This is a genomic window from Mitsuaria sp. MSU3D, assembly GCF_056867975.1.
Genome location: NZ_CP200314.1, coordinates 2,729,175 through 2,952,905, shown reverse-complemented (window position 1 = coordinate 2,952,905; position 223,731 = coordinate 2,729,175). Strand labels below are relative to the sequence as shown.

Sequence of the window (223,731 nt, the reverse complement as noted above, 5' to 3'; positions counted from 1 at the left end):
ACCTCGGCCTGGCCAACCTGGACGTGGTGCTGAACCTGCACCCCAAGCTCACGCTGCACGATGTCTTCACCGAGCGCTGCACCCTGGAGCAGGCGATCCTGCCGGCGCCGGGCGGCTTCCACGTGCTGCTGGCGGGCTCGGGCATGGTCGAGTATTCGCGGCTGACGCCCGACGTGCGCGACAAGCTGCTGCACATCCTCGAGGTCGTGCGGCCACGGTTCGACTACGTGCTGCTGGACACCGGCGCCGGCATCTCGGACGTGGTGCTGTTCTCGGTGTCGATGGCGAATGACGTGCTGGTCGTCGCGACGCCGGAGCCGACCTCGCTGACGGACGCGTACGCCACGATCAAGGTGCTCGCGACCCAGCAGGAGCGCCGCCTGGTGCGCCTGATCGTCAACCAGGCCAACCGGCCGGGCGAGGGCAAGCTGATCTGCGGCCAGCTGCAGCAGGTGCTGCAGCGTTTCGTCGGACCGACGCCGGGGCAGACCTTCAAGCTGGAGCTGCTCGGCGAGGTCAAGAACGACCCGATGGTGCGGCAGGCCGTGCTCAAGCGGCAGCTGTTGCTGGAGCACTACCCCGGCTGCGACGCGGCGCAGGGGATCCGCGGACTCGCGTCGAAGGTGCTGGAATACTCTGCGGGTCACGCCTGACCCCCTCCGCCTTGCGCTTCCTGCTCCCCGCTTCCTGCTCCCCGCTTCCTGATGACCGATTCCACCGATACCGGTGCCGCCGACGACACGGCGAGCACCGAGGACACCCCGACGGGCGCCGCTCCCGCCACCCCGTTCGAGTGGGTCGGCGGCGAGGACGCCGTGCGGCGTCTTGTCGACCGTTTCTACGACCTGATGGACCTGGAGCCGCGCTTCGCGCAGCTGCGGGCGATCCACCCGACGACGCTGGACGGCTCGCGGGACAAGCTGTTCTGGTTCCTCTGCGGCTGGCTGGGCGGGCCGGACCACTTCGTCGAGCGTTTCGGCCATCCGCGCCTGCGCGCCCGCCACATGCCCTACCGCATCGGCATCGCCGAGCGCGACCAGTGGATGACGGCGATGACGCAGGCGATGGCCGAGTGCGAGCTCGACGTCGAGCTGCAGCGGCGTCTGGCCGCCTCGTTCGCGAATACCGCGGATTGGATGCGCAACGTCTGAGGCGTGGTCGGGCGCCGAACGGCGTCAGCCGCGGCGATCGGTGACTACGCGGAATCTCCGGCTCGCGGTGCCAGCGGCAACCACAGGCTGAAGCGCGTTCCCTGGGCGCCCGATCGCCAGTCCACGCGCGCGCCGATCGCCGCCGCGCGGCGCTGCTGGTTCTGCAGGCCGCGCCCGCGACCGCCGGCCAGCTCGGCAGCCGCGTCGAAGCCCTGGCCGTTGTCGACGATCTCCACGCGCACGCCGCCTTCGTGGGTGGAGGTGCTCAGGCAGATCTCCGATGCGCGCGTGTGGCGCAGCACGTTGGCGATGCTCTCCTGGACGATGCGCATGATGTGCAGCGCGCTCGACGGTTCCAGCCATGACAGCTGCGGTACTTCGCGCACGTCCCAGCGCAGGGCGACGCCGCTGCCCTCGAGCCGCGGCTCCAGCCGGAAGCGCAAGGTCGCGAGCAGCAGCAGCAGATCGGCCTCGACCGGCTCCATCGAATCGATCGTCAGCTTCAGGTCGTCGAGGCAGTCCTGCAACACACGCGCCACGTCGCGCTCGGGCAGCGCGCCGCGCTCGGCGCTCCGGATCGCGCCGATCAGCGCCGCGCCCAGTCCGTCGTGCATGTCCTGCATCAGGCGCTGACGCTCGTCGCTGACGGCCTGCCGACGCTCGATCTCGCGCAGGCGGCGGTGGCTCTCGTCGAGCTCGGCCTCGCGCGCGGCCAGGCGCTCGGCCAGGCTGGCGTTGAGGTCCTCGACGGTGGCGATCGCCTGCACGTATCGGCGGTACATCAGCAGGCCGAAGACCGTCAGCGCCACCGCGTTGGCGTAGGCGCCGAGGTACCAGCCTTCGGGGCTGACGACGTTGTTCTGCAGCGCCCAGTCCGACATCCCCAGCAGCACGCACACGCCGATGCCCGCGGCCACGAGCCGCCCCTCGCCGGAGCTCTTCCAGGCCGCGCGCGCACCCGCGGTGCCGACCACGATGCCCATGCCCGCCACCACCAGGTAGAGCAGCGGCGTCACGCGCGGCGTGTTGGGCAGCAGGCCGGGCAGCGGCAGCGTCGCCACGCCGACCAGCACCGTCACCGCCACCAGCGCCCGCGTCATGCCCCGCATCGGCTGGCCGTGCAGGGATCGCAGGAAGAAGTGGACGACGGTCACCAGCCAGAACAGCGAGTTGACGGTCAGCCAGGCGAAGGCGTCGTTGGCGACCGGGAGCGAGACGTAGAAATGCAGCCCGCGCAGGTAGGACGTCGCCGCGAGGTTGAAGAACAGCAGGTAGCCGGTCTCGTGCGGGCGGCGGATCCAGACGAACAGCGCGAAGACGCCGATCGCCGCGAAGCCCGCGCCCAGGATCGCCGGCAGTTCCAGCTGCAGCCAGGCCCGCAGGTGATGGCGGGCGCGCAGCGCATCGACAGGCCCCAGCCACAGGCTGGAGACCGCGACCTGGCTGCGGCTGGTGTGCTCCAGCCGGATCAGGATGTCATGGACCGGCCGGCCGTCCTCGGGCGGTTCCAGCGACACCCAGAGCGGCGTGCGGGTGCTGTTCCACAGCGGACCCTGTTCCTGGGCGCGATGGACGAGGCGGCCGTCGGCATAGACGGCGATGGTGCCGTCGGTCTTGATGCGCGCACCGTAGAGGCCCAGCTGGCCCGCGAGCAAGCCGCGCGGTGCCGGCGGCACGCGCACGCGGAGCCAGGTCGTGCGCACGGCCGCGTCGCCTTCACGCGCGGCCTCGGCCTGGCCCAGCAGCGCCACCGGCAAGGCCAGCGGCAGCGACACCGGATGCCAGTCTTGCGGCAAGGCGGCGGCGTCCAGGGTCGCCGTTGGCGCGACTCGTCCGGCATGCTCGGAAACCTGCCAGTCAGCTTCCGTCAGGTGCAGCGCGGGGCTGAACGCGCGGTCGATGAAAGCGCCGAACGCGACCGCGGCGACCACCGCCGCCAGCACCAGCGACACGAGCAGCACCAGCCACGCGATCGGGGAGGGGCGGGGGAAGAGCGGGACGGCGTCACTCCGGCAGCCATCCCTGCGAGCGCGCCTCGAAGATGGCCTCGGCCTTGGAGCTGACCTTCAGCTTGCCGTAGATGCGGCGCACGAAGCTGCGCACGGTGAACGGGGACAGCGTCATGAGGTCCGCGATCTCGGCGGTCGAGAAGCCCTTGGTGATCAGGCCCAGGACCTCGTTCTCGCGCGCGGACAGCGGCGAGGCCTCGGCCGGCACGGCGCGCGCGGCGTCCTGGCGGAAACGCGACAGCACCTTCCTGGCGATGATGGGGCTGATCGGGCTGCCGCCGGCGGCCAGGCTGCGGATCTCCTCGACGATGCGCGCCGGGGCGCTGTCCTTGAGCAGATAGCCCGAGGCGCCGGCCTCGATCGAGCGGATCACGTGGGTCTCGTCGCCGAAGTTCGTGCTGACCATGATGTGGCACGCGGGCCAGTCGCGCGCGGCGGCGCGGATGACGTCGATGCCGGAGCCGTCGGGCAGGCCCAGGTCCACCAGCAGCACGTCGGCCGGCGGACCGGCCAGCAGCGCGAGGCCCTCGGCGCGCGTGACCGCGCGGCCCGCCAGGCGCATGCCGGGCGAGTCCTCCACGACGTGGCACAGCGCGTCGCCGAAGCCCGGATCGTCCTCGACCAGGATCACGTGGATGAGCGTCATGAGCGCATCGTACGGAGAGCCGGCGGCGGTGGCGGCCGGGAGGGGCGCGGCGGGGGCGGTGGCGTGTGCGGTTTGCATCGGATGGCGATTGTCTGGCGCCCGGGAGGTGGCCGTGTAGTCCGTTCGTTCTACGCCTCCCGGGAGGGGCCGCGCCTACGATCGCGCCGCTGCCACGACAGCCTCCACGAGAGAAGAACAACGAGCAAGAACAACGAGGGACCGCCCGCGCAGAGGCCGACGGTCCGAGGGAATCCGCATGCGTCCATTCCGTTCCGCCGTGCTCGGCGGCACCGCCCTGGCGTTGGCCGCCGGCGCGGCGCTGGCCCAGCAGAGTCCGCCGCCGCTGGCGCCGCAGGTCACGCCGCGCGATCTGCGCCCGCCCGAGCCGGCCGCGTCCGCCGCGCCGCTGCCGGTGCCCGCGCCCAACGCGGTGCCGGCGCAGGCGCGCGACCTGCAGGTCAGCGTCGACGAGGTGCGCTTCAGCGACGGCTTCCCGGAACTGGCCGCGGCCTCCGCGGAGCTGGCGGCGCCGCTTCGCGGTCAACGTCAGACGGTGGCCGCGTTCTATCAACTGGCCGACGCGGTGGAGGCGCTCTACCGCGAGGCCGGTTATCCGCTGGTGCGCGTGGTCGTGCCGCCGCAGCAGGTGAAGGACGGCGGCGTCTTCGAATTGCGCGTGGTGGACGGCTACCTCGAGCGCATCGATGCCTCGGCCGTGCCTGAGCGGGCGCGCCGGGCCGTCGAGCAGACGCTGGCGGGCCTGCTGGGGCGACGGCATCTGCGCGGCGAGGCGCTGGAACGCGCGTTGACGCTGGCGGGTCGCGGGCCCGGCCTGCAGATGCGCAGCGCGCTGGGCGCGGGCCGGGAAGTCGGCGGCACGGTGCTGGTGCTGGAAGGCGAACACGCCGGCTCGGCGATCACCGTCTCGGCGGACCGGCGCCTGAGCGAGTCGCTGGGGCCGTGGCAGACGACGGTCCAGCTGCGCCTGAACCAGGCGCTGGGCCGCGGCGAGCAGTTCTACACCTACGTGTCGGGCGGCAAGGACTGGGGCACCGCCTGGCGCGACGACGCGCCGCGACGGGTGCTCGGCGGCGGGGCGATCCTGCCGCTGACGGCCGACGGCCTGAGCCTCAACCCGGAATTCACCGTCTCCGACACGCAGCCGCGGGCGCCCGCCGGCGCGCTTCGCTCGCGCAGCCAGCTCGAACGCTACAGCCTGCGCCTGATCTATCCGCTGCTGCTGACGCGGGCGCAAGAACTGACCCTCACGGGCAGTGTCGACGCGAGCCGGCAGATCGACTCGCTGCCGGACTTCGACTTCGTCATGAGCGAGGACAAGCTGCGCGTCGGCCGGATCGCGGCGGACTACGTCCGCAACGGCGAGTCGGCCCGGCTGCGCCTGGGCGCGACGCTGTCGCGCGGTCTGCCCGGACTCGGCGCCCGCACCGCGGCCGACATCGCGGCCACCGGTGTGCCGGTGTCGCGCTATGGCGTGAGGCCCTACTTCACGAAGCTGGAGCTCAACGCCAGCGCCGATGTCGAGCTGCCCTGGGGCCTGGGCGCGCGCACCTCGGCGCGGCTGCAGAGCGCGCTCGGCCACGTGCTGCCGAGCGCCGAGCTGTTCAGCCTGGACGGCGAGGACGCGCTGTCGACCTTCCGGTCCGGTGCGATCTCGGACGACAACGGCTGGACCCTGCGCCAGGAGCTGTCGCGGGCCTGGACGCCGACCGTCGGCGGCGCGGGCCTGCAACTGCAGCCCTACGTCTTCGCGGCGCTGGGCCGTCCGTGGTCGGAGTTCGCCGGCACGCAGGGCCACCGCCTCGCCGCGTCCGGCGGCGCGGGCCTGCGCACGCGCTGGCGCGGCGCCGAGCTCTCCATCGAGGCCGGCCGCCGCCGCTACCGCCCCTTCGGCCTGGACGAGTTCCAGGCGTTCGTGAAAGCGCAAGTCCAGTTCTGACGACCATGACACGCTCCCCGCACTCCTCCCGCGCCTCGGCGCAGACCCGCCCGCGCCTGACCGCGCTGACCGCCGCCATCCTGGCCGGCCTGATGCCGCTGGCCGGCGCGCAGACGGCGTCACTGCCGGTGCTGCCCGTCCTGCCGAAAGGCGGCAGTGTCAGCGCCGGTCAGGCCACGATCGTCGCGCCGAACGGCAACCGGCTCGACATCCAGCAGAACTCTCAGCGCGCGGTGCTGCGCTGGGACGCGTTCTCGATCGGCGCGGGCGGCGTCGTCAACTTCAACCAGCCCAACGGGCAGGCGGCGACGCTCAACGTCGTCACCGGCCCGCTGGGCTCCGAGATCGCCGGCACGCTGAAGGCCAACGGCAGCGTCTTCCTGATCAACCCGCAGGGCATCGCGATCACGGCGACCGGCCTCGTCGATACGCGGGCCGGTTTCGTCGCCTCGACGCTGGGCCTGTCCGACGACGACTTCATGGCCGGGCGGCTGCGCTTCAACGGCCGCGGCGCCAACGTGCTGAACCAGGGGCGCATCGTCACCGGCGAGGGCGGTCAGGTCGCGCTGCTGGGCGGCCGGGTCGAGAACGACGGCCTGATCCTCGCCCCGCTCGGCAAGGTGGCGCTGGGCAGTGCCTCGGCCGCGACGCTGGACTTCTCCGGCGACGGCTTCCTGCAGGTGATGCTGCCGGCCGACGCGGTCGACGGCGACAGCCGGCCGCTGATCGGCAACGGCGGCCGCATCGAGGCCGGTCTGGTCGCGCTGCGCGCGTCGACGGTGCGCGAGGCCTTGCGCGAAGCGATCCACCTGCCCGGCACGATCCGCGCGACCACGCTCTCCGGCGTCGACGGGTCCATCGTGCTCGACGGCGGGGCCGGCGGCACCGTGCGTGTCGGCGGCACGCTGGATGCGTCCTCGGCGACGGCGGGTGGCGGGCGCATCGACGTCACGGGGCATGACGTGGCCCTTGCCGGCGCAACGCTCGATGCCAGCGGCGCGACGCGCGGCGGCCTGGTGCGTGTCGGCGGATCGTTCCAGGGCGGACGCGCGGACGCGGCGCTGGCGGACACCGACGCGCGCTACCTCGGCCGCTTCGGCGTGCTGCCGCTGCTCGCAGCCGCAGACCGCGTCGGCATCGACGCGGACAGCCGCATCGACGTCGCCGCGCACGGCGCGTCAGGCGTCGGCGGGACCGCGATCGTGTGGAGCGCGAGCGCCACCCGGATGCTGGGTCGACTCGATGCGCACGGCGCGGTCGCGGGCGGCGCGGTGGAGATCTCGTCCGCGTCCACCGTGCAGGCGGTGGCGCTGGACCGGTTGCTGCTGGGCCGCGGCGCGCGGCTGCTGCTGGACCCGCAGGACATCGTCATCGGCGACGCGGCGGCGGCCACGTCGCCCGGCGACATCGGCTTCAACGACAACCCCGGCGGGACGACGACGCTGAATTCCGGCGACCTCGCGTCGCTGCTGGGCGCTGGTGTCAATGTGCGTCTGCAGGCCAGCCAGGACATCACCTGGTCGACCTTCTTCACGGGCATCTCCCGCGGTCCCGGCGGCGCGGCGGCGGGCGACCTGACGCTGGCGGCGGGCCGCTCGGTGATGCTCAGCGGCGCCTTCAGCAACGGCGGCGGCCACTGGACCATCACCGCCAACGACACGGCCGCTCACGGCGTCGTCAACGCGGAGCGCGGCGCCGGGCTCGCTTCGCTCGACCTGAGCAACGCGAACTTCATCACCGACAACGGTCCGCTGACGCTGCTGATGGCCGACGGTGCCGGCAACACCGAACGCAGCGCCGGGGCGTTGCGGCTGGGCGCCTTCGCGGGCGAATCGCTGTCGGCGACGGTGATGCCGACGGCCAGCTCCGGCGGCCCGATGCCGGTGGAGATCGTCATCGGCGGCAACGTCTCGGTCGCCGGCACGGCGACGCTGAGCGGCGCGCTGAAGGTCAGCGGCGGGAGCCGGGTCGAGGGCCATGTCGTGGACTGGACCACCGAGGCCACCGACAGCATCGTCGGCGAAGGCCTGTTCCGCTTCGTCGAGGACGGCATCGTCACGCGTCTGGCGCGCCTGGGCAGCGTCGACGCCACGCGCGTGGCGCTCGGCAACAGCGTCGGCGGCGCGGTCACCCGCGTCTACGGCGATGCCGATCCCGACGCCGAGCACCTCGGCCGCGCGCCGGTGCATCAGGTGGGCGGTCCGGCGGCGACGCTGGACGGGCTGTTCCTGTCCGGCTCGCTGTCGGTCAGCGGTCCCGGCGTGACGGCGGCCGCGGGCAGCGGCACGCTGACCCTGGCGGGCACCGGCGCGGCGGCGTTCGATCCGATGGTCTTCGGCAACTTCTTCGTCGACATGCGCAGCGCCACGCTGCCGCTGACGATCACGCGCCGGACGTTGACACCGACGGTCTCCGCCGGCAACTACGTCTATGGCACGCCGGCGTCGGTCGTGAGCCTGGCGGGCATCGTCAACGGCGACAGCGTCGCGCCGATCGCCACGCTGGGCGGGCAGGGCGGCGTCGTGATGAGCGCCAACGGCGGCGGCTACGGCTTCGGCGAGCGCGTCGGCGCCGGGTCCTGGAACTTCGCGTTGACGGGTCTGGGCGGCACGGCGGCGTCCAACTACGCGATCGACCTGGGCGGCGGCGTGAGCTCGTCCCTCACCATCGCGCCCAAGCCGGTGAGCTTCTTCGTCGGCAACGCGGCGCAGATCTACGGCACCGCGTCGGCGCTGCCGATCTCGGTGCTCACCGGCGTGCTCTCCGGCGACGACGTGAACGGCGTGGTGGGTCTGAGCTCGGGCGGTTCGCCGATTGCGGCGAGCGCGCGCCTGGCGGCGGGCAACTATGCGGCCTCCGTGACCGCGCTGGCCGGTGCCGCGGCGTCGAACTACGTGCTCGCCGTGAGCGGCAACAGCGACGGGGTGTTCCGCGTCGATCCGAAGGCGCTCACCTGGTCGGTGTCGGATATCAGCAGTGTCTATGGCACGCTGGCCACGCTCGGCGTCTCCAGCTTGGGCGGGGTGCTCTCGGGTGACGTCGTGACGGGCATCGTCGCGTCGAGCGCCGACGGCAGCACGCCGTTCTCGCTGGCCCCGAACACGCGCGCCGGCACCTATGCGGAGATCGTGACCGGCCTGAGCGGCGCGCAGGCGGGCAACTACACGCTGGCCTCCGGCGGCAATGCGCCGGGACGGCTCGTCGTCGCGCCCAAGACGATCACCTACGTCGGCGGCAGCCTCGAGCAGATCTACGGCCAGACGTTGCAGACGCCGGCGCTCGTCGGCCTGCTGCCGGGGGACGCCGTGGTCGGCACGGAGCGCTTCGACGTCATCGAGCCCCGCGCGGCCATCGGCAGTTCCTCGGCATGGCCCGTGGGTCACTACGTCACCAGCGTGGCCGGCCTCACCGGCGCCGACGCCGGCAACTACGTCATCGCCGGCAGCGGCAACTCGGCGCTGGACATCATCGTCAAGCCCAAGCCGCTGACCTATGTGGCGACCGGCGGCGGCAATGTCTACGGCGCCTCGCCTGTCGCGAGCAGACCCGTGCTGAGCGGCATCGTCGGCTCGGACGAGGTCGAGGCCCTGCCGAGGATCGACATCGGCGGCAATCCGCAATCCCTGTCGGCGTCCACGCGCGCCGGCACGTACACGTTCGGCGCGACGACCGCCTCGCTGACCGGCGCGGCCGCCGGCAACTATGTGATCGCGACGAGCGGCAATGCGCCGGCGAGCTGGATCGTCTCGCCCAAAACGCTGAGCTGGAGCGTGTCCGCCGGCAGCGCGATCTACGGCGACATGCCCACCGTCGCAGGCAACGCCACCTTGCTCGCCGGCGTGCTGCCGGGCGACAGCGTCGGCGCGCTGTTGACGGCGCTGGACGGCGGCGGCGCCGTGGTGGCGCGGCCGACCGTGGGCGGCACCTGGTGGGCGGGCGTCAGCGCGCTCACCGGCGCGGACGCGGGCAACTACACGCTGGCCGGCACCGGCAACGCCGTCGGCGCGCTGACGGTGACGCCGCGGCCGGTGAGCTTCTCGACGGCCAACGCGAGCTCGGTCTACGGCAACCTTGCCACGCTGGGCGCGGTGACGCTGGGCAACGTGCTCGCGGGCGACACGGTCGGCTACACGACGGCGCTGCTGTCCGGCGCCACGCCGGTCGCGCTGACCGATCGCACGCATGCCGGCGTCTACACGGAGGCGGTCACCGCCATCACCGGCAACCCGAACTACGTGCTGGCGACCGCCGGCAACACGGCCGGCGCGCTGACCGTGCAGCCGCGTCCGATCAGCTACATCGCGCAGGACGCGACGGGCACCTACGGCACCGCGGCGACGATCGGCGCCGCGTCGCTGCTGGGCGTGCTGTCCGGCGACTCGGTGAGCGCCGGTCCCGCCGCGCTGCTGGCCACCGGCACCGCGCCGACCGACCGGACGGGCGCGGGCCGCTGGACGCTGGGCCTGCGCAGCCTGGCCGGCGCGGACGCGTCCAACTACGTGACGACGGACGTCGGCTCGACGACGGCCACGTTGACCGTCGCGCCCAAGCTCGTGACCGTCACCGTCGACGGCTACTTCCAGAACGTCCGATACGGCACGATCGCGCCGGACGGCACGTTCTCCACCTTCAATCCGACCTACGGCATGGTCGGCTCGGACCTGCCGATCGCGCGAGGGGCCGTCAACGGCGTGCTGGCGGGGGACCAGGTTTCGGTCGTCACGAGCGTCTCGTCGATGCCGCGCTCCAGCAGCGGCGCGCTCAACGTCGGCACCTACACGATGACCGGCACCGGCCTGACCGGCGCCGACGCGGGCAACTACGTGATGGCCGGCACCGGCAACCGGGGCGCGACGCTCACGGTGAGCCCGATCGCGATCACCGGATCCGCCTGGCTGCAGGGGCCGAACAGCCTCGCCAACCTGTCCACCTACGGCAGCTCGGACCTGTACAGCTTCCGGTCCTCGTTGTCGAGCGAGCTGAGGCCCGGCGACCAGGTGTCCGTCAACGCCTGGCTGACGCTGCCCGGCGGCAACGTCACGACGGCGCCCGCGCGACTGCCGGTGGGCAGCTACCCCACCAGCGGTGCGCTGCAAGGCGCCGATGCGGGCAACTACACGCTGCGGCCGTCGTTCGGCGACTTCGTCGTGCGGCCGAAGCCGGTCACCGTCACGACCCCCGACACGACCTCCACCTACGGCGACGTGCCGCGGATGCCGACCAGCAGCGTCAACGGCGTGCTGTCGGGCGACCAGGTCGCCGCGCTGACCAGCCTCTTCGATCCGGTGAGCTTGTGGGAACGGACGCCGGCGGGCCGGTACCCGGTCCGTGTCGACGGACTGGGCGGCGCGGACGCCGCGAACTACACGATCGCCCCCGGCAACCTGATACTGCCTGGTCTGCCCACGTCCAACACGGGCTACGTCAACGTCCTGAAGCGCGAGATCGGTCGCTCGCTGGACAGCGGCAGCCTGGACATCCTCTACGGCAGCGGCCTGCCGGCACTGCACCTGACCACCGGGATCCTCCCGGGCGACGAGGTCAACCTGGGGACGGTGGCCGTCGCCACACAGTTGCAGGGACGGACCGTCGGTCCGGGCTTCGAGTATGCGATCGACGACAAGCTCAACGTCGGCAGCTACCTCTACGTCGCGCGGCTCTCGGGACGCGACGCGGCGAACTACTACACGGCCAGCGGCTCCACCGGCATCGCCGTGATCACCGTCGCGCCCAAGCCGGTCACCGTCTCCATCGACGCGATCAGCACCGTCTACGGCACCTACGTCGCGCCGGCGGTGTCGGTGTCGGGACTGATCCGCAACGACGCCCTGTGGGTGAAGCCCGATTTCCACGTCGTCAACACCGCGGGCGAGATCAACTACGGCGAACGCACCGCCGCCGGGGACTACCTGCAGGTGGTGCTCGGCCTGAAGCAGGTGGGCCGCCCGGACACCGTCATCGACCTCAGCAAGAACTATCGCTTCGTCTCGACGGATGGCGCGACGGCACCGTTGAGCATCGCCCGCAAATCGCTGGTCTTCACGCCGGCGACCGTGGCGAGCGTGTATGGCGATCCGGCCCGGCTAGGCGCGCTGACGGGCGTGCTGGCCGGCGACGACGTCGGCGTGCGCGTCGATGCCGGCGGCGACTTGCAGAGCCAGGCGGTCGGCAAGGGCAACGATCCGCTGATCTATGCGCCGCGGTTGGACGCCGGCGGCCACGGCTGGACCGGCTCGTTGACCGGCACGCAGAACGGCAACTATGCGGTGAGCCTCCTCGGCGGGACCTTGACCGTCGCGCCGCGGCCGGTGACCTACGGCATCGTCTCGACGGGCTATACCTACGGCGGGTACACGAGCAACTGCTCCCGAAGCGGTTGCACGCCCTGGGCAGTGTTCGGCGACGGCGTGAACCTCGGCAGGCCGACCTTCGTGAACGTGCTGCCGGGCGACGCGATCGACGGCACGATCGGATTGGTCGATTTCGCGGGCAACGCACTGGCGGCGGATCGCTACACCCACGCGGGCCAGTACTTCAAGGTCGTGACCGGTCTGACCGGTCCGGCGGCGAAGAACTACCGTGTGGCCGACAGCGGCAGTCTGCCGGGCCTGCTGACCATCAGCCCGATGCCGCTGAGCTACAGCGTGACGAGCGCGATCTACTTCAACCAGTTGGTCGGCTCGCCGGGCATCGCCACGCTGCGCGGGCCGGACGGCCCCTTCAGCGGCCCGGACGTCCAGCCGGTGGTGACCGCCTACGATCCGCAGGGCAAGCCCGTGAAGGACCTCAGCCAACTGGTGCCGGGGCGATATGTCTTCCGCGTCACCGGCCTGGCCGGCGCTGACGCGAGGGATTTCCAGATCATCGGTCCGGGCTACAGCGGACTGCCCTACACCGTCAGCGAGCCCGGGACCCTGGACGTGTTCACGTCGGCGATGCTGGGCGGCAGCTTCAGCGACACGGCGCAGCAGATCCCGACGATCCCGCCGCTGCCGCAGCCCGCGCCCACCGTGGTGCCGCCGCCGCTGAGCGGTTGGGTCCACAGCGGCAAGACGGGCCAGACCGAGGACTTCGGCCGCAACATCACCGGGACGGGCGTTGCCGGCGACGTGACGATCGGACCGCGAGGCGGCGGTGTCAGCGGCTCGGCCAGCGGCGTCGTGGAGACCGGCGTGGCGATCGGCGGCGTCGACCTGTCGACGCAGGCCAGCGGCGAGATCAGCGGCCTGGCTAAGTTCGGCATCACCGGCGTGAAGCTGGAGGCCAACGCCAGCGGCCACGTCGACGTGACCATCACCAGCGGCCCCGGCTACGTCACCGTCGGGGCGCAGGGCGAGGCGTATGTGATCGGGAACCTCGGCCGCAACGGCGTGCAGATCGGCGCCGAGGCGCGCGCGGGCGTGACCGCGCAGACGGGCGTGAGCGGCAACATCAGCGGCCTGGGCGATGCGCGGCTGAACACGACAGTGAGCACCTTCGTCTTCGCCCGCGCCGACGAGCAGTACACGCTCCGCGACGGCCGCGTGGTGCAGCGCTTCGACAACGCGGTCGGCGTCGGCTCCTCGGTCGGCGTCGCCGCCGGGGTGACGGGCAGCACCGGCTCGGTCGGCGGCGGCGCCACGGTCTACACGCCGGGATCGATCGGTGGCACCTTCAATTACTCGATCGGCATCTCGGACGGCGCGATCAGCGTGTCGCTGGACCTGGGCGCGCAGCTGGGCTTCGGCGGGCTGGGCTTGTCGCTGAACTTCTCGATCAATCCGATGGGTCTCGCGGAGGCGATGACCGACAACGTCGTGGGTCGCACGGTGCTCGGCGTCTTCGGCATGAATCACAGCGAGCCCGACAACCATTACTCGGCGGCCGATTCCAGGTACGCCGCGTCGATCACCGATGCGGCGGCGCGCTTCAAGTACCTGGACGAGAACGCCCGCTGGCGTGATCGCCCGTGGAACTATCTCTACGACGAAGGGGTCCGCAAGACCTGGGACAGCATGCAGGCCTTCTACAACAGCTACAGCTCGATGATCAACCGCACGCAGGCGCTGATCAAGAAGGAACAGACCGACCAGGCCACGTTCCTGAACCTGCTCCGGACCAATCCGCAAGCTGCCGTCGACATGGCCCACAACTCCGACTTCGCGGGCGCCAATCAGCGCGAGGAAGCCGCGCTGCGCGGCATGGCCGCGGGCATGGGCGTCCAGCTGGCGGTGGTGGACGGCAAGGTCACCTACGTCTCTCCGACCGGCCGTTGAGGATCATTCGAATGAACTTCCTTTTCCGATTCTCCCGACTCTCCCGAACCCTGCGCCTGCGGGCCGGCGTGGCCGGAGTCGCCGCCGCGGCGGCGATGGCCTCGGTCGTTCCCGCCGCGTGCGCCGCCGACATGCCCTTTGAAATCTCGCTCACCGGTCAACCGACCCGTTATCTCGTCGAGGGCCGTCCCTATGCGATCACCGGTCACGGCGAAGCGCGCTTCGGCATGAGCCTCGCGGAAGTCCGCGCCGTGGTCGCGCGTGAGTATTCCGAGACCGTGTCGCCGCCGCGGGAGTACGTCGATCCCGACAGCGGCGGCGTCGACCTGCTGGTGCGGGTCGCCGCGCTGCCGCGTGTGCCGGCGCCGACGCCGGTGCTGCTGCGCTACCGCTTCGGCGCGGCCAGCGCGCGACTGGTTGCGATCGATGTGGAGTGGACCACCGACGGGCCGTCGACGCCGGCGCAGCGCGCGGGGCTCGTCGAGGCGGCCCGCGCCGTCGGCGCCACGATGGCCGGCTGGCGCTGGCCGCCGTTGGCGACGCGGCGCGGTCATCTGCTGCCGGACGGGACGCTGATCGTGTTCTCGGGCAAGGACTTCGAAGGCGCGGGCGCGGAGATCCGGCTGCTGGGGGCGGACGTGGACGTGGAGGCGCGCGAGCGCACCGCGACCTCGCCGGCACGGGCGCGCGAGCATCGCGTCGCATCGGCGGGGCCGTCGCAGCTACGCCTGCGGGTGGTCGCGAACGTCGACCGGCCCGATCCCTATCCCGCGATGGATCCCGCCGCGGCCGCCGCGTCGACGGCGGCCGCGGGCGCGTACCGGGTCTCGGGCTTCCGCTCCGCGCTGTTCGGCATGGACGAGGCAGGCCTGCGCGGTGCGATCCAGCGCGATTTCAAGGCGGCCCCGGAGGCGATCCGTGTCGTCGAGGACCCGAAGGCGGGCAAGCGCGCGCTGGTACTGCGCCTCGACCAGCTGGAGCCCGGCCCGGTGCCGGCGACCGTGACCTACATCCTGGACCAGGCATCGGGACGGCTGACCCACGTCAACGTGGTGTGGACGACCGACGCCGCGCCCGACGAGGCGCTGCGCCTGCGCATGGTGGACGCGGGCGGGCAACTGGCCCGCGCGTTCCAGCAACTGGGCTGGCGGCCGGGCACGACCGTGTCGCGGATGGAGGCGGACAACCGGCAGGCGCTGCTGTTCGCCGGCGTCGACGCGCAGGGTGGGGCGCTGGAACTGCGGATCTCCGGGGTGCCGATGCAGCGCGCGGGACAGGCGCCGGTCGTGCCCGAAGGTCCCGCCGTCCTGCGCGCGGCGTTCTACGCCACCGTCGGGAAATGATGTAAACGGTGCCTGCAGCGTGCATATCTGACACAGCCGCCCCTCCAGGCGGGGGAGTCGATGAACACGGCCGCACGGCTTCGTCTACCGTCCGATCCATCATGTACACGCTGCTCCACGACGATGAGGTCGGCATCGAAGCCAATCCCGACCTGATGCATGTCCGGATCGACGACGGCCGCCTCTGGCTGTCCGACGATGCCCGGGAAGACATCGAGGTCTGCGCCGGCTACTGCCCGGACACCGACAGCCCCATCCAGATGCTGAACTTCCTGCGCGCGGCCTGCGTGCGGTTGCAGCATGTGGACATGGATGGCGAGGAGGCGGAGCACGCCTTCATGTCGTTCTGCGTGCTCAAGGGCCTGGAGCACGCGATCGAGACTCACTGGCAAGGCGCCGAGTCGGTCGGCGAGTTCCGCCCCGAGCGGCTGCTGATGGCGTTCACGACGCCTGTGTCTCCCTACGGCAGCCTGATGCTCCACTGAAGCCGTCGCCCGGAAGGGTGAAGCGCTGAACGCATGAAGAAAAACGCCGGCCACGCAATGCGCGTGCCGGCGTTTTTGTCATTTCAGCCTCTGCGCGAAGCCAGCTTGGGATGTCAGTCCATGCGGAAGGCGAAGTCCTGCTGGAAGCGGTGCTCGCCCGAGCAGACGTAGCGCGACTTCAGCGTGCCCTCGATGGCGTTGGAGAACGCGCGGCGGGTGCGGGCATCCATCGATCCGCCGAGCGTCTGCAGCTGCACGGCGACGACGCGGCCGCCCTGCACCTCAGCCACGGCACGGAACACCGCTTCACCGGTCCAGTTCACTGCGGGCATCTCCGGCGCCGCCATCTGCGTACAGATCGCGCCAGGCGTCTTGAGGGTGGTGGGCGGGGTTGTCCGGGTGGGGACCACCTCTTGCTTCGCGCCGGGGTCCGTCCCCTCTGACGGCGTGGATGTCCTGCCGTCGGTCACGCCCACGGCGACGATGACCGGCTCTTTCGTCTGAGTGATGTCCACCGGAGGAATCGGTACCTCGACCATGCGCGGGGTCTGGATCGTCGGCTCGGGGATGTGCAGCGGCTCGGCGGGTTTGGGCTTGTCCTCGGGTTCGACGATCGTCTTCAACTTGATGAGCGGCGGCGCCTCGACGGCGTGGCGCTGGAAGCCCTTCACCAGGGCCCCAACCATCAGCAGGTGGACGAGGCCGACCAGGATGAGGCCGGTGGTGCGGGCATTTGGAGCGCGCATCCGGCCGCGGATGCGGGCGGCGGTGGCAAGAGCCGGAAAGGTCGGCGACGTGGACATCGACATGCGTGTTCCCTCCCCATCGAAACGATGGCTGCGTGGTTGCGGAGACTCAATTTGTTGAGAACGGTTCTCGACTACGCCGGCATGTCCGCAGACTAGCCACGCGGGCACGGCGATGCAATCGCGTGTTCCGGAAAACAACGCGAAGCGGGGGAGGGGAAAGCCCGTGTGGGCGAGGGACGGGGAGAGCGGCGACGCTCGGTGGTTGCTCCCTCGTGAGGGGGACCCGGCGGGAGGGGTCAGGTCGCGTTCAGCAGGACCATCAACGCGCCGCTGCCGCCATCACTGGCGCGGGCCTGGACGAAGGCCAGGACTTCCTGCTTCTGTACCAGCCAGCGGCGCACGCGCGCCTTCAGCACGGGTTCGCGCCCCGGCGAGCCGTTGCCCTTGCCGTGGACCACGCGCACGCAGCGCAGGCCACGCCGGGCGCTGTCGTGGATGAAGTGGCCCAGCGCCTCGCGCGCCTGATCGCGGCGCAGACCGTGCAGGTCGATCTGCGCCTGCAGCGACCAATGGCCGCGTCTGAGCTTGCGCACGGATTCGGCCGAGATCTCCGGTCGGCGGAAGGACAGCGTCTCATCCGTCTCCAGCAGCGAATCGACGTCGAAATCGTCCGACAGCGCCTGCTTCCAGGCCATCTGCTCGTCGAGTTCGCGCTGGCGGGGTTCCGGCTCAGGTCTGCCGAGGTTCAGGATCACACGGTTGGTGTCGGGCAGCGGCACGACCATGCCGACGGTGCGCTCGAAGATGCGGGCTTCCTCGTCGCGCAGGCGGGCCAGCGCGGCCTCGCGCTCGCGGCGCTCTTCCTCCGCGCGTTGGCGGAGCTTCAGTTCTCGGTGCAGCGTCTGCAGGTCTTGCAGGCTGCGCAGTCGGTCGGTCACAGCAGGCCCAGGTCGGTCAACGAAGCAGGCTGGCCCGCACCGACGATGAAATGGTCCAGGACCTTCACGTCGATGAGCGCCAGCGACTCGATCATCGCGCGGGTCAACTGGACGTCCTGCGGCGACGGATCGGTACGTCCCGAAGGGTGGTTGTGAACCAGGATCACCGCGGCGGCGTCCAGGATCAGCGCGCGTTTCACCACCTCCCGGGGGTATGCAATGGTATGGGAAAGGGTGCCGTGGAACAGCGTCTCCAGGGCGATCAGCCGATGCTGGGTGTCCAGGAACATCACGGCGAAGCATTCGGCGCTCTTGCCGTCGTACTCGAGGCGCAGGTAGTCGCGGACGGCTTCAGCCGATTCGAAGACCGGGCCGTCGCCGAGTGCGTGGCGGAATGAGCGCCGCGTGATCTCCAGCACCGCCAGCAGCATGCTTCGCTTCGATGGCCCCAGCCCCTTGATGCCCGCAAGCGCGTGGGCGGGGTCATTCAGCAGGCACTTGAAACCGCCGCATCGGTCGAGCACGTCGCGCGCGAACGTCAGGACCGGGCGACCGGGTAGGCCTGTACGGAGCACGATGGCCAGCAACTCAGCGTCGGAGAGGGTGGAAGCGCCCTGCGCGAGCAGCTTCTCCCGTGGGCGAGCCTCGGGTGGCAGCGCGGCGATGACCGACGTGACAGAGGGCCTGGGCAAGGCGATCGGGGCGGCGAGAACGGTCATGAGGAGACTCGGAGGAAGGATCGTGGCGCTCCAGCCTAAAATCATGCCTCGATTCCCAAAATCCCCCTGACTAGTGAACCTCGTTCAACCAGGATCCTTCCTGACCCTGCATTACCGGCTGAGCGGGCCGGACGGCCAGGACTTGATCAACACCTTCGCCGACAAGCTGCCGGCTACGCTGACGCTGGGCGCCGGCGAGTTGGCGCCTGCGATCGAGGCGCGCCTGGTCGGCCTGGCCGAGGGCACGCACACCCGCGTCGAGCTGGCGCCGGGCGAGGCCTTCGGCGAGCGCAACCCCGAGCTGCTGCAGCGCGTGAAGCGCGCGCTGATGCGCCAGCTGGGCGATCCGGACGAGGAGTACCACGTCGGCGACGTCGTGCAGTTCCCGACGCCGGATGGCCAGGGCCAGTACGCCGGCGTGGTGCGCGAGCTGGGCGAGGACTGGTTGCTGTTCGACTTCAATCACCCGTTGGCGGGACAGCCCGTCAGCTTCGAGGTGCAGCTGATCGGGGTGCTGTGATGACGGCCATGGACGTGAACATGAAGGACATCGTGCTGGCCGAGCCGCGCGGCTTCTGCGCCGGCGTGGACCGCGCGATCGAGATTGTCGAGCGCGCGCTGAAGAAGTTCGGCGCGCCGATCTACGTGCGGCACGAGATCGTGCACAACACCTACGTCGTCAACGACCTGAAGGCCAAGGGCGCGATCTTCATCGAGGACCTGGCCGAGGTGCCGCCCGGCGCGACGCTGGTGTTCTCGGCCCATGGCGTCAGCCAGGCGGTGCGCAAGGAAGCCCAGGAGCGCGGCTTCCAGATCTTCGACGCGACCTGCCCGCTGGTGACCAAGGTCCACGTCGAGGTGGCCAAGCTGCATCGCGAGGGCTACGAATTCATCATGATCGGCCACAAGGGGCACCCCGAGGTCGAAGGCACGATGGGCCAGCTCAGCGACGGGATCTATCTCGTCGAGGAAGTCTCGGATGTGCCGCACGTGCGCGTCAAGGATCCGAGCCGGCTGGCGGTGGTCACGCAGACGACGCTGAGCGTCGACGACGCCGCCGAGATCCTGCGCGCCGTGAAGAAGCATTTCCCCGAAGTCCGCGAGCCGAAGAAGCAGGACATCTGCTACGCCACGCAGAACCGGCAGGATGCCGTCAAGGTGATGGCGCCGCAGGTGGATGTGGTGGTGGTGGTCGGCAGCCCGACCAGCTCCAACAGCAACCGCCTGCGCGAGCTGGCGGAGCGCCTGGGCACGCCGGCCTACATGGTCGATGCCGCCGAGGACGTGCAGGCCGAATGGCTGGAAGGTCGCTCGAAGGTGGGCCTCACCGCAGGGGCCTCCGCGCCGGACGTGCTGGTGCAGGCCGTGATCTCGCGCCTGCGCGAGCTGGGCGCGACGACCGTGCGCACGCTCCCGGGCGTCGAGGAGCACGTGCGCTTCCCGCTGCCGATGGGGCTGGGCGACAAGTCGATGGCCGAGGTCACCAGCGGCCGATCTTGATCGTCGCGTTCCCTCTTCGGAGGGGCGCCGCCAAGTTCCGGACGAGCTCCCTGTCGAGCTCCCGCTGACAGACACTCCCCAATGCATCGCTGACGTCCCCTGAAGAGGGCCGCCGTCGGCGCAGAACACGAAAGACAACACCATGCTGGACATCACCCTGCTGCGCAAGGATCTGGACGCCGTCATCGAGCGCCTTCAACAGCGCAAGAGCCCTCAACCGTACCTGGACGTCGAGCGCTTCAAGACGCTGGAGACCGACCGCAAGCAGGTGCAGATCCGCACGGAGGAACTGCAGGCCAAGCGCAACCAGCTGTCCAAGCAGGTCGGCATGCTGAAGGGCAAGGGCGAAGACGCCAGCGCGGTGATGGCCGAAGTCGCCGGCATCGCCGACGAGCTGAAGGCCGGCGCCGAGAAGCTGGACCTGATCCAGGTCGAGCTCAACACGATGCTGATGAGCGTCCCCAACCTGCCCGACACCAGCGTGCCGGCGGGCGCGGACGAGACCGGCAACGTGGAGGTGCGCCGCTGGGGCCAGCCGCGCGAGTTCGACTTCGCGGTCAAGGACCACGTCGACCTCGGCGCGCCGCTGGGCCTGGACTTCGAACTCGGCGCCAAGCTGTCGGGCTCGCGATTCGCCTTCCTGAAGGGTCCGGTCGCTCGCCTGCACCGCGCGCTCGCGCAGTTCATGCTCGACATGCAGACGCAGGAGCACGGCTACACCGAGTGCTACACGCCCTACATCGTCAACCGCGAGATCCTCGAAGGCACGGGCCAACTGCCCAAGTTCAAGGAAGACATGTTCTGGGTCCTGCGCGGCGGTGACGACGAACAGAGCGAGCAGTACCTGATCTCGACCTCGGAGATCTCGCTGACCAACTCGGTCCGTGAGAGCGTCCTCTCGGTCGATGAACTGCCGGTGAAGCTGACGGCGCACAGCCCGTGCTTCCGCTCGGAGGCCGGCTCGGCCGGTCGCGACACGCGAGGCATGATCCGCCAGCATCAGTTCGACAAGGTCGAGATGGTCCGCATCGAGCAGCCCGAGCACAGCATGGCCGCGTTGGAAGAGATGACCGGCCACGCCGAAGCCGTGCTGCAGAAGCTCGGCCTGCCGTACCGCACCGTGCTGCTGTGCGCGGGCGACATGGGCTTCGGCTCCGTCAAGACCTATGACCTGGAGGTGTGGCTGCCGGCGCAGAACACCTACCGCGAGATCAGCTCGTGCTCGAACATGGGTGCGTTCCAGGCCCGTCGCATGCAGGCGCGTTTCAAGACTGCGCAGGGCAAGAACGAGCTGGTGCACACGCTGAACGGCTCGGGTCTGGCGGTGGGCCGCACGTTGGTCGCGGTGCTGGAGAACTACCAGCAGGCCGACGGCAGCATCACGGTGCCGGAAGCGCTGCGTCCTTACCTCGGCGGCAAGGACGTGCTGAAGGCCTGAGCTGGCTGGTAGGGCGGGGAGAGCGGCCGCTGAAGCGGCCGCCGACGCGTCTTTCGCACAAGCTCACGCGAGTTCTTGCCAAGGCCTCAAAAACCTCGCTATACTCTTAGGCTTAGTCGCTAACAACCACAGCGATCACCGAATTCCGGAGAGGTGGCAGAGTGGTTGAATGTACCTGACTCGAAATCAGGCGGACGGAAACGTCTCGGGGGTTCGAATCCCCCCCTCTCCTCCAAAATAGCTTGTTAGATTAAGCACTTAGAAAACCCGCCCAGAGCGGGTTTTCTTTTGTCCGCGTGAATTGATTGGAGTTTCCACAACTCCGCGGCGTAACTCGCCGGCACCGATTCCCGAATCGCCAGCGAGGGCGATGGCGGCCTCAGCGCATATGCAGCGAACTCAAGCTCATGGGCCGGCTCGCCGCCAGTCGTGGGGCCTCGGCCAGCACGTTCAGGTCGGCCAGGAACTGCTCGAACTCGCGGCCCTTGTCGTAGAAGGCGTTGGCGCCGCTTTGCACGCACAGCGGTCCATAGATCTCCGACTCGCGGTTGCTGAGGACCAAGATGGTCCCGCCGAAGCCGGCCAGGCGCAGCTTGCGCAGCACCTCCAGCCCGGAGCCCGAGGCCAGCGCCAGGTCCAGCACCACGACGTGCGGGCGCGTCAGTCCGACGGTGCACAGCGCCTCCGCCTCGGTGGCGGCAAGGCCGACGACCGACAGGAAGGGCTGTTCCTTCAGTGTCGCCAACAGATGCTTGCGGACCAGCGGGGAGTCTTCGACAAGAACGACTTTCATGTATCAATTTTGCGCTTTTAAAATTGACAGAACCATGTGGAAAACCGAACGGTTGCGCTACCACGTGACATTCTCTGGACGTCGTCGATGACAAGCCCCCATCCGGGGGCGTCGCCGAAGGAGGTGCCGTCCCTGCCTTGTGGCTCCGGGGAGCCAGGCGCACACTGGACCGAACCCCCACCGCGATGGCTCGCAACGAGGCAATGAATCCATCCGGCCCGTCCGCCGATCGAGGGCCCCGCCGTCGCTCCGTCGTGGGCGGCCTGGCGCTCGCCTGGGGGGCCTCCGTGTGGGGAAGTCCCCGACCCCGCGTGCTGCGCGCGCTGGTGGAATCCTGGCCGCCTTATCTCGTGCCCGGCACCGACGGGAGCGTGCGCGGCCTCGATGCGGAGCTGCTGCAGGCGATCTGCACGCAGGCGGGTTACGAGCTGAACTGGATCCGCGGCTCGGCGCAATGGCGCAAGCGGCGCTTCCGCGAGTTGCTGAACGACCAGTTCGATGTGATCTTCTCGGCGACGCCGGTGCCCGGTCGGGGCCGGATCGTCATGTACAGCCGAACCTATCGGAACGAGGCCTTCATGGTCGCGGCGGCGGACCGCCGCGATCCCCGGCTCGATGGGCTGAAGGGCTTCGAGCAGGTGCTCCAGCGTCGCATCCCGTTGCTGCACGTGGACGCGCTCGGCCTCGGTGCCGACTTCGAGGAGTGGCGCAAGCGCCTCTCCGACGCAGGCCTCCTGCTCCCTTACCAGACCACGCGCCAGGGCGTCGACATGCTGCAGCTCGGACGCGCGTCGTTGATCCTCGGCGACGACCTGGACGTCCATGCGCAGGCGCGCGCCTCGGGCGTGCGCCTGCTGCGGCAGCCTTTCGGGCACAGCGTGCAGCCCGTGTGCCTGATGCTGAGCCGCCGTCGGCTCGACGAGCGCGACCTGGCGCGCATCGACCAGGCGATCCAGGTGTTGGAGCAGCGGGGCGCACTCGCCGCGATCCGGCGGCGCCACGGCGCGACCTGAGCGGGATGACACCGCATCGCCGCCTGACGATGGCAGACTCGGCGACGACCCCCTTTCCTGGAGCGTTGCCGTGAGTGAATCCCTTGAGTCCCCCGACGCCTTCGACGCCATCGTCATCGGCGCCGGCCAGGCCGGCCCCGCGCTGGCTGAGCGTATGTCGCAGGCCGGCTGGCGCGTCGCCGTCATCGAGCGCTCGCGCGTCGGCGGCACCTGCGTCAACACCGGCTGCATCCCGACCAAGGCAATGGTCGCCAGCGCCCATGCCGCCTGGGTCGTGCGCGAAGCCGCGCGCTGGGGCGTACGGGCGCCGGCGCAGTCCGGCGTCGATCTGCCCGCCGTCATCGCGCGCAAGGAGCGGATCTCCGGCCAGTCGCGCCAGAACGTCGAGCAATGGCTGCGCGGCATGGACAAGGTCGAGCTCGTCATGGGCCACGCGCGCTTCGAGGATCCGCACACCGTCAGCGTCGACGGACGGCGCCTGCGCGCCGAGCGCTTCTTCATCAACGTCGGCGGCCGCCCCGCGCAGCCGGGTGTCGAGGGCCTGGACTCGGTGCCCTGGCTGACCAACGCGTCGATCATGAAACTCGACGAACTGCCCAGGCACCTGGTCGTCGTGGGCGGCAGCTACATCGGGCTGGAGTTCGCGCAGATGTTCCGGCGCTTCGGATCCGAGGTGACCGTCGTGCAGCGCGGCCCGCGGCTGGTGCCGCGCGAGGATGCCGATGTCTCCGAGGCCCTGCGCGGCATCCTTGAACGCGAAGGCCTGACCATCCGCACCGGCGCCGAATGCGTGAAGCTGGCGCCGGCCGAGGAGGGCGTCGCCGTGCGGGTGAACTGCCAGACCGGCGAGCCCGAGGTGCGCGGCAGCCACGTGCTGATCGCCACCGGCCGCAAGCCCAACACGGACGACCTGGGCCTGGACCGCGCCGGCGTGCGCGTGGACGAGCGCGGCAACATCGTCGTGGACGACCAATTACGCAGCAGCGTGCCGCACATCTGGGCGCTCGGCGATTGCAACGGCCGCGGCGCGTTCACGCACACGTCCTGGAACGACTTCGAAGTCACCGCGGCGAACCTCTTCGACGGCGCCGTGCGCGGCGTCGGCGATCGCGTCGTGACCTACGCGCTGTACACCGATCCGCCATTGGCGCGCATCGGTCTGGGCGAGCAGGAAGTGCGAGCCAGCGGCCGTCCCGCGCTGATCGGCACGCGGCCGATGGCGCGCGTCGGCCGTGCGATCGAGAAGGGCGAGACCGAGGGCTTCATCAAGATCCTCGTCGATGCCGAATCGAAGGCGATCCTCGGCGCGATGGTGCTCGGCGTCGACGGCGACGAAGCGGTGCAATCGCTGCTCGACGTCATCGCGTCGAAGCGGCCGTACACCGACGTCACCGCCGGCGGTGTGCGCATCCACCCGACGGTGAGCGAACTTCTGCCCACGGTGCTGCAGTCGTTGAAGCCGCTGTGAGTCGCCGCTGATGCGCCGCTGATGCGCGGTTGATGCGCGGTTGATGGGTCGCGAGGACGGAGCCCCCGTCGGGTATGGGCCTTGCCATGCGTGCTCACCGCATGGTGCGGCTTCAAGAGGCTCGCGATGGACCGTCCTGCACAACGACGCCCCGGCATCACGCCGACGCTCTCCGCCGTGACGACGGCGAACCCCGCGCCGTCGCTACATGTCGTCGAGATCATCGGTGCCGTCCCGCCGGACGAAGCAGCGGACGATGACGCTTCGCTGACCTCGGCGTCGGACCGAGTCGGCGCCACGCAACTGGTGGCGCGGCTCGTGGAGCGGCTGGGCAGCAGCGGCAACGTCCGCTTCACCGTCGTGTGCCCGGCGGACGGGCCGTACGCGGAACGGCTGCGCGGACTGGGGGCGGACATCGTGATCGTCGCCATGCCCGATGACCCCCCGTGGCACGCGATCCAGGTCCTCATCGGGCTGATCCGCAACAAGCAGGCGGCGGTGCTTCATGCGCATCTGCCGAACGCGCATCGCCTCGCCGGCCTGGCCGGAGGCATCACGCGCACGCCGGTACTCGCCACGGTGCAGGGCGTTCAGCTGGACATGCCCGATCTGGAAGTGCATCGCCTGATCGCGAGCCAGCTCAGCGTGGTCACCGAGGCGAGCTACTTCCACGCGCTGGGGCTGGGTCTCTCGCCGGACCGCATCAGCCTCGACCCCTTCGACGCGCAGGCCGACGACGAGACGGCGCAGAACAGCCTTGATGCGATCGGGCAGCGGCTGCGATCGCTCGCGGCACCGGCGGAGTTACGTGGCGCGGCGCAGGCCCGCGCGCTCGTTCAACCGCTGGCGCAGGACGTCGTTGCTCCGGTCACCACCGGTGCGCCGGTCGCGATCCGCGCGGTGCTCGATGAACTCGAGCCTTCACCCGCGCAGACCGCGACGTTCAAGGGGTGATCGGCAAGCGGCGCGGGCATCGGGATTGCCAGTCTTCTCTTGCAAGGGTGCTGTGATGGTTCGAGATGCGATACGACGCCATCCGGACCACGCGGGGCCCCCGGCAAGACCTCAATCCACAGCTTCCAGGAGATCCACCATGAACCCCCGTTCCAAGATCACCACCGTGGCAATGGCGATTGCGCTGGCTTCCGGCGTCGGCTTCCTTCACGCCCAGAGTGGCGGCCAGGGCGGCAGCTCCGGCTCCGTCGGCGCGCGCGACCAGACCAATGATCCGCTGTCCAACAACAACAACCAGGGCAAGGCGCCGCCCGCCACCCCGGCAGCCAATCCGAGCACGGGCCAGCCCGCGACCGCCACGGACATGCAGAACAGCCAGCCGGCCACCAGCAGCCAGAACAACGGCAACAACACCACGACCGAGCAGCGTCAGGACCCCAACGTCCGCACGCAGACGGACCCGATGCCGATGAGCGCGCCGAGCGCCGGTACCTCCTCGACGGATACGTCGACGACGAACACCGACAGCACGCTGCCGGCCCGCGCCGACCGCAACTGATCCCGCTGTCATCACCGCGCGAGGCGGCCCGAGGGGCCGCCTTTTTCATGGGCGCGGCGGTCGTTGCGCGACCCCGCCGTACGTTCGACGGCAGCGAGATTGCCGCGCTGCCTTGCCAGCGCCTTGAACGCTGCCTGAAGCTGCTTGAACGCTTTCAGCGCGCCCGGCGCGCAAGCCACACGCCGATCGCGACCAGTGCCATGCCGGCCATGGCGAGTCCGGTCAGCGTCTCCCCGAACAGCGCCCAGGCGATCAATGCGGTCGTCGGCGGGGTCAGGTAGAAGAGACTGGCGACGTTGACCGCGCTGCCGCGACGGATCAGCACGTTCAGCAGACTGACCGCGCCCAGCGACAACACCAGCACCAGCCACGCCATCGCGAACACGAACTGGCCGGTCCAGTGCACCTCCATCGTTTCGGTTGCCGCCGCGAGCGCGCCGGTGACGAGCAGGCTGGGCACGAACTGGATGATCGAGCCGGTGCGCAGGTCGAAGGACGGACAGAACTTCTTCTGGTAGAGCGTGCCGGCGGTAATGCCGATCAAGGCGATCACGGCCGGCAACAGCATCGTCAGCAGCGCGTTGCCGGGCACCGCCGCGATCTTCTGCGCGACGACGAGTCCGACGCCGAGGAAGCCCAGCGCCAGACCCAGCCATTGCATCCGGTCGATGCGTTCGCCGAGGAACGCCCGCGCGCCGAGTGCCGTGACCAACGGCTGCAGGCCGACGACCAGGGCGGTGATGCCCGCCGGCAGTCCATGCGCGATCGCGGTGAACACGCCGCCCAGATAGACGCCATGCACCAGCAGGCCGGTCACCGCGATGTGCCCGCACGCGGCCATCGAGCGCGGCCAGGGCGCGCGCAGCACCAGCACCACGGGCAGCATCAGCGCGATGACGGCGGCATAACGCCACGCGAGGAAGGTCAGCGGCTCCGCGTCCGGCAGGCCGAACTTCGCGCCGATGAAGCCGGTGCTCCAGACGGCGACGAAGAGCAGCGGCAGCAGGCCGCCGGCCGAATGACGGGCCGGGTCAGCCGGCATCCAGTTCAACCTGATCGAGGTTGCAGATCGCGCCGTTGCCGCCTGGTTGCTGATACGAGACACGGTGGATCCGCTTTCCGGCCAGATGCGCCGCGAGCAGCGTCGCGTAGAGCCCCTTCTTCTCTGCGGAGATGTAGGCGACGTCGTACATGCACTGCTGGCCGAATGGCTCCTTGAAGTTCACGTAATACCCGGTCCCTTGTGCCGCCAGGAGTTTGATGTTCTTGAAGTTCTCCGTGAAAGTCGGAACCGACTGAGCCGCCAGGGGCGGTGTGGCGCCAAGGATGGCGGTGATGGCCACGGCCAAGGCGGCCATCCTGGTAAGACGCTTGCGAGCGTCGCTGCGGGTCTGCATGGTGATCTCCCTCAATGAAGCGGGCGATTCTCGCAAATCGGCACGCCGCGCAACCAGGCATGCGCCGCGCTTGCGGAACTACTGCACCTGGCCTCGGGTCAGCGTCGGAGCGAGCCGGGCCGTCGTCTGAGACGAAGGGACCGGTTGAGTGTCGGGCGCGGCCATGACCGGCGCGTCCCAGCCGCCGCCGAACGCGCGGAACGCGGACACGGCCGCGCGGGCGTGGTTCGCGTCCAGCTGCGCGAGCTGGTCGCGCGCGGCGAGCAGCAGGCGATCTTCCTGCAGCACTTCGATCAGGCTGGCGGCGCCGCCCTTGTAGGCGTCCTCGGCCGCGTCGCGCGCGACCTGGTGCGCGCGGACCTCCTGCGCGAGGTCGCCGCGTTGCTGCTCGAGCTCCGAGAGCTTGACGATGGCGTTCTCGACATCCTCGGTCGCGCGCAGCATGCGCTGGCGCACCTGCGCGAGCGCTTCGGCCCGTGCGCCGCGTGCCTGCGCGACCTCGGCGTCGACGCGGCCGAAGTCGAACAACCGCCAGTGCAATCCGAGCAGGGCCTGCGGCTGGAAGGCCTCCGAGCTGAACAGTCCACCATGCAGGCTCGACGCGCCGAGCACGCCGCCCAGCGTCAGGCGAGGGTAGTACTCGGCCGTCGCCACGCCGATGCGGGCCTGGCTGGCGTCGAGCTGGCGCTCGGCGGCGATGACGTCGGGACGACGGCGCATCAACGTCGCGGGCGTGAGATCGCCCGGCAGCGACGGCACGCGATACGTCGAGGACAGCGAGGACGTCGAGGGCCGCGAAAGCGTCTGCGAGGTCGACATCAGCTTCGCCGCATAGGTGCCGGCCTGCTCGCCCATCAGCACGTCCAGGCGATGCTGCTGCTGCGCGAGCTCTGTCCGCAATGGCGGCAGCGTGCCGCGCGCCTGCAGTTGCAGCGCCTGCGCCTCGGCGACTTCGCGCTGCGCGGCGAGCCCACCCTTGAAGCGATCCTGGATCAGTTGCAGCAATTGCGACTGCGTGCGCAGATGGGCCTCGGCGACCTCGATGCGGGCTTGCGCGCCGCGCACGCGGAAGTAGGCGTCGGCGGCTTCCGCGGCGACGGTCACGCGGGCACCCAGCCGCGCAGCCTCGGCGGCCTGCCATTCCGCGACGGCCGCGGCCTCACCCTGGCGCAGGCCGCCGGCGAGGTCCGCTTCCCAGCTCGCGCCGACGCCCAGCGTCTGCAGGGTCTGATTGCGGTCGTAGCCGGGAAAGCCGTGCGCGAGCGAGCCTTCAGGGCTCTTCAGCGACTGGCGCTGGCTCAGCAACTGTCCCTGGACAGCGCCCTGAGGCAGCCGCAGCGCGCCGGCGCCTTGCGCCGCGGCGCGCGCCTGCTCGACCCGCGCCAGCGCGATGGCGAGGTCCAGGTTCTGATCCAGCGCGCGCTGCACGATGGCCGTCAACGCGGGATCGTCGAAGTCCTGCCACCAGGTGCCGAGCGTGGCCGACGCGGCGCCGTTCTGATGCTGTGCGATCAGGGCCTGACCGGCGAAGCGATCGTCGAGCGCGCGGGGGCGCTCCCCGGCGCCCGGCATCTGGGCGCAGGCGACGAGGAAGGCCGCGAGCGCGAGCGGCGCGAGCCGGGCCAGCGGGCGGAGGGAGGCGGAATGCAGGAGCGTCATGGCGGGTCTCCTAGGGAATCGAAGGGTTCGGAGCGAGTGAGGGCGGTGGGTCGTCGGCATCAGCGCGGATCGCTGCGCATCAATGCGCATCGGCGGAGGGCGCGGCCGGCGGCGCGATCTTGCGCAGCATCGGCACGAACACCAGCGCGACGACGAAGCAGCCCATCACGATGAGGAAGGCGTCGGCGAAGGTCATCGTCAGCGCCTCGCGGTAGGTCAGCGACCAGAGCTGGCGCAGCGCGGCGGTGGCCGCATCGCTCGACGGCATCGAGGCCGACAGCGACGAGCCCACCGAGGCCAGCAACTGCGTCATCGACTCGTTGCTGGTGTTCAGGTGCTCGGCCAGACGCTGGAAGTGCAGGTTGGTGCGGTCGTTGAGGATGGTCGCGCAGGCCGCGATGCCGATGGCGCCGCCGAGGTTGCGCATCAGGTTGAACAGCCCCGACGCCAGCTTGAGCCGCGACGGCGGCAGCGCCCCGAGCGCCAGCGTCACCACCGGCGGCACGCAGAGCTGCTGGCCCATGCCGCGCAGCGCCTGCGGCAGCAGCAGCTGGGACGATCCCCAGTCATGCGTGATCGGCGCGAACTCCCACATCGAGATCGCGAAGAGCGAGAGCCCGGCGAAGAGGATCCAGCGCAGGTCGAAGCGGCTGGCGAGGAAGGCGTAGAGCGGGATCGACATCACCTGGAACACGCCGGTCGAGAACACGGCCAGGCCGATGTCGAGCGCGCCGTAGCCGCGCACGCGGCCGAGGAACAGCGGCGTCAGGTAGATGGTCGCGAAGATGCCGATGCCGGTGATGAAGGAGAACAGGCTGCCCAGCGCGAAGTTGCGGTCCTTGAGCGCGCGCAGGTCGACGATGGGATGGGGATGCGTCAGGCTGCGGGCGATGAAGGCGACGCCCGTCACGCCGGCGATCCACGCGGTGGCGACGATGGTCGAGTCGCTGAACCAGTTCCAGCGCGGCCCTTCCTCGAGCGTGTATTCCAGGCAGCCCAGGAACACCGCGAGCAGCACCATCGACAGGTAGTCGGCGCCCTTCATCATGGCGAGGTTGGGCTTGTCGACGCGCACCATCAGCGGCACGACGACGGTGACGACCAGGCCCGGCAGCAGGTTGATGTAGAAGAGCCACTGCCACGACAGGACGTCGGTGATGTAGCCGCCGACGACGGGACCGAGCGTCGGCGCGAGCGAGGCGATCGCGCCGATGGTGGAGGCGGCGATCACGCGCTGCTTGCCGCTGAAATACAGGAAGGCCGTGGTGAAGACCATCGGGATCATCGAGCCGCCGAGGAAGCCCTGCAGCGCGCGGAAGGCGATCATGCTCTGAATGTTCCAGGCCAGGCCGCACAGCAGGCTGGCGATCGTGAAGCCTAGTGCCGAGGCGGCGAAGAGCCAGCGCGTGGACATCACGCTGGCGAGCCAGCCCGATAGCGGGATCACGATGATCTCGGCGATCAGGTAGCTGGTCTGCACCCAGGTGGTGTCGTCCGCGCCGGCCGAGAGACCGCCGCCGATGTCGCGCAGCGAGGCCGACACGATCTGGATGTCCAGCAGCGCGATGAACATGCCGACGCACATCGTCGCGAAGGCCAGCACCTTGTCGCGCGTCGTCAACTGGTCGATGGGGATGACGATGTCGGACCAGAAGGGCGGGCGCTTGCGCGAGGGGGCCGCCGTGTCCGCGGGCGCCCCGGCGCCCGGCGTGGCGGGGAGGGCGGTGCTCATTGCACGCTCGCCGTGGCCGTGGCCGTGGCCGTGGCCGTGGTCGCCTTGGCGGCGCTCGCGGTGGGGGCCGCGCTGGCGTTCTTGGTGCCTGCGCCGGCGTGGTTGGTGTCGATCTCGACGACGACGGACAGCCCGGGGCGCAGGCGGCCGAGGCGATCGTCGGCGGGATCGAGCTGGATGCGCACCGGCACGCGCTGGACGATCTTCGTGAAGTTGCCGGTGGCGTTCTCGGCGGGCAGCACGCTGAACTGCGAGCCGGTCGCCGGTGCGAGGCTGCCGAGCGTGCCATGCAGCACGACGCCGGGCCAGGCGTCCGCGCGGATGTTCACCGGCTGGCCGGTGGTCATGCGCGCGAGCTGGTCTTCCTTGAAGTTCGCGTCGACCCACAGGCCTTGTGCGGGGACCACCGACAGCAGCGGCGTGCCGACGCCAACGTAGGTGCCGAGCCGCGCCTTGCGGTTGCCGATGTAGCCGTCGCGCGGCGCGCGCAGCTCGGTGTAGCCGAGGTTGAGCTGGGCGATGTCGCGTTCGGCCTTGGCCTGGTCGAGCGCGGCCTGCGCCTGGCGTTTCTGCGTGGCGATCACGTCGAGCTGGCGCTCGGCCGCCTGCTGCTCGGCGCGGGCGCGGGCGGAGCCGGCCTGCGCGGTCTTGAAGTTCGCCTCGGCGCGTTGGCTGCTTTCGACCGACACGGCCGCGCGACCGACCAGGTCCTTGTAGCGCGCGAAGTCGTCGCGGGCGCGCTGTTCCTCGGCCGAGGCGGCGTCGATGCCGGCGCGGGCCTTCGCGATCACGGCCTGCTGCAGCGCGGCGGCCGCGCCCAGGTTGGCGATCGCGGCGTCCTGCGCCTCGACCGCGCCGATGGCGCGCTGCAGCGCGGCCTGGTAGTCGCGGCTGTCGATGCGGGCGAGCAGGTCGCCGGCGTGGACGAACTGGTTGTCGGTGACCGGCAATTCGGTGATGTAGCCGGTGACCTTCGCGCCGATCACGGTCACGTCGCCGCCGACATAGGCGTCGTCCGTCTCTTCATGGAAGCGGCCCACCGTCCACCAGTGCGCGCCGTACGCGCCGGCCCCGAGCACGACGGCGGTCAGCACCGCCCATTTCAGCGAGGCGCGGCCGAGGGACCTGCGCGGCGTGGCGTCGGGCGCGACCGTCGCGGGGGTTGCCGCGGCTGTCGTGGCTGCGGGGGAGACAGAAGGCGTTGAAGCGGTCATGGAAGGACTCCGGCGTCGAGGGCCCGCCGGGCGGCGAGCGATGGAGCGGACTATAGGAACGTCACTTTCATCATGGAAGTCACTTGGCGCGGAATGCACTGTTGCGGATTCGTCAACTAACTTGCATGATGAAAGTCAGTGAGAATCGCCGGACCGCCGTCGCGCCGATCGGGTGCGGCGGCCTTGGCACCACAAGGAGACCCCGATGCGCCGCACGAGCTTCGAAGACATGGCCTGCCCGGTCGCGCGGGCGACGGACATCCTCGGCGACAGCTGGAGCATGCTGATCCTGCGCGAGGTGTTCTACGGGCATCACCGCTTCGACGAGTTCGTGACCGAGCTGGGCATCGCGTCCAACACGCTGACGCGCCGGCTGGGGGAACTGGTGGAACGGGAGCTGCTCGAGAAGCGGCTCTACAGCGACAAGCCGCCCCGCTATGAGTACGTGCTGACGCAACGGGGCCGCGACCTGCGGCCGGTGATGCTGGCGCTGCTGACCTGGGGCAACAAGCACGCGGCACTGAAGAACAAGCCGGTGCGCCTGATCGACACGGAGACCGGGGAGCCGGTGGAGCTCAAGCTCATCGACGCCCGCACCGGCAAGGCGATCGGGCCGCAGCACAAGGTGGAGCGGCGATCGGGGCAACCGAAGAAGGTGGAGCTGTTCGCCTTCGACGGCGTGGTGCCGACCGCGGACGAAGCGGCTTAGACCCTGACGGACGTCGCCGTCAGCGCTGAACCAGCGCGAGCTTGACACCCAGCCCGACGAAGGCGGCCGCGAAGCCGCGGCGCATCCAACGCAGCACCGGCGGGCGCGTGAGCACGCGATCGCGCATCGCGGCGGCGAAGACGCCGTAGACCGCGAACACGGCGAGGGTCATCGCCATGAAGACGAGGGAGAGCTCGATCATCAGCGGCGTCGGGTGCGGCTCATCGCGGGCGATGAACTGCGGCAGGAAGGCGAGGAAGAAGATCGAGAGCTTCGGGTTGAGCAGGTTCACGAGGGCCGCGTGGGTCACGACCTCGCGCGCGGAGCGTGGCGGGCTGCCGGCGTCGACGGCGAGCGGTCCACTGTCCTTCAGCGACATCCAGGCCATGTAGAGCAGGTAGACGACGCCGACGTACTTCACCGCGTCGAAGGCGACGGCGCTGGCGTGCAACAGCGCGGCCAGGCCGGTGATCGCGGCCAGCATGTGCGGGAGGATGCCGATCGTGCAGCCGAGGGCGGCGTGGAGCGCCGCCCGCGCGCCGCCCGACAGGCCGGCGGCGAGGGTGACCAGCGCGCCGGTGCCGGGCGAGGCGACGACGATCAGCGAGGTGATCAGGAACTCGGGATTCGAGAGCGAGGAGAAGGGCACGACGGACCTCGGTGCGGTGAAGGCGGGGAGGTCATCGTCGGCGCGCGCCGGTGGCGCGTCTTGGATGAAATTGCAGGCGGGCCAGTGAGCCCGTCGGCCTCAGTCGCCTCAGCCGCCTCAGCGAAAAGCGGCGGCGTACGCGCCCGGCGCGATGCCGAAGCAGCGGACGAAGTGGCGCGTCAGATGGCTCTGGTCGAAGAAGCCGCTGGCGGCGGCGACATCTGCGAGCGGCGTACCGAGCGCGATCAGTCGGCGCGCGTGCTGCAGGCGGCGCTGCACGAGGTAGGCGTGAGGCGGCAGGCCGGTGGCGCGGGTGAAGCCGCGCAGGAACTGGAAGCGGCTGAGGCCCGCTTCGCGCGCGAGGTCCGCGAGGCTGACTGGCGCGGTGAGGTCGTCATCGAGGCGAGACCGTGCGATCGCGATGCCGACGGGGATTGCGGGCAGGGTGGCGGCGCGCGGCTGGAGGAGCGACTGCAGCAGCAGGAGCAGGGCGCCGTCCATGCGGAGCGTGTCAGTGGCCCCGGTCGGCGTGCCGGCCATCGCATGGAAGAGCGCCTCGAAGCGGCCGGCGATGCGGTCGTCGTGCAGCGTGGGGCGGTGGAACTCGACGTCGCCGATGGCGCGGCCCTCCGCGATGTCGGCGACGAGATCGCCGACCAACTCAGGCGAGAGGTACAGCATGCGCCAGGCGCGCCCGTGATCGCCGAGCGGCAGGCCATCGTGGACCTCGCCCGGGTTGACCGTGATGACATCGCCCGCGACGGACTCGACCATGCCGCGGCCGCTCGCGGTCTTCTGCGCGCCGCGATCGATGCGGCCGATGCCGAATTCATCGTGGATGTGACGCGGGAACGCCTTCGCGCTGTCGGCGGCGACGATGTCGACGCCGGGGAGCGGGCAGGGGAGGCGGATGAAGGCGGGCATGGCGTGGCGCGGAGGATGCAGCGACTCTAGCAAGGCCGAGGCACCCATAATCGCGCGCCCTCAACGCCCTCAACGCCCTCAACGCCCTCAACGCCCTCACTGGTTCCCGCGCTCCTGCCCACCTCGCTTCGTATGGCCAACATCGTGCAGCTCGTGCTCTTCGGGCTGATGCTCATCGGCAATGCGATGCTGACGGTGTCGATCGGCGGAGAACTCTCGGGGGTCCTGACCTTGCTGCCGCCAGGGCTTGCGCTGATCGCGGGCCGGGCGGACTCCAAGCGGCTTGCGAGCTGGGCGTCGCTTGTCGTGAACACGTTGTGGGCGCTCATCCTGGGCTACATCGTGGTGTTGGTCGCGACGAAGTCACCGATCAAGCTGGCCGCGATGCCAGTCTTTGCCTTCGCGCTGCTGGCGTTGTGGAACGTGGCGTTCGCCTGGCTGCGGCTTTTCCCGTCGGAAGACGTCGTAAAGACGCCGGCGGCGGAACCGACGCCGTGAAGCGGTGCTCGCCGTCTAGGCGAGCAGATCCAGCGTGCGCTGATCCGGCTGGCCGCCGAAGTAGCGGTCCAGCGCCTCGATGAACACGGCCTCGTCGCCAGACGCCTTCGCGAACAGTGTCAGCGACGAGCGGAACTTCATCGCGTCCACGACGCCCAGGATCTGCTCGGCGGTCTTGTTGCGGTGGGTGTTCATCAGCGCGACGCACTCGCGCAGACGCGGCCCGAGGACTTCGTGGTCGAGATAGGCGATCGCCTCATCTAGCGACTGCATCCCGTAGAACTGCGCGGTGCTGCTCACGCCCAGCCCGCGCAGCTGCGGGAAGAAGTACCACATCCAGTGGCTGAGCTTGCGGCCGCGTTTCAGTTCGGCGAGGACGTCGGCGATTTGCGGAGCTTGAGCGTCCAGGAAACGTTGAAGGTCGTGAGGCGAAGACATATCTGCTTCATTCCTTTGCTTCGTTCGAACTCTAGCAAGGCGCACCGGCGATCTTCTCGGAACCGGATCCTCCCCTGGATTGATGAGATTCAGCGGGGAACTCAAGGGTTCTACCGATTCCAGCGCTGCCCCTGGAACTGAGACTGCACTCTCCAGTGAGGGAGAAGCGATATGGCACAGACCATTTCCCGCCGCCGGCTGCTGCTCGGCGGCCTGTTGGCGATAGCCGTCGGCAGTGTTGAGGCCAAGGGCCGACGAGGCGGAGGGGGCAGTCGGCGCCATGCGCCGTCGAGTCCAGGTGGAGGCAATGGCGGTGGATGTGGCTCGCGAGGTGGCCCGGGAGGACCCAGGGACAAGAACGGCAAATGCCCGGGGTGGCGGAAATGATCCGTCGATTGCTCGTGCTTGCCCGTCTTGCGATCTTGACGGCGCCGCTCGCTGTGACGGCGTCCATCCCGCTCTCTGCTTGCGGAGGTGGAGGTGACGACGGTGGCAGCTGTTGCCGGGTATGCAGCACTGGCAAGGCGTGCGGCGATTCGTGTATCGCCGCGACAGAAACTTTCCATATCACTGGCGGCTGCGCCTGCAACAAATAGGTCCGTCCCCAAAACGAAAAAACCGCCTCCCGGCGGTTTTCACTTGAATGAGGTTGACGAGCCTTACCCTCCCCGGTGCACGACGAGAGCCCAGTGTTCATCGGGGTTGTGGCCGATGAGGTAGACGTGTCGGTACACAGTCTGGGTCCGCAGGCGGGAATGTATCAGCTATGCGGCCTGTACCTCGCGACGGTCGCAAAACTGTCAGTTGGACCGAGCTTGGGCGGCTTCCAGCTCCCCGCGAATCGCCAAGAGGAATTCGCGTGTGGTCGGGCGGAACCCGGTTGGGATGATGTCCGGGCGAAAGTATTCCTGGAAGCGCTCTTCCATGCCGACCTCGCCGGTTTCCAAGAATCCGTCAATGTCGCCTATGAGTAGGCGGCGGAGTGGGGCATCGCTATCGGCCACGAACGCGGCCACCACTTCTTCGAGGCTGTCGCCGTTGATGTCGAAGTCCTGGTGGAAATAGCCACCCATGAACGCGGTCAACTCGGGGAAGAGCTGCTGACCCTTGGTATGAATGACTGGCATGGTCAAGGTATGGGGTAAGCGGTGAGGATGAAGTAGACGCGATTTTGTTGTTGAACCCTGCGGAACACGACCATCAACCGGGTCATCTGCTGGAACTGCCCGGTGGCACGCACCACCCCTTCGCCGACGGACATGGACGCTTGGTAGGGGAAGGAGAACGGGCGACTGCCGACTTGAGCCGTCTTCGCCCACGCTTCAATCTGTGCGGCGTTGGCCCGGACCGCAGCACTCACGTGGCGCTCTGCGTCGGCCAGTGTGCGAAACGTCGTAGCGGCGGGGATGCGTGTCTCGGCGGCTAGGCGAACTCGAAGCTGAGCCTCAGTCTTCCCCACATGCTTCAGGATGGTGTGACCACCCGCAGCCTCCTCCGCCGCGAGACTGATGGTCCCTCTCCGCACGGCCAGGGCCCGAAGTGCCCCCACGCCGCCAGCCAACAGGGGGATGGCGATGTCAGCCCCGAGCCCGATCATCTCGGCGGTCTTGGGGTCTGCGCCAAGCGCAGCCGAGAGGGCCTTGGCCGATTCCGCCGTGAGCGTTGAGGTGTCCTTGCCTGTGGCGATTTGGCGGATGGCCGACGTGGTGGTATCCACGCCGTGGACGCCGAGCGTGGCTCCCGCGACCTTGGTGAGCGCGGTCGGTTCCGGCACCAGCAGGAGCCCCCCGGCGCCCACGAGTTCCAGTGCTCCTCCAACGAGCTTCCCGATGCCCCAAAGTCTGCTGGACAGTGAGGGCTCAGACTCTACGGTCTCGCCTGCCAGTACCGCCGCCAACTGGATCGGGGTCAGGACGATCTGCAACCCGGCGTCAGCCTCTTGCACAAAGGCCGCGCCTTCCGCGGCCAATGCCAAGCCAGTGGGCCCAGGGCTCGGCGAACGGGATCGACACATCGTGCCCTTGTCGATGAGCTGCGAGTCTGTGGCGCACAACGGGCCAGGGATACGTGCGTTCGCCATGAGGGAGGTCCTGAGACGGTACTTCGAATGCAGCTGTCACTCATTTCGATTCGAGCGCCTTCAATGTAGGTGGCCTCGACCAAGCCATAGCGTGACCATCGTCACCTGTCCGACTGCCATGTCCCTTGCAGTCTGCCTCTCAGTTGCACCTGAACGGCGAATAGCCAAGCCGTTCTAAACGGCTCCGGGCACAATACGTGTCTTCCCAAACCCCTCTTAATATCCATGACAGATCAACTGTTCGCAACGCTGTACGCGCCACTCGCGGCGGTTACCGTTGCGCTCTTTGCAGGCGGCATATCGCTCATCGGCCTGGTGATTGCTAAAGAGGGAAAGACCTCGGACCATAGGCAGGCATGGATCGATGCTCTCCGTAAGGAACTCGCCGATTACTATGCTGGCGTTGTCGAAACCGTGTACACGGTAAAGGCCCTACAGTCGGAGGGTACGCAACATACTGCACAGGATGAAATGAAGGCGGTGGCCGAGTCCTACCGTAGGTATGCGACCGCCGAAACCAGCATCCGTCTTCGAATTAACGCAGCCGATTCGTCCGCCAAGCTGCGTGATTTGAACTCAGAACTTCTTGGCTCCATCACGAAAATTGAAGACCTCTTTGGAAATAGCGAGTTCAAGGCGTTCAAGGAGAGCGAGGCGATCATGGACGAAGCAGCCAAACTTATTGCTACTTCGTCAAAGGTCTTAAAGTTGGAATGGGAGCGAGTGAAGTCTGGAGAGCGGTGGTACCGCTGGATGAAATGGATCAGCGCCGCAGTCATGATCGCATCGCTAATCGGCATCGCATACGTCGGCTTCCGCGGCTCTAACGCGCAAGTCGCCACGCCGAATGTCGACACACCCGCGACCTCCCCCGAATCCGGTGCTTCCTCTGTGAAGTTGATGAAATCGGCCTCACCGGAAGCGGCTTCGTCCCCGCCGCCTCGCCCCGCAAGCAACTGACAGAGCCGGCAAAGAAGGCTTCCTCGTGAATGGGTATTGAACATGTCAACGGGCAACTCATCTCTGGCGAGCAAAGGCGCGGATGCGTGTTTCGCGATGGGATCGAGTTGGAGCAATTGACGGGTGTTGCGGTGAAGGTGCGCGGCGTGTCTATCGAAGCAGCGCCGTGCATTGCCTAACTCCGCGACCGCCTAATGACGAACGATGACTGATGAACGGTCTCAGGACATCGGTGTCCAGCGGACGATGTGGTTTTTGCTCGCGTGGCTGAGGAGCAGCAAATCCGCTGCCGAGGCCTTGATCCGCCGCAACCTTCGGAGTTCTACAACAAGGAAGATGCGAAGAGCACGGATGCCTTGCCATTAGGCTGTCTTCTAGACAAAGGGTCCAGAGCACTTATCGCCGGATTTTGTCCCGCCGTATACGAATGTCGAATGAATCAGAAGGTAAGAGGTCGTCTGTCAAAGCGCCTTGCTACTCTCTCGGCCTGTCATCGCTATTGACGCTAGGCTTTCCAGGAATGGATGCTAGAGAGCTGTCTGGATTTGAGACCGCGTGATGCAGGCGTCTCAAAAACGCGGGGCGTCCCGTGTAGCCTCGCCCTCCCCGGGTAACAGTTATGGATTCCATCGTGCCCTCGCTAAGGCAAGCGCGAAACTCGGCCACGGTGTTGGACATCTTCATCAGAAGCTCTTCGCTCTCCACACGACGGCGGCTCATGAATGCATGTAGGCCGTCGATAGTGACGATATCTACGGACGCCCGTAAGTGCCATGAGGAGGCACCTTGCCAATGTAGCCGAATATGATTTTTTGCCTGAATCTGCATTCCCTGCAAAGACTCATCCCAAAAGCATTCGAACAATTCGCCTTCGATCACGATGAGGGGAAGACCGACCTCCCCGTATTTTAGTTCAGCATGAACATCTCCACGCGGGCTATTCTCTTCCGCGACCTCCGCCTGCGTTGCACTGATCACACCCTGCATCGCCGAATAGAACTGATCCTTCCCCTTATTGAACGCTTGCCTTCCACCAAATCCCACCCGGCGCGGAGTGTCGAAAATGCTCAGTTCGTGCAATGTTGGATCACCTGCCAAACACCATAGGGCAGATGTCGCCAAATCGTTCCCTTGTGTCTGAGCCACGCAGGCACTGGGCGCGATGCTGGCATGATCAGAAGAGAAGACGATCCACGGGTATCCTTTGCTCCATTTGCATTCAATGTAATGGGATACTCGCAAGAAGGTGCCATCCTTCTCCATCGCAACGTCCCCGACAACATCAATTTCCCTAGGGGTTTCATCGTCAGAACGATAATGCTTCCCTTGGTCAACTTGGAAGCCGCATTCCCGAAGAATTTGCGCGGTCTTAAACTCCAGCGGATAGCCCTCCCCCTGGAGCCAATCAAGTACCCGAGCTTCGAGCGGCTGGTGTGGTTTTGGATTTGACATGAGATAGCTGCAAAGGCGTCTTTAAATTGTAGAATTTCCAAAAACAGGCTCTATTGCATTTGGTGGATCAATCCGGCCAAAGCCATTTTTCCGAGAGCGCCTACATTTTTCGGCTTTAGCTGTTAGGGTATTGGCGATGCTGAAAGGATAGGTGACTCGCAAATGTGGCACAGCAAGTCCCTACGAATGCCTCCAACAACTCTTTAGGATCAGTTGGAGGCGTATAGGGTCGTGGTGACGACACCTTACGCAAGTAGTCTTCTAGTGGCTGTAGGGCGCTCAAGTCAAGTTTTATTTCCAGCCGATGACTGATTTTATTCCTCAGCGTGTTCATGTGTTTTATAGCCGGGATGGGGTCATATTTCTCATCACTTACCAGAACCTTCCAGGTAAGCAGATTGATTCGCTGTCCGAATGTCAATCTAGGCTTTTCCCAATCGAGTCGCGGAAGGGTTGCTTTTAGGTACTCATCCATATAGTGCTCAATCAAAAGATGGCACGTCAGAAAGTATCCGAGAAGCCCGTGATCAATGTCCGCGATGCGCTTCCAAATCACTGAGCCGTTCGCTACGCCGCCGAACATCGGTGGAAGGCTTGGTTGCTTGAGATCATTCATTTTTTAGGGCGCGTCTGTGAGAAAGCATGTCAATCCCGCCAGCTTTGACGCTACTCCGAAACCTAGCTGGCGGCTACACAGAACGTTCCCTGAACCGTTTGTACCCTGTGATCACCTTGGCGCTGCGCGCCATGGCTGAATGCTGCTCAGCCCTATCGCTGCACCAACCCATTCGCTGTGTATCGCCGAAGTGTCAGACCGGCAGCGGCTCGATGGTCACGAACTCTTCGGCAAGGGCCTCCGCAAGGGCCTCGTCATCCAGCCTCAAGGCCAACGCAGGGAACTGCGTGCGGGCCGCATTCAGCGCCATCTCAACCGCCGCCCACCCTCGACTCGCCGCCGCACGCTGAGCATCGTTGGCCGGCAGATGAGGGGTCAGGAGCTGGGGCGCAGCAAGGTGGGCCTCAATGACCCCTTGCGGCCCTCCTAGGCACTCCTCCAGCACACGACGGACCACCAGCTCGGCGCCCTCAAGGTCTCGATGAAGAACCGCGACTTGGTGCATGAAAACTTGGTACAGCACGCTCGCCTCCAACAGGTCAATTGCCACACTGTATTAATATACAGTAGTCGCCATGTTGGTCCACGCCCTCTGCCTCCGCAAGCTAGGTGTCAAGCTGACGCCCGCTGAGCTTCGCCTTCAGACCCCCGTCGTGGGCCATCTCAGCTTCGTGCCGAGAGCGTACGACAGGCGGGATGGGCGCGGTGCGTGGTACTGCTGCGTCGTGCCGGAGGTGTGGCAGCGCGGGGGGCACCTTGGAGCTGTACAGCGCGAAGCCGTTGAAGATCGAGTCGCGGGGCATCCTCATTGCCGGGATGGAAGAGTTCTGGGAACGCAAGCGTTGCGCCAGTTTCAGGCAAGCGATTTGGGCTTGGCCTGCGCCGGGTGGGAATCAGAAGGTGCCCCCACCAGGTGCCACAGTGGACTCGATGAGGTTCGTGGACGCGCTCGCGGCGCTGGTTTGAAGGCCAGGAGCCATGAAGACCGCTGCGGCAGAATTGCGGGATGTGGCTCAGAAGCGAAGTCGATGAGAGCAAGCTCTATCAAGTGGCCTTGTGCCAGGAGCCGAGTGGGCGGCGCAAATTTCGCCTTGTCCCCGTAGGGAGTGCGGCGCCTGCTGATGCCGTGTTCTTGACGGAAGTTGTGCCGACCGCTTTGCTCTTGCAGCGCAATTTCCATGGAATCGCGCAGGCGGTGCGTACAACCACGGGGGAGCCCTTCCAGGTTGAGGCGCACGGGGTCTGGTTCTCTAATGCTGAAGCTAGAGCCCTTGATGAGGACGTTGAGTGGGCCAAGGTGCCCTGGGTCAACGGACGCGCCCCGCTACTGCCGCCGATGTAACTCACCTTACCGGCGCCCTAGGTGAGCGCCCAGTAAACGAACGGCCACCTTGACGGTTAATCTCCGGGCATGCGAGACCTGTTAGTGGCCGAGGTCGAGCGCATTGACCCGACCTCGGAAGGTGCGTTCGTCACGTTGAACAGCGAATCTGGGCAACTCGTTGCCTTTTGCTATCCGTGTGCTTGTGACGTGGGCGACTACGTCGGGAATCGGCTGCACGCGGACTTCGTCGTGAAGCTGCAGTCACCATATTTTGAAGACTGGCCGGCCGCCGAGCGGGAACTTGCTGCGCGCCAGCGGTTGGACCGCACGGGCACGCATTCCTACAGCGGTTGCGGGCAGGTTATCGACCCTCATAGCGGGCTCGTGCAGGTGTGCGGATTCGTCATCGACTTCGGCGAAGTGCCCTCAGGCGCCGAGTTCGTTGAGTTTGAGGTCACGCGGTTCAGCCTTTAGCTTGCCAACGGTGCGGTAGCAGATCGGCGATTCGGCTCGCCGTCTGCGTCGGCAGGCCGTGTCGTTGCTCTTGGAATGAGACGCTGTAGGCCGTGTCAACGATGGATCGATGCTTGGAGTAGTTCACCAGATCATCAACGTACTTGAAGCCTGCGTGCCCGCTGAGTTCCTGAAGCAACGTGGATAGGGCTGCACCATCGGTCATTTCGGCAACGGCACTTGAAACTCTCCTGAGGTCTACCTGACGCTCCCCAAGCTGGGTAGCTCGATCGAGGTCCATGCCGAGGGCGAAAAAGAGAACGTGGCTTAACGTGTCTGCCCTGGCGTGAAGGCTCTGCAAGCAGGCGACGACGTGTGCGGCGGCTTGATACCGGGCCTCGCCGAATCGATCTGACCCTTCTTCACCCGCCATGAGGACCAGTTCTTCCAGTACATCGGTGTCATCTCGGTCGCCGATGGCTTCCTTCATCAGGTCCATCGTTGAGTGGTAGTGGAAGCCGGCGTAGTACTCGCGCTCAATCGCCGACCGAAGGGGCGGATTGAGTTTCCGAAGTTGATCGGAGCCGTGCCGGGCGTGAACCAATGATCGAAGTTCCGCAAGGTTCCATCGCTGTGGTGCCATGTATTGCCCCTCAAAGTGGTCCGACTAGTTCTGCGGCTCCGCCGCATGGGCGCCCACAAACGAAAAAACCGCCTCCCGGCGGTTTTCACTTGAATGAGGTTGACGAGCCTTACCCTCGGCACTGGTCACAACGGTTAGGGCTGCTTGGTTCCCCATCTGACCCGGTTGGCCGCGCTTCCATGCGAGGAGGCCCGTCACCTCGCATTCTATCCGAGCTTTCGAGGGGCTCCGGACGAGCCGCCCCCGTTCGCGCCGTCGCGCACTTCTCGCCGTGCGACCCGCGTGCGAACAACACCGCTCCGCCGTCGACTCACCCGTCGCGCCTGTGGTTAAATCCGTTCCGGACCTCGCGGGCGCCAGCCCTCCAGTGCCATCGCCGATTTACCAACTACTTGCGGGCGATCAACAAATGCGGCTAAAGCGTTGCGGCTCCGACTGCCCCCGGGCCGGCAAACGCCGGTGATCTCTGTGGGCTCTCGGAGTTTTTTCATGTCCGCTCGTCTCGCCCAGTTCGATTCGCTGCTGTCTCGCCGCCGCGCCGCTCGCGCCGCCACCACCGCGCCCGCCCAGCCCCCGCGCACCCTGCGCGACCCCTGGGGCGAACCGGTCGCCGAGTTCTCCCGCTTCCCGTCCGACCTCGAACTGCTCAAGGCCGCGTTCCGCCTCCAGGCCGACGACTGGATCGGCGCGCTCGCCGACGACGGCCAATCCCATCGCCTGAACGCCGCCTGGCGCCTCGCGCTGCTGCGCGCCGATCGCCATGGGCGCGCCCGCTTCTCGCGCGAGGTCGGCCCGCAGTGGCTCAGCTCGCCGCGCGTCGCGCGGCCCGGCGAACGTCCCGCCGCCCTGCGTCGCGAGCTCCACGCCGCCGCCGTCCACCAGCTCTGGCTGGCCGGCTGGAAGCTGGTCTGATCGGATCACGATGAGACGGCTGGCGCGGATCCTCCTTGTGACCGTCGCGCTCGCCGTCCTCGGTGTCGGGGCGCTCTGGCTCGCCGGTCGGGAACTCGCCGCACCGGCCTTCCGCCCGATCGGCGCGCCGCCGCCGGTGCTGCAGGCGCGGCAGATCCAGTTGGTGACGTCCTCCGACGTGCTCGTGTCGGGCTGGTGGAGCCCCGGTCGTCCCGGCCTCGGCGCCGTCCTCCTGCTGCACGGCGTGCGCGGCGATCGCCGCCAGATGCTGCGACGCGCGCAGCTGCTGCATCGTCAGGGACGCGGCGCGCTGTTGATCGACCTGCCCGGCCACGGTGAGAGCGGCGGCACCGCCATCACCTTCGGCTGGCGCGAGTCCGAAGCCGTCGTCGCCGCGCTCGAGTTCCTCGCCAAGGAGGCGCCTTGCGAGCGGCGTGGCGTCATCGGCGTCTCGCTGGGCGCCGCGTCGACCGTGCTGGCGCGAGACCGGCCGCGGATCGACGCCGTGGTGCTGGAGTCGATGTACCCGACGATCGAGGACGCGGTCTCCGACCGGCTCAAGCTGCATCTCGGCGATTGGGCCGGCGGACTGTCGCCGCTGCTGCTGTCGCAGTTGCCGCTTCAGCTCGACGTCACCGCGCAGCAACTGCGCCCGATCGACCACATCGCCGAATTGCACGCGCCGCTGTTGGTGATCTCCGGCAGCAACGACCGCCACACCACCGTCGCGGAGACGCAGCGGCTCTTCGCCGTCGCCGCCGAACCCAAGTCCTTGTGGATGGTCCCGGGCGCGGCCCATGTGGACCTGTTCGACTTCGCGCCCGAGGACTACACGAGGCGGGTCTCCGCGTTCCTCGCGAACCGTCTGGAGAGTCCCACCTGCGTCCCCGACCTGGCGGCCGCGTTCACGCCGTGACGAGCCGCTCGGCGAGCCACGCCTCGGTGGCGTAGGGGAACGCGATCGTCGGCGCGCGCAGTTCCGCGTAGCGATCCTTCAAGGCACGCAGCCGATCCGCGACGATCGCTTGTTCCGCCTCCGGCAGCGCGGCGATGAAACTCACCGACAGGATGCGGTCGAGCACCACTTGCTCGAACGTTCCCACGTGGCTGTGCGGGAGCACCGTCCGCTGCAGCGGTCCGAAGAGCGACTGTCCCTCGAAGGGCTGCTTCCACGTGCCCTTGTAGAAGCGCGGCGCATCGCCCTCGTAGGGGGTGACGATCTCTGTGATCTCGGCGACCCAGTCGCGCGATTCGTCCCGCACGTTCCAGATCAGGCCCAGTCGTCCGCCGGGCCGCAGCACACGATGCATCTCTCGCAGCGCCTGGCCGTTCGCGAACCAGTGGAAGGCCTGGGCGCAGACGAGCACGTCCGCAGCGCCGTCCGCCAGCGGGATGGACTCCGCCGTGCCCGCGAGCGCCTGCACGCCGGGCAGGCTTTCCGAGAGACGCGCGCGCATCGCGTCGACCGGCTCGACCGCTGTCACCGTCGCGCCGGTGCGCGCCAGCAGCTTCGTGAACTTGCCGGTGCCCGCGCCGAGATCGAGGACCCGCGCGCCCGCCTGGACGCCGAGCGCCTCGCCCAGCCAACCGGCGAGGGCGTCGGGGTACTCGGGGCGACCGCGCTGGTAGTTGTCGGAGGCGCTCGTGTAGCCGCGCTGCGCGGCGTCGTGGATGAGGGTGTTCGAGGGCATCGGACGATCCTACGCCCGGCTAGGCGAGGCGGCGTCAAGCCCGCGTCGTTGGCGTGATCGCCCGTCGACCGAACGGCCGTCCAGCACCGATTCCTCGACCGATCGAGGCGCGTCTCAGAGCCCGAGCAAGACCTGACGCGTCACCGACACCGCCATCACATACGCGAGCGCCACCAGCGCGAGCACGTAGCCGAGGATGCGGAACTCCCCGCGCCCGAAGGCCCAGTGCCCGGTCGCGAAGTAGACGCCCAGCGCGATGAACTTCGCCGTCATCCAGGGCTCGTAGCGCGGGTCGTGGTGCAGCGCGCCCCACAGGCTCAGGCCGGACACGACGATCAGCACGTGGCTGCTGAACACCAGCGTGCGCAGCCGTTCGTCCGCCACCCACGCGGCGCCGAACTGATGCGCCAGCCCGCGGACGAGGAACAGCCCGATGCTGCACCACGCCAGCAGCGCATGCATCTTCACCATCGGGCCGTAGAACCAGTCCATGACCGGGGAGCTTCGTCACCCGGCGGGGGGATGTCAACCTGGGGAACGCGAGGCGGGCAGGGCGCCCGGCAAATCCCCCGACTTCCCTCGGAAGAGGGCCCTCTCCGCATCCCCCGTCACCCACAACTTTGAGTCATGGCAGAACGCCTCTCGATTCCGAGAATGAGCGCATTGCATCGACGTGGGTCGGTGATGGAAAGGCAGTGACGATGTTGAATCGAGTCGAGTTTGAAGACGCGACGCCGCCGGTGGGTGCCGCGATATCCGAAGTGGAGCGCTCTTGGCTGAGCCCGAGGTTCGTCTGGGTCCACAGCAAGGGGCAGGCGCCTTACCAGTTCCGACCGTGCATGGATCCGTGCTCGCCGCACGAGTGGCCCTACAACTTGCAGGCGCTGCGAGGAACCGAGGACTACGCGGACATCCTCGCCTGGTACTGCCATCGATATCCGGCGGTGTCCCGCGCCGATCTGGACCGCCTGGTTGAGGAATTGGCGCTCTGCGTCGGTGATCGGCAGATCAGCGTGGAGATCCATCACGACATGGATACCCAAGAGCGGTTCCCCTGGTTCCTGGTCTGGGGATTCGCCAAGGTGGTCTCCGACGATGAAGATCAAATGATGGACACGTTCCGCACCAGGTGTCGGGCGTCGCCCCTCCTGTTTCCTTCGTACGACGTCGCGATGGTGTCCTTCAGGGCAGGCCCCTTTGAGGACCGGCACGTGTCGGAGTGGAGTTGAGACATGCGAACCCAAGTCTTCAATCCCGGAGAAGTCCTCGAGGTGGCAGAGTACCTCTCGTCATTGGCAGGTGAGGCCAACGCGCGAAGTGCCATCTCCCGCGCGTACTACGGTGTATTTCTGTTTGCGCGGGACCTGGCAGATATCGACGATGAGTGTCCAACGGCTCACGTTGACACCTGGCGGCATTACGTCGACTGTGGAGAGGGCGAGGTCGCGGATGGCCTTCGACAATTGCGGCGACAGCGGAACGTCGCGGACTACAAGACCGACCTCAACGTTTCCACGCGCCAAAGCGATGAAGCTTTGAAAACATGTCGACGTACTCAAGCCGCCCTGAATCGAATCGCGGGTCGGATCAAGTATCGAGCGGGGGTGGCCGCTCTGGCGGATTCGCATTGATCACGAAAGAACGACGAAGGGCGCCTCAGCGCCCTTCATTCCTTCAGACCTGACCCCGCTCAGCGCAGTTGCAGATCGTCATCCCCGAAGCGGATGTCCAGCGGCTCGATCAGCAGCTGCTTCTCGCCATCCTCGACGCGGCCCGCGTCCCATGCGTCGATGCCGCAGGCCTTGGCGATCTCCACCACCTTCGCCGCCTGGTCCGCCTTCACGAAGATGGCGAAACCGGCGCCCATGTTCAGCGTCGAATACGCCTCGCGATCGTCCTGCTGCGCGTGGTCCTGGATGAACTTCAGCACCGGCGTCACCGGCGGCACCGTGTGGATGCGGTACGTGAACTTGCCGGGGTGGCGCAGCAGTTTGCGCCAGCCGTGGCCTGTGATGTTGGCGCAGTAGTGCGGCGTGATGCCGGCCTTGTACAGCGCCTCGGTCACCGGCGAGTACAGCGCCGTCGGCGCCAGCAGCGCGTCGCCGTAGGTCAGGCCCGGCTGCACCTCGGTCAGGTAGCCCTGCGGCAGGCGCTCCGTCAGCTTGCGCGCCAGGCTCAGGCCGTTGGCGTGGATGCCCGACGAGGCCAGCAGCACGATCGCGTCGCCCGCGCCCAGCTTGTCGCCGACCGACAGGCGTTCCTTCGGATTGATCAGGCCGGTGCAGGACGCGGCCAGGTCGATGCGGCCGCCTTCGACGATGCCCGCCAGCGCCGGCGTCTCGCCGCCGCCCCAGGCGACCTGGCAGACGTCGCAGGCCTTCTTCCAGCCCGCCACCAGCGCCTGCGCGCGCTGCGCGTCGCCGAACCAGTCCGAGCCGCCCGCGGCCCAGTAGGCCTGCACCACCAGCGGCGTCGCGCCAACCGTGATCAGGTCGTTCACCGCCATCGCGATCGTGTCCTGCGCGATGCCGTCGTAGTAGCTCTTGCCGGTCAGCGTCGCCATCTCGTCGGCCACCAGCGTCTTCGTGCCCAGGCACTCGACGATCGACGCGATGTAGAACGGACCCACGTCGACGACGTACGCCGACTCGCCGCGCGATGCCTTCACCTCGGTGAAGCCGTGGGCGCTCAGGTGGCCGGCGGTCGCGGCCGCGGCGCGCTGGGCGCTGATCTTCAGCGGGTCGATCAGGTCGTAGTTGACGCCGGCCTGTTCGTAGCTCAGCGTGCCGGAGGAGGGATCGTGCGGGGTGCTCATGGGCGCGGATTATCCGTCAGCGCCGAACGCCTCTCCTGACAAACCCGGACGCGTTCCCGCCGCCGCCCGTCCGGGCGTGCCAAGCCGCCCCCGTAGAATGCCCCGCCATGAGTTACCAGGTCCTCGCACGCAAGTACCGCTCCCGCACGTTCGAGGAGCTGATGGGTCAGGAACACGTCGTGCAGGCCCTGGCCAACGCGCTGACGCAGCAGCGCCTGCACCACGCCTATCTGTTCACCGGCACGCGGGGCGTCGGCAAGACCTCGGTGTCGCGGATCCTGGCCAAGTCGCTGAACTGCGTCGGACCGGACGGCACCGGCGGCATCACCGCCCAGCCCTGCAACGTCTGCGACGCCTGCCGCGACATCGACGCCGGCCGCTTCGTCGACTACGTCGAGCTGGACGCCGCCTCCAACCGCGGCGTGGAGGAGATCTCCCAGCTGCTGGACCAGGCCGTCTACAAGCCGGTCATCGGGCGCTTCAAGGTCTACATGATCGACGAAGTGCACATGCTCTCGAACACCGCCTTCAACGCGATGCTGAAGACGCTGGAGGAGCCGCCCGAGTACCTGAAGTTCGTGCTGGCGACGACCGATCCGCAGAAGGTCCCGGTGACCGTGCTGTCGCGCTGCCTGCAGTTCAACCTGCGCCCGATGGCGCCGCAGACGGTGCTGGAGCACCTGACGCGCGTGCTCTCCAACGAGCACGTCCCGAACGAGCCCGGCGCCCTGCGCCTGCTCGCCCGCGCCGCGCGCGGCTCGATGCGCGACGCGCTGTCGCTGACCGACCAGGCGATCGCCTTCGGCTCCGGCGAGCTCAAGGAAGCCGGCGTGCGCCAGATGCTGGGCAGCGTCGACCGCGGCCATGTGCTGGGCATCCTGAACGCATTGATCGCGGGCGATGGCGCCTCGCTGGTCGGCGCGTCGGACCGGTTGCGAGACATGGGCCTGTCGGCGGGCGGCACGCTGGAGGATCTGGCGGTCGCGCTGCAGCATCTGGCGGTCGCGCAGGCGGCGCCGGGCGCGCTCGACGCGAGCGATCCCGACCTGGCCGAACTGCTGCCGCTGGCAGGCCAACTGCCGGCGGATGAGATCCAGCTGATGTACAGCATGGCGCTGCATGGCCGGCAGGAACTGCCGCTGGCGCCGGACGAGTACGCCGGCCTCACGATGGTGCTGCTGCGCATGATGGCGTTCCGGCCGAACGGGCAGGGCGCGCGTCAGCCGTCGGCGCCCGAAGGCGCGGCGCGTCCCGCACCGGCCTCTGCCGCGAGCGCCGCGCCGGTCGCTCGTCCGCCCGCCGCGCCCGCGCCGCAAGCCGCGGCACCGCTGACGGTCGCGCCCGCTCCGGCGCCCGCCGTGCCGCGCGTTGCCGAAGCGGCGGCGCCCGAACCCGAACCCGAGCCTGCGGAAGCGCCCGCAGCGGCGCCGGCCCCTGAGTCGCCCGCTCCGGCGGCCGCAGTCGCTGAAGCGCCGCCTTACGCCGCTGCGCCGGCGCCCGCACCGCCCGCAGAGCTTGCAGAGCCTGCCGTTGCGCGACCGCCTGAGCATGCGCCTGCGCCTGCGCCGACACCGGTGGCGGCGGCACCCGCCCCTGAACCCGTGCCGGCACCAGCGCCGGCGCCAGTGCAGGCAGCGCCGCGCGCACCCGCTCCGTCGGGTCCGTTGCGCGCCGCCACCGCGGGTGCGCCCGCGACCCGTTTCAGCGAGCGCCTGCGCCCGCGCGCCGCGCCGCTGCCCGCCGCGAAGGCCGAGGCCGACGGCGAGGAGCCCGAGGACCTGTCCCCGCCGCACGATGACGACGGTCCGCCGCCCTGGATGGACGTGCCGCCGCCGTCCGATGAGGAAGCGTCCGTCGGCATGTCGATGCCGGACATGGACGATCCGATGCCGTCGTCCGGCGATTCAGGCGGCGGCAGCGGTGGCGGCAACGGCATCTACGTGTCGACTGCGATCGAAGAGGTCGAGCTCGCGCCGACGGCGCTGGGCGAGCGCTGGTACGCCGTCGTGCCCCAACTGGGCCTGAACGCGCTGGCGCGCGAGCTGGCGCTGCAGGCCGAATGCCTGGAGATCGACGAGACCGCCGAGCCGCAACGCTGGCGTTTCCGCGTCGAGCGCGAATCGCTGCGCCAACCCGGCCTGCTGGAGAAGCTGCAGTCGGTGCTCGCGGGCTTCGTCGGCAAGCCGGTGCGGGTCGACATCGAAGCCGGCCGCGCATCCGATTCGCCCGCGCTGCGCGACACGCAGGCCACGCGCGCCCGCCAGCGGCAGGCGGAGACCATCATCCTGGAAGATCCGGAAGTCCAGCAGTTGCTCGCGCAGTTCAAGACGGCGAGGATCCTGCCGGGCTCGATCAAGCCGGTCTGAAGATCCGGCCGCGGACCGCCGACCTTCGACCGCAGACGGCCGATCGCAGGACCCCACGACGAGGCGCCAGCGCAGGCGCGCGTCGTGGGCGACAATCCCGCCCATCGCATCGACCTCCGGGTCATCTCCGGGGCGGCCCTCCACCGCCCCATTGAATCTCTGAACAAGGAATCACGATCATGATGAAGGGTCAACTCGCAGGCCTGATGAAGCAGGCGCAGGCGATGCAGGACAACCTGAAGAAGGCGCAGGACGAGCTCGCCAACATCGAGGTCGAAGGCCAGTCCGGCGCCGGCCTGGTGAAGGTCACGATGACCTGCAAGCACGACGTCAAGCGCGTCGCCATCGACCCCAGCCTGCTGGCCGATGACAAGGACATGCTGGAGGACCTCGTCGCCGCCGCGTTCAACGACGCCGTGCGCCGCGCCGAGGAAGTCAGCTCGGAGAAGATGGGCAAGCTGACTGCCGGCATGCCCATGCCCCCGGGCATGAAGTTCCCGTTCTGAGCGCCGTTCTGATCATCGATCGGATCGGACTGCGGTGACCGCGCTCGAGCAGTTGATCGAGGCCCTGCGGCGCCTGCCCGGCGTGGGCCAGAAGTCGGCCCAACGCATGGCCTACCACCTGCTGCAGCACGACCGCGCCGGCGCCGACGCGCTGGCCCGCGCGCTGCAGTCCGCGGCGACCAACGTGCGGCATTGCGAGCGGTGCCACACCTTCAGCGAAGCGCCGCTGTGCCCGATCTGCTCGGACAGGCAGCGCGACGCGCGGCTGCTGTGCGTGGTCGAATCGCCGGCCGACCAGGCCGCGATGGAGCGCACCGCCTCCTACTTCGGCTACTACTTCGTGCTGCAGGGCCGGATCAGTCCGCTGGATGGCGTGTCCACGCGCGAGATCGGCGTCGATCAACTGCTGGAGCGCGCGGCCGACGGGCAGGTGGAGGAGGTGATCCTCGCCACCAGCTTCACCGCCGAAGGCGAGGCGACCGCGCATGTGCTGGCCGAGGCGCTCCGCGCGCGCGGCCTGCGCAGCACACGGCTGGCGCGCGGCGTGCCGGTGGGCAGCGAGCTCGAGTACGTCGACCTCGGCACCATCGCGCATGCGCTGGTGGATCGCCGGTCCACCTGACGCATCAGCTCCGGCGCGACCCCCTGATGCGGACCGTCGACGCACCGCCTCCCGACCCGGTGAGGGATACCCCATGACCATCGCCAACTACTGTCTGATCGTCGCGTGCCTGATGCCGGTGCTGTGCGCCGCGCTGGCCAAGTCCAAGGGCTTCGGCAAGCGCCGCCGCGACGGCGGCTTCGACAATCACGACCCGCGCGGCTGGCTGACGCGGCAGGGCGGCTGGCAGGCCCGCGCGAACGCGGCGCAGGCCAACAGCTTCGAATCGCTGCCGCTGTTCATCGCCGGCGTGCTGGCCGCGCAGCAGATGCAGCACGCGCAGTCGCGCATCGACCTGCTGGCGATCGCTTTCGTGGTCACGCGCGTCGTGTATGTCGCGCTCTACATCGCCGACCAGCCGAGCCTGCGCAGCCTCGCCTGGGCGGTCGGCACGGCGCTCAGCGTGGCGCTGTTCTTCGCCTGACTTAGGCTGACCCTCGCCCGACCCTCGCCCGACCTTCGCCCGACCTTCGCCCGACCTTCGCCTGACGATGCGATTCAGCGCCCGGGGCGAGCTTCGTCGCGTGGCTTCGCGCCGCCCAGGAACATGTCGACGGCGCGCATCGCGCGCTGCTCGATCTCGGCGCGCGACATCTGGCGCGGGCTTCTCTCGTACAAGCGCTGCCCCGTCTCCGCGGTCAGCAGCGACATGAATTGCATCGCCGTGATCGTCGGATCCAGCTTGCGGATGACGCCGCGCTGCATGGCCTCGGCGAACAGCCGGGTCAGGGCGTCGACAAGCTGCTGGGGACCCGCGCGGTGGAACAGGGGACCCAGGTCCGATCGGCCCGCTTCCGCCATCACCATCCGGTAGACCAGGATCGCGCGACGGTCGTTGAGCATCACCTGCAGCACGCAGGTGCCCGCCTTCGTCAGCAGCGGCGCGAGCGCCGGGCCGCCGTCGATCGCCGCCTCGACGATCGCCGTGGCTTCCGCCAGATGCGCCGTGGCGAAGGCTTCCACCACGGCGACGAACAGCTCCTCCTTGGACGGGAAATAGCCGTAGAGCGTGGCCTTCGACCCGCCGAGCCGCCGCGCCAGTTCGCTCATCGACGTCCCCTCGTAGCCCGCTTCCTCGAAGAGCTCGACAGCGGCTTCGATGATGGATTCCCGTCTTGCCTGGGTCCTCACTCGCATCGTTGATCTCCAAAACAGTACGGATCTGTACATTTAACTTGACACCACAACGGCCGCTTCAATACCGTACTGATCCGTACCGTATTGTATTGGAGCGCCCGATGCTGAGCTACTTCCTGCACCTGATCGACCTTCTGGGGTTGTGGCTGCTGCTGCTGTTGCCGCGCAAGCGGCCGAGGCGGCGCGGCGCGCGTCGCTGACACGTCTCCGAACGACACGGACTGTGTGTCCCCACCCATTCTTGAAGGTGATCCGATGACCCGTTTTCCCACTTGCCGCCTCGTCCCGCGCGGGCTCTCCCTGCGTGGCCTACCCTTGCGTGGCCTGCCCCTGCGCCGCCTGATCCTGCTGGCCGTCGTGGCCGCGGTGTCGACCGGCTGCGCCAGCCCGCAGCCCTATCCCTATGCCGGCCTGGCGTCCACGCCCGAGCTCCGTCCCAACCCTGCCGACGACAGCGGACATGTGCCTTACCGCCTGCCCAGGACCGTGGACTGGGGGCAGTACGGCTCGGTCATCGTGGACCCGGTGATCGTGTATCGAGGCGCCGACCATCAGTTCGAGGACATCTCGGACGACGACAAGGCCGTGCTGGCGGGTGAGATGCGGCGGGTCTTCGCCGCGGAGTTGGAGCAGCGGTTCAGGCTGACGACCGTTCCCGACGTCGGCACGCTGCTCGTGCGCCTGACCTTGACCGGCGCGAAGACGACCACGCGGGTCGTCAGCACCTTCACCCGGTTCGACCTGGCGGGCGGACCGTACAACGCGGTGCAGGCGGTCCGCGGCAAGGAAGGCGCGTTCACCGGCTCGATCTCGTACGCGGTCGAGATCCTGGATGCCTCGACGCAGGAGTTGCTCGGGGCCTACGTCACCAAGCAGTACCCCAACGCGTGGAACCTGGGCGCCACCTTCGGGAGGCTCGACGCGGCCCGGGTCGGCATCGACAAGGGCGCGGAGGACCTGCTGGCGCAGTTGCGGTGACCGGCGATTCCCGATGAACGACGGGCGCTCGATCGAGCGCCCGTCCTTCTCCTGGCGCGCGCCGTGGATCAGCGCAGCGCCGTCTTCGTCGCCACGGTGCGACCACCCTTGCCATCGCTGGCGGCGACCTTGGCGCTGCGGGTCTTCGCGCCGGCCTTGGCCGGCTTGTTGGCCGCGCTCGACGCGACCTTGGTGACCTTCGCCGACTTCATCGTCTTGCTCGACGAGGACTTCGACGGCGCGGCCGGCGCTTCCGCCGCGGCGAGCTGCTGGCCTTCACGCACGTAGGCGACGACCTGCTGGCCCGGCTTGAAAGTGGCCTTGGTGCTGACGCGGTTCCACTGCGCCAGCTGCGTCGTGCCCAGGCGGTAGCGGCGCGCGATGCTGGCCACCGTGTCGCCCTTGTTGGCCTTGAGCGTGACGCGGCGCATCGGCGGCACGTCGGGCGCGAAGCCGATGCGGGCGTTGTCGGCCAGGTGCTCGGACACGTCCTGGTCGCGCGACGCGGTGCGCGGCACCAGCAGCGTCGAGCCCTTGGTCACCAGCATCCGCGCCGGGATGCGGTTGATCTCGCGCAGGCCGGTCTCGCTCATGCCGACCTGCTTCGCGGCATCCGCCGGCTTCATCGTCTTCGGCACGACCCAGGCCGTCCACGACGCCAGCGGGCCGCGGTGCTTCTCGAGGTTGGCGACGAAGGTGCTGGCGTTGTCGTAGGGCAGCAGCAGCTGGCCGCTGCTGGCCGCCAGGATCACCGGCTTGTTCATCGACGGGTTGAACTGGCGGAAGGTCTCCTCGTCCAGTTCGGCCAGCTGCGCGGCGCGCGTGACGTCCATGTCGCGGTCGATGTTGACCGACAGGAAGTACGGATGGTTCGCCACCGCCGGCAGCTCCAGGCCGTAGGCCTCGGGGCGCATCACGATGTTCTTCACCGCCTGCAGCTTGGGCAGGTAGTAGCGCGTCTCGTCGGGCATGCGCAGGCTGTCGTAGTCGATCGGCAGGCCGGCCTTCTGGTTGCGCGCGACTGCCTTGCTGACGTTGCCCTGGCCCCAGTTGTAGGCGGCCAGCGCCAGCTGCCAATCGCCGTCGAACAGCTTGTTCAGGCGCTGCAGGTAGTCCAGTGCCGCCTTGGTCGAGGCCAGCACGTCGCGGCGGTCGTCGCGGAAGATGTTCTGCTTCAGGTCGAAGTCACGACCGGTGGCGGGCATGAATTGCCACATGCCGACGGCCTTCGCGCTGGACTGCGCGTCGTTGCGGAACGCGCTCTCGACGAAGGGCAGCAGCGCCAGCTCCATCGGCATGCCGCGCTTCTGGACTTCCTCGACCACGTGATAGAGGTAGAGGCTGCCGCGGCCGGTCATGCGCGCGACGTAGTCGGGCCGGCTGCTGTACCAGTCCTCGGCCTTGCGGACCAGGTCGTTGTCGAGTTCGGGCATCGCCATGCCGGCGCGCATCCGCGCCCACAGGTCGACGTGCGTCTTCGGGGCGTCGAGGTCGACCTTCTCGCCGGGGTTCAGGTTGTCCTCGAGCAGCACGTCCAGCTTCTCTTCCGGCGCGGTGGCGACGCGCGCCACCGGCGTGGCCGGCGACGGGACGGCGGAGGCCGCGGACTCCACCGCCTGCACTGTCTGCTGCGCGACCGCCTGGGCTTCCTGGTTGTCGGCCCGCGGCGCGTTCGTCGCGCAGGCGGCCAGCACCAGGGGCAGCAGCGCGGCGATCAGCGTCAGCGCGGGACGTTTCGCGGTGCTGTGGGCGGAAGGGGGGAGGCGGCGTCCGCGCCGGTCGCGGCGCGGTGGGAACGGGCGGTCGGGCGGGGCGGGGTCAGGTGTCGATGCATCGGAGGCTCAGCGAAATTCATTCTTCCATTGACGCAGTCCGGCCAGGACCGAGACCGGCTGCGAGGTGACGCGCGGATCGCGGCGCTGGGCGGCCTCGCGGACGGCGGCGTGCTCGCAGCGCAGGAAGGGGTTGATCTGGAGCTCCACGGCGATGGTGGAGGGCAGGGTGGGCAGCGACTGCTCGCGCCGGGCCAGACACCAGGCCTCGTGGCGCGCGACCGCCTCGTTCTGGGGCTCGACTGTGCGAGCAAAACGCAGATTCGACAAGGTGTACTCGTGCGCACAGCAAACGCGGGTTTCCCCGGGGAGTGCCGCGAGCTTGGACAGCGACTCGTGCATCTGCGCGGGCGTGCCCTCGAAGAGCCGGCCGCAGCCGGCGGAGAACAGCGTGTCGCCGCAGAACAGGATCGGCGCGCCGCCATCGGTGGGCTGCTTCAACACGAAAGCGATGTGACCGGCGGTGTGACCGGGGACGTCGAGCACGTCGACGACCTGGCCGAGGACCTCGAAGCGGTCGCCTTCGCTCAACGGTTCGACGTGCACTGGCATGCTTTCGCCAGCGGGCCCCCAGATCCTTGCGCCTTCGGCCAGCAAGGGCATCAACTCGCGCAGGCCGCCGACATGATCGGCATGGTGATGGGTCACTAGAATGCCCTGCAGGTCCAGTCCCAGCGAGCGCAGCGCTTCCTTCACCGGTGCGGCGTCGCCCGGGTCGACCACGAGCGCCGACCGGCCGTCATGCAGCAGCCAGAGATAGTTGTCTGTGAAGGCGGGAACGGCGACCAGGTTCATGCAGGCAAGGGGATCAGGTCCCAGCGATGAAGACTCCGGGCCAGGACGACGACAGCGACGAGAAGCCGCCGATTGTAGAGGCGCACTTCCGGCCGGACACCGCCGCGGCGGAGTTCGCGCACTGGTTGCGCACGCCTGCCGGGCGCTACCTGCTCGCGTGGGAACAGCGCTTCATCGATGCCGCCGTCATCGACTGGTTCGGGTATCACGCGCTGCAGCTCGGCTTCCCGCAACTGCACGGCCTGCGGACCAACCGCATGACCAACCGCTGGCTGGCGCTGAACCACCGGCCCTTCGAGGACGGCGTCGCCGGCCCGCCGCGGCAGGGACTGAGCGTCCATCCGCTGGAGTACCAGCCCGAGCCGCAGGCCGAACTCGCCCCGGGCCTGAACGGCGCGGGCCGCGCGGCGGTCTATTGCGAGTTCGATGCGCTGCCGTTCGAGTCCAACAGCCTGGACCTGGTGCTGCTGCCGCACACGCTGGAACAGGCGGCCGACCCGCACCGTTGCCTGCGCGAGGTGGAGCGCGTGCTGCGTCCCGAGGGGCGCGTCGTGATCCTCGGCATGAACCCCGCCAGCCTGTGGGCGGTGAGGCAGAATCTCGCCCGCGTCAACGGCCGCATGCTGGGCCGCCCGCCGCGGCTCTACCTGCCCGAGGAGCGCGAGTACCTCGGCTACTGGCGCTTGCGCGACTGGCTGCGACTGCTGTCCTTCGACGTCGAACGCGCGCAGTTCGGTTGCTACCGGCCGCCGCTGCTCAGTGATGCGTGGCTCGCGCGCTGGCAGTGGATCGAGAAGCCCGGTGGCAAGTGGTGGACGGTGCTTGGCGCGCTGTATGGCGTGATCGCGGTCAAGCGCGTGCACGGCATGCGGCTGATCGGCCTGGCGCGCGGCAAGAAGCGCGCCGCCAAGACCGCTCCGGCGGTCGCGGCGGTCCACCACCACCACCATCATCATCATCGCGACGATGCCGAGGTCGATTGATCCTCACGCCATCCCGGCTGTCGGGCGCGTGATCCCGACCTGACTTCGACGTTCCCAGTTCCTTTCCGACTCCTTCATGACCGATACCTCCGCTTCTCCTGATCCCGCTCCCGCCGCGCCGAAGATCGCCAAGCCGCCCGTCGTCATCTACACCGACGGCGCCTGCAAGGGCAACCCGGGCCCGGGCGGCTGGGGCGCGTGGCTCAAGAGCGGCGACCACGAGAAGGAGCTCTTCGGCGGCGAGCGCAACACGACGAACAACCGCATGGAGCTGACGGCGGTGATCGAGGCGCTGACCTCGCTCAAGCGCAGCTGCAACATCGTGATCTACACGGACAGCGAGTACGTCCGCAAGGGCATGACCGAGTGGATCGCGGGCTGGCAGCGCCGCGGCTGGAAGACGGCGGACGGCAAGCCGGTGAAGAACGCCGACCTGTGGCAGCGCCTGGAGGCGCTGCGCAAGCTGCACACGGTCGAGTGGCGCTGGGTCAAGGGCCACGCCGGCGATCCGGGCAACGAACGCGCGGATGCGTTGGCGAACAAGGGTGTGCTGGTCGCCAAGTAGGCCGCGCGCCGATCGCGGACCCGCGCATTGGACATCGCGCGCCCTCAAGCGCGCGATGCGTCAGATCACCTTGAGGCGACGCAAGGCCAGGACCATCCGGTTCACGAGATCCGGGAGATCCCTTCCCGTCAGGTTGTTCTTCTTCAGGAACGACTTCCACATGCTGACCCTGATCGGATGGGCCGAGAACTCATCGGTGAGACCTTCGGGAATGCCATCGGGCGGGGGCGTCCCGCGCTGAGCGAAGGTCGCCCCAATCGCGGTTCGCAATTCCTTCGGATCGATCAGCTCATCGTGCAGCAGCACATCCAGATCGAAGTAGTCCTTGAGACGCGTGTTGTCGATGCCCCGCGCCCAGATCGCATGCAGCTTCTCGGCGATCGCCGTTTCCTTGGGATAGGCCATCAAACGCGGGGCGGGCAGATCAGGCAACAGCGTTGGATACACGACGGGCTGAGGTCCGGGCGAAACGGCATCGCCATATCCGACGTCGATCTGGATGCTGAGTCGCGCCCGATGGAGTTCGCCGGTCAGTGTGACCCTGACGACGTACTTCTCTTCAATGCCCAGGACGCGTCCGTTCACCGATTCCGGATCGAAATGGACACCATCGTCGACCTGGATAGCGCAGACAGCCTTGAACACCGCGACCAGGCGGTCGACGTCGTTCGAGGTCAGCGCGACGAAATCGGCATCGCGGGTGGGGCGCTGGCTGTCCTGGTACCAAAGAGAAAAGAGCAGGGCGCCCTTCAGCAGAAACTCGTTTGCATGCGGCGATGCGGACAGACGATAGAGGAACCGCTCAAGCCCGAAACGGGTGATGACGCGGGAGAAGTTGTGGTCGGTGCGTTGCGCCAGATTGAGCAGCCGGTCGCGCACCGAGGCGGCGACGTTGCGGCTCATGCGATCAGGCTCTCCACATACGGACGCATCACGTTGTCGACGCGATCGATCTTGGCGAACCGACGGAGTTCGCTCGACTTGAAGGATTGCCGGGCCCATCCGTCGCGCAGGGCTTCGATGCTCACATCCAGTCCGACCTTGTTGCGGAACTTGAAGCAGTCAGCCACGGTCTTCGCCGGGCTGAAGACCGGCACGCGGACGCCGTCGATCTCGTGGTCGACGACGCCCTCGGTCAGCGCGTCGCCCGACATGCGGATGATGCGAACCGCGGGCGAATGGAGCCGCGGGGCGGCCGCGCTGGATGGCAGGGCGACCCAGACGTCGTAGGGCTCCTGCGTCCCGATCTCGTGGAAGCGCAGCGCGGAGAGCAGGCAGACCACCGCGCGTGGCGCTCGCACGCACACCTCGGCAAGCGAAATGTGTTCCGAGACGTCGCGTTCATTCGGGGCGTAGATGCCGTGGCTGATGCGTTGCAAGGTGCCAGCCCGCACCATCCGGCTCAGCACCATCGACGGAATTCCTTCCTCGACCACATCCCGCGCGCGCAGCAGCGATCGCCGCTTTGCGAGCGCGAGAACGGCCTGCTCATAGGACGGTGGAGGCGGGGGTGGACGGCGAGGCATCCCGGTGAGTGTGTTGGAAAAGCTATGCATAAGTCTACAAGTACCTAGAAAACGCAACACCTCCAAGCGGGCGTCGCGACTCCTGTGACCGTACTTGTCGACTGGTTCGCCGGCTATGACTCATCCATGGCGATGCGCTGACGCCTTCCAGCAATTCAAGTGAATCGACGACTGCAGCGACGCATGTCGAACGGCTGCGTGTCTTCAGCGGGCAGCTGGCAACGATCCTTGCGCGATCTCTCGCGGCGTCTTCCCGAGCAGCCGCTTCAGTGAGTGGCTCATGTGCGCCTGATCGGAGAAGCCGAGCTCGGCAGCGACCTGCGACGCGGTCCACCCCTGGCGAAGCAGCTCCGCGGCCTGGTGGGCCCGCGCGATCTGCTGCAGCGTCTTGAGACCGAGCCCCGCCACCTCCGCGAAGTGCCGCTGGATGCTGCGTTCGTCGAGCCGTTGCCGCGCGCCCTGCAGCGCCCGCAGGACGACCGGATCCCGCTCCAGCACGCCCTGGCGCGCCAGCGCCGCCACGAGCTGCTCGGCGTTGTCGAAGCGGGGGATCTCGAAGCGCTCTTCGCCGAGGTGGAAGCGACCCTGCCGGTCGACCGGGCAGACCACGCCCTGGCCGACCATCAGCCGCCCGGGCAGGCGCGGCATGTAGACATCGGTCTTGAAGGCGATGCTGAGGATCTCGTCGCCCGCGCGGTTGTCGATCGTGAGCGGAGCGGTGATCTGGCCGGTCTGGATCACCATCACCGGACCGTCGCCGCGGCGCACGAACAGCAGGTCCCACGAACCGTCGGGCAAGGCGGTCTCACGGTTGTCCGCGAGATGCCGGACACGGCGGACCTTCGCCACCAGGGGCGAATCCGCCGGACGTTCCTCCTCAGCGATCGGTCCTTCCATCCAGACCCTCTCGGGGTGTTCGGGACGCTTGCGCCCGCAGCGCGCCGAAGAATCGGCGCAGGTCGTCCACGACCAGTTGCGGGTCCGTTTCGTTGGCGAAGTGACCGCCGCGTGGCATCTCGGTCCACTGTAGCAGCCGGGTATGCGAACGCGCCGCGAAGCTTCGGACCGAGCGAAAGTCGTCGGGGAACACGGCCACGGCCGTCGGCGTGTGATTGGGCAGGTCGCGATAGCCCGCGCCGCTGGCGGCGTTGGCGAAGTACATCTCGGCCGCCTGCCCGCCGGTGCCGGTGAACCAGTAGAGCGACAGGTGGGTGAGGAAGCGGTCGCGGTCGACCTCGGCGGCGCGTTCTCCTTCGAAGCCGAAGAACAGCTCGGCGTTCCAGGCCAGCAGCGCCGCCGGCGAATCCACCAGGCCGAAGGCGAGGGTGCCCGGCCGCTTGGACTGGATGTCGACATAACCGGCGTACTTCCTGAAGTAGTTCAGGCGCTCGAACCCCGCCATCTCGAACGGGGTCAGGCCTTGCATTTCGTCGGGCGTGCCGGCGGGGAACGCGAAGATCTGCTGGACGTGGACACCGGCCAAACCTTCCGGCGCGAGGATGCCCATTTCCCGAGCGACCAGCGCGCCGACGTCGCCACCCTGCGCGCCGTAGCGCTCGTAGCCCAGGCGCTTCATCAAGGTGTCCCAGGCGGCCGCGGTGCGGGCGGCATCCCAGCCCGCAGCCGCCAGTGGCGACGACAACCCCATGCCCGGCACCGACGGGATGACCAGGTCGAAGGCCGGCGCATCGTCGCGGCCGTGGCCGCGCGGGTCCGTCAGCGGACCGATGAGGTCCAGGTACTCGGCCGGGGAGCTCGGCCAGCCGTGCGTCAGGATCAGCGGGAAGGCTTCCGCTTCCGGCGACTGCACGTGGATGAAGTGGATGGTCTGGCCGTCGATCTCCGTCGTGAATTGCGGCAGCGCGTTCAGGCGCGCTTCCTGGGCGCGCCAGTCGAAGCCGTCGCGCCAGTAGTCGGCCAGTTCGCGCACCAGCGACACGGCCTGGCCGTGGCTGAAATCGCGCACGACCGGCTGCGGCCAGCGCGTGGCGGCGAGGCGGGCGCGAAGGTCGTCGATCTGCGAGTCGGCGATCTCGATCCGGAACGGATGGATGGCGGTGTTCATGGCGGCTCCTTGGCGGGGTGGGAATGGCCTCACTGTCGGACAAGGCCGCGGCCGGGTCTTGTAGAAAACCGACGCGGCGGTTCGCCCGCTCCGCGATGGCTTCGCCGGGTCGACGTCCCGCGTGCCACGGCGCCCCGACCGCTCCACTACACTTCTCCGCCTTCCTGGACCTCCGCGTTCCCGCTCCCGTCATGGACAACCAACCGCTGATCGACTGGCATTCGATGTTCATGGGTGTGGCCCTGCTGGCCAGCGCCCGTTCCAAGGACAGCCGCAAGCGCAACGGTGCCTGCATCGCCAGCGCGGACTACAAGATCGTCGGGGTGGGCTACAACGGCCTGCCGCGCGGCTGCGACGACAACGACCCCGCCTATTGGTCCGACGATGACGCCGATCCGGCCAACTCGCGCCACAGCTACATCGTGCATGCCGAGGTCAATGCGATCCTCAACTGCGTCGTGCTGCCGCTGACCGGCAGCACCATCTACACGACGCAGTACCCGTGCCCGCGCTGCGTGCAGTCCATCATTCAGGTGGGCATCCAGCGGGTGGTCTACCTGGAGAAGAAGGACCACCAGATCGGCCTCAACACCGCCTCGGCCAAGATGCTGACCGACGCGCGGATCGACGTGCTGGCGCTCAACGAGCTCGACGTGCCGGCGGCCGTCTGGTGCACCGACCTGTCGGGCTTCATCGCCAGGCCGCGGACCTGAGCGGTGCCCGGGGCTGGCGGAAGCCGTGCGAGGGGGCGATGGGTCGATTCGACGGTCGCTTCGGAGGATCGCTCCGACGGGTGATCCGATGAACTGACCGGGAAAGACCCTGCTTTTCCCGCTCAAGTTTCTTTCGGCCCGATTCATGATCCCTCCCACGCCGACATGAATCGTTCCGAGGCCGCCATGCACACCACCACCATCCCGCCGCACCTGATGCCCGAAACCGCCCAGGCTCCCTGGGGACTGGTGCCGGATCTCGGCCTGACGGTGGCCGGCACGGCCAGCATGGACGAGCTCTTCGCACTGCAGGACCTCATGGCCGGACAAGGCCTGACCCTGCAACCGACGCGCATGCTGTACGACCGCCTCTACGCGCTGGAGCGCCTGAACACCGCGCATGCCCGCGGCGACGCGCGGCTGCAGGCGGCCGCGCAGGAACTGTTCGACGCCTACCAGCGTCGCGGCGAATGGATCGGCCTGGTGCACTGAGCCGACGTTCCGTTCCTCGATCCCGATCCGAAGGCGCCCGTGTGGCGCCTTTGTCGTTTTCGGCATCGTGGGATTGGCGGTGTGTCTAAGATGGCTCGACCACTTCAGGAGGACCGCATGAACACACCGCGCTCTCCCCGGGACTTCCCGCCCGGCCTCTACGGCGGGCTCGAGCACGACGACGAGGACCACCGCGTCGGCGAGACGGGCCAGAAGGGCCCGGAAGGTGATGGCGACGTCGATCGAGCCCATCACGAGCAGCAGGACCGCGACAGCCGGGACGATCGCGCTCGACCGCCCAAACGCTGAAGAAGACGCTGAAGAGGAACGCTGAAGAGTTACCTTCTGCCGTCTTGGCGCCTTCATCTCCCGAGTGCAGAATCCGCGGTCGCAAAAAAGCCAACAAGGCGATCGAACTCGGGAGGAAAAGGCGATGCCATTCGTCGGATTGGGTGTTCACATTCTGCTGGCGCTGTTCTGCGCCGTTCACGTCGTGCGCAACGGGGGACAGCTGTACTGGCTGATCATCCTGTTCTCTTTCCCGCTGCTGGGCAGCCTTGTCTATCTGCTGGTGTTCGTGGTGCCGCACTCGCGGGTCGAGCGCAGCGCCAAGCGCGCCGTGCGCGCGGCCGGCCGCGCAATGGATCCGGGTCGGGAACTGCGCGAGGCGCGCGTCGCCTTCGACGAGACGCCGACCGCGCAGAACCAGATGCGCCTGGCCACCGCGCTGTTGGAAGCCGGCGAGGCGGCGCAGTCTGCCGAGCAGTTCCAGGCGTGCCTGCGCGGCCCGTTCGCGAAGGACCTGGAGATCCGGCTCGGCGCGGCTCGCGCCTTCCTCGCGGCCGGACAGGCGGCTCAGGCGCTGGAACACCTGGCATCGATGCGCGCCGAGAAGGCCGACTTCCGCGCCGAGGCGGTGTCCTTGCTGACGGCGCGATCGCTGGCGGCGCTGGACCGCAGCGTGGAGGCGCGCGCCGAATTCGAATCCGCCTCGGAGCGCTTCGGCAGCGTCGAAGCCTGGGCGGAATACGCGATCTGGGCGCTGGGCCGCGGCGACGACGCGACCGCGCAGCCGCTGCTGGCGAAGATCGACAAGGTCAGCGCGAAGTGGAATGCGCTGGCGAAGCAGCTGAACGAGCCGGTGATGCGGCGACTGCGGGTGGCGCGCAAGGCCTGACCCTGCGGCTCGACGAGGGCGCTGATTCAAGCGCTCACGAACGCCCGCTCCCGCATCCACTTCGTCGCCACCCACTTCTCGCCGCGCGTGACCGCGCTGCTGGCGTGCAGCGAGGCGTGGTCCAGTTCGCCGTGTGAGTTGGCGTACTCGAAGTAGACGGCGTTGCCGCGCTGCGGCGAGACCGCCCAGCCCGCTGCAGGGAACACCGTCTCGCCGCCGGCGGGTACGTCGTTGAGGTATGTGACCAAGGTGCTCACGCGCTGCCCGCTGCGCGCGATCGACGCCTGGTTGGCGGGGTTCGACGGCACCAGGAAGTCATAGTGCGGCGCGCTGCCGGCGCCTTCGGGGTAGTGCAGGATCTGCAGGCCTTCGCCGTGTGACACCGGCAGGTTCATGATCTCCGCGATGCGCCGGTCCAGGCGCGCGATCAGCGGGGTCTCGGCCGGGCGGAAGAACATCCCGAGGCTGCTTCGCAAGCCGCTCACGACGTCGCGCCCCGTGCGCGGATCGACGAGCGTCGATGGCCGCAGACGGCCTCGCGCCAAGGCGATGACTTCCTCGCATTCATCGGCGCTGAAGACGCCGTTGAGCACCGCCAGCATCGGTCGCTCCGCACGCGCGGCCACGCGCACAAGGCGGTCGTCCGTCGCGATCGACGTACCAGGTCGAAAGCGCGGCGTCTCGTACCGGTAAGGCGGTGCGCCGTCGAGGGCCGATGCCATCGGCATTCCCGTCGGCGTCCCTGTCGACATGCCCGTCGGCATCGGCTCGGGCGACAGCTCGACCTGATCCACCGGCATCGCGCGCTCCCCGCGACGCGCACGCACGAACGCCTCGACGATCGCCTGCGCCGCCTCGGCCGCGATGTCGCGCTCCTGCAGCGCGCCTCGCAACTCGCCAGGCGCCACGCCGTTGTCCAGATGCTGGCGGACCCAGTCGCCCAGCGCGGGAGGAAAGCGCACGACGGTCGTCATGAGGGCGCGCCGCTCAGAGCAGGTCCACGGCGACCCAACCGGTCTCCGTCTTCTTGAACGTCTCCTGCAGCTGCGCGCTGCCCGCGCCGCGGATCACCTGAGCCACGACGGGAAACACCTTCTGCAGCTCGGCATCGCCGGTCCACGGTGCGGCCTTGACCCGGTAGGTGTAGCTGACGATCGCGTGCCGGTCCTTGCCCTCGCCGCCGAGCTCCCAATGCACCACCTTGTCCAGGCTCAGCTTGGCCGCGCAGAAGTCGCCGCGCGTCTCCTTGCCGCCGTCAGGGCGCGGCTGCTCGCGCATCACGTAGAACTGCTTGCCGCTCTCGGTCAGCGCGTAGCGGCGGACCTTCATGTGGTGCGACACCTCGTTGTCGTCCTTCACGTCGACCTCGGCCACCGTCGAGCTCGCCAGCCCCAGCCGCTCCAGCACCGGCATCTGCAGCGCGTTGCGCGCGCCGGCGTCGATCTCGCGCTGGGTCAGGTCGATGGGCCACTCGTTCTTGGCCAGGCACAGGTCGCCGCGCTTGGCGAGGTAGTCCTTCATGCCGGCGACGAAGTGATCCGCGGTCGGCTCAGCCGACGCTGTGGAGGCCGACGACTCGCCGGACCGCGAGCAGGCGCACAGCGCGGTCAGCGCGAGCACGGAGACGACGACGCCGGCGGCGCGCACGGCGCGATGAGGAGTGGAAGCGGACGACATGCGGAAGATGGACATGGAGAAATCGGAAGAGATCATCACGACGTGCAGGCCCCCGGCGCGGGCGCTTTCGCCGGCTGGGTGTCCTTGTCGTTGAGCGTGTTCAGGAAGCAGAGCAGGTCGGCGATGTCCTGCTCGGACATCGGCGGCTTGCTGTGCGCCGCGCGGCCGTCCAGCGGCATCTGCGAGTCGATGTTGCCGACGAACTGCGGAGGCAGATCGTCGAACTTGCGCACCTTGCCGCCGACGTACTGCGTGGTGATCAGGCCGTAGGTCGGGAAGTCGGGATCCGGCGTCGCCTTGGGCGTGCCGCCCACCGTCGGATACCAGAGCTCGGGCATCGTGTCGCGCGTGTTGTAGAAGCGGATCGTCTGCTCCAGCGAATGGAAGATGCCGTTGTGGAAGAAGCTGCCGCGCGTCGCCACGTTGCGCAGCGTCGGCGACTTGAACATGCCGCAGAAGGTGTTGCCCTTCACCGGCGCGTGGTCCGTGCGCAGCGGGCCGCACAGGCCGATGTCGGCGTAGGCCGGGTCCGCGTTCGCCGGGATGGCCGCGTTGCGCGGGACGCCGATCGCCTCGTAGGAGAAGTCCGTGAAGATCGCCGTGCTGCCGTTCAGGCCGGCGCCCTGGTAGTGGCAGGACGCGCAGTTCCCGCCGTTCGGGTCGGCGAAGACCTTCAGGCCGCGCGCCTCGGCCGCGGTCAGCACGCCGCCGATCTTGTTGCCGATGTAGAGGTCGAACTTGCTCGAGTACGGATGGAAGCTGACGTCCTCCAGCTGGAAGGCCTGCAGCGCCTTGCCGGCGGCGGCGAAGGCCTGATCGGCGTCCTCGAAGATCCGCGCGCCGAAGGCTTGCCGGAACTGCTCGGCATACGGGCCGGCCTGCAGCTTCTTGACGACGTCGGCGGCGCTGGCGTTGGCCATCTCGTTCGGGTCCAGCAGCGGCAGGCCCGCCTGCTCGGCGAGCGTCGCCGCACGGCCGTCCCACGCGAAGCCGCCGCCGGGACCGGGCACGCTGACGCCGTCGGGGTTGTCGAGCAGGTCCGCGTAGGGCGGCGTCGCGTCCTTGTAGCGCAGCGACGGCACGGCGCGTAAGCCGGCGCTCTTCAGATCGGGACCGCCGAGCTGCACCGACAGATTGTTCGGCGGGCCGTAGGCATTCTTGGGATCGTGACAGGTCGCGCAGGCCATGCGGCCGGAGCCCGACAGCGTCGCGTCGAAGAACATCTTCTGACCGACCTGCGCGATGGGGCTCAGCGGCGTGACCGGGTTCAGCGCGGTGCCGGCGGAGGAGGTCGCCTCCGCGCCGGACGCGGCGCTCCCGGTGTCGGCGCTGCCCGACGGGCCGCAGCCGGCGAGCAGCAGGCCGAGTCCGAGGACCGCGCCGGCGCGGAGGACGGCGATCACTTCTTCAACGCCCAGACGTTGGTCTGGACCGCGTCGGCGCCGATCTGCGCGGCCGTGTTCACGTCGGACGACTGCTTCTGCGTGTAGTTGGCCGGGGCCGTCCACGCATGGTTGATCGCGCGCACCGAGTCGAAGTGGGTGTCGGCGCTGCCGGCGTACTCCGGCAGGTTGAGGATGTTGGCCGCGATGAACTTCTCGGTGTACTTCGAGCGGTTCATGTACGACGCATCCACCGCCGGGTCGGCCAGCTGGAACATGTCCTGCAGCGTGCGCACGAACGAGAAGTGGCTGTAGGCATCGCCGTCGGACACGCCCTTGGGCGCATCGGCCTGGTTGGTCAGGATGCCGAAGATGCTCTGGCCGTGGCCGCGATTGCCCTTGGTGTAGTTGTTGACGCTGGCGTCGACCGTGACCGCGCCGGTCTTGGGATCGACGACCACCGGCTTGGCCACCGCGCTGTTGGACACGTTCCAGCCGCAGCAGGAGTTGAAGCCCGAGGTGGCGCTGCCTTCGTCGAACATCAGCACGATGGCGACGCGCTTGGCCGGGTTCTTCCACAGCGGCGAGGCCTGGATCTTCTTCACCAGCGCGTCGACGTAGTTGTCGCCGCGCGTGATGATGTTGGCCGCCGAGCTCTGCGCCACGTTGTTGGCGACGCTGCCGCAGTCGCTGGCCGTGGCGGTGCTGCCGTTGGCCAGCTTGCCGATGACGCTGATGCCGTGCATGTCGTCGCACTGGTCGGGGACCAGGAAGTTCAGCGTGCCGACCTTGCCGCTGGCCAGGTCGGTGCCGAGCTGGTCGACGTCGTAGTTGGCCGGCATGGCGTAGGCGGAGCTGCTCTTGAGGTTGGCGTCCCACTGGCCGCCGCCCATGGTGCGGTTGCTGTACTTGAACTCCGGCGCGCTGCGGACGTTCTGGTAGGCCATGCCCGGGTGGTGCTTGGTCTTGTACAGGCCGGCGGGCATCGGCAGCGTCAGGCCGGCGGTGCCGACGGCGGCGGCGTTGCCGTTGATCGTGCCCGGCGCGTAGACGTTGTCGGCGGCCGTGACGGCGGCGTCGGCGACGGAGTCGGTGCGGAAGTCCTGGCCCGGGTTCATCGACTCGCTGTAGGTGCGCCAGGTCATGCCGGCGGCCGTGATCGCGTTGAACAGGTTGGGCTTGCCGACGATGTTGTGGTTGACCGCGGCGGTCTGCGTGCAGCTGGCCGCGAAGGGCGAGCTCGCCAGGCCCGGCTGGGTCTTGTCGGGCAGCGGCAGGTCCTGGACCGCATTGGCGCCGGTGGCATCGCAGTTCCACTGGCTGTCGTCGGTGATGCCGAAGTCGTCGGCACCGCCGAGGGCCGTGTAGTTCGGCTCGGACGGGTTGCCGGTGGCGTAGTAGCTGGTCAGCTGGTTGCCGGCGGCGAGCAGCGCGTTGATCTTGGGCGCCCACGGCGAGCCCTTGATCGACAGCGTGGCCTTGTTCTCCAGCATCACGATGAAGATGTGGTCGTAGCGCGGCACGCCTTCGAGCGCGAACGCGGCCTGCTGCGATTGGGCGAAGGTGATCTTCGTGCGGGCGTCCGTGCCGGTGGGCGCGGTGGCGACGCTCACGTTGGCGGCACCGGCCAGGCGCGGATCGCCGCCGGGCGCGGCCAGCGCGTCGGGGTACAGGTCGCCGCGGTCGAGCTTGGTGATCGCGTAGGTGAAGCGGTTGTCCAGGGCCTTGGACTCGGCCAGCAGGGCGACCTGGTCGGCGCCGGTGACGGTGCTCGCGTCGGCCAGCACATTGGCCAGCGACACGCCGATGCGCGTGGCGACGGTCTGCTTCTCGGTCGCGTAGCTGGTGCCGTTGGCCTCGACGAGGCGCTGCACTTCCGACGACAGCGGGCTGATGACGACGTTGCCGGCCTGCTCGATGACCTGGTCCAGCGACGCGCGCAGCACGTCGCGGCTCGCGACCTTGGCGCCGGTGGTGGACAGCGTGGCATCGGTGCCGATGTCGGCGATCAGCGCGGCGTTGGCCGGCAGGGTCAGCGAGAAGTGGCCCTTGGCGTCGGTGACGACGGGGTTCTCGGCGGTGTCGCAGACGCCGTTGCCGTTGGTGTCGACGCAGACCTTGGCGCCGACGTAGTAGGCGGGGTCGATCTTGGGATCGGTCGCGCTGCCGGCGGTGAAGCTGGTGGCGGTGACGACGCCGTTGATCGTGACGCTCGGCGACTGGGTGTCGTTGTCGGAGCCGCAGGCCGCCAGGATGGCGGCGGCAACGAGGGTGAGCGAGGCGTTCAGCGCGGTGGATTTGCTGTGTCGCATGGGAGTCCTGGAGTGGTGGCGGTGGCTGTGTTCGTGGGCCTCGGGGAGGAGGCTGTTCGAAACGCCGCGCACTCTAGAAATCACGCATGACGGATCCGTGTCACTCGACGTCAAGGCCGCGTGAGGGCCCTTGCCAGGCAAGGCCTGGCACGTTTCGCAAAGTTACGTGAAGCGACGCACACACGCGGAATGGGTTGCGATGCGCACGGGGCTTGATGGCGAGGGAACGCTCTCGGAATGAACTTGAGCTGGATCGCAGCGTGCCGCGTCCCAGGCGCGTTGAACGTAGCAGGGCCTCAGCCCTTCACCCCACCCGCCGTCAACCCCGACACGATCCACCGCTGCGCCAGCAGGAACACCGCCGTGATCGGCAGTCCCGACAGGACCGCCGCCGCCGCGAAGTCGCCCCACAGGAAGCGCTGGTCGTGCAGGAAGTACTTCGACCCCACCGCCAGCGTGAGGTTCGATTCCTCGCGCAGCAGCACCGACGCCACCGGGTACTCGATGATGCAGCCGATGAAGGCCAGCACGAACACCACCATCAGGATCGGCACCGCCATCGGCAGCAGCACCAGCCGGAACGCCTGCCAGTGCGACGCGCCGTCGACCTTGGCGTTCTCCTCGATCTCCACGGGGATCGTCTCGAAGTAGCCCTTGATCGTCCAGATGTGCGTCGCCACGCCGCCCAGGTAGGCCACGATCACGCCCGCGTGCGTCTCGATGCCCAGCCACGGCACGAAGGTGCCGATGGTCTCGAAGATCGCGTAGATCGCCACCAGCGCCAGCACCGCCGGGAACATCTGCAGCAGCAGCATGCTGTTCAGGATGCTGGCCTTGAACGGGAACTTCAGCCGCGCGAAACCGTAGGCCGCCGTCGTCGAGATCGCCACGATCAGCACCGCCGAGATCGTCGCCACCTTGATCGAGTTCCACAGCCACGTCAGCACCGGGAAGGGCGGCTGCACCAGCGAGCCGTCCGCCGCCTGGTACGGAATGCCCAGCGCCAGCTGCCAGTGCTCCAGGCTGATCGTCGTCGGGATCAGGCTGCCGGTGGCGAAGTTGCCCGGCCGCAGCGAGATCGACACCACCGCCAGCAGCGGGAACAGCGTGATCGCCAGGAACACCCACAGCAGCACATGCGCCGCGATGACGCGCCAGCGCGCCTGTTTGCCTCGAACGATGGCCATGTCGTGTCCTTGTCCTTCGGCCGCGTCAGCGGTTGGCGTTGCGCATCAGGCGCAGGTTGAGCAGCGACATCCCCGCGACCAGCACGAAGATCAGCGTCGAGATGGCCGCGGCCAGGCCGAAGTCCGTGCCCGAATCGCGGAAGGCGATGCGATACGTGTAGCTGACCAGGATGTCGGTCTGCCCCGCGGGGATCTTGGTGGACAGGTAATCCGGCCGCCCGTCGGTCAGTAGCGCGATCAGCACGAAGTTGTTGAAGTTGAAGGCGAAGGCCGAGACCAGCAGCGGCGACAGCGGCTTGATGATCAGCGGCGCCGTGATCTTGAAGAAGTTGGTCAGCGGCCCCGCGCCCGCGAGCGCCGAGGCCTCGTACAGGTCCGAGGGGATCGCCTTCAGCAGCCCCGTGCACAGGATCATCACGTACGGATAGCCCAGCCACACGTTGACGATCAGCAGCATCGTCCGCGCCAGCGACGGGTCCGCGAACCACGCGGGCCGCACGCCGAAGAGCGCGTCCAGGATCGCGTTGATCTCGCCGAAGTTCTGGTTGAACAGGCCCTTGAACACCAGGATCGAGATGAAGCCCGGCACCGCGTAGGGCAGGAACAGCAGCGTGCGGTAGGTCGTGCGGTAGCGCAGGTCCTCCCAGTTCAGCAGCACCGCCAGCATCATGCCGATCGCCGTCGCGAAGACGACCGTCAGCAGCGAGAACACCACCGTCCAGCCGAAGATCGACAGGAAGGGACCGCGGAACTCCGCGTCGAACAGCATGCGCTTGTAGTTCTGCGCGCCGACCATGACCTTGTAGCCGGGCGCCAGGTGCGTGCCCGCCGCCGCGCCCTGGCCTTCGTAGTAGCCGGTGGTCGCGTCCGGGCGGAAGAGGGCGCCGTCGGCGACGCGCTTCAAGCTGCCGTCGGACTGCTCCTCGAAGTGGGGGCGGATCGGGCCGAACTCGCGCAGGCCGAGGTAGCGCAGCGTCGAGGCGTCGCCCGCGCCGCCGGTGGCCGCCGTGCCGCCGCTTTCGCCGGGCAGCCGCAGCCGCAGTTGCGCCAGCGCCTGGCGGTGCTCGACCAGCTCCTTCAGCGTGAGCGCGGTGCCCAGCGTCGCGTCCGCGGGTCCGGTCGCCTGCATCGCGACGTCGACCGGCTTCGTGCCCTGGCGCAGCGCCAGCGGCGGAGAGATGAATTGCGCCGTGCCGCTCGACGGGTCGCGCAGCACCACGCGGAAGTCGCTGCCGGCGCCGTGCACGCTGTAGTCGCGCACGGCCTCGAGCGCCGTGTCGTGCTGGTCGAGCAGGAACTCGCGCACGCGTTCCTGGCTCAGCAGGTGGGCCGACGAGTAGTTGGTGAAGCCGATCTGCGTCGTGTAGGCGAGCGGGAACGCGATGAACAGCAGCATCCCGGCCACGCCGGGGAAGAGGTAGCGGTAGGCGAAGCCGGCCTTCGACAGATAGACCGCGAAGCCCGTGCCGAAGAGCAGCAGCACACCCAGCGCCCAGCTCGTCAGCCCGGCCGCGTACAGCATGAAGACGAGGTACAGCGCCGCCAGCGCGATCACGGCCATCGTCGGCCAGTACAGCGCCTGGGTGATCCGGTCGAGCGCGCCGGGCGCCTGGCGCGTGTAGGCCTCGGACAGCGGCGAGCCGGGCAGGGCGGCGGCCCTGGAACTGGACAGGGCGCCTGACGGTGCCGGAGTCGATGCGGTCGTGGCGTTCATTGCTTCAGCAGCATCCGGCCCGACGCGCCGTCCAGCGCGTCCTTGGGGCTTTGCAGGCCGTTGGTGATCGCCTCCAGCGCCGCGTCCATCGCGGTCCAGAAGCGTCCCACCTCGGGGATGTTGGGAATGGCCTCGCCGGCGCGCGCGTTCTCCATGCTCGCGCGGATCAGCGGGTTCACCGACAGCTGCTGGTAGAAGGCCTTGTTGGCCGGCACGCCGATCGGCACGTCGGCGTCGAGGACCTTCAGCGAGGCGGGGCGCATCAGGTGGTGCTCGATGAACTCGCGCGCGAGGTCCTTGTTCTTCGACGGCGCCGAGATCATGCAGCCCAGCACCCCGACGAAGGGCTTGGACGGCTTGCCCGCCACCACCGCCGGGATCGGCGCGACGCCGATGTCGATGCCGGCCTTGCGTGCGTTCTCCCAGGCCCAGGGACCGGAGATCATCATCGCGACCTCGCCGCGCGCGAAGCCCGATTCCATCTCGGAGTAACGCGCGCCGCGCGGCATCACGCCCTCGGTGATCAGTCGCTCCAGCATTTGGCCCGCGGCCAGCGCACCGTCGTTGTTGACCTTGACCTGGCGCGCATCGAAGTCGCCTTGCGCATCACGTCCGAAGATGACGCCGCCGGCGCCCGCGAACATCGGCCAGGTGAAGAAGCTCTTGTTGTAGTCCCACAGGATCGCGTGCTTGCCGCGCTGGCGCAGCTGCTTGTCGACGGCGATCAGCTCTTCCCAGGTTGCGGGCGGCTTGCTCACCAGTGCCTTGTTGTAGATCAGGCCGGTCGTCTCGATCGCGATCGGGTAGCCCCAGAGGCGGCCCTGGTAGCGGAAGGCCTGCCACGCGGCGGGCTCCACCTCATCCTGCAGCGCCTTGCGCGGCTGGACCGGCGTCAGCAGCCCGGCCTTGGCCCATTCGCCGACGCGATCGTGCGGCCAGCAGAAGACGTCCGGCCCCTTGCCGGCGCCGGCCGCCTGCGTGTATTTCTCGGGCGCGTCGACCGGGTGCTCGACGACGACCTTCACGCCGGACTCGCGCTCGAAGGCGTCGCCGACCTTCTGCAGCCCGTTGTAGGCCTTGTCGCCATTGATCCAGACCAGCAGCTTCGGTGCGGTCTGCGCCGCGACCTTCTCGCAGCCGCCAAGCAGCGCGATGGCGGCCATCGCTGCAAATGCGCCGCGTGCCAGCGCCGAGCGCGCGGTCGCGCTCTTCACGGAACGCGTCATGCCGGCGCTCCGAGCCGCTTGAACGCCAGGCCCTGCGCGTCGAAGAGATAGCAGAGGTCCGGCGGCAGGTGCAGCTGCAGGGTGTCGCCGGCGCGCACGCGCGTCCTGCCGTCGAATTCGCAGGTCAGCGCGTCCTCGACGCCCGGATAAGCGCAGTACGCATGCGTCACGCCGCCCAGCGATTCGACGAAGGTCACCGTGCTGGCGATCAGGTTGGCGTCGCCGCCGACCTCGAAGTGCTCCGGACGCAGGCCCAGCGTGACCTTGTCGCCGGCCTTCGCGCGCGACGCGTCGACGCGCGTGCGGATCGTCGCGCCGTCGCCGAGTCGAAGCGTCGCGTGGTCGGCGCCGGCGCTCACCACCTCGGCCTCGATGAAGTTCATCTTCGGGCTGCCGATGAAGCCGGCGACGAAGAGGTTGTCCGGATGCTCGTAGAGCTCCAGCGGCGTGCCCACCTGCTCGATGGTGCCGGCGCTCAGCACGACGATGCGGTCCGCCAGCGTCATCGCCTCGACCTGGTCGTGGGTGACGTAGACCATCGTGGTCTTCAGGTCCTCGTGCAGCTTCGCGAACTCGTAGCGCATGCGCACGCGCAGCGCGGCGTCGAGGTTGGACAGCGGCTCGTCGAAGAGGAAGACCTCGGGCTTGCGCACGATCGCGCGGCCGATGGCCACGCGCTGGCGCTGCCCGCCGGACAGGTCCTTGGGCTTGCGCTCCAGCAGGTGCTCGATGTGCAGGATGCGCGCGGCGTAGCGCACCGCGCGGTCGATCTCGTCCTTGGGCACCTTCGCCAGCTTCAATCCGAACGCCATGTTGTCGTACAGATTCATGTGGGGGTAGAGCGCGTAGCTCTGGAACACCATCGCGATGCCGCGCTCGGCCGGCGGCACGTCGTTGACCAGCCGGCCGCCGATGCGCAGCTCGCCGCCGGTGATGTCCTCCAGACCCGCGATCGTGCGCAGCAGCGTCGACTTGCCGCAGCCCGACGGACCGACGAAGACCATGAATTCACCGTCCCGGATCTCCAGGTCGATGCCATGCAGGATCTTGGTCTCGCCATAGGCCTTGGCCACGGCTTGCAGCTTCACATCCGCCACGGGGTGTCTCCTTGTTTGTAGAGAATATACATGCCAGACCAGCGATTCACAACGCGGACTCGCCCCGCGTTGAATCGATGAATCTCATGAAATCAACAGCTTGCAATCGAATTCGGGATTACCCGATGTAGTGAAACTACATTCCTGTGAACGCCTGAGAGATACTTCGAACCATGATGACCGTCTTCCCAGAGGCCTTGTCAGCGGGCCGCCATGAGCCGCTGGGCGCCACCGTCCGCGACGGGGGCGTCAACGTCGCGGTGTTCTCGGCCCACGCGACGGGCGTCGACCTGTGCCTCTATGACGAGACCGGGACTGTCGAGCTGAAACGGTATGCGCTGGACGAGCCGGTCGACGGCGTGTGGACCGGCTTCCTGCCCGGCGCGCGGGCGGGCCAACTCTACGGCCTGCGCGCGCACGGCCCGCACGCGCCGCGCGAGGGGCACCGCTTCAACGCCGGCAAGCTGCTGCTGGATCCCTACGCGCGCGAGATCGTCGGCGAGTTCCGCAACCTGCCCGAGGACCACGGTTATCCCTTCGGCCATCCGGACGGCCCGCTCGCGCTGGACGAGCGCGACAACGGCGCGACCGCGCTGAAGGCGCGTGTCGCCGCGCCGCCTGCCGGCCCGAGTCCGCGCGCCAATGCGCCGCGTCATGCGCCGTGCGACGTGGTGCTGTACGAAGTCCATGTGAAGGGCTTCTCGATGCGCCATCCGCAGATCCCGCAGGTGCTGCGAGGCAGCTATGCCGCGCTCGCGCATCCGGTGGCGATCGCGCACTTCAAGCGGCTCGGCGTGACCACGCTGTCGCTGCTGCCGGTGCAGTTCGCCGTCGACGAGCCGCACCTCTTCGGCACCGGCCTGCGCAACTACTGGGGCTACAACACGCTGGGCTTCTTCGCGCCCGATCCGCGGCTGGCCTCCGCCGCCGTGCGTCACGACCCGACCGCCGTCGCCGCCGAGTTCCGCGGGATGGTCCGGGCGCTGCACGAGGCCGGGCTGGAAGTCGTGCTCGACGTCGTCTACAACCACACGCCCGAGGGCAACGAGTGGGGCCCGACGCTGTCGCTGCGCGGGCTCGACCAGAAGAGCTACTACCGGCTGCAGGCCGACGATCCCTCGCGGATGGAGAACCTGACCGCCTGCGGCAACACCGTCAACGTGGAGCACCCGCGCGTCGCGCAGCTCGTGCTGGACTCGCTGCGCTTCTGGGTCGGCGAGATGGGCGTGGACGGCTTCCGCTTCGACCTCGCGCCGGTGCTGGGCCGCACGGCGGCGGGGCACGATCCGCAGGCGTCGTTCTACACGGCGCTGCGGCAGGATCCGCTGCTCTCCCAGGTGCACCTGATCGCCGAGCCCTGGGACGTCGGGCCGGACGGTTATCAGCTCGGACGATTCCCGGGCCGCTTCATGGAATGGAACGACAAGTTCCGCGATGCGGCGCGTGGCTTCTGGCTCGGCCACGGGCCGGACGGTACGACGATCGGCCGCGCCGAATTCGCGCGGCGCTTCAGCGCGTCGGGCGATGTGTTCCATCCGCAAGGGCAGGGCGGCGAGCGGGCGGCACGTTCGCCGCTGGCCTCGATCAACTTCCTGGCGGTGCACGACGGCTACACGCTCAACGACCTCGTCAGCTACAGCCGCAAGCACAACCAGGCCAACGGCGAAGACAACCGCGACGGCCGCGACGGCGAGCTGTGCGGCAACTTCGGCGTGGAAGGGCCGACCGACGATCCCCACATCCGCGAGGCGCGCGAGCGCGCCCGGCGCGCGATGCTCGCGACGCTGCTGCTGTCGCAGGGCACGCCGATGCTGTACTCGGGCGACGAGTTCGGCAACGGGCAGGGCGGCAACAACAACGCGTACTGCCAGGACAACGAGATCGGCTGGCTGGACTGGCCGAACGCCGACGAGGCGCTGATCGCGTTCACCGCTGAGCTCGCGCGGCTGCGCCGCACGTACCCCTTGCTTCATCACGCGCGCTGGTTTGCCGTGCCGCAGGCCGATGAGACCGATAAGGCCGATGAGACCGAGGCCGCACCGTACACAGGCACAGGCGCGATCGACCGCCCGGCGTTGCGCTGGTTCCACCCCGATGGACATGCGATGCGCGATCCGGACTGGCGCTATGACGAAGCGCCGGCGCTCGCCGCGCTGCTGAGCGATGGCCGCGAGCGCCTGCTGCTGATCGCCAATCCCTCGGCGACGCCCCGCCGCTTCACGCTGCCGGCCGGCGCGTGGCGCCTGCTGCTGGACAGCAGCGGCGAACTCACGGCCGCACCCTTGGGCGACGATGCCTTCACCGCGCTCACGGCGCCCGCGCGCAGCCTGCTGCTGTGCATCGAGAATTCCGCAGAACCCCTCAGAGCGACACCATGACGATCGACCTCCACAAGCGCCAATCCGGCGTGCTGCTGCACGTCACTTCGCTGCCCGGCCCGAACGGCGCCGGCGACTTCGGGCCCGGGGCCTACCACTTCGTCGATTGGTTGCAGTCGGCCGGCCAGTCGATCTGGCAGTGGCTGCCCAGCACCCCGATCGGCCCGGGCGAGAGTCCCTATCAGGGCGTGTCGGCCTTCGCCGGCAATCCGTGGCTGGTGGCCTTGGAGCCGCTGGTGGCCAAGGGCTGGCTCGCACAGCCGGTGCCGCCCGAAGGCGGCTTCGATGCGGCACGCGTCGATTACGGCCGCGTGCTGCCGTGGCGCGAGCAGCAGCTGCGCGCCGCCGCGCAGGGCTTCTTCACGACGGGCGCGGCCACCGACCGCGCCGCTTATGAACTCTGGTGCGTGTCGCAGCGCGACTGGCTGCAGGACTACGCGCTGTTCATGGCGATCCGCTCGCGACGCGACGGGCAGGGCTGGTGGGACTGGCCGCGCGACCTGGCCGCGCGCGAGCCGCGCGCGCTCGTGGCCGCCCGCGAGCAGTACGCGGACGAGGTCGCGTTCTGGCAGTTCGTGCAATGGTGCTTCGACGTCCAGGTCGGCGCGCTGAAGGCCTACGCGAATGAACGCGGCGTCCACATCATGGGCGACCTGCCGATCTTCGTCGCCCACGACAGCGCCGATTGCTGGGCCCGTCCCGACCTGTACGAGTTCGACGAGCACTTCCAGCCCACCGTCGTCGCCGGCGTGCCGCCGGACGCGATGGCCGCGACCGGTCAGCGCTGGGGCAATCCGATGTACCGCTGGGACAAGATGGCCCACGAGCACTTCGCGTGGTGGACCGCGCGCGTCAAGCGCATGCTGAGTTCGGCCGACGTGTTCCGCATCGACCACTTCCGCGGCTTCGCGGCCTACTACGAGATCCCCGCCGACAGCCCCGACGCGACGCGCGGTGTCTGGAAGACCGGTCCGGGCAAGGCGCTGTTCGACGCGATCGCGAAGTCGCTGGGCCAGCTGCCCATCGTGGCCGAGGACCTGGGATTCATCACGCCCGACGTGCATGAGCTGCGCGACGCGCTGGCCTATCCCGGGATGAAGATCCTCCAGTTCGGTTTCGGCGGCGACGGCGGGCACGAGTTCCTGCCGCACAACTGGCCGCGCGCGGCCGTCTGCTACACCGGCACGCACGACAACGACACGGTGCGCGGCTGGTGGAACCAGGCCAGCGCCCACGAACGCGCCTACGTCGCCGCCTACCTGGCCTGCGGCGACCACGACATCCACTGGGCCATGATCCGCGCCTGCGCGAATTCGGTGGCCAACGTGGCGGTCTATCCGCTGCAGGATGTGCTGGGCCTGGACAGCGCCCATCGCATGAACATCCCCGGCACCCTCGGCGGCAACTGGGAATGGCGCTTCACCTGGGACATGGTCGGCGCCGAGCCGGGCCGCGTGCTCGGCCTGATCGCCGCGACCAGCGGGAGAGCCCCTATTGCCGGCGCCGGGCTGCCGGAGTGAAATCCTTTGAAACCGCTTTCATGAGAGCCTAGGGAAAGCGAGGGCGGTGATTGCGAGGGCTTGCCCCTCACAATCCAGTTCCCGAGAGACAACGTTGTCATCGACTGCCTGGGCGCTGTGGCGCACCGGGCGGCGGACAGCGCAGAGGAGCCGCCGATGAGCACGACCGAGATCTTCCTGATCGCCATGGCGATCATCTTCACCGTCCCCTACCTGGTGTGGCGACTGGGGGGACGGACTACTTCGCGCCGTTGGTCGTGGTGCAGATCATCACCGGCATCCTGCTCGGCCCGGGCGTGCTCGGCCGGGCCTTTCCCGAGTACTACCAGTTCGTCTTCAACCCGTCGGTCGTGCAGTCGCTCAACGGCGTGGCCTGGTGGGCGGTGATGCTGTTCGTGTGGATCGCCGGCATCGAGCTCGACCTGAAGAAGGCTTGGGCGCATCGCGTCGAGAGCGGCATCACCGCCGGCCTGGCGCTGGGCGTGCCGATGGCCTTCGGCTCGGCAGCCGCGGTGGTGCTGCTGGGCATGGGATCGCAGTGGATGGGCGCGCAGGCGCAGACCTGGCAGTTCATCGTCGGCGTCGGCATGGCGTGCGCGGTGACGGCCTTGCCCATCCTCATCCTGCTGATGGAGAAACTCGAGATCCTGCGCCAGCCGATCGGGCAGCGCATCCTCCGTTACGCCAGCCTGGACGACATCCTGATCTGGGCCGTGCTCGCCATCATCCTGATGGACTGGTCGCGGGTCGGCAAGCAGGTGTTGTTCCTGGCGGCATTCGCCATCGCGACCGTGCTGTTCCGGCGCCTGATGCGCGCCATTCCCGCGCGGGACCGCTGGTACGTGGGGCTGATCTGGCTGGCGGTGATCGCGTTCGGCGCGGACTGGTCGGGGCTGCACTACATGGTCGGGGCGTTCCTGGCCGGTGTCGTGATGGATGCCGAATGGTTCGACCAGGCGCAGATGGACGCGCTGCGCCATCACGTGCTGCTGGTGATCATGCCGGTCTTCTTCCTCAGCACGGGCCTGCGCACGCAGTGGGGACTGGAGGGCGGCGCGGTGTTCGCGGCGGCGGCGCTGCTGCTGGCGGCGTCGGTCAGCGGCAAGCTGCTGGGCACGCACGTGGCGGGGCGCATCCTGCGATGGGCGCCGGGCGAGGCCGGCATCATCGGCTGGCTGCTGCAGACCAAGGCGCTGATCATGATCATCTTTGCCAACGTGCTGCTGGACAAGCAGATCATCACCAGCGAGACCTTCACCGCGCTGCTGCTGATGGCCGTCGGGTCGACGATGCTGACGGTGCCCGTGGTGGCGCCGCGGCTGGCGCGGATCAAGGAGCTGGTGTTCCGCGCCAGTTGAGGAAGGCAGGCAGAATCCCGGCGTTGTCGCCTGACGGGAGTCTGCCTTGATCGATCACCTCGACCACCTGGTCCTCACGACCGCCCATGAGGCGGACTGCATCCGCTTCTATACCGAGGTGCTGGGCATGCGGCTGGAGAGCTTCGTCGGCGGCACGCCGCCGGTCACGCGCCAGGCCTTCCTCTTCGGCCAGCAGAAGATCAACCTGCATGTGAAGGGCCGGGAGTTCGAGCCCAAGGCGCACACGCCGGTGCCGGGCGCGCTGGACCTCTGCTTCATCGCGTCGATCCCGCTGGATCAGGTCATCGAACGCTTGAACGCGCTGCAGGTGGCCATCATCGAAGGGCCGGTGATGCGCACCGGCGCGACGGGAAAGATCCGCTCGGTCTACCTGCGGGATCCCGACCTCAACCTCATCGAGATCTCGGAACTGGCGGAACCCGCGCCGCGCTCCTGAAGCGCTTGGCGCTTTCGGCGCTCTCTGCGCTGTGGGCGTTCCCGGCGCTGGCCTTGCGGCTCGCGGCGCCTCAGTGGGCCATCATCGCCGCGTGCGCCAGGGTCGGCATGTGCGTCAGCATCGAGGCCGGCGGCACCATCGCGGCCTGGGCCGCGGCGCTGACGACCACCGCGGCCGTCGCCGACCACGGCAGTCCGACGCGGGCCTCGGCCAGCAGGCGGGCCGGCACCTCCATCAGGTGCGGGACGATGCTGAGGGACTCGTCCGCGCGGGCGAGCTCGATCTCCTGCGCCGACATGCCCACGAACACGTGCGCGAAGCCCTGCTCGATGGCATCCAGCGCCGCTTCCGTGGCGCGGCGCCAGCGCTTTACCGCGGCGACGTCCGCGCGGGACGCGGCTTCCGGGATGGACCACCGTGTGTCCCCGCCCGTCACCGCACGCGCGGCGTTGAACGCGTCCACTACGCCCGCCGGTCCGCCCAGGCGGGCGTCCAGCACCTGCATGGCGATGACGCACGCCAGCTCGCGCTGGTGATAGGGGACCATGACTCGTTCCAGGATGACTTCGTAGCGACGCATGACGGGTTCCTCGGTGGCTCGGCTGCTGAATGGGAAGGATGAGAATACTGGATGAACGTACAGTATTCAATCGCGATCCTGGGGGTAGCTGCCACGCGCTGGCAGGATGGAGCGCAGGAGGGCCGCAGGAGGGGGAACCGCAGCACGCCCGGGGGGAGGCAGGATGAAAAAAGCCCCCGCGCGGAGGACCGCGCGGGGGCTCTTGGCGCCCTGTCGGGGGGAGCGGCCGGGGCCGCTCCGGAGGGCTCCAGGCCTTACTTCAGGCCCGCGCCCATCGCCTTGGACAGCGAGGCCGTCGGATCGTCCCCCGAGAACTCCCAGAAGAACGCGCCGCCGAAGCCCCTGGACTTCACGTAGGCCATCTTGATGGCGATCGTGGCGGGCGTGTCGAAGCTCCAGAAGGTCGAGCCGTTGTAGATCCACTGCGCCTTGCTGACGTCGTCGATCCGGCTGGTGTAGCCCTGCAGGTTCTTCAGGACCTTGTAGTCCTCGTTGCCCGCCTCGTAGGTGCCGGGGGCCGGCGTGCCGCTCTGGTACAGGCCGTTGTTGACGTTGGGGACGTTGGTCCAGCCGCGGCCGTAGAAGCCGATGCCGACGTTCAGCTTCGAGGCCGGGACGCCCTTGTCCAGGAAGGCCTGCATCGCGTCGTTGGTGTTGTACTTCTTCACGTCACCGGTCGACGGATCGTTGGCCGGCGCGTACAGCGCCGAGTGGAACCCGGTGATCGTGTCCCAGCCGCCGTGGAAGTCGTACGTCATCACGTTGATGAAGTTCAGGTACGGATGGATCTGGTCCGGGTCATAGGCCCGCACCTTGTCCACGCCCGCGCCCGACGCGATCGACAGCAGCAGGCCCGGACGCACCGCGTCCAGCTGCTTGCGGAACTCGGCCAGCAGGCCGGTGAAGTTGGCGCGATCCTCGGCCGTGCCGCAGGCCAGGCCGCAGGCGTTCGGGTACTCCCAGTCGAGGTCGATGCCGTCGAACACGCCGGCCGCCGCGCCCGGGCCGCCCGCGCCGTCCGTCACCGGCACGTTGCCCTTGATGTAGGCGTCCACGCAGCTCTTGACGAAGTTGACCCGGTTCTCCGGACGCGCCGCGCTCGAGAAGCCGCGCGACCAGGTCCAGCCGCCCAGCGAGATCAGCACCTTGATCTTCGGATACTTGGCCTTGAGCTTCTTGAGCTGGTTCCAGCTGCCGCGCAGCGGCTGGTCCCAGGTGTCGGCCACGCCGTCGACGCTGAGGTCGGCGCCGTAGGACTTGCCGTAGTCGGCGAAGGCGTCGCCGCCTTCACCGGTGGACTCGTTGCTCGGGATGATCTTGCCGACTTCGCAGACGTTGTTGCGGACGTTGCCGAACGCGTAGTTGATGTGCGTGAGGTTGGCCGCCGAGCCGCTCGTGTCGATGTTCTTGACGTGGTAGTTGCGGCCGTAGATGCCCCACTGCGCGAAGTAGCCCAGCAGGACCTTGTCGCCGGCGGTCTGCGTGTCGGTCTTCACCGTGATCGGCGCCGACGGCTGCGACGAGCCGGCCTGGTTGAAGGCCGAGACCGTGAAGGTGTAGTTCGTGTTGGCCGTCAGGTTGGTGACGCTGGCGCTGGTGGCCGCGCCCTGCGCGACCTGCGTCGATCCCTGGTTGACGCGGTACTGCACCGTGCAGTTCGGGCCGGCGGCGACGGCGTTCCAGGCCAGGTTGACGCTGGTGGCCGTCTTGGACGGCGAGCTCAGGCCCGAGGGCGTGGCCGGCGCCGCGGCGCAGGTGCCGTTGCTGGCGGTGCTGGTCAGTAGCGTGCTGCTCAGGCCGGAGACATTGCCCGCCTTGTCCTTCGCGCGGACCTGGTAGCTGTACGAGGTCCCCGCCGACAGGCCGGAGTCGGTGTAGCTGGTCGCCGTGGGCGACGCGATCAGGGAGCCGCCGCGCAGCAGCTCGTAGTTGTTGACGCCGCTGCCGGCGTCGGTGGACGCGCCCCAGCTCAGCGTGATGCTGCTGCTGGTGATGCCGCTGGAGGTCAGGCCCGAGGGCACGGTCGGCGGCGTGGTGTCGGTGCCGCCGCCGGTGCAGGCGCCCAGCGACTTCCACACGTCCCACTGGCCGGAGTGGGTGGCGGGCGCTTCGTTCTGCGTCCACCACTTGGCCTGGTAGGCGATGTTGTTCTGCTTGGCGAAGCTGTTGGAGGTGCCGGTGTAGATGCCGGACGCCGACCATTCGGGCACGTTGGTGCAGTCGTAGGCGTGCGCGGTGCCGGCGGCCATCGCGGCGGCCAGGGCGATGCCGCCGAGGCGGACCATCTGTCTCTTCATGTCGATCTCCTGTGGGTCAAAGGGTGGTGGTGGGGAGGTCCGGGAGGCCGGCGCCGATGTCGCTCATCGCGTGGCCGAAGTCTTGGCGGAGGTCTTCGCCGCCGCCGGTGCTGCGGCAGGCACCGCGCCGCGGCGCGCTTCCTGCGCCAGCGCATAGCTGCGGCCGTTCACGGTGACGGTCCAGTTGCTGGGCATCGTCGACGGCAGGAAGTAATTGATCGTCAGCGTCACGCTGGCGCCGGGGGTCAGGCTTTGCCACGACGGCAGCTTGAAGCTGGCGCGGTGGAAGTCGTTCTTCAGCCCGCCGATGTTGTTGCCCGCGGGGTTCGAGCCGTTGCTGATCACCGTGAGGCCGAATCCGCTCTGGTCCGTCACCGTCGACGGGATCGCGGTGGGGACGTCGAACTGGAACTCCGTGCCGCCGGGCAGCGTCGTCGTGCTGTTGTTGGTCAGCGTGAGCTTGGGCGTGATCGGGTAGTTGCTGTCGCCGAGTGCGAAGCCGCCGAGCGCGTACGCGATGTCCAGCGTCTCCGCCGGCAGCGCCGCCGAGCTGAGGCGGTTGCCGTAGGCCGGTGCCGTCTTCAGCTTGTTGTAGAGCGCGCTCGTCAGCGTGTTGCCGATGAAGTACTCGTTGCGCGCCGTGTCGAAGGCGTAATCGCCGGCGAACTCCCAGAACATCACGCCGCCGATGCCGCGATCGGCCACGTACTGCGCCTTCACGCCGAGCGACTGCTTGTCCTCGGTGCTGATGAAGACCTTCTTCTGCGCGTTCCACAGCCACGGCGCCACCAGCGTCGCGTCGTAGTTGCGGACGTAGGTGCCGGTCAGCTGGTCGGCCGGGTTCGTGGCCGGGTTCAGGCCGTAGGCGGCGAGGTAGCTGCCCGGGCGGCCCGACGCGAGGTTCATCGCATGCCACATCGGGTTGGAGCCGGCGGGCACTTCCTTGCTGGAGACGTCGAGGTCGTGCCAGAGGTTGTCGATGCCGACGGCGCCGTTGCCGCACTTCTGCACGGTGCCGCCGCCGGTGCCGGCGGGGCACTTGCTCTGGTCGGGCAGGGCCGCCTGGCCCCACAGGCCGTTGGTGCCGCCGGTCACGCCCTGCCAGCCGCGGGTGTAGTACGGCACGCCGATGTTGATGCGGCCCGCCGGCATCGCGCCGCGGAAGTAGTGGTACGCCCAGTCGGTGTTGAGGTAGCCGATGCGCGCGTACTGCGTGGCGGTGTAGTAGCTCCACGCGGTGAGCTCGCCGTCCTTGCCGTCGTCATACAGCGCCGCGTTGGGACCGACGAATTGATTCCACGCCCCGTGCAGGTCGTAGCTCATGATGTTCACGTAGTCCAGGTACTGCGTGACCTGGAAGGCCTCCATTCCGCGCAGCAGGTAGGCGGAGGAAGGCGCCGCGATCGTGAGCAGGTAATGGCGCTGATCGGACTGGCTGGCCGCGTCGAGCTTCGCGCGCAGCGTGCGCATCAGCACGACGTAGTTCTTCATCAGCGCGCCGCGCCGCGCGTTGCTGATGGCGAAGTCCACCGGGTTGCCGGCGTTGTTCATGCTGGTCGGGTACTCGTAGTCGATGTCGACGCCGTCGAACCCGTACTGCCGCAGGAAGGCCACCGCCGAATCCGCGAACGCGTTGATGCCGGCCGTGTTGGTCGAGCCGTCCGCGTTCGTCGTCATCGTGTAGAAGCCGCCCGTCTCGGCCCAGCCGCCGACCGAGATCAGCGTCTTGACGTTGGGGTACTGCTTCTTGAACTTGTTGAGCAGGTTGAAGTGGCCCTTGTACGCATAGGCCGGGTCCATCTCCGCGCCCGCGATGCCGGGCCAGGTGAGGCCGGTGGCGGGGTTGGTCGCGTCGGCGGTGTTGCCGACGGAAAGCTTGTTGGCCGCGTCCACATGCGCGAACGCGTAGTTGATGTGCGTGACCTGACCCCACGGGATCTGGTGCGCCAGGAACGCGGGCTGACCGGTCTTGCCGGTGCGCCAGCTGGTGAAGTAGCCGATGATGCGGCGCGGCTTGTCCGCGCCCATCTTCTCGCGGCCCTGGTCGTCGTAGACCTTGCAGTAGGCGGGCGCCGTGCCGGCGGTGGTGGCGAGGCCCTCGGGGCGGCAGCGCTCGTCGCCGGTGACCTGGCCCTGCACGGTGATGCGCAGCGCGGCGGTGTCGGTGGTCGCGCCCTTGTCGTCGGTGGCGCGGGCGGTGATGTCGGCCACGCCGGCACGCGCGGTCCAGCTCACGCTGAACGGCGCGGTGGTGTCCTCGGCGACCAGCGCGCCGTTGACGTAGAAGCCGACCTTGGCGACGGTGCCGTCGCTGTCCCCGGCCGTCGCGGCCAGCGTCACGGTGTCACCGGCGGTCGGCGAGGTGCCCGCGGTCGGCGCGCTCAACGCCACCGTCGGCGGCTTGTTCGTGCCGCCGCCGCCGCCCTCGCAGGCGCCCAGCACCTTCCACACATCCCATTGCCCGGAGTTCGTCGCCGGCGGGTTGTTCTGCGTCCACCACTTGGCCTGGTAGGCGGTGCTGGTCTGCTTGACGATCGCATTGCCGCTGTACGCGGTGGCGGCATTCCAATCGGCGACGCCGGTGCAGTCGTAGGCCATCGCCGAGGTGCTGGCGACGGCCAGCACCATCGGCATCAGCCACGGCAGCATCGGGTGGGGACGGGCGCAGGGACGTTGTCTCATCGGGGGGGCTCCTGACGGGTGGTCGTTATGGACGTCTTGCGGACGTCTTGTGGTCGTCTTCGCGAACTGCAGGGATGAGCGCCGCCGCGCCGGGCGACTGCGGACGCAGCGCGGCGGAAACGGTCAGGGCTCGGAAGAAAAAGCGCCGGTCGGTTCAACCGGCGAAGGCGGCGGCCGCTCGGGCCCGGCCGCCGGGGACCGGCCTCAGGCGGCTGTCAGGCCGGCCACTCGGGGGCGGCGGGGCGGATCAGCGGCGCCGCGGCCGGAACGGGTCCGGCGGCGCGGTCGGCGGTACGAAGAAAGGCGCGTGCAGACATGGCAGTCACTCCCTGGCTTGTCGACGTGCGGTCCGCGGGCTGATCCCGGCGGACGGCGTGCGGTTTGCAACCGCGGCGTCTAGGAGACCAATACCGCTGCTGATCTCATAGTGGTATGCAATGTAGATACCACTAACGTCTGCATCATTCAGGTTAACCCTCAAGACCTGCGTAACGTGTCGTAATGGTGTCGTCAAGAACGTGTATGGACGTCAATTTAGGCAAATCAAAGGGAAAACCGGTACGACCGGAGAGGTCGACAGGAAAAACCAGTGTGGGACCAATTCTTGCCACGCGCGGTCTCCCGACCGGCTGCCAGGGAGGCAAAGGGGGACGCGCCCGGGAGGCGCGACAGCGTCGGAACTCAGCGCTCGACGCGCGACCACAACTCGTCGCGCAGCAACTCGTGCGGCAGGAAGCGGGCCTTGTAGGCCATCTTGTCGCTCTGCGCGATCCAGTAGCCCAGGTAGAGGTGGGGCAGGCTCAGGTCGCGGGTCTGACGCAGCTGCCACAGCACGTTGTAGGTGCCGTAGCTGACGTTGGGCTCGGGCTCGTAGAAGGTGTAGACCGCCGACAGCCCGTCACCCAGGATGTCGAGGATGGAGACCATCTTCAGCGCGCCATCGGGCTCGCGGAATTCCACCAGCCGCGAGTTCACCCGGCTCTGCAGCAGGAACTGCGTGTACTGGTCGACGCTGTCGTGGTCCATGCCGCCGCCGCTGTGGCGGCCGGCCTGGTAGCGCAGGTAGAGCTGGTAGTGCTCGTCGCTGTAGCCCAGCCGCATGACGCGGGCCTGCAGCGCCTGGTGCTGCGTCCAGGCGCGGCGCTGGCTGCGGTTGGGCTGGAAGTCCGCCACCGGGATGCGCATCGGCACGCAGGCCTTGCAGCCGTCGCAGTAGGGACGGTAAGTGAACATGCCGCTGCGCCGGAAGCCGGCGGCGACCAGGCTCGAATACGCGTCGGCGTGGATCAGATGGCTCGGCGTGGCGACCTGCGAGCGCGCCTGGCGGTCGCTGAGGTAGCTGCAGGGGTAGGGCGCAGTCGCGTAGAACTGCAGCTCGGCCAGCGGGAGTTCCTTGGGGTGCGTCACGGGCTCTGGGGCTCTGGGGCTCGGGGGCTTGGTGGCTCAGGGCGGGTCGTTCTGGGAGTCGCTCAAAGAGTCGCTCAGGCCCAGGTGGGCCCACAGGCGCGGATGATAGGACCAATCCCCGGGCGCAGGCAGGCCGGCGTGCGCGGCGAGGTGCGCCTCGAACGCCTCGCGGGTGACCGGCGCCGCGCCCAGCGAGGCGAGATGCGCCGTCTGCTGCTGGCAGTCGATCCAGGGGATGTCGAATTCGCGGCACAGGCAGATCAGCGCCGCGAGAGCGATCTTGGACGCGTCGGTCCTGCGCATGAACATCGATTCGCCGAAGAACATCCGGCCAAGGTTGACGCCATACAGGCCGCCGACCAGTTCGCCGTCCATCCAGGTCTCGACCGAATGCACCGTGCCTTCGCGCGCCAGCTGCAGGTAGGCCTGCTGCATCTCCGGCACGATCCAGGTGCCGTCCTGGCCGTCGCGCGAGGTGCTGGCGCAGGCCTTGAGCACGGTCTCGGCGGCGTGGTCGACGCGGATCTCGCAGCCCGGCGTGCGGATGAACTTCGCCACCGTCTTGCGCAGCGAGCGCGAGAGCTTGAAATCCTCCGTCCGCAGGACCATGCGCGGATCGGTGGTCCACCACAGGATGGGCTGGCCTTCCCCATACCAGGGGAAGATCCCCCGGGCGTAGGCCGCGCGCAGGCGGGCGGGCCTCAGGTCGCCGCCGGCCGCGAGCAGCCCCGGAGCGTCGCTGCGCGGCCCCAGCGCGCGGCGGGTCGGCGGGAAGTCCAGAGAGTCATCGTCGAGCCAGGGGATCATCCGCTTCATGGTAGCGTGCCGCCTTCGTTCCACGCCCGTCGGCGCCCCCCTCGTTCCCATGATCACCCTCTACGGCATCCCCAACTGCGACACCGTCAAGCGCGCCCGCGCCTGGCTCGACGAGCAGGGCCTCGCGTACCAGTTCCACGACTACAAGAAGCAGGGCGTGCCCGCGGCGAAGCTGCCGCAGTGGATGGCCGAGCTCGGCTGGGACAAGGTGCTGAACCGCGCCGGGACCACCTGGCGCAAGCTGGATGACGGCGCCAAGGCCGGCGTGACGGATGCGACCAGCGCCGCCGCGCTGATGGTCGAGCAGCCGAGCGTGATCAAGCGCCCGGTCGTCGAATGGAACGACGGCCGGCTGAGCCTGGGCTTCTCGCCCGAGCTGTTCGCGTCGCACGCTGCTGAAGCGGCGAAGACGGCGAAAACGGCGAAACGCTGATCGGAGGCCCGCCATGTTCACCGGTATCGTCCAAGGCATCGCGCAGGTCGCCGCCATCACCGACAGGGAAGGCCTGCGCAGCTTCACGCTCGACTTCCCCGAGGGCTTCTGCCAGGACCTGGAGATCGGCGCGTCCGTCGCCTGCGACGGGGTCTGCCTGACCGTCACCGCCCTGAAGGGCGATCACGAGGCCGACTTCGACGTGATGCTCCAGAGCCTGAACCTCACGGCGCTGGGGCAACTGGGCGTCGGCGGCCGGCTCAACGTCGAGCGCGCCGCCAAGGAGGGCGCCGAGATCGGCGGCCACCCGCTGTCGGGCCACGTCGATTTCATGGCGAAGGTCGAGTCGATCCGCCGCCCCGCCAACAACCACGTGATCCGCATCGCCGTGCCGGCGCCGTGGATGCGCTACATCTTCGCCAAGGGCTACATCGCGGTGAACGGCGCCAGCCTGACGGTGGCCGAGGCCGGCCGCAACGCCGACGGCTCGGGCTGGTTCGAGGTCTGGCTCATCCCCGAGACGCTGCGCATGACCACCTTCGCCGACAAGGGCGAGGGCGCGCCGCTGCACATCGAGATCGAGCGCCAGACGCAGGTGATGGTGGATACCGTCCGGGACGCCGTCGCCGAGAAGATCGGCGCGCTGATGCCGGCGCTGAAGCTGTTCGCGCAGGAGCGGGGCCTGGACCTCGACGCATAGCCCGCGCGGTCGGCGGCACGGTCGGCGGGCTCGCCATCGCGAGGTCGACGCATAGTCGATGTCCCCGCATTCGCCATCCCTACAACACCAGATGACCTAAGTCATGCGCGCGGCGCGGAGCGCCCGCGCGTCGACTGAACGGAAGTCCCCGCGGCCCCTCCGGCCGCGCGCGGACCGCGGCCCCCGGGAGGGGCACCGCCGACTTTTCCCCGTGTCCATCGGCCCTCGCGACGCTCCCCGCCAAGCCGCGCCGTTGCTCGCTTTGCCGGGGGCAGGCCTTGCCGTGCGGTGTGCGTCGACAGCAGGCCGTGCGACGTGTGGAACGCAGGCGTGGCGGATTGCGCAATCCGCCATCCCATCAACGTGGGAGGCGCCCGTACCACCACGATGGGGGCCTCGCTTTTTCGCCGGGAGGCGCCTAACAATCCGCGACATTCCTTTGAAATCGTTGGATTTCGGTACACACGCGTTAGGGGAAACGAATGTTGGCCAGAGGCCTGATGGTTGCCGGATTGCTTGCCGCCTCGATCGCGGCGCTTGCCCAGGTGCCTTACGTGTTCAGCTACAACCCGGGCCCGTCCCGCGGCACGAAATGGATGGCCAAGGCCTCCGACGGCAACGCCGAAGGCGCGGCCTCGGTGGTCTCGTCCTCGCCGCGTCCGGTGTGGGCGCGGGTCTGCTACACGATCGGCCCCTCGGACAGCACCGTGTCGGTCTACACCCAGACCCGCAATGAAGAGGCGCGCGCGTTCGAGATCGCCTGGGGCGGGTGCAGCGACGTGTTCGGTACCAGCATCTGGATCGGCAATCCGCACGGCCAGCCGGTCGGCGGCTATTACGGCGTCGCGCCGGCCACGCCCCTCGATTGATCCCTGAGTTCCCGGCTCCGTCCGGTCGGGTCCGGGCGGGGCATTGCGTCCGTTGCCCGCGTCCTTGTCGTCGCCAGCAGTCGCTCGCTGTTGCTTGTTGTCGCTCGTTCTTGTTGCTCGTTGTGAGACGTCGTCCCGGACGTCGTTAGAAAACCTGGAGGATTCCATGCTTGCCACTTCCCCTCTCGTCTCCTCGTCCAGCCTCGTGCTGAAGTCCGCCCTGATGCTGTCCCCGCTGCTGCTGGCCGGTTGCCTGGCCACCGCGCCGACGATGGGCGAGAACAAGGGCACCGTCTCCGGCGCCGCCGGCGGCGCGACCGCCGAGAACCAGAACAGCAAGCTCGAGCATTGCGACGAGACGCTGGGCACGCTGGCCATCTTCGAAGACACCAACGCCCCGTGGTGGTCGCAGCTGCGCGACCGCCAGCTGGGTTCGACCACGCCGGTGCTGCGCCTGATGGTCCAGCAGTCCAACTGCTTCGTGATCGTGGAACGCGGCCGCGCCTTCGCCAACATGGAACGTGAGCGCGCGCTGATGCAATCCGGCGAGGTCCGCTCGGGCAGCAACTTCGGCCAGGGCCAGATGGTCGCCGCCGACTACACGATGAGCCCCGAGATCCAGTTCTCCGGCAAGACCGGCGGCGGTGGCGGCGGCATCGGGACCGGCGCGATCGGCCTGCTCACCGCGGTGGCGGCCAACGTCAGCACCAACGAGGCGTCCACGACGCTGCTGCTGGTGGACAACCGCTCCGGCGTGCAGATCTCCGCCGCGGAAGGCACGGCCAAGAACTTCGACTTCGGCTTCGGCGGCGCGAGCTTCTTCGGCAATGCGGCGATCGCCGGCGGCGCCTACGGCAAGACGCCGCAGGGCAAGGTCATCGTGACCGCGTTCGCGGACTCGTACAACCAGATGGTCAAGGCGCTGCGCAACTACAAGGCGCAGCAGGTCAAGGGCGGGCTGGGGACCGGCGGCCGCCTGGGCGTGCAGGGCGGTTCGACCGCGGCGTCCAAGGAAATCGACCAGGCCGCCACGCCCGCGAAGGCGGCACCGAAGCCGGCCGCCAAGCCGGCGGCGAAGAAGCCCGCAACCACCACGACGCCGCCGACGACGAAGTGATGCGTTGAGGGAGTGCGGGGGGCGGGAGACCGCCCAACTGCGCTACGCCAAGCGCGGGCTCTCCACGCAGCAGGGGGCGTCCCTCCGGGAACCCCCAGCAGCATTCCGGCCCCACCTGCAGTTGCTGACGGCCCCGTTTTTGGGGCCGTGGCGAGCGGGGGGGCTTGCGCTTTACTGCTTCTCGATCTGCGTGCGCAGGCGCTCTTCCTGCTCGCGCAGTTCAGGCGTGAAGGCGTCGCCGAAATCCTCGGCTTCGAAGATCTGGCGGATCTCGATGTCGGACTCGGTCATCTGCGGGTTGGGGCACTTCTTGACCCACCCGATGGCCTCCTGCAACGAGGCGCATTGCCAGATCCAGTAGCCGGCGATCAGCTCCTTCGTTTCTGCGAAGGGACCGTCGATGACCTGGCGTGCCTTCCCGGAGAAACGCACCCGCGCGCCCTTGCTTGTCGGATGCAGCCCTTCGCCGGCGAGCATCACGCCGGCCTTCACCAGCTCCTCGTTGTACGCGCCCATCGCGGCAAGCAGTTCGGTGCTGGGCATCTCGCCCGCTTCGCTGTGCTCGTCCGCCTTGACGATGACCATGAATCGCATGTCGGTCTCCTGATGCAGTCCTGAAAATGAAAGAGGGTGGACGAACCATTGAACGAATGGCGCGTCTCACCCTCATGACGTTCGGCGGGCACCGCTTTCGACATGGTCGACAGCGGCCCCGCCGTTCTTTTCAGTGGCGGATCGATGGGTTCCGCGGTCGCCCGATCACGCGGCCAGCAGTTGGCGCAGCACGTAGGGCAGGATGCCGCCGTGGCGGTAGTACTCGACCTCGATCGGCGTGTCGATGCGCAGGATCAGCGGGACGCGGCGCTCCGGCGCGACGCCGTCGGCCGCACGGATCACCAGCGTCGCCTCGGACTGCGGCTTGATCTCGTCGCCGAGCTGGATGTCGATGACCTCGTCGCCCTTCAGGCCCAGCGATTCCCAGGAGTCGCCCGGGCGGAACTGCAGCGGCAGCACGCCCATGCCGACCAGGTTGGAGCGGTGGATGCGCTCGAAGCTCTTGGCCACGACCGCGCCGATGCCCAGCAGCTGCGTGCCCTTGGCCGCCCAGTCGCGGCTGGAGCCGGTGCCGTATTCCTCGCCGGCGAAGATCACCGTCGGCGTGCCGGCGGCGATGTAGCGCATCGCGGCGTCGTAGATGAACATCTTCTCGCCGCCCGGCTGGAACAGCGTCAGGCCGCCTTCCTCGCGCGCGCCGTCGAGCTTGGCCGGGATCATCAGGTTCTTGATCCGGACGTTGGCGAAGGTGCCGCGCATCATGACTTCATGGTTGCCGCGGCGCGAGCCGTAGCTGTTGAAGTCGGCCTTGAGCACGCCCTGCGCCTTGAGGTAGGCGCCGGCGGGCGAGACCTCCTTGATCGAGCCGGCCGGGGAGATGTGGTCGGTGGTGATGGAGTCGCCGAACAGCGCCATGATCCGCGCGCCCTTGACGCCGACTTCCTGTGCCTCGGGGATCTGCGTGAACTTGCCGAAGAAGGGCGGCTGAGCGATGTAGGTGCTCTTGGGCCAGCCGTAGACCTGGCCGGTGCTGCCCTTGATCTTCTCCCACAGCTTGCCGGGCTCCGACTTGACCTTGCCGTAGTTGGACCGGAAGGCGTCGGGGTTGAGCGCCAGCTTGAGCAGCGCATGGATCTCGTCGCTGGTCGGCCAGATGTCGCCCAGATAGACCGGCTTGCCGCCCGTGCCCAGACCGACCGGCTCGGTCATCAGGTCGCGCGTCACGTTGCCGGCGATGGCATACGCGACCACCAGCGGCGGGCTGGCCAGGAAGTTGGCCTTGATGTTGGGGTGGATGCGGGCCTCGAAGTTGCGGTTGCCCGACAGCACCGCGGCGCAGACGAGGTCGTTGCCGGTGATCGCCTCGTTGATCTCGGGCGTCAGGTCGCCGGCGTTGCCGATGCAGGTCGTGCAGCCGTAGGCGGCCACGGAGAAGCCCAGCTTCTCCAGGTAGGGCAGCAGGCCGGCGTTCTGCAGGTATTCGGTGACGATGCGCGAGCCCGGCGCCAACGACGTCTTGATGTGCGGCTGGACCTTCAGGCCCGCCTCGACCGCCTTCTTGGCCAGCAGGCCGGCGGCGAGCATCACGCTCGGGTTGGACGTGTTGGTGCAGGACGTGATCGCGGCGATCAGCACGTCGCCGTTGAAGATGTCCAGCCCCTTCTGCGTGCCGCCGAGCGGGAAGGACTTCGGCAGCTTGTCGACGGGTTGGTTGAACCCGTTCTCCGCGACCGGCTTGGTGAACAGCGAGGCGAAGGTCTTGGCCAGGTCGGTGATGACGATGCGGTCCTGCGGGCGCTTCGGGCCGGCCAGCGACGGCACCACGGTGCCCAGGTCCAGCGAGACCACCTGGCTGAAGCGGATGTCGCCCGCCTTGGGGACGCCGAACAGGCCCTGCGCGCGGAAGTAGCTCTCGAAGGCCTCGATCTCGTCGGCCGTGCGGCCGGTGCCCTTGAAGTAGTCGATGGTGCGCTCGTCGACGGGGAAGAAGCCCATCGTCGCGCCGTACTCGGGCGCCATGTTCCCGATGGTGGCGCGGTCCGGGACGGTCAGCGAGGCGGTGCCCTCGCCGAAGAACTCGACGAACTTGCCCACGACCTTGGCCTTGCGCAGGATCTCGGTCACGGTGAGCACCAGGTCGGTGGCGGTGACGCCCTCGCGCAGGCGGCCCGACAGCTCGAAGCCGACGACGTCCGGCGTCAGGAAGTAGACCGGCTGGCCGAGCATGCCGGCCTCGGCCTCGATGCCGCCGACGCCCCAGCCCACCACGCCGACGCCGTTGATCATCGTCGTGTGGCTGTCGGTGCCGACCAGCGTGTCGGGGTAGTAGACGGTGTCCGCGCCGCTGCCGGTCTTGTGCACGCCGCGGGCCAGGTATTCGAGGTTGACCTGGTGGACGATGCCGAAGCCGGGCGGCACGACGCCGAAGGTGTCGAAGGCCTGCATGCCCCACTTCATGAACTCGTAGCGCTCGCGGTTGCGCTCGAACTCCAGCTTCATGTTCAGGTCCAGCGCCTTCGGGCTGCCGAAGTGGTCGATCATGATCGAGTGGTCGACGACCAGGTCGACCGGCACCAGCGGCTCGATCGTCTTGGGATCCTTGCCCTGGGCCTTGGCGACGTTGCGCATCGCGGCCAGGTCGGCCAGCAGCGGCACGCCGGTGAAGTCCTGCAGCACCACGCGGGCGACGACGAAGGGGATCTCCTCGTTGCGGGGCGCGTTGGGCTGCCAGTTGGCGAGCTGCTCGACATGCTCCGCGGTCACGCGCTTGCCGTCGCAGTTGCGCAGCACCGATTCGAGCACCAGCCGGATCGAGACCGGCAGCTGGTTCACGTTGGGGAAGCGCTCGGCCAGCTTGGGCAGCGAGTAGTACTTGCCGCTCTTGCCGGACGCGGTCTTGAAGCTGGCGACGGTGTTGGCGAATGCATGGGGCATGGCTGACTCCTTGGCTTGGGGGTCCTGGCGCGCTCCTGGCCGTCGAGGAGGCGGGACGGTTTCTCTTCGGTCGGATGGGGATGGGATATCGGGGCTGATTGTGGCCTCGGGCGGCGGGCTTGTGATGACTCCTTCGGGCGAGCTTGTGCGAGGGCGCAACGACCCCTCGCGGGGGCCCCGCCGGAGGGAGCGGGCATGCGGCTTGCATCAATGTCCCCAGTCCGGGCGGGGGGTGAGGCATTGGCTAACATCGCCGGGGACTTCCAGGCCGCCGGCACCCTGGCCGACAAGAACTGACCCCGGGGCGCTTCCGACCAACATTCTTTCGTAGCTTTCCGGACGAGGAATCCATGGATCAGGAACTGTTGTCGCCCACCGCCAGCGCCGCCCCCCGCGCGGCCGAGGTGATCCCGGAGGTCGCCGGCGCGCCGCCGCTGCCGCCGGCGGGGCTGACGCTGCTGCAGCGTCTGTTTTCCGCCTACCCCGGCAGCATGGGGCTGCGGCTCGGGCACTGGTCGACGCGGCTGGGCCGGCAGGCGCAGCAGCCGGCCGAGTTCACGCTGGTGCTGAACGACCCCACCGCGCTGCGGCGCCTGCTGCTCGGCCGCGACCCCTTGCGGTTCGCCGAGGCCTACTTCACCAGCCAGATCGACGTCGAAGGCGATTTCTTCGCCGCGCTCCAGCTCAAGGACCACCTGCCGGACCTGACGCTCTCCTGGAGCGACCGCCTGCGCCTGGCCGTGCGGCTGCTGGCCCCGCCGCCGCCCGCGACCGACGCCGAGCTGCGTTCGGGCGGTGTGCGCCGCCACACGCGCGCCGAGAACAAGGCGGCGATCGCCTTCCATTACGACCTGTCCAACGACTTCTATGCGTTGTGGCTGGATCCGGCGATGGTCTATTCCTGCGCCTACTACGAGACCGACGACACGGCGCTGGCCCAGGCCCAGTGGTCCAAGCTGGATCACATCTGCCGCAAGCTGCGGCTGCAGCCCGGCGAGGAACTGCTGGACATCGGTTGCGGCTGGGGCGCGCTGGTGATGCATGCGGCGCGACATTACGGCGTGAAGGCCACGGGCATCACGCTGTCGGAACGCCAGCTGGCGCTGGCCCAGGAGCGCATCGCCGCGGCCGGGCTGCAGGGGCAGGTGGAGGTCCGCCTGTGCGATTACCGCGACATGACGGGACAGTTCGACAAGATCTCCAGCGTCGGCATGTTCGAGCATGTCGGGCTGAAGAACCTGCCGACCTATTTCGCGAGTGTGAACCGGCTGCTCAGGCCGGCGGGCCTCTTCCTCAACCATGGCATCACCCATGAGGAGGAGGGGTGGGGGCAGGCCTTGTCGTCGAAGTTCATCAACCGCTATGTGTTCCCCGATGGCGAGCTGGACCGGGCGAGCAACGTGATGCGGGTGATGGAGCAGGAGCAGTTCGAACTCCACGACGTCGAGGCGCTGCGCATGCACTACGCGAAGACGCTGCGTGCCTGGGTCGCGAAGCTGGAGGAGGGCCACGACCAGGCGCTCCAGTACGTGGACGAAGCGCACTACCGGATCTGGCGTCTCTACATGGCGGCCTCGGCGCTGGAGTTCGAGACCGGCGAGCTGGGCCTGTACCAGATCCTGGCGAGCAAGCGTGATGGTGGCCCGGCCCCCGTGCCGTTGACGCGCCGCTACATGTACGACGCCCGCTGACCGCATTCCCAAGGCCCGAGGTCAACGTGCGCTTGTGGGGCCGGAATGGTGCTGGGGGTCCCTGGAGGGGCGCCCCCTGCACCGTGGAGTGCCCGCGCCAGGCCTCCCGAAGTTTTCCCGGAGCTCGACCAGGTCCCCACCCCGAGCCCCCCCGAAGTTTTTTCCACAACCCATTTAAGTCCCCTCACCCCCCGGTCGTCCTGTGAGTGGGAGGGCAGCTCAAGCCCTTCGATCAACGAAGCGCCCCCGCGCTTGCCCACACTCTCAAGGAGCGAACACCATGTTGAGCCTGCACACCAATGCCTCGGCCCTGTCGACCCAGAACTCACTGAGCTCGACGCAGAAGAGCCTGGCCACGTCGATGACCCGTCTGGGGACCGGCTTCCGCGTCAACTCCGCGATGGACGATGCCGCCGGCCTGCAGATCGCCACGCGTCTGGATGCCCAGACCCGCGGCATGGCCGTGGCCCAGCGCAACACGCAGAACGGCATCTCGATGCTGCAGACCGGTGAAGGCGCGCTGAACGAAGTCAGCAACATCCTGCTGCGCATGAAGGACCTGGCCACGGAAGCCTTCTCGGCCTCCTCGACCGCGACCGACAAGACTGCAATGCAGGGCGAGTACGACGCGCTCGGCACCGAGCTGACCAACATCATCAAGAACACGTCCTTCGGCGGCACGCAGCTGTTCTCGGACGGCACGACCATCGACGGCACGCTGGGCAAGATGTCGGCCGCGATGAGCTTCCAGATCGGCGCCTCGGCCGGCGAATCGATGTCGGTGGACGTCAGCACGCAGCTGACCGCGCTGACGACCGCGCTGGGCACCGTCTCGACCCAGTACAACGCCACGCCGGCTGCCGGCACGGAACTGTCGGCCACGACGAACACGCTGCTGACCACCATCGGCGGCGCGATCGACAAGGTCGGTGAACTGCGCGCCTCCTTCGGTGCCGCGGCCAACCGCCTGGACCACGTCTACAACAACCTGCAGAACATGAGCACCAACACGGCCGCCGCCAAGGGCCGGATCATGGACACGGACTACGCGGCCGAGTCGTCGACGATGACGACCAAGCAGATGCTGATGCAGTCGGGCACGGCCATGCTCAAGCAGAGCAACAGCATGTCCGGCCTGGTCATGTCGCTGCTGGGCTGATGACCGCGGGGCGCGCCGCGCGGCGCGCCCGACGACATCGACGCGAGGGCTGGACGGCAACGTCCGGCCCTTTCCTTTTTCAACGGCAGCCGGAACGGCCGCACGAGGCGGGGGCACATGGCGGGATCGACATCGAATGCCGGCGCGGTCGGCGGCGTGAGCGGCATCGGCGCCGTCGGGCGGCTGCAGGCGTCGCTGCGCGATGTCGGCGGACTGACGCCCGGCGCGGTGCTACGTCTGTCCGGCGGCGGCGACCGCAACGGTGGCGGATCTGGATGGCGGCTGGAGTCGCTCGACAGCGGCGAGATCATGACGCTGATCGAGCCGCCGCTGGACGACCTGCTGCCGGGCGACCGGGTGCTGCTGCGCGTGCGGGCGGTGGTGCCGCGGATGGAGCTCGAAGTGATCGAGCGCCGGCGGGATCCCGCCAACGTGGGTGCAGGTTCCCCCCACGCCGGGCCTGCCGGGGGGCGTGGCGATGGTGCAATCCCCAGCGCCTGGGGGCAGCTGTCCGCCTTGCGGGTGGACCTGGCGCAATGGCGGCGGCAGCTCTTGACCGCGATCGTCGAGACCCCGCCGGCGCGCACGCCGGCCGGGTTGGTGTCGGCCTGGACCCTGGCGCTGGCGCACGGCCAGGTGCCCGTGGGACCAGGCGGTGAGCCGCTGTGGCTGCTGCCGATTCCCTATTGGATCCGGCGAGAGGGCCGGGACCCTGGCGACCCGCCAGCGCGGCCCGCCGGCACCGGATCGTCGGCCCGCCATGACGACGCGCTGCATGCGCCAGCCGCATCCGCGCCCGGCGAGGAGCCCGCGCTGAGTCTCCTGCTGCGCTGGCGCGGAGAGGCGGTCGGCCTGCAGCTCCAGGGCACGCGCGCGGCGCTGGCGCTGACGGTCCTGGCCGAGCACGACCACGTGCTGACGGCGCTGCGCGGCGAGTTGCCGCGCGTGGTCGCGGCGCTGGTGCGGGCGGGCTTCCGTCTGCGCCGCCTGGGCTGGCGCAGGCAGCCCCTGTGGGTGCCGGTGGATCCGTCGCCGCCGATGCGTTCTGACGCGACCTTGCTGACGGCGGCGGCCGAACTGGTGACGGCGCTCGGATAGACCGATGGGCTGTCAAGGCTGGCCTGGGCGGTGTGGCGCGCCGGCAGCGTTACCCGCCTTGAGGGGGAACGTGCGTTGACCGGCCTCCGGTCGGCGCGCAAGATGCCTCGTCATGGGGATCCGTCATGACGAAGTCAGGAACTGGCGGACGGCGGTCGAGCAGGGCGCCTTCGGCGTCTGGGACTTGAACCCGCCGCTGGAACTGGTGCATTACTCGCCGCGCTGGAAGGAGCACCTGGGCTTTCCGCATCCGGACCAGCCCGACAGCACGGCGTTCTGGCGCTGTCGCGTCCATCCCGAGGACCTCGAGCCGATGATGCTGTCCTTGCGGGCGCACTTCGACGGCTTCACCGACACCTACGAGCAGCGCTTCCGCCTGCGCAGCAACGGCTCCGGCTACCGCAGCGTGCTGTCGCGTGGCCGGGTGGTGCAGCGCGATCACCGCGGCAACGTGCAGCGGATGCTGGGCACGATGGTGGATCTGACGGTGCGGCCGTTCACGCCGTACCAGGATCGCTCCCTGGGTGAGCATCAACCGATCGGCGCGCTGGGCTGCACGCCGTTCCATGCGCTGCTCGCGTTGAGCCGCGCGGAGGCCGCGGCGCATGAGCCGCTGCCGGACGATGACACGGGACAGCTGCTGGACCAGTTGGCGGAGATCCTGGCGGTGTCGTTCAGGCAGGTAACGACGGTGCCCTGAGTCGACCCTCGCCCCGAGCCTCTCCCGCAAGCAAGAGAGGGAGAACCCACCTCAAGTCACCGGCGCCGGATTGAACAGCACCAGCGCGTTGTGCAGCTTGTGATGTTCCGCCCAGGTCTTGCGGCCTGAGGCCACATCGAGCATCAGCCGGAACATCTCCCAGCCCATTTCCTGGATGGACTTCTCGCCATCGGCGATCTGGCCGGCGTTGATGTCCATCAGGTCGTGCCACCGGCGCGCCAGGTCGCTGCGCGTCGCGACCTTGATCACCGGGCATTCCGCCAGGCCGTAGGGCGTGCCGCGGCCCGTCGTGAAGACGTGCAGGTTCATGCCCGCGGCCAGCTGCAGCGTGCCGCAGATGAAGTCGCTGGCCGGCGTGGCCGCGTAGATCAGCCCCCGCTGCTCGCGCGTCAGCTTGTTGCCCGGCGACAGCACGCCCGAGATCGCCGAGCTGCCGCTCTTCACGATCGAGCCCATCGCCTTCTCGACGATGTTGGACAGCCCGCCCTTCTTGTTGCCCGGCGTCGTGTTGGCGCTGCGGTCGACGCTGCCGCGCTCCAGATACGCGTCGTACCAGGCCATCTCGCGCACCATCGCCTCGGCCACCTCCGGCGTGCTCGCGCGCGAGGTCAGCTGCGCGATGCCGTCGCGGACCTCCGTGTTCTCGCTGAACATCACCGTCGCGCCCGCGCGCACCAGCAGGTCGGCGCAGAAGCCCACCGTCGGATTCGCGGTCACGCCGGAGAACGCATCGCTGCCGCCGCACTGCACGCCGACCACCAGCTCCGACGCCGGCACCGTCTCGCGGCGACGCTGGTTGAGGCGCTCCAGATGGACGGTCGCCTGCGTCATCACCGAATCGATCATCGACATGAAGCCGACGTGCTTCGCATCCTGCAGGCAGACGACGTCGAGCGCCTCGGGAGTCGCGGACTCGCCGCGCTGATCCGCGATCGGGATCACGCCCGGCGGCATCAACCGCTCGGGCTGCAGCTTCTCGCAGCCGAGGCTGACGACCATCACCTCGCCGCCGAAGTTCGGGTTGAGGCTGATGTTGCGCACCGTGCGGATCGGGATCACCGCGTCCGGCGCGTCGATCGCGACGCCGCAGCCGTAGGTGTGCTCCAGGCCGACGACGTCGTCGACGTTCGGGTACTTCGGCAGCAGCTCACGCTTGATGCGGTCCACCGCGAACTCGACCACCCCCGACACGCATTGCACCGTCTGCGTGATCGCCAGGATGTTGCGCGTGCCCACCGAGCCGTCCGCGTTGCGGTAGCCCTGGAAGGTGTAGCCCTCGAGCGGCGCCTGCGCGGGCGCCTTCACCGTGGCCATCGGCAGGCCCTCGAGTTCACGCGCCGGCGGCATGCGCAGCAGACGCTCGTGCACCCAGCTGCCGGCCGGGATGTCCTGCAGCGCGTAGCCGATCGGCACGTTGTAGCGCAGCACCGCCGCGTCGGCCGGCAGGTCGACCAGCGCGACCTTGTGGCCCTGCGGCACGTGGTTGCGCAGCACCAGCCCGGAGGCCAGCACCGTGCCCTCGGGCAGTCCGCCGTCGTTGGCCACGATGGCGACGTTGTCGGCCTCGTGGATCTGGATGGTCAGCGGGGAGGTGATCATGGCGGTGTCCTGGGTCGATGCAACCTGGGGAAATTGGGGGAAGGGCGAGGGCGCGGTGCTCGGCGCCCTCGCGTCCGGACGTTCAGACGGGCTTCAATTCGACGCGCTTGATCTCGCCGACGATGAGCAGATAGCTTGCCACCGCGATCAGCGCATGCGCGCCGACGAACACCAGCGCGCCGTTGAACGACTTCGTCGTCTGCACGATGTAGCCGATCACGATCGGCGTCACGATGCCGGCGACATTGCCGAAGGTGTTGAACAGCGCGCCCGACAGGCCGGCGATCTCCTTGGGCGAAGTGTCCGACACCACCGCCCAGCCCAGCGCGCCCAGGCCCTTGCCGAAGAAGGCCAGCGCCATGATGCCGACGACGACGGCCTCGATGCCCACGTAGTTGCACGCGATCATCGACGTCGACAGCAGCATGCCGACCACGATCGGCAGCTTGCGGGCGAAGGTCAGCGAGTGGCCGCGGCGCAGCAGCCAGTCCGAGATCACGCCGCCCAGCACGCCGCCGGCGAAGCCGCAGATCGCGGGCAGCGCCGCGACGATGCCGGCGTTCAGCAGCGACATGCCGCGCTCCTTCACCAGGTAGATCGGGAACCAGGTCAGGAAGAAATAGGTCAGCACGTTCACGCAGTACTGCGCGATGTAGACGCCCATCAGCATGCGGTTGCCCAGCAGTTGCTTCAGGTAGCCGAGCTTGGGTCCCGACGCGGTCTTGGCCTTGCCGCCGCCGGACAGCAGCGCGCCGCCGGACTCGATGTGCTCGCGCTCCGCGGCCGTGATGGTCGGGTGGTCGGCGGGACTGTTGTGCATCGTGCGCATCCACACCACGCTCATCACGATGCCCAGCGCGCCCATGAAGTAGAAGACCTCGGACCAGCCGATCGCGTGCACGATCCACGCCATGATCGGCGCGAACAGCACGGTGGCGAAGTACTGCGCGGAGTTGAAGATCGCCGACGCCGTGCCGCGTTCCTTCACCGGGAACCAGGCGGCGACCATGCGGCCGTTGGCGGGGAAGGAGGGCGACTCGGCCAGGCCGACCATCAGCCGCATCAGGAACAGCGCCGACACCGCCAGCGGCAGGCCGAACAGCATCGCGTCCATGCCCATGTGGTGCACGCTGCCCTGCAGCATGGTGAACAGCGACCAGAGCAGGATGCTCCACGCGTAGACCTGCTTGGCGCCGAACTTGTCGAGCAGCCAGCCGCCGGGCAGCTGACCCAGCACGTAGGACCAGCTGAAGGCCGAGAAGATGAAGCCCATCTGGACCGCGTCGATGCCCAGTTCCTTGGACAGGACGGGGCCGGCGACGCCGACCGTGGCGCGGTCCGCGTAGTTCAGGACGGTCACGGCGAAGATCATCGCCAGCACGCCGAAGCGCGCGCGGCCGATGCCGGTCGCGGCCGAGGAGGAGAGGGATAACTGCATGTTGTCTCCGGATCGTATCGAGGGCCGGTCTGCGCCGGCTTGCCTGTCGGAAAAGCCCGGGGTCGGGCTTGGAATCAGGGGCGTACTCAGGCTTGCGTGTAAGCCGTCTTCACCGTCGTGTAGAACTCGGCGGCGTAGCGGCCCTGTTCGCGCGGGCCGTAGCTCGACGACTTGCGACCGCCGAAAGGCACGTGATAGTCGACGCCCGCCGTCGGCAGGTTGACCATCACCATGCCGGCCTGCGCGTGACGCTTGAAGTGCGTCGCATGCTTCAGCGAGGTCGTCGCGATGCCGGTGGCCAGGCCGAACGGCGTGTCGTTGGCCAGGTGCAGCGCCTCGTCGTAGTTCTTCGCCTTGATCACGCTGACCACGGGGCCGAAGACCTCTTCCTGGTTGATGCGCATGGACGGGGCGGTCTCGGTGAACAGCGCCGGCGTCAGGTAGAAGCCGGGCGCGCCCGCGCTGCTGCTGGCCTGCGCTTGGCCGCCGGCGGCGAGCGTCGCGCCTTCCGCCTTGGCGATGGCGATGTACTCGAGGTCCTGCGCGAGCTGGCGCTCGTCGACGACGGGACCGATGTCGGTGCCGGCCTTGCGGGCGTCGTCGACCTTCAGCGTCTTCATGCGCTCGACCATCGCGGCGACGAAGCGGTCGTGGATGCCTTCGGTCACGATCAGGCGCGAGGACGCGGTGCAACGCTGGCCGGTCGAGAAGAAACCGCTGTTGATCGCGGCCGCGACGGCGACGTCGAGGTCCGCGTCGTCCAGCACGACGAACGGATTCTTGCCGCCCATCTCCAGCTGGAACTTGGCGCCGCGCGCGACGCAGGCCGCCGCGACGCGCTGGCCGGTGGCGACGCTGCCGGTGAAGCTGATGGCGTCGACGCCGGTGTTCTCCAGCAGCTCGGCGCCGACCTCGGCGCCGCGGCCCATGACGAGGTTGAAGACGCCGTCGGGCAGACCCGCGCGCTTGAGGATGTCGGCGATGGACCAGGCCGAGCCGGGCACCAGGTCGGCCGGCTTGAGCACGACGCTGTTGCCGAAGGCGAGGGCGGGCGCGATCTTCCACGCGGGGATCGCGATGGGGAAGTTCCACGGCGTGATCAGGCCGACGACGCCGATGGGCTCGCGCGTCACCTCGACGCCGACGCCGGGTCGCACGGAGGGCACGACCTCGCCGCCGACGCGCAGCGCCTCGCCGGCGAAGAACTTGAAGATGTTGCCGGCGCGCACGACTTCGCCGATCGCTTCGGGCAGCGTCTTGCCTTCCTCGCGGGCGAGGAGGTCGCCGAGTTCGGCGCGGCGCGCGAGGATCTCGGCGCCGGCCGCGTCCAGCACGTCGAAGCGCTGCTGCGGCGTGGCCAGGCTCCACTTGCCGAAGGCGTTGCGCGCGGCGGCGATGGCGGCGCGGGTCTGCGACACGTCGGCCTGGGCGTATTCGCCGACCACGTCGCGCGTGTCGCTCGGATTGATGTTGCGGGAGGCGCGGGGGCCGTCGACCCACTCGCCGTTGATGAGGTTCTTGAACATGCGGACTGCTCTTTCTTGGACTGCGCTCGCGTCGGGATCCTGGGCGCGCGCCGACACGGCGTCGGTGCGCGCCGCGGGGCTTACTGCGGGCCGAGCTTGGAGATCAGCGCGCCCAGCTCGTCGACTTCGGCGGGCTTGAGGTCCGACAGCGGCGGACGCACCGGACCGGCGGTGTGGCCGACCAGGGTCGCGCCGGCCTTGACGATGGAGACCGCGTAGCCGTGGCCCTTGTTGCGCAGGGCGATGTAGGGCAGGAAGAACTCCTTGATCAAGCGGTCCGTCGTGGCGGTGTCGCCGGCGGCGTGGGCGTTGTAGAAGTCGATGGCGGTCTTCGGGATGAAGTTGAAGACGGCGGACGAATACACCGGGCAGCCCATGGCGCGATAGGCGCCGGCGAAGACTTCGGCGGTGGGCAGACCGCCCAGGTAGCTGAAGCGGTCGCCGAGGGTCTGGCGGATGGAGACGAAGGACTCGATGTCGCCGAAGCCGTCCTTGAAGCCGATCAGGTTGGGGCAGGTGTCGGCGAGCTTGAGCAGCGACTCGGGCGTCAGGCGGCAGGCGCCGCGGTTGTAGACGATGACGCCGAACTTGACGCTGCGGCACACGGCCTGGACGTGGGCGACGAGGCCTTCCTGCGACGCTTCGGTCAGGTAGTGCGGCAGCAGCAGGATGCCCTGGGCGCCGAGGCGTTCGGCTTCCTGCGCGTACTGGATGGCGACGCGGGTGGGGCCGCCGGCGCCGGCGATGATGGGCATGCGGCCCTTGCAGGTCTCGACGGCGACGCGGATGACGTCGCTGTATTCCTTGGGCTCGAGCGAGAAGAACTCGCCGGTGCCGCCGGCGGCGAACAGGGCGGTGGCGCCGTAAGGCATCAGCCACTCCAGGCGCTCGGCGTAGGGCTTGGGCGCGAAGTTCAGCTGGGCGTCGAAGTCGGTCAGCGGGAACGACAGCAGGCCGTGGGAAATCGTCTCTTTGAGGGCTTGGGGCGAGGTCATGAGGGGGCTTGTCTCCGTGGCTACAACAGCGCTGGACCCTTCATCGCACCTGAATTGGTACCGGTACCAGCGTGAGCCGGATGGTAGCGAGCACGACCTCACGGTTCAAGGGGGAGGTCGTACAACTGCGGGTAATCACCTAATCGTTCTTCGCGCAGGACATGGGGCCGACATCGAGCAGGTTTGGCGATGGCGGGCAGTCGCCGGAATCGATGCGGCGGTGCTTCTGGTGTCCCCCAATGGGGGGCGCTCATTCGCGGGCGCCCATTGGAGGGACCACTTCAGAGGGGGGAGAGCTAGGGGTAGTGGGTCGCGGGAGCGGCATCTACAACCGGTAGGCGATCGAGGGGAAGCAGTCCGCTTTGTTCCCGATGCGCCGAGGTCGTACGCAGGCCTCTTCACGGCATTACCAAGGAGTCAGCCATGAGAACCGAAGCGAGAACCGCATTCCAGCAGCAAGTCATCGAAGCGCTCGTCGAGAGCAAGGCCATCAACATCGACGCGGTCAGCGCGACTTTCGCCAAGTTCGGCGAGCGTGCCCTGCTGCAGGGCGAACCGCTGGTGACCATCATCAACCGCCACGCCATCTGGAACTGCGGCTGGCCGGGACCGGAGCTGGACATCCTGCGCAACGTCCCTCAACTGCGCGAGTGACGCCATGAGCGCGGTCGTCTCGATGCCCAGTGTCCGGCCGATGGTTGGCAGGCGGTCGGTCGCGACCCGGCGTCGGGACGACCTGCTGGGCCGCGTGCACCTCGCGGTGCGCCTGGCCCGGAGAACTTTGAAGGCGGCCGTGGCCGCGGAGGAGGAGGTCCTCGCCCAAGGCGGCACCGAGGCGCCGGCCGCGCTGGTGCTGGGCAAGGTCGTCGGCGAGGCCGCCATGCTGCTGCGCACGACGGCGCCCTTGCGCGGGGAGGACGAGACGCTCGAGGTCGAGGCGCGCCTGCTCGCGGTGCAGCTCGTGGCGCAGGCGCGCGGGGCGAGGGTGCGGGAGCGCCTGTGCAACGACGCGGGTTGCGCGCTGGAGCATGCGTCGGCGCATCTGTTCCTCGGCGACGCGGGGTATCCGGACGAGGCGTTCGATCGCCTGCTCGGCGACATCCTCGATGGCAACGAGGCCTGCGGGCCGGAGCGGCTGCCGAATCACCAGCTCGAATGCGCGTGGCTCGATCAGATCCGGCGCGGCCGCGTCGATGTCGAGCCCATCGATGAAGAGCTGCTGATGAGCACCTGCATCGCCTGGCCGCTCGACGTGCTGGGGTGCTCGACGCTGGACCTCTACATGTTCACGCACGTGGTGATGTATGCCTCCGACATGGGGCGGCGTCCGGTGCACCTGCCGCGACCGGTGGAGGAGATCCTCGCCGAGGCGGAGGCGGGACTGGCCGCGGCACTCGACGCGGACAACTTCGACCTCGCGGCGGAGTTGCTGTGGACCTGGCCGATGCTGCAGCAGCCCTGGAGCCCGGTGGCGGTCTTCGCCTTCGACGTGCTGGCGAGCGCGCAGGACGCGCAGGGTTTCCTGCCCGGGCCGGACCATGCGCGATGGATGGCGGCGACTGGACACGGCCTCGCGCATGAGGACGTCGTGCAGCGCACCTCGTATCACGCGAACCTCGTGATGGGCATGCTGTGCGCTGTCGCGCTGCAGGCGGGCAGGGAGCCGCCCGCGGAGCCGCTGATGGCGGAGCAGGCCCTGAACATGCGGCATCGGCTCGATGGCGACCTGTTGCGGCGCCTGTCGCCGAGGCCGCTCGTGCCGCGTTGGCAACGGGCTTTCCTCGCGCTGGAGGAGCGCGAGCAGGCGGCGCTGTCCTCGCTGTGCTTCAGCGTCTGGTTCCGACGGGCTGCGGCTGCGAATGACATCGCGCGACTGCGCGACGCCTTGGCCGCCACGTTGGAATACGACGACTGCGACGGACCGTCAGCCCATCAGGCCTTGAAGCGACTGCAGCGGGTGACGGCCATCGGTCGGCTGCACGCGGTGGCGGTGGCTGCGCGCTGATCGAAGATCCTCTCCCGCAAGCGGGAGAGGGAGACGAGCGCGTCACTTCACGTCGACGACGGTGCCAAGCGAGAAGGCGCCCAGCGTCGCATCCCAGCGCTGACCCGAGGCGGCGTTGTCTGCATTCGCCCAGCGGATGGCGAAGCGCGCATCACCGCTCAGACGGGCGTCGCCGTCCGGCAGCGCCACGCTGACCTGATAGCGGCCAAGCGGCAGGTCGGCCGGCACGGACGCGGTGAGCGTCGCGGCCTGGTCGACGCCGCTGGGCAGCCACGTGCGCGGGTCGGCGCCCGACGCATCGATGCGGCGCACCTCGCCGTTCGTGGCGTTCTTGAGCACGAGCTGCACGCCGCGCGGATTGAACACGCGCGCCCATCCGTCGTTGCGCAGGTCCAGACGCGCACTCAAGGTCTGACCCCGCGTGACCGACGCCGCGTGCGACGCCTTCACCAGCGCCAGTCGATAGCCCATCTTCCGGCGTACCTCGGCCATGCAGCCGCCTTGCACCCACTTGTCGTGGAAGGCGGTGCGGTAGTACTCGTCGTTGAGGTAGGTCAGGTTGTAGCGGGCGCCCTCGGCGAGGATGTCGGCGCATTGGCTGCGCGGCACGGCGCCGGCTTCGTCGGCCGGGTTACAGGTCTCGCCGCCGAAGGGCGCGAGGTCGCCCAACCGGTCGACGTAGTCGCGCTGCTTCGCAGCGGTGGCCGTGTCCTCGTCGTAGGTGCCGACGTCGGTCTTGCTGGCGAGGAAGCAGTCGTTGTGAACGCCGACACGCAGACCGCCGGTCAGCACGGCGCTCAAGGGCGGCAGCGTCGGCGTCCCGTCCATCACATACGGCGGATAACGCAGCTGGATGAAGCGGCTTGCCGGCAGCGCGGCGAGCAGCGCATCGCGGATCTGTTTGCGGCTGGCCGGGGCGGTCAGGTTGTTGGAGGAGGTGTGCCACTCGCCCCACGCGCCGATGAAGCCTGCCTGCATGAACGCGATCACGTCGGCATTGCGCTGCAGGACCGGCTTGAACTGCGTGATGTGGGCGAGCACGCGCGACAGCGGCGCGTCCTTGGCGTTCTGGTAGTCGACTTCCGATTCCGGATAGTTGTAGACCACGCGGATCACGAGCTTGACGCCGGCGGCGCGCGCATGGCCGAGCGCCGTCTCCACTTGAGCGAGGAGCGCCGGGGTCAGGTCTGAACCGCGATAGGCCGACAGGTCCAGCTTGGAAAAGAGCAGGCGATAGCCGGCCTTGTAGGCGTCATCGGCGTCGGCGCGGGTGAAGGTGTCGAGGTTGGCCCAGGTCCAGCGGTAGAAGCCGCGCTCGGGGTTGGGGAGCTCGGTGTCGGTGGCGGTGAAGGTGGCGGCCGTCTGGGGCTCGTCCGTCCCGGCAGGCGGCACGGGAGCAGGTGTCGGCGTGGTGGTCGGCGTTTCCGGATTCGGCGGAGTCGTCGGCGTAGTTGGCGTAGTCGGCGTTGTTGGTGTCGTCGGTGTGGACGGCGTTTCCGGCGTAGTCGGCGAGCTGGCCCCAGTCGGTGGCGGAGTGGTTGCCACCGGCGGCGGCGAGGCCTCGCTCGACCCCGATCCGCCTCCGCAGGCCGTGAGGATCGCCAGCGAGAACGCCGCGGCGATCGGGCTCATGCCCGTGAACGGACGGCGGAGGAGGCGTTGCTTCTGCATGGAGGCGGCTCATTGGCGGGTTTGTTGCCAATGTATTTCTGCGGAAGCCGCGACGGCCGTTGCGCCACGCAACAGAGTGCTTCGCGGGCGACCGTTGGAAAAAGTCTTTCGAGGTTTCGAGGGGCGAAAGCCCGTGTAAAGCGGGCCCGTCGCGACACACCCGGAGGTGGGTTGTCACCGGTGTTTGGTCAAAGCGCGCTCACCAAAACGTCTTCGTTCGATTCCGGGAGGAACCAGCAGCTCCAGACTTTCTGCATCGTTGTTGTCGCGGAGCAGTACGGATGGATGAGGTCACGAAGAAGTGGTTTGATGTGTCGATGGTGCGGGTCACTCGTGCGCCCGAGTTGCATGGGTGGTACTCGGACGAAGAGCTGATTCGGCTGTCTGGCGCGCCGAAGGGCAGTCACCTCGAAGTTGTACCGAACTCTGATGGGCAGATTGAGCTGCAGGTCACCAATCAGGATCTGCTGTGTGAGCCGCTGGTCCGCCGGATCAGTCAGGCGATCGATGGCGGATACGTCTTCGAGATTGAAAATGCGGCCTTCGTCCTTCGGTCGAAGTTTCGACGCCAGGGAATCGGGACGCGGAGCGTGGCCATCGAACTGCACGAGGCGAAACGGCTCTCGCTCTTCACGAAGGTGGTTGTCAACGCGGTAGGGGATTCGAGCTCGATGACGGGGCCTATGGCGATGGTCGGCTACTACGCGTGGGCAAGCATGGGATTCAACGCGCTGCTGCCGGTGGATCTGCTGGAACACCCTGCTTTACCGGATGACAGCCGAGATTGCCTAGACCTGCTTGACCTGTTGCGTACCCGTGGAGGTCGAAAGTTTTGGCTAAGCTTCGGACGTTCGACCCAGCTGGAGTTTCCGTTGAAGGAACCTTCTCGCAGTTGGGACCACTTCCGTCGTTATGCGATGGAGCGAAACATTGAGGTGACACCATGAAACCCTGGGAGATCGCTGCGCGTGTGTGTCGGCCCATGTCGACCGAGGAGGCGCTGCGCCTGTCGGCGGAGAAGCACGGGTTCCGCGAATTCGGCGATATCGACCCGGAGATCGAAGCCCTGTTCCGAGAAACGATAGAAGAAGTCGAGCGCGAAGAAGCTGAGGCAGCGCGCCGAGAACCCCCATCTGAAGTGCCGCGATGACTGACCGCGCTCCGGCGGAGGTCAGTCCTATGGTTCGAGCGGAAGCACAGGCGCTCGACGAGTACTCGCGAGGCGATTTCGCAGCGGCCCGTTCTGGGTTCTTGGCTGCGGCTGAAGCCGGCCACGCGGATGATGGACTCCAACGGAGCTGAAGCGTGGGCGATCCATCGGTCCTGTACATCCTCACCGGTGCCGTCGCGATCTGGGCTGCCGGCGCCACGGCCGTCACCTTCGCGGAACGGCCTGCGTTCCTGAAAGCGATCGCCGCCATCCCCATCGCGGCGGCACTCATCTGCATGGCGGCGCTGGGCCGTCTCCCCTACATGGAGCATCGCCTTCTGATCGACGCCGGCATGCTCGGAGCGCCGATCGTCGCGGCCGTGATCAACAGACTGATTCTGCACAGAGGACCTCGGCGGCGGCCGCCGCCGCGTTGATGCAGGTTGGCAGTCAGAACATCGTGTTCTTGTTCGCCGCCTTTTCCGGCACGTCTTGCACCACATCCATGGCCAAGCGTCGACTTTCGGTCACCTACGAACAGGTCATCCACCCGGCGAAGCAACGGCTGTGGGGCCCGCAGGATCGCATCGGCCGAGATGTTCACCCCAGCGTCCCCACCACCGCAATCTCCTTCTGATCCGGCACCTCGTTGTACGACAGCACCGCCAGCCCGGGCGCGAAGAGCCGGGCGTATCGCGCCAGCAGCGGCCGCACCTGCGGCATGACGAGCAGCGCCGGCGGCGCGCCGAGCGACTTCATCTGGTCCCGCGCCCCCGGCATGTGCTGCTGCAGCTGTGACAGCAGCTGCGGATCCACCGGGTAGCTGTCCAGCTGCACCTTCGCGCCGCCCGCGCGCGCCTGGTTCAGCGCATTCAAGAGGTGGTTCTCCAGATCGCTGCCGAGGTTGAACACCTTCAGCGCACCCAGCGCGCCCTGCGGCCCCTGCAGCTGCGAGACGATCTGCCGCTTCAGCGCGCAGCGCACCTCCGCCGCCAGCAGCACCGGATCCTTCGTCGCCTCCGCGTTCTCGACCAGCGTCGACGCGATGCTCTGGATGTCCTTCACCGCCACGCCCTCGGCCAGCAGCAGGCGCATCACCTTCAGCAGCTGCGCGTGCGTGTACGCCTTGTCCAGCGCACCGCCGAGCTTGGGCGCGATCGCGTTCAGGCGCTCCATCAGCGCCGCGATGTCGTCGAACTTCAGCAGCTCCGGCAACTGCTCGCGCAGCACCTTCGACACGTGCGTCGCGACCACGCTCGCCACGTCCACCACCTGGTAACCGAGCCCCAGCGCGTGCGCCTTGTGTTCGGTGTCGATCCACGTGATCGGCATCGCGTACGCCGGATCGAAACCCGGGATGCCGTCCACGTCGCCCCACACCTGGCCCGACGCGATCGCCATCAGGCGGTCCGGATAGACCTCCGCCTGCGCCACCACCGCGCCGCTCAGCGAGATCGCGTACTGGCTCGGCTTCAGCGAGAGATCGTCCCGCACCGACAGCGTCGGCAGCAGCACGCCCAGCGACTCGCTCAGCGACTGCCGCATCCCGCGCACCCGCGCCTGCAGCGGCGCGCCCTGCGCCGGATCGATCAGGCCGACCAGCTTGTAGCCCAGGCTCACCGACACCGCTTCCACCACGGGCAGCGCGCGCCAGTCGATCTCCGGCGGCGTGCCGGCGACCAGCGCGCTCTCCACCGGCGCCGCCGGCTGGATGCGGTCGCGCGACCGGTCCCCCATCCGCCACGCCGCATAGGCCAGCGCCACCGCGAACGCACCGAACGCCAGCCACGGCATGCCGGGGATCAGCGCCAGCACGCCCATCACGCCCGCCGCGCTGTACAGCACCTGCGGCGACGCCAGCATCTGGTCGCTGACCTGCTGCTCGAACTCGCCCGAGTCGCTGACCCGCGTCACGATGATCGCGGCCGCGGCCGACAGCAGCAACGCCGGGATCTGCGCGACCAGGCCGTCGCCGATCGTCAGCAGGCCGTACTGGCGGATCGCTTCGCCCAGCGACAGGCCGTGCATCAGCGCGCCGATCGCGACACCGCCCACCAGGTTGATCAGCAGGATCAGGATCGACGCGATCGCGTCGCCGCGCACGAACTTGCTCGCACCGTCCATCGCGCCGTAGAAGTCGGCCTCGGTGCCGACCTCCTGTCGCCGCTTCTGCGCCTGCTCCTGGTTGATCAGGCCGGCGTTGAGGTCGGCGTCGATCGCCATCTGCTTGCCGGGCAGCGCGTCCAGCGTGAAGCGCGCCGAGACCTCCGAGATCCGCTCCGCGCCCTTGGTGACGACGATGAAGTTCACCACCATCAGGATCACGAACACCACCAGGCCGACGATGAAGTTGCCGCCGATGACGACGTTGCCGAAAGCCTCGATCACCTTGCCCGCCGCGTGCGTGCCCTCGTGGCCGTGCAGCAGCACCACGCGCGTGGACGCGACGTTCAGCGACAGCCGCATCAGCGTCGTCGCCAGGATCACGCTGGGGAAGATCGAGAAGTCCAGCGGCCGCCTGCTGTTCACGCTGACCAGGATCACCACCAGCGACAGCACGATGTTGAACGTGAACAGCACGTCCAGCAGCACCGGCGGCAGCGGCAGGATCACCATCGCCAGGATGGCCAGCAGGAACAGCGGCGCCGCCACGCGCAGGTCGCGCAGTTGCTGGCCGAGGCGGCCGAAACGGCCGAAGCGGGCGGGCCCGGCGGACGATGCAGAAGAGGAGGGCGGGGAGGACTTCATTCGGACTCCGGATCGGAGAGATGACGCGGCACCGGCAGGTCGCCCGCCAGGCTCGGTTCGGTCGGACGGCGACCCGCGTGGAAGGCCTTCAGCTGCATCACGTAGCTGAGCACCTGCGCGACCGCCTGGTACAGCGACGCGGGAATCTGCTGCTGCACCTGCGCGCTGTTGTAGAGCGCGCGCGCCAGCGGCGGCAGCTCCAGCAGCTGCACGCGGTGCTCGCGCGCGAGGGAGCGGATGTAGAGCGCCATCTCGTCGACGCCTTTGGCGACGACGTAGGGCGCCTCCGCCTTGGTGCTGTCGTAGCGCAGCGCGACCGCGTAGTGCGACGGGTTGACGATGACGACGTCGGCCTCGGGCACGGACTTGCGCACGCTGCGCCGCGCCAGTTGCTGCTGCAGCTGCCGGATGCGCTGGCGCACTTCGGGCCGGCCTTCGTTCTGCTTGTATTCCTCCTTGACCTCCTGCTTGCTCATGCGCTGGTTGCGCAGGAACAGCAGGCGCTGCAAGGGCACGTCCACCAGCGCATAGAAAGCGAGCACCGCCGCCAGCGTCAGCAACCCGTCCATCACCAGCGAGGCCGCGCGCGCCAGCGCCAGCGGCAGGCTCAGCGCCTGCAGCTGCACGTACTGCGCCGCGTAGGCCGTGGTCACCCAGTACAGCACGGCCAGCACGCCGCCGGTCTTCATCAGCGTCGCGGCGAGCTCGGTGTAATGCTTGGCGCTGAAGAGCCGGCCGAGGTTGCCCAGCGGATTCAGCTTCGAGAACTTCGGCGCCCACTGCGACGGCGAGAACACGATGCCGCCGCCGAGCTGCGTCGCGAGGATCACCGCCGCCGGCAAGGCCAGCAGCGGCATCAGCATCTTCGCCAGCAGCCACAGCGACTCATGCGCCGCCTCGCCCCAGAGCGCGTCCAATCCCTGCAGCGCATCGTTGCCGTCCAGCGGCGCGAGCGCCAGCCGGAACAGCCGCGCGAAGTCCTCGAGGTAGGACGGCGCGATCATCATCAGCAGCTTCAAGCCGGCCAGCAGGCCGATCGCCGCGCCGATGTCCTTGCTGCGCGCGACCTGGCCCTGCTCGCGCGCCTTGCGCAGCTTCTGCTCGGAGGCCTTCTCGGTCTTGTCGGCGGTGTCGGACTCAGCCATGAACGCCTCCTGGTCCGATCAGTCCCGCCACTTCGGGCACGCCGCGCATGCCTTGCTCCAGCATCCGCAGCAGCTGCTGCGTCATGCGCAGGTAGTGCGCCGGCACGTGCGCCAGCATCTGCGTCAACATGAACAGCCCGAAGAGCGTGACCAGCGAGTAGCCCAGCGAAAACAGGTTGAGCGCCGGCGCCACGCGGTTCAGGAAGCCCATGCCCAGCTGCACGACCAGCGTCGCCGCCACCACCGGCAGCGCCAGCAGCAGCGCCGCGGAGAACACCCACGCCAGGTTGTAGGCCAGGTTCTGCAGCGTCAGCAGCGAGAGCCCGGCGCCCAGCGGCCAGGCGCGGAAGCTCTCTCCCAGCACCGCGGTGAACAGCAGATGGCCGTCCATGCCGAAGAAGGCGAGCACGCACAGGATGTTGAGCAGCGCGCCGACGACGTCCGAGGAGCTGCCGTTGATCGGATCGTTCATCACCGCCATCGCCAGGCCCAGCTGCGACGACAGCAGGAAGCCCAGCACCCCGATCACGGCGATCGCCAGGTGGAAGGTCAGGCCCATGGCCAGGCCGAGGATGGCCTGCTCGGCGGCGGCCAGCACGCCCTGCATCGAGAAGACCGGGATGTGCACCGCCGTCGACTGCGCGACCGGCATCATCACCACCGCCAGCACCAGCGACAGCAGCACGCGCGCGGACATCGGCATGCCGGCGTCGCCCATCGTCGGCGCCGCGGCCAGCATCGCCAGGATGCGGCAGAACGGCCACCACAGCGCGCTGAGCCAGGCGGTGAGCTGGCTGAAGTCGATGTCCACGGCGCGCTTTCCCTGCAAGTGCGGCGACGAGTGCGGCTCAGAGTGCGACGGCGAGTCCGGCTACGAGGCCAGCTGCGCCGCGCGCTCGAAGATCGAGACGCAGTAGTCCATCAGCAGGCCCACCATCCAGCGGCCCGCCAGCCCGAGTACCAGCAGCGTCACCAGCAGCCGCGGCAGGAAGGCCAGCGTCTGCTCGTTGATCTGCGTCGCGGCCTGGAACAGCGCCACGATCAGGCCCGTCACCAGCCCCGGCAGGATCAGCACCAGCACCAGCAGCATCGTCAGGTGCAGGCTCTCGCCGATCAGGTCGGCGGCGATCTCGGGCGTCATCCCGCCACCCCGCGCACGCTCGACACCAGCGTGTTCACCGTCAGCGTCCAGCCGTCGACCAGCACGAACAGCAGCAGCTTGAGCGGCAGCGAGATCACCAGCGGCGACAGCATCATCATCCCCATCGCCATCAGCACCGAGGACACCACCAGGTCGATCACCAGGAAGGGGATGAACAGCATGCAGCCGATCTGGAAGGCGGTCTTCAGCTCGGACAGCGTGAAGGCGGCGAGCTTCACCGCGAAGCTGTGGTCCTCGGGCTTGGCCACGTTCGTCTCGCCCGACAGCTGCGCGATCTGTGCCAGCGCGCTCTTGCCGGTCTGCGCCAGCATGAAGCGAGAGATCGGCTTCTCCGCGATGGACAGCGCCTGCATCAGCGTGATCCTGTCGCTGTCGTAGGGCACCATCGCCTGCTCGTAGATCTGCGCGCCGATCGGGCGCATCACCAGGATCGTCAGGATCAGCGCGATGCCGGTCACCAGCCGGTTCGGCAGGCCCTGCTGCAGGCCCAGCGCCTGGCGCAGCAGCGACAGCACGATCACGAAGCGCGTGAAGCTCGTCATCATCAGCACCAGCACGGGCAGCAGCCCGAGCAGCGTCATGATGACCAGCACCTGCGTCTTCAGCGTGAAGTCGCCGCCCCCCGCGCCGGCACCGGCGATGCGGATCGCCGCCATCGCCGGGTCGGCCGCGATCGACGCGAGCGCGATCGCGCCCGCGCCCAAGGCGATCGCGCGTGCAGTCCTCATGAACCCAGCCGGTCCAGGTCCAGCCCGTCGATGTCGAGCACGCGCAGCGCGTGGCTGTCGCCGCTGACGACGACCTCCGCATGCCCGATCGGCGTGCCGTTCACCTTGATCACCAACGGCGCGCCGGCCAGCGTGTCGAGCTCGACGACGCTGTCGGCCTGCAGCTGCGCCAGGTCGTGCAGCGACAGGCGCGCCTCGCCGACCTCCAGCGTCAGCGTCACCGGGATCTTGCGCATCAGCGCGGGCAGATCGCGGCCGGCCGGTCGGCTCTCGACCACGCGGGCGTCCTCCGCCATCGGTTCGTCGAGCAGGCCGGCGATCAGATCGGTATCGCTCATCATCAATCACTCCAGGTCTTGGAAAGAGGTCAGGCACAACTTGCCCTGGTGTTCGGCCACGGCCGCGCTCATCAGCGCCGAGCCCTCGACCATCACGGTCGCATCGGTCAGCCGGATCGGGATCAGCGCGCCCGGACGCAGGTCCAGCACGCTGCCGAGGTCCAGTTCGCGCTCCAGCAGGCGCGCCTGCACGGTCAGCGCCAGGCGGCGGTCCAGCGGCTGCTGCTGCGCCGGGGGCCGCGACGGACGGTGCTGCGCGGACAGTTGACGCAGCAGCGGCAACAGATAGGCGCCGGCCAGGGCGAGCGAGATCGTGGCCTCCTGGTCGCCGTCGCGCAGCGAGGCGATCAACTCCCAGCCGTCGGGGCCGAAGGCGGGCAGGGCGCCGCCCTGCAGCGGCGGCAGATCGCTGGCGGGGGTCAGGTCTTGCGTGGCGCCGCCATCGGGACGGGAGGCCTGCGCCAACCAGTGCACGCACAGGCCGGCGAACTGGCCGGCGAGCAGGTGCAGCAGGCGGTCCTCGGTCGCGGTGGGCGGCGTGTCGGCGGTGGCCAGCGCGGTGTCCGCGCCCAGGCCGAGCCGCTTGGCCATCAGCGCCAGCACCAGCGGCCGGTCGATGCGGCAGGCCAGCAGGCCCGACGGCCCCGTGGTGCGCAGCCAGCGGGGCGAGTCCCCCGCCGGGCCCGCTTCGCCGAGGTCGCCGACGTCGCCGACCTCGAGCCCCGCGCCGTCCAGCGGCCGCAGCGTCAGCGCGTGCAGCTCATGGCGGCTGTGATAGCGGCGATTCCACGGCTGCACGAGCAGGCGCTGCAGCGCCTCGCGCAGGCGCTGCGCCACCTGCGGCAGCAGATGCACGGGGCGGCCCAGGCTGCGCGGATCGAGCGCGGCGGGCCGGTGCGGCTGGGCGGAGCGTGGCTGGTTCATCCGTGGTTCCAGAGAAGAAGGGAGGCGTTCTGAATGAAACTGTTGTACGACAACAGTCGGACAACAATCGGTCGGCCAATGCATTTCACGCCATAACCAGCGAATTCTAGGAATCGATGGTGATTTCGGCCAGCATTGGAACTGCTGGTTCGGAACATGCGGGGAATAAATCACAAACCGCCGATCGCGAATCGCACATCGCGGAAGCTGCGCGTTTAAGTCGCTCGCCGGTCCGGTCGTTAATATCCCGACGAGCGCAGGGTGGATTGCATTTTTCACATTTATCAATCCCGAAACAAAACCGACTTATTTCGAGGCAAATGCGCGAGTAGCGGATCACCATCCTGGGAGTATCGGCGCCGGTTCGTGACATCCGTCACACCGGCGAACGCTGTTTTGGTGCGGTGCAAAAAGGGTTCTTGTTGCGCACGCTCACATTGACTACAGTCCGGACACATCAGGGCACACCCGAGCGAAAGCCGGGGTCGCAAAGCCTCCGGTCTACCGTCGGGCGCCAGCTGAAACTCTTTCAGCCAGGCGCCGGATCACGATAGCGGGGTTGCCAGACCTGAGTCTGCGAGCCGCGTGACGCGTGGTTCACAGGCGCTCGCCTGCCAGGCCCCACCCGGGCCTGTTGTGACCCTGCCTGCCCTCTCGCCGAGGTGCGCCCGTCTTGCAGAGAGAGGACGGACATGGTCATTCACAGACACCTTTTCATTCCCTGACCCGGCCCGCGACGGCACTGTCGGATGGCTTCCGCCAGCGTCGACCGGCCGAATGCGGTCCGCCGCCGCATGGGTTCCGGATATTCCCCGGAAATTCCCCGGAAATTTGCAGAATCGATATCGCAGCCAATCCGGCGCGAGGGGGTTTCTCCGTCCGAATTTCCGTGAATGAAACGGTCTGTAAATGTCGAGGAAATGTCGCAACAAAAATACGCGCAGCCAACGCGATGACAAGAAGAAGAGCGACATTCCATCCGTCATGAATCTCCAGCCCGGAGATTGAAAGATATCGATGCCAAAACCGCGCCATTAACCAGAAGGAATGGGCGGATGAGGTGAATGAATGGTCACGGGAAAACCCGCGCCGTCCGGCGTGGCAAGGCCCCTTTTTGCCCGGAGCAAAGGTATGTCGGCTTTGACGCTCAATGCGGCCATCGGTCAATCGACGATGGAATCCCTGCTGAAACAGGACAGCGTGCGGCTGCAGCAGGACGCCCAGGCGCTGTCGCAAGGTGCCGGCGATAACCTGTCCACACCGGGTTTCGAGCAGATGCTGCAGCGCGTGGACGACCGCGACCAGGCCGCCGCGGCGCGCATGGAAGCGGTCGAGCGCGGGGAGAGCGACGACCTGGTCGGCGCGATGCTCGCCAGCCAGGAAGCCAGCCTGTCGTTCTCGATGCTGATGCAGGTCCGCAACAAGGTCGTCGGCGCCGTGGACGAGCTGATCAAGATGCAGCTCTGAGGCCTGCGGGACGCACAAGATGAACGAGCTGCAGACCCTTCAGAACGCGACCGGCACCGCCGGCGACAGCGGCATGCCGGCGTGGCGCCGCCGCCTCGGCCAGGTGCTGGGCGGCTTCAACAGGGCTGCGCCCGCCCCTGGCGCCGGCTTGCCCCTGCTCCGGTCGGCCGCGCCGCTGCTGATCCTGGCCGCCGTCGTCACCGCGCTCGTGCTGATGCTGCTGTGGCGCGACCAGGCCGGCTACAAGCCGGTCTTCGGCCAGCGCGAGCACGTGCCGACCGCCGACGTGCTGTCGGTGCTCGACGCCGAACACATCGCCTACCGCCTGCATCCCGAGAGCGGCCAGGTGCTGGTGCCCGATGCGGACCTGGGTCGCGCGCGCATGCTGCTCGCCGCCAAGGGCGTCGTGGCCAAGCTGCCGGCCGGCCTGGAGCTGATGGACCAGAACGATCCGCTGGGCGTGAGCCAGTTCGTGCAGGACATCCGCTTCCGCCGCGGCCTCGAGGGCGAGCTCGCCCAGAGCATGATGGCGCTCGACGCCGTCGAGGGCGCGCGCGTGCATCTGTCCGTCGCCAAGAGCAGCTCCTTCGTGCTCAACGACGGGCAGAAGAGCTCGGCCTCGGTCGTGCTGACGCTCAAGCCGGGCCGTTCGCTCAACCACGAGCAGATCGCCGCGGCGATCAACCTGGTCGCGGGCTCGGTGGCCAACCTCGATCCGTCGCGGGTCAGCCTGGTCGACCAGCAAGGCAACCTGCTGTCGGCGCGCGTCGACCTGAGTGAAGGCTTCGATGGTGGCGCGCAGGGCAACGAGGCGCAGCGCCGCATCCAGGACGACATCCGCCGCAACGTGCATGAACTGCTGGCCCCGGTGCTGGGCGAGCAGAACTATCGCCTGAGCGTCACCGCCGACGTCAACAACGATCGCATCCAGGAAACCCGCGAGCAGTACGGCGACTCGCCCAAGCTGACCAACGAGGCGATGCGCGAGGAGCAGGACCGCGAGCGCATCGCGCTGGGCGTGCCGGGCTCGCTGAGCAACCGTCCGCCGGCCGCGCTGGCGGCGGCCGCCGCGTCCGCGGCGCAGGGCGAGGATCCCAACGGCGCGAACGCCAACAGCAACACCGCGCGCAAGAACGCCTCCACGCGCCAGTACGCCTATGACCGCTCGATCACGCAGGTGAAGAAGAGTCGCGGCCGGCTGGAGCGCCTGAGCGTGGCCGTGCTGCTCAACACCGCCGCCGCGCCGGGCGGCGCGAAGGACTGGACGCCGGCCGACCTGCAGAAGGTCGAGCGCCTGCTCAACGGCGGCCTGGGCATCGACACGCAGCGGGGCGACACGCTGAGCGTCTCCACGCTCGCCTTCCCGGCGCCGCCGGTCGTCGAGCCCTGGTACCAGCAGCGCGACACGATCGTCGAGTTTGGCGGCTGGGGCGCGTACGCGTTGGCCGCGCTGCTCGGCTACCTGCTGCTGGCGCGTCCGCTGCTGCGCATGGGCCAGCACGCGCTGGGCATGGGCGGTGCGCGTCGCAAGGAACGTGGCAACGACGGCCGCGCCGATCGCCGCGCCGACGGTCCCGGGATCACGCCGCTGGAGCCGCTGTCCGGCGCCGCCGGCCTGGGCGCTCAGCCGGCGATGGCGCCGGCGGGCGAGGGCGTTCCGGCGCTCGGCGGCCCGATCGGTGCCGGCATGGGCGCCGGCATGGGCGCGCTGGCCGGTGCCGGGCAGTCCGGCTCGGCGGTGACGCCGCTCCTCGAGAACTACGAACTGCCGCCGCCGGGATCCCCGGTGGACGTGCTGGTGGACCACCTGAAGGTGCTCGCGGCCAAGGAGCCGGAGCGGGTGGCGGAAGTCGTCAAGCAATGGGTGCAGAAGAAAAATGGCCGAAGCGAGTGATTTCATTCCGCCCGGCAGCGCTTCGTCGCTGAGCCCGGTCGAGCGTGCCGCCATCGTGCTGCTGAGCATGGGCGAGGAGCCCGCGGCCGCGGTGCTGCGCTGCCTGTCGCGCGACGAGCTGCTGGACGTCACGCAGGTGATGTCGCGGCTGTCGGGCATCAAGGTCGACTGGGTGCGCACCTCGCTGCAGACCTTCTTCGACGACTATCGCGAACAGAGCGGCGTGCACGGCGCGTCGCGCACCTACCTGAAGCGATCGTTGGACCTCGCGCTGGGCGGACAGATCGCGGCCAGCGTGCTCAACAGCATCTACGGCGACGCGATCCGGCCCAAGATGCAGCGCCTGCAATGGGCCTCGCCGAAGTGGCTGGCCGAGCAGATCAGCCATGAGCACCAGCGCATGCAGGCGGTCTTCCTGGCCTTCCTGCCGAGCGCGCTGGCCGGCGACGTCGTCGCCGCGCTGCCCGAAGGGCCGGCCGGCGGCCGCGACCGCGTGCTGCTGCAGATGGCGCGCCTGTCGGAGGTCGACGCCGAGTTGCTGGTCGAGCTCGAGGAACTGGTCGAGCGCTGCCTCTCCGGCCTGGGCCAGCAGGGCGCGACGGTCGAAGGCGTCAAGCAGGTCGCCGAGATCCTCAACCGCATGCCCGGCCAGCGCCAGCAGATGGTGGAGCTGCTGCGCGCGCACGACCCGGGCGTGGTCGGCGAGATCGAGTCGTCGATGTACGAGTTCTTCATGCTCTCGCGCCAGAGCGAGGCGACGCTGACGCGCCTCATCGAGGAAGTGCCGCTGGAGCTGTGGGCCGTCGCGCTCAAGGGCGCCGAGCCGCCGGTGCGCGACGCGCTGCTGGCCGCGATGCCGCGCCGCCAGGCGCAGAGCTTCGAGGACCTGATGCGTCGCGGCGGTCCGATGCCGATGAGCCGCGTCGAGCAGGCGCGCGCCGAGATCATGGCGCAGGTCAAGGCGCTGGTGGACGTCGGCGAGATCCAGGTCCAGCTGTTCGCCGAGGACGTCGTCGAATGAAGACGCTGCGCCCGCATCGCTTCCCGCCGCTGGCCCAGGTCGGCCGCGCGTCCTCGCTGCTCGACGGGCAGTCCGGCGCGCAGCTGCAGGCCAGCCTGGCGCAGGGCTTCCAGGAAGGCCTGGCCAAGGGCTACGAGGAAGGGTATGCGAGCGGCCTGCAGACCGGCATCGACGAGGCGCGCAGCGCCGCCGAGGCGGCCGGCCATGCCGAAGGACTGGCCGCCGGGCGCGAGGACGCGCGGGCGCTGCTGGTCAGCCCCGTGGCCGCGGTCGACACGCTGCTCACCCACCTCTGCCAGCTGCAGCAGGACTACCAGTCCGCGATGCGGCGCGAGGTCGTCGAGCTGGTGGAGCGCGTCGCGCGCCAGGTCATCCGTGCCGAGTTGACGCTGCGGCCGACGCAGCTGATGGCGCTGGTCGACGAGACGCTGTCGGCGATGCCGCCGGCGCGCGACGGCGTCGAGGTCTTCCTGAATCCCGAGGATCGCCAGCGGCTGCTGGAGCTCGGTCCCGAACGCGTGCACGAGTGGACGCTGCATGCCGACGCCTCGCTGGACCCGGGCGAGTGCCGCGTCATCGCCGGCGGTCGCGAGGCCGATGCCGGCTGCCGCCAGCGCCTGGCGGCCTGCATGGACCAGGTGCGGGGTCAGTTGATGCCCGAGACCACGATCGATGGCCACGGGTCCGACGGCGGTTCCGCGCCCTCGCATTCGCACACGGCGGCCGGCGAGCTCGATGCGCTCGGCGCGGCCGGGGAGGGCGCCCGATGATCAGCAACGCGCTGCGTCGCGTCGAGCTTGGCGACGTGCCGGTGTCGACCCCCACCGGCCGTCTGGTCGGCGCCTCGGGCCTGCTGCTCGAGGCGAGCGGCTGCACGCTGCGCACCGGTCAGCGCTGCCTGATCGAACAGCGGCTCGAAGGCGCGAGCGAGCATGCGCCTGACGGCTGGCTGGCGGCGCAGGTCGTGGGCTTCCGCGACCAGGTCGCCTACCTGATGCCCTTCAAGAAACCCGACGGCCTGGCCGCCGGCGCGCGCGTGCTGCCGGCGCCGGAGCGCTCGTCGCTGATGATCGGTCCGCAGTGGCTGGGCCGCATCGTCAACGGCCTGGGCGAGCCCATCGACGGCCGCGGCCGTCTCGGCGGCGACCTGCTGCTGCAGATGGTGCCGCCCAAGGTCAATCCGCTGCGCAAGAAGCCGGTGCACGAGCCGCTCGACGTCGGCGTGCGCGCCATCAACGGCCTGCTGACGCTGGGCCGCGGCCAGCGCGTCGGCCTGATGGCCGGCTCCGGCGTCGGCAAGAGCGTGCTGCTGGGCCTGATCACGCGCAACACGGTCGCCGACGTCGTCGTTGTCGGCCTGATCGGCGAACGCGGCCGCGAGGTGCGCGAGTTCATCGACCTGTCGCTCGGCGCCGAGGGCCTGGCGCGCGCGGTCGTCGTCGTGGCGCCGGCCGACGAGTCGCCGCTGATGCGCCTGCGCGCCACCGAGCTGTGCCACAGCATCGCCGCCCACTACCGCGACCAGGGCCAGCACGTGCTGCTGCTGGTCGATTCGCTGACGCGATACGCGATGGCGCGCCGCGAAGTCGCGCTGGCGCTGGGCGAGCCGCCGGCCACGCGCGGGTATCCGCCGTCGGTCTTCAGCCTGCTGCCGGAGCTCGTCGAGAGCGCCGGCAACGGCGAGGGCGACGGCAGCATGAGCGCGATCTACACGGTCCTCGCCGAGGGCGACGACCAGCAGGACCCGGTCGTCGACACGGCCCGCGCGATCCTGGACGGCCACATCGTGCTGACGCGCGCGCTGGCCGAGCGCGGGCATTACCCCGCCATCGACGTCGCGCAGTCGATCAGCCGCTGCATGGCGCTGGTCGCCGATCGCGGCCAGCAGCAGGCCGCACGCGAGATCAAGCAGCTGATGGCCCGCTTCGAGCAGGTCCGCGAGTTGATGCCGCTGGGCGCCTACGTGCCCGGCGCCGACCCGGCCACCGACCGCGCCGTCGCGCTGTGGCCGCGCATCGAGGCCTTTCTCCACCAGGGCACCCACGAGGGCGCGCCGCTGGTTTCCACGCAAGCCCAACTGACGGAGGTGCTCGCATGAGCGGCAGCCAGGATTCGCTGCGTCGCAGCCTCGGCAAGCTGGCCGAGCTGCAGCAGCTCCAGCTCGATCGTCAGCAGGCGAAGCTGGTCGCGCAGCAGCAGCTGTGCCAGCGGGTGCAGGGCACGGTCGACCGGCTGGACGCGCTCGGCGCGCAGGCGACGCTGAGCGGCGTCGCGCTGCCCGGCCTGGCGCAGAACAGCGCCGCCTACAAGCAGGCGATGCGCGGCTGGGCCGACCAGCAGCGCGCCGAGCTGGCGCGCCGCCAGGCCGAGCTGGAGCTGGCCCGCGCCGACACGCTGGCCGCCGCCCGCAAGCAGGAGACCTTGCGTCAACTGGTCGACCGCGCCGACGCGCGCGTCCGCACCGAGCAGGCCCGCCGCGACCAGAAGGGGCAGGACGAGATCGCGTCGCAGAGCGCCCAGAACGATAGCGCCTACGGCGGCTTGAGCGCCTTCGGCGCCCTCGGTTCCTGGGGCGGCTTCGGTCCGATGACCCGCCTCAACGATCGGGGGAACCGTGGCTGACCGCGCGCCGCTTAAGTTCCGGCCGCTGCCGGTCGCCTACCACCAGGGAAGTCTCAACCCCGGACCTTGTGGAGGAGCCCGCCATGGCGACTAGTTTCGATCCGACCTCGACGGCCACCAGCCTGGCCACCGCGTACACGCAGCCGGCGCAGACGCTGCTGGACGCCCAGACCAAGGCCGCGCAGACCGCGTCCAGCGGACTGACCAAGCTGCAGAGCGCGCTGAGCGCGTTCAAGACGGCGCTGGCCGCCTTGTCGTCCAAGCCCGGCCAGTCGGTCACGCAGTACAGCGCCACGCCCAGCGACAGCGCGGTCATGACCGCGACCGCCGCGTCCGGGGCGCAGCCGACCAGCACGCCGCTGTTCGTCGAGCAGCTCGCGACGACCAACCAGGTCGCCTTCCAGGATCTGCCGGCGGTGCCGGCCGGCCCGGGCAGCATGTCCGTGCAACTGGCCAACGGCACCAGCTTCAACGTCGACCTCGCCAGTGCCGACGGCGACGGCGACGGCACGTTGTCGCAGACCGAGATCGCTCGTGCGATCAACACCGCGGCCAGCGGCAACGCCACCGCGATGGTCGTGACCGTCGGCGGCGCGACGCAGCTGGTGCTGACCTCCGGGGTCAGCGGCGCGGGCGGCAAACTGACGATCGACACCTCGGGCCTGTCCGGTCCGCTGAAGACCGCGCTGGACGACACGAGCAAGCGCAAGGAGCTGGTCGGCGCGCAGGACGCCGTCGTCTGGCTGGGCGCGCAGGGCACCGGCGTGCGGCTGCAGCAGGCCAGCAACACGGTCACCGCGATCCAGGGCGTGTCCATCACGCTGAAGAAGGCGCAGGCCACCGGCGAGTCGCCGGTGACGCTGACCGTCGCGCGCGACGACACGGCCACCAGCGCCAAGCTGCAGAGCTTCGTCGACGCGTACAACACGCTGGAGAAGGCGCTCGACGACCTGACCGTCGTCGGCAAGGAAGGCACGGCCAACGGCGCCTTCGCCAGCGACGCCGGCGTGCGCGCGCTGCGCGACCGCATCGGCAACGTGCTGCGCAACGACTACGGCGGCGCCAACCTGCGCACATTGGGCGTGTCCATCGGCCGCGACGGCAGCGCCACGCTCGACAGCGCCAAGCTGGGCAAGGCGCTGTCGGCCACGCCCGACGCGCTGGACAAGGTGCTGGGCTCGACCGCGCTGTCCAACTCGTCCGGCCTGCTCGGCGCGATGGACAAGCTCGCCGACACCTGGACCAACAGTGCCAACGGCCAGATCAAGCAGCGCCAGACCACGATCCAGTCGCAGCAGAAGAGCATCAGCGACCGCCAGCTGCGTCTGGACCAGCAATACAACCAGGCGTACACGCGCTACCTCCAACAGTTCACGCAGCTGCAGAACCTGCAGACGCAACTGGGTGGCACGGGCAGCCTGTTCGACGCCGTCGCGGCCTGAGCGCCGCGCACCTCCTCGACGACACGCCCACGACGACCCCATGAGCTACGACGCCTACCAGAGCTACCAGTCCGTCCATCTGCAGGCGCAGACCGCGCAGGCCTCGCCGCTCCAGCTGGTGCTGGTGCTGATGGACGGCCTGCTGGACGAGCTCGCCCGCGCCCGCGCCCACATCGAGGCGCGGCGCTTCGAGCTCAAGGCCGCCAGCCTGGACAAGTGCGTCGCCATCATCAACGGGCTGTCCAGCGCGCTGGACCTGGACACGGGCGGGGAGGTCGTGGCCAGCCTGGCGCGGCTCTACGACTACTGCGCGGAGCGGCTGTACCGCGCCGGGGTCGAGCTGGACGTCGCGCTGGTCGACGAGGTCCGCGGCCTGCTCGCGCAGATCCGCGGCGGCTGGCAGGGCGTGCTCGCCCGCCACGGGTGAGGAGGACATGGCGATGCCCCAGACCCTCCGCCCGGTGCCGATCACCGCGCGCCTGCAGATGCTCGGCGAGCGTCTGCGCGACGCCTGTGCCCAACGCAACTGGACCGCGCTGGCCCGCGGCGACGCGGAACTGGCCCAGCTGCTGGGCGGCCTCGACGCCGCGGCGCTGACGCCCGGCGAGCGCGCCGCGCTGCAGCAGCTGCGCCGGCTCCATCAGCAGATCAGCGGCGAATGCCAGCGCGAGCTCGAGCGCGTCGGGCAGACGCTGGAACAGATGCGGCAGCAGCGCCAGGGGTGGTCCGCGTATGCGGAGTCCGCCGACTGGGGCACGGAGGCGCAAGCATGACGATGACGATGACTCCGATGGCCGCCGCGGCCAACGCCAACGCCGCCGCCTCGCCGTCCGCCGCGACGGCGCCGGGACTGCCTTCTGGCAGCGCGGCGGGCGGCAAGGCGGACCGTGCGGGCACGGCGGACGGGACTGCCGCGCCGGCCGTGGTGCTGCCCTTCGCGCCGCTGATGGCACCCGCGGGGGAGCGTGACACCGCGCAGGCCCAGGGGGCCGACGCGTCGGGCGGCAGCGCCGATGGGAACGTCGACGTGCTCGACGCCGCGCTGATGCAGGCCCTTGATGAACTGCTGGGTCGCGGCCCGGCAGGCACCGCGGGCCAGGACGCGATCGGCGTCGTCGCGGGCGGCGCGCGGCCGGCGGGCGACGGCACCGATGGCGAGGCCTCCGCCGCGCAGGATGACGCTGCGCTGCCCGCGAGCGCGCCGCTGATGGCGATGCTGATGCCGACGCTGATCCCCGTGGTGATGCCGCCGGCCCCGGTGGCGCGCGATGCGGCCGGCGCGTCGGGAAACCTGGCCGGTGCGGCGTCGAATCCGCCGGCCTCGCCATCTTCGCGGGCCTCACAAGACGCGACGCCCCTGCCATCGGCACTGACCACCGACGCGGCGCGTCTTCTCGCGCTGCAAGGCGCGGACGTCGCGGTGCCGGCGAGCGCGACCGACGCCGGCGCCTGGCAAGGGCTGCAGCGCTGGAGCGCCGACCTGATGACGGCGATGACGCCGGGCGCGATGTCGGGCGGCACCGACGTCGGAGCCTCGGTGTCCTCGACGCTCACGCTGCCCGCCTCGCGCGAGGCCTGGCAGCAGCCGCTGATGCAGGCGCTGGGCGACCGGCTGCAACTGCAGATCGCGCAGCGCGCGGACAGTGCTCGCCTCCATTTGGAGCCGCCGCAGCTGGGCCGCATCGAGATCGACATCCGCCAGCAAGGCGGCGCGCTGCAGGTGCAGCTCTCCGCCAGCAATGACGACGTGCGCCAGCAACTGCGCCAGATCGCCGAGCCGCTGCGCCATGAACTGGTGCAGCGCCACTCGGGCGATGTGTCGGTGCAGGTCGCCTCGGGCGCGCAGGCGGCCGGCGACGGCCGTGGTCGCGACGGCGCCGCCGCGGGCGGCCAGCCGCAATCGGGCGGTCAGCAACGCGACGCGCAACGCCAGCCCGGCCGGGCGCTGCAGGACGACGACCACGGCGCGTCGGGCGCTTCCGCCGCCTTCGGCTTCGCGGACGCGTTGGCGGGCAACGCCGCGGGGGCGGTCGGTGTGGGCGCCATGGGCATCACGGGCGGCATCACGGTCGGCAACACGAGGACCACGCGATGAAGAACAGGACCAAGTTGATCGGCGTGATCGCCGTTGTCGCGCTGCTGGCCGCCGGTGGTGCCGGCGCCGCCGTGTGGTGGCTGAAGGCCGACGGCACCAAGACGGCGGCGACCGCCGCCGGCGCCGACGCCGCGCATGGCGGCAAGGACGCCAAGGATCCCAAGGACGACGGCAAGCCGGCGCCCGACTACAAGTACGTGACGCTGGACAAGGTGCTGGTGATGCTGCGCGGCCCGAACGGCTCGGCGGTGTCGCACTACATGGCGGTGGACATCGTCTTCAAGACCTTGCCCGAGCAGGAAAAGCGCACCAAGGACCACCTGCCGCTGCTGCGCACGGTGGCGGTGAAGGCGCTGTCCACGCACACGGTCGAGAGCGCGCAGGCGATGAGCGTCGAGCAGTTCGCGCAGCTGCTCAACCAGGCCTATGCCGAGAGCTATGCGGCGGACCGGCGCGACGCGCCGTTCGCCGAGGCGCTGATCGGCAAGCTGATCATCGAGTGACGGTCCCGTCCGCGCGCGATCACCAGCACGACCAGAACCACCAGCACCACCGGGACAGAGCACCGTGCAGCATGCCTACGCCGAATGGGGCGCCGTCGCGACGGCGGGCCTCAGCGCCGCGCAAAGCGCCGAGCTCGAGCAGCGCGCGCTGCGCGAGTACGCGCCGCTGGTCAAGCGCGTGGTGCGGCAGCTGTCGGCGCAGGCCAGCGCGGTGATGGACCGCGAGGACATGGAGCAGATCGGCCTGATGGGCCTGCTGGAGGCGCTGCGCCGCTACGGACAACCGGACGGCGGTTTCGGCGCCTTCGCCGCGCTGCGGGTGCGCGGCGCGATCCTGGACGAGCTGCGCCGCCAGGACTGGCGTCCGCGCACCGTGCGCCAGGACAGCCACAAGCAGCGCGACGCGCTGCGCGCGCTGACGCGCCAGCTCGGCCGCGAGCCGGTCGAGGCCGAGATCCTGCGCCACCTGAAGCTCACGCCGCAGCAGTACCAGGACTTCCTCCAGGCCGAGGTGGCCGAGGAGATGGCCAGCTTCGACGAATTGGTCGAGGAACTGGCGCAGATGCCCAGCGAGCATCGCAACCCGGAAGCGCAGCTGATGGTCACGCGCTCGATCGCGCAGGCGCTGACGGCGCTCAACGAGCGCGAGCAGCGGGTGATCCAGCTCTATTACGAATTCGACGCCAGCCTCAAGGAGATCGCCGCCGTGCTCGATCTCACCGAGGCGCGCGTCTCCCAGATCAACAAGGCCGCGCTCGCCAAGATGCGCGCCTTTCTGCAGCAAGTCTGAAGACCGGCGGAACAGGAAAAAGGAACGGACATGCAGGCACTCATCGGAATCGGGATCGTCCTGGGCTGCGTCTTCGGCGGCTTCATGCTGCACGGCGGCCAGTTCAAGGTCATCTGGCAGCCGGTGGAGCTGCTGATCATCGTCGGCGCCGGCGTGGGCGCGATCGTGCTGGGCAACCCGCGCCACGTGCTGTCGGAGATGCTGCTGCAACTGCGCAAGCTGGTGCGCCGCAGCGACCACGGCCAGGAGTTTCAGCGCCAGCTGCTGCTGCTGATGTACGAGCTGCTGCAGACGGCCGCCGGCGGCCTGAAGGCGCTGGACGCGCACGTCGAGGCGCCGCACGAGAGCGCGCTGTTCCAGCGTTATCCGCTGATCCTCGACAACCGCAAGCTGCTGCACTTCATCGTCGACAACTTCCGCCTGATGGCGATGGGCAAGATCAACGCGCATGAGCTCGAGGGCGTGCTGGAGCAGGAGCTCGAGGCCATCCACGACGAGCTGATGCAGCCGTCCAAGTCGCTGCACAAGATCGCCGAGGCGATGCCCGGCTTCGGCATCCTGGCCGCGGTGCTGGGCATCGTGATGGCGATGAACCACGTCGCCGAAGGCGCGGGCACCGGCGAGATCGCCGTGATGGTCGCCGCCGCGATGGTCGGGACCTTCATCGGCATCTTCTTCTGCTACGGCGTGATGGACCCGCTGTCCAACATGATGAAGCAGCTGGTGCATGAGGAGCTGGCGTCGCTGGAGTCCGTCAAGGTCGTGCTGGTGACGCATGTGTCGGGCAAGCCGCCGCTGCTGGCGATCGACGCCGGACGCCGTCTGGTGCAGCTCAACATCAAGCCCAGCTTCGCGCTGCTCGAAAGCTGGATCGACGCCCTCAACGGCGATGAGCCGGCCGCCACGCCGCGCCGCCGCGCGGGCGATCGCCCGGCGGGAGAAGGAGAGCGCCGTGCAGCCTGAGGTCGTGTCCATCGGTCCCGGCGGCCTGGCAGGTGCTGGCGGCAAGGGCGCGCGCGATCACCACCCGACCGTGGTGAAGCGCGTCTCGCGCCGTGCCGACGACGAAGGCCACGGCGGCGCGTGGAAGGTCGCGTTCGCCGACTTCTGCCTGGCGCTGCTGTGCCTGTTCCTGGTGCTGTGGCTGCTGGCCTCGCGCAACGCCGAGCGCATGCAGGTCGTGCTGCAGAACGCGGGCGCCAACCTGATCGAGGACGGGCAGGGGCTGACGAACTCGCTGGCCGCCGGCTCGCGCGGCAGCATGATCGAGCGCCATCCGGTGCCCGCGCGCAGCGAGGAGCCCAGCCCCGGCGATCCGCAGCACGGCTCGACGGATTCGCGCATGGGTCGGCCCAGCCTGGATTCGCCGGAGCAGTTGCAGGCGCTCGCGCGTCGCATCGCCGCGCTGGCCAAGGAAGAAGGGCTGGAGGGCCATCTGCGCAGCGCCGTCACGCCGCAGGGTCTGCGGCTGCAGTTGCACGACACCGAGGCCAGCGGCATGTTCGAGCGCGGCAGCGCGCAGCCGGCCGCGCCGCTGCGCGCGCTGCTGCGCAAGCTGGGCCCGCTGCTGGCTGAGATCCGCAACCAGCTGCTGATCGTCGGGCACACCGATGCGACGGCCTATCAGGACAAGGGCCCGGGCGCCTTCACCAACTGGGCGCTGTCCAGCCATCGCGCGATGGCGGCCCGCCAGGAACTGCTGGTCGGCGGCATGCCCGAGTCCAGCGTGCTGCAGGTCACCGGCATGGCCGACGCCGCGCCGCTGGACCCGCTGACGCCGACCGCGGCCGCCAACCGCCGCATCGAGCTGATGCTGCTGACCGCCAAGCAGGCGCAGGCGATCGCCGGGATGTTCGGCCCGGCCGGGCTGCGCGACCCGGCCCGCGACGGCGATGCCGCCGAGCAGGTTCGCGGCGCGTTGATGAAGCCGCAGCCGGCGGCCTCCCGCTGACGGAGGCCGCATGCGCACCAGATCCAAGGGTGAACGAATGAAGATCACTGGCACCAACCCGTTGAATCCCGCCGCCGGCACGACGTCGTCGGCGTCCGTCGAGTCGACCGACCGCGCGCTCGGCGCCGGCCCGTCGTCCGGTCCCGCAATGCTCGCCGGCGAGCTGGCGAGCGAGGTCCTCAAGCCCGCGCAGGCGACGCTCGCCGCGATGCCGGACGTCGACGAGGTGAAGGTCGCCGCGCTGCGCGACGCGCTGGCCAAGGGCGAGATCAAGTTCGACGCGAACCGGCTGTCGCAGCTCATCCAGCGTTATCACGGAGGCCGCGCGTGACCGCGACGCTGACCCGCACGGCGCGCCGCGCCGACAGCACCGCCGCGGTGATGCTGCAGCAGCTCGTCGACGGACTCTCGCAGGACCTGCGCGGCTACGAGACCTTGCGCGAGCTGCTGGACCGCCAGTTCCACGCCGCGCTGCGGCACGAGGCCGAGGCGATGGCGGCGCTGTCCGCGGAGATCCTCGCGCAGGCCGCGGAGATGGAGGCGCAACGCGCCCGTCGCCGCGAGCTGCTGGTCGGGCTGCTCGGCCGCGCGGCGCAGCCCAGCCTGCGTGCGTTGCTGGAGCGCCTGCCCGCTGCGACGGCTGAACCGATCGCCGCGCTGCGCCGCGCGATCGAACGCGCACTGGCGGAGTGCAAGGCGATGAACCTGCGCAACGCGCAACTGATCGGCGAGCAGCAGGCGCTGATGCAGCAACTGCTGGGCCGCGAGGAGCACATCTATGCGGAACGTTGACTTCCGGGCGGGTGAGTTCCCGTCGCTGGCGACGGAGCCGGTCGCGCCTGGACGTGGCGCTGGCGCGGGCGGCTTCGGTACGCCGCGCTTCGACGCGTTGTTCAATGAGCTGAATCGCGACGTCGTCCGCTACATCGAGCAGGGCGACGGCGGCTCCGGCGGCGGTCTCAGCCCCGAAGGCGCGTGGGGCCGCGTGCGGTCCCAGGCGGTGGCGGGCATGGACGCGGCGCCGGGCACCGGCGGCTCCGCGGACGATGCCGTCAGCGACGCGCAGCGCCAGGCCTTCATCGACGAGGTGCTGCCGCTGGCGCGCGGCGCCGGCGCGAAGCTGGGCGTCGCGCCCGAGGTGCTGACCGCGCAGGCCGCGCTGGAAACGGGCTGGGGCCGCTCGCCGGTCCGCGCGGCGGATGGCTCGAGCAGCCACAACTACTTCGGCATCAAGGCCACCGGCTGGCAGGGTGCCGTCGCGCAGGCGATGACGACGGAGGTCGAGGGCGGCGCGCCCGTCGCGCGCCGCGAGGCGTTCCGCGCCTACGCGTCGCCGTCGCAGTCCTTCGACGATCTGGCCCGCCTGGTCGGCACGAGCCCGCGTTATCAGGGCGCGCTCAACGCCGGCGCCGATGCACGCGCCTACGGCGTCGCGCTGCAGCGCGGCGGCTACGCCACCGATCCGGCGTATGCGGAGAAGCTCACACAGGTGGCGGCGCGCGTGACGGCGCAACTCGACACCGCTCAGAAATCGACCTCGACGGGCGCCGCCGCGCGCGCGGCTGGAGTTGCGAAATGAAGCCGGTCTTCGCGGCGATCGACTCAGCGCAGTTCGGCGGGCTCGACCAGTCCGGCGTCCAGCACGCGGGCCTGGATCACGCGGCCGCTGGCGCTGTTGCGCACGCGGATCAGGCCCTGGCGCGCGCCGCTGTCGAGCGCCTCGCCGGCGCCTTCGACGCTGACGCCCCCGCGGCTGGCCTGGATGCGCACGGCGTCGCCGCGCTTGACCACGATGGCCGCGGCCAGCAGACGCTTCTGCAGCAGCTGGCCCGGGCGCAGTGTGGTGCGCGCGGCGAAGCCGGGCTCCAGCGTGGACAGCGCGTCGGGCGTCTGGCTGATGTCGCGGCGCTGCAGCTGGAGTTGATCGTCGCTGACCGGTTGACCGCTGGCCACGCCCTGCGTGACGACGAGCACCTCGGCGCTCAGCGTCGCGCGCAGCAGGAAGTCCTGCGGCGGCACGCGGGCGGCGTCGTCGGTGCAGCGGGCCACCAGGCGCAGGCGCATCAGGCTGCGGCTGTCCTGCAGCGCGACGTCCCAGCCGGCCGGGCAGGCCGGACGCGGACGCGGCGCGGGCTGCTGAAGCTGCAGCTCCGGCGAGATCAGGCCGGCCTGCTGCGCCTGGTCGAGCAAGGCGTTGCGGGCGGTGTCCAGCACCTGGGCGTCGAGCAGGGCGGTGCCGTCCCTGGAGGCGCTCGGCGCCTGCGGTGCCTGACCCGCGGCCAGGGCGGCCGGCAGCCCGCAGGGCAAGGACAACGCTGAGATCGCCAGAGCGATCGACAGCGGACGACAGACAGCAACGGATTCGGAAACGAACGGAAAGAGGGAGTCGCGCATGAGCATCGATTTCAGCAAGGCGGCCGGGGTGCATGACGACGCGCTGCGTCTGCGCGCGGAGCGGACCAAGGTCCTGGCCTCCAACATCGCCAACGTCAGCACGCCGGGGTTTCAGGCGCGCGACATTGATTTTGCCGCGTCTTTGCGCAGCGCACTGGGTTCCGGCGACGGATCGGGCGACGGTTTCAACGGCGAGCTCGCGCTCGACACCGGCGACCAGGACATGAAGTACCGCGTCCCGTACCACCCGGCGCAGGACGGCAACACCGTCGAGCTCGGCGTGGAGCAGGCCGCCTTCGCGCAGAACGCGCTCGATTTCCAGACCAGCCTGAGCTTCGTGAACATGAAGCTCAAGGGCGTGGCCAAGGCCATCAGCGGTCAATGAGCGACAAAACGGGAGCTGTCATGTCCTTCAAGCAGATCAGCCAGATCGCCGGTTCGGCGATGTCCGCGCAGACGGTGCGCCTGAACACGATCGCCAGCAACCTGGCCAACGCGCAGTCGGCCGCCGGCAGCGAGACCGCCACGTACCACGCCCGCAAGCCGGTGTTCGCCGCGCTCGCCGCGCGCGAAGGGCTGGGCGACCAGCAACTCGCCGGCACGCGCGTGCAGGTGCTGGACGTCGTCGAGAGCCAGGAGCCGCTGCGCAAGGCCTACGAGCCCGAGAACCCGCTGGCCAACGAGAACGGCGAGGTCTTCTACCCCAACGTCAACCCGGTCGCCGAGATGACCGACATGTTGTCCGCCTCGCGCGCCTTCGAGACCAACGTCGAGGTGCTGTCGCGCGTGAAGTCGATGCAGCAGTCGCTGCTGCGCCTCGGCGAAGGCTGATCCATGCCTGATCCGACCCTGATCAAGACCTGACCCCGATCCTCCACGGAGCACCGACATGACCACTTCCGTCAACAACAACTCGAGCGGCAACGGCACTTCGTCGTCCAGCGCGATCGCCGGCAACGGCGACAGCGGCGGCCTGAGCAACCTGTTCACCACGCTGCTCGTCGCGCAGATCAAGAACCAGGACCCGCTGTCGCCGCAGGACCCGTCGCAGTTCGTCAGCCAGCTCACGCAGTTGAGCCAGGTCGAGTCGATGCAGAAGCTCACCTCGCAGGGCCAGACCAACGCCAGCATGCTGGCGAGCCTGCAGCTGATGACGCTGGGCGCGCAGGTCGGCTCGACGCTGCAGGCCACCGTCTCGCAGGTGCAGCTGCAGGGCGATCCGGTCGAGCTGCGCTACACGCTGGATTCGAGCAGCCCCGCCAACACGCTGGTGGTGACGGCCGGCGACGGCACCGAGCAGCGCATCGATCTCGGCTCGCTCGGCAAGGGCGAGCACGGCTACACGCTGGACCCGGCCAAGCTGGGCCTGCGCGACGGCCAGTACAGCCTGAAGTTCGAGGCCAAGGACAAGCGCGAGGTGAGCCTGGAGACCGTCGCCCGCCTGGACGGCGTGCGCCTGTCCGCCGACGGCAGCGTGATGCTGCAGCTCGCCGGCGTCGGCGAGGTCACCAGCCAGGCCATCACCCAGTTCAAGGGCCGCGCCGCGTCCTGACGGGCGCGTCCTTCCCAGGTTCTTCAGAGTCTTCCCCAGTTCCCAGCATCCAACGCCTTCGGAGGCCCCCATGAGTTTCGAAATCGCACGTTCGGGCATCAACGCGGTCAACGCCAGCCTGGAGACCATCAGCAACAACATCGCCAACTCCGGCACCTACGGCTTCAAGTCCAGCCGCAGCAACTTCTCGTCCATGTACGCCGACAGCGCGCCCACCGGCGTGGAAGTGGGCTCGATCTCGCAAAGCATCCAGACCGGGGGCGGCCTGTTCAACACCGGACGCGGCATGGACGCGATGATCCAGGGCCGCGGCTTCTTCGCGGTCAAGGGCGACGACGGCCAGACCGTGTTCACCCGCGTGGGCCTGTTCGACGTCGACAAGGACGGCAACGTCATCGACAGCCTGGGCCGCAAGGCGCAGGGCTACGCCGCGGTGCTGGACGCCAACGGCCGGCCGGTGCCGGGTGCCGGCCTGGGTGCCTTCGGCGACCTGCGCGTCAACGCCGGCACGATCCCGGCGCAGGCCAGCGACGTGCTGACCTACAACGGCAACCTCAGCGCCGACTGGACCGTGCCCGCGCTCGCGCCCTTCGACAAGGACGACTCGCGCAGCTACAACAGCTCGGTGACCTCGGTCGTGTACGACTCGCTGGGCACCAAGCACAGCGTGACGCAGTACTTCGTGAAGACCGGCGTCGGCGCCGTCAACGCGTACTACAGCTTCGACGGCGCGGCCCCGGCCGGCGTCGGCGCGACGATGAACTTCGACGCGCTGGGCCAGCTCACCGCCGTGCCCGCCGTGACGTTGAACGCCGCGCCGGCCAACGGCGCCGCGCCGATCGCCATGCGCATCGACTACACCACCACCACGCAGTACGCCGGCGACACGACGACCCGCACCAACGAGTCCAACGGCTATGCCGCCGGCACGCTGACCGGCACCAGCCTGTCGGAGGACGGCTCGCTGGTGGCCAACTACAGCAACGGCGAGAAGCAGACCGTCGGCACCATCGCGCTGGCCACCTTCGCCAACGAGAGCGCGCTCAAGCCGATGAGCGACACGAGCTGGACGTCGACCATCGACAGCGGCGTGGCGCTGTACTCGCGCCCGGGCGCGGGCACGGCGTCCAAGCTCAGCGCCGGCGCGATCGAGCAGTCCAACGTCGACGTCACCGGCGAGCTCGTCAGCCTGATGAGCGCGCAGCGCAACTACCAGGCCAACACCAAGCTCATCTCGACCGAGAACGAGATGATGCAGGCGCTGATGCAGGCCGTCTGACACGAGTTCTCCGCGAGTTCTTCCCGACCACCCGGACTGAAGCGAGCCCCCGATGGACGCCCTGATCTACACCGTCATGAGCGGCGCCGAGCGCATCCAGCGCGCGCAGGCCGTGCATGCCAACAACCTGGCCAACATGGAGACGGCCGGCTTCCGTGCCAACCTGGAGCAGGCCGGCGCCGCGCAGGTGAAGGGCTACGGCTACGACGCGCGGCACCTGGCGCAGGCGCGTTCGGACGTCGTCAGCGCGCGCGCCGGCAGCCAGCGCGACACGGGCCGCGATCTCGACCTGGCGGTCGAGGGCGAGGGCCTGTTCGCCGTGGCACAGGACGGACCGGCGGGCCGCGAGGCCTACACCCGCAGCGGCAACTTCACCGTCGACGCCGACGGCACGCTGCGCCTGGGCCGTCACGCGGTGCTGGGCGAGGGCGGTCCGATCGTGCTGCCGCCGCACGACAGGCTGGAAGTGCAGGCCGACGGCACGATCTCGGTCCTGGCCAACGGCCAGCCCGAGCTGCAGACGGTGGACCGCCTCAAGCTGGTCAAGCCGCCGTTCTCGCAGCTGACCAAGAACGAGGCCGGCCTGCTGGTGACGCGCGACGGCAGCACGCCGGCCGCCGATCCGGCCGTGCAGGTCGCCAAGGGCAAGCTCGAATCGAGCAACGTCTCGGCCGTCGAGGAGATGGTCGCCACGATGAACCTGGCCCGCGACTTCGAGCTGCAGATGCGCCTCTACAAGGCCGCCGACGGCATGGCCGATACCGGCAACCGGCTGGTCCGCGAGTGACGCGGCCGTCCGTTCACTCGACCGCGCTCTCGACCTCGACCTTGATCCCGTTCCCCCGACATTCCCGCATTTCCCCAAGGAGCCCCCGATGAACCCCGCCATGTGGATCAGCAAGACCGGCGTGCAGGCGCAGGACGCCAAGCTGCAAGCGATCGCCAACAACCTGGCCAACGTCAACACGGTCGGCTTCAAGCGCGACCGGGTGATGTTCGAGGACCTCTTCTACCAGGTGGAGCGCCAGCCCGGCGCGCAGGCCGAGGACGGCACCGCCGCGCCGACCGGCGTGCAGCTGGGCAACGGCACGCGCATGGTGGGCACGCAGAAGGTGTTCACCAACGGCAACCTGCAGACGACCGGCCAGAGCATGGACGTGGCCATCGTCGGCAACGGCTTCCTGCAGGTCGAGGGACCGAACGGCCGGCCGGCCTATACGCGCGCCGGCCAGCTCAACGTCAGCCCGGAAGGCCGGCTGACGACGGCGCAGGGCCAGCGCCTGCAGCCGGAGATCACCATCCCCGTCAACGCCAAGTCGCTGACGATCGGCGAGAACGGCGTCGTGTCGATCACCGTCGCCGACAACGCCGCGCCGCAGGAGATCGGGCAGCTGCGCCTGACGCAGTTCGTCAACCCGGCCGGCCTGCTGGCGCTGGGCGACAACCTGTACCAGGAGACCGGCGCCAGTGGCGCGCCCACCGAGGGCGTGCCGGGCGAGAACGGCCTGGGCAAGCTCAAGCAGGGCGCGCTGGAAGGCTCGAACGTGCAGGTCGTCGAGGAGATGGTCGACATGATCGCGGCGCAGCGCACCTACGAGATGAATACCAAGGTGCTCTCCGCCGCCGACAACATGCTGCAGGTGCTGGCGCAGGCCGCACGCTGAGGAGACGTCGATGAACGCTGCTGCCCGTCTTCTTCCACTCGCTGCTGCCGCGATCCTCGCGGCGAGCCTGGGCGGCTGCGCGATCATCGCGCCGCCGGAACTGCCCAGCGCCGATCCCGGCGGCCTGCCGCTGCCGATCGCGGAGACGGTCCGGCCGTCGGGGGGCGGCGTGTTCGCCGCGGGCCGCAGCGCCAGCCTGATCGCCGACACGCGTGCCTTCCGCTCCGGCGACGTGCTGACCATCGTGCTCGAAGAAGCGACGCAGGCCAGCAAGAGCGCCAACACGCAGAGCGGCAAGACCAGCGGCGGCAGCTTCGGCCTGGACCTGAACGGCAAGCAGCGCTCGTACGGCATCAACGCGGGGCGCGACTTCAACGGCAGCGGCAGCAGCACGCAGCAGAACACGCTGCAGGGCGCGATCACCGTGGTCGTGCAGGAGGTGACCTCCAACGGCCTGCTGCGCGTGCACGGCGAGAAGAGCCTGACGCTGAACCAGGGCGAGGAGCTGATGCGCGTGGCCGGCTACGTCCGTCCGGCGGATGTGGACAGCGAGAACCGCGTGTCCTCGCAGCGCGTGGCCAACGCGCGCATCGCCTACAGCGGCCGGGGCGTCCTGGCCGATGCCGCCACGCCGGGCTGGTTCACGCGCTGGTTCAACAGCCCGTGGAATCCGATCTGAGATCCGATCCGATGACCGATCCGATGACCGATCCGATCCCCCTCCATCGCGAGTCCCCCATGAAGAATCGATCGATTCCCCTGTCCATCGGCCTGGTGCTCGGCGTGGTCCTCGGACTGGTCGTGGCGATGCCGACCTTCGCTGCGCAGCCGCTGCGTCAGCTCGTCGACATCGAGGGCGTGCGCGAGAACCAGCTGCTCGGCTACGGCCTGGTGGTCGGGCTGAACGGCAGCGGCGACAGCACGCAGGTGAAGTTCGCCGGCCAGTCGGTGGCCAACCTGCTGAAGCAGTTCGGCGTGAAGCTGCCCGAGAAGACCGAGGCCAAGTCGCGCAACGCGGCGGCCGTGATGGTGAGCGCGAGTTTCCCGTCGGGTTATCGCCGCGGCCAGTCCATCGACATCACGGTGTCCTCGCTGGGCGATGCGAAGAGCCTGCGTGGCGGCACGCTGCTGCTGACCGAGCTGCACGCCGCTGACGGCGAGGTCTATGCGCTGGCGCAAGGCAACCTGGTCGTGACCGGCCTGAACGCGCAGGGGCAGAGCGGCTCCAGCGTGACGGTGAACACGCCGACGACCGGCCGCGTGCCCAACGGCGCGTCGATCGAGCGCGAGATCGCGAGCGACTTCGACTCCCGGCCGGACGTGGTGCTGAACCTCAAGCGCCCCGCCTTCCAGACCGCGACGCAGATCGTCGACGCGCTGAACCAGCGCTTCGGCAGCGGCACGGCGTCGACGCGCGACGGGACCAGCGTGTCGGTGCGCGCCCCGATGGAATCGACGCAGCGGGTCGCCTTCGTCGCGCAGTTGCAGGGCTTGTCCATCGACGCCGCGCCGGCGCTGCCGCGCGTGATCTTCAACTCCCGCACCGGCACCGTCGTGATCGCCGACGGCGTCAAGGTGCGCCCGGCGGCGGTGTCGCACGGCTCGCTGAAGGTCGTCATCAGCGAGAGCCCGCAGGTCAGCCAGCCCAACGCGTTCAGCCAGGGCCGCACGCAGACGGTGCCGCAGTCGCAGCTGCGCGTGGACCAGGGCGACGGCCGGATGTTCCGCTGGCCGGCGGGCACCTCGCTGCAGGCGATCGTCGACATGGTCAACAGCATCGGCGCGAATCCGGACGACCTGATGGCGATCCTTCAGGCGCTCGATCAGGCCGGCGCGATCGAGGGCGAGCTGCAGGTGATCTGATGAGCGACTTCCCGACTTCCTCTCCGATGCCGTCGGTCGCCGCGCTGGACGGCGCCAAGGATCCCGATGCGCGCATCAAGGCGCAGGCCACCGACGCCGCCGTCAAGTTCGAAGCTTTCTTCATCAAGCAGATGATCAGCCAGATGCGCGCCGGCACGCGCGCGCTGGCCGACGACGACAGCGTCGAACACAAGCGCGCCAACCAGGACATGCTGGACCTGGCCGACGGGATGGTCGCCGACGCGCTGGCCCAGCAGCGCGCCTTCGGCATCGCCGACCTGATGCTCAAGCAGGTCCTTCCCGCGGCGGGCTTAAGTTCCGGCGCCGGCGCGTCGCCTTCCGGAGGGAAGACCCCCGCGGCCTTCCCTGCGGACTTGCCCGCGGGCGCCCCCGCATCCTCAGGAACCTCGACCCCATGAGCATCCTCCTCAACGGCCTCACCGGCGCGCAGGCCGCCCAGGCCGCGCTGGGCACCACCAGCCAGAACGTCGCCAACGCGATGACGCCGGGCTACACCCGCACCGGCGTGCTGCTGGGCTCGCTGCAGACGCCGCAGGGCGGGGCCGGCGTGCAGGTGTCCAAGCTGCTGCGCTTCGCCGACAGCTTCAAGAACGTGCAGCTGTGGCAGGCGACCAGCCAGCTCGGCCAGTACAGCGCCGGGCAGTCCTACATGACCCAGCTGGAGCAGGTCATGTCCGACGACACGGCCAACATCAACAACGGCATCGACCAGTTCTTCGCCGCGCTGAACGCGGCCAGCGTCCAGCCGGAATCCGGCCCGCTGCGCGAGGCCGTGCTGACCGCCGCCGACGGCCTGGTCAAGCGCTTCGACAGCCTGCAGCAGCTGTTCGCCAACCAGCAGACGGCGATCGCGACGCAGCGCGACGGCGTGGTCAACCAGGTCAACGCGCTGACGCAGGACATCGCGCTGCTGAACAAGCAGATCGCCGGCGGCCGCGCCACCGGCATGAACGACGCCGGGCTGCAGGACGCCCGCGACGAGAAGATCAAGGCGCTGTCCGCGCTGGTCGGCCTGCAGGTCGTCGACACGCCCGACGGCGCCAAGAGCGTGTCGCTCAAGGGCGGCCAGCCGCTGGTCGTCGGCGCGGACGCGGCGGTGATGTCCACGTCCGGCCCGGGCGCGCTGAAGATCCAGTTCGCCAACACCTCGTTCACCTTGTCGGACGTGGGGCAGGGCGGTCAGCTCGGCGGCCTGGCCGATCTGCAGAAGCAGGTGCTGGGACCGATGCGCACGACGATCTCGGAGCTCGCGCTAGGCATCGGCAACGCGTTCAACGCGCAGCTGGCGCTGGGCTTCGCCCCGCCGGCCGCCACGCCGGGCGCGCCGCTGTTCGACACCAGCGGCGGCACGCTCAAGATGACCGGCATCACCGCGGCGCAGCTGGCGTTCTCCAGCAGCGCCACGGTCAGCGGCGACAGCGGCAACCTGACCGCGCTGATCGGCCTGAAGAACCGGCCGATGACCATCACCACCTTCGATGCGGCCGGCAACGCCGCCGGCACGACGCAGATCATCACCGGCGACGTGTTCACGCAGCTGGTGGGCAAGCTGGGCGTGGCGAGTTCGCTGAACCAGGGCTCGCAGAAGACCGCGACGACGGTGCGCGACCAGTCCGAGGAGGACTGGAAGTCCAGCGCCGGCGTCAACACCGACGAGGAAGCCATCAACCTCATGCAGTACCAGCAGATGTACCAGGCCAACATGAAGGTCGTGGCGGTGGCGAACCAGCTGTTCGACAGCACGCTGCAGATGCTGGGCTGAGCCCGGCGTCGTCCATTCCCCTCAGTCCCCGTTCAGATCGTCGATTTCCGGAGAAGCCGCCATGCGCATCGCCAGCAACCAGTACCACACGACGATGAACAGCGCGCTGCAGGCCGCCAACGAGGGCCTGACGCACGTGATGCAGCAGATGGCGTCGGGCCAGCGCGTGCTCAAGCCGTCCGACGACAGCATCGCGGCGCTGCGCCTGGCGCGGCTGTCGCGCGAGGAGGCCTCGCTCGACCAGTACCGCGACAACATCGGCGCGCTGCAGAGCCGGCTCAAGACCAGCGAGGTGTCGCTGGACAGCATCCGCGAGGACCTGCAGGCGACGCGCGACCTGCTGGTCTGGGCGGCCGACGCGGGCAACACCGGCGACGACCTGAACGCGATGTCGGGCTCGGTGAAGACGCTGCACGACAGCCTGCTCTTCCTGGCCAACAGCAAGAACGCGGAAGGCCGCTACCTGTTCTCCGGCACGGCCAGCGACCAGCCGACCGTGGACGCGGGCTACAACTTCCTGGGTAACTCGCAGACGCAGCAGGTCGCCGTGGCGGACAACATGGCCATCGGCGGCAACGTATCGCTCGAGGGCATGGGCGCGTTCCTGCGCCAGCTCAACACGTTGGGCGGCCAGCTGGCCACGCCGGGCGTCACCGCCGAAGGCGTGCACGCCGACGTGACCGCGATGATCGCCGCGCTCGACCAGACGCTGGGCGACGTGGCGGGCAAGATCGGCCAGCTCGGCGGACGGCAGAACATCCTGGACACCATCGACACGAACCATGCGTCGGTCAGCCTGGCCAACCGGCAGACCGCGCTGGACCTCGGTCAGATCGACTACGGCGAGGCCGCCACGCGCCTCAACAGCTACACGCTGGCGCTGCAGGCGACGCAGAAGGCCTATGCGAAGGTCAGCCAGTTGAGCCTGTTCGATGCGATCTGACGCGCTCACCGCGCCGGTGTTCGGCGGGGATCGCGCGTCGCGGTCCGCCGACGGCGCTCGCATGGCGGCGTTGCCGACCGCGCCCGCCTTGGCGATGAGCGGTGCCGGCGTCGCCGCGGCACGTCCCGCGCCCCTCGATGCGCCGGGCATGCGGCCTGCGCCGACCGCGCCGACGGCAGAGAAGCCCGTCGTCATCGAGGTCGCCGCGGCGCCGCTGCGCGCGGGCGACGGCGCTTCACCCGCTCGCGAACCGGGCGCGCAACTTCAGCTCGGCAAACTCCAGCAGGGGCTGGACTACCTCGATCGGCTGGCCGCGGCGATGCAGCAGCTCAAGGGCGGTCTCAGCGAGACGCTGGCGCGCCAGACTCCCCCGTCGGCGACGCTGGGCGGGCAGGTCGACCAGTTGCGTCAGCTCTGGTCGCAGCGCAGCCGCGAAGCCGGCGGTCGCGTCGATGCCGAATTGCAGGCCGCGCCCGAGGACGGCGCGGCGCGCCAGCGCTTCAAGTTGCGCGGCCTGGATCTGGCCGTGCTGCAGCAAGGGGGCAAGGAGACGCTGAGACTCCAGCTGCCGGGCCAGCCGCAGGAAGGCGGCGCGCCGGGCAAGGCGACGGTGATTGCCGTGTCGCTGGACGGCGAGGGCACGCAGCAGCAGTTGCAGGCGCTGACCAAGGCGTTGTCTCCGGCGGGGCTGTCGGTGCAGGCGCAGGGCACGGAGATCGTGTTCAGCGTGGCCGAGTCGCAGTGGCCCGCGTTGCGCGACGGCCTGACCCTGCGCGGCGAAGGCAAGCGCTTCCCCAGCGGCCAGCCGGTGCGCGCGCTGCTGGAGCCGGCGCCGGACGCGCTGCAGCCGCAGCGCTGGGACCTGAAGGAAGCGACCGGCCAGCGCCAGGCGCTGGGACAGTTGCTGCAGGCGCAGCCCAAGGTCGCGCAGGCGCGGGCCCGCCTGCATGAGCAGCTCGAGTCGGCCGCGCGACCGGCGCCGTCGATGGCGCCGGAGCAGGCCGGCGCGCTTGCCGGCGCGTTGGCGGGTGCGCTGTCCGGCGCCGAGTACAGCGACGTCGGCGCGCTGCTGCCGGCGCTGCGCGGCATGCACCGGCAGCGCGTGCGTCAGTTGCTGTCGCCCTGACGGGGCCTGACGCCCTGTGCCCGACGGGGGCGCTCAGGAGGACGGCAGGCGGCCGACGAAATCGTCGATCTGGAACGGCAGGCAGATCGTGTGCGGCAGCGACTTGCTGTGGCTGAACTCGAGCAGCGTCTTCACGAGCAACGAGTCTTCGCGACAGTCGCCCCGCTCGACGCTGGCGACGCGCTGACCCTCGGTCTTCAATCGCGCGATCATGTCCTCGGTGTTGCGCGCCGGGATCAGGGAGTCCTTGCTGTTGTGGAACATCCTGAACTCGGCCAGCGGCAGGTCGTAGCGCAGCGAACCGGACGCCAGGCTGTTCAACAGGAGATGCGGCGTGAGGCCGCTGAGCTTCCCGGCCCGGTAGTCGGCGAGGAAGGCCGGCAGCACCTGACCATCGGCGCCGAAGACCGTCCTGGGTTCGTAGGACAGGTGCTGGTAGTCGCGCAGTGCCGCGAGCGTGCGGCCCAGGTAGTCCGGGATGCGGCTCAGATCGGCCTTGTCCGAATACTCGTCGCGCGGTTCGCCGGCGGCCGCTCGCAGGGACGAGTCCAGCGTCCGGCGGATCTCGAAGGGACCGTCGCCGGTCGACACCAGCCGGATCGTCGTCTGGCGCGCCAGGTGCGGGATCGAGGCCATGGCGGAGAACGCCCCCTGCGACGGACCGATCATGCGCAGGTCCTTCCCGGGCTGCGCGCGGTGGACCTGCATGAAGTACTCGTTGACGGCGCTCAGCATGTCCACGGTGTGCGCGGCCGTGTCCGCGGCGATCAGGAAGGCCTGCGGCGAGGCCGCCGTGTCGCCCTTGCCGATCAGGTCGGGGGTGAAGTAGATGTGGCCCTTGCCCGCCGCGCCCAGGCCGATCAGGACCATGGCGTTCCTGCCCGACGACGGGGCGTCGGACTCGTTGGATTCGGCGCCGCGCTGCCCGATCACCACGGGCCGGCCGTTGTAGTCGACCGGTGGGCCGCCTGCCGACGGCACGGGATAGACCAGCAGGCCGCTGAGCGTGATGGGCGCGCCGGACGCGTCGACGCTCCGATAACGGACGCGTTTGACCTGGGCGTCGAAGGCGGCGTTCGGCGAGGCGATGTGGGGCAGTTCGTGGCGCAGGAGCGGCTTGAGCACCGCGGCGGTCACGGGGTTGCCCCTCGCGTAGTCCTCCACCAGGACGCTGACCAGGTCGTTGATCTGCGAACGGGCGATCCGCGACGAGCCCGTCAAGCCGCCGAACTCCACCGGGAGGTCCGTGACGTCCCCGTCCAGCGCCCCACGGCGTTGCTGGCCGGTGCTGAAGACGGACACGGCCTTGCCGTTCAGCTGGAGCCCGTAGGACGTGTCCGGCTGCAGCGTCTGTCGCGGCTCGATCGTGCGCGAGCCGGCGAGGCCCCCGTTCGGGTTCGCCCATTCGCTGGACGCGACGACGGTGGTCGGCACGGTCGCCTGGGTCTTGTCGACCAGCTTGAAGTCGTCGCACGCGCCGGCGGTGGCGGCGGTGTAGTCGATGGTCACCGACGGATCGATGAACCCGGCCGTGACGGAGGCTTCGGGGGTGACGCGCAGCACCGTGCAGGCGGGCGCGACGATGTCCGGGCTCTTGTCGCCCTTGCCGCCGCCGCAGGCGGCGACCAGGACGGACAGGCTGAGCACGGTGAACAGCGAGGGAGGGGAAGGGCGCATGGGGAGTCGGGGAGGAGAGAGTCGGGGAGGAGGGACGAGGGGAACGAGGAAGGGGGAGAGGAGACGGGCCGCGGGAGAGGCACCGGAGGCGGGGAAGAGGGGGCGGGAGTCGAAGAGGGGATCGTCGATGCCCCGTTGCGCCGGCTCAATGCGGCGGACGGGGGGAAGCAGCGGGTCCGACTGGCCCATCGAGGGGAGGGAACCACCCGGATGCGGGGGGTGGCCCCGGGGGCGGCGGTCGATTGCCGGACCGGCGTCATCGCGTGGTCCGGCGGCTTATGTAGACTGTTTCCCCGATGAATCCGCCGGCCCGCTTTCCGACCGCAACGCCTGACCCCGGCCTGGACGCCGTGGCGCGCGACTTCCCGACGACCCCGCGCTTCGACCGTCTCGATGCGCTGCGGGGCCTGGCCATGGTCTGGATGACCGTCTTCCACTTCTGCTTCGACCTGAGCTACTACAAGATCGTGGTGGAGGACTTCTACCGCGATCCGTTCTGGACCTGGCAGCGCAGCGGCATCGTCAGCCTGTTCCTGCTGTGCGCCGGCATGGGCCAGGCGGTGGCGCTGGCGCAGGGCCAGACGGCCTACCGCTTCTGGCGCCGCTGGGGCCAGGTCATGGCCTGCGCGCTGCTGGTGTCGATCGGGTCGTGGTGGATGTTCCCGCGCTCCTTCATCAGCTTCGGCGTGCTGCACGGCATGGCGCTGATGCTGATCCTGGTGCGCTTCGGCTTCTCGAGACTGCCTACCGCGGCGTTGTGGCTGCTGGGCGCGGTCGCGATCGCGCTGCCGTTCTTCGTCGCGCATCCCTTCTTCGACACCCGCACCACCAACTGGCTCGGCCTGGTCACGCGCAAGCCGCTGACCGAGGACTACGTCCCGCTGCTGCCGTGGCTCGGCCCGATGCTGTGGGGCTGCGCGCTGATGCGCGTCGAGGCGGTGCGGACCTGGATGCAGCGTCCGGTGCTGCCGGCGGTGCGTCCGCTGTCGGTGATGGGGCGGTGGTCGCTGTCGTACTACATGCTCCATCAGCCGGTGATGATCGGCCTGCTGGCGGCGGCGCGGACCCTGGGCTGGCTGTCAGGCAGGCCGTGACGGGTGCGCGACAATCGCGCCCATGAGCTCCTCCCCTTCTTCTCCTTCCAAGACCCAGATCCTGTTCGGCTTCCACGCCGTCACCGTGCGGCTGAAGACCGCGCCCGCCTCGGTGCAGGAGATCCTGTTCGACGCCACCCGCAAGGACCAGCGCATGCGGGGCTTCCTCGAGAAGGCCGAGGCGGCGGGCGCGAGGCTCGTCGAGAGCGACGACGACCGGTTGAAGGCGCTGTGCGGCACGCACCGCCACCAGGGCGTCGTGGCGCGGGTGAAGGCGGTGGCGCAGTCGCATTCGCTGGATGAGGTGCTGGAGCAGGTCGAGGGACCGCCGCTGGTGCTGGTGCTGGACGGCGTCACCGATCCGCACAACCTCGGCGCCTGCCTGCGCGTGGCCGACGGTGCCGGCGCCCATGCGGTGGTCGCGCCCAAGGACCATGCGGTGGGACTGAACGCGACGGTGGCCAAGGTCGCCAGCGGCGCCGCGGAGACCGTGCCCTACCTGATGGTGACCAACCTGGCGCGATCGCTCAATGAGCTCAAGGAACGCGACATCTGGGTGATCGGCACCTCGGACCAGGCGGAGAAGACGCTGTACGACCTGGACCTGACGGGTCCGGTGGCGCTGGTGCTGGGCGCCGAAGGCGACGGCATGCGCCAGCTGACCGCGAAGACCTGCGACGAGCTCGTGCGCATCCCGATGCAGGGCGCGGTGGAAAGCCTGAACGTCTCCGTGGCCGCCGGCGTGTGCCTGTACGAGGCGCTGCGCCAACGTCAGAAGAAGGCCTGAGCACCCGACGCGAGATAATCGCGTCCATTCCGGCGCCCACGAGGCGCCGTTCCACACTCCGCATCCCGGTAGCGCCATGCCAGTCATCGAAGTCAAGCATCCCCTCGTCAAGCACAAGATCGGCCTGATGCGGGAGGGCGACATGTCCACCAAGAAGTTCCGCGAACTGACCGGCGAGGTCGCGCGGCTGCTGGCCTACGAGGCGACGGCGGACTTCCCGCTCGAGAAGACGACGATCGAGGGCTGGTGCGGCCAGGTCGAGATCGACCAGATCGCGGGCCGCAAGGTGACGGTGGTGCCGATCCTGCGCGCGGGCTTGGGCATGCTGGACGGCGTGCTGGACATGATGCCCAACGCCAAGGTGAGCGTGGTCGGCCTGGCGCGCGACCACGAGACGCTGCAGCCGGTGAACTACTTCGAGAAGTTCGTCGGCAAGCTGGACGAGCGCACCGCGCTGATCGTGGATCCGATGCTGGCGACGGCCGGCTCGATGATCGCGACGGTCGACCTGCTCAAGCAGCGCGGCTGCAAGGACATCCGCGCGCTGGTGCTGGTCGCGGCGCCGGAAGGCGTGGCGGCGCTGAACAAGGCGCATCCGGACATCCGCTGCTGGACCGCGGCGATCGATTCGCACCTCAACGAGAACGGCTACATCATCCCGGGCCTCGGCGACGCCGGGGACAAGATCTTCGGGACGAAGGACGTCTGAGGTTCTTGCGCGGTGAAGGGATGATCGATACGACCGGTCGTTGATCAGTCGATCGGTGCCTCGGTCGGTCCCTCGGTCGGTCCGTCTGTCGGCCGGGACCACTGCGCCAACAGGCGCTTGCGCACCGCATAGATGTTGTTGCGCAGCGCGTAGAGCTCTTCGGCATAGGACAGCGGCACCGCAATGCGGTGTGTGACGCGGTCCAGCTCGTCCAGCTCGTCGAGCAAAGCCTCGCGCTCTCCGGTGCCGGTTTCCAGCTTGGCTTCCACCTCGCGCAGCCGCGCATACCAGCGGAAGACGCGCGAGCGCACGCGGAAGGTGTAGAGCGGCGGCACCACGCGCGACAGCGGCAGCATCAGCACCAGCAGGCCGCCGACCACCAGCCACATGCGTTCCAGCAGATTGCCGGCCCAGAAGGGCAGGTAGCGCGCCCAGGCCGGCGGCGTGCCGTTGATCGCGCGGTCACCCTCGGCGCTGACCGGCAGCTCGCTGGTGCGGGTGTTGGGGAAGTCTCGCGCGCCGTTGAACCAGCCGGCCTCGCTGTGCTGGCCCAGGGCCGCCTGCGCGAACAGCTGGCGCAGCGCAGGGTGCGTCTGCTCGCGCGCCAGCAATGCGGTGGTGGTGGCCAGCAGCGGCACGTCGTGCGGCGGCAGATCGGCCGCCAGGTCCACCACGCCGCGCGGTAGCGTGACGGTGGACAGGAAGGGCAGGTGGCGCGAATAGGCCTCGTTCTGCTCGAAGGCCATCAGCGCAATGGCCGGGTCGCGCAGCAGCGCGCGGATCAGGCCGGACTGCGGCGCCGAGATCAGCACCGCGGCGTCCAGCCGGCCCTGGCGCAGCGCCGCGCCGGCGTCGTCGGGCGCCAGATTGGACAGCTGCAGATCGGTCGGCTTCAGCTGGTTCAGCGCCAGCAGCTTCTCGACGATCTGCGGGACACCGCTGCCGTCCTGGTCCACATTGACCCGCAGGCCGCGCAGTTGGGCCAGGTGCTGCAGTTCGCCGCCGGGCTGGCGGCGCGCGATGCCGAGATCGCGGCGATAGAAGATCCAGATCGGCTCGTAGAACAGGCTGCCCAGCGAGACGATGCCGGCCTCGGTATCGGCCACCGGATCGGCCATGCCGCCGCGGACGAAGCCCACATCGGCCGTGCCCGCGCGTAGATGGGCCAGATCGTCCTGCGCGCCTTCGCTGGCGATCAGCGCCACCTGGATGCGCTCGCGCGCCAGCGCCTTCGCATAGCCCTCGCCGAAGCCGGCGTAGGCACTGCCGGCCGGGCCGGTGGCCAGGCGCACCTGGCGCGGCGGCTGGGGATCCAGCCACCAGTAGGCCGCGACCAGCAGGCCGCCGCCGAGCAGCAGCAACGGCCCCATCGAGACCAGCATGTCGCGCACCGTCTGCACCAGCAGGCGCAGGCTGCGGGTGGCATGCCATTGCTGGATCGGGGTCATGGCTTGCCGTCCTGAGCGGGCAGGGGCCGGGCCTGCGCGTTGCAGAGTCGCTCGCAGTCCTGGGCACCCGCATGAGTGGTGGCCGCAAGGGTGAGCGTGATCGTGATGCCGAGGCGTCGCATGGGCGGGGTCTTTGCCGATGGGGAGGATCGGTCCATCGTATTCGAGGCGTGCTGGCCGGACTGTTACGTCCGCGCCCGCGGCAGAACTGCAGCCGCTAGACCACCCCGAGTGCTCCCAGCACGCCACCCGCAAGGACCAACCACACGATGCCGATCTTGGTCCGCATCGTGAGGACCACGGTCGCGACGATCATGGCCAGCGTGGCCCATCGGTGGTCGGGCTCCACGAGGTAGGGCGCGGCCAGCAGCCAGCCCGTCGCGATCATCAGGCCCAATGTCAGCGGCGCCATGCCGACGGTGAAGGCGCGCACGCCCAGGTGCTCGCGGTTGTTGCGTGCCCAGCGCGTGGCCGCGACCACCAGCGTCGTCGACGGCAGCAGGATGCCGGCCATCGCCGCCGCTGCACCCAGCAGTCCTGACACGTTGAAGCCGAGCACCGCGACGAACAGGATGTTCGGACCCGGCGCCGCCTGTGCCAGGGCGATCGAACTCGTGAAGCTCTGGTCCGTCAGCCAGTGCCGCTCATCCACCAGGTAGCGATGCATGTCCGGCGCCGTCGTGATCGCACCGCCGATCGACAGCAGCGACAGCATCAGGAAGTGCAGCATCAGCGCGCCGAGTTCGGGCCAGCTCAGCGTGCCGACGAGCATCTGCGTCCAGCCGACGTGCGCGACGACATGGGGACTGACCTGCGCGCCGACGCTCACGTGCGCACTCCCGCGCGGCTGCGCTTGAGCGCGATCAGCGCCAGCGACATGCCCAGTCCGCCTACGCTCAGCACGATCCAGAACAAGGGCAGCTTGAGCCAGACCGTCGCGCCGAAGACCAGCGCGGCGAGCGCCAGTCCGGGCATCAGACCGATCGGGTTCTTCCTCAGCGAGGGCAGCAGCTTGAAGCCCGTGGCCAGGATCAGTCCGGCCGACACCGCCCCCATGCCGCGCAGCGCGCCGGTCATGCGCGGCGAGGCCAGCCAGGTCGTGGACAGGGCCGCCAGGATCAGCACGATCACGGCCGGGAAGAGCATCATTCCCGCCAGCGCGACCATCGCACCGCGCAGGCCGAAGAAGCGGTCGCCGATCATCAGCGAGATGTTCACGATGTTCGGCCCCGGCAGCACCTGTGCGACGGCGAGCGTCTCGACGAACTCCTCGCGCGTCATCCAGTTCAGGCGCTCGACCAGTTCCCGCTGCGCCACGGCCAGCACGCCGCCGAAGCCCTGCAGCGCCAGCCAGGTGAAGGCCCAGAACAGCTGGGAGAGGGATTCGGGTTGCGCGAGCGCGGGGTCGGACGTGAAGGGGGCGGCGCCTGGCTCGGCGCCTTCAGGGGACGGGGGCGGTGCGGAGGAGGGCTCCGCGCTCACCGGTGCCCCTTCAGCACATCCGGATTGACGATGTTGGTCGGCTTGCCCGCCATGTAGTTCAGGACGTTGTCGAACGCCGCGTCGAAGTACATCTGGTAGCTGTCCTGCTCGACGTAGCCGATGTGCGGCGTGCACACGGCGTTCTCGAGCCTGAGCAGAGGGTGGCCTTGCAGGATCGGTTCGGACTCGAACACGTCGACCGCGGCCATGCCGGGTCGTCCGCGGTTCAGCCCGGAGACCAGCGCGCCGTCGGCGACCAGTTCCGCGCGCGAGGTGTTCACGAACAGCGAGGTCGGTTTCATCCGCGCCAGGTCTTCGGCGCTCACGATGCCGGTGGTTTCGTCCGACAGCCGCAGGTGCAGCGTCAGTACGTCCGCCTGTTCGAAGAAGGCTTCGCGGCTGTCCGCGGCCTGGTGACCGTCGGCCTGCGCGCGCAGCCGCGAGGCCTCGCTGCCCCAGACCAGCACCTGCATGCCGAAGGCCTTGCCGTAGCCGGCGATCAGCTGGCCGATCTTGCCGTAGCCCCAGATGCCCAGTGTCTTGCCGCGCAGCACCATGCCCAGGCCGAAGTTCGGCGGCATCGAGCCGGACTTCAGGCCCGACTGCTGCCACACGCCGTGCTTGAGCGTGGAGATGTACTGCGGCAGCCGCCGCATCGCGGCCATGATCAGCGCCCAGGTCAGCTCCGCGGGGGCGATCGGTGAACCGCCGCCTTCCGCCACCGCGATGCCCAGCCGCGTGCAGGCGTCGACGTCGATGTGTTTGCCGACGCGGCCGGTCTGCGAGATCAGCTTCAGCTTGGGCAGCTTCTCCAGCAGTTGGCGAGGGAAGTGGGTGCGTTCGCGGATCGTCACCAGCACTTCGGCGTCGCGCAGCCGGACCGACAGCTGCCCGATGCCCTTGACGGTGTTGGTGAAGACCTTGGCGTTCAGCGCGTCCAGCTTGGCGGCGCAAGGCAGCTTGCGCACGGCGTCCTGGTAGTCGTCGAGGATGATGATGTTCATAGGCGTGCGGGCTCCGATCCTACTCGCCTGAAACGGTCGCCCCAAGGCCATTGGGCGAGCGTCGTGCAACAGATCGGAACAGGCACTAGCATCGCGCCCGCATCGCATCCCCCCATCCCAGACAAGGAGACTCCCATGGACATGTACGCCGCCACCGTCCCGGTGTTCGACCGCATGCTGAGCAACATGCAGACCTGGATCCGCACCGCGCGCGATCACGCCCTGGCCAAGGGCTTCGACGAATCGGTCTACCTGACGCTGCGCCTGGCGCCCGACATGCTCCCGCTGCCGCGCCAGGTCCAGATCGCCAGCGATGCGGCGAAAAGCGGCGTCGCGCGACTGGCCGGCATCGAGGTGCCGAGCTGGCCCGACAGCGAAGCCACGCTGGAAGAGCTGATCCAGCGCATCCAGAAGACGCGCGACTTCATCAAGTCGGTCAACGCCGAGCAGATCAACGGCTCCGAGACCCGTGCGGTCAGCGTGCCGCGCCGCGACAAGGAGCCGCTGCAGTTCCAGGGGCAGGACTTCACCCGCTTCTTCAACCTGCCCAACTTCTTCTTCCACGCCACCACGCTGTACGCGCTGCTGCGCCACGCCGGCGTGCCGCTGGGCAAGATGGATTTCCTGGGTCAGCCGAAGTAATCAGCCGAGCAGGCGTCGCAGCAGGCTCTTCCCCTGCTCGAGCTGCCGATTGAGCGCGATCAGGCGCGCCTCGGCTTCCGCCTGGTCGACGCTCCGGGCCACTTCCGTGTAGATCGCCGTCCGCAGGTGCCACAGGTCCTGCGGATGCCGGGCATGGACGATGTGCCGGAGCAGGGCGCGCACGCGCTCCTGCGTGTCGACATCGGCATCGTCGGCCAGGTCGGTGACGCTGGCGCGGAAGGCTGTGCGCAGCCGGGCCATCGCCCGGGCGCTGGCCTGGGGCCGGCGACCTTCGCCGGGCCACAGCCGCATCAGGCTCTGGAAGATGGAATCGCCGTTGCGCCGCCGCGTCGGCGCATCGTTCATCGCCGCGCCGCCGGCACCGCCGGGGCGGACCGCCGGTTCCGTCCAGGTCTGGGTCTCCACCGCCCGCGTCTCGAAATCGTCCGGCGCCACGGAATCCACCGCTTCCGCCGCTTCGACGATCTCATCCCAACGGGACAGGCTCGGCATCGCTTTCATAGGCTGCGTTCTTCTTGTCCTGGTTGATCGGACGCGCGTCCCTCGACGTCCCTTTGCGGGCTTGCTCTATCGCGCGGCGTCCGGACTTCTGAGTGCCCGGATCGCGAGACGATTGTGGAAGTCGGCCATGTAACAAGAAGCTCGAATAAGGCGGTGACGGGGGCCTCAAATCGTGCTCAAGTTCTCACTCCGGCGGCCGATAAAGGGCTGAATGGGCGGGTCGCCGGTGTCCGCGGCGCGCCCAGGGCGGAGATCCCGGGCGGGGAAATGGGTGGTCGGCACCGTCCATTTGCCGGGATGCTTCCGGGAACGCACGGACACAATCCCGTACAGGCGGCCCATGGGCCCGAGCCGGCACGTCCGGCCGTGCCCGCCGGATCGCTCCACCGTGCCTCGAAAGCCCGATCACATGGACATCGCCCACCCCAGCATGCCGAACTTGAGCGTTCCCGCCCCGCTGGCCCAGGAATGGGAGCAGTTGCTGACCCGTGCCCGCGAGGGCTCGCTCCCGCTGCCGGAGCTGATGGACCGCGGCAATTTCTTCCAGGGCCAGAATCTTGGCGATGCCGCCGCCCATCTCTATGAGACGTGGCTCGCGCAGGAGGGCCAGCCGCCCGCCGCGCGTCTGGTGGCGCTGTACAACTGGGGCACCGTGCTGGGCAACATCCAGCAGCACGAACGCGCCGAACAGGTCTATCGCCAGGCGCTGGCGATCAGCCCGACCTTCGCCCAGGCCCGTCTGAATCTCGGTCATCAGCTGGAGCACCTCGGGCGTGTCGACGAAGCCCTCGGCGCCTGGCGCGAGGTGTACGAAGGCGCCGGCCCGATGGAGGCCCTCGGTGCCGACCAGACCGGCCTGCGCACGCACGCCCTGAACAACGCGGCCCGGCTGCTCGAAGTGCAGCGTCGCTACGACGAATCGGAAGCGTTGATGGTGCGCAGCCTCTCGCTCAACCCCGAGCAGACGGACGTGATGCAGCATTACGTGCACATCCGCCAGAAGCAGTGCAAGTGGCCGGTTTACGAGGCGTTCGGCGAAGTTACGCACAACAAGCTGCTCATTGCGACCTCATTGCTGGCGACGCTGAGCGCCACCGACGATCCCGCCCTGCAGATGGGCGCCGCGCAGCGCTTCGTCCACGAGAAGGTGACGAAGCAGAAGGAGGCGCTCTGGCGCCATCCTGTTTCCGTGGCCGCGCGCCAGCAGGGGAAGCTCAAGATCGGCTACCTGTCCGGCGACCTCTGCATGCACGCCGTCGGCCTGCTGACCGCCGAGCTGTACGAACTGCACGACCGCGAGAAGTTCGAGATCCATGCCTTCGACTGGAGCCGAGACGACGGCACCGCGCTGCGCAAGCGGATCCTGATGTCCATGGACAAGGTCTGGCGCCTGAATGCGATGGACGATGCCACCGCCGCCAAGCTGATCGCGCAGGCGGGGATCGACGTGCTGGTCGACCTGCAGGGCCTGACCAGCGGCGCGCGCCCCAACATCCTGGCCCATCGGCCGGCGCCGGTGCAGGTCAGCTACCTGGGCCTGCCTGCGACCTCGCTGCTGCCCGGCGTGGACTGGATCCTGGCGGATCGCTTCACGATGCCGGCCGAATACCTGCCGTACTGCAGCGAAAAGCCCATTTACCTGCCACATTGCTACCAGGTCAGCGACCGCAAGCGCGAGATCGGGGCGACCCCCACGCGCGCCCAGTACGAGCTGCCCGAGGACGCCTTCGTCTTCTGCTCGTTCAACAACAACCACAAGATGAACGCCGAGGTGTTCGGCGCCTGGATGCGCATCCTGCAGGGCGTGCCGAACTCGGTGCTGTGGCTGCTGGCGGACAACGAGTGGGCCAAGGCCAACCTGCGGCGCGAGGCCGAGTCCGCAGGCGTCGATCCATCGCGGCTGATCTTCGCCCCGCGCGTGGCGCCGCCCGACTACCTGGCGCGCTTCCAGCTGCCGGACCTGGTGCTGGACACCTTCCCGTACAACGCCGGCACGACCGCCAGCGACTGCCTGTGGATGGGCACCCCGATCCTGACCCGCTCCGGCCGCAGCTACATCTCCCGCATGTGCGGCAGCCTGCTGACGGCGGTGGGCCTGCCGGACCTGATCACCTTCTCGGTCGAGGAATACGTCCAGCGCGCCATCCAGATCGGCCTCAATCCTGGCCGTGCGAAGTCCTACAAGCGCTACCTGCGGGACGAAGGGCGCAACAGCGCACTTTTCGACATGCCGGCGATCGTTCGTGACATCGAGCGCGAATTCGAGCAATTGGCCCTCGCGCATCGAGGCTGAAACTGAAAAGATTTGATCAATGAACCGGCCGCACGACCCCTTCTTCGACGGTGACCAGCGCGCCCGCGGCCCCGGCCTGCGCCTGGCCGCGGAAGATGGTCAGCGTGCGCCCGGCATCCCGGACGCGCCGCACGACCCGCTCGCGGACCTGGCGCAGCAGCCGGCCGTCGATCCGCTGCTGCAGTGCCTGTCCTGGCTGACGCAGCATCATGGCCGTGCCCGGTCGGTCGAATCGCTGCGTGCCGGCGCGCCCGTCGAAGGCGCGCTCAGCCCCGATCAGGCCATCCGCCTGATGCGCGAAGCCGGCTACAACGCCGGCCTGCTCCGCAAGGGCATCGAGGAAATCAACCAGCTGCTGCTGCCCGCGGTGCTGCTGCTCAACGGCGGCGACGCCTGCGTGCTGGTGCGTCGCCTGGACGACGACGGTTCGGGCGCGGTCCGCTACGAGGTCGTGTTCCCCGGCCCCGAGGCCGCCAGCTGCGTCGCCCCGGCCTCCGAGCTGGACCAGGAGTACAGCGGCTTCATCCTCGCGATCGCTCCCCAGGAGGTCTCGCAGGCCAAGCCGATCGCCGGCGCGAAAGACGACACCCCGCTGCTGCAGGCCGATTCGCACTGGCTGTTCGGCACGCTGAAACGCTTCATCCCGTACTACCGGTCGGCGATGCTCGCCGCGCTGCTGAGCAACGTGCTGATGATGGTGTCGGGCCTGGTGACCTCGGTCATCTACGACAAGGTCATCCCGCACCAGGCTTTCGTCACGCTGTGGACGCTGGCCGTCGGCGCCGGCCTGGCGCTGGTCTTCGACCTCTTCGCGCGCCAGCTGCGGGCTCACCTGATCGACCTCGCCGGCCGCAAGACCGACCTGATCGTCGGCGCCAAGCTGTTCCGCCAGACCCTGGGCGTGCGGATGGAGCACCGCCCCGCATCGGCCGGCTCCTACGCGCATTACTTGGCGCAGGTGGAAGTCGTCCGCGACTTCTTCACCTCGGCCACGATGTCGGTGCTGACGGACCTGCCGTTCGTGGTGCTCTTCGTCGCGATGACCTTCATCATCGGCGGCCCGCTGGGCTGGGTGCTGATGGCGGCGATCCCGCTGATGCTGCTGATGAGCTTCGGCATCCAGGGCTACCTGCGCCGCGCGATGCGCACCAACATGACCGAGGCGGCCGACCTGCACGGCACGCTGGTCGAGGCGCTGGAAGGCCTCGAGGACCTCAAGACCACCGGTGCCGAAGGCCGCTTCCTGCGCCGTTACGAGCACAGCACCGCCATCGTCGCCGAGTCCGCGCTCAAGGCCCGCACGATGGCGAGCTGGAGCATGAACATCTCGATGACCATGCAGCAGGCGATCAACCTCGTGATGCTGGTCTGGGGCGTCTACCTGATCAACGAGAGCGTCATCAGCGCCGGTGCGCTGATCGGCGCGGTCATGTTCGCCGGCCGCGCCACGGTGCCGCTGAACAGCCTCGTGAGCCTGGCGACCCGGTACCAGGGCGCCCGCGCGGCGATGCTGTCGCTGAACTCGGTGATGAGCGCGCCGGTGGAGCGCGACTCCACCCGCAACTACGTCCCGCTGAACCAGATCACCGGCCGCATCGGCCTGAACGACATCGGCTTCTCGTACCCGGCGCAAGGCGACGCGCAGTCGCCCAAGGTACTGCGCAACGTCACCATGCGCGTGCAACCCGGCGAGCGACTCGCGATCCTGGGCCGCATCGGCAGCGGCAAGTCGACGGTGCTGCGCATGCTGGCCGGTCTGTACCAGCCGACCGAGGGCCACGTCGAGATCGACGGCATCGACCTGCGCCAGGTCGACCCAGCGGAATTCCGCAGCAAGGTCGGTTTCGTGTCGCAGGAGCCGCGGCTGTTCCACGGCACGTTGCGCGACAACGTCCTGATGGGCCGCCACGTCGATGCGCAGCGGCTCGTCGAGGTCGCCAAGCTCACCGGCCTGGACCGTGTCGTCGCCGGTCACCCGATGGGCTGGGACCTGCCGGTGGGCGAGATGGGCTCGCTGCTGTCCGGCGGCCAGCGCCAGCTGGTGGCGCTCGCGCGCAGTCTCGTCACCAAACCGCAGATCCTGCTGATGGACGAGCCGACCAGTTCGATGGACGCGCAGTCCGAGATCGCCTTCCTCCGTCAGCTGCGCGACGCCGCCGGCGACTGCACGCTGATCATGGTCACGCACCGTCCGGCGGTGCTGGAACTCGTGTCGCGGATCGTCGTCGTCGATACCGGTCGCCTCGTCATGGACGGTCCGCGCGACCAGGTCCTGGCGGCGCTCTCCGGCGCCCGCCCGCCCGGCCAGCCGCAGCAGCAGCAACCGCAACCGGGCCAGCAGCCGCAGGCCGCGCCCGTTCACGTCCATCCGGCCGCGCAGGCGGTGAACCGCGCCGCGTCGGTGTGATGGCCGTCCGACGCCCGATCTGAAGAAGTCCGCCCCATGTCGCAGTCCCGCACCCTCAGCCGCGAAGAAGGCCTGTTCGTCGGCAGCGTCCAGTCGGCGCTGATCGACGAGCCGCTGCCGCGCGCCGTCTGGGCGCTCTACCTGATGGCGGCGGTGCTGCTGGTGGGGCTGGCCTGGTCGTCGATCGCGACGGTCGACGAGGTCACCCGCAGCGACGCGCGCATCGTGCCCGACGGCAAGGAGCAGGTGATCGCCAGCCTGGAGTCCGGCACGCTGGGCAAGCTGCTGGTCCATGAAGGCGAGGAAGTCGAGGCTGGCGAGGCCTTGGCCGAACTTGATCCGACCCGCGCCGAGGCCGCCGAGAACGAGAGCCAGGCCAAGCGTCTGGGTCTGATGGCGCAGGTCTCCCGCCTGCGCGCCGAGGCGCTGGGCGTGCCGCTGAAGTTCCCCGACGAGGTCAAGGGCGTGCAGCGCCTGGTCGACAGCGAGACCGAGGTCTTCGACACCCGCCGCCGCGTCCTCGAGGAGGCGACCGCCAGCATCAACCGCAGCATCGGGCTGCTCGCCACCGAGCAGAAGATGGCGCAGGACATGGCGTCCAAGGGCCTGATGTCCAACGTCGAGGTGATGCGCGTCACCCGCCAGGTCAACGAGCTGCAGCAGCAGCGCAACGAGCGCATCAGCCGCTTCCGCCAGGACTCGAGTTCCGAACTGTCGAAGGCGCAGACCGACCTCGCGCAGCTGGACGAACAGCTCGTCGTGCGCCGTGACGCGGTCACGCGCTCGGTGCTGAAGTCGCCGGTCAAGGGCCTGGTCAAGAACATCAAGATGAACACGGTGGGCGGCGTCGTCACGTCCGGCACGCCGATCATGGAGATCGTCCCGATCGGCCCGCGCATCCTGATCGAGGCGCGCATCAAGCCCAAGGACATCGGCTACATCCAGGTCGGGCAGACGGCCATCGTCAAGCTCAACGGCTACGACTTCAACGTCAACGGCGGCCTGCACGGCAAGATCGAGTACGTCAGCCCCGACGCGCTCGGCGAGACCGAGAAGAACAACGAAGGCACCTACTACCGCGTGCTCATCACGGCCGAGCGCAACACGCTGCGCGCCAAGGGCGAGCCGCTGCCCGTCATCCCCGGCATGACGGCGATGGTGGACATCCGCACCGGCGAGCGCTCGGTCCTGAGCTATCTGCTGCGGCCGATGCTGAAGTCCAAGGAAGCGCTGCGAGAGCGCTGAGTCAGGGCTGAAACAGTCCGGTTGCGCGCCGCTTATCGGCGCTTCGATTTCCCGCTGGAATGGTCCAGTAGAGGCATGGGAAATTGCTTGCAGTACGCGTGACCATGACCGACACCACCCGTCGCCGCAGCCTGCGGCGCGCCTCGATCTCCTCCTTCCGACTGAGCGCCGGCGCGACCGTCGTCCTGACGGCGCTCTGCGCGTTCAGCGCGTCCGCCTGGGCGCAGGATCCGCCGCCCAGCCGCTGCTCGGACGAGCGCACGCTGCCGCCCGCGCAGCTGTCCGCCAAGGACACGGCGCTGCTGGATGTCGGCGACTCCGATCCGCGCGCCCAGTTGCAGGACCTCGTCAACCGCTCGCTCAACCGCAGCAAGGCGCTGGGCGCGACCCGGCTGCTCACGCTGGCGGCCGAGGCCGACTTCGAGGAAGCCAAGTCGCAGCGACTGCCGACGGTGACGATGGGCATCACGGCCGGTCACACCGGCACCGTCGTGCCGGGCAACGGCTCGATCGACAACTCCAGCGGCCTCCAGGGGCGCGGCTCGTTGAGCGTGACCGCGCCGATCTACGACTCCGGCCGCATCACCAAGCTCACCGAGTGGCGCTCGCAGCTGCTCGAGGCCGCGCGCTACGGCCAGTCGAGCGCCGAGGAGCAGGTCGCCCTCCAGACCGTGTCGCTGGCGCTGGACCGCGGGCGCTATCAATTGCAGGCGCAGGTCTACAGCCAGTACGTGCGCAAGATGTCCTGCCTGGTCGAGGCCCTGGAGATCATCACCAAGGCCGACCGAGGCCGCGCCAGCGAACTCGTGCAGGCGCAGAAGAGTCTGCAGCAGGCCGACCTGTCGTATGAGCAGACGACCTCGGCGCTGCGTCAGACCGAGGTGAGGCTGAAGCGCTTCGTCGGCGACGATCTGCCGCGCGGCGCGGCCATGAGTTCCGTGCTGGCACGCCTGCCCGATCTCAACGAGATGCTGGCCGACGTGATGGTGTCGCCCGACGTGTCGGCGGCCGCGGCGCAGGCTCAGGCGCAGCGCAGCTACGCGGAATCGGTGCGCGCCGGGCAGCAGCCCAGCGTGAGCCTGCTGGTCAGCGGGAATTCGACGATCGGCCAGGCGCGGCAGACCGACTGGATCGGCGGCGTCACGGTCAACATCCCGATCGTGCAGCCGGGCGCCGACTCGGCGCTGACCTCGGCGCGGCGACGCGCGCAGGCGGCCTCGCTGCAGCGTGACGAGACGATCGAGGCCAAGCGCTATCGCGTGCAGGAGATGTACGAGGCCGCGTCCTCGTCGCTCGACCGTTCGCGTCGGCTGGTCGACATCCTGCGCAGCAGCGAGCGCGTCCGCGGCTTCACGCTGCAGCAGTGGCAGCAGCTCGGCAAGCGCTCGCTGTTCGATGTGATGGCGGCGGAGGGCGACTACTACTCGAACCGCATCGCGCACGTGAACGCGCTCTACGACGCGCAGCAGGTCGTGGCGATCATCTGGTCGCAAGGGCGCGGCGTGGTGACGCCGCTGCGTTGAGCAGGAAAGAGAATCGGAAACGGAAAAGCCGCCCCGAGGGGCGGCTTTCGCATTCAGCCGAGGCTGATTACTTGCGCAGGGCGCGACGGCGTTGGGCGAAGCCCACGCCCGCCAGGGCCAGGCCGACCAGGGCCAGCGTGCCAGGTTCCGGCACGTTGATGACCAGCGAGCCGTCCAGGGTCGACTGACGGATCAGGCCGCCGCCGGAGTTCCACAGTTGGTCCGGGGTCGGGATCGGGGGATCGACGTTGGTGTCGAGCACCCAGCTCACCGAGATGCTGTTGTTCAGCCAGTTGCTGTACAGCGAGCCCAGGCCTTCGCCGGAGTTGAAGAAGTTCTGGATGAAGGTGTCGCCGCCAGCGTAGCTGTAGTCGACATAGCCCTTGACATTCAGGTTGGTCAGCTGGATGTCCGAACCCGTGACGATCAGGCGCAGAACTTCCTTGCCGTTGTTCGGATCCGTCGCAGCGCTCTGATAGAACACGCTGAAGACGCCGCTGGTGTAGGACACGTAGTCCGACACGCCGTCGCCGGTGGAGTCCACGGTCGTACCGACGATCTGGTACGAGTAGGTCAGGCCCCACGCGCCGCCCAGGCCGCCGACGTTGCCGAAGCCGTAGGCCGGGAAGCCCACGCCGCCGACGAAGCCGTTCAGGTCGGTCGGGTTGACCGGGTTGTTCAGCGAATCGATGTTGGTCTGCGCCGGCGCGTTCGGGTAGTTGAACGAAGCGGAGCCGCCCGACAGCGTGGTGTGCGTGCCGGCCGAGAAGCCGTACGAATTCATCACCGACGGGATGTTGGTGTCGATCACCGTGGTGCCGGGGGTGGCCGGCGAGCCCAGATAGATCGAGGTCGCCAGGGTGCCGCTGTAACCCAGCTGGTCGAACACCGTGGTCTTGGTCGAGCCGTTGGGCTCGGGATTGAAGTCCTGCCCGGTGTTGATGTACAGCGGTGCTGCCATCGCCGGCAACGTCGCGGCTGCCAGCGTCATCGCTGCCAGTGCGAGCTTTGCTTGCTTGAACATGTGTCTCTCCTTGAGGATGCGTCTTGCCAGAAGCACGTTAGGAAGCGGCACGTGCCGGCTTCTTGGCGGACATCAAAGCGACAACCGTGCCAGCGAACTTTCATCGTTTTAAATCAACGACTTAACATTCTGATGCGGGAATCTTCGACGGGTCCTGTCAAGTTTTTCGACAGCGGTCTGGCCCGCATATCGGGGGGTGTCGAGGGGGGAGGGAGCCGCCGGCCGTCCGTTGCCCGAGGGCCGGCGCGGGCGCTTTTCAGCGTTTTGCCGTCATGGCGCGAGCGCATACTCCTCGCCTGCGCTGTGCGAACCGATTTCGCGTGGTCCGGCGGCGGCGCGATTCGAATAAAGGGAGACCCCATGACGCGAGACACTCCTTCCGGTTTCGTCTTCGATTACGACCGCGCGTTCTCGCGCAATATCGGCTGGGTCACGAAGGACGAACAGCAGCGTTTGCGCCGGGCGCGCGTGGCGGTGGCTGGATTGGGCGGCGTCGGCGGTGCGCATGTGCTGGCGCTGTCGCGCCTGGGGATCGCCAATTTCAATATCGCCGACTTCGATGAATTCGACGTCCACAACATGAATCGCCAGGCGGCGGCATTCATGTCGTCGATGGGCCGCCCCAAGATCGACGTGGTCGCGGAAATGGCCCGCGACATCAATCCGGAAAGCGACCTCCGTCTTTTCCGCGAGGGCGTCACCGACGCCAACCTCGACGAGTTCCTGAAAGGGGTCGACGTGTATGTCGACAGCCTGGACTTCTTCGTCCTCGAGGTGCGCCGCAAGGTTTTCCGCCGCTGTCGCGAGCTGGGCATTCCCGCGATGACCGCCGCGCCTCTGGGCATGGGCACCGCGTTCCTGTACTTCAGCCCGACCGGGATGAGTTTCGAGGACTATTTCCAGGTCGAAGGCCGCGACCACGAGGATCAATATGCGCGCTTCATCGCCGGGGTATCGCCGGCGATGCTCAGCCGCCAGTATCTGGTCGCGCCCGAGGCGGTGAATTTCAAGGAGAAGCGCGGGCCCTCCACCGGCATGGCCTGCGAGTTGTGCGCGGGGCTGATGGGCACCAGCGTGCTGAAGCTGCTGCTGAATCGCGGCGCTTTGCGCGCCGCGCCGTGGGGCATGCATTTCGACGCCTATCGCGGCCGGCTCAAGCACACCTGGCGGCCCTGGGGAAATGCCCATCCGCTGCAGCGCCTGCTGATTGCGCTGATCAAGCCGGTGCTGCGCGGGAAATAGCGACTGACGCTTCCCGCTCGCGGGTTTTCCATGACGCTGTCATGAGGTTTTCCGCGAGGATTTCGAAGCGGCTTCACGCCGAGTTGTTTCGGGGGTGTATCCGGACGGTTCCCCGGGGCGGATCCGCTAGCACGGAAATCGCTCACGTCAGGGAGGGATCGCCCTCAGTCCAGGGGGTTCCACACCCGTGCGCGCTGAGGTGCAATCCGGTCAGCTTCCAGAGGGGTGGACATGGTGAAGAACACTGGATTGAAGATCGCTTCCGTCAAGGCGGCACACGCCGCGTTGCTGGCCGCCGCCGCGGCGCTCGCCGGCTGCTCGACCACCGGCAACCTGCCGCCCGCGCCGGTCGCCGCCTCGCAGGCGGACTACAGCTACGTCGTCGGTGCCGGCGACCAGCTCAACATCATCGTGTGGCGCAACCCGGAGCTGTCGCTGACGGTGCCGGTCCGCCCCGACGGCAAGATCGCCGCCCCGCTGATCGATGAGCTGCAGGTGCAGGGCAAGAACTCGGTCGAGGTCGCCCGCGACATCGAGAAGCAGCTCGGCAAGTACGTGCGCGATCCGGTGGTGACCGTGATCGTGACCAGCTTCGTCGGCCCGTACAGCGAGCAGATCCGCGTCGTCGGCGAAGCCGCCAAGCCGATGTTCCTGCCCTACAAGCAGAAGATGACGCTGCTGGACGTGATGATCGCCGTCGGCGGCCTGACCGACTTCGCCGCCGGCAACTCCGCCTCCATCCTGCGGACCGCCGAGGGCAACAAGCAGTACTCCGTGCGCCTCAAGGACCTGATCCGTCGCGGCGACGTGTCCGCCAACGTCGAGATGCGTCCCGGCGACATCCTGATCATTCCGCAGAGCTTCTTCTGACCGTCGCCCGGACGGCCGCGCGCGCGGCCCTCCGGGTCGCCGGGGTCGGCCAGGGGGCGTGCCCCGGATCGTTTCCCGCATTTCCCGCAGTATCGGCCCGCCCCGAACCGGGCCCCGCCGGCGCTCCCGCCGGTGCAACCGAGATCGCCGCATGGATTCCCTCATCGCGCAACTGATGGCCGTGTTCAAGCGGATGTGGCGCTACCGCTGGCCGGGCCTGATCGCGTCGTGGCTGGCCGCCATCGCCGCGGCCGTCGTCGTGTTCGTGGTGCCCGACCGCTACGAGGCCAGCGCGCGCGTCTACGTCGATACGCAGTCGATCCTCAAGCCGCTGATGTCCGGCATGGCCGTGCTGTCCAACACCGAGCAGCAGGTCAACATGCTCAGCCGCACGCTGATCAGCCGGCCCAACGTCGAGAAGCTGGTGCGCATGGCCGATCTGGACCTGAAGGCCACCAGCAAGTCCGACCAGGAAGCGCTCATCGACCGCGTCACCCGCAACCTGTCGATCCAGACCGCCGGCAACTCGGCCAACAACCTGTACCTGCTGTCCTACCGCGATTCGTCGCCGGAGACGTCGAAGAAGGTCGTGGCCTCGCTGCTGTCGATCTTCATGGAGTCCAGCCTGGGGGCCAACCGCAAGGACAGCACGACCGCCGCGACCTTCCTGAACGAGCAGATCAAGACCTACGAGACCAAGCTGGAGGAGGCCGAGGCGCGCCGCAAGGAATTCCGCCTGCGCAACCTGCAGCTGACGCAGGCCGACGGCAAGGATGCCGCCGCGCGCCTGGCCGAGGCCAGCAACCAGCTCGAGGCCGCCCGCCTGCAACTGCGCGAGGCCGTCAACGCCCGCGACGCCGCGCGCCAGCAGATCGAGGCCGAGCGCAAGCGCAGCCAGCCCGGCACCAGCCTGCAGAGCCTGATGCAGGAGAGCGCGCAGAAGTTCGCGACGCCCGAGCTGGACAACCGCATCGTCGAGCTCAAGCGCAACCTGGACCAGCTGCAGCAGCGCTACACCGACGCGCACCCGGACATCGTCAACGTCAAGCGCCAGATCCGCGATCTGGAAGAGCAGCGCCGCAAGGAAGTCGCCGACCTGCAGAAGGCCGCGCTGGCCAATCCGGTGCCGACCGGCGGCCCCAACGACAGCCTGGCCAACCAGGAGCTGGCCCGCATCCTGGCGGCCAAGGAAGTCGAGGTCGCGCAGATCCGCGCCCGCGTCGACGAGTACGGCTCGCGCTACGCCTCCGCGCAAGGCTCGATCAAGCTGGCGCCCCAACTGGAGGCGGAGTTCTCGCAGCTGAACCGCGACTACGACATCATCAAGAAGAACTACCAGGAGATGGTCGAGCGCCGCGAGTCGGCCTCGCTGTCGACCGACCTGGACAACACCTCGGGCGTCGCCGATTTCCGCATCATCGACCCGCCGCGCGCGTCGCCCAAGCCGGTGTCGCCGAACCGCCTGATGCTGCTGGCCGCCGGTCTGGTGGTGGCGGCACTGGCCGGCCTGGTCACGGCCTTCGCCGCCAGCCAGATCCGTCCGGTCTTCCACGACCTCAACGAGCTGCGCCACCGCCTGGAGCTGCCGATCCTGGGCGCCGTGTCGCGCCAGGAGACGCGCGAGGACCGGCGTCGCCAGAAGGTGGACCTGCTGCGTTTCGGTGTCGCGTCGGGCAGTCTGGTCAGCCTGTACGCGGTCGGCCTGATCGGCATGGCCATCTGGATCAGCCGCCAGGCCGGGTGAGGGGAGCTTTCGCATGACGAGCCTGATCGAACAAGCCGCCGCGCGGCTGGAACAACTGAAGCAGGCCGGCGTCGACGTCGGCCTGGCCACGGCGGCCGCACCTGCGACCGTGCCCGCGACCTCGCCGCCTGCGCCTCACGTGGCGCCCGCGGTCGCACCGGCAGTGCTGCCGGCTGCCGCGCCGGCGGTGATCCGCGCCCCTGGCGACGCGACCTCCAAGCGCGTCGACCTGGACCTCGAGGCGCTCGCCGCCCAGGGCTTCCTGACGCCGAACGCGCCGCGCACCGTGATGGCGGACCAGTACCGCAACATCAAGCGCCCGCTGATCCGCAACGCGATGAACAAGGGCGCCTCGTCGCTCAATCACGCCAACCTGATCATGGTGACCAGCGCGCTGCCCGGCGAGGGCAAGAGCTTCACCTCGCTGAACCTGGCCATGTCGATCGCGGCCGAGTTCGACTCCACCGTGATGCTGGTCGACGCCGACGTCGCCCGCCCGTCGATGCTGCGCATGCTGGGCCTGCCGCCCGGCCCCGGCCTGCTCGACGTGCTGGAGAAGGAGGCCGACATGGCCAGCGTCCTGCTCAAGACCAACGTCGACAAGCTGACGCTGCTGCCCAGCGGCCGCCCGCATGCGCGCGCCACGGAACTGCTGGCCAGCGATGCGATGACCGCGCTGCTGGACGACATGGCCAAGCGCTATCCGGACCGGATCATCATCTTCGACAGCCCGCCGCTGCTGCTGACCACCGAGTCCCGGGTGCTGGCCACGCACATGGGCCAGATCGTCATCGTCGTGCAGGCCGAGCGCACGCCGCAGAGCGCCGTGCAGCAGGCGGTCGCTGCGATCGAGCACTGCCCGCTGAAGATGCTGCTGCTCAACCAGGCCAGCAACAAGCGCAGCAGCGGCTACGGCTATGGGTACGGCTATGGCTACGGCTACGGTTATGGGTACGGCAGCGCGGATGGGCAGGGCCATGCGCCGGACGCCGCGCCCAGCACGGCCGCCGGCCCGGATCGGGCCTGACACGATGACGCGGGCCAACGACCTCCGCTGCCGGCCGCTGTCCCCGGTCCGTGTCGCCTGTCTGGCGGCGATGGGTCTGGCCGCGGTCCTGGCGCAGACGCCGGCCGCCGCCCAGGATGACGGCACCAGCGCCGCGGGCACGCGCAAGGGCATCGCGTTCACGCCGCGTGTCAGCGTCTCCGAGACCTGGACCGACAACCTGGCGCTGTCGCCCGACAACTCGCGCGATCGCGCGTTCATCACGACGGTGTCGCCCGGTCTGACCATCTCCAGCACCACCGGCGCGATCCGCGGCAGCTTCGACTACACGCTCGACGGCATCGTCTACACGAAGAGCGACCGCGACGCGCGGCTGCAGAACCAGCTGAGCACCCGCGTCACGGCGGAACTGGTGCAGTCGGCGCTGTTCGTCGACGTCACCGGCAACATCAGCCAGCAGACGGTCTCGGCCTTCGGACAGCAGTCGCCGGACGGCACGCTGGACAACCCCAATCGCACGGAGACGCGCACGCTGCAGGTCTCGCCGTACTGGCGCGGCCGGCTGGGCAGCTTCGCGGGCTTCGAGCTGAGGGCGATGGGCCAGATGCGCGATTCCAGCGAGGGCGGCACCGGTGCCGCCGGCGGCAGCGGCAACAGCAAGGAAGGCGCGTTGTCGCTGAACCTGTTCGGTCCCGCCGGCCGCGAACTCAACTGGGGTCTGAACACGTCGACGTCGCGCATGCACTTCGAGCAGACCGGCATCGACTACCGCACCACCAGCGTGATCGCGTCGCTGAACTGGGTGCCCGACGTCGACTGGGGCGTCGGCCTCACCGGCGGTCGCGAGCGCAGCGACTACTTCGGACCCGAGACGACCTCCGTCTACGGCGCCAACCTGCGCTGGTCGCCGGGCCCGCGGACCAAGTTCGCCGCCGACTGGCAGCACCACAGCTACGGCAACAGCCACAACCTGAGCTTCGAGCACCGCATGGCGCAGTTCTCGGTGCGGGCCAACAGCAGCCAGAGCGTCAGCACCGGCGAGACGCCGACCCAGGCGACCAACTACCAGCTGCTGGATCTGCAGTTCGGCAGCCTGGAGCCCGATCCGGTCAAGCGCGACGCCTTCGTCCGCGGGCTGCTGGCCGCGCTGGGCCTGGACCCGAATTCGTTCAGCGGCGCCGGCTTCCTGAGCAACACCGCGTCGCTGCAGCGTCGCAGCGACCTGTCGCTGATCTGGACCGGACCGCGCATGACGGTCACGCTCAGCGGCAATGACAACAACAGCCGCCGCCTCATCAACTCGCCGCTGGGCGTGGGCAGCGGCGACCTGTCGCTGACAGACCGCGTGCGCCAGCGCGGCGCGACGGTGTCGGTGGGCTATCGGCTCACTCCGCTGGCCAACGCCAACGTCAGCTACTCGCGGCAGAACTCGCGCGGCGACGGCGGCGTGGGCGGCAACGACATGCGCACGCTGACCGCCAACGCCACCTACCGGCTGGGCCCGCGCACCGACGCGGCCTTCGGTCTGCGCCAGACCAGGTTCGACGACACCAGCCTGTTCGCCACCAGCTATCAGGAACACGCGATCTACGCATCGCTGACCCAGCGCTTTTAAGCAGTCACCGACATGTACGAGGCCTTCTACGGGCTGGCCAGCAAGCCGTTCCAGCTCAGTCCCGACCCCAGCTTCTACTTCGGCAGCAAGCAGCATCGCCGCGCCAAGGCCTACCTCGACTACGGGGTGCTGCGCAGCGACGGCTTCATCGTCATCACCGGCGAGATCGGCGCCGGCAAGACGACGCTGGTGCGCGGGCTGCTGGACAGCCTGAACCGCAGCAACGTCGTCATCGGCAACATCGTCACGACGCAGCTGGACGCCGAGGACACGCTGCGCCTGGTCGGCGCCGCCTTCGGCGTTCGGGTCAAGGACCTGCCCAAGAGCGAAGTGCTGATGGCGCTGGAGGCCTTCTTCGTCAGCGAGGCCAGCCGCGGCAAGCGCTGCCTGCTGATCGTCGACGAGGCGCAGAACCTCACCGCGCGCGCGGTCGAGGAACTGCGCATGCTGTCCAACTTCCAGTTCGGCAACCAGTCGCTGGTGCAGACCTTCCTGGTCGGGCAGCCGGAGTTCCGCGGCATCCTGCAGCGGCCCGAGATGGAGCAGTTCCGCCAGCGCATCGCGGCGAGCTGCCACATCGGTCCGCTCGACGAGGAAGACACGCAGCGCTACATCGAGCACCGGCTCAAGTGCGCCGGCGCCGCCGACAAGCCCAGCTTCGACGCCGACGCCTTCACCTCGCTGCACCGCGCCAGCCACGGCATTCCGCGCCGCATCAACACCTTGTGCGACCGGTTGCTGCTGCTGGGCTTCATGCACGAGAACCCGCACCTGACCGCGGCCGACGTGGAAGAGGTCGTGCAGGACCTGTCCGCCGAGTCGGCGTCCGCGCCGGCGCCGGCGGTGCATGGGTCCGAGATCAACGGCCATGCGTCCGAGGGCGACCTCGCGGTCGACCTGGACCTGACGCGGCTGCGTTCGCGCGTGGCCGGCGGCGGGCTGAACGGAGAACTCGGCGCGTTGGCCGACGGACTCGCGGGCCTGAACCTGGACGGCCAGGAGACGCGCCTGCAGCGCATCGAGGACAGCCTGATGCGCCTGGAACGGATCAACCAGCAGACGCTGGCGCTGCTGCAGAAACTCGTGGGAGCGATGCGATGAACAAGATCCGCAACGCGATGAGCATCGACGTCGAGGACTACTTCCAGGTCTCCGCCTTCGCGCCCTACATCGCCCGTGGCGAGTGGGACGCGCGCGAGTGCCGCGTCGAGCGCAACATCGCGCGCATCCTCGATCTGCTGGACGCCAAGAGCGTCAAGGCCACCTTCTTCACGCTGGGCTGGATCGCGCAGCGTTATCCGCAGATCGTGCGCGAGATCGTCGCGCGCGGGCATGAACTGGCGAGCCACGGCTTCGGCCACGAGCGCGCCAGCGACCTGGACCGCGCCGCCTTCCTGAAGGACGTCGGCGACGCCAAGGCGCTGCTCGAGGACCTGGGCGGCGTCGAGGTCAAGGGCTACCGCGCGCCCAGCTTCTCGATCGGCAAGGACAACCTCTGGGCCTTCGACGTGCTGGCCGAGTGCGGCTACCGCTACAGCTCCAGCGTCTATCCCATCGAACATGACCACTACGGCATGCCCGATTCGCCGCGCTTCGCCTACGAGGTGCGCCCGGGCCTGATCGAGGTGCCGGTGACGACGCTGCGCTGGCGCGGCAAGAACTATCCGAGCAGCGGCGGCGGCTGGTTCCGGCTGCTGCCCTACGGCGTGTCGCGCTGGATGATCGAGCGCTTCAACCGCATCGAAGGCCGCAGCGCGGTCTTCTACTTCCACCCGTGGGAGATTGATCCGGAACAGCCACGCATCCCCGGCATCGACGCGAAGACGCGCTTCCGCCATTACGTCAACATCGGCCGCACCGAGTCGCGCATCGAGCAACTGCTGGGCGACTTCGCCTGGGCGCGGATGGACGAGATCTTCCTGCCGCAGGCCGGCACGGACCGGCTGGCGGCATGAGCGCGGCAGCACCGTCGATCCCGGGCGTCGCCACGGACGTGGCCGCGCCGACCGCCGTCGGCGCGGCCGCGGCGGGCCAGCTCGAGGTCCGTCAACTCGACATCGCGGACAGCGCGACCGCGCGGCGCTGGGACGAGTTCGTCCGCGGTTGCGCCTCCGCCACCTTCTTTCACCTGTCCGGCTGGCAACGCATCATCAGCCGTCAGTTCAAGCACCGGTGCTTCTTCCTCTACGCCGAGCGCGACGGCCGCATCGAAGGCGTGCTGCCGTTGGCCCAGGTCAAGAGCCGCCTGTTCGGCCATGCGCTGGTGAGCCTGCCCTTCGCCGTCTACGGCGGCGTGGCCGCGGACAGTGCCGAGGCGGCCGACCATCTCGAACAGCGGGCGCAAAGCCTGTGCAAGACCCTGGATCCCGACCACCTGGAGTTCCGCAACGTCCAGCGCCGTCACGAGGACTGGCCGCACCAGGACCTCTACGTGACCTTCCGCAAGGAGATCCTCGAGGACGAGGAAGCCAACATGCTGGCCATCCCGCGCAAGCAGCGCGCCATGGTCCGCAAGGGCATCAAGAACGAATTGAAGGCGGAGATCGACCGCGACGTGTCGCGTTTCTTCGCGCTCTACGCGGACAACGTCCATCGCCACGGCACGCCCGCGATGCCCAAGCGCTACTTCCAGGCGCTGCTGGACGAATTCGGCGACGCCGCCGAGGTGCTGATCGTCAGCAGCCCGCAGGGTCAGCCGCTGTCCGGCGTGCTGAGCTTCTACTTCCGCGACGAGGTGCTGCCGTACTACGCCGGCGATGCGGTCGCCGCGCGCGACCTGGCCGCCAACGACTTCAAGTACTGGGAGCTGATGCGTCGCGCCTGCGCCCGCGGGCTCAAGGTCTTCGACTACGGCCGCAGCAAGCAGGGCACCGGCAGCTATTCGTTCAAGAAGAACTGGGGCTTCGAGCCGACGCCGCTGCATTACGAGTACTGCCTGTACCGGCGTGACGGCGTGCCGCAGAACAACCCCAGCAACGCCAAGTACCAGCTCATGATCAAAGCCTGGCGCAAGCTGCCGATCGCCGTCGCCAACTGGCTCGGTCCGCACATCGTGCGCAGCCTGGGCTGAGGACGACGCATGGCCAACATCCTCTACCTGGTCCACCGGCTGCCGTATCCGCCCAACAAGGGCGACAAGCTGCGCTCGTACCACCTGCTCAAGCACCTGACCGCGCATCACAAGGTCTGGCTGGGCACCTTCGTCGACGACGCCGAGGACTGGGCCCACGTGCCCGCGCTGCAGGCGCAGTGCGAGCAGCTCTTCGCCGCCGACCTCAACCCGCTGCTGGCGCGTGTGGCCAGCCTGCGCGGCCTGGCGACCGGCGAGGCGCTGAGCCTGCCGTACTACCGCCACCGCGCGATGCGTGACTGGATCGCGCAGATCGCCAAGACGCAGCGCTTCGACGCGATCGTCGTTTTCTCGTCGACGATGGCGCAGTACGCCGAGCAGCTGCGGGCCGTCGCCGGCCCGGTGCCGATGCTGATCGACTTCGTCGACGTGGACTCGGCCAAGTGGACCGACTACGCCAAGGCCAACCGCTGGCCGATGTCGTGGCTGTACCGGCGCGAGGGCCGCGAACTGCTGGCCTACGAGCGCCGCGTCGCGGAACAGGCCCGCTGCTCGTTCTTTGTCACCGAGGGCGAGAAGGCGCTGTTCCAGCGCCTGTCCGCGACCGGCGCGCCGGTCGAGGCGCTGGGCAACGGCGTCGATAGCGGCTACTTCGCCCCGCTGCCGCAGCAGGCGAATCCCTTCGCGGCGGACGAGCTGCCGCTGGTCTTCACCGGCGCGATGGACTACTGGCCCAACGTCGATGCGGTGCAGTGGTTCGCGGCCGAGGTGCTGCCGCAGCTGCGCCAACGCTGGCCGACGCTGCGCTTCACCATCGTCGGCCGCGCGCCGACGCCCGCGGTGCTGGCGCTGGCGGGCGACGCGGTGCGCGTGACCGGCACGGTGCCCGATGTGCGGCCCTACCTGCAGCACGCGGCGGCTGTCGTCGCGCCGCTGCGCCTGGCGCGCGGCGTGCAGAACAAGATCCTCGAGGCGATGGCCGTGGGCCGGCCCGTCGTGGCGGCGCGCAGCTGCGTCGAGGCGCTGGGCGCCGACGGCGTGCTCGCCGGCCAGGACCTGCTCTCGGCCGACAGCGCCGCCGACTACCTCGAACTGGTCCACGCGCTGCTCAGCGCGCCCACCCGCGCGCAGGCGATCGGCCAGCAGGCGCGCGAACGCGTCCTGCGCCAGTTCAGCTGGCAGGCGCACCTGGCCAAGCTGGACGGGTATCTGCCGCAAGGACAAGCGGCATGAGCGCGCGCAGGGCCGCCCCAAGCAAGCTCAGCGTCCCCGCGGGGGACCGGCTGCGGCTTGCCGCAGACGAGGGGGCAACACTGCGCGCGCGCAGGGCCGCCCCAAGCAAGCTCAGCGTCCCCGCGGGGGACCGGCTGCGGCTTGCCGCAGACGAGGGGGCAACACTGCGCGCGCGCAGGGCCGCCCCAAGCAAGCTCAGCGTCCCCTCGGGGGACCGGCTGCGGCTTGCCGCAGACGAGGGGCAGCAATGAGCGCCACCACCCCGTCGGCGCTTCAGCAGCGCGGTGTCCCCGATGCCTGGCGCCGCCCGCTGGCGGTGCTGGTGCTGCTCGTCGTCGCGTTGCTGCTGCTGTACCGGCAGACGGCGCTGGGCATGGTCACGATCTGGTGGCGGTCCGGCACCTTCACGCATGCCTTCCTGGTGCCGCCGATCGTGCTGTGGCTGGCCTGGCGCCGCCGCGGGATGGTCGCGCCGCTGACGCCGCGGCCGGTGCCGTGGCTGGCGCTGCCGCTGGTGGCGCTCGGCGCGGTCTGGCTGTTCGCCGACTTCGCCGCGATCAACGCGGTCACGCAGTTCACGCTCGTCGCCATGCTCGTGCTGCTGGTGCCGGCGGTGCTGGGCTGGCGCATCGCGCGCGAGATGGTCTTCCCGCTCGGCTTCCTGTTCTTCTGCGTGCCGGTCGGGGAGTTCCTGTTGCCGCAGCTGATGGACTGGACCGCCAAGTTCACCGTCGTCGCGTTGCGGCTCAGCGGCCTGCCGGTTTACCAGGAAGGCCTGCAGTTCATCATCCCGAGCGGCCAGTGGTCGGTCGTCGAGGCCTGCTCCGGCGTGCGCTACCTGATCGCGTCGGCGATGGTGGGCACGCTGTACGCCTACATCAGCTACCACTCGAACCGCCGTCGGCTGGGCTTCATCGCCTTCGCGCTGGCGCTGCCGCTGGTGGCGAACTGGGCCCGGGCCTACCTGATCGTGATGATCGGCCACCTGTCGGGCAACACGCTGGCGGTCGGCGTCGACCACCTGATCTACGGCTGGCTGTTCTTCGGCATCGTGATGCTGGCGATGTTCCTCATCGGCGCACGTTGGGCGCAGCTCGAGCTGCCGCTGGTGCCGCCGCCGCGCGATGTCGCGCCGGCCGCGACCGGTGCGGGCTGGCTGGCGGCCGTCGCCGTGCTGCTCGCCATTGCGCTGCCGATCACCGCCGGCGTGCTGCTGCGCCAGGGGCACTCGGCGCCGATCGCCGCGCTGCCCGCCGTGTCCGCGGAGCCGGGCTGGTCGGACCAGACCGTCCCGTCCGACGCCTGGGTGCCGGACTTCGAAGGCGCCAACGCCGCGCTGCACCAGGAGTTCACCGGCCCGGCCCAGGTCGGCGCCGCGAAGCCGCGTGTCGGGCTGCACCTGCAGTACTTCCGCGATCAGGACTACGAACGCAAGCTGGTCAGTTCCAGCAACGCCGTCGTGGCCGCCGAGGACAAGCACTGGGCCGTCACCGGCCGCGGCCAGGCCGCGTTCTCGCCAGTCACCGGCGTCTCGGCGGCGCCGGTTCCCGTGCTGACCACGCAGGTGCGCGCCTCGTCGCTGGACGCGGTGACCGCGCCGCGGATGCTGGTGTGGCACGTGTACTGGATCAACGGCCGGCCGATGACGAGTGCCTGGCAGGCGCGCGTGCGCGGCGCGCTGGAGCGGCTCCAGGGCCGCGGCGACGACGCGGCCCTGGTACTCGTCTATACCGAGGCTGACGAGCTGGCGCCGCAGCGGCTGGATCTCTTCCTGCGTCAGCACTGGGGCACGATCGATGGCGAACTCCGCCGCGTGCGCGACGGCGGCGCACGGGGCGCGCCTTCGACGACGCCAACGACGCCAACGACATTGACGCCCTCGTCGCCAGGGGCGCCGACATGAGCGCCGGCCTGAGCGTCGAGCGCGCGCTCGCGGCCGCGGACGAGCGGCCGCTGGTGCTGCACGTGATGTACCGCTTCGACACGGGCGGTCTCGAGAACGGCGTGGTGAACCTGATCAACCACATGCCGGCCGACCGCTACCGGCACGCGATCGTCGCCCTCACCGAAGTCACCGATTTCCGCAAGCGGCTGCAGCGCGACGACGTCGAGTGCTTCGCCCTGGACAAGCCGCCGGGGCAGGGCTTCTGGCTCTATCCCAAGCTCTACCGGCTGTTCCGTGCGCTCAAGCCGGCCATCGTGCACAGCCGCAACCTGGCGGCGCTGGAAGTCCAGCTGCCGGCCTGGGCCGCGCGCGTACCGGTGCGCATCCACGGCGAGCACGGCCGCGACGTCGGCGACCTCGACGGCCGCAACCGCGCCTACCAGCGCGTGCGGCGCTTCTACAAGCCCTTCGTCTCGCACTACATCGCGCTCTCGCGTGACCTCGGCGACTACCTGACCGGTCCGGTCGGCGTGCCGCCGGCGCGCGTGAGCCAGTTCGTCAACGGCGTCGACACCCTGCGCTTCCAGCGCCAGCAGGTCGAGGCCATCCCGGGCTGCCCCTTCGATCCCGCCGCGCACTGGCTGATCGGCACCGTCGGCCGCATGGCGCCGGTGAAGGACCAGCTGATGCTGACGCGCGCCTTCATCGCGCTGATCGACCAGGCGCCGGACCTGCGCGCGCGTGCGCGGCTGGTGCTGATCGGCGAAGGTCCGCTGCGGGCGCAGTGCCAGGTCTTGCTCGACGAGGCCGGCCTGAGCGAGCTCGCCTGGCTCCCGGGCGAACGCACCGACGTGCCGGCGGTGATGCGCGGACTGCACGTCTTCGCGCTGCCGTCGCTGGCGGAGGGCATCTCCAACACCATCCTCGAGGCGATGGCCAGCGGGCTGCCGGTGGTTGCGACCGAGGTCGGCGGCAACGCGGACCTCGTCACGCGCGACGTCAGCGGGCTGCTGGTGCCCGCGGCGGATCCCGCGGCGATGGCCGCGGCGCTGCTGCGTCTGGCGCGCGATCCCGAAGGTGCGATGGCGATGGGCGAGGCCGGCCGCGCGCGGGTCGAGCAGGATTTCAGCATGCGTGCCATGGTCGCTCGGTACCAGGGCCTGTATGACACGCTGCGCGGCCACAATGCCGCCAGCCACAAGAACTGACACGGGGTACGACCATGTGCGGAATCAGCGGACTTTTCGATACCCGGGGGCGGCGCGACTTCGATGGCGCGCTGATGCATCGCATCAACGACTCGCTGCACCACCGCGGCCCCGACGAAGGCTCGATCCACCTGCAGCCCGGGCTGGCCTTCGGCCACCGCCGGCTGTCCATCATCGACATCGCGACGGGCCAGCAGCCGCTGTTCAACGCGGACCATTCGGTGGGCATCGTCTTCAACGGCGAGATCTACAACTACCAGCAGCTGACCGACGAGCTCACCGCGCTGGGCTACCAGTTCCAGACGAAGAGCGACACCGAGGCCATCGTGCACGCCTGGTCCGCCTGGGGCGAGGCCTGCGTGCAGAAGCTGCGCGGCATGTTCGCGTTCGTGATCTGGGACAAGGCGCGCGACCAGCTCTTCATGGCGCGCGACCGGCTCGGCGTGAAGCCGATGTTCTACGGGCTGCTGGACGACGGCACGCTGGTCTTCGGCTCCGAGCTGAAGGCGCTGCTCGCGCATCCGGGCATGAAGCGCGACATCGTCCCGCAGGCGGTGGAGGAGTACTTCGCGCTGGGTTACGTCGCCGAGCCGCGCACCATCTTCCGCCAGGCGCTGAAGCTGCCGCCGGCGCACACGCTGGTGATCCGGCGCGGCGAGCCGCTGGGCCAGCCGCGCCGCTACTGGGACGTCAGCTTCACGACCGACAGCAAGATCGACGAGGTCCAGGCGCAGGAAGAACTGACCCGCCGCCTGCGCGAGTCGGTCAAGCTGCGCCTGATCGCCGAAGTGCCGCTGGGCGCCTTCCTCTCGGGCGGCGTGGACTCGAGCGCGGTCGTGGCGATGATGGCCGGCGAGACCAACGGGCCGGTGAAGACCTGCTCGATCGCGTTCGACGACCCGCAGTACAACGAGTCCGAGTTCGCGCAGAGGGTGGCGGACCGCTATCAGACCGAGCACCACGTCGAGACCGTCCAGAGCGACGACTTCGACCTGATCGACACGCTGGCGCGGCTCTACGACGAGCCTTATGCCGACAGCTCCGCGATCCCGACCTACCGCGTCTGCCAGCTCGCGCGCAAGCACGTGACGGTGGCGCTGTCGGGCGACGGCGGCGATGAGAGCTTCGGCGGCTACCGCCGCTACAAGCTGCACATGATGGAAGAGCGCATGCGCGCCAGCCTGCCGCTGGGGCTGCGCAAGCCGCTGTTCGGCACGCTGGGCCGGCTCTATCCGAAGGCGGACTGGGCGCCGCGCGTGTTCCGCGCGAAGACGACCTTCCAGGCGCTGGCGCGCAACTCGGTGGAGGCCTACTTCCACACGATGTCCGTGATCCGCGACAACGAGCGCATGCCGCTGTACAGCGCGCGCTTCAAGTCGGAACTCGGCGGCTACAACGCGCGCGACCTGTTCCTGCAGCACGCCGAACGCGCCAACACGGACGATCCGCTGGCGCTGATCCAGTACATCGACACGCACACCTACCTGGTCGGCGACATCAACACCAAGGTCGACCGCGCGTCGATGGCGCATTCGCTGGAAGTGCGAGAGCCGCTGATGGACCACCCGCTGGTCGAGTGGCTGGCGACGCTGCCGTCCCACCTGAAGCTGCGCGGCGGCGAGGGCAAGTACCTGTTCAAGAAGACGCTCGAGCCGCACCTGCCCAACGACGTGCTGTACCGGCCCAAGATGGGCTTCGCCGTGCCGCTGTCGCGCTGGTTCCGCGGACCGCTGCGCCAGCGCGTGCGCCACTCGCTGCTGGGCGGGCCGCTCGCGGATTCCGGCATGTTCGACCTGAAGACCGTCGGCCAGATGGTCGAGCAGCATGAGAACGGCAGCCGCGATCACAGCACGCCACTGTGGACGCTGCTGATGTACGACGCGTTCCTGCGCAACGTGATGGGCGCGACCTCGATGCGCGAGGCGGCGTGAAGATCCTCTACCACCATCGCACCGCGTCCAAGGACGGCCAGGCGGTCCACATCGAGGAGATGATCGGCTCGCTGCGCGCGCTCGGCCACGAGGTGCGCGTGGTCGCGCCCGGCGGCGAGTCGGCGCCCGAGGACAAGGCGAAGATGGGCGACGACACCGGCTGGGTGCATCGCCTGCGCGCGAAGCTGCCCAAGTTCGTCTACGAACTGCTGGAGCTGGCGTACTCGCTGGTGGCGTACCGGCGACTCGCGGCGGCGGCCCGGGACTTCCAGCCCGACCTGATCTACGAGCGCTACAACCTCTTCCTGCTCAGCGGGCTGATGCTCAAGCGGCGCCTGCGCGTGCCGCTGCTGCTGGAGGTGAACGCGCCGCTGGTCGACGAGCGCGCGAAGTTCGGCGGCCTGGCCCTGCCGCGCATCGCGCGCTGGGCCGAGGACACCGTCTGGCGCGGCGCCGACGCGGTGCTGCCGGTGACCCAGGTGCTCGGCGCGATGGTCGGCGCGCGCGGCGTTCCGCAGGAGCGGCTGGTCGTGATCCCGAACGGCATCAACGAGGAACACTTCGACGCGGCGCCGTCGTCCGAGGCGGCCAAGCGCACGCTCGGCTGGGACGGCGCGCTGGTGCTGGGATTCACCGGCTTCGTGCGCGACTGGCACGGCATGGACCGCGTGATCCGCTGGATGGCGACGGACGCGGCGCCCGCCAATGCGCGGCTGCTGCTGGTCGGCGACGGGCCGGCGCGGGCTGACCTCGAGGCGCTGGCCGGCGAGCTGAAGCTCGGCAAGCGCGTGCGCTTCACCGGCGTCGTCTCGCGCGACGCGGTACCCGCCTACGTGGCCGCCTTCGACATCGCGCTGCAGCCGGCGGTGGTCGCCTACGCGTCGCCGCTCAAGCTCTTCGAATACCTGGCGCTGGGCAAGGCCATCGTCGCGCCGAACCAGCCCAACATCGAGGAAGTGCTGGACGACGACCTCAACGCCTTGCTGTTCGATCCGGCGCAGGCCGGCGCGCTGGAAGCGCTGCTGGCGCGGCTGGCGTCGGACGAGGCGCTGCGCCGACGTCTGGGCGAGGGCGCGCGTGCCACGATTGGTCGACTGCAGCTGACCTGGCACGGCAACGCCGCGCGCGTTGTGGCGCTGGGCCGGGCATTGAAGAGCGGGCAGGGCGCTCGCGAGGCGCAGCAGGCTGCTCACGCGGCCATCGCCCCGCGCGCCGTCACGTCCGCCATCACGCCCGCCGTTGAGGCCGCCACCGCGGCGACGTCCCGCGCCGAGGACGCGAAGGCCTGAGCCATGCTGAAGCTGCTGACCTTCTCGACGCTGTACCCGAGCGCGGTGATGCCCAGCCACGGCATCTTCGTGGAGACCCGGCTGCGTCACCTGGTCGCGTCAGGGCAGGCTGAATCCCGCGTCATCGCGCCGGTGCCGTGGTTCCCGCTCAAGGGCGAGCGCTTCGGCGAGTACGGCAAGTTCGCCGCGACGCCGGCGCGCGAATCGCGGCACGGCCTGGACATCACGCATCCGCGCTTCGTGCGGCTGCCCAAGGTCGGCATGAGCAGCGCGCCGTACACGCTGGCCTGGACCTTCCTGCGCGCGGCGCGGCAACTGCAGGCGACGGGCTACGACTTCGACCTGATCGACGCGCACTACTTCTATCCCGACGGCGTCGCCGCGGTGATGGTGGCGCGGGCGCTGAACAAGCCGGTGGTGATCACCGCGCGCGGCACCGACATCAACCTGATCCCGCAGCACGCCTTCCCGCGCAAGCTGATCCTGCGCGCGGCGGCGCAGGCCGACGCGATGATCACCGTGTGCGAGGCGCTCAAGGACGAGCTGGTCGCGCTGGGCGCGGACGCCGCGAAGGTGACCGCGCTGCGCAACGGCGTGGACCTGACGCTCTTCCATCCCGCCGGCCGCGACGAGGCCCGCGCCGCGCTGGGCCTGGCGGCCGGGCGCTTCACGCTGGCCTCGGTCGGTCACCTGATCGAGCGCAAGGGCCATGAGCTGGTCATCGGCGCCCTCGCTGAACTGCCCGACGTCGATCTGCTGATCGCCGGCACCGGTCCGGAGGAGGGCGCGTTGCGCCGCCTGGCCGAATCGCTGGGCGTGGCGTCGCGCGTGCGATTCCTCGGCGCGCTGCCGCAGGCGCGCCTGCGCGAGGTCTATGCCGGCGTCGACGCGCTGGTGCTGGCGTCGAGCCGCGAGGGCTGGGCCAACGTGCTGCTGGAGGCGATGGCCTGCGGCACGCCGGTGGCGGCGTCCAATGTGTGGGGCACGCCCGAGGTCGTGGCCAGCCCCGAAGCGGGCGAGCTGATGCCCGAACGCACCGCGTCGGGCGTGGCCGAGGCCGTGCGCCGCCTGCGCGCGTCGCCCCGCGACCGCGCGTCGACGCGGCGCTACGCCGAGCGTTTCAGCTGGGACGCGACGACGCAGGGCCAGCTCGACCTGTTCCACCGCATCCTGGCCGCGCGGCGGTCGCCGGAGCTGCGCCATGCGTGACCTGCTGATGCTGGGCCTGTTCCTGGCCCTGATCTACAAGACCTTCAAGGACCCGATGTGGGGCGTGCTGGGCTGGGTGTGGATGGGGGTGATGAACCCGCACCGCCTGGCCTACGGCTTTGCGCACGACGCGCCATGGTCGATGGTGATCGCGCTGGCGCTGTTCGCGAGCCTGATGGTGCACCGCGACAAGCTGGTGAAGTTCCCCGTCAATGCGGTGACCATCCTGCTGTCGATCTGGATCCTGTGGATCGGCGTGTCGCCGCTGCTGTTCTCGTTCTACCCGGACAAGGAGATGCACTTCTGGTCGCGCGCGTTCAAGGTGCTGCTGATGGTGCTGGTGTCGCTGCTGGTGGTGAAGCGGCGGCGCGACCTGGACTGGCTGGTGCTGGTGCTGGTGATCTCGATCGGCTACTACGGCATCAAGGGCGGCGTGTTCACGGTGCTGTCCGGCGGCTCGGCGCGGGTGTGGGGGCCGGAGGGCTCGTTCATCGAGGACAACAACTCGCTGGCGCTCGCGACCATCATGACGGTGCCGCTGATCCGCTACCTGCAGCTGCAGGCCACCAAGCGCTGGCAACGCCACCTGGCCACCGCGGCCATGCTGCTGTGCATGGCGTCGGCGGTGGGGTCGCAGTCACGCGGCGCCTTCCTCGCGATCGTGACGATGTCGTTCTTCATGTGGATGAAGAGCCGCAACAAGCTGCCGCTGGCCCTGGTGGTGCTGGTGGCGCTGCCGCTGATCTTCGTCTTCATGCCGGAGAGCTGGACCAGCCGGATGGAGACCATCAAGACCTACGACCAGGACTCGTCGGCGATGGGGCGGATCAATGCGTGGCAGATGGCCTGGCGGCTGGCGATCGACCTGTTCCCGTTCGGCGGCGGCTTCACGGTCGCGGGGCCGGCGGTGTTCGCGAAGTACGCGCCCGATCCGTCGGTGCCGCTGACGGCGCACAGCATCTACTTCCAGGCGATGGGGGAGCACGGTTTCCTGGGCCTGGCGATTTTCGTCGGCATCTTCGCCACGACCTGGCGGCTGGCGAGCGCGACCATCCGGACCGCCAAGGACCTGCCCGAGCTGCAGTGGGCGCGGGACCTGTCGGCGATGTGCCAGGTCGGGCTGATCGGCTACGCGACCGGCGGGGCGTTCCTGAGCCTGGTGTACTTCGACCTGCCTTACTACCTCGTGCTGATCGTGGTGGTGGTGAACCGCGTCGTCGTCGCGGAGGTGGCGGGGCGCAAGCAGGCCGCCGTCGCGGCGGGGCAGGCGCCGCGGGACGTGCACTCGCCGTACTGGGGAGGCACCTGATGCTGGCGTCGCTGAGCCTGCTCGGCTGGCCGCGCGGCGAGCCCGCGCTGAGCATCCTGATCTACCACCGCGTGCTGCCCGCGCCGGACGCGATGCGGCCGGGCGAGATCGACGCGGCGCGTTTCGAGGCGCAGGTGTCGTTCCTGGCGCGGCACTTCACGCTGATGACGGTGAGCGACGCGGCGCTCGCGCTGCGCGAGGGGCGCCTGCCGAAGCGCGCGGCGTGCATCACCTTCGACGACGGCTATGCGGATAACTGGACGGTGGCGCATCCGATCCTGGCGCGGCACGGCGCGCGCGCGACGGTGTTCATCGCGACCGGCTACCTGAACGGCGGCCGCATGTTCAGCGACACGGTGGTCGAGTTCGTGCGCCTGGTGCCGGGACCGGTGCTGGACCTGTCGGCGGTCGGGATGGGCGTGCATCCGGTCGCGACGACCGAGGAACGTCTGAAGGCGGTGTCCGCGCTGCAGGTGCAGCTGAAGTACCTGGCGCCGGACGAGCGCGAGGCGCAACTGCGCCGGATGCTGGCGGCGCAACCGGTCGGCGCGATGCCGGACGACCTGATGCTCACCGACGCGCAATTGAAGCAACTGGCCGACGCGGGCCACGAGATCGGCGGTCACACGGTGGACCACACGGTGCTGACGACCTTGTCGCCCGACGGCGCGCGCGAGCAGGTGCAGGCGGGACGCGACCACCTCGCGGCGCTGTTGGGCCGGCCGGTGCGCAGCTTCGCGTACCCGAACGGAAGGCCGGCGCGCGATTACGACGCGGGTCACGCGGCGATGCTGCGGGATCTCGGCTTCGAGGCGGCGGTCAGCACCGCGCCCGGCGTGGCACTGCCGGGCGCCGATCTGTTCCAGCTGCCGCGCTACACGCCGTGGGGGAACTCCACCGCGATGTTTGCCGCGCGGATGATGCGCAACGCGCGCATGGGCGGACCGGCAGCGGTGGTCTGAGCACGCGCGGCACCTCCGTGTGCCGCTGCGGATCGTCGATTGCCGAACGCAAAAGTTCTAGGAATGGAACTTCGGTTGTCTGTGGACAAACACCCCCAAAAGATTCCCGCCAGTTCGTGGGCGCGGCGCAACGACTGACCCCGTTTCGCCGGCCCCGTTGAATTTCGACGTGTTCGGACGGGCTAAGAATTTGTGGTCTGGAGGTGATCCATGCTTCAAATTCCGCTCCCGGTCAGTCAGTGCGTTCCGGAATCTTCCGATCTCGACATTGACGACTCGGGTCTGCTCTTTCCCCGTCGTCAGTTGGCGTCCCAGATCGCGAATGACCTGATGTCGCGCCCTCGCGAGTCGGGATTGCTGCTCACCGGTCCACGTCGCACCGGCAAGACCACATTCGTCCGCGAAGATCTGCTCCCGACGCTGTACGCCGAGCACGACGTACACGTCGTCCATATCGATCTGGCGGCCTATCGGAATGCGGAGCCCGGACAGGCGATCCTGCACGCGCTGAGGACGGAGCTGCAGCGCTTCGATGGCGTGGTTTTGCGCGCGGCTCGGAGCCTCGGGCTCACGAACATCCGGTTGGGCGGCCTCGAGATGAATGTGGCCCAGGCCCAGGCGGTCTACACGGACGGTGTGCTCGACGTGCTCAAGGCGCTCTCGCAGAAGGCCGGGAAGCGCCTGGTCATCGTCATGGACGAGGTGCAGCGCAGCCAGTCCACGGAGCACGGGCGCAACGTGCTCTTTGCCCTCATGCGCAGTTCGGACCACCTGAACATCGGCCGAGGAACCGGCGTGCGCGTCGTGGCGACGGGATCGCACACGCACAAGCTGAGGAAACTGCTGTCCTCCAAGGAAGAGGCGTTCTACGACGCCACGGTGCGGGATCTGCCCCATCTCGGAACCGGGTTCGTCTTCTGGCTCAGGGAACAGTTACCGGGCCTGCTGAGGCTGAACCCGGAACTGATGGTCAAGGGCTTTGAGCTGCTGCTGCATCGTCCTCGCGAACTGATGGATGTCTGCAGGCAATTGGGAGAGTCCGACATCCGATCGGAAGGCGCGGTCGATCAACTGTTCCAGTTGCTGGTCGCTGATCGTGCTGCCGAGGGAAAGGGTGAGTTCGTCGCGAAGCTTCGATCGCTCGCCGACCTGGAACTGGCGTTGCTGCGTGTGATGGCGGAAACCGGGCCTCGCTTCTCGCCGCACGCCACGTGGTGCCGTCGACGCACCGCGGCAGTCCTGGAGATGCTGCTGGGTGTTCCCCAGGCCCCGGATCCTGCGCGGGAGGACATCGAGTCGGCCCTCGACGGACTGGTGGCTCGCGGCATCATCTGGCGCGGCCTGGGCTTCGCCTTCGAGAACCGGCGCGCCGCGGATTGGCTGCTGTCGCTGGATCCGATCATGGACTTTCGAGGGGACCCGGACGACGTGTCGCCACCCGTCCTGACGGGGCAGCCCCCGGACTTCCCTGTGCTGGTGTCGTGACGTCCGGCGGCCCGAAAGTCCGAGAGTCCGAAAGGCGGCAGACTCAGACGCGGTAATTCGGCCGCCGCCCCCTGAGCCACTGCTCCAGCATCATCAGGATCCACACCATCTCGCCGTAGTACCCGGGGTGTTCCGGCAGCCGATCCTTGAGCAGGCTCTGGATGAACTGCGGGCGGACGATGCCGCGCGTGGCCAGGCTGCCGAGCGAGTCCTCCGCCAGCGCGCGCAGGTTGGCGTCGCGCGTGGCCCAGACACCGAAGGGCAGGCCGAAGCCCTGCTTCTTCTTGACGATGATCTCGTCGGGCAGGAAGCCGCGCAGCGCTTCCTTGAAGAACCAGCGCAGCTGCAGCCCCTTGAGCTTGTAGTCCGCCGGCAGCCGCTCGGAGAAGGCCAGCAGTTCGTCGTCCAGCATCGGGAAACCGACCGAGGTCCCCGCCAGCCGCGTCGTGCCCACGACCTTGGGCAGGTCGGTGTCCGCCAGCGTGTAGCGCCAGTCGAAGGCCAGCATCCGGTCCACCAGCTTGCCGGTCTTCAGCCCGCCCCACACCTGGCGCTGCTGCTTCTGCGGTCCCAGGGGATCCACGCGGCGCAGGAAGTCCGTCTCCAGCACGTCCGCCATACCCAGCCGCGTCAGCAGGTTGTAGCTCTGCAGCCGGTCCGGCATCGGCACCCGCGCCTGGTCGATGTAGCTGGCGCCCTTCTTCAGCAGCGGCAGCTTGCCGATCGGCGAGCCGAACACCGGCTGCAGCACGAAGTCGCGCAGCGGACCCGGCACGTTGCCGTACCAGGAGAACACCGTCTGCTTCGCATACCGCGTGTTGCCGCCGAAGAGCTCGTCCCCGCCATCGCCGGCCAGCAGGTGCCGCACGCCGTTGTCGTGGGCCCGGCGCGCGCAGTAGTAGGCCGGCAGCGCCGAGCTGTTGCCGAAGGGCTGGTCGTAATGCGTCGCGACCTTGGCGATCCCGTCGACCAGGTCCTTCGGCGTCACGTAGTACTCGTGATGCCGGCAGCCGAAGTGCTTGGCCGCGATGCGCGCGAAGGCCATCTCGTCGTAGCCCTCGGCTTCGAAGCCGATCGAGTAGGTGTCCGCCGGCCGCCCCGCCACGCGGCTCAACATCCCTGCGACCGTGGAGCTGTCCGTGCCGCCGCTCAGGAAGCAGGCCGCGTCCGGCGCGTGCATCGCCCGTTGCACGGAGCGCTGCAAGATCTCCTTGAACTCGACCTTCAGGTCCTCGAGCCGGGGCGACGGATCGGCGCGGAAGGTCGGCGTCCAGTACGGCGTCACGCGCAGCTCGCCGCGCTCGAAGATCGCGACGTGCCCCGGAGGCAGCCGGAAGATGTTGCGGAACACCGTCCGCGGCGACGGGATGACGTGGAAGTAGAGGTAGTCGAACAGCGCCTGCGGGTCGAGGTCGACGTCGTCGCCGGCCAGGTCGTCCGCGCGGGTCGCGAACTGCAGGTCGTGCCCGACGATGCGGTAGCACAGCGGCTCGATGCCGAAGCGGTCCGTCGCCAGCAGCGTACGCCCGCCGGGCTGCCGCCATGCCACCGAGAAGCGTCCGCCGACCTGCGCCAGCGCCGGCGCCGGATCGGTCGCCGACAGCAGCGTCTGCCACGCGGCGTCGCGTTGCGCGGCCGGGACGTCGGCGGAGAGACCGGGCAGCACCGGTTGACCAGTGGAAAGAAAGGTGGCGGTGCTCGTCGTCATCGTTGTGTACGGACCGGCGAAGCGGCCAGGAGGCAAGGGAAGGGGCGTCCACGCGGCGTGGAATTCCCCCGGCGGATTCTGGCGTGGAAATACGTCGGCGCACCCGTCCCCGACCCCACCCACTTGGAGGGCCGCGCTTCGGGGGAGGCTTCCGACCATGCCGCACAATCGCGGCCTGCCCGCCGCCGGAGGCGGGCGCTGGAGCCGGTTTGCAGATTCACTGGATGCCTCACGCGCTGAACCCGGCCTACGCCGGCGTGCGCCTGCGCTGCCTGATGCCGAGCCGCGAATTGCGCCGCTCGGGTCTGGTCTCGCGCGTGCTGGATCCGGCGCCGGACACGCAGCCGCTGCCCGCTGACGGCGTGCTGGTGGTCCAGGCGAAATGGCTGCTCGATGCCGGCTCGCCGGCCGCGCTGCGCGACCGGACCCGGCGACTGGCCCAGGCCCGTGAACGCGGCGTCCGGCTGGTGCTGGACAGCTTCGACAACTACTTCCTGAACGAGTCCGGCGACCCCGCCCGGGCCGAGCTGCTGACCGCCTACCGCGAGGCGCTGCCGCTGTTCGCGTTGTTCACCGTGTCGTCGCCGGGCCTGAAGCCCTTGCTGGAGGCGGAGCTGCCCGCCGACCTGCGCGCCGCCGCGCCGGTGCGGGTCGTCGGCGATCCGGTCGAGACGCCCGCCGCCGCGCGCGACTTCGAATCCTGGCCGCACCGCATGCATCCCGGCCGCTGGCGCGGTCAGTGGCGCGCCTGGCGCGAGTTGCGCGAGCACCGCGCGCAGCGCCGTGTCGCCCGTCAACTGGTGTGGTTCGGCAATCACGGCAGCGCCTACGCGACCGGCGGCATGGCCGAGCTCGAGCCGCTGCTGCCGCTGCTGGAGGCCGCCTCGCGGCGTCAGCCGCTGCGGCTGACGGTGGTCAGCAACTCCGAGCAACGCTATCGCGAGCTGCTCGGCCGCGCCGCCTTCCCGCATCGCTACCGGCCCTGGGACCGCCTGCATTTCCTGTCGCTGCTCGGCGAGCAGGACCTGGTGCTGCTGCCCACCCGCATGACCGCCTTCACGATGGCCAAGAGCAACAACCGCATGCTGCTGGCGCTCGCCCAGGGCGTGCCGGTGATGGCCGACCCCTTGCCCGATTACCAGCCGTGGCGCGCGCACTGCGCGCTGGACGACTGGGACCACCTGGCCGACCACATCGCCGATCCGGCGCCGCTGGCCGCCCGCGCGCGTGCCGCGATGCCCGCCATCGAGCGCGACTACTCCACGCGTGCCATCGCCGCCCAATGGCGCGAGGCGCTGCAAGCCCTCGTTTCCCGATGAACCGCATGACGCCCGATTCCCTCGCCACGCCGGACCGCGCGGACGCGCACGCGTCGTCGACGCCGGCCTCCTCCGCGGAGAACCCGCTCGCCATCGCCATCGTGCTGCCGCAGTTCCACCCGTTCCGTCAGAACGACGCCTGGTGGGGCAAGGGCTTCACCGAGTGGCGCAACGTCGCCAAGGCCAAGCCGCTGTACAAGGGCCACTACCAGCCGCGCCTGCCGGGCGAGCTCGGGTTCTACGACTTGCGCCTGCCCGAGGCGCGCGCCGCGCAGGCCGAGCTGGCCCGCGAGCACGGCATCGGCGGCTTCTGCTACTACCACTACTGGTTCACCGGCGAGCGCCTGATGGAGCGCCCGATCGAGGAGATCCGCACCAGCGGCGAGCCCGACTTCCCCTATTGCCTGGCCTGGGCCAACGAGAACTGGACCCGCGCCTGGAACGGCAAGGACCGGGAGATGCTGATCGAGCAGCGCTACTCGGACGAGGACGACGAGGCGCACATCCGCACGCTGCTGCCGCACTTCCGTGATCCGCGCTACATCCGCATCGACGGCAAGCCGCTGTTCATCGTCTACAAGGTCGACCACCTGCCCGATCCGCGGCGCACGCTGGCGACGTGGCGCCGCATCGCGCGCGAGGAGGGCGTCGGCGAGCTGACGCTGGCCCAGTTCGAATGGAGCGGCACCGGCTCCGGCGCCGATCCGCGCGAGGTCGGGCTGGACCTGTCCATCGAGTTCGCGCCGGACTGGCGGCGCCTGGGCGGCAAGCACTTCACCGGCTGGAAGTCGCGCCTGGCGATGGCGCTGGGCCTGCTGCCCAAGGCCTACGGCCAGCACAACTTCTTCGACTACGACCGGATGGTCGACGGCGTGCTGGCCAAGCCGGCGCCGGACTATCCGTTCCTGCGCTGCGTCAGTCCCGGCTTCGACAACAGCGCGCGGCGCTCCTCGGGGGGCGCGACGATTCTCATGAACAGCACGCCGCAGCGGTATCGCCGCTGGCTTGAGGCCGCGCTCGCGTGGACGCGCAAGCACCAGCCGCCGCAGCGTCAGGTCGTGTTCATCAACGCCTGGAACGAATGGGCCGAGGGCAACCACCTCGAGCCCGACGCGGTGAACGGCCGCGCGCTGCTGGAAGCGACGCGCGACGCGTTGAAGCAGAACGCTTGAGTGGGTCGTCCATCGGTCCGGCGGACCAGGACTGCACCGGCCGCTCAGCGCCCGATCCGGGCCGCGCACGCGGCCTGGTGCCGGGCCACCGAGCCCCGCATCGACGCCAGCGCGTCTTCGGTGCGCTGCAGGTCGTCGGCGATGCGCGGCGCGCGTTCGATCGCGGCCAGCCAGTAGTCGCACATCGAGGCCGCGTCGTCGCACTCGTGCAGCACGCCGCGATCGCGCAGCAGGCGGTAGACCGGATAGGACGGGTAGGTCGTGTCCCAGCCGCCGCGGATCGTCAGCGGCTTGTTCAGCCCCAGCGGCTCCAGCACGTTGTGGTCCACGCCCACATGCGCGACGCTCGCCGCCGCGTAGAAGTCCCGCAGCTCGCCGACGGTGTCCAGCACCAGGCATTGCACGTCGGCCGCGAGCGGCGCGTCCTCGATCTGCGAGCGCCGCGTGACCCGCAGTCCCGCCTCGCCGAGCTGGCCCAGCAACTCGCCCATGCGCTCCAGGTTCTCCGGATGCCGCGGCGCCAGGATCAGCAGCGCGTCGGGATGCGAGCGCCGCAGCCGTTCGAAGGCGGCCAGCACCTGATGCTGCTCGGCGAGCTCGGTGACGCAGCCGCCGACCACGATGGGCCGGGCCGACGCGAGCAGATGGCCGAGCAGTCGCGGGCTGCGCGTGGCCTGCTCGACGCCCCAGTCGGCGCGGCGCATCGCGTCGAACTTCATGTTGCCCGTCACCTGCAGCCGCTCGCGCGGCGCGCCGCGCGCCTCGAGCTGTCGCGCGGTCTCGGCGTCCTGCACGCACAGCACGTCGAAGGCGTTCAGGAAGTCGCGCTCCAGCAGCCGGCGCTCCATCTGGTCCAGCCGCGCCGGCGGGTCGTAGTGGTACAGCCAGCCATTGAGCATCAGCGTGGCCGCGTTGTGGCGGCGCGCCTCGCGCAGGAAGGCGTAGGAGAAGCGGCAGGGCGCCTCCGACGGCAGGCAGGGGATCTCCGCCACGGCCAGCATCGCCGGCGGCAGCAGGCGGGCGAGCCGGCGCGCATCGGCGCTGTGGCCGCGGCTGGTGCAGACCACCGCCTGCGGCAGCCGGGCCAGGTAGGCGTCGCGGTAGTGCGGATGCTCGGTGATCAGCACCGGACGCAGGTCGGGCCGCTGCGCGATCAGCCACTCGATCATCGGCGCGACCGCGTTGAGCTCGCCGATCGTCGTCACGTAGAACCACAGCGCCGGACCCGACGCGTCAGCCGGCGTCACCGAGAACGCGCCCAGCGTGTTGTTGCCGCGCAGATCGCTGAGGCGCTCCAGCGCGCGGAACATCGCCCAGCGCAGCGCCTCGCCGGGGCGGATCGGCGCGGCGGTGGCGGGCACGGCCAGGGACGGTGTCAGCTCAGGCATGGCGGCTCCGCAGATGGGTCAGGGCGCGACGGACCTCGGTCATCGCCGGATGCCGCAGCAGCGCGGCGCAGGCCAGCCACGCACCGGCGCCGGCGACGACGCACAGGACGATGCGCGGGATCAACGGCAGGCTCAACTCGTGGCTGGCCAGTTGCGCTAGCCCGAGGCCGGCACAGCAGCCCAAGGTCAGTTGCACGCTGACCCAGCTGGGCGCGAACAGCTCGCGCGGCGTGGCCTTCAGCACTTCGGTCAGGTGGCGCGTGTACATCGCGACCTGCACCAGGTTGCCGATGACGAACACCGCCGCCACCGCGTGCAGGTTCCAGAACGCGGCCATCCCGACGCAGGCCAGGTGCGTCGGTCCGTACCAGAGCGCCACCGACAGCCGGCGGCGGATCTGGCCGGTGGCCGCCAGCGCGTTGGGCGCCAGCATCGTCAGCGCGTAGGGCAGGCCGGCCAGCGCGAGCAGCGTGGCCAGCGGCGCGGCCTCGTGCCATTGCGGGCCGAACAGCAGCGCGATGATGTCGCCCGACATCAGCGCCACGCCGCCCATGAAGGGCCAGGCGATGCCGGTGAAGATGGCCGTGCCCTTCGCGTACGGTCCGACCAGGCTGTGACCGGCGCGGTGGTCCGCCGCCAGCGCGGGCGTCGCGACGCGCAGGATGGCCGAGCTCACCGTCTGCCCGAGCAGGTCGATCAGCCCCGTCGCGCGGCTGAACAGCCCCAGCGAGGTGAAGCCGAAGACCTTGCCGATGATCAGTTCATGGCCGTTGCGCGAGCCCGATTCCACCAGCCGCGAGCCGGTGAACATCGCGCCGAAGCGCAACTGCCGGCCCGCGCCCCGCAGACGCGGCATCAGCAGCGCGTCGCGCGGCCGCAGCCAGACGAGGATCGCCACCTGCACGGCGATGCCGACCACCGGGCCCCAGGCCAGGCTCATCGCGCCATGGCCGCTCCAGGCCAGCGCGATGCTGGTGGCCGAGTTGGCGGCGTTGGCGCTGACCTGCACGAGGAAGACCTGGTGGAAGGCCATCTCGCGGTTGAGCAGCGCGAAGGAGGGCGACGCCAGCGGCAGCATCACGAAGTTGAGGCTCAGCACCAGCAGCAGGTCCGCCAGCAGCGGCTCGTGGTACCAGTCGGCCAGCAGGAAGCGGCCGCCCAGGATCACCAGCGCGATGCTCCAGGCCATCAGCAGCGTGATGGTGAAGGCGCTGCGCAGCTTCTCGCGGTCGAGCTCGCGCTCCTGGATGAGGTACTCGCTGACGCCGAAGTCGCGCAGGATGGACGCCAGGTTCGTGACCACCGCGCACAGCGAATAGACGCCCACCTGCGTCGGCGTCAGCAGCCGCGCCAGGATCATCGTGGTCGGCACGGTGATCAGCAGGCTCAGGTAGCGCTCGCCGAAGGACCAGGCCAGCGCGCCACGCACGGACGGGGTCTTGCTCATGAACCGGCCTTCACGACGCGGACTCCGCGCGCGCCGGGGGAGGCGTCGGCGATGTCGATGCCATCGCCGTAGCGGGCGTTGCTGCAGAGGCCGTCTCCGGCATTGCAGCTGAAGCCGCCTCCGGCATTGCCGCAGAAGCCGCCTCCGGCATTCCTGCTGAGGCCGCCTCAGGCGTCTTGGCCGCACTCTCCTGCGCCGCATCGGCGCCGGGTTCGGCGCCGCCGCGACGCAGCAGGCGCTTGAGCGCCGGCACCCAGCTCCAGCGGTACAGCGTGGCGTGATAGACCGGACGCGCGTCGGCGGTCCAGCGCGTGTGCCACTCCATGACCTTGCCGTAGAACTCGATGCGGCGGATCGGACCGCCGGCCGCGGCCGCGTCGAACAGCTGCTGGAACTGCAGCTGGCGCATCAGCGTCGACGGCGACACGGCCTTGTGCGCCTCGTCGTAGGCGGTCTTGAGGATCACGATCTTGCCGCCCGACTCGATGCACAGGTCCATCGCGACGACGGCGTCGTCGAACCAGTACTGGTAGAGCCGGACCCGGCCAGCGCGCGCGAAGGCTTCCAGCATCGCGCGATAGAACTCGTACTGCGGATGCCCCGGCGCGATCGCCGTGCCTTCGGAACCCTTCCAGCCGCTGGCTTCCAGCCGGCCGTAGTTCGTCAGCGCGGGGGCGACATCCTCGGGCCGCGTCAGGCACTCCAGTCGCGTGACGGTGCCCGCCGTATCCAGCTTCTTCTGCTGCTTCTTCAGGTTCTGTCGCAGGTTCTTGCCGCGCGCTTCCCAATAGGTCGCGAAATCGCCGGTCAGGTCGACCCAGGCGGTGTCGATGTAGTCCTGTCCGCGCCAGCGCGTGCCGTCGGCAGGGCGAGGGTGGAACAGGCTGTCGATCTGCGTCAGGCCCAGCGCGAGCGCGGGCAGCGGCAGCGCGCGCAGCAGGCCGTCCGCCAAGGGCTCGAGGGCCTCGCCGGCGGCGCTCAACCAGGCGCCCAGCGGCAACTGCGAGGGCTGGAAGGTGGTCCATTGCGCGGTGCCGGCCGGCGTCACGATCGCCGCGGCCCGCGGGGCCTTCGGATCGCCGAGCAGCGCCAGCCGTTCGCGACCGGTGCCGAAGACGCTCAGCAGCGGCGCGAGGAAGGCGCTCTCCAGGAACGGCAGGCCCGCAACGCGCGCCTGCAGCGCGTCCCATGCGGCGGCATGCGGCGCGAAGGCGGCCGCCGCGTCGGGCTGCGGCAGCGGGATCAGGGTCCAGCGCAGGGCGGCAGTGGCCGTCGAGGCAGTCGGGGAAGTCGGTGTCGTCGGGGTCATGGGCGGGCCTCGGCGGTAGGCATCTGGGGGGCGCAGGCCTCGTCGAGCACGCGGGCGAGTTCGCCGCTGCGGGACTCGCGCGAGGCTGCGGCGATGGCCGGCGCCGCGGGCAGCGCGGCACGGCCGTGGAACAGGTCGTCGAGGAAGCGGTCGAGCATGGCGGCGACACCGGGACCGTCTTCCAGCGCCGCGTTGTGCGGCAGGCCGGCGCGGCGCATCAGCTGCGCGGTGTCGCCGGCCGGATCGGCCAGCGTCAGCACCGGCCGGCGCGCGCGCAGGTATTCGTAGGCCTTGGCGGGGATCTGGTCGTTGCAGTCGTTCGACTGCAGCAGCAGCAGGCCGTCGGCGCGCAGCATCTCGGCGAGCGCGTCGGCATAGGGGATTGGGGGCGCGAGTTCGACCAGATCGGCCACGCCCAGGCGCTGCGCGAGCTCGCGGACGAAGTCGTCGTGCGCGGTCGCGCGCAGGCGCAGCTTCAGGCGGGAGGCATCGATGCGGCCAGCGGCCTTCGCGGCGGCCAGCGCCTCGAACAGCCGCACCGGACTGCGCCAGTCGGGATAGACGACGCCGCTGTGCAGCAGCACGCGCGGGCCGGTGCCGCCCACGCTCACGCCCACTGCCTGTTCAGCCTGCCGGAACGCGTCCTCGCTGTAGCCGTTCTCGATCACGCGGATGCGGTCGGCGGCGGCGGGGAAGCGCTTCGCATAAAGGCGCGCAGCACCCGGTGTCGTGAAGGTGAATCGCGCCGCGCGCGCGAAGACCTTGCGCTCGACCGCCGCGAAGCGCTGCCACAGCACCGGGTCGGCGGGATACCCGTCGTGGGCCATCGGATCGCGGAAGTCGGCGACCCAGGGCAGGCCGCTGAGGCGGGACAGCCAGTCACCGATCAGATGCGCGGTCGGGATCGGATAGGTGCTCCAGATCGCGTCGGGGCGGGTCTCGCGGATCAGCTTCAGACCGGCCGGCACGGCGCCGAGCAGCCAGCTGTGCCAACGGTCCGGGCGCGCCAGGAAACCGGGATAACGGCCCGCGATCGACAGGTGCCGCGCGGCGTCCAGCGCGAAGGCGCGGCGCACGATCAGGTCGGCCGGGATCTCCTCGACAAGGTCGGTGCCGGTCTGCGCATGCACGCGGGGATGCGCGGTCAGCACGCTCGGTGTCCAGCCCGACGCGGGCAGCTGCTGCGCGAAGCGCAACGCGCGCTGCACGCCGCTGGTCCCCGCCATCGGCGGGAACTGGAAGGAGACCATGAGCACGCGCCGCATTGCCTGGCTCTCAGCGCGCGGGCGCGATGAAGAGGCGCTCGACCTGCTCGACGATGCGGCGCAGGTCGGCGTCGCTGAGGTCCTGGTGGCAGGCGAGCTGCAGCACGTGGTGCGACCACGACTTGCCGGCGTCGCCGGGCAGCGCCGGCACGCCGGGCCAGAGCCGGTCCCAGCGCGACACCGGCACGCCGAGCTTGCGCATCTCGGCATAGCCCGGATCGGGCGTGCGCACCCACAGCGGGAAGACGTAGGGCGCGCAGTCCGCCGGCAGCGTCGGCAGCAGCGGATACACGCCCTCGCGCCGCAGGAAGGCTTCGGTGAAGAACGCGTAGTGGTGCCGGCGCGCCTCGACGATGCGACGCCGCGGCACGCGCCGCGAGATCCATCCGCTGGCGCGCGTCAACGCGCGGTGCGACAGCGGCAGGTCGATCAGCGCCATGTTGGCGTCGATCTCCTCGGCCTCGTCGAGCTCGCCATGGCGGCTCGGCGTCGCCTCCGCGCCGCCCGCCCGGCCCTTCACCAGATGCCGCACGGCGCTCTTGAGCGCGAACGCGCCGCGGATCAGCCGGTTCAGGCCGGTCAGCCGGTCGTGCGCGGCGCCCATGTGGAGGATGTCGGAGCCGGCCTTGACCTGGTCGATCCGCGAGGCCGGCGTCAGCGCCGGCATCGTCAGGTCGGCGCGGTTGAGCGCGAGGATGCCGCCCTCGGGCGTCGGGAAGAACTTGGTCAGGCTGGCGATGGCGACGTCGCCCCAGGAGCCGATCGGCCGCGTGCCGGCGCGACCGAACATTGCGTGCGCGCAGTCCTCGATCAGCGCGATGCCGCGCGCGTCGCACCAGGCGCGGACCGCTTCCATCGGCTGCGGCAGCCCGAAGTAATGCGGCACCAGCAGCGCCTTGGTGGCGGGCGGCACGTGGGCCGAGAGCCAGTCCAGTCGTGGCGCGCCGTGCTCGTCGATCGGATAGAAGGCGGCGTCGGCGCCGAGCGTCTTCACCGGCGAGACCATCGTCGGGCAGTGGTAGGTCGGCAGCAGCACCAGGTCGCCGGGACCGACATCCAGGCATTCCAGCGCCAGCAGGATCGCCGCGCGGCCGCTGGTGGTCGACAGGTGGCGCGGATGGTCGAGCAGGCTGTGCTGGTCGATGTGCGCGGCGCCGGCGAAGGTGCGCCAGCCGATGACAGGCAGTCGCGGCGCGAGCATGGTGGGCGGCGGGCTCAAGTCGGCGGCCTCCCGGTCAGCGGGCGGTGGCCGGCGCGGCGGACTCGGGCGCCGACGCGGCGGACGCCGCGGCCGACGCCGGCGCGGCTGACGCGGATGCGGGCGAGGACTCCGGCGCGGAGGCCGCTTCGCCGGGCAGCACGATGTCCGCGGGCCAGCGGTTGATCGCCATCAGCCGCTGGCGCAGCACCGGGTGCGTCATGCCGGCGCCGTAGGCCTTGCGGGCGGACTCGACCGCCAGGTCGACCTGGTTGAGGTCCAGCGCGACCATGCCCACGTTGTAGACCGAGAAGGCGTTGTCGCCGGTCAGCTTGGACGCCGCTTCCAACTGCTCCTTGGCGGGCGCGGGCTTGCCCTTGCCGTTCAGGTAGCCGGCGTAGATCAGGCGCACGATGACGTCGTCCGACTTCCAGGCCAGCGCGCGCTTGAAGTAGCAGTCGACGGTGAACAGCGCGTCCGGCGGCTGGTCGCGCTTGGTGCGATCGCCGTAGAGCATCATCGCGACCAGCGCGCGATGGTGGTTGGGGAAGGCGCGCAGCGTGTAGTCGATGTCGCTGCCGATGGTGCCGCGCTTGCACTTGACCAGCGCCTCGCAGGTGTCGATGAAGTGGGCGCCCTCGACCATCTGCAGCGGCGACATCTGCCTGGTCACCGGGTCGATCTCGGGCGCGTCCTTGTACTGGCGGTAGTCGTACGGGCCGTAGTTGTTGGCCAGTCCGCCGCAGCCCGTGCCCTGCGCGACGGCGGCGTGGGCGGCGACGACGCCGGCCAGCGCCAGCACGAGGGTGCGCCAGCGGGCGCGAGGCGCTTGAGAAGCGCCAGGGGCACGGGGGGCACGAGGGGCGCCGGGGGTAGCAGGGACGGACATGGCGGGGCTCCGGTGGGGCCGGGTGTACCGGTCAGGCGGTCAGGCGGCGGCGGGCACGCCGCGCACGAAGGCGGCGGTCAGCCGTTCGACGTGGGCGCGCCAGGCGGCGGTCGAGAAGGTGTGGTCCGCGTCGGGCAGGTCCTCGCGGCGCAGGCCGGGGCGGGTCAGCAGGCCCTGCCAGGCGGGGCCGCCGTCGCGGCAGCGGTCCAGGAATTCATTGGCGCAGACATCGTCACCCGAGAGGATCAGCAGCACCGGGCCGCCGAACGCGCGCAGGCCGTCGGCCATCTGCTCGGTGTAGTGGCGGGTGTCGACCAGACTCGTCGCGCTCGACGAGCCGGCGGCGTGTGCCGGCGCGCGGCTCTGCGCGAGCTTGCCCAGCAGCTCGCGCACGGCGCCCAGGCCCACGCGGCCGCTCAGCAGCTTGCGCCAGAACGCCGGCTGGCGCAGGCGGTCCAGGTAGTAGTGCTTGACCTGCGCGCGGGCCAGGCTGGTCGCGGTGCGGACCCAGGGATTGGCCAGGCACAGCCCGGCGACACGCGGGTCGCGACGGCGATGCACGTAGAGCAGGGCGGCGGAGGCGGCGTCGCACAGGCCCCAGAGCACCACGCGCTTCAGCGACGGATGTTCCCGCTGCCAGGCATCGATGGCGGCGGCGATGTCGGCGTCGAGCTGTTCGAAGTCGCGTTGCTCGCCTTGCGCGTCGCCCATGCCGCGGTGGTCCAGCCGCAGGCAGGGCACGCCGGCGCCGGCCAGCGCGCGGCCGAGCAGCGTGAACTGGCGATGGCTGCCCACGCGGTACTGCGGGCCGCCGACGATCAGCAGCACGCCGGTGTCGGGAGCGGGCGCGTTCATCGACGCGGACGCTGAAGCGGATGCGGCGTTCGACGCGGCGGAGATCGCGACGACGGGCTCGCTCAGCAGTCCGACGAGCGCCTGGCCGTCGCAGTCGATGCGCAGCACGCTGTCGCGATGGGCGGGTGCGGCGGTCGCGTTCATGCGGGCACCGCCTCGACCGGGCGAGTCGCGAAGTCCGCGTCGGCGCACAGCGCGGCGAGGCTGGCTTCGATCAGGCGCGGCGCTTCCTCGATCTCGGTGGCCGCCCAGAACGACGGACCCTGGCAGACGGCGGCGCGCACCTCGGCGCCTTGCGCGGTCCAGGCGCCGACGGCCATCGCCGCGGCGGGCGTGAGCGTCGCGTCTTCGCGCGGCGAGAGCTCCAGCCACGCGACGCGGCGCACACGCGCCGACGGCTTCAACTGGGCGGATTCGAGGCCTTCGGCCAGCGCGGGCGCGAGCAGGTAGCCCGCGATCTCGACCGGCTCGCCGCGCGCGAGCTGGTCGCGCATCGCCTGGACAGCGCCCTTGGCCTGGCCACCGATGAGGTCGGCCGCGACGCGCAGGCGCATGAATTGTTGGAGCTGGAGCTTGCCGGCCGCCAGCGGCTGCCAGAGCAGCAGATGCAGCGGCCGATCGGCCAACGCGTCGAAGGCCGCGGGCGCCAGCAGCGCGCCGGCGCGCAGGCCCCACAGCCACAGCGGCGGCTTCACGCCGTCGGGACCGGGGGGACCGGGCAAGGCGCGTGCATCCAGCCAGTCGACCGCCAGCCGCACATCGTCCTGCCAGTGCGACCAACTGGCGTCGCCGAAGTCGCCGCTGCTGTCGCCGCAGCCGAGCAGGTCGATCGTCAGCACCTCGAAGCCGGCGGCGGCGAACGCGCGCGCGGCGAGGGCGATCATGCGGCGGGACTTGTTCATCTCCTCCGCGAAGGGCGGCAGGAGCAGGATCTGGCCGCGCGCGGCGCCGGGCGCGGGGTAGTGGACGCACAGCCGCTGTCCGCCCGCGCCGTCATCCAGGAAGAACGGCGTGGATGGGGTGGGCGACGTGGTGGCGGCGGCCATGGGCAGGTGGCGCGGCGGTCGCGGCGCCCGTCAGGCGGCGAGCTTGCCGTTCACGAAGTCGAGCAGCGCGCCGACGGTGGCGAAGGTGGCGCCGTCGATCTCGTCGTCGTCGACGACGATGCCGAACTGTTCCTCGAGCGCGGTGATCAGGCTGACGACCGCCATGGAGTCGAGCTCCGGGATCGCGCCCAGCAGCGCGGTGTCGACGGTGAAGTCCTTCGCCCGGCCTTCCAGGCTGAGGACGTCGTCGAGGATGGCGAGCAGGTGTTGTTGGCTGTTCATGGTCGGGGAGGATCTTAACTGTCGCCCTCTGGGGGAACCCCCGGGGCGCCCCCTCATCCCAAGGGGATCCAAGGGGATCCGGCGGGCTTCGTGCGGGATTGCCAGGGGACCGCGTGAGATACTTTTTTCATGACCGCCGCCACCGACAGCCACCTGCTTCCGCACCTGATCTGGCACAGCGCCGAGCGCGATCCGGCGGCCCCGGCGCTGCGCGACGGCGCCCGCGCGCTGGACTACGCCGGACTCGCCGCGCAGGTCCGCGCGCTGGCCAACGGACTGCTGTCGCTGGGCCTGCAACGGGCCGAGCGTGTCGGCATCTACCTCGACAAGCGGCTGGAGACGGTGGTGGCCAGTTTCGCGGCGCCGGCCGCGGGCGGCGTGTTCGTGCCGGTCAACCCCATCCTCAAGCCGGAACAGGTCGGCTTCATCGTGCGCGACTGCGACGTGCGCGTGCTGATCACCTCGCGCGACCGCTTCGCGTCGCTGCGGACGGTGCTGGCCGAATGCCCGTCGGTGCGGCATGTCGTCGTGGTCGATCCCGCGCCGAATGCGTCGTCTGCGGCGTCGTCTGCGGCGGCGTCCGATGCGTCGCCGGACGGCTGGGTCCGTTACAGCGACCTGCTGGACGCACCGGCGCAGACCGCGCATCGCGTCATCGACACCGACATGGTGGCCATCCTCTACACCTCCGGATCGACCGGCCGGCCCAAGGGCGTGGTGCTGTCGCACCGCAACATGGTGGCCGGGGCGAAGAGCGTCGCGAGCTACCTCCGCAACCGACCCGAGGATCGCCTGCTGGCCGCGCTGCCGCTGTCCTTCGACGCCGGCTTCAGCCAGCTGACGACGGCCTTCCACGCGGGCGCGTCGGTGTCGCTGCTGAACTACCTGATGCCGCGCGACGTGCTCAAGGCGCTGGAGCGCGACCGCATCACCGGCCTGACAGCCGTGCCGCCGCTGTACATCCAGCTCGCACAGCTGGAGTGGCCGGCGGCGATCGACCAGCAGCTGCGCTACTTCGCCAACACCGGCGGGCGCATGCCGCGCGAGACGCTGAACCTGCTGCGCCAGCGCGTGCCGTCGGCGCAGCCCTTCCTGATGTACGGCCTGACCGAGGCTTTCCGCTCGACCTACCTGCCGCCGGAGGAGGTCGACCGCCGGCCCGATTCGATCGGCAAGGCGATCCCGAACGCCGAGATCCTGGTGCTGCGCGAGGACGGCTCGCCCTGCGCGCCGGACGAGCCCGGCGAACTGGTGCACCGCGGCGCGCTGGTCGGGATGGGCTACTGGAACGACGCCGAGAAGACGGCGGAGCGCTACAAGCTGCTGCCGCCCGGCGCGGCGGGCCGCGAGGCCGGACTGCAACTGCCGGAGTACGCGGTCTTCTCCGGCGACAACGTGCGCATGGACGCCGAAGGCTTCCTGTACTTCATCGGCCGGCGCGACGAGATGATCAAGACCTCCGGCTACCGCGTCAGCCCGACCGAGGTCGAGGAGATCCTGTACGCGACGCAACTGGTGGGCGAATGCGTGGCCTTCGGCGTGGACCACGCGACGCTGGGCCAGACGATCCAGGTGATCGCGACGCCGCCGGCCGGTGCCGACACCCTCGACAGCGCCGCGTTGCTGGCGCTGTGCAAGGCGCGCATGCCGGCCTACATGATTCCCGCCGGCGTCGAGCAGAAGGCCGGCCCGTTGCCGCGCAATCCCAACGGCAAGATCGATCGCAAGCTGCTGAGCACCGAATGGGTGGCGAAGCAGGAAGCCCAGTGAGAACCTCGTGACGACTGCCGTGAACAACGACGACAAGACCTCTCCCGCCGCGCCTGCCAAGGCCGCGCCGCAACACGCGACGATGGACCAGTTCGTCGCGCGCGACGGCGTGCTGCAGATCGGCGGCCAGCCGCTGACGCGGCTCGCGGACCGCGTGGGCCGCACGCCGTTCTACGCGTATGACCGCGCGCTGCTGACGCGTCGCGTCGAAGAGCTCCGCGCCGCGATGCCCGCGAAGCTGGAGCTGCACTTCGCGATGAAGGCCAACCCGATGCCGGCGCTGGTCGCGCACCTCGCGACGCTGGTGGACGGCATCGACGTCGCCTCGGCCGGAGAGCTGCAGGTCGCGCTGGACGCCGGCGCCGACCCGCGCGAGATCAGTTTCGCCGGTCCCGGCAAGAGCGCGCTGGAACTGAAGCAGGCGCTGGCCGCCGGCATCCTGATCAACCTGGAATCGTTCCGCGAGGTCGAGCTGCTGCGCACGCTGTGCGCGGAGACCGGCTACGCGGCGCGCGTCGCCGTGCGCGTGAACCCGGACTTCGAGCTGAAGTCCTCGGGCATGAAGATGGGCGGCGGTCCGAAGCAGTTCGGCGTCGACGCCGAGCTGGTGCCGGAACTGCTCGCGCGCATCGGCGAGGCGGGCCTCGGTTTCGAAGGCTTCCATCTCTTCGCCGGCTCGCAGAACCTGAAGCCGGAGGCGATCGTCGAGGCGCAGCTCAAGAGCTTCGAGCTCGCGCTGCGGCTGGCGAAGGACGCACCGGCGCCGGTGAAGGTGCTGAACCTCGGCGGCGGCTTCGGCATCCCGTACTTCCCCGGCGAGCAGCGCCTGGACCTGACGACCATCGGCGCCAACCTCGCCGCGCTGATCGACCGCGCTGCGGTCGAGCTGCCGCAGGCGAAGCTGGTCGTCGAGCTCGGCCGCTACCTGGTCGGCGAGGCCGGTGTCTACGTGTGCCGCGTCGTGGACCGCAAGGTCTCGCGGGGTCAGGTCTTTCTCGTCACCGACGGCGGCCTGCATCACCACCTGGCGGCCTCGGGCAACTTCGGCCAGGTGATCCGCAAGAACTATCCGGTCGCCATCGGCAACCGCGTCGGCGGCGAGGCCGAGGCGGGCGTGTCCGTGGTCGGACCGTTGTGCACGCCGCTGGACCTGCTGGGCGAGCGCATGACGCTGGCGCACGCCGAGCCGGGAGATCTGGTGGTCGTCTTCCAGTCCGGTGCCTACGGCATCACGGCGAGCCCGCAAGGCTTCCTGAGCCATCCCGGCGCGGCCGAGGTCCTGGTGTGAGTTCCGCTCCACGCCTGGCGCAGCTCGATGCCCTGCGTGGCACCGCGGCGCTGGCGGTGGTGTTGTTCCACTACACGACGCGCTATGACCAGCTCTTCGGTCACGCGCAGGCGCCGGTGGTCTCGTTCCCGTACGGGTACCTGGGCGTCAACCTGTTCTTCATGATCAGCGGCTTCGTCATCTTCATGACGCTGGAGCGCACCGCGCGGCCGATGGACTTCGTCGTCTCGCGTTTCAGCCGGCTGTATCCGGCGTACTGGGGCGCGATCCTGCTGACCTTCGCGCTGACACACGCGATCGGCCTGCCCGGCAAGACGGTGGGCTGGGACGTGCTGCTGGTCAACGTGACGATGGTGCAGGGCTTCTTCGGCGTGGCGCATGTCGACGGCGTGTACTGGACGCTGGAAGTGGAGCTGCTCTTCTACGCCTGGGCGCTGCTGAGCTTCCGCTTCGGCGGCGCGGCGGGCCTGCGGAACTTCCTCTTCGCGTGTCTGGCGCTGCGGCTGGTCTATGCGGCGGCCAAGACCTTCTGGGGCGTCGACCTGCCCTGGGTCGGGCAGCGATGGCTGCTGCTGCCCTACATCTGCTGGTTCGCGCTCGGCGTGACGGTCTACCGCTTGAGTCGCAGGGGCGCCGGGTCCGCCTGGGACTGGGCCCTGGCGGCGGCGGCGATCCTCGTGATCGGGCTGGTCGAGGACTGGGGCCTCGCGGCACTCGCAGTGGTGTTCTACGCGGTGCTGTTCGGCGCGGCGCGCGGGCGCTGGACCTGGCTGGAGCATCGGGTGCTGCTGTGGCTGGGAGCGATCTCGTACACGCTGTACCTGCTGCACGAGAACATCGGCTGGGCGGTGTTGCGGCGGCTCGAGTCCTGGGGCGTCGAGGTGCACCTCGCCATCGCGCTGACGATGGCCCTGTCGATGGCGCTCGCCCATGGGCTGACGACGTTGGTGGAACAGCCAGGGATGCGCTGGATCCGCGACCGCTATCGCGCGCGAAGGCAGACGTCGACACCCGCACCCGCCGGGGGCTGAGGCGCACTGCGCACGTCGCACCCCGCCCGCTTGGGGGCGCCGGTACCCCTCTCCGCTCAATCGCCTCCTCACGCTCGGCATTCGCTTCGAGGGGCACCGGCGCCCCCAAGCTCGAAGCGCGGCATGCGGAGACAATGCGCGCTCCCCCTTCTCAGCCGACGACGCTCCTGATGACCGAAGAACGGAAGAATTCCCTGATCCCGCTGGCGATCGGCGCCGTGGCGCTGCTGTCCTGCGGCGGCATGATCGCGGCGGGCGTGGCGATGCTGCGCAACGGCAAGCCTTCGACGCCCGCCGACGATCTCGCGGCACGGATCGCCGCGATCCACGACATGCCGGTGACGGCACCCGACTGCGGCACGGTGTTCAAGAACGAGGAGCCCGTGGTGATCGTGGTGATGGGGCAGTCCAACGCCGCGAATCACGCCGACCCGATCCCGCCGGCCGCCGCACCGGTGCCGCCGATGCCGGTGCTGCATCTGGGTGGCTGCGGTCTGGCGAGTTCACCGGTGCCGGGCGCGACCGGCACCGGCGGCAGCATCTGGCCGGCGGTGAATCAGGCCCTGGGCGGGCGATGGAAGGGCCATCCGATCGTGTGGGCAGTGGTGGCCGTGGACGGCAGTTCCATCGCCGAATGGACCGAACCGAACAGCGCGCTGCGCAGCTACTGGCAGACGCAGATGGACCGCATCAAGGGCACGCGTTGGCCGGTGGCCGCGGTGCTGTGGCAGCAGGGCGAAGCCGATGCACGCGACCGCACGGCGATGGCCGACTACCGCGACGCACTGGCGGCGCTGCGCGCCGGCGTGGCCCTGCGGGGCATCGACGCGCCGTGGTGGATCGCGCGTTCGACCTATTGCCCGCCGCACGACGGCGGCCAGGTGCGCGAGGCCGTGCGCGAGCTGCTCGCCATTCCCGACAGCGGCTTCCGCGCGGGGCCGGACACGGACACGCTCAGCCTGCCGCTGCGCAACGGGTGCCACTTCACGGTGGACGGCACGGCGCGCGCGGCGGCGTTGTGGGCCGAGACGCTGAAGCCGGCGGCGGCCGGGCAATAAGGCCGCGTTGAGAAGTCGTTGAGAACGCGTTTGCCCCGCCGCCATCGTGTGGCGCGGACGTCGACACCCCCTTCGGAAGGAGCGTTTCCGGCGCTCGGGACGGGTATCGTCAGCCTCCTGAACCCAGGGAGGGAACATTGAACGCACGCCGACTTGCGCCGTTGCTGGCGCTGATCCTCGCGGCCACCGGCGCCGCCGCCGCGGACGAACCGGGCAAGGCCCGGTGCAGCATCGAGACGATGAACATCCCGGTGCGGCTGGTCGAGCACCGGCCGGTCGCCACCGTGCAGCTCAACGGGGTCGAGGTGCCCATGCTGGTCGACAGCGGCGCCTTCTACAGCATGATGAGCGCGGCCACGGCGGCGCAGCTCAACCTGAAGCTGCGTCGCCCGCCGCCCAACTTCACCATCAACGGACAGGCCGGCTCGGTCGAGTCGCTGCGGGTCACGACGGTGGACGAGGTCGGGCTGCAGCTGGCGACGCTCAAGCGAGTGGACTTCTTCGTCGGCGGCAACGAGCTCAACGCCGGGATCATGGGCATCCTGGGCCGCAACTTCCTGTCCGCGGCGGACACCGAATACGACCTCGCGCACGGCATGCTGCGCCTGGTCTTTCCCAAGGGCGATTGCGAGAAGGTGAACCTCGCCTACTGGGCCGGCGACGCGCCGGTGATCGAGGCGCCCATCGAGAACAACGGCCGCCGCAACGACACGGCGGTGCGCGTCCTCACCAAGATCAACGGGGAGCGCGTGACGGCGCTGATGGACACGGGGGCGCCGGGGACGTCGCTGTCGTTGAAGGCGGCGCGGCGGGCCGGGATCAAGCAGGAAGACATGAAGCCCTTCGGCCGGACCAGCGGGATCGGCAGCGGCTATGCGGAGCGCTGGATCGCCGACGTCGAGACCTTCGAACTGGCCGGCGAGAAGATCACCCGGAACCGGCTGCCGATCAACGACGTGGACACCTATGACCACGGGATGCTGCTGGGGCTGGACTACTTCCTGTCGCACCGGGTCTACGTGTCCCGGTTGCAGGGCAAGGTGTACGCGACCTGGAACGGTGGGCCGATCTTCGCGCAGGGGCGCGCCGATGCGACCCAGTACGACCAGCGATACGCCGCGAAGGCGGAGGAAATCGCTGCTGACGATGCCGACGGCTTGCTGCGGCGCGGTGCGGCGGCGCTGACGGCCGGCGATCCGAAGCGGGCGCTGGAGGACCTGAATCGCGCGTGCGAACTCAAGCCCGAGGTCGCGAGCTGTTTCGACGCGCGTTCGCGCGTGCACCAGGCGATGAAGCAACCCAAGCTGGCGCTGGCGGACCTGGACACGGCGCTGACGCTGGACCCCTCGCTGGCCGAGGCGCGCCTGCGCCGCGTGCCGCTGCGCGTGGGCGCCGGCGACCGGGACGGCGCGAAAGCGGACCTGGCGGCGCTCGATGCGGCACTGCCGACGGCGTCGAACCTGCGCGTCACGATGGCGGAGTTCCACGCCCGCTTCAACCAGGTGCCCGACGCGCTCAGGCAGTACGAGCTCTGGATCAAGAGCCACCCGAACGACCTGCGACTGGCCGAGGCCTACAACGGCCGCTGCTGGTTGCGGGCGCGGATGAACGTCGACGTGGCGCAGGGGCTGGACGACTGCAAGGAAGCGGTCGACCTGGACGGCGACACGCCGGCGTATCGCGACAGCCTGGGCTGGACCTACCTGCGCCTGGGCGACGCGTCCCGGGCGAAAAAGGCTTTCGACAAGACGATCGAGCTGAGATCCTGGGCCTGGCCGCTGTACGGCCGCGGCCTGGCGCAGCTCAAGCTCAACGAGGCGGAGAAGGGCCGTCAGGACCTGGAGGCCGCGCGCAAGCTGATGCCGACGATCGATGAGGCGGTGAAGAAGGCCGGGTTCGACGCATTGGCGGAGGCCGTGCATTGAATTCGATACATCGCGCGGGGAGAGCATCGAATTCGATACTTTGCTCGCGCGCTGGATGTCGAGTCAGGTGGAACGCTCCACCCGCGCCGCGTAGCACCCCCGCTTTGCGAAATGCACCTGGAGGTAAGTGGTCTCGGGGTGGGCAAAGAGCCGCTCGATGAGGGGTTCGACCTGGTCGCCGTCGACGAGGTCCGCGTCGACCATCATCCCCGCCGTGTCGAACGCCCGGACCGACAGCATCCGGCCGCGCAGCGCCTTCGGCACCTCGTTGACGCGATCGAAGCGCTCGGCGTCGGCCTCGCGGATGTAGATCGCATGCGTGCCGCGGTACGGCGTGTCGACGTCCAGGTAGACGTAGTTGAGCAGCAGCACCGTTTCGCCGGGCGCGGCGTCGTCCAGCGTGACCCGGTCCGGCGCCGAGCGCGGGCTGTCGATGCGCACGCGCAGCACGCCGTGCGCGCGCAACGTCGCGTCGGTCATGCTGAACATCGGGCGGAACGGGGCAGGGTCGAGACCCAGGATGCGGAAGTCCATGTGAGCGCGGCGCGGTGGCCGTCCGAGTGGTGGATGTGCTCACGATAGGGATGCAAGCCGTGACGGTCGCGCCGTTTCCGGACATGGAATTGCAGGGCCGACACGCAGGGTTGGGCATCCTACGGCGAGGCAAGGCGAGGCAAGGCGAGGGCGCCGGAAGTGCTCGGCTTCAGCGCCGACGATCTGGAGAACCATCAGCGGCTGGCGCAATTGGCCCAACCGGGACCAGCGCCTATGCCGGCAACTTGATCGTCAGCCACGGCCAGCGCCGCTGGTACGACGCGGCCTTGCCCTCGAAGAGCTGGCGGTGCGGCACCAGCGGATTCATCGCGAGCACGCCCCGATACAGCCCTTCCAGGCCATACGGCGCGTAGGCCTCGCCGGGTCGCACGCCCACGCAGGTCGACGGCACCAGGAAGCGTTCGATGCCGTCGCGCGAACTGCGCAGCGGCTCATAGGGTTCGCCGAAATCCGCTTCGTACCAGAGGTGCACGCGCGCCTGGTTCGCGACCTCGGTCGTGATGCCGAGATCCCCCAGCACCGCATCCACGCGGGCCTGGACGCGACGCTCGGCCTCGGCGCTCAGGTCGTCCGGATCGAAGTAGAAGAGGTCGTAGTCCTTGATGTCCGCCGTCGGTGGCCTGCCGTCCCGCAGGTTCCAGACGGTCTGGAACAGGCAGCCGGCGACCAGCCAGCCGTCGGGCAGTGCGAGCGCCTCCCAGCGCGCCAGGATCGCGCGGTTGTTCGGGTTGGTCAGCAGGTCCGCGACGAAGCGGTCCTGCAGGTTCAGAGAAAGGGGTTCGAAGGACATCGTGCCATTCTGGCCGTACCGCCTGAGGCGATCCGGTCAGTGGAATCCCTCTCTGGTGGCACCCTCTCTGCTGGCTCCCCCTCTCCGTGGGAATCCCTCTCCCGCTTGCGGGATAGCAACCGTGTCAAGCGCTCGTTGACTGCCCAGTCCGCTGGCCCTCACCCCACCCTCTCCCGCAAGCGGGAGAGGGAGCGAGAGTGCACCGAGTTGGCCGGAGAACTCCCTCTCCCGCTTGCGGGAGAGGGAAGGGGTGAGGGCCAGCAGCGGTGGAAAAGCTGGAGCCCTCTTGCGCCTCAACGTCCTGTCGTGCGCAGCTCCGGTGCCTCGGGCAAGCGCACCATCTCCGGCACGCTGACGACCACCAGCGTCTGGTCCGGCGACAGCGAGGACAGCGCGATCGATTCCCCCGCGTTCTCGCGCCGGGCGCCGGGCTCGCGCGTCTGCGCGGCGCGGCAGGCCGTCTCGTTGGCGCAGACGATCACGCGCAGCCAGCGGTCCTGGTGGCGGATGCGCACCTCCGCCTGGTCCCAGTGCACCGGCAGGCAGGCGGTGACGCGCAGTCGGCCCTGCTCGACGACGACGCCGCAGATCGACTCCAGCGACGCCCGCAGCAGCCACCCCGCCGAGCCGCTGTACCAGCTCCAGCCGCCGCGGCCGACCCAGGGCGCGTGCGAGTAGATGTCGCCGGCCATCACGTAGGGCTCGATCGCGTAGATCGGTCCCAGCCGCGGATCGGCCCATCGGTGCGCGGGGCTCAGCCCGGTGTAGACCTGCCACATCGTGTCGCGCTGCCCCAGCCGCGCCAGCGCCATCAGCGCCCACACCGCCGCGTGGTTGTACTGGCCGCCGTTCTCGCGCACGCCCGGCGCATAGGACTGGATGTAGCCCGCGCTCGGCTGCGCCATCGCCAGCGGCGGATGCAGCAGCCGCGCCAGCTTCGCCACCGGATCGAGCAGGTGCGCGCAGGCGCTCGACATCGCCTGCCGCGCATGCGCCGGATCGGCCGCCGAGGTCAGCACCGCCCAGCTCTGCGCGATCAGGTCGATCTTGCACTCCGCGTTCTCCGACGAGCCCAGCGGCGAGCCGTCGTCGAAGAAGCCGCGCCGGTACCACTGGCCGTCCCAGCCGGGACCGTCCAGCGCCGCCACCCAGCCGTCGCGCGCCGCCTTCCAGCGCTGCACGCGTTCATGCTCGCCGCGCGCGGTCGCGACCGGCGCGAAGTCCTCGATCACCTGCGCCAGGAACCAGGCCATCCAAACCGATTCGCCCTTGCCCTCGTGGCCGACGCGGTTCATGCCGTCGTTCCAGTCGCCGGTGCCGAACAGCGGCAGGCCGTGCTGCCCGCTGCCCAGACTGCGGTCGATCGCGCGGGCCGCGTGCTCGTAGACCGTGGCCATGGGACCGTCGGTGCGGGGACTCTCGTAGATGTCCTCGGCGCCCTCGGGCACCTGCTGCCCGTTGAGGAAGGGCACCGCGTCCTCCAGCAGCGTCAGGTCGCCGGTCCGGACCAGGTAGTGCGCCAGCGCGTACGGCAGCCACAGCCGGTCGTCCGAGAAATGCGTCCGCACGCCCGCGCCGCCGGGTTCGTGCCACCAGTGCTGCACGTCGCCCTCGGGGAACTGCCGCGCCGCGCTGCGGCGGATCTGGTCGGCCAGCAGTTGCGGCGCGACGTCCGTCAGCGCCATCGCGTCCTGCAACTGGTCGCGGTAACCGAAGGCACCGCCCGCCTGGTAGAAGCCGGCGCGCGCCCACATGCGGCAGACCAGCGTCTGGTACGGCAGCCAGTGGTTGGTCAGCGCGTCGAAGCGCGGATCCGGCGTCGACACTTGCAGGCCGCCCAGCAGCTCCGGCCATTGCCGCCGCTGACGGTCCAGCCGGGTGGCCGGATCGAGCCTCCAGGCCGCTTCCATCAGTGCGTGCGCGGCCTCCGGCGTCGGGGCGTGACCCAGCAGGACGGTCAGTTCCGCGGGCTGCGTGCCGTCGAGTTCGAGGCGGGCGGCCAGCGCTGCGCAGGCGTCGAGCCCGCCGCCGCTGCGACGGCCCAGCGCCTTGGGCAGCACCATGCGGCCGGCGCTGTCGAAGAACTCCCGGCGGTCGCAGGTCCAGTCCTGCTGATCGAGTCGCACGCGAGTCGTGCCGGCATCGGCACCGCCGCGCGCAATCCCGCCGTCGGTCGGTTGTCGCGGGCGGATGCACAGCGCCGCCGTCGCGTCGCCGAATCCGCCGAGGTGGTCGAGCTGCGTCGCCTGCAGCGCGAGCGCGCGTTCCGGCTGCGGCAGTCCGGCGCCGAGTTCACCGACCGTCAGCCAGTCGTTGTGCGTCGTCACCGACAGGCGCTCGCCGCGCGCGCTGCCGAGTTGCCACTCGGCCAGCGCCACGAGCCGCAGTCGACGGCGTGATCGAGCCCCGGAATCGATGCGCACCTGCACCTGCTTCACCGAGGCGTCGCGGTCCACGCACCAGCACAGGTCCACCTGGAGATCGCCCAGCCGCTGCCGGCTGCGCGAGTAGCCGATGCCGTGCTCGATCGACAGCGGCGCCTCGCGGCGCAGTTGCCGGCCCAGTGGCCAGACGCGGTCGTTGTCCAGGTCGTGGAGCAGCAGCCACTCGCCGGGCGGATCGATCAGCGGATCGTTGGACCACGGCGTGACCTGGTGCATCCGGCTGTTGCCGGCCCAGGTGTAGCCCGCCGCGATCTCGGTGACTTGGCAGCCGAAGTCGCGGTTCGCGAGCACGTTGACCCAGGGCTTGGACGGATGCCGGTCCGGCGACACCTCGAAGGAGAAGCCGCCGTGTTCCGGGTCGAAGCGGCCTTCCGGCGGCCGCGGCGTGGCTTCCGGTCTTGGCCGCTCGGCCAGCGCATGCGCCACCGGCAAAAGCGCCGAGTCGTTCGCCGGCGCGGTGTCCTCGATCCAGCGTTCGAGCTGCTGGGAGAGCGAGCGGCCATCGGCCTGCAGCCGCAGGCGCGTCAGCGTCTGCAGCGTGAAGCGCTCGTCGGGGTGCAGGTCGCCTTCGCGCAGCACATGCAGCGCCGAACAGAGGTGGCCCGGCTTGCCCTGCGCCTGGCCCTGAAGTCGGGCCTGCAAGGCCTGCAGCGCCTGCTGCACCGGCGCGTTGTACGACGAAGGTTCCTCGTTGAGCACGACGAGGTCGACGCCCACCGCGTGCGTGGTCCACATGCGCAGCGCCTTCTTCAGCGCGCGGATCAGGTCGATGCCTTCCTCGCCGGTGACCGTGACCATCAGGATCGGCCGGTCCCCGGAGATGCCGAAGCGGTACAGCGCGCGCCGGTCGCAGCGGCCGCGCGGTTCGCGGACATGCGCGGGCTCACGCACCGCCTGGCCGGTGACCAGCGTGTTGAGCTGCAGCAGCGCGCCCCAGGTGGCCGTGTCGAACTGCAGTTCGCGCAGCCGGATGCCGCCCATCGTGTGCGACATCGAGGCGGAGCGCTCCACGTGCGCCGCCTGCCGGTACTTGTCGACCAGCGCGCGCAACAGGTCGCCGTCGCGCGAGGCCGCCGTGCAGAAGGTCAGCCGCACGGTGGCGCCTGGCGCGATCTCCAGCCCGACGCGCAGGCCGGCGATCGGATCCAGGCCGGTGTCGAGCAGCCGGCCCGGTTCGCCGGCGGCGGTCACGTCGGCCTCGTCGTCGACGAACTCCGGCCGCGCATCGCCGACCGGTCGCGTCGTGCTGCCGTAGCGGCCCAGCCAGCGCCCGCGATCGGCGATCGGCAAGACCTCGCGCACCGTGTAGCCGTCGGCACCGATGTCGAGGCCGTCACGCCCGCCAGCGTCACGCGCTTCGCGGCTGTCGCGGCTGTCGGCCGCGCGGACGTCGTCGCGGCGCGCGGCCTTGCCGCAGGCTGCGCCGCCGTCGACGCCGGCCAGGAAGAACACCGCGCGCATTGCCGCCTCGTCGAACAGCCGCGGCCGGCGCCGCAGGTGCAGCGCGTGTTCCGCCTCGTCCCAGCGGGCCTGGATGAACAGGTTGGAGAAGGCCGGGTGCGCCTCGTCGCCGCGCTGCGGCGCGAGCGTGGCCTCGAAGGAGGACACCAGATCCATCGACAGCGGCGTCGTGCCGCGGTTCGTGAGCTCGACCTGGCGCAGTTCGCAGTCGTCCTCGGGACTCACCCAGACCGTGGTGCAGCTGTGCAGGTCCGGCCAGCCGGCCTCGAAGATCACGCGCTCGGCCTGCATGCGGGCCGTATAACGGGCGCGCGGATCGGGCGTCGGGCGGGCGGTGTTGCTGAACCAGTCGTCCTCGCCGGCGCGGCGCAGCATCGTGAAGCTGCCGTGCTGGTCGCGCAGCAGGTCGTCGCGCCAGCGCGTGACCGCGACGCCGTCCCAGTTGCTGTAGCCGCCGCCATGGCTGCGCAGCACCACCGAATAGCGCCCGTTGGTCAGCATGTGCGTCAGCGGCAGCGTCTCGCTCAGCGGCTCGCTCTCGCGCACCATGCGCGTCTTGCGCACCTGGCGCGTGCGCAGCGTCGGATCCACGACCGCCGTCGACAGCGGCGCGACTTCGCGCGGTGCGCGCTCGTGCAGCAACGTGGCGACGGCCTTCACGTGCGGATCGCTCATCAGCCAGCGGCGCGGCGCGTCGTCGGCCAGCAGGTTGGTCAGCGCGACGAATCCCATCGCCTGGTGGTGGGCCATGTAGGTCTGCACCAGCGTGAATCCCGCGCCGGCGGTCTGCCGCTGCGGCGTGTAGTCGACGGCCTCGATGAAGCCGAAGGCGCCGCGCGCGCCCAGCCGTTCGAAGGCCTGCAGGTTGGACACGACGCGCACCGGCGCCACGATCGCGGCCATTACGGCCGCATAGGGCGCCAGCACGCGCTCGTCGACGGCCAGCCGCGCCAGCGCCAGCGTCTGCACGCCCTGCGGGCCGTACTGGTAGGCGAGGGTGTGGTCCTGTCCGGCGATCGCCGACTCCGAGATGCCCCACGGCGTGCCCTTGCCGCGGGCCTCGAAGCGCTGCTCGGCCACCGCCGTGCGGATGGCGCGGCCCAGCGCGCTGTTGGCCGGCTCGCGCAGCACCAGCGAGGGCATGAGGTACTCGAACATCGAGCCCGTCCAGGACTTCAGCCCCAGCGAGTCGCCGGCCGCTTCGCGCGAGAAGAACGGCCGCCCCAGCGAGCGCCAGTGCTCCGGCGGCAGATCGCCCTTGGCGATCGCGATCAGGCTGGTGAGCCGGGCCTCGCTGGCGAGCAGGTCGTAGTGGTTGTCGTCCAACTGCTGCGCGTCGCCGCGCCAGCCGATGCGCAGCAGGCGCCGCTCGGGATCGAACAGCGGGCGGTAGTCGGCCTCCAGGCCGAGGCGCCGCGCGCGCTGGGCGAGCTCGCGCAGGCGCTGCCGCGACTCGGCGAGGCCCGCGCCGTGATCGCGCCAGAACGACTCCAGCTGCGCGATCAGGTCGCGCAGCAGCCAATGCGCCGCCGTCGCCTCGTAGTGCTCGGCGGTGGCGAGGCCGTCGAGCTCCGCGCGCGCCGCCGCGACCTGCACGCGCAGCACGGCCTGTTGTTCCTCGGCGCCGGCGCCGGCGTTCTGGGGATCGATCAACGCGGCCACCAGCGAGGCGCCCGCGCCCAGCACGCCGTCATTGGCCAGCGGCGGTTGCATCACGCGCAGCCGGTGCAGCGTCTTCATCAACGCCTCGCGCGGGGCCGCGGCGAGCTGGTCCGGCGTCATCTCCGCCGCCAGCTCGCAGGCTCGCGCCACCGTCAGCAGGTGCGCCGAGCAGTTGCCGCTGTCGACCGCCGACACGTAGCCCGGCGCCAGCACGACCAGCGATTCCGTGTCGTACCAGTTGTAGAAATGGCCGTGCCAGCGCGGCAGGCGCTCGAGCGTGTCCAGCGTCGCCGACAGCCGCTCCGACATCGTCACGACGCCGATGAAGCCCATCTCGCGTGCGCAGGCCACGGCCAGCAGGTAGAGACCGATGTTGGTCGGCGAGGTGCGGTGCGCGATGAGCAGGTGCGGCGTCAGCTGCACGTTGTCCGGTGGCAGGTGGTTGTCGGCCGCGCCGACGTGCGTGTCGTAGAAGCGCCAGGTGTCGCGCGCGAGCTGCCAGAGGTAGTCGCGGCCCTGCGGATCGAGCTCGGCCTCCCGGTTCAGCAGCGGCGCCCGCGGCGCGCTGGCCCACCAGATCCACAGCGGCGAGAGCGCCCAGACGATCAGCAGCACGACCGCCGCCGTGCCCTCGACCGGCGCGCCGGACAGGGCGGCGGCGGCCAGCACGCCGCCGAGCACCGCGGCCGCGATGGGCACGCGCAGATGCTGACGGACCAGGGCCGGCAGCTCGCGCCGCGCGGCGGCCTGCGCGGCCGCGGCCGTCGTCCATTCGAGCAGCCGGCGTCCCGACACGGTCTGCCGCCACAGGGCCCGGCCGATCGCGTCGAGGTACAGCAGCGACAGGTGCAGCAGCAGCGCGACATGCCAGGCCGCGAGGCCCAGCGCACGGCGCAGGTCGAGCGCGGTCTCGCGGTAGAAGTGCCGCCGCGCCAGGCCGTCGCGGCTGGGCACCAGCCCGGCCAGCGCGCCCACCAGCGGCCCGACCGCGAAAGCGCCGGCGACCACCGCCAGCGTCAGCCAGAAGGGCAGCACCTCGGTGCCCAGCACCAGCAGCATCAAGCCGAGCGACATGGGCGCGACCAGCGAGCGGCGCAGGTTGTCGATCAGTTTCCAGCGGTTGATCGGCGCGATGCCGTAGCGGCCCGCGCGCGCGATGAAGGGCAGCAGCTGCCAGTCGCCGCGTGTCCACCGATGCAGCCGCGCATGCGCGACGTCCGCGTGCATCGGCGAGTCCTCGACCAGCGTGATGTCGGAGATGCCGGCGCAGCGCGCGATGCTGCCTTCCAGCAGGTCGTGGCTCAACACCTGACCCTCGGGCAGCCGCGCATCGAGCACCGCATGGCAGGCCCGCACGTCGAGCAGGCCCTTGCCGGTGAAACTGCCTTCACCGAACAGGTCCTGGAAGATCTCCGAGCTGACCGCGCTGTACGGATCGATGCCGAACTGGCCGACGAACAGGCGGTGGTACGGCGTGCTCTCCTTGTCGTCGGGCATGGGCGCGAGCACGCGCGGTTGCAGGATGGCGTAGCCCTCGACGACGCGACGCCGTTCGGCGTCCACGCGGGGACGGTTCATCGGGTGGGCGGCGGTGCCGACCAGCGCGCGCAGGCGGCCCGGCGGCATGTCGGTGTCCGCGTCCAGCGTGATCAGGTGGCGCACGCCGTCGGCGGGCCGCGACATCGGGCCGAAGTCGACGAAGGGCGACGTCCCCGCGGAGGTCGCCAGCGTGCGCAGCAGCAGCTCGATCTTGCCGCGCTTGCGTTCCCAGCCGATCCAGCGGCGCTCGGTCGCGGACCACTCGCGCTGGCGGTGCAGCAGCAGGAAACGCGGCTGTCCGTCGGCCAGCGGGCCGTGGCGCTCGTTGAGCGCCGAGATCGCGTCCGCCGCGGTGACGACGATCATCGTGTCGCCGGGCTGGTGTTCCTCATAGGCATCGGCGTGATCGCTGAGCAGCGCGAACTGCACCAGGCGCTCGGGATTGGCGAGGTGGTGCTGCTCCAGCTGCGCGATCAAGGGCGCGATGGCGTCCTCGTTGGGCAGCAGCACCGGCATCACGACCAGCGTGCGTTCCGCGTCGGGCAGGCCGGCGGAGAAGTCCAGCCGCGGCAGGCGCGCGGGGCGGGCGAGCTCGCTGACCCAGCGGTTGGTCAAGGCCACGACGGCTTCGCTGATCGGTCCGGCGGCCAGCACGGCGGCGGTCCACAGCAGCCAGGTCGCCGCGCCGGGATGGGCCTGGCTCATCAGCCAGTACAGGCCGAGCAGGCCCAGCAGCGCGAGACCGCCGAGGTAGGCCACCGCCGCCCAGCGTTGGCCGGGCGCCGTGTCGTGCGGCGGCCAGCGGCGCTCCTGCAGGCCCAGCGCCGCCAGCAGCGTGGGCCGGCCGGCGCCGCGCCACCAGTAGACCGGCGCGCTGCGGCGGTCGGGCTCGCCGTCCTCCGGCGGGCTGGCGCGCTGCGTCAGTTCCAGCAACTGCCGGGCGATGTCGAGTTCGCTCTTGTCGCACTTGCGCGCGAGCGCTTCGATCTCGTGCAGCGTCATGTCCTGCGTGTCGGGCGCCTCGGCGGCGAACACCGGCGAGCGGCCCAGCGTCTGCATGACGGGGCTGACGGTCTGGATCAGCCGGCGCCAGTCCGTCTGGTCGATGCGCCGCAGCGCGGTGATGGCATTGCGGATGCTCTGCAGGTCGCGGATCGATTCGTCTTGTTGCCGCGCGAGCGCTTGCGCGGGCGCGGGCAGGCGCGTGCTGAGCCAGGCGGCCAGTTCGCCCATCAGCGGCTGCGGCAATTCCTCGAGGCGATGATCGACCTGGAGCCAGAACGCTTCGAGCACGCCGCGTTCTTTCATGCGCGGCTCCAGCCGCGTGATCGCCTCGATGCCGGTCTCCGCGGGGCGGCCGTCGTACCAGTGATGGACGACGTCGCGCGCCGCCTGCAGCGTCGCGAAACGCTCGGCCAGCCGGCGCAGGTTCTCGACCAGCACGACGCGCAGCGTCGTCGGCAGCGCCCACAGCTCGGCCAGCGAGAGCGCGCGTTCCTCCTGGTACGCACGCAGGTAGGCGGCCAGCAGCTCGGTGTCGAAGCCGCCGTCGGTGTGCGCGACCCAGGCCCAGGCGATGCCGTAGATGCGGGGCAGGCCGGCCAGCGGTTCGTCGCGCAGTCGCGGCAGCAGCCGGAAGAAACCGCGCGGCAGGCCGCGCCGCACCTGATGGGTCTGTTCGTCGATCAGCGCGGCGTTGTCCAGCAGCCATTTGCCGGCGGCGCCGAGGTGGCGGAAGTCGCGATGGCGCTTCTCGATCAGGCGCCGCGCCTGCTGCAGCATCGCGACGTTGTCGTCGAGACGCGGGAAGAACTGGCCGGCGCCGGCCGTGCCCTGGACCGCCTGCGCCTGCGCGAGGCTGCGCCCGTGCTGCTCGAAGCGCGCCAGACCGAACAGCACGGCCCGGACCGGCGGCTCGATCGTGCCGAGTGCCGGGTCGAGCAGCGCAAGTTCTTCCGCAATTTCCGGGGAGGGGTCCGTCCCCGGCTCGGAGGAGCGGTCCGACGGTCCCTCCGACGGGGGTGCCGGAGGTCGATGTGGGTCGTTCGCGCTCCGGACTTCGGTCATAGCCAGTGGGCAAACAGGCCGAAGGTGATGGCGCTGAGGGCGGCCGTCGTGGCCAGCCGGGGCAGCACCAGCCCCCGTGCACGTTCGGCGAACAATGCGACGCCGAACCATCGCCCTCGGGCCTTCGCGCACTGCATCAGGTGGCGCTGCAGCGCTTTGGCCTGGTCGTTGATGTGCGGGACGGCGGTGCCGACCGGACCGACCTGGACGATCGGGCTGAGCGGGCCGACTGGGCTGTTCATGGTGGGAACCTCTCTGCAAGTGGATGAAGCGGTCTGAAACCGGACGTTTCAGCTTGGCAAGCCCCATGCCTGCGCAAGCATTCGGTCCGGGTGCCGCGGCTGGCCATCCACATACCCATGCCAAGGCATGAATTCGAGCGCGATGTCAAGCGCGCGGGAAGACCACGTCTGTCCCTGCTTTGTCCCTGGCTTGTCCCGTCCGCAAACCCCGCCTGTCCCTTGGCTGTCACCGGGGTGGTGGTCGCGTGTGTCCCTCGCCCGGCCCCGTCGTGCCGGGGCGGGACACCCACCCGGCGAGGGGGACGATGCAGGGCTACAGAGGCGCGGGGATGTCTTGCAACCCCGATGAACACGGACCTTTCCGGCAGGCTGCCTCAAATGAGGGGGGCTGTCCCCGCTTAAGGAGTAGGGGGTGCGCGGGCCGCGGGTCGCCTCCTAGACTTCGCAGCAATCGCATCGCAACAGGGGCGCCATCGGCGCACGGGAGGGTGATCATGCTCGCGACAGCCTGGTTCCAGAGAAGTCGATACGCCTGTGCTGGCTTGTTGGCGAAAGGGCTCCTGATGGCGGCCTCCGCGGCCGGCCTGCTGGGCCTGTCCGCGGCGCCCGCCGCCGGCGCGCCGATCACGCTCACGACGACCCAGACCTCGGTGGTGCTGGATGCCGGCGACAACTTCGTGATCACCGGCCAGATCACCAACGTCAGCGGCGGTCCGCTGCTGACCACCGACTTCTTCCTCTCCCTCAGCGGCTATCCGTTCCCGTATGTCGACGTCACGCCGCTGCTGGGCGATCCCGAGGTGCTGATCCCGGACCGCACCATCAGCCCGGTGCTGGATTTGCTGATGATCGCGACGCTGCCCGACATCCTCGCGGACCTGAACTTCAACCTCTTCCTCCTGCTGCAGGACATCAACGGCAACTTCGCCGACGAGGTGTCCGTGGCGGTGACGGTGCGCGCCGCGGCGGCGAGCGAGGTGCCGGAACCCGGCACGCTCGCGCTGGCGCTGATCGCGCTCGCGCCGCTGGTCGTCCGACGCGCCAGCCGCGCGTCGGGCCCGTCGGCGCCGACCGCGACGCTGCCCGCCGGCACCTGAAAACGGATGGCCGGCGGATCGCGCCGCCGGCCGGTTTCCTCTCCCGTCTCCAGCAGCGGACCGGCCCTCGGGCATCAGGCGGTCGCGGTCGGGCACGACGGGCCCACATCGACTCTCTTCGAGACATCACAAGGGGCAGGCATGGCCACAGTCGTCTCCGCGCGCGTGACCCTCGGCGCGCCATTCATCCAGCGCTTCGCCGGTCAGGTGAGGTTGAACATCCCGTTGATGAACATCGGTGAGTCGGCGCTCCAGGGCGTGCAGATCACCAGCATCACCTACGGCAGCGCCACGCGGCAGAGCCCGCCCAACGCGCCCATCGTGCTGGGCACGCTCGGGGCATCGTCGTCGACGACCTTCGCCGGCCGCTTCTCCGATGCGGGGTTGGCCGACAACGCCAACCTGTTGCTGACGGTGCGCGGGTCCTACCTGGTCGCCGGGGTGGCCTACGGCCTGACGGTCAGCCGCTACGTGCGGGTGCCGGCCGCGGGGAGCTTCCCGGCCGACGAACTGCGCGCCTCGCTCGCGGTCACGACCACGCCCAACTACTGGAGCTACACGCTGACCAACAACGAGTCGGCGGGCAGCCCGCAGCGCATCGCGACGCTGTCGTTGACGGTCAACGCGCCGGTGACGGTGACGGGCACGCCGGCGGGATGGGAAGCGGACACCGACGGCATGACCTACGTGACCTGGGTCGCCTCGGACCTGCTGCCGCCGTATCCGAATCACGTGGCGCCCGGGGCGTCGTTGTCCGGTTTCCAGCTGATGAGCCCGCGCACGAGCTCCGAATCGACCGGCGCGAGCCTGGTCGCCTGGAACCACGCGGCCGACGACGCCGGCAAGGTGGCCGCCGACTACACGCTGACGCCGTCGCGGGCCTGAGCCGCGCCGGCAAGGAGTGATCCATGACAGAACGCACCTTCGGTTTCGGGCAACGCGTCGCGGCGCTCTTGCGGCGCGGCATGGGCGGTTTCTCCGCCAGCGACTCGCCCGCCTTGCGCTCGGATGACGCCATCGATCTCCAGGGACACCTGGCCGACAACGCCTTCGACAACTTCACCCGCTCGCTGGGCAGCCAGGGCTCGCGCCGCGACGTGCTGAAGGTGTCGGTGCTGGGCATGTTCTCGACGCTGGCTGGGGGTCTGTTGCCGCGACCGGCTCAGGCGGCGGCGGACTGCCTGTGCGGTCGCCAGCTCTACGACCCGGCGCTGCAGTGCTGCCTGCCCAGCGGCGCCATCGCCAACAAGCATCCGGTGGCGGATCTCGCGGCCTGTCCCAACCGGGTCGCGCATCCCGGCTACAGCTGCACGCCCAACGGCTGCGGCGCGGCGGGCGGCACGCAGTTCCCGTCGCAATACGGCGCGGCGAGCTTCCTGGGCTGCTGCAACGGCCACGATTGCTGCTACGGCGAGTGCAACCAGGCCAAGGCCGGTTGCGACAACACCTTCTACAGCTGCATGACGGGCTCCTGCGATGCGGCCTACCCGGTCAACCTGGTGCAGGTCGGACCGATCACGGTGGACAGCAACAAGATCAAGCGCGGCGCCTGCAAGGCGGCGGCGGGAGCCTATTACCAGGCGGTCAACAACGCGGGCGGCGATGCCTTCACCGCCGCGCAGCAAGCCGGTTGCGATTGCTGCGGCACGCAGCCTTGCCCGACCTGCCCCGGCGGCACCTGCGGCGCGTTGCCGAGTTGCCAGGACCCGGGCTGCGTCTGCTTCCAGACCATCGAGGGCCGCGGCTTCTGCCACCTGCCGCAGTCGTGCGCGGGATTGCCGACCTGCTCGTCGTCCGCCGGTTGCCCGTCGGGATGGGCCTGCGTGAGCGTGACCTGCTGCGGATCGACGCCGATCTGCATCCGGCCTTGCTTCGTCGTGGGATCGAGTCTGGCGAGCCGCTCGGCATCGGTGCCCAGCTTCGGCATGACGACGGCGGGTCCGGCATCCGGCTCGGAAGAGATGCGGGCGAAATAACGCAGCGCGCTGTCATGTCGCCCGGCCACTCGGCCGGGCGCAACCATTGGTGGCGACACCGGACAAACGGAACGGGAAGGGAGACGTATCGTGGACATCCTGATCGTGTTGGGGGGCTGGTTCCTGGCGGGCGTGTTCGCGCTCGCGGCGTGGTCCAAGCTCGCGGAGCCGGACGCGACCGCGCAGGCGCTGCGCAGCTTCGGCGCGCCCGCAGCGCTGGCGCGCTCGGGCGCCTGGCTGCTGCCGCTGCTGGAATTCGCGGTCGCGCTGCTGGTGGTGCTGCCGTGGGCGCCGGCCCTGGGCATCGCATCGGCCGCCGGCCTGCTGGCCGTCTTCGCCGCGGCGATGGCGGTGCAGCTGGCGCAGGGCAACAAGCCCTCGTGCAACTGCTTCGGACAGACGCGCTCGCAGCCGATCTCGTGGGCCAGCGTGGTCCGTAACGGCCTGCTGGTGGCGTTGGCGGCCTGGTTGCTGTCCAGCGCGCTGGCGGGCGAGGGCGCGGCATCGTTGACCGGCACGCTGGTCTCCGGCGGACGGGGTCAGGTCTTGCTCTCGACGGTGCTGGTGCTGGCGGTGGGATTGCTGGGTTGGCTGGTGCTGCATCTGGCGCGCCAGCAGGGTCGACTGCTGCTGAAGATCGACCACCTGGAGCTGCGGCTGCAGTCGCTGGGCATCGAACCCGCGGGCGGCGTGCCCAGCCTGGAGACGCTGGTGTCCAACCAGGTGCTGCATGTCGGTCAGGCGGCGCCGGCCTTCGCCGCGCCAACGGTGGCGGGGAACACGCGCACGCTGGCGGACTACGTCGCGCAGTCGGGGTCGCAGCTGCTGGTCTTCGTCGGACCGCAGTGCGCGCCGTGCCACGAGGTCATGAAGGAGATGGCGTCCTGGCGCCGTCAGGACGGCGAGCCTGTGCACTGGCTGACCATCAGCAGCGGCAGCGCGGAGTCGAACCGCACGACCTTCAACAACCTCGCGCCGGATCGCGTGGTGCTGCAGTCGGGTCAGGACATCAACCAGCTCTTCGGCGTGATCGCCACGCCGAGCGCGCTGTGGGTGGGCGCCGACGGACGCATCCTGAGCACGGTGGCGGTGGGGCGCGACGCGATCCGCGCTTTGTACGACGCGCCGGTGCTGGCGCAGGGGGACGGGCACGCGCTGCCGTTGGCCTCGGCATGAACGGCCAGCCCCGGCTCAGGCTGGGGCAGGCCGCTGGACGTCAGCAGCTTCAGGTGCGGCGCCAGGCTGCCTGGTGTCGCTTTCCCCGTTGGGTCTGCAGGCGAGCTCAGCGCGCCACGATGAGCCGCAGGCCCAACGCGACGAACACGGCGCCGGCGACGCGATCCAGCCACAGCTCCGCGCGCGGCTTGCGCTGCAGCCATTGGCCGATCGCGCCGGCGAAGTAGCCGAGCAGGCCGAACAGCACCGCCGCCTGCAGCGTGAAGGTCAGGCCGAGCAAGGCCGTCTGCGCCGCCACGTGGCCCTGCGCCGGTACGACGAACTGCGGCAGGAAGGACAGGAAGAACAGCACGACCTTCGGGTTGATCGCGTTGGCGAAGACGCCCTTGAAGAACAGGCGCGAGAGCGAGTCCTCCACCTGCGACGCATCGCCGACCGTCGCGCCGCCGCGGCTGCGCAGCGCCTTGATGCCGAGCCAGATCAGGTACAGCCCGCCGCAGACCTTCAGCGCGGTGAAGGCCACCGGCGACGCCGCGATCAATGCGCTGACGCCGATCGCCGCCAGCACCGTGTGGCTCAGGCAACCCAGCGCACAGCCCAGGCCGAAGGCCATGCCGTGTCGGCGGCCCTTCGACACGCCCATGCCGAGCACCATCAGGTTGTCGGGGCCGGGCGATGCGGTGATCAACGTGGCGGCGAGCAGGAAACCGAAGAATTGTTCGAAGGTCAGCATGGGGCGGGATGATAGATCGCACCGGAAGCCGACCGGGACAGTGCCCGCAGTGACGCCCGACATTGCGCCCTGAAAAGCAAACGGGCCTCGATCACTCGAGGCCCGTTGTACTGGATGTCTGGCGGAGAGAGAGGGATTCGAACCCTCGGTAGGCTATTAACCTACACACGCTTTCCAGGCGTGCGACTTAAACCGCTCATCCATCTCTCCGAAGCCCGCCATCATAGCGCAGATTTTTGGCCCCGAATCAAACTTGCGGGGGTGAGTTGCCGAGCAACTTCCGGCGCAGCTTGCAGAGCCTTCGCGCTCAGGGCGGAGGAGGGGGGCGAGTCCTCAGCGGCCCGGCTGGATCACCTTGTCGCTCTTGATCAGCGCCATCGCGGTGCCGATCAGGCCCGAGACCTCGCTCATGTTGGCCGGCACGATCATCGTGTTGTTCTTCTGGGCCAGTTGCGAGAAGGCCTCGACCGCCTTCTCCGCGACCTTCAGCTGCACCGCGTCGCTGCCGCCCGGCTGCTGGATCGCCGCGGCGACCTTGCGGATCGCCTCGGCGCTCGCCTCCGCCACCGACAGGATGGCGGCGGCCTCGCCCTGCGCCTTGTTGATCTCGGCCTGCTTCTCGCCCTCGGAACGCGCGATCGCCGCCTCGCGCTCGCCGGTGGCGATGTTGATCTGCTCCTGGCGGCGGCCTTCCGAGGCCGCGATCAGCGCGCGCTTCTCGCGCTCCGCGGTGATCTGCGCCTGCATCGAGCGCAGGATCTCCGCCGGCGGCGTCAGGTCCTTGATCTCGTAGCGCAGCACCTTCACGCCCCAGTTCAGCGCGGCCTCGTCGAGCGCCTGCACGACGGAGCTGTTGATCACATCGCGTTCCTCGAAGGTCCGGTCCAGTTCCATGCGGCCGATCACCGAGCGCAGCGTCGTCTGCGCCAGCTGCGTGATCGCGATGATGTAGTTGCTCGAGCCGTAGCTGGCCCGCATCGCGTCGGTGACCTGGAAGTACAGGATGCCGTCCACCGTCAGCTGGGTGTTGTCCCGCGTGATGCAGACCTGGCTGGGCACGTCCAGCGGGATCTCCTTGAGCGAGTGCTTGTAGGCCAGCCGGTCCACGAAAGGCACCAGGATGTTCAGGCCGGGCGTCAGCGTGCCGTGGTACTTGCCCAGGCGTTCCACGACCCAGGCGTTCTGCTGGGGGACCACCTTCACCGACTGGATGACGAAGACGATGGCGACGATCAAGATGACCAGGGCGATGATTTCCATGAGCGGGGTTCTCTCTCGGGAAGGGAATTGAAACGGAGGGGGCGGCGGATCAGCCGGCTTCGACGAGCAGGCAGCTGCCCTCGACCGCGCGGATGACATGACGCCCGATGGCCGGGGTGCCGGTGCCGACGAAGCGGGCCTGCCAGGCGGCGCCGCGATACCGGACCTCGGCGGTGCCGTCGGCGCGCCAGTGCGCGACCTCCAGGCTCTGGCCGATGTCGAGGTTCACGTTGGGGTTCTCTGCAGCCGGCAGTCTTGGATGGCGACGCAGGCGCAGATGCCACCAGGTCACCGCGCCGCCGCCGATCAGCGCGGCGAGGACCAGCTGCGCCGAGAACGGCCCGCCGACATGGGCGGTCAATGCCGCCGCGGCGGCGCCCAGCGCCAGCATCAAGAGATAGAACGTCGTGCCGGTGGCGAGCTCCGCCGCCACCAGTACGCCGCAGATCACCCACCACCAGGTGGCGAGACTCCAGTCCATCGATTCCTCCTAGCTGATTGCCGGGCGATCCGTGATTCGCCCGGTCCTTCGAGTCGGGTCAGTGTACGCCCGGGGCCGGTGCTTGCCAGGGCGCTCCAAAGGGGGCTTGCCTCCTGCTTTTCCGGGCCATCGGCCAGTGGGCGAGGGGTGATCGACGGCCCGTTGGCGGGTCGTCGGCGGGCGGCCGGCGGCATGGCCGTTCTGTTTCTGCGACAACCCCCGATCAACACTTGCGTGACACGGCTGTAGCCCTACACTTCGCGCCTTTCTTGTTTGACCTGCCCCGATCCGGAGGCCTCCATGACGCCGCGTTTCCGCTTTCCCATCGTCATCATCGACGAGGACTATCGCTCCGAGAACACCTCGGGTTTGGGCATCCGCGCGCTCGCGGAGGCCATCCAGAAGGAGGGCTTCGAAGTCCTGGGCGTCACGAGCTACGGCGACCTGAGCCAGTTCGCGCAGCAGCAGAGCCGTGCCAGTGCCTTCATCCTGTCGATCGACGACGAGGAGTTCTCCGGCAACGGCGACGGCGCGGAACTCGACCCGGCCGTCCTGAACCTGCGCAAGTTCATCCAGGAGATCCGCTTCAAGAATGCGGACATCCCCATCTACGTGTACGGCGAGACGCGGACCTCGCAGCATCTGCCCAACGACGTGCTGCGTGAACTGCACGGCTTCATCCACATGTTCGAGGACACGCCGGAATTCGTGGCGCGTCACATCATCCGTGAATCGAGGAGCTACCTCGACGGTCTGGCGCCGCCGTTCTTCAAGGCGCTGATGGCCTACGCGCAGGACGGCTCGTACTCGTGGCACTGCCCGGGGCACTCCGGCGGCGTGGCCTTCCTGAAGAGCCCGGTCGGACAGATGTTCCACCAGTTCTTCGGCGAGAACATGCTGCGCGCCGACGTGTGCAATGCCGTCGAGGAACTCGGCCAGCTGCTGGACCACACCGGCCCGGTCGCCGAGAGCGAGAAGAACGCCGCCCGCATCTTCAATGCGGACCACTGCTTCTTCGTCACCAACGGCACGTCGACGTCCAACAAGATGGTCTGGCACCACACGGTGGCGCCGGGCGACATCGTGGTCGTGGACCGCAACTGCCACAAGTCCATCCTGCACAGCATCATCATGACCGGCGCGGTGCCGGTCTTCATGACGCCCACGCGCAACCACTACGGCATCATCGGTCCGATCCCGGAGAGCGAGTTCTCGCCCGAGACCATCCGCAAGAAGATCGCGAAGAATCCGTTGCTCAAGGGCGTGGACGCGAAGAAGGCCAAGCCGCGGATCATGACGCTGACGCAGAGCACCTACGACGGCGTGCTCTACAACACCGAGACCATCAAGTCGAAGCTGGACGGCTGGATCGACACGCTGCACTTCGACGAGGCGTGGCTGCCGCACGCGGCGTTCCACAACTTCTACGGCTCGTACCACGCGATGGGCAAGCACCGTCCGCGTCCGAAGACCGCGATGGTCTACGCCACGCAGTCGACGCACAAGCTGCTGGCGGGCATCTCGCAGGCCTCGCAGGTGCTGGTGCAGGACTCGCAGAACGTGAAGCTGGACAAGCACCTGTTCAACGAGGCGTACCTGATGCACACCTCGACCAGCCCGCAGTACTCGATCATCGCCAGCTGCGACGTCGCGGCCGCGATGATGGAGCCCCCGGGCGGCACGGCCCTGGTGGAGGAATCCATCAGCGAGGCGCTGGACTTCCGCCGCGCGATGCGCAAGGTCGAGAAGGACTACGGCAAGGACTGGTGGTTCAAGGTCTGGGGGCCGGACAAGCTCGCCAACGACGGCATCGGCAAGGCGGCCGACTGGATGCTCAAGGCCAACGAGAAGTGGCACGGCTTCGGGCCGATCGAGGCCGGCTTCAACATGCTGGATCCGATCAAGTCCACGGTCATCACGCCGGGGCTGGACATGAGCGGCAAGTTCGCCAAGACCGGCATCCCGGCCAGCATCGTCACCAAGTTCCTGGCCGAGCACGGCGTGGTGGTGGAGAAGACGGGGCTGTACTCGTTCTTCATCATGTTCACCATCGGCATCACCAAGGGCCGCTGGAACACGCTGCTGACCGCGCTGCAGCAGTTCAAGGACGACTACGACCGCAACGCGCCGATCTGGCGCATCCTGCCGGACTTCGTGGCGGCGTTCCCGCGCTATGAGCGCATGGGCCTGCGCGATTTGAGCCAGAGCGTGCACGAGGCCTATGCGTCGGGCGACATCGCGCGCCTGACGACCGAGGTC

195 protein-coding genes, 2 tRNA genes, 1 other RNA gene, 1 pseudogene and 1 riboswitch (2 of these 200 running past the window's edge) are annotated in these 223,731 nt (G+C 69.2%); of the genes and pseudogenes, 116 read left to right on the top strand and 83 right to left on the bottom strand.

From position 1 onward, the window contains the following. Window positions 1-653, top strand: the 3' portion of a protein-coding gene (locus AC1VNM_RS12985; RefSeq protein ID WP_377152984.1) for a MinD/ParA family protein. It extends 160 nt beyond the left edge of the window; 653 of the gene's 813 nt are visible here — the last part of the coding sequence; the start codon falls outside the window, past its left edge; its stop codon occupies window positions 651-653. 51 nt (window positions 654-704) lie between these two features. Continuing rightward, window positions 705-1,151 (top strand): group II truncated hemoglobin, encoded by a 447-nt coding sequence (locus AC1VNM_RS12980; RefSeq protein WP_377152986.1) that lies wholly within the window; start codon window positions 705-707, stop codon window positions 1,149-1,151. Window positions 1,152-1,195: 44 nt separating this feature from the next. Here the strand turns inward: AC1VNM_RS12980 and AC1VNM_RS12975 are convergent, their stop codons facing one another. After that, window positions 1,196-3,097: a sensor histidine kinase gene (locus AC1VNM_RS12975; protein WP_483109275.1), complete on the bottom strand. Its 1,902-nt coding sequence runs from the start codon at window positions 3,095-3,097 to the stop codon at window positions 1,196-1,198. A 58-nt stretch (window positions 3,098-3,155) separates the two neighbouring features. Next, window positions 3,156-3,806: a response regulator gene (locus AC1VNM_RS12970; protein ID WP_483107191.1), complete on the bottom strand. Its 651-nt coding sequence runs from the start codon at window positions 3,804-3,806 to the stop codon at window positions 3,156-3,158. 256 nt (window positions 3,807-4,062) lie between these two features. On the opposite strand from AC1VNM_RS12970, the gene AC1VNM_RS12965 reads away from it, so the two are divergent. From AC1VNM_RS12965 to AC1VNM_RS12950, 4 genes are all read left to right on the top strand, one after another. Further along, on the top strand, window positions 4,063-5,763 hold the full coding sequence (locus AC1VNM_RS12965; RefSeq protein ID WP_483107190.1) for a ShlB/FhaC/HecB family hemolysin secretion/activation protein: 1,701 nt from the start codon (window positions 4,063-4,065) through the stop codon (window positions 5,761-5,763). A gap of 5 nt (window positions 5,764-5,768) precedes the next feature. Then, window positions 5,769-14,018, top strand: coding sequence for a beta strand repeat-containing protein (locus AC1VNM_RS12960; protein ID WP_483107189.1), 8,250 nt, complete (start codon window positions 5,769-5,771; stop codon window positions 14,016-14,018). A gap of 11 nt (window positions 14,019-14,029) precedes the next feature. After that, on the top strand, window positions 14,030-15,361 hold the full coding sequence (locus tag AC1VNM_RS12955) for a hypothetical protein (RefSeq protein ID WP_483107188.1): 1,332 nt from the start codon (window positions 14,030-14,032) through the stop codon (window positions 15,359-15,361). 101 nt (window positions 15,362-15,462) lie between these two features. After that, on the top strand, window positions 15,463-15,846 hold the full coding sequence (locus AC1VNM_RS12950; protein WP_377152997.1) for a hypothetical protein: 384 nt from the start codon (window positions 15,463-15,465) through the stop codon (window positions 15,844-15,846). Window positions 15,847-15,959: 113 nt separating this feature from the next. On the opposite strand, the gene AC1VNM_RS12945 is transcribed toward AC1VNM_RS12950, so the two are convergent. From AC1VNM_RS12945 to radC, 3 genes are all read right to left on the bottom strand, one after another. Then, on the bottom strand, window positions 15,960-16,649 hold the full coding sequence (locus AC1VNM_RS12945) for a hypothetical protein (protein ID WP_483107187.1): 690 nt from the start codon (window positions 16,647-16,649) through the stop codon (window positions 15,960-15,962). Between the two features lie 242 nt (window positions 16,650-16,891). After that, on the bottom strand, window positions 16,892-17,533 hold the full coding sequence (locus tag AC1VNM_RS12940; protein ID WP_377153002.1) for a Smr/MutS family protein: 642 nt from the start codon (window positions 17,531-17,533) through the stop codon (window positions 16,892-16,894). Beyond that, a complete protein-coding gene (gene radC / locus AC1VNM_RS12935) occupies window positions 17,530-18,252 on the bottom strand; it encodes a RadC family protein (RefSeq protein WP_483107186.1) in 723 nt (240 codons plus the stop codon). The genes AC1VNM_RS12940 and radC overlap by 4 nt, the downstream gene beginning before the upstream one ends. Window positions 18,253-18,325: 73 nt before the next feature. Here radC and AC1VNM_RS12930 point away from each other — a divergent pair, with 73 nt between their 5' ends. From AC1VNM_RS12930 to AC1VNM_RS12915, 4 genes are all read left to right on the top strand, one after another. After that, window positions 18,326-18,772: an FKBP-type peptidyl-prolyl cis-trans isomerase gene (locus AC1VNM_RS12930; RefSeq protein ID WP_377153006.1), complete on the top strand. Its 447-nt coding sequence runs from the start codon at window positions 18,326-18,328 to the stop codon at window positions 18,770-18,772. Window positions 18,773-18,780: 8 nt separating this feature from the next. Next, a complete protein-coding gene (gene ispH, locus AC1VNM_RS12925) occupies window positions 18,781-19,752 on the top strand; it encodes a 4-hydroxy-3-methylbut-2-enyl diphosphate reductase (RefSeq protein WP_483107185.1) in 972 nt (323 codons plus the stop codon). 142 nt (window positions 19,753-19,894) lie between these two features. After that, on the top strand, window positions 19,895-21,190 hold the full coding sequence (gene serS, locus AC1VNM_RS12920) for a serine--tRNA ligase (RefSeq protein WP_483107184.1): 1,296 nt from the start codon (window positions 19,895-19,897) through the stop codon (window positions 21,188-21,190). A gap of 147 nt (window positions 21,191-21,337) precedes the next feature. Further along, window positions 21,338-21,425 (top strand) — tRNA-Ser (locus AC1VNM_RS12915). A gap of 144 nt (window positions 21,426-21,569) precedes the next feature. Here AC1VNM_RS12915 and AC1VNM_RS12910 read toward each other — a convergent pair. After that, complete coding sequence (locus AC1VNM_RS12910; RefSeq protein ID WP_377153013.1) at window positions 21,570-21,983, bottom strand: response regulator transcription factor; 414 nt, start codon at window positions 21,981-21,983, stop codon at window positions 21,570-21,572. A gap of 203 nt (window positions 21,984-22,186) precedes the next feature. Here AC1VNM_RS12910 and AC1VNM_RS12905 point away from each other — a divergent pair, with 203 nt between their 5' ends. The 4 genes from AC1VNM_RS12905 to AC1VNM_RS12890 all read left to right on the top strand — a co-directional run bounded on the left by AC1VNM_RS12905 (window position 22,187) and on the right by AC1VNM_RS12890 (window position 25,977). After that, the gene (locus tag AC1VNM_RS12905) at window positions 22,187-22,996 is read left to right on the top strand and encodes a substrate-binding periplasmic protein (RefSeq protein ID WP_483107183.1); all 810 of its coding nucleotides are present in this window, start codon (window positions 22,187-22,189) and stop codon (window positions 22,994-22,996) included. Window positions 22,997-23,066: 70 nt separating this feature from the next. After that, window positions 23,067-24,464, top strand: a complete 1,398-nt coding sequence (locus AC1VNM_RS12900; protein WP_483107182.1) for an FAD-containing oxidoreductase — start codon at window positions 23,067-23,069, stop codon at window positions 24,462-24,464. Between the two features lie 126 nt (window positions 24,465-24,590). Beyond that, a complete protein-coding gene (locus AC1VNM_RS12895) occupies window positions 24,591-25,418 on the top strand; it encodes a glycosyltransferase (protein WP_483107181.1) in 828 nt (275 codons plus the stop codon). A 139-nt stretch (window positions 25,419-25,557) separates the two neighbouring features. Continuing rightward, window positions 25,558-25,977 (top strand): hypothetical protein, encoded by a 420-nt coding sequence (locus tag AC1VNM_RS12890; RefSeq protein WP_483107180.1) that lies wholly within the window; start codon window positions 25,558-25,560, stop codon window positions 25,975-25,977. Between the two features lie 154 nt (window positions 25,978-26,131). Here AC1VNM_RS12890 and AC1VNM_RS12885 read toward each other — a convergent pair whose 3' ends face one another. The 5 genes from AC1VNM_RS12885 to AC1VNM_RS12865 all read right to left on the bottom strand — a co-directional run bounded on the left by AC1VNM_RS12885 (window position 26,132) and on the right by AC1VNM_RS12865 (window position 31,979). Next, a complete protein-coding gene (locus AC1VNM_RS12885) occupies window positions 26,132-27,019 on the bottom strand; it encodes a DMT family transporter (protein ID WP_483107179.1) in 888 nt (295 codons plus the stop codon). After that, window positions 27,009-27,374 (bottom strand): hypothetical protein, encoded by a 366-nt coding sequence (locus tag AC1VNM_RS12880; protein ID WP_483107178.1) that lies wholly within the window; start codon window positions 27,372-27,374, stop codon window positions 27,009-27,011. The genes AC1VNM_RS12885 and AC1VNM_RS12880 overlap by 11 nt, the downstream gene beginning before the upstream one ends. 78 nt (window positions 27,375-27,452) lie before the next feature. Further along, window positions 27,453-29,033: an efflux transporter outer membrane subunit gene (locus AC1VNM_RS12875; protein ID WP_483107177.1), complete on the bottom strand. Its 1,581-nt coding sequence runs from the start codon at window positions 29,031-29,033 to the stop codon at window positions 27,453-27,455. Between the two features lie 79 nt (window positions 29,034-29,112). Next, on the bottom strand, window positions 29,113-30,765 hold the full coding sequence (locus AC1VNM_RS12870; protein WP_483107176.1) for a DHA2 family efflux MFS transporter permease subunit: 1,653 nt from the start codon (window positions 30,763-30,765) through the stop codon (window positions 29,113-29,115). Continuing rightward, window positions 30,762-31,979: an HlyD family secretion protein gene (locus AC1VNM_RS12865; RefSeq protein WP_483107175.1), complete on the bottom strand. Its 1,218-nt coding sequence runs from the start codon at window positions 31,977-31,979 to the stop codon at window positions 30,762-30,764. The genes AC1VNM_RS12870 and AC1VNM_RS12865 overlap by 4 nt, the downstream gene beginning before the upstream one ends. A 205-nt stretch (window positions 31,980-32,184) precedes the next feature. On the opposite strand from AC1VNM_RS12865, the gene AC1VNM_RS12860 reads away from it, so the two are divergent. Then, a complete protein-coding gene (locus AC1VNM_RS12860) occupies window positions 32,185-32,688 on the top strand; it encodes a winged helix-turn-helix transcriptional regulator (RefSeq protein ID WP_377153034.1) in 504 nt (167 codons plus the stop codon). 19 nt (window positions 32,689-32,707) lie between these two features. On the opposite strand, the gene AC1VNM_RS12855 is transcribed toward AC1VNM_RS12860, so the two are convergent. Further along, window positions 32,708-33,337, bottom strand: a complete 630-nt coding sequence (locus tag AC1VNM_RS12855; protein WP_483107174.1) for a LysE family translocator — start codon at window positions 33,335-33,337, stop codon at window positions 32,708-32,710. Between the two features lie 117 nt (window positions 33,338-33,454). Then, window positions 33,455-34,261: a helix-turn-helix transcriptional regulator gene (locus AC1VNM_RS12850; RefSeq protein WP_483107173.1), complete on the bottom strand. Its 807-nt coding sequence runs from the start codon at window positions 34,259-34,261 to the stop codon at window positions 33,455-33,457. A gap of 132 nt (window positions 34,262-34,393) precedes the next feature. Between AC1VNM_RS12850 and AC1VNM_RS12845 the strand changes: the two genes are divergently transcribed. Further along, window positions 34,394-34,759 (top strand): hypothetical protein, encoded by a 366-nt coding sequence (locus AC1VNM_RS12845; RefSeq protein ID WP_483107172.1) that lies wholly within the window; start codon window positions 34,394-34,396, stop codon window positions 34,757-34,759. Between the two features lie 15 nt (window positions 34,760-34,774). Here the strand turns inward: AC1VNM_RS12845 and AC1VNM_RS12840 are convergent, their stop codons facing one another. The 3 genes from AC1VNM_RS12840 to AC1VNM_RS12830 all read right to left on the bottom strand — a co-directional run bounded on the left by AC1VNM_RS12840 (window position 34,775) and on the right by AC1VNM_RS12830 (window position 37,277). Next, window positions 34,775-35,197, bottom strand: a complete 423-nt coding sequence (locus AC1VNM_RS12840) for a DUF1810 domain-containing protein (protein ID WP_483107171.1) — start codon at window positions 35,195-35,197, stop codon at window positions 34,775-34,777. 800 nt (window positions 35,198-35,997) lie between these two features. Then, window positions 35,998-36,324, bottom strand: a complete 327-nt coding sequence (locus tag AC1VNM_RS12835; protein WP_483107170.1) for a contact-dependent growth inhibition system immunity protein — start codon at window positions 36,322-36,324, stop codon at window positions 35,998-36,000. A gap of 2 nt (window positions 36,325-36,326) precedes the next feature. Beyond that, on the bottom strand, window positions 36,327-37,277 hold the full coding sequence (locus AC1VNM_RS12830; protein WP_483107169.1) for an RNase A-like domain-containing protein: 951 nt from the start codon (window positions 37,275-37,277) through the stop codon (window positions 36,327-36,329). 225 nt (window positions 37,278-37,502) lie between these two features. On the opposite strand from AC1VNM_RS12830, the gene AC1VNM_RS12825 reads away from it, so the two are divergent. Beyond that, window positions 37,503-38,237, top strand: coding sequence for a hypothetical protein (locus AC1VNM_RS12825; protein WP_483107168.1), 735 nt, complete (start codon window positions 37,503-37,505; stop codon window positions 38,235-38,237). A gap of 474 nt (window positions 38,238-38,711) precedes the next feature. Here the strand turns inward: AC1VNM_RS12825 and AC1VNM_RS12820 are convergent, their stop codons facing one another. Both AC1VNM_RS12820 and AC1VNM_RS12815 read right to left on the bottom strand, forming a co-directional pair. Next, entirely contained in the window at window positions 38,712-39,689 is a 978-nt protein-coding gene (locus AC1VNM_RS12820) for a hypothetical protein (RefSeq protein ID WP_483107167.1), read from the bottom strand. Window positions 39,690-40,498: 809 nt separating this feature from the next. Then, window positions 40,499-40,828 (bottom strand): hypothetical protein, encoded by a 330-nt coding sequence (locus AC1VNM_RS12815; protein ID WP_483107166.1) that lies wholly within the window; start codon window positions 40,826-40,828, stop codon window positions 40,499-40,501. A gap of 888 nt (window positions 40,829-41,716) precedes the next feature. Between AC1VNM_RS12815 and AC1VNM_RS12810 the strand changes: the two genes are divergently transcribed. Next, the gene (locus tag AC1VNM_RS12810) at window positions 41,717-42,103 is read left to right on the top strand and encodes a hypothetical protein (protein WP_483107165.1); all 387 of its coding nucleotides are present in this window, start codon (window positions 41,717-41,719) and stop codon (window positions 42,101-42,103) included. Here the strand turns inward: AC1VNM_RS12810 and AC1VNM_RS12805 are convergent. Continuing rightward, window positions 42,093-42,572: a hypothetical protein gene (locus tag AC1VNM_RS12805; protein ID WP_483107164.1), complete on the bottom strand. Its 480-nt coding sequence runs from the start codon at window positions 42,570-42,572 to the stop codon at window positions 42,093-42,095. The genes AC1VNM_RS12810 and AC1VNM_RS12805 overlap by 11 nt on opposite strands. A gap of 251 nt (window positions 42,573-42,823) precedes the next feature. Continuing rightward, an RNA gene (gene ffs / locus AC1VNM_RS12800) (signal recognition particle sRNA small type) lies at window positions 42,824-42,921 on the bottom strand. A gap of 293 nt (window positions 42,922-43,214) precedes the next feature. Here ffs and AC1VNM_RS12795 point away from each other — a divergent pair. Together AC1VNM_RS12795 and AC1VNM_RS12790 are read left to right on the top strand one after the other, a co-directional pair. Next, entirely contained in the window at window positions 43,215-43,637 is a 423-nt protein-coding gene (locus AC1VNM_RS12795) for a hypothetical protein (protein ID WP_483107163.1), read from the top strand. Window positions 43,638-43,674: 37 nt separating this feature from the next. Continuing rightward, the gene (locus AC1VNM_RS12790) at window positions 43,675-44,553 is read left to right on the top strand and encodes an alpha/beta hydrolase (RefSeq protein ID WP_483107162.1); all 879 of its coding nucleotides are present in this window, start codon (window positions 43,675-43,677) and stop codon (window positions 44,551-44,553) included. Here the strand turns inward: AC1VNM_RS12790 and AC1VNM_RS12785 are convergent. Together AC1VNM_RS12785 and AC1VNM_RS12780 are read right to left on the bottom strand one after the other, a co-directional pair. Then, window positions 44,543-45,328, bottom strand: a complete 786-nt coding sequence (locus AC1VNM_RS12785; protein WP_483107161.1) for a class I SAM-dependent methyltransferase — start codon at window positions 45,326-45,328, stop codon at window positions 44,543-44,545. The two genes, AC1VNM_RS12790 and AC1VNM_RS12785, sit on opposite strands and share 11 nt — an antisense overlap. A gap of 114 nt (window positions 45,329-45,442) precedes the next feature. Beyond that, window positions 45,443-45,820, bottom strand: a complete 378-nt coding sequence (locus AC1VNM_RS12780; protein WP_377153053.1) for a SirB2 family protein — start codon at window positions 45,818-45,820, stop codon at window positions 45,443-45,445. A 209-nt stretch (window positions 45,821-46,029) separates the two neighbouring features. Between AC1VNM_RS12780 and AC1VNM_RS12775 the strand changes: the two genes are divergently transcribed. After that, window positions 46,030-46,557 (top strand): hypothetical protein, encoded by a 528-nt coding sequence (locus AC1VNM_RS12775; RefSeq protein WP_483107160.1) that lies wholly within the window; start codon window positions 46,030-46,032, stop codon window positions 46,555-46,557. A 3-nt stretch (window positions 46,558-46,560) separates the two neighbouring features. Then, entirely contained in the window at window positions 46,561-46,959 is a 399-nt protein-coding gene (locus AC1VNM_RS12770) for a hypothetical protein (RefSeq protein ID WP_483107159.1), read from the top strand. Between the two features lie 59 nt (window positions 46,960-47,018). On the opposite strand, the gene AC1VNM_RS12765 is transcribed toward AC1VNM_RS12770, so the two are convergent. Continuing rightward, complete coding sequence (locus tag AC1VNM_RS12765) at window positions 47,019-48,143, bottom strand: AIR synthase-related protein (RefSeq protein ID WP_331613085.1); 1,125 nt, start codon at window positions 48,141-48,143, stop codon at window positions 47,019-47,021. Window positions 48,144-48,250: 107 nt separating this feature from the next. Between AC1VNM_RS12765 and dnaX the strand changes: the two genes are divergently transcribed. The 4 genes from dnaX (at window position 48,251) to AC1VNM_RS12745 (ending at window position 52,100) form a co-directional block, all read left to right on the top strand. Further along, a complete protein-coding gene (dnaX, locus tag AC1VNM_RS12760; protein ID WP_483107158.1) occupies window positions 48,251-50,509 on the top strand; it encodes a DNA polymerase III subunit gamma/tau in 2,259 nt (752 codons plus the stop codon). 179 nt (window positions 50,510-50,688) lie between these two features. Then, window positions 50,689-51,015 carry a YbaB/EbfC family nucleoid-associated protein gene (locus AC1VNM_RS12755; protein ID WP_377153060.1) on the top strand — a complete coding sequence of 109 codons (327 nt, stop codon included), beginning with the start codon at window positions 50,689-50,691 and terminating at the stop codon, window positions 51,013-51,015. A gap of 34 nt (window positions 51,016-51,049) precedes the next feature. Continuing rightward, complete coding sequence (gene recR, locus AC1VNM_RS12750; RefSeq protein ID WP_483107157.1) at window positions 51,050-51,637, top strand: recombination mediator RecR; 588 nt, start codon at window positions 51,050-51,052, stop codon at window positions 51,635-51,637. A 73-nt stretch (window positions 51,638-51,710) separates the two neighbouring features. Further along, complete coding sequence (locus AC1VNM_RS12745) at window positions 51,711-52,100, top strand: MAPEG family protein (protein WP_377153063.1); 390 nt, start codon at window positions 51,711-51,713, stop codon at window positions 52,098-52,100. A 74-nt stretch (window positions 52,101-52,174) separates the two neighbouring features. Here the strand turns inward: AC1VNM_RS12745 and AC1VNM_RS12740 are convergent, their stop codons facing one another. Further along, window positions 52,175-52,813 carry a TetR/AcrR family transcriptional regulator gene (locus tag AC1VNM_RS12740; protein ID WP_483107156.1) on the bottom strand — a complete coding sequence of 213 codons (639 nt, stop codon included), beginning with the start codon at window positions 52,811-52,813 and terminating at the stop codon, window positions 52,175-52,177. Window positions 52,814-53,128: 315 nt separating this feature from the next. Here AC1VNM_RS12740 and AC1VNM_RS12735 point away from each other — a divergent pair, with 315 nt between their 5' ends. Further along, on the top strand, window positions 53,129-53,791 hold the full coding sequence (locus tag AC1VNM_RS12735; RefSeq protein ID WP_483107155.1) for a DUF3313 domain-containing protein: 663 nt from the start codon (window positions 53,129-53,131) through the stop codon (window positions 53,789-53,791). A gap of 68 nt (window positions 53,792-53,859) precedes the next feature. Here AC1VNM_RS12735 and AC1VNM_RS12730 read toward each other — a convergent pair whose 3' ends face one another. Both AC1VNM_RS12730 and gloB read right to left on the bottom strand, forming a co-directional pair. After that, window positions 53,860-55,485: a transglycosylase SLT domain-containing protein gene (locus AC1VNM_RS12730; protein ID WP_483107154.1), complete on the bottom strand. Its 1,626-nt coding sequence runs from the start codon at window positions 55,483-55,485 to the stop codon at window positions 53,860-53,862. A 147-nt stretch (window positions 55,486-55,632) separates the two neighbouring features. Continuing rightward, complete coding sequence (gloB, locus tag AC1VNM_RS12725) at window positions 55,633-56,418, bottom strand: hydroxyacylglutathione hydrolase (RefSeq protein ID WP_483107153.1); 786 nt, start codon at window positions 56,416-56,418, stop codon at window positions 55,633-55,635. A 26-nt stretch (window positions 56,419-56,444) separates the two neighbouring features. On the opposite strand from gloB, the gene AC1VNM_RS12720 reads away from it, so the two are divergent. Then, complete coding sequence (locus tag AC1VNM_RS12720) at window positions 56,445-57,401, top strand: class I SAM-dependent methyltransferase (RefSeq protein WP_483107152.1); 957 nt, start codon at window positions 56,445-56,447, stop codon at window positions 57,399-57,401. Window positions 57,402-57,477: 76 nt separating this feature from the next. Further along, window positions 57,478-57,966: a ribonuclease HI gene (gene rnhA, locus AC1VNM_RS12715; protein ID WP_483107151.1), complete on the top strand. Its 489-nt coding sequence runs from the start codon at window positions 57,478-57,480 to the stop codon at window positions 57,964-57,966. Between the two features lie 60 nt (window positions 57,967-58,026). On the opposite strand, the gene AC1VNM_RS12710 is transcribed toward rnhA, so the two are convergent. The 4 genes from AC1VNM_RS12710 to AC1VNM_RS12695 form a co-directional block, all read right to left on the bottom strand. Then, the gene (locus AC1VNM_RS12710; protein WP_483107150.1) at window positions 58,027-58,869 is read right to left on the bottom strand and encodes a nucleotidyl transferase AbiEii/AbiGii toxin family protein; all 843 of its coding nucleotides are present in this window, start codon (window positions 58,867-58,869) and stop codon (window positions 58,027-58,029) included. Then, window positions 58,866-59,492, bottom strand: a complete 627-nt coding sequence (locus AC1VNM_RS12705; RefSeq protein WP_483109274.1) for a type IV toxin-antitoxin system AbiEi family antitoxin domain-containing protein — start codon at window positions 59,490-59,492, stop codon at window positions 58,866-58,868. The genes AC1VNM_RS12710 and AC1VNM_RS12705 overlap by 4 nt, the downstream gene beginning before the upstream one ends. Before the next feature lie 204 nt (window positions 59,493-59,696). Then, a complete protein-coding gene (locus tag AC1VNM_RS12700; protein WP_483107149.1) occupies window positions 59,697-60,389 on the bottom strand; it encodes a helix-turn-helix transcriptional regulator in 693 nt (230 codons plus the stop codon). Beyond that, window positions 60,370-61,557, bottom strand: a complete 1,188-nt coding sequence (locus tag AC1VNM_RS12695; protein WP_483107148.1) for an epoxide hydrolase family protein — start codon at window positions 61,555-61,557, stop codon at window positions 60,370-60,372. Before AC1VNM_RS12695 ends, AC1VNM_RS12700 begins: the two co-directional genes overlap by 20 nt. A gap of 191 nt (window positions 61,558-61,748) precedes the next feature. Between AC1VNM_RS12695 and AC1VNM_RS12690 the strand changes: the two genes are divergently transcribed. From AC1VNM_RS12690 to AC1VNM_RS12675, 4 genes are all read left to right on the top strand, one after another. Beyond that, a complete protein-coding gene (locus tag AC1VNM_RS12690; RefSeq protein WP_483107147.1) occupies window positions 61,749-62,270 on the top strand; it encodes a deoxycytidylate deaminase in 522 nt (173 codons plus the stop codon). A gap of 186 nt (window positions 62,271-62,456) precedes the next feature. Further along, window positions 62,457-62,762 (top strand): hypothetical protein, encoded by a 306-nt coding sequence (locus AC1VNM_RS12685; RefSeq protein ID WP_483107146.1) that lies wholly within the window; start codon window positions 62,457-62,459, stop codon window positions 62,760-62,762. A gap of 117 nt (window positions 62,763-62,879) precedes the next feature. Next, the gene (locus AC1VNM_RS12680) at window positions 62,880-63,071 is read left to right on the top strand and encodes a hypothetical protein (RefSeq protein ID WP_483107145.1); all 192 of its coding nucleotides are present in this window, start codon (window positions 62,880-62,882) and stop codon (window positions 63,069-63,071) included. A gap of 124 nt (window positions 63,072-63,195) precedes the next feature. Continuing rightward, window positions 63,196-63,939 (top strand): hypothetical protein, encoded by a 744-nt coding sequence (locus AC1VNM_RS12675; RefSeq protein WP_483107144.1) that lies wholly within the window; start codon window positions 63,196-63,198, stop codon window positions 63,937-63,939. Between the two features lie 26 nt (window positions 63,940-63,965). Here AC1VNM_RS12675 and AC1VNM_RS12670 read toward each other — a convergent pair whose 3' ends face one another. From AC1VNM_RS12670 to AC1VNM_RS12635, 8 genes are all read right to left on the bottom strand, one after another. After that, window positions 63,966-64,913 (bottom strand): 2OG-Fe(II) oxygenase, encoded by a 948-nt coding sequence (locus AC1VNM_RS12670; RefSeq protein WP_483107143.1) that lies wholly within the window; start codon window positions 64,911-64,913, stop codon window positions 63,966-63,968. A gap of 13 nt (window positions 64,914-64,926) precedes the next feature. Continuing rightward, entirely contained in the window at window positions 64,927-65,631 is a 705-nt protein-coding gene (locus tag AC1VNM_RS12665; protein WP_483107142.1) for a hypothetical protein, read from the bottom strand. Between the two features lie 20 nt (window positions 65,632-65,651). After that, complete coding sequence (locus AC1VNM_RS12660) at window positions 65,652-67,016, bottom strand: cytochrome-c peroxidase (protein ID WP_483109273.1); 1,365 nt, start codon at window positions 67,014-67,016, stop codon at window positions 65,652-65,654. After that, window positions 67,016-69,310 (bottom strand): phosphoesterase, encoded by a 2,295-nt coding sequence (locus AC1VNM_RS12655; RefSeq protein WP_483107141.1) that lies wholly within the window; start codon window positions 69,308-69,310, stop codon window positions 67,016-67,018. The genes AC1VNM_RS12660 and AC1VNM_RS12655 overlap by 1 nt, the downstream gene beginning before the upstream one ends. A gap of 296 nt (window positions 69,311-69,606) precedes the next feature. Beyond that, on the bottom strand, window positions 69,607-70,497 hold the full coding sequence (malG, locus tag AC1VNM_RS12650; protein WP_377153118.1) for a maltose ABC transporter permease MalG: 891 nt from the start codon (window positions 70,495-70,497) through the stop codon (window positions 69,607-69,609). Window positions 70,498-70,522: 25 nt separating this feature from the next. Next, window positions 70,523-72,211, bottom strand: coding sequence for a maltose ABC transporter permease MalF (malF, locus tag AC1VNM_RS12645; RefSeq protein WP_483107140.1), 1,689 nt, complete (start codon window positions 72,209-72,211; stop codon window positions 70,523-70,525). Continuing rightward, complete coding sequence (gene malE / locus AC1VNM_RS12640; protein ID WP_483107139.1) at window positions 72,208-73,437, bottom strand: maltose/maltodextrin ABC transporter substrate-binding protein MalE; 1,230 nt, start codon at window positions 73,435-73,437, stop codon at window positions 72,208-72,210. The genes malF and malE overlap by 4 nt, the downstream gene beginning before the upstream one ends. After that, window positions 73,434-74,534, bottom strand: a complete 1,101-nt coding sequence (locus AC1VNM_RS12635) for an ABC transporter ATP-binding protein (protein ID WP_483107138.1) — start codon at window positions 74,532-74,534, stop codon at window positions 73,434-73,436. The genes malE and AC1VNM_RS12635 overlap by 4 nt, the downstream gene beginning before the upstream one ends. Before the next feature lie 176 nt (window positions 74,535-74,710). Between AC1VNM_RS12635 and glgX the strand changes: the two genes are divergently transcribed. The 4 genes and pseudogenes from glgX to AC1VNM_RS12615 all read left to right on the top strand — a co-directional run bounded on the left by glgX (window position 74,711) and on the right by AC1VNM_RS12615 (window position 80,247). Continuing rightward, the gene (gene glgX / locus AC1VNM_RS12630) at window positions 74,711-76,912 is read left to right on the top strand and encodes a glycogen debranching protein GlgX (protein WP_483107137.1); all 2,202 of its coding nucleotides are present in this window, start codon (window positions 74,711-74,713) and stop codon (window positions 76,910-76,912) included. Next, window positions 76,909-78,432, top strand: coding sequence for a 4-alpha-glucanotransferase (malQ, locus tag AC1VNM_RS12625; protein ID WP_377153130.1), 1,524 nt, complete (start codon window positions 76,909-76,911; stop codon window positions 78,430-78,432). The genes glgX and malQ overlap by 4 nt, the downstream gene beginning before the upstream one ends. Before the next feature lie 156 nt (window positions 78,433-78,588). Further along, a pseudogene (locus AC1VNM_RS12620) lies at window positions 78,589-79,790 on the top strand (cation:proton antiporter). A gap of 46 nt (window positions 79,791-79,836) precedes the next feature. Then, entirely contained in the window at window positions 79,837-80,247 is a 411-nt protein-coding gene (locus AC1VNM_RS12615; RefSeq protein ID WP_483107136.1) for a VOC family protein, read from the top strand. Between the two features lie 70 nt (window positions 80,248-80,317). Here the strand turns inward: AC1VNM_RS12615 and AC1VNM_RS12610 are convergent, their stop codons facing one another. From AC1VNM_RS12610 to aat, 5 genes are all read right to left on the bottom strand, one after another. Continuing rightward, complete coding sequence (locus AC1VNM_RS12610; protein ID WP_377153136.1) at window positions 80,318-80,827, bottom strand: hypothetical protein; 510 nt, start codon at window positions 80,825-80,827, stop codon at window positions 80,318-80,320. A 254-nt stretch (window positions 80,828-81,081) separates the two neighbouring features. Next, a complete protein-coding gene (locus AC1VNM_RS12605) occupies window positions 81,082-83,124 on the bottom strand; it encodes a glycosyl hydrolase family 18 protein (RefSeq protein ID WP_483107135.1) in 2,043 nt (680 codons plus the stop codon). A 63-nt stretch (window positions 83,125-83,187) separates the two neighbouring features. After that, window positions 83,188-85,806, bottom strand: coding sequence for a chitinase C-terminal domain-containing protein (locus tag AC1VNM_RS12600; protein ID WP_483107134.1), 2,619 nt, complete (start codon window positions 85,804-85,806; stop codon window positions 83,188-83,190). A gap of 681 nt (window positions 85,807-86,487) precedes the next feature. Next, the gene (locus AC1VNM_RS12595) at window positions 86,488-87,213 is read right to left on the bottom strand and encodes an arginyltransferase (protein ID WP_483107133.1); all 726 of its coding nucleotides are present in this window, start codon (window positions 87,211-87,213) and stop codon (window positions 86,488-86,490) included. Between the two features lie 36 nt (window positions 87,214-87,249). Continuing rightward, window positions 87,250-88,020: a leucyl/phenylalanyl-tRNA--protein transferase gene (gene aat / locus AC1VNM_RS12590; RefSeq protein WP_483109272.1), complete on the bottom strand. Its 771-nt coding sequence runs from the start codon at window positions 88,018-88,020 to the stop codon at window positions 87,250-87,252. Between the two features lie 58 nt (window positions 88,021-88,078). Between aat and AC1VNM_RS12585 the strand changes: the two genes are divergently transcribed. The 4 genes from AC1VNM_RS12585 (at window position 88,079) to AC1VNM_RS12570 (ending at window position 91,148) form a co-directional block, all read left to right on the top strand. Next, window positions 88,079-88,462 (top strand): ArsC family reductase, encoded by a 384-nt coding sequence (locus AC1VNM_RS12585; RefSeq protein ID WP_483107132.1) that lies wholly within the window; start codon window positions 88,079-88,081, stop codon window positions 88,460-88,462. A 13-nt stretch (window positions 88,463-88,475) separates the two neighbouring features. After that, the gene (locus AC1VNM_RS12580; RefSeq protein ID WP_377153146.1) at window positions 88,476-89,162 is read left to right on the top strand and encodes a riboflavin synthase subunit alpha; all 687 of its coding nucleotides are present in this window, start codon (window positions 88,476-88,478) and stop codon (window positions 89,160-89,162) included. A 500-nt stretch (window positions 89,163-89,662) separates the two neighbouring features. Continuing rightward, window positions 89,663-90,031, top strand: coding sequence for a hypothetical protein (locus tag AC1VNM_RS12575; protein ID WP_483107131.1), 369 nt, complete (start codon window positions 89,663-89,665; stop codon window positions 90,029-90,031). A gap of 166 nt (window positions 90,032-90,197) precedes the next feature. Continuing rightward, a complete protein-coding gene (locus AC1VNM_RS12570) occupies window positions 90,198-91,148 on the top strand; it encodes a CsgG/HfaB family protein (RefSeq protein ID WP_483107130.1) in 951 nt (316 codons plus the stop codon). 171 nt (window positions 91,149-91,319) lie between these two features. Here AC1VNM_RS12570 and AC1VNM_RS12565 read toward each other — a convergent pair whose 3' ends face one another. Both AC1VNM_RS12565 and acnA read right to left on the bottom strand, forming a co-directional pair. Further along, window positions 91,320-91,742, bottom strand: a complete 423-nt coding sequence (locus tag AC1VNM_RS12565; protein WP_483107129.1) for a YciI family protein — start codon at window positions 91,740-91,742, stop codon at window positions 91,320-91,322. Between the two features lie 165 nt (window positions 91,743-91,907). After that, window positions 91,908-94,637, bottom strand: coding sequence for an aconitate hydratase AcnA (acnA, locus tag AC1VNM_RS12560; RefSeq protein WP_377153154.1), 2,730 nt, complete (start codon window positions 94,635-94,637; stop codon window positions 91,908-91,910). A 350-nt stretch (window positions 94,638-94,987) separates the two neighbouring features. Between acnA and AC1VNM_RS12555 the strand changes: the two genes are divergently transcribed. The 4 genes from AC1VNM_RS12555 (at window position 94,988) to AC1VNM_RS12540 (ending at window position 99,285) form a co-directional block, all read left to right on the top strand. Then, window positions 94,988-96,328 carry a class I SAM-dependent methyltransferase gene (locus AC1VNM_RS12555; RefSeq protein ID WP_377153156.1) on the top strand — a complete coding sequence of 447 codons (1,341 nt, stop codon included), beginning with the start codon at window positions 94,988-94,990 and terminating at the stop codon, window positions 96,326-96,328. A gap of 280 nt (window positions 96,329-96,608) precedes the next feature. Then, window positions 96,609-97,487 (top strand): flagellin N-terminal helical domain-containing protein, encoded by an 879-nt coding sequence (locus tag AC1VNM_RS12550; RefSeq protein ID WP_483107128.1) that lies wholly within the window; start codon window positions 96,609-96,611, stop codon window positions 97,485-97,487. A gap of 117 nt (window positions 97,488-97,604) precedes the next feature. Further along, on the top strand, window positions 97,605-98,585 hold the full coding sequence (locus tag AC1VNM_RS12545; protein ID WP_483107127.1) for a hypothetical protein: 981 nt from the start codon (window positions 97,605-97,607) through the stop codon (window positions 98,583-98,585). A gap of 112 nt (window positions 98,586-98,697) precedes the next feature. Then, the gene (locus tag AC1VNM_RS12540; protein WP_377153164.1) at window positions 98,698-99,285 is read left to right on the top strand and encodes a PAS domain-containing protein; all 588 of its coding nucleotides are present in this window, start codon (window positions 98,698-98,700) and stop codon (window positions 99,283-99,285) included. Between the two features lie 51 nt (window positions 99,286-99,336). Here the strand turns inward: AC1VNM_RS12540 and garD are convergent, their stop codons facing one another. From garD to kdgD, 4 genes are all read right to left on the bottom strand, one after another. Beyond that, on the bottom strand, window positions 99,337-100,905 hold the full coding sequence (garD, locus tag AC1VNM_RS12535; RefSeq protein ID WP_377153166.1) for a galactarate dehydratase: 1,569 nt from the start codon (window positions 100,903-100,905) through the stop codon (window positions 99,337-99,339). Window positions 100,906-100,987: 82 nt separating this feature from the next. Then, complete coding sequence (locus AC1VNM_RS12530) at window positions 100,988-102,343, bottom strand: MFS transporter (protein ID WP_483107126.1); 1,356 nt, start codon at window positions 102,341-102,343, stop codon at window positions 100,988-100,990. 86 nt (window positions 102,344-102,429) lie between these two features. Beyond that, window positions 102,430-103,869: an aldehyde dehydrogenase family protein gene (locus tag AC1VNM_RS12525; RefSeq protein ID WP_483107125.1), complete on the bottom strand. Its 1,440-nt coding sequence runs from the start codon at window positions 103,867-103,869 to the stop codon at window positions 102,430-102,432. Window positions 103,870-103,949: 80 nt separating this feature from the next. Beyond that, window positions 103,950-104,864, bottom strand: a complete 915-nt coding sequence (gene kdgD / locus AC1VNM_RS12520; RefSeq protein WP_377153173.1) for a 5-dehydro-4-deoxyglucarate dehydratase — start codon at window positions 104,862-104,864, stop codon at window positions 103,950-103,952. A 423-nt stretch (window positions 104,865-105,287) separates the two neighbouring features. On the opposite strand from kdgD, the gene AC1VNM_RS12515 reads away from it, so the two are divergent. Together AC1VNM_RS12515 and AC1VNM_RS12510 are read left to right on the top strand one after the other, a co-directional pair. Further along, complete coding sequence (locus AC1VNM_RS12515; protein WP_377153175.1) at window positions 105,288-105,518, top strand: hypothetical protein; 231 nt, start codon at window positions 105,288-105,290, stop codon at window positions 105,516-105,518. A 4-nt stretch (window positions 105,519-105,522) separates the two neighbouring features. Continuing rightward, window positions 105,523-106,869, top strand: coding sequence for a DUF6895 family protein (locus tag AC1VNM_RS12510; protein WP_483107124.1), 1,347 nt, complete (start codon window positions 105,523-105,525; stop codon window positions 106,867-106,869). A 42-nt stretch (window positions 106,870-106,911) separates the two neighbouring features. Here the strand turns inward: AC1VNM_RS12510 and AC1VNM_RS12505 are convergent, their stop codons facing one another. Continuing rightward, window positions 106,912-108,540 (bottom strand): DUF4832 domain-containing protein, encoded by a 1,629-nt coding sequence (locus AC1VNM_RS12505; RefSeq protein ID WP_483107123.1) that lies wholly within the window; start codon window positions 108,538-108,540, stop codon window positions 106,912-106,914. 281 nt (window positions 108,541-108,821) lie between these two features. Here AC1VNM_RS12505 and AC1VNM_RS12500 point away from each other — a divergent pair, with 281 nt between their 5' ends. The 3 genes from AC1VNM_RS12500 (at window position 108,822) to AC1VNM_RS12490 (ending at window position 110,127) form a co-directional block, all read left to right on the top strand. Further along, a complete protein-coding gene (locus tag AC1VNM_RS12500; RefSeq protein WP_483107122.1) occupies window positions 108,822-109,487 on the top strand; it encodes a hypothetical protein in 666 nt (221 codons plus the stop codon). Beyond that, window positions 109,484-109,690, top strand: a complete 207-nt coding sequence (locus tag AC1VNM_RS12495; RefSeq protein WP_483107121.1) for a hypothetical protein — start codon at window positions 109,484-109,486, stop codon at window positions 109,688-109,690. Before AC1VNM_RS12500 ends, AC1VNM_RS12495 begins: the two co-directional genes overlap by 4 nt. A gap of 155 nt (window positions 109,691-109,845) precedes the next feature. Beyond that, a complete protein-coding gene (locus AC1VNM_RS12490) occupies window positions 109,846-110,127 on the top strand; it encodes a hypothetical protein (protein ID WP_483107120.1) in 282 nt (93 codons plus the stop codon). 163 nt (window positions 110,128-110,290) lie between these two features. On the opposite strand, the gene AC1VNM_RS12485 is transcribed toward AC1VNM_RS12490, so the two are convergent. From AC1VNM_RS12485 to AC1VNM_RS12455, 7 genes are read right to left on the bottom strand one after another with little or no spacing between them, the layout of a single operon-like run. Next, window positions 110,291-112,438 carry a flagellar biosynthesis protein FlhA gene (locus AC1VNM_RS12485; protein ID WP_483107119.1) on the bottom strand — a complete coding sequence of 716 codons (2,148 nt, stop codon included), beginning with the start codon at window positions 112,436-112,438 and terminating at the stop codon, window positions 110,291-110,293. Next, the gene (gene flhB, locus AC1VNM_RS12480; RefSeq protein WP_483107118.1) at window positions 112,435-113,583 is read right to left on the bottom strand and encodes a flagellar type III secretion system protein FlhB; all 1,149 of its coding nucleotides are present in this window, start codon (window positions 113,581-113,583) and stop codon (window positions 112,435-112,437) included. The genes AC1VNM_RS12485 and flhB overlap by 4 nt, the downstream gene beginning before the upstream one ends. After that, window positions 113,576-114,394, bottom strand: a complete 819-nt coding sequence (locus AC1VNM_RS12475) for a flagellar biosynthetic protein FliR (protein WP_483107117.1) — start codon at window positions 114,392-114,394, stop codon at window positions 113,576-113,578. Before AC1VNM_RS12475 ends, flhB begins: the two co-directional genes overlap by 8 nt. A 60-nt stretch (window positions 114,395-114,454) precedes the next feature. Beyond that, a complete protein-coding gene (fliQ, locus tag AC1VNM_RS12470; RefSeq protein WP_377153189.1) occupies window positions 114,455-114,724 on the bottom strand; it encodes a flagellar biosynthesis protein FliQ in 270 nt (89 codons plus the stop codon). Next, window positions 114,721-115,473: a flagellar type III secretion system pore protein FliP gene (gene fliP, locus AC1VNM_RS12465; RefSeq protein WP_483107116.1), complete on the bottom strand. Its 753-nt coding sequence runs from the start codon at window positions 115,471-115,473 to the stop codon at window positions 114,721-114,723. The genes fliQ and fliP overlap by 4 nt, the downstream gene beginning before the upstream one ends. Further along, window positions 115,470-115,811 carry a FliM/FliN family flagellar motor switch protein gene (locus tag AC1VNM_RS12460; protein ID WP_377153193.1) on the bottom strand — a complete coding sequence of 114 codons (342 nt, stop codon included), beginning with the start codon at window positions 115,809-115,811 and terminating at the stop codon, window positions 115,470-115,472. Before AC1VNM_RS12460 ends, fliP begins: the two co-directional genes overlap by 4 nt. Window positions 115,812-115,817: 6 nt before the next feature. After that, entirely contained in the window at window positions 115,818-116,735 is a 918-nt protein-coding gene (locus AC1VNM_RS12455) for a FliM/FliN family flagellar motor switch protein (protein WP_483107115.1), read from the bottom strand. A gap of 451 nt (window positions 116,736-117,186) precedes the next feature. Continuing rightward, a riboswitch (cyclic di-GMP riboswitch) is annotated at window positions 117,187-117,302 on the top strand. Window positions 117,303-117,866: 564 nt separating this feature from the next. Here AC1VNM_RS12455 and fliE point away from each other — a divergent pair. The 17 genes from fliE to AC1VNM_RS12370 all read left to right on the top strand — a co-directional run bounded on the left by fliE (window position 117,867) and on the right by AC1VNM_RS12370 (window position 132,099). Further along, window positions 117,867-118,202, top strand: coding sequence for a flagellar hook-basal body complex protein FliE (gene fliE, locus AC1VNM_RS12450; RefSeq protein WP_483107114.1), 336 nt, complete (start codon window positions 117,867-117,869; stop codon window positions 118,200-118,202). 73 nt (window positions 118,203-118,275) lie between these two features. Continuing rightward, window positions 118,276-120,096: a flagellar basal-body MS-ring/collar protein FliF gene (gene fliF / locus AC1VNM_RS12445; protein ID WP_483109271.1), complete on the top strand. Its 1,821-nt coding sequence runs from the start codon at window positions 118,276-118,278 to the stop codon at window positions 120,094-120,096. Then, the gene (locus tag AC1VNM_RS12440; protein ID WP_431104513.1) at window positions 120,080-121,117 is read left to right on the top strand and encodes a FliG C-terminal domain-containing protein; all 1,038 of its coding nucleotides are present in this window, start codon (window positions 120,080-120,082) and stop codon (window positions 121,115-121,117) included. The genes fliF and AC1VNM_RS12440 overlap by 17 nt, the downstream gene beginning before the upstream one ends. Beyond that, a complete protein-coding gene (fliH, locus tag AC1VNM_RS12435) occupies window positions 121,114-121,887 on the top strand; it encodes a flagellar assembly protein FliH (protein ID WP_377153204.1) in 774 nt (257 codons plus the stop codon). Before AC1VNM_RS12440 ends, fliH begins: the two co-directional genes overlap by 4 nt. Further along, window positions 121,884-123,215: a flagellar protein export ATPase FliI gene (gene fliI, locus AC1VNM_RS12430; protein ID WP_483107113.1), complete on the top strand. Its 1,332-nt coding sequence runs from the start codon at window positions 121,884-121,886 to the stop codon at window positions 123,213-123,215. The genes fliH and fliI overlap by 4 nt, the downstream gene beginning before the upstream one ends. Continuing rightward, entirely contained in the window at window positions 123,212-123,739 is a 528-nt protein-coding gene (locus AC1VNM_RS12425) for a flagellar export protein FliJ (RefSeq protein ID WP_483107112.1), read from the top strand. Before fliI ends, AC1VNM_RS12425 begins: the two co-directional genes overlap by 4 nt. Window positions 123,740-123,822: 83 nt before the next feature. Then, a complete protein-coding gene (gene fliD / locus AC1VNM_RS12420) occupies window positions 123,823-125,181 on the top strand; it encodes a flagellar filament capping protein FliD (protein WP_483107111.1) in 1,359 nt (452 codons plus the stop codon). Between the two features lie 40 nt (window positions 125,182-125,221). Continuing rightward, window positions 125,222-125,608: a flagellar export chaperone FliS gene (gene fliS / locus AC1VNM_RS12415; protein ID WP_377153209.1), complete on the top strand. Its 387-nt coding sequence runs from the start codon at window positions 125,222-125,224 to the stop codon at window positions 125,606-125,608. 13 nt (window positions 125,609-125,621) lie between these two features. After that, entirely contained in the window at window positions 125,622-125,954 is a 333-nt protein-coding gene (gene fliT / locus AC1VNM_RS12410; protein ID WP_483107110.1) for a flagellar protein FliT, read from the top strand. Continuing rightward, on the top strand, window positions 125,951-127,276 hold the full coding sequence (locus tag AC1VNM_RS12405) for a flagellar hook-length control protein FliK (RefSeq protein ID WP_483107109.1): 1,326 nt from the start codon (window positions 125,951-125,953) through the stop codon (window positions 127,274-127,276). Before fliT ends, AC1VNM_RS12405 begins: the two co-directional genes overlap by 4 nt. Then, complete coding sequence (locus tag AC1VNM_RS12400; RefSeq protein WP_483107108.1) at window positions 127,273-127,779, top strand: flagellar basal body-associated FliL family protein; 507 nt, start codon at window positions 127,273-127,275, stop codon at window positions 127,777-127,779. The genes AC1VNM_RS12405 and AC1VNM_RS12400 overlap by 4 nt, the downstream gene beginning before the upstream one ends. 64 nt (window positions 127,780-127,843) lie before the next feature. After that, window positions 127,844-128,569 (top strand): FliA/WhiG family RNA polymerase sigma factor, encoded by a 726-nt coding sequence (locus AC1VNM_RS12395; protein WP_483107107.1) that lies wholly within the window; start codon window positions 127,844-127,846, stop codon window positions 128,567-128,569. A gap of 30 nt (window positions 128,570-128,599) precedes the next feature. Further along, complete coding sequence (gene motA / locus AC1VNM_RS12390) at window positions 128,600-129,532, top strand: flagellar motor stator protein MotA (protein ID WP_377153221.1); 933 nt, start codon at window positions 128,600-128,602, stop codon at window positions 129,530-129,532. Further along, complete coding sequence (locus AC1VNM_RS12385; protein ID WP_483107106.1) at window positions 129,522-130,520, top strand: flagellar motor protein MotB; 999 nt, start codon at window positions 129,522-129,524, stop codon at window positions 130,518-130,520. The genes motA and AC1VNM_RS12385 overlap by 11 nt, the downstream gene beginning before the upstream one ends. Window positions 130,521-130,530: 10 nt before the next feature. Further along, complete coding sequence (gene flgM / locus AC1VNM_RS12380; RefSeq protein ID WP_483107105.1) at window positions 130,531-130,851, top strand: flagellar biosynthesis anti-sigma factor FlgM; 321 nt, start codon at window positions 130,531-130,533, stop codon at window positions 130,849-130,851. Continuing rightward, the gene (locus AC1VNM_RS12375) at window positions 130,848-131,312 is read left to right on the top strand and encodes a flagellar protein FlgN (RefSeq protein ID WP_377153229.1); all 465 of its coding nucleotides are present in this window, start codon (window positions 130,848-130,850) and stop codon (window positions 131,310-131,312) included. Before flgM ends, AC1VNM_RS12375 begins: the two co-directional genes overlap by 4 nt. Continuing rightward, a complete protein-coding gene (locus AC1VNM_RS12370) occupies window positions 131,299-132,099 on the top strand; it encodes a glucosaminidase domain-containing protein (protein ID WP_483107104.1) in 801 nt (266 codons plus the stop codon). The genes AC1VNM_RS12375 and AC1VNM_RS12370 overlap by 14 nt, the downstream gene beginning before the upstream one ends. 23 nt (window positions 132,100-132,122) lie before the next feature. On the opposite strand, the gene flgA is transcribed toward AC1VNM_RS12370, so the two are convergent. Continuing rightward, window positions 132,123-132,914 (bottom strand): flagellar basal body P-ring formation chaperone FlgA, encoded by a 792-nt coding sequence (gene flgA, locus AC1VNM_RS12365; RefSeq protein WP_483107103.1) that lies wholly within the window; start codon window positions 132,912-132,914, stop codon window positions 132,123-132,125. Between flgA and flgB the strand changes: the two genes are divergently transcribed. The 12 genes from flgB to AC1VNM_RS12305 all read left to right on the top strand — a co-directional run bounded on the left by flgB (window position 132,913) and on the right by AC1VNM_RS12305 (window position 143,124). Further along, window positions 132,913-133,299 (top strand): flagellar basal body rod protein FlgB, encoded by a 387-nt coding sequence (gene flgB, locus AC1VNM_RS12360; protein WP_377153235.1) that lies wholly within the window; start codon window positions 132,913-132,915, stop codon window positions 133,297-133,299. The two genes, flgA and flgB, sit on opposite strands and share 2 nt — an antisense overlap. A 20-nt stretch (window positions 133,300-133,319) precedes the next feature. Continuing rightward, window positions 133,320-133,745: a flagellar basal body rod protein FlgC gene (gene flgC / locus AC1VNM_RS12355; protein ID WP_331612753.1), complete on the top strand. Its 426-nt coding sequence runs from the start codon at window positions 133,320-133,322 to the stop codon at window positions 133,743-133,745. A 58-nt stretch (window positions 133,746-133,803) separates the two neighbouring features. Continuing rightward, complete coding sequence (locus tag AC1VNM_RS12350) at window positions 133,804-134,466, top strand: flagellar hook capping FlgD N-terminal domain-containing protein (RefSeq protein ID WP_377153236.1); 663 nt, start codon at window positions 133,804-133,806, stop codon at window positions 134,464-134,466. A gap of 70 nt (window positions 134,467-134,536) precedes the next feature. Next, the gene (locus AC1VNM_RS12345) at window positions 134,537-135,745 is read left to right on the top strand and encodes a flagellar hook protein FlgE (protein WP_483107102.1); all 1,209 of its coding nucleotides are present in this window, start codon (window positions 134,537-134,539) and stop codon (window positions 135,743-135,745) included. A gap of 52 nt (window positions 135,746-135,797) precedes the next feature. Further along, window positions 135,798-136,532, top strand: a complete 735-nt coding sequence (locus AC1VNM_RS12340) for a flagellar basal body rod protein FlgF (protein WP_431104494.1) — start codon at window positions 135,798-135,800, stop codon at window positions 136,530-136,532. Window positions 136,533-136,620: 88 nt separating this feature from the next. After that, the gene (gene flgG / locus AC1VNM_RS12335; protein ID WP_431104493.1) at window positions 136,621-137,409 is read left to right on the top strand and encodes a flagellar basal-body rod protein FlgG; all 789 of its coding nucleotides are present in this window, start codon (window positions 136,621-136,623) and stop codon (window positions 137,407-137,409) included. 10 nt (window positions 137,410-137,419) lie between these two features. After that, window positions 137,420-138,088 (top strand): flagellar basal body L-ring protein FlgH, encoded by a 669-nt coding sequence (gene flgH, locus AC1VNM_RS12330; protein WP_377153239.1) that lies wholly within the window; start codon window positions 137,420-137,422, stop codon window positions 138,086-138,088. A 128-nt stretch (window positions 138,089-138,216) separates the two neighbouring features. Then, the gene (locus AC1VNM_RS12325; RefSeq protein ID WP_431104930.1) at window positions 138,217-139,272 is read left to right on the top strand and encodes a flagellar basal body P-ring protein FlgI; all 1,056 of its coding nucleotides are present in this window, start codon (window positions 138,217-138,219) and stop codon (window positions 139,270-139,272) included. Then, window positions 139,272-139,691, top strand: coding sequence for a rod-binding protein (locus AC1VNM_RS12320; protein WP_483107101.1), 420 nt, complete (start codon window positions 139,272-139,274; stop codon window positions 139,689-139,691). The genes AC1VNM_RS12325 and AC1VNM_RS12320 overlap by 1 nt, the downstream gene beginning before the upstream one ends. Next, complete coding sequence (flgK, locus tag AC1VNM_RS12315; RefSeq protein ID WP_377153245.1) at window positions 139,688-141,055, top strand: flagellar hook-associated protein FlgK; 1,368 nt, start codon at window positions 139,688-139,690, stop codon at window positions 141,053-141,055. The genes AC1VNM_RS12320 and flgK overlap by 4 nt, the downstream gene beginning before the upstream one ends. Window positions 141,056-141,116: 61 nt before the next feature. Next, entirely contained in the window at window positions 141,117-141,998 is an 882-nt protein-coding gene (flgL, locus tag AC1VNM_RS12310; RefSeq protein ID WP_431104489.1) for a flagellar hook-associated protein FlgL, read from the top strand. Next, the gene (locus AC1VNM_RS12305; RefSeq protein WP_483107100.1) at window positions 141,988-143,124 is read left to right on the top strand and encodes a hypothetical protein; all 1,137 of its coding nucleotides are present in this window, start codon (window positions 141,988-141,990) and stop codon (window positions 143,122-143,124) included. Before flgL ends, AC1VNM_RS12305 begins: the two co-directional genes overlap by 11 nt. Before the next feature lie 33 nt (window positions 143,125-143,157). Here the strand turns inward: AC1VNM_RS12305 and AC1VNM_RS12300 are convergent, their stop codons facing one another. After that, on the bottom strand, window positions 143,158-144,801 hold the full coding sequence (locus AC1VNM_RS12300; RefSeq protein ID WP_483107099.1) for a hypothetical protein: 1,644 nt from the start codon (window positions 144,799-144,801) through the stop codon (window positions 143,158-143,160). A 296-nt stretch (window positions 144,802-145,097) separates the two neighbouring features. On the opposite strand from AC1VNM_RS12300, the gene AC1VNM_RS12295 reads away from it, so the two are divergent. The 3 genes from AC1VNM_RS12295 to upp all read left to right on the top strand — a co-directional run bounded on the left by AC1VNM_RS12295 (window position 145,098) and on the right by upp (window position 147,391). Beyond that, window positions 145,098-145,895, top strand: coding sequence for an acetyltransferase domain-containing protein (locus AC1VNM_RS12295; RefSeq protein WP_483107098.1), 798 nt, complete (start codon window positions 145,098-145,100; stop codon window positions 145,893-145,895). 22 nt (window positions 145,896-145,917) lie between these two features. Next, window positions 145,918-146,682, top strand: a complete 765-nt coding sequence (rlmB, locus tag AC1VNM_RS12290; protein WP_483107097.1) for a 23S rRNA (guanosine(2251)-2'-O)-methyltransferase RlmB — start codon at window positions 145,918-145,920, stop codon at window positions 146,680-146,682. Window positions 146,683-146,758: 76 nt separating this feature from the next. Further along, entirely contained in the window at window positions 146,759-147,391 is a 633-nt protein-coding gene (upp, locus tag AC1VNM_RS12285; RefSeq protein WP_088403716.1) for a uracil phosphoribosyltransferase, read from the top strand. A gap of 44 nt (window positions 147,392-147,435) precedes the next feature. On the opposite strand, the gene AC1VNM_RS12280 is transcribed toward upp, so the two are convergent. The 4 genes from AC1VNM_RS12280 to AC1VNM_RS12265 all read right to left on the bottom strand — a co-directional run bounded on the left by AC1VNM_RS12280 (window position 147,436) and on the right by AC1VNM_RS12265 (window position 151,325). Then, complete coding sequence (locus AC1VNM_RS12280; RefSeq protein WP_483107096.1) at window positions 147,436-148,839, bottom strand: TAXI family TRAP transporter solute-binding subunit; 1,404 nt, start codon at window positions 148,837-148,839, stop codon at window positions 147,436-147,438. 217 nt (window positions 148,840-149,056) lie between these two features. Next, window positions 149,057-149,668 (bottom strand): chromate transporter, encoded by a 612-nt coding sequence (locus AC1VNM_RS12275; RefSeq protein WP_377153266.1) that lies wholly within the window; start codon window positions 149,666-149,668, stop codon window positions 149,057-149,059. Beyond that, window positions 149,665-150,321 carry a chromate transporter gene (locus AC1VNM_RS12270; RefSeq protein ID WP_483107095.1) on the bottom strand — a complete coding sequence of 219 codons (657 nt, stop codon included), beginning with the start codon at window positions 150,319-150,321 and terminating at the stop codon, window positions 149,665-149,667. The genes AC1VNM_RS12275 and AC1VNM_RS12270 overlap by 4 nt, the downstream gene beginning before the upstream one ends. After that, window positions 150,318-151,325 (bottom strand): D-2-hydroxyacid dehydrogenase family protein, encoded by a 1,008-nt coding sequence (locus AC1VNM_RS12265; RefSeq protein WP_483107094.1) that lies wholly within the window; start codon window positions 151,323-151,325, stop codon window positions 150,318-150,320. Before AC1VNM_RS12265 ends, AC1VNM_RS12270 begins: the two co-directional genes overlap by 4 nt. A gap of 135 nt (window positions 151,326-151,460) precedes the next feature. On the opposite strand from AC1VNM_RS12265, the gene AC1VNM_RS12260 reads away from it, so the two are divergent. Beyond that, complete coding sequence (locus AC1VNM_RS12260) at window positions 151,461-151,967, top strand: DUF1993 domain-containing protein (protein WP_483107093.1); 507 nt, start codon at window positions 151,461-151,463, stop codon at window positions 151,965-151,967. Here the strand turns inward: AC1VNM_RS12260 and AC1VNM_RS12255 are convergent, their stop codons facing one another. Beyond that, the gene (locus AC1VNM_RS12255) at window positions 151,968-152,489 is read right to left on the bottom strand and encodes a hypothetical protein (RefSeq protein WP_483107092.1); all 522 of its coding nucleotides are present in this window, start codon (window positions 152,487-152,489) and stop codon (window positions 151,968-151,970) included. A 439-nt stretch (window positions 152,490-152,928) separates the two neighbouring features. Here AC1VNM_RS12255 and AC1VNM_RS12250 point away from each other — a divergent pair, with 439 nt between their 5' ends. The 4 genes from AC1VNM_RS12250 (at window position 152,929) to AC1VNM_RS12235 (ending at window position 159,957) form a co-directional block, all read left to right on the top strand. Continuing rightward, on the top strand, window positions 152,929-154,782 hold the full coding sequence (locus AC1VNM_RS12250) for an O-linked N-acetylglucosamine transferase, SPINDLY family protein (RefSeq protein ID WP_483107091.1): 1,854 nt from the start codon (window positions 152,929-152,931) through the stop codon (window positions 154,780-154,782). Between the two features lie 19 nt (window positions 154,783-154,801). Continuing rightward, window positions 154,802-157,189, top strand: coding sequence for a type I secretion system permease/ATPase (locus AC1VNM_RS12245; protein ID WP_377153379.1), 2,388 nt, complete (start codon window positions 154,802-154,804; stop codon window positions 157,187-157,189). A gap of 36 nt (window positions 157,190-157,225) precedes the next feature. Further along, window positions 157,226-158,434 (top strand): HlyD family type I secretion periplasmic adaptor subunit, encoded by a 1,209-nt coding sequence (locus tag AC1VNM_RS12240; protein ID WP_377153381.1) that lies wholly within the window; start codon window positions 157,226-157,228, stop codon window positions 158,432-158,434. A 104-nt stretch (window positions 158,435-158,538) separates the two neighbouring features. Next, the gene (locus AC1VNM_RS12235) at window positions 158,539-159,957 is read left to right on the top strand and encodes a TolC family protein (protein WP_483107090.1); all 1,419 of its coding nucleotides are present in this window, start codon (window positions 158,539-158,541) and stop codon (window positions 159,955-159,957) included. Window positions 159,958-160,024: 67 nt separating this feature from the next. On the opposite strand, the gene AC1VNM_RS12230 is transcribed toward AC1VNM_RS12235, so the two are convergent. After that, the gene (locus tag AC1VNM_RS12230; protein WP_377153386.1) at window positions 160,025-160,981 is read right to left on the bottom strand and encodes a PEP-CTERM sorting domain-containing protein; all 957 of its coding nucleotides are present in this window, start codon (window positions 160,979-160,981) and stop codon (window positions 160,025-160,027) included. Between the two features lie 303 nt (window positions 160,982-161,284). Between AC1VNM_RS12230 and AC1VNM_RS12225 the strand changes: the two genes are divergently transcribed. The 17 genes from AC1VNM_RS12225 to AC1VNM_RS12145 all read left to right on the top strand — a co-directional run bounded on the left by AC1VNM_RS12225 (window position 161,285) and on the right by AC1VNM_RS12145 (window position 183,039). Further along, complete coding sequence (locus AC1VNM_RS12225) at window positions 161,285-162,223, top strand: ThiF family adenylyltransferase (RefSeq protein WP_483107089.1); 939 nt, start codon at window positions 161,285-161,287, stop codon at window positions 162,221-162,223. Window positions 162,224-162,454: 231 nt separating this feature from the next. Next, window positions 162,455-163,093, top strand: coding sequence for an XrtA/PEP-CTERM system exopolysaccharide export protein (locus tag AC1VNM_RS12220; protein WP_377153390.1), 639 nt, complete (start codon window positions 162,455-162,457; stop codon window positions 163,091-163,093). 151 nt (window positions 163,094-163,244) lie between these two features. Further along, a complete protein-coding gene (locus AC1VNM_RS12215; RefSeq protein ID WP_377153392.1) occupies window positions 163,245-164,837 on the top strand; it encodes an XrtA system polysaccharide chain length determinant in 1,593 nt (530 codons plus the stop codon). Window positions 164,838-164,850: 13 nt separating this feature from the next. Continuing rightward, the gene (locus tag AC1VNM_RS12210; protein ID WP_483107088.1) at window positions 164,851-165,864 is read left to right on the top strand and encodes an XrtA-associated tyrosine autokinase; all 1,014 of its coding nucleotides are present in this window, start codon (window positions 164,851-164,853) and stop codon (window positions 165,862-165,864) included. A 4-nt stretch (window positions 165,865-165,868) separates the two neighbouring features. Next, window positions 165,869-167,458 carry a TIGR03016 family PEP-CTERM system-associated outer membrane protein gene (locus tag AC1VNM_RS12205; RefSeq protein ID WP_483107087.1) on the top strand — a complete coding sequence of 530 codons (1,590 nt, stop codon included), beginning with the start codon at window positions 165,869-165,871 and terminating at the stop codon, window positions 167,456-167,458. Window positions 167,459-167,470: 12 nt separating this feature from the next. Beyond that, window positions 167,471-168,559: an XrtA/PEP-CTERM system-associated ATPase gene (locus AC1VNM_RS12200; RefSeq protein WP_483107086.1), complete on the top strand. Its 1,089-nt coding sequence runs from the start codon at window positions 167,471-167,473 to the stop codon at window positions 168,557-168,559. Beyond that, a complete protein-coding gene (locus AC1VNM_RS12195; protein ID WP_483107085.1) occupies window positions 168,556-169,413 on the top strand; it encodes an XrtA system polysaccharide deacetylase in 858 nt (285 codons plus the stop codon). Before AC1VNM_RS12200 ends, AC1VNM_RS12195 begins: the two co-directional genes overlap by 4 nt. Then, window positions 169,410-170,528: a FemAB family XrtA/PEP-CTERM system-associated protein gene (locus AC1VNM_RS12190; protein WP_483107084.1), complete on the top strand. Its 1,119-nt coding sequence runs from the start codon at window positions 169,410-169,412 to the stop codon at window positions 170,526-170,528. The genes AC1VNM_RS12195 and AC1VNM_RS12190 overlap by 4 nt, the downstream gene beginning before the upstream one ends. A gap of 9 nt (window positions 170,529-170,537) precedes the next feature. Next, window positions 170,538-171,761, top strand: coding sequence for a TIGR03087 family PEP-CTERM/XrtA system glycosyltransferase (locus AC1VNM_RS12185; RefSeq protein ID WP_377153405.1), 1,224 nt, complete (start codon window positions 170,538-170,540; stop codon window positions 171,759-171,761). A 247-nt stretch (window positions 171,762-172,008) separates the two neighbouring features. Then, entirely contained in the window at window positions 172,009-173,664 is a 1,656-nt protein-coding gene (xrtA, locus tag AC1VNM_RS12180) for an exosortase A (protein WP_483107083.1), read from the top strand. Then, window positions 173,661-174,854: a TIGR03088 family PEP-CTERM/XrtA system glycosyltransferase gene (locus AC1VNM_RS12175; protein ID WP_483107082.1), complete on the top strand. Its 1,194-nt coding sequence runs from the start codon at window positions 173,661-173,663 to the stop codon at window positions 174,852-174,854. Before xrtA ends, AC1VNM_RS12175 begins: the two co-directional genes overlap by 4 nt. 14 nt (window positions 174,855-174,868) lie before the next feature. Next, window positions 174,869-176,785 (top strand): XrtA/PEP-CTERM system amidotransferase, encoded by a 1,917-nt coding sequence (locus tag AC1VNM_RS12170; protein ID WP_483107081.1) that lies wholly within the window; start codon window positions 174,869-174,871, stop codon window positions 176,783-176,785. Further along, window positions 176,782-178,074: a glycosyltransferase family 4 protein gene (locus AC1VNM_RS12165; protein ID WP_483107080.1), complete on the top strand. Its 1,293-nt coding sequence runs from the start codon at window positions 176,782-176,784 to the stop codon at window positions 178,072-178,074. The genes AC1VNM_RS12170 and AC1VNM_RS12165 overlap by 4 nt, the downstream gene beginning before the upstream one ends. 6 nt (window positions 178,075-178,080) lie before the next feature. Next, the gene (locus tag AC1VNM_RS12160) at window positions 178,081-179,283 is read left to right on the top strand and encodes a glycosyltransferase family 4 protein (RefSeq protein WP_483109270.1); all 1,203 of its coding nucleotides are present in this window, start codon (window positions 178,081-178,083) and stop codon (window positions 179,281-179,283) included. Next, entirely contained in the window at window positions 179,276-180,592 is a 1,317-nt protein-coding gene (locus AC1VNM_RS12155; protein ID WP_483107079.1) for a putative O-glycosylation ligase, exosortase A system-associated, read from the top strand. The genes AC1VNM_RS12160 and AC1VNM_RS12155 overlap by 8 nt, the downstream gene beginning before the upstream one ends. After that, window positions 180,592-181,554 carry a polysaccharide deacetylase family protein gene (locus AC1VNM_RS12150; RefSeq protein ID WP_483107078.1) on the top strand — a complete coding sequence of 321 codons (963 nt, stop codon included), beginning with the start codon at window positions 180,592-180,594 and terminating at the stop codon, window positions 181,552-181,554. The genes AC1VNM_RS12155 and AC1VNM_RS12150 overlap by 1 nt, the downstream gene beginning before the upstream one ends. A gap of 210 nt (window positions 181,555-181,764) precedes the next feature. Then, window positions 181,765-183,039 (top strand): ATP-binding protein, encoded by a 1,275-nt coding sequence (locus AC1VNM_RS12145; protein ID WP_483107077.1) that lies wholly within the window; start codon window positions 181,765-181,767, stop codon window positions 183,037-183,039. 43 nt (window positions 183,040-183,082) lie between these two features. Here AC1VNM_RS12145 and AC1VNM_RS12140 read toward each other — a convergent pair whose 3' ends face one another. Beyond that, window positions 183,083-184,747, bottom strand: coding sequence for an asparagine synthetase B family protein (locus tag AC1VNM_RS12140; protein ID WP_483107076.1), 1,665 nt, complete (start codon window positions 184,745-184,747; stop codon window positions 183,083-183,085). 224 nt (window positions 184,748-184,971) lie between these two features. Between AC1VNM_RS12140 and AC1VNM_RS12135 the strand changes: the two genes are divergently transcribed. Further along, the gene (locus AC1VNM_RS12135) at window positions 184,972-186,066 is read left to right on the top strand and encodes a hypothetical protein (RefSeq protein ID WP_483107075.1); all 1,095 of its coding nucleotides are present in this window, start codon (window positions 184,972-184,974) and stop codon (window positions 186,064-186,066) included. A 5-nt stretch (window positions 186,067-186,071) separates the two neighbouring features. Continuing rightward, window positions 186,072-187,238: a glycosyltransferase WbsX family protein gene (locus tag AC1VNM_RS12130; RefSeq protein WP_483107074.1), complete on the top strand. Its 1,167-nt coding sequence runs from the start codon at window positions 186,072-186,074 to the stop codon at window positions 187,236-187,238. Window positions 187,239-187,282: 44 nt separating this feature from the next. On the opposite strand, the gene AC1VNM_RS12125 is transcribed toward AC1VNM_RS12130, so the two are convergent. The 9 genes from AC1VNM_RS12125 to AC1VNM_RS12085 are packed head-to-tail and all read right to left on the bottom strand — an operon-like array spanning window position 187,283 to window position 196,917. Then, window positions 187,283-188,626 (bottom strand): 3-deoxy-D-manno-octulosonic acid transferase, encoded by a 1,344-nt coding sequence (locus tag AC1VNM_RS12125; protein ID WP_483107073.1) that lies wholly within the window; start codon window positions 188,624-188,626, stop codon window positions 187,283-187,285. Next, window positions 188,619-190,073, bottom strand: coding sequence for a lipopolysaccharide biosynthesis protein (locus tag AC1VNM_RS12120; protein WP_483107072.1), 1,455 nt, complete (start codon window positions 190,071-190,073; stop codon window positions 188,619-188,621). Before AC1VNM_RS12120 ends, AC1VNM_RS12125 begins: the two co-directional genes overlap by 8 nt. Window positions 190,074-190,083: 10 nt before the next feature. Next, window positions 190,084-191,382, bottom strand: a complete 1,299-nt coding sequence (locus tag AC1VNM_RS12115; protein WP_483107071.1) for a GNAT family N-acetyltransferase — start codon at window positions 191,380-191,382, stop codon at window positions 190,084-190,086. After that, the gene (locus AC1VNM_RS12110) at window positions 191,379-192,647 is read right to left on the bottom strand and encodes a glycosyltransferase (protein WP_483107070.1); all 1,269 of its coding nucleotides are present in this window, start codon (window positions 192,645-192,647) and stop codon (window positions 191,379-191,381) included. The genes AC1VNM_RS12115 and AC1VNM_RS12110 overlap by 4 nt, the downstream gene beginning before the upstream one ends. Window positions 192,648-192,657: 10 nt before the next feature. Then, on the bottom strand, window positions 192,658-193,866 hold the full coding sequence (locus tag AC1VNM_RS12105; protein ID WP_483107069.1) for a DegT/DnrJ/EryC1/StrS family aminotransferase: 1,209 nt from the start codon (window positions 193,864-193,866) through the stop codon (window positions 192,658-192,660). Between the two features lie 16 nt (window positions 193,867-193,882). After that, complete coding sequence (locus tag AC1VNM_RS12100) at window positions 193,883-194,734, bottom strand: tetratricopeptide repeat protein (RefSeq protein WP_483107068.1); 852 nt, start codon at window positions 194,732-194,734, stop codon at window positions 193,883-193,885. 39 nt (window positions 194,735-194,773) lie between these two features. Beyond that, entirely contained in the window at window positions 194,774-195,733 is a 960-nt protein-coding gene (locus AC1VNM_RS12095) for a hydrolase 1, exosortase A system-associated (protein WP_483107067.1), read from the bottom strand. Continuing rightward, window positions 195,730-196,635, bottom strand: a complete 906-nt coding sequence (locus tag AC1VNM_RS12090; RefSeq protein WP_483107066.1) for a hydrolase 2, exosortase A system-associated — start codon at window positions 196,633-196,635, stop codon at window positions 195,730-195,732. The genes AC1VNM_RS12095 and AC1VNM_RS12090 overlap by 4 nt, the downstream gene beginning before the upstream one ends. Before the next feature lie 30 nt (window positions 196,636-196,665). Next, window positions 196,666-196,917, bottom strand: a complete 252-nt coding sequence (locus tag AC1VNM_RS12085; protein WP_067274648.1) for an acyl carrier protein — start codon at window positions 196,915-196,917, stop codon at window positions 196,666-196,668. 129 nt (window positions 196,918-197,046) lie between these two features. Here AC1VNM_RS12085 and AC1VNM_RS12080 point away from each other — a divergent pair, with 129 nt between their 5' ends. From AC1VNM_RS12080 to AC1VNM_RS12060, 5 genes are all read left to right on the top strand, one after another. Next, the gene (locus tag AC1VNM_RS12080) at window positions 197,047-198,687 is read left to right on the top strand and encodes an acyl-CoA ligase (AMP-forming), exosortase A system-associated (RefSeq protein ID WP_483107065.1); all 1,641 of its coding nucleotides are present in this window, start codon (window positions 197,047-197,049) and stop codon (window positions 198,685-198,687) included. An 82-nt stretch (window positions 198,688-198,769) separates the two neighbouring features. Next, window positions 198,770-199,975: a pyridoxal-dependent decarboxylase, exosortase A system-associated gene (locus AC1VNM_RS12075; protein WP_483109269.1), complete on the top strand. Its 1,206-nt coding sequence runs from the start codon at window positions 198,770-198,772 to the stop codon at window positions 199,973-199,975. Next, window positions 199,972-201,006 (top strand): acyltransferase family protein, encoded by a 1,035-nt coding sequence (locus AC1VNM_RS12070; RefSeq protein ID WP_483107064.1) that lies wholly within the window; start codon window positions 199,972-199,974, stop codon window positions 201,004-201,006. Before AC1VNM_RS12075 ends, AC1VNM_RS12070 begins: the two co-directional genes overlap by 4 nt. Window positions 201,007-201,176: 170 nt before the next feature. Then, window positions 201,177-202,064 carry a sialate O-acetylesterase gene (locus AC1VNM_RS12065; protein ID WP_483107063.1) on the top strand — a complete coding sequence of 296 codons (888 nt, stop codon included), beginning with the start codon at window positions 201,177-201,179 and terminating at the stop codon, window positions 202,062-202,064. Between the two features lie 137 nt (window positions 202,065-202,201). Beyond that, complete coding sequence (locus AC1VNM_RS12060; RefSeq protein ID WP_377153458.1) at window positions 202,202-203,989, top strand: retroviral-like aspartic protease family protein; 1,788 nt, start codon at window positions 202,202-202,204, stop codon at window positions 203,987-203,989. A 63-nt stretch (window positions 203,990-204,052) separates the two neighbouring features. On the opposite strand, the gene AC1VNM_RS12055 is transcribed toward AC1VNM_RS12060, so the two are convergent. The 4 genes from AC1VNM_RS12055 to AC1VNM_RS12040 all read right to left on the bottom strand — a co-directional run bounded on the left by AC1VNM_RS12055 (window position 204,053) and on the right by AC1VNM_RS12040 (window position 214,749). Continuing rightward, complete coding sequence (locus AC1VNM_RS12055; protein WP_483107062.1) at window positions 204,053-204,523, bottom strand: DUF1203 domain-containing protein; 471 nt, start codon at window positions 204,521-204,523, stop codon at window positions 204,053-204,055. A gap of 232 nt (window positions 204,524-204,755) precedes the next feature. Beyond that, on the bottom strand, window positions 204,756-205,334 hold the full coding sequence (locus AC1VNM_RS12050; protein WP_483107061.1) for a nucleotidyltransferase family protein: 579 nt from the start codon (window positions 205,332-205,334) through the stop codon (window positions 204,756-204,758). Window positions 205,335-205,627: 293 nt separating this feature from the next. Further along, window positions 205,628-214,339 carry a GH36-type glycosyl hydrolase domain-containing protein gene (locus tag AC1VNM_RS12045; protein ID WP_483107060.1) on the bottom strand — a complete coding sequence of 2,904 codons (8,712 nt, stop codon included), beginning with the start codon at window positions 214,337-214,339 and terminating at the stop codon, window positions 205,628-205,630. A 164-nt stretch (window positions 214,340-214,503) separates the two neighbouring features. Further along, the gene (locus tag AC1VNM_RS12040) at window positions 214,504-214,749 is read right to left on the bottom strand and encodes a hypothetical protein (protein ID WP_431104440.1); all 246 of its coding nucleotides are present in this window, start codon (window positions 214,747-214,749) and stop codon (window positions 214,504-214,506) included. A 563-nt stretch (window positions 214,750-215,312) separates the two neighbouring features. On the opposite strand from AC1VNM_RS12040, the gene AC1VNM_RS12035 reads away from it, so the two are divergent. The 4 genes from AC1VNM_RS12035 to AC1VNM_RS12020 all read left to right on the top strand — a co-directional run bounded on the left by AC1VNM_RS12035 (window position 215,313) and on the right by AC1VNM_RS12020 (window position 218,998). Next, window positions 215,313-215,846: a hypothetical protein gene (locus AC1VNM_RS12035; protein ID WP_483107059.1), complete on the top strand. Its 534-nt coding sequence runs from the start codon at window positions 215,313-215,315 to the stop codon at window positions 215,844-215,846. Window positions 215,847-215,987: 141 nt separating this feature from the next. Continuing rightward, window positions 215,988-216,731, top strand: coding sequence for a hypothetical protein (locus AC1VNM_RS12030; protein ID WP_377153471.1), 744 nt, complete (start codon window positions 215,988-215,990; stop codon window positions 216,729-216,731). Between the two features lie 23 nt (window positions 216,732-216,754). Continuing rightward, the gene (locus AC1VNM_RS12025; protein WP_377153473.1) at window positions 216,755-217,822 is read left to right on the top strand and encodes a hypothetical protein; all 1,068 of its coding nucleotides are present in this window, start codon (window positions 216,755-216,757) and stop codon (window positions 217,820-217,822) included. Between the two features lie 90 nt (window positions 217,823-217,912). Further along, the gene (locus AC1VNM_RS12020; protein ID WP_483107058.1) at window positions 217,913-218,998 is read left to right on the top strand and encodes a MauE/DoxX family redox-associated membrane protein; all 1,086 of its coding nucleotides are present in this window, start codon (window positions 217,913-217,915) and stop codon (window positions 218,996-218,998) included. A 106-nt stretch (window positions 218,999-219,104) separates the two neighbouring features. Here the strand turns inward: AC1VNM_RS12020 and AC1VNM_RS12015 are convergent, their stop codons facing one another. From AC1VNM_RS12015 to AC1VNM_RS12000, 4 genes are all read right to left on the bottom strand, one after another. Continuing rightward, window positions 219,105-219,731, bottom strand: a complete 627-nt coding sequence (locus tag AC1VNM_RS12015; RefSeq protein ID WP_483107057.1) for a LysE family translocator — start codon at window positions 219,729-219,731, stop codon at window positions 219,105-219,107. Window positions 219,732-219,850: 119 nt separating this feature from the next. Next, window positions 219,851-219,941: transfer RNA gene (locus AC1VNM_RS12010), tRNA-Ser, on the bottom strand. A 123-nt stretch (window positions 219,942-220,064) separates the two neighbouring features. Next, window positions 220,065-220,991 carry an SPFH domain-containing protein gene (locus AC1VNM_RS12005; protein ID WP_067274606.1) on the bottom strand — a complete coding sequence of 309 codons (927 nt, stop codon included), beginning with the start codon at window positions 220,989-220,991 and terminating at the stop codon, window positions 220,065-220,067. 49 nt (window positions 220,992-221,040) lie between these two features. Beyond that, entirely contained in the window at window positions 221,041-221,472 is a 432-nt protein-coding gene (locus AC1VNM_RS12000) for an NfeD family protein (protein WP_377153479.1), read from the bottom strand. A gap of 300 nt (window positions 221,473-221,772) precedes the next feature. Here AC1VNM_RS12000 and AC1VNM_RS11995 point away from each other — a divergent pair, with 300 nt between their 5' ends. Further along, window positions 221,773-223,731: the 5' portion of an Orn/Lys/Arg family decarboxylase gene (locus tag AC1VNM_RS11995; protein WP_377153481.1), read on the top strand. 321 nt of this gene lie beyond the right edge of the window; only the first 1,959 of its 2,280 coding nucleotides appear in the window; it begins with the start codon at window positions 221,773-221,775; its stop codon lies off the right edge, out of view.

What these genes read in the sequence shown, in the direction of transcription:
- AC1VNM_RS12200 (WP_483107086.1), top strand. Translation starts at nt 167,471, where the DNA reads ATGTACGAGGCCTTCTACGGGCTGGCCAGCAAGCCGTTCCAGCTCAGT.
- flgH (WP_377153239.1), top strand. Translation starts at nt 137,420, where the DNA reads ATGAACGCTGCTGCCCGTCTTCTTCCACTCGCTGCTGCCGCGATCCTC.
- rnhA (WP_483107151.1), top strand. Translation starts at nt 57,478, where the DNA reads ATGACCGATACCTCCGCTTCTCCTGATCCCGCTCCCGCCGCGCCGAAG.
- AC1VNM_RS12405 (WP_483107109.1), top strand. Translation starts at nt 125,951, where the DNA reads ATGACGATGACGATGACTCCGATGGCCGCCGCGGCCAACGCCAACGCC.
- AC1VNM_RS12090 (WP_483107066.1), bottom strand. Translation starts at nt 196,635, where the DNA reads ATGGCCGCCGCCACCACGTCGCCCACCCCATCCACGCCGTTCTTCCTG.
- AC1VNM_RS12680 (WP_483107145.1), top strand. Translation starts at nt 62,880, where the DNA reads ATGAACACACCGCGCTCTCCCCGGGACTTCCCGCCCGGCCTCTACGGC.
- AC1VNM_RS12720 (WP_483107152.1), top strand. Translation starts at nt 56,445, where the DNA reads ATGAAGACTCCGGGCCAGGACGACGACAGCGACGAGAAGCCGCCGATT.
- AC1VNM_RS12185 (WP_377153405.1), top strand. Translation starts at nt 170,538, where the DNA reads ATGGCCAACATCCTCTACCTGGTCCACCGGCTGCCGTATCCGCCCAAC.
- AC1VNM_RS12145 (WP_483107077.1), top strand. Translation starts at nt 181,765, where the DNA reads ATGCTTCAAATTCCGCTCCCGGTCAGTCAGTGCGTTCCGGAATCTTCC.
- AC1VNM_RS12305 (WP_483107100.1), top strand. Translation starts at nt 141,988, where the DNA reads ATGCGATCTGACGCGCTCACCGCGCCGGTGTTCGGCGGGGATCGCGCG.
- rlmB (WP_483107097.1), top strand. Translation starts at nt 145,918, where the DNA reads ATGAGCTCCTCCCCTTCTTCTCCTTCCAAGACCCAGATCCTGTTCGGC.
- AC1VNM_RS12265 (WP_483107094.1), bottom strand. Translation starts at nt 151,325, where the DNA reads ATGAACATCATCATCCTCGACGACTACCAGGACGCCGTGCGCAAGCTG.
- fliD (WP_483107111.1), top strand. Translation starts at nt 123,823, where the DNA reads ATGGCGACTAGTTTCGATCCGACCTCGACGGCCACCAGCCTGGCCACC.
- AC1VNM_RS12850 (WP_483107173.1), bottom strand. Translation starts at nt 34,261, where the DNA reads ATGCCCGCCTTCATCCGCCTCCCCTGCCCGCTCCCCGGCGTCGACATC.
- AC1VNM_RS12875 (WP_483107177.1), bottom strand. Translation starts at nt 29,033, where the DNA reads ATGACGCTCCTGCATTCCGCCTCCCTCCGCCCGCTGGCCCGGCTCGCG.
- AC1VNM_RS12540 (WP_377153164.1), top strand. Translation starts at nt 98,698, where the DNA reads ATGGGGATCCGTCATGACGAAGTCAGGAACTGGCGGACGGCGGTCGAG.
- AC1VNM_RS12320 (WP_483107101.1), top strand. Translation starts at nt 139,272, where the DNA reads ATGAGCGACTTCCCGACTTCCTCTCCGATGCCGTCGGTCGCCGCGCTG.
- glgX (WP_483107137.1), top strand. Translation starts at nt 74,711, where the DNA reads ATGACCGTCTTCCCAGAGGCCTTGTCAGCGGGCCGCCATGAGCCGCTG.
- AC1VNM_RS12525 (WP_483107125.1), bottom strand. Translation starts at nt 103,869, where the DNA reads ATGTTCAAGAACCTCATCAACGGCGAGTGGGTCGACGGCCCCCGCGCC.
- AC1VNM_RS12890 (WP_483107180.1), top strand. Translation starts at nt 25,558, where the DNA reads ATGAACCCCCGTTCCAAGATCACCACCGTGGCAATGGCGATTGCGCTG.
- AC1VNM_RS12080 (WP_483107065.1), top strand. Translation starts at nt 197,047, where the DNA reads ATGACCGCCGCCACCGACAGCCACCTGCTTCCGCACCTGATCTGGCAC.
- AC1VNM_RS12960 (WP_483107189.1), top strand. Translation starts at nt 5,769, where the DNA reads ATGACACGCTCCCCGCACTCCTCCCGCGCCTCGGCGCAGACCCGCCCG.
- AC1VNM_RS12295 (WP_483107098.1), top strand. Translation starts at nt 145,098, where the DNA reads ATGAATCCGCCGGCCCGCTTTCCGACCGCAACGCCTGACCCCGGCCTG.
- AC1VNM_RS12455 (WP_483107115.1), bottom strand. Translation starts at nt 116,735, where the DNA reads ATGAACCAGCCACGCTCCGCCCAGCCGCACCGGCCCGCCGCGCTCGAT.
- AC1VNM_RS12830 (WP_483107169.1), bottom strand. Translation starts at nt 37,277, where the DNA reads ATGGCGAACGCACGTATCCCTGGCCCGTTGTGCGCCACAGACTCGCAG.
- fliI (WP_483107113.1), top strand. Translation starts at nt 121,884, where the DNA reads ATGATCAGCAACGCGCTGCGTCGCGTCGAGCTTGGCGACGTGCCGGTG.
- AC1VNM_RS12170 (WP_483107081.1), top strand. Translation starts at nt 174,869, where the DNA reads ATGTGCGGAATCAGCGGACTTTTCGATACCCGGGGGCGGCGCGACTTC.
- AC1VNM_RS12530 (WP_483107126.1), bottom strand. Translation starts at nt 102,343, where the DNA reads ATGCAGTTATCCCTCTCCTCCTCGGCCGCGACCGGCATCGGCCGCGCG.
- serS (WP_483107184.1), top strand. Translation starts at nt 19,895, where the DNA reads ATGCTGGACATCACCCTGCTGCGCAAGGATCTGGACGCCGTCATCGAG.
- dnaX (WP_483107158.1), top strand. Translation starts at nt 48,251, where the DNA reads ATGAGTTACCAGGTCCTCGCACGCAAGTACCGCTCCCGCACGTTCGAG.
- xrtA (WP_483107083.1), top strand. Translation starts at nt 172,009, where the DNA reads ATGAGCGCCACCACCCCGTCGGCGCTTCAGCAGCGCGGTGTCCCCGAT.
- AC1VNM_RS12965 (WP_483107190.1), top strand. Translation starts at nt 4,063, where the DNA reads ATGCGTCCATTCCGTTCCGCCGTGCTCGGCGGCACCGCCCTGGCGTTG.
- AC1VNM_RS12195 (WP_483107085.1), top strand. Translation starts at nt 168,556, where the DNA reads ATGAACAAGATCCGCAACGCGATGAGCATCGACGTCGAGGACTACTTC.
- ispH (WP_483107185.1), top strand. Translation starts at nt 18,781, where the DNA reads ATGGACGTGAACATGAAGGACATCGTGCTGGCCGAGCCGCGCGGCTTC.
- AC1VNM_RS12015 (WP_483107057.1), bottom strand. Translation starts at nt 219,731, where the DNA reads ATGCTGACCTTCGAACAATTCTTCGGTTTCCTGCTCGCCGCCACGTTG.
- AC1VNM_RS12745 (WP_377153063.1), top strand. Translation starts at nt 51,711, where the DNA reads ATGACCATCGCCAACTACTGTCTGATCGTCGCGTGCCTGATGCCGGTG.
- acnA (WP_377153154.1), bottom strand. Translation starts at nt 94,637, where the DNA reads ATGCCCCATGCATTCGCCAACACCGTCGCCAGCTTCAAGACCGCGTCC.
- AC1VNM_RS12000 (WP_377153479.1), bottom strand. Translation starts at nt 221,472, where the DNA reads ATGGACTGGAGTCTCGCCACCTGGTGGTGGGTGATCTGCGGCGTACTG.
- AC1VNM_RS12175 (WP_483107082.1), top strand. Translation starts at nt 173,661, where the DNA reads ATGAGCGCCGGCCTGAGCGTCGAGCGCGCGCTCGCGGCCGCGGACGAG.
- AC1VNM_RS12220 (WP_377153390.1), top strand. Translation starts at nt 162,455, where the DNA reads ATGGTGAAGAACACTGGATTGAAGATCGCTTCCGTCAAGGCGGCACAC.
- AC1VNM_RS12570 (WP_483107130.1), top strand. Translation starts at nt 90,198, where the DNA reads ATGCTTGCCACTTCCCCTCTCGTCTCCTCGTCCAGCCTCGTGCTGAAG.
- malG (WP_377153118.1), bottom strand. Translation starts at nt 70,497, where the DNA reads ATGGCCATCGTTCGAGGCAAACAGGCGCGCTGGCGCGTCATCGCGGCG.
- AC1VNM_RS12765 (WP_331613085.1), bottom strand. Translation starts at nt 48,143, where the DNA reads ATGAGCACCCCGCACGATCCCTCCTCCGGCACGCTGAGCTACGAACAG.
- flgB (WP_377153235.1), top strand. Translation starts at nt 132,913, where the DNA reads ATGAGCATCGATTTCAGCAAGGCGGCCGGGGTGCATGACGACGCGCTG.
- AC1VNM_RS12825 (WP_483107168.1), top strand. Translation starts at nt 37,503, where the DNA reads ATGACAGATCAACTGTTCGCAACGCTGTACGCGCCACTCGCGGCGGTT.
- AC1VNM_RS12575 (WP_483107131.1), top strand. Translation starts at nt 89,663, where the DNA reads ATGGTTGCCGGATTGCTTGCCGCCTCGATCGCGGCGCTTGCCCAGGTG.
- fliT (WP_483107110.1), top strand. Translation starts at nt 125,622, where the DNA reads ATGCCCCAGACCCTCCGCCCGGTGCCGATCACCGCGCGCCTGCAGATG.
- AC1VNM_RS12840 (WP_483107171.1), bottom strand. Translation starts at nt 35,197, where the DNA reads ATGTCTTCGCCTCACGACCTTCAACGTTTCCTGGACGCTCAAGCTCCG.
- AC1VNM_RS12495 (WP_483107121.1), top strand. Translation starts at nt 109,484, where the DNA reads ATGAAACCCTGGGAGATCGCTGCGCGTGTGTGTCGGCCCATGTCGACC.
- AC1VNM_RS12255 (WP_483107092.1), bottom strand. Translation starts at nt 152,489, where the DNA reads ATGAAAGCGATGCCGAGCCTGTCCCGTTGGGATGAGATCGTCGAAGCG.
- fliH (WP_377153204.1), top strand. Translation starts at nt 121,114, where the DNA reads ATGAAGACGCTGCGCCCGCATCGCTTCCCGCCGCTGGCCCAGGTCGGC.
- AC1VNM_RS12065 (WP_483107063.1), top strand. Translation starts at nt 201,177, where the DNA reads ATGACCGAAGAACGGAAGAATTCCCTGATCCCGCTGGCGATCGGCGCC.
- AC1VNM_RS12880 (WP_483107178.1), bottom strand. Translation starts at nt 27,374, where the DNA reads ATGCAGACCCGCAGCGACGCTCGCAAGCGTCTTACCAGGATGGCCGCC.
- AC1VNM_RS12775 (WP_483107160.1), top strand. Translation starts at nt 46,030, where the DNA reads ATGTTGAATCGAGTCGAGTTTGAAGACGCGACGCCGCCGGTGGGTGCC.
- AC1VNM_RS12500 (WP_483107122.1), top strand. Translation starts at nt 108,822, where the DNA reads ATGGATGAGGTCACGAAGAAGTGGTTTGATGTGTCGATGGTGCGGGTC.
- fliE (WP_483107114.1), top strand. Translation starts at nt 117,867, where the DNA reads ATGTCGGCTTTGACGCTCAATGCGGCCATCGGTCAATCGACGATGGAA.
- AC1VNM_RS12665 (WP_483107142.1), bottom strand. Translation starts at nt 65,631, where the DNA reads ATGTCCATCTTCCGCATGTCGTCCGCTTCCACTCCTCATCGCGCCGTG.
- AC1VNM_RS12135 (WP_483107075.1), top strand. Translation starts at nt 184,972, where the DNA reads ATGCCTCACGCGCTGAACCCGGCCTACGCCGGCGTGCGCCTGCGCTGC.
- garD (WP_377153166.1), bottom strand. Translation starts at nt 100,905, where the DNA reads ATGATCACCTCCCCGCTGACCATCCAGATCCACGAGGCCGACAACGTC.
- AC1VNM_RS12860 (WP_377153034.1), top strand. Translation starts at nt 32,185, where the DNA reads ATGCGCCGCACGAGCTTCGAAGACATGGCCTGCCCGGTCGCGCGGGCG.
- flgC (WP_331612753.1), top strand. Translation starts at nt 133,320, where the DNA reads ATGTCCTTCAAGCAGATCAGCCAGATCGCCGGTTCGGCGATGTCCGCG.
- AC1VNM_RS12695 (WP_483107148.1), bottom strand. Translation starts at nt 61,557, where the DNA reads ATGAACACCGCCATCCATCCGTTCCGGATCGAGATCGCCGACTCGCAG.
- AC1VNM_RS12820 (WP_483107167.1), bottom strand. Translation starts at nt 39,689, where the DNA reads ATGTCAAATCCAAAACCACACCAGCCGCTCGAAGCTCGGGTACTTGAT.
- AC1VNM_RS12440 (WP_431104513.1), top strand. Translation starts at nt 120,080, where the DNA reads ATGGCCGAAGCGAGTGATTTCATTCCGCCCGGCAGCGCTTCGTCGCTG.
- AC1VNM_RS12005 (WP_067274606.1), bottom strand. Translation starts at nt 220,991, where the DNA reads ATGGAAATCATCGCCCTGGTCATCTTGATCGTCGCCATCGTCTTCGTC.
- AC1VNM_RS12325 (WP_431104930.1), top strand. Translation starts at nt 138,217, where the DNA reads ATGCCGACCTTCGCTGCGCAGCCGCTGCGTCAGCTCGTCGACATCGAG.
- AC1VNM_RS12115 (WP_483107071.1), bottom strand. Translation starts at nt 191,382, where the DNA reads ATGACCCCGACGACACCGACTTCCCCGACTGCCTCGACGGCCACTGCC.
- AC1VNM_RS12120 (WP_483107072.1), bottom strand. Translation starts at nt 190,073, where the DNA reads ATGAGCAAGACCCCGTCCGTGCGTGGCGCGCTGGCCTGGTCCTTCGGC.
- AC1VNM_RS12505 (WP_483107123.1), bottom strand. Translation starts at nt 108,540, where the DNA reads ATGCAGAAGCAACGCCTCCTCCGCCGTCCGTTCACGGGCATGAGCCCG.
- AC1VNM_RS12460 (WP_377153193.1), bottom strand. Translation starts at nt 115,811, where the DNA reads ATGAGCGATACCGATCTGATCGCCGGCCTGCTCGACGAACCGATGGCG.
- AC1VNM_RS12340 (WP_431104494.1), top strand. Translation starts at nt 135,798, where the DNA reads ATGGACGCCCTGATCTACACCGTCATGAGCGGCGCCGAGCGCATCCAG.
- AC1VNM_RS12580 (WP_377153146.1), top strand. Translation starts at nt 88,476, where the DNA reads ATGTTCACCGGTATCGTCCAAGGCATCGCGCAGGTCGCCGCCATCACC.
- AC1VNM_RS12740 (WP_483107156.1), bottom strand. Translation starts at nt 52,813, where the DNA reads ATGCGAGTGAGGACCCAGGCAAGACGGGAATCCATCATCGAAGCCGCT.
- AC1VNM_RS12780 (WP_377153053.1), bottom strand. Translation starts at nt 45,820, where the DNA reads ATGGACTGGTTCTACGGCCCGATGGTGAAGATGCATGCGCTGCTGGCG.
- AC1VNM_RS12235 (WP_483107090.1), top strand. Translation starts at nt 158,539, where the DNA reads ATGACCGACACCACCCGTCGCCGCAGCCTGCGGCGCGCCTCGATCTCC.
- AC1VNM_RS12545 (WP_483107127.1), top strand. Translation starts at nt 97,605, where the DNA reads ATGGCGGGATCGACATCGAATGCCGGCGCGGTCGGCGGCGTGAGCGGC.
- AC1VNM_RS12050 (WP_483107061.1), bottom strand. Translation starts at nt 205,334, where the DNA reads ATGTCCTTCGAACCCCTTTCTCTGAACCTGCAGGACCGCTTCGTCGCG.
- AC1VNM_RS12700 (WP_483107149.1), bottom strand. Translation starts at nt 60,389, where the DNA reads ATGGAAGGACCGATCGCTGAGGAGGAACGTCCGGCGGATTCGCCCCTG.
- fliS (WP_377153209.1), top strand. Translation starts at nt 125,222, where the DNA reads ATGAGCTACGACGCCTACCAGAGCTACCAGTCCGTCCATCTGCAGGCG.
- AC1VNM_RS12095 (WP_483107067.1), bottom strand. Translation starts at nt 195,733, where the DNA reads ATGAACGCGACCGCCGCACCCGCCCATCGCGACAGCGTGCTGCGCATC.
- motA (WP_377153221.1), top strand. Translation starts at nt 128,600, where the DNA reads ATGCAGGCACTCATCGGAATCGGGATCGTCCTGGGCTGCGTCTTCGGC.
- AC1VNM_RS12555 (WP_377153156.1), top strand. Translation starts at nt 94,988, where the DNA reads ATGGATCAGGAACTGTTGTCGCCCACCGCCAGCGCCGCCCCCCGCGCG.
- AC1VNM_RS12910 (WP_377153013.1), bottom strand. Translation starts at nt 21,983, where the DNA reads ATGAAAGTCGTTCTTGTCGAAGACTCCCCGCTGGTCCGCAAGCATCTG.
- AC1VNM_RS12345 (WP_483107102.1), top strand. Translation starts at nt 134,537, where the DNA reads ATGAGTTTCGAAATCGCACGTTCGGGCATCAACGCGGTCAACGCCAGC.
- AC1VNM_RS12955 (WP_483107188.1), top strand. Translation starts at nt 14,030, where the DNA reads ATGAACTTCCTTTTCCGATTCTCCCGACTCTCCCGAACCCTGCGCCTG.
- flgK (WP_377153245.1), top strand. Translation starts at nt 139,688, where the DNA reads ATGAGCATCCTCCTCAACGGCCTCACCGGCGCGCAGGCCGCCCAGGCC.
- AC1VNM_RS12980 (WP_377152986.1), top strand. Translation starts at nt 705, where the DNA reads ATGACCGATTCCACCGATACCGGTGCCGCCGACGACACGGCGAGCACC.
- AC1VNM_RS12865 (WP_483107175.1), bottom strand. Translation starts at nt 31,979, where the DNA reads ATGACCGCTTCAACGCCTTCTGTCTCCCCCGCAGCCACGACAGCCGCG.
- AC1VNM_RS12030 (WP_377153471.1), top strand. Translation starts at nt 215,988, where the DNA reads ATGGCCACAGTCGTCTCCGCGCGCGTGACCCTCGGCGCGCCATTCATC.
- AC1VNM_RS12370 (WP_483107104.1), top strand. Translation starts at nt 131,299, where the DNA reads ATGCGGAACGTTGACTTCCGGGCGGGTGAGTTCCCGTCGCTGGCGACG.
- AC1VNM_RS12075 (WP_483109269.1), top strand. Translation starts at nt 198,770, where the DNA reads ATGGACCAGTTCGTCGCGCGCGACGGCGTGCTGCAGATCGGCGGCCAG.
- AC1VNM_RS12240 (WP_377153381.1), top strand. Translation starts at nt 157,226, where the DNA reads ATGTCGCAGTCCCGCACCCTCAGCCGCGAAGAAGGCCTGTTCGTCGGC.
- AC1VNM_RS12085 (WP_067274648.1), bottom strand. Translation starts at nt 196,917, where the DNA reads ATGAACAGCCAACAACACCTGCTCGCCATCCTCGACGACGTCCTCAGC.
- upp (WP_088403716.1), top strand. Translation starts at nt 146,759, where the DNA reads ATGCCAGTCATCGAAGTCAAGCATCCCCTCGTCAAGCACAAGATCGGC.
- AC1VNM_RS12230 (WP_377153386.1), bottom strand. Translation starts at nt 160,981, where the DNA reads ATGTTCAAGCAAGCAAAGCTCGCACTGGCAGCGATGACGCTGGCAGCC.
- AC1VNM_RS12485 (WP_483107119.1), bottom strand. Translation starts at nt 112,438, where the DNA reads ATGAAGTCCTCCCCGCCCTCCTCTTCTGCATCGTCCGCCGGGCCCGCC.
- AC1VNM_RS12690 (WP_483107147.1), top strand. Translation starts at nt 61,749, where the DNA reads ATGGACAACCAACCGCTGATCGACTGGCATTCGATGTTCATGGGTGTG.
- AC1VNM_RS12600 (WP_483107134.1), bottom strand. Translation starts at nt 85,806, where the DNA reads ATGAGACAACGTCCCTGCGCCCGTCCCCACCCGATGCTGCCGTGGCTG.
- AC1VNM_RS12675 (WP_483107144.1), top strand. Translation starts at nt 63,196, where the DNA reads ATGCCATTCGTCGGATTGGGTGTTCACATTCTGCTGGCGCTGTTCTGC.
- AC1VNM_RS12110 (WP_483107070.1), bottom strand. Translation starts at nt 192,647, where the DNA reads ATGCGGCGCGTGCTCATGGTCTCCTTCCAGTTCCCGCCGATGGCGGGG.
- AC1VNM_RS12210 (WP_483107088.1), top strand. Translation starts at nt 164,851, where the DNA reads ATGACGAGCCTGATCGAACAAGCCGCCGCGCGGCTGGAACAACTGAAG.
- AC1VNM_RS12155 (WP_483107079.1), top strand. Translation starts at nt 179,276, where the DNA reads ATGCGTGACCTGCTGATGCTGGGCCTGTTCCTGGCCCTGATCTACAAG.
- fliP (WP_483107116.1), bottom strand. Translation starts at nt 115,473, where the DNA reads ATGAGGACTGCACGCGCGATCGCCTTGGGCGCGGGCGCGATCGCGCTC.
- AC1VNM_RS12350 (WP_377153236.1), top strand. Translation starts at nt 133,804, where the DNA reads ATGACCACTTCCGTCAACAACAACTCGAGCGGCAACGGCACTTCGTCG.
- AC1VNM_RS12205 (WP_483107087.1), top strand. Translation starts at nt 165,869, where the DNA reads ATGACGCGGGCCAACGACCTCCGCTGCCGGCCGCTGTCCCCGGTCCGT.
- AC1VNM_RS12950 (WP_377152997.1), top strand. Translation starts at nt 15,463, where the DNA reads ATGTACACGCTGCTCCACGACGATGAGGTCGGCATCGAAGCCAATCCC.
- AC1VNM_RS12885 (WP_483107179.1), bottom strand. Translation starts at nt 27,019, where the DNA reads ATGCCGGCTGACCCGGCCCGTCATTCGGCCGGCGGCCTGCTGCCGCTG.
- aat (WP_483109272.1), bottom strand. Translation starts at nt 88,020, where the DNA reads ATGATCCCCTGGCTCGACGATGACTCTCTGGACTTCCCGCCGACCCGC.
- AC1VNM_RS12190 (WP_483107084.1), top strand. Translation starts at nt 169,410, where the DNA reads ATGAGCGCGGCAGCACCGTCGATCCCGGGCGTCGCCACGGACGTGGCC.
- AC1VNM_RS12100 (WP_483107068.1), bottom strand. Translation starts at nt 194,734, where the DNA reads ATGTCCGTCCCTGCTACCCCCGGCGCCCCTCGTGCCCCCCGTGCCCCT.
- AC1VNM_RS12150 (WP_483107078.1), top strand. Translation starts at nt 180,592, where the DNA reads ATGCTGGCGTCGCTGAGCCTGCTCGGCTGGCCGCGCGGCGAGCCCGCG.
- AC1VNM_RS12510 (WP_483107124.1), top strand. Translation starts at nt 105,523, where the DNA reads ATGAGCGCGGTCGTCTCGATGCCCAGTGTCCGGCCGATGGTTGGCAGG.
- AC1VNM_RS12040 (WP_431104440.1), bottom strand. Translation starts at nt 214,749, where the DNA reads ATGAACAGCCCAGTCGGCCCGCTCAGCCCGATCGTCCAGGTCGGTCCG.
- AC1VNM_RS12810 (WP_483107165.1), top strand. Translation starts at nt 41,717, where the DNA reads ATGCGAGACCTGTTAGTGGCCGAGGTCGAGCGCATTGACCCGACCTCG.
- AC1VNM_RS12035 (WP_483107059.1), top strand. Translation starts at nt 215,313, where the DNA reads ATGGCGGCCTCCGCGGCCGGCCTGCTGGGCCTGTCCGCGGCGCCCGCC.
- AC1VNM_RS12515 (WP_377153175.1), top strand. Translation starts at nt 105,288, where the DNA reads ATGAGAACCGAAGCGAGAACCGCATTCCAGCAGCAAGTCATCGAAGCG.
- AC1VNM_RS12245 (WP_377153379.1), top strand. Translation starts at nt 154,802, where the DNA reads ATGAACCGGCCGCACGACCCCTTCTTCGACGGTGACCAGCGCGCCCGC.
- AC1VNM_RS12895 (WP_483107181.1), top strand. Translation starts at nt 24,591, where the DNA reads ATGGACCGTCCTGCACAACGACGCCCCGGCATCACGCCGACGCTCTCC.
- AC1VNM_RS12805 (WP_483107164.1), bottom strand. Translation starts at nt 42,572, where the DNA reads ATGAAGGAAGCCATCGGCGACCGAGATGACACCGATGTACTGGAAGAA.
- AC1VNM_RS12770 (WP_483107159.1), top strand. Translation starts at nt 46,561, where the DNA reads ATGCGAACCCAAGTCTTCAATCCCGGAGAAGTCCTCGAGGTGGCAGAG.
- AC1VNM_RS12400 (WP_483107108.1), top strand. Translation starts at nt 127,273, where the DNA reads ATGAAGAACAGGACCAAGTTGATCGGCGTGATCGCCGTTGTCGCGCTG.
- AC1VNM_RS12550 (WP_483107128.1), top strand. Translation starts at nt 96,609, where the DNA reads ATGTTGAGCCTGCACACCAATGCCTCGGCCCTGTCGACCCAGAACTCA.
- kdgD (WP_377153173.1), bottom strand. Translation starts at nt 104,864, where the DNA reads ATGACCTCGCCCCAAGCCCTCAAAGAGACGATTTCCCACGGCCTGCTG.
- AC1VNM_RS12300 (WP_483107099.1), bottom strand. Translation starts at nt 144,801, where the DNA reads ATGCGCCCTTCCCCTCCCTCGCTGTTCACCGTGCTCAGCCTGTCCGTC.
- flgA (WP_483107103.1), bottom strand. Translation starts at nt 132,914, where the DNA reads ATGCGCGACTCCCTCTTTCCGTTCGTTTCCGAATCCGTTGCTGTCTGT.
- radC (WP_483107186.1), bottom strand. Translation starts at nt 18,252, where the DNA reads ATGACCGTTCTCGCCGCCCCGATCGCCTTGCCCAGGCCCTCTGTCACG.
- AC1VNM_RS12685 (WP_483107146.1), top strand. Translation starts at nt 62,457, where the DNA reads ATGCACACCACCACCATCCCGCCGCACCTGATGCCCGAAACCGCCCAG.
- AC1VNM_RS12845 (WP_483107172.1), top strand. Translation starts at nt 34,394, where the DNA reads ATGGCCAACATCGTGCAGCTCGTGCTCTTCGGGCTGATGCTCATCGGC.
- flhB (WP_483107118.1), bottom strand. Translation starts at nt 113,583, where the DNA reads ATGGCTGAGTCCGACACCGCCGACAAGACCGAGAAGGCCTCCGAGCAG.
- AC1VNM_RS12425 (WP_483107112.1), top strand. Translation starts at nt 123,212, where the DNA reads ATGAGCGGCAGCCAGGATTCGCTGCGTCGCAGCCTCGGCAAGCTGGCC.
- AC1VNM_RS12795 (WP_483107163.1), top strand. Translation starts at nt 43,215, where the DNA reads ATGTCCGCTCGTCTCGCCCAGTTCGATTCGCTGCTGTCTCGCCGCCGC.
- AC1VNM_RS12025 (WP_377153473.1), top strand. Translation starts at nt 216,755, where the DNA reads ATGACAGAACGCACCTTCGGTTTCGGGCAACGCGTCGCGGCGCTCTTG.
- AC1VNM_RS12055 (WP_483107062.1), bottom strand. Translation starts at nt 204,523, where the DNA reads ATGGACTTCCGCATCCTGGGTCTCGACCCTGCCCCGTTCCGCCCGATG.
- AC1VNM_RS12140 (WP_483107076.1), bottom strand. Translation starts at nt 184,747, where the DNA reads ATGACGACGAGCACCGCCACCTTTCTTTCCACTGGTCAACCGGTGCTG.
- malF (WP_483107140.1), bottom strand. Translation starts at nt 72,211, where the DNA reads ATGAACGCCACGACCGCATCGACTCCGGCACCGTCAGGCGCCCTGTCC.
- AC1VNM_RS12565 (WP_483107129.1), bottom strand. Translation starts at nt 91,742, where the DNA reads ATGCGATTCATGGTCATCGTCAAGGCGGACGAGCACAGCGAAGCGGGC.
- AC1VNM_RS12945 (WP_483107187.1), bottom strand. Translation starts at nt 16,649, where the DNA reads ATGTCCACGTCGCCGACCTTTCCGGCTCTTGCCACCGCCGCCCGCATC.
- malE (WP_483107139.1), bottom strand. Translation starts at nt 73,437, where the DNA reads ATGACGCGTTCCGTGAAGAGCGCGACCGCGCGCTCGGCGCTGGCACGC.
- AC1VNM_RS12705 (WP_483109274.1), bottom strand. Translation starts at nt 59,492, where the DNA reads ATGCCTCGCCGTCCACCCCCGCCTCCACCGTCCTATGAGCAGGCCGTT.
- AC1VNM_RS12655 (WP_483107141.1), bottom strand. Translation starts at nt 69,310, where the DNA reads ATGCGACACAGCAAATCCACCGCGCTGAACGCCTCGCTCACCCTCGTT.
- AC1VNM_RS12260 (WP_483107093.1), top strand. Translation starts at nt 151,461, where the DNA reads ATGGACATGTACGCCGCCACCGTCCCGGTGTTCGACCGCATGCTGAGC.
- AC1VNM_RS12710 (WP_483107150.1), bottom strand. Translation starts at nt 58,869, where the DNA reads ATGAGCCGCAACGTCGCCGCCTCGGTGCGCGACCGGCTGCTCAATCTG.
- AC1VNM_RS12905 (WP_483107183.1), top strand. Translation starts at nt 22,187, where the DNA reads ATGAATCCATCCGGCCCGTCCGCCGATCGAGGGCCCCGCCGTCGCTCC.
- AC1VNM_RS12970 (WP_483107191.1), bottom strand. Translation starts at nt 3,806, where the DNA reads ATGACGCTCATCCACGTGATCCTGGTCGAGGACGATCCGGGCTTCGGC.
- AC1VNM_RS12610 (WP_377153136.1), bottom strand. Translation starts at nt 80,827, where the DNA reads ATGCGTCGCTACGAAGTCATCCTGGAACGAGTCATGGTCCCCTATCAC.
- flgL (WP_431104489.1), top strand. Translation starts at nt 141,117, where the DNA reads ATGCGCATCGCCAGCAACCAGTACCACACGACGATGAACAGCGCGCTG.
- AC1VNM_RS12835 (WP_483107170.1), bottom strand. Translation starts at nt 36,324, where the DNA reads ATGCCAGTCATTCATACCAAGGGTCAGCAGCTCTTCCCCGAGTTGACC.
- AC1VNM_RS12585 (WP_483107132.1), top strand. Translation starts at nt 88,079, where the DNA reads ATGATCACCCTCTACGGCATCCCCAACTGCGACACCGTCAAGCGCGCC.
- malQ (WP_377153130.1), top strand. Translation starts at nt 76,909, where the DNA reads ATGACGATCGACCTCCACAAGCGCCAATCCGGCGTGCTGCTGCACGTC.
- AC1VNM_RS12670 (WP_483107143.1), bottom strand. Translation starts at nt 64,913, where the DNA reads ATGACGACCGTCGTGCGCTTTCCTCCCGCGCTGGGCGACTGGGTCCGC.
- AC1VNM_RS12125 (WP_483107073.1), bottom strand. Translation starts at nt 188,626, where the DNA reads ATGCCTGAGCTGACACCGTCCCTGGCCGTGCCCGCCACCGCCGCGCCG.
- AC1VNM_RS12755 (WP_377153060.1), top strand. Translation starts at nt 50,689, where the DNA reads ATGATGAAGGGTCAACTCGCAGGCCTGATGAAGCAGGCGCAGGCGATG.
- AC1VNM_RS12785 (WP_483107161.1), bottom strand. Translation starts at nt 45,328, where the DNA reads ATGCCCTCGAACACCCTCATCCACGACGCCGCGCAGCGCGGCTACACG.
- flgM (WP_483107105.1), top strand. Translation starts at nt 130,531, where the DNA reads ATGCGCACCAGATCCAAGGGTGAACGAATGAAGATCACTGGCACCAAC.
- flgG (WP_431104493.1), top strand. Translation starts at nt 136,621, where the DNA reads ATGAACCCCGCCATGTGGATCAGCAAGACCGGCGTGCAGGCGCAGGAC.
- AC1VNM_RS12280 (WP_483107096.1), bottom strand. Translation starts at nt 148,839, where the DNA reads ATGACCCCGATCCAGCAATGGCATGCCACCCGCAGCCTGCGCCTGCTG.
- fliF (WP_483109271.1), top strand. Translation starts at nt 118,276, where the DNA reads ATGCCGGCGTGGCGCCGCCGCCTCGGCCAGGTGCTGGGCGGCTTCAAC.
- AC1VNM_RS12130 (WP_483107074.1), top strand. Translation starts at nt 186,072, where the DNA reads ATGACGCCCGATTCCCTCGCCACGCCGGACCGCGCGGACGCGCACGCG.
- fliQ (WP_377153189.1), bottom strand. Translation starts at nt 114,724, where the DNA reads ATGACGCCCGAGATCGCCGCCGACCTGATCGGCGAGAGCCTGCACCTG.
- AC1VNM_RS12215 (WP_377153392.1), top strand. Translation starts at nt 163,245, where the DNA reads ATGGATTCCCTCATCGCGCAACTGATGGCCGTGTTCAAGCGGATGTGG.
- AC1VNM_RS12605 (WP_483107135.1), bottom strand. Translation starts at nt 83,124, where the DNA reads ATGAAGAGACAGATGGTCCGCCTCGGCGGCATCGCCCTGGCCGCCGCG.
- gloB (WP_483107153.1), bottom strand. Translation starts at nt 56,418, where the DNA reads ATGAACCTGGTCGCCGTTCCCGCCTTCACAGACAACTATCTCTGGCTG.
- AC1VNM_RS12870 (WP_483107176.1), bottom strand. Translation starts at nt 30,765, where the DNA reads ATGAGCACCGCCCTCCCCGCCACGCCGGGCGCCGGGGCGCCCGCGGAC.